At 69.1% G+C, this 183,402-nt stretch carries 164 protein-coding genes, 11 pseudogenes and 5 CRISPR repeat arrays (1 of these 180 running past the window's edge); of the genes and pseudogenes, 70 read left to right on the top strand and 105 right to left on the bottom strand.

Annotated elements, in window-relative coordinates:
- Positions 1-143: 143 nt before the first annotated feature.
- Positions 144-1,964 (top strand): hypothetical protein, encoded by a 1,821-nt coding sequence (locus tag OH809_RS44880; RefSeq protein ID WP_331743709.1) that lies wholly within the window; start codon positions 144-146, stop codon positions 1,962-1,964.
- A 136-nt stretch (positions 1,965-2,100) separates the two neighbouring features.
- Here OH809_RS44880 and OH809_RS44875 read toward each other — a convergent pair.
- From OH809_RS44875 to OH809_RS44860, 4 genes and pseudogenes are all read right to left on the bottom strand, one after another.
- Positions 2,101-2,463: pseudogene (locus OH809_RS44875) on the bottom strand (Tn3 family transposase); the annotation flags it as partial.
- A 63-nt stretch (positions 2,464-2,526) separates the two neighbouring features.
- Positions 2,527-2,940, bottom strand: a complete 414-nt coding sequence (locus tag OH809_RS44870) for a hypothetical protein (protein WP_406425594.1) — start codon at positions 2,938-2,940, stop codon at positions 2,527-2,529.
- Positions 2,937-3,278, bottom strand: coding sequence for a hypothetical protein (locus OH809_RS44865; protein WP_331743704.1), 342 nt, complete (start codon positions 3,276-3,278; stop codon positions 2,937-2,939). The genes OH809_RS44870 and OH809_RS44865 overlap by 4 nt, the downstream gene beginning before the upstream one ends.
- Before the next feature lie 43 nt (positions 3,279-3,321).
- Positions 3,322-4,245, bottom strand: a complete 924-nt coding sequence (locus tag OH809_RS44860) for an NADP-dependent oxidoreductase (RefSeq protein WP_331743701.1) — start codon at positions 4,243-4,245, stop codon at positions 3,322-3,324.
- A 512-nt stretch (positions 4,246-4,757) separates the two neighbouring features.
- Here OH809_RS44860 and OH809_RS44855 point away from each other — a divergent pair.
- From OH809_RS44855 to OH809_RS44840, 4 genes are all read left to right on the top strand, one after another.
- Positions 4,758-4,850, top strand: a complete 93-nt coding sequence (locus OH809_RS44855; RefSeq protein WP_331743698.1) for a TetR family transcriptional regulator — start codon at positions 4,758-4,760, stop codon at positions 4,848-4,850.
- Positions 4,851-4,861: 11 nt separating this feature from the next.
- On the top strand, positions 4,862-5,308 hold the full coding sequence (locus OH809_RS44850; RefSeq protein ID WP_331743695.1) for a hypothetical protein: 447 nt from the start codon (positions 4,862-4,864) through the stop codon (positions 5,306-5,308).
- Complete coding sequence (locus OH809_RS44845) at positions 5,305-6,060, top strand: SDR family oxidoreductase (RefSeq protein ID WP_331743692.1); 756 nt, start codon at positions 5,305-5,307, stop codon at positions 6,058-6,060. Before OH809_RS44850 ends, OH809_RS44845 begins: the two co-directional genes overlap by 4 nt.
- 104 nt (positions 6,061-6,164) lie before the next feature.
- Positions 6,165-7,043, top strand: a complete 879-nt coding sequence (locus OH809_RS44840) for an ABC transporter substrate-binding protein (RefSeq protein WP_331743688.1) — start codon at positions 6,165-6,167, stop codon at positions 7,041-7,043.
- Between the two features lie 230 nt (positions 7,044-7,273).
- Here OH809_RS44840 and OH809_RS44835 read toward each other — a convergent pair whose 3' ends face one another.
- The 7 genes and pseudogenes from OH809_RS44835 to OH809_RS44805 all read right to left on the bottom strand — a co-directional run bounded on the left by OH809_RS44835 (position 7,274) and on the right by OH809_RS44805 (position 11,910).
- Positions 7,274-7,678 (bottom strand): nuclear transport factor 2 family protein, encoded by a 405-nt coding sequence (locus OH809_RS44835; RefSeq protein WP_331743685.1) that lies wholly within the window; start codon positions 7,676-7,678, stop codon positions 7,274-7,276.
- 149 nt (positions 7,679-7,827) lie between these two features.
- Positions 7,828-8,139 (bottom strand): annotated as a pseudogene (locus OH809_RS44830) (Tn3 family transposase); the annotation flags it as partial.
- 21 nt (positions 8,140-8,160) lie between these two features.
- Entirely contained in the window at positions 8,161-8,478 is a 318-nt protein-coding gene (locus OH809_RS44825; RefSeq protein WP_331743683.1) for a helix-turn-helix transcriptional regulator, read from the bottom strand.
- Complete coding sequence (locus OH809_RS44820) at positions 8,478-9,503, bottom strand: site-specific integrase (protein ID WP_331743681.1); 1,026 nt, start codon at positions 9,501-9,503, stop codon at positions 8,478-8,480. Before OH809_RS44820 ends, OH809_RS44825 begins: the two co-directional genes overlap by 1 nt.
- 105 nt (positions 9,504-9,608) lie before the next feature.
- Positions 9,609-10,616, bottom strand: a complete 1,008-nt coding sequence (locus tag OH809_RS44815; protein WP_331743678.1) for a transporter — start codon at positions 10,614-10,616, stop codon at positions 9,609-9,611.
- The gene (locus OH809_RS44810; protein WP_331743675.1) at positions 10,613-11,509 is read right to left on the bottom strand and encodes an ABC transporter ATP-binding protein; all 897 of its coding nucleotides are present in this window, start codon (positions 11,507-11,509) and stop codon (positions 10,613-10,615) included. Before OH809_RS44810 ends, OH809_RS44815 begins: the two co-directional genes overlap by 4 nt.
- Positions 11,506-11,910 (bottom strand): GntR family transcriptional regulator, encoded by a 405-nt coding sequence (locus OH809_RS44805; RefSeq protein ID WP_331743672.1) that lies wholly within the window; start codon positions 11,908-11,910, stop codon positions 11,506-11,508. Before OH809_RS44805 ends, OH809_RS44810 begins: the two co-directional genes overlap by 4 nt.
- Positions 11,911-12,158: 248 nt before the next feature.
- Between OH809_RS44805 and OH809_RS44800 the strand changes: the two genes are divergently transcribed.
- Positions 12,159-12,755 (top strand): recombinase family protein, encoded by a 597-nt coding sequence (locus tag OH809_RS44800; RefSeq protein ID WP_331743669.1) that lies wholly within the window; start codon positions 12,159-12,161, stop codon positions 12,753-12,755.
- A 463-nt stretch (positions 12,756-13,218) separates the two neighbouring features.
- On the opposite strand, the gene OH809_RS44795 is transcribed toward OH809_RS44800, so the two are convergent.
- From OH809_RS44795 to OH809_RS44775, 5 genes are all read right to left on the bottom strand, one after another.
- Positions 13,219-14,139 carry a hypothetical protein gene (locus tag OH809_RS44795; RefSeq protein ID WP_331743666.1) on the bottom strand — a complete coding sequence of 307 codons (921 nt, stop codon included), beginning with the start codon at positions 14,137-14,139 and terminating at the stop codon, positions 13,219-13,221.
- Between the two features lie 387 nt (positions 14,140-14,526).
- The gene (locus OH809_RS44790) at positions 14,527-15,414 is read right to left on the bottom strand and encodes a hypothetical protein (protein ID WP_406425600.1); all 888 of its coding nucleotides are present in this window, start codon (positions 15,412-15,414) and stop codon (positions 14,527-14,529) included.
- An 877-nt stretch (positions 15,415-16,291) separates the two neighbouring features.
- Positions 16,292-17,182 carry a DUF6895 family protein gene (locus tag OH809_RS44785; protein WP_331743658.1) on the bottom strand — a complete coding sequence of 297 codons (891 nt, stop codon included), beginning with the start codon at positions 17,180-17,182 and terminating at the stop codon, positions 16,292-16,294.
- Positions 17,183-17,414: 232 nt separating this feature from the next.
- Positions 17,415-17,795: a hypothetical protein gene (locus tag OH809_RS44780; protein ID WP_406425602.1), complete on the bottom strand. Its 381-nt coding sequence runs from the start codon at positions 17,793-17,795 to the stop codon at positions 17,415-17,417.
- 231 nt (positions 17,796-18,026) lie between these two features.
- Complete coding sequence (locus OH809_RS44775) at positions 18,027-18,152, bottom strand: hypothetical protein (protein ID WP_406425604.1); 126 nt, start codon at positions 18,150-18,152, stop codon at positions 18,027-18,029.
- Between the two features lie 153 nt (positions 18,153-18,305).
- Here OH809_RS44775 and OH809_RS44770 point away from each other — a divergent pair, with 153 nt between their 5' ends.
- Entirely contained in the window at positions 18,306-18,590 is a 285-nt protein-coding gene (locus OH809_RS44770; RefSeq protein WP_331743652.1) for a hypothetical protein, read from the top strand.
- Positions 18,591-18,651: 61 nt separating this feature from the next.
- On the opposite strand, the gene OH809_RS44765 is transcribed toward OH809_RS44770, so the two are convergent.
- Both OH809_RS44765 and OH809_RS44760 read right to left on the bottom strand, forming a co-directional pair.
- Positions 18,652-19,569, bottom strand: coding sequence for a hypothetical protein (locus OH809_RS44765; protein ID WP_331743649.1), 918 nt, complete (start codon positions 19,567-19,569; stop codon positions 18,652-18,654).
- Positions 19,566-20,159: a recombinase family protein gene (locus tag OH809_RS44760; protein WP_331743646.1), complete on the bottom strand. Its 594-nt coding sequence runs from the start codon at positions 20,157-20,159 to the stop codon at positions 19,566-19,568. The genes OH809_RS44765 and OH809_RS44760 overlap by 4 nt, the downstream gene beginning before the upstream one ends.
- 246 nt (positions 20,160-20,405) lie before the next feature.
- Here OH809_RS44760 and OH809_RS44755 point away from each other — a divergent pair, with 246 nt between their 5' ends.
- Both OH809_RS44755 and OH809_RS44750 read left to right on the top strand, forming a co-directional pair.
- Positions 20,406-21,392 (top strand): HEAT repeat domain-containing protein, encoded by a 987-nt coding sequence (locus OH809_RS44755; protein ID WP_331743643.1) that lies wholly within the window; start codon positions 20,406-20,408, stop codon positions 21,390-21,392.
- A 252-nt stretch (positions 21,393-21,644) separates the two neighbouring features.
- Complete coding sequence (locus OH809_RS44750) at positions 21,645-21,956, top strand: site-specific integrase (protein WP_331743640.1); 312 nt, start codon at positions 21,645-21,647, stop codon at positions 21,954-21,956.
- Positions 21,957-22,052: 96 nt separating this feature from the next.
- Here OH809_RS44750 and OH809_RS44745 read toward each other — a convergent pair whose 3' ends face one another.
- Positions 22,053-22,328, bottom strand: coding sequence for a hypothetical protein (locus OH809_RS44745; protein WP_331743637.1), 276 nt, complete (start codon positions 22,326-22,328; stop codon positions 22,053-22,055).
- Positions 22,329-22,458: 130 nt separating this feature from the next.
- On the bottom strand, positions 22,459-28,656 hold the full coding sequence (locus OH809_RS44740) for a DNRLRE domain-containing protein (protein WP_331743634.1): 6,198 nt from the start codon (positions 28,654-28,656) through the stop codon (positions 22,459-22,461).
- Between the two features lie 387 nt (positions 28,657-29,043).
- On the opposite strand from OH809_RS44740, the pseudogene OH809_RS44735 reads away from it, so the two are divergent.
- Together OH809_RS44735 and OH809_RS44730 are read left to right on the top strand one after the other, a co-directional pair.
- Positions 29,044-29,496: pseudogene (locus tag OH809_RS44735) on the top strand (DUF4158 domain-containing protein); the annotation flags it as partial.
- A 31-nt stretch (positions 29,497-29,527) separates the two neighbouring features.
- The gene (locus OH809_RS44730) at positions 29,528-31,126 is read left to right on the top strand and encodes a site-specific integrase (protein WP_331743631.1); all 1,599 of its coding nucleotides are present in this window, start codon (positions 29,528-29,530) and stop codon (positions 31,124-31,126) included.
- A gap of 16 nt (positions 31,127-31,142) precedes the next feature.
- On the opposite strand, the pseudogene OH809_RS44725 reads toward OH809_RS44730, so the two are convergent.
- Positions 31,143-31,575, bottom strand: a pseudogene (locus OH809_RS44725) (hypothetical protein).
- 107 nt (positions 31,576-31,682) lie between these two features.
- Here OH809_RS44725 and OH809_RS44720 point away from each other — a divergent pair.
- Positions 31,683-34,808 carry a Tn3 family transposase gene (locus tag OH809_RS44720; protein WP_331744025.1) on the top strand — a complete coding sequence of 1,042 codons (3,126 nt, stop codon included), beginning with the start codon at positions 31,683-31,685 and terminating at the stop codon, positions 34,806-34,808.
- Between the two features lie 64 nt (positions 34,809-34,872).
- Here the strand turns inward: OH809_RS44720 and OH809_RS44715 are convergent, their stop codons facing one another.
- Positions 34,873-36,132, bottom strand: a complete 1,260-nt coding sequence (locus tag OH809_RS44715; protein WP_406425608.1) for a GNAT family N-acetyltransferase — start codon at positions 36,130-36,132, stop codon at positions 34,873-34,875.
- A 234-nt stretch (positions 36,133-36,366) separates the two neighbouring features.
- On the opposite strand from OH809_RS44715, the gene OH809_RS44710 reads away from it, so the two are divergent.
- The 3 genes from OH809_RS44710 to OH809_RS44700 all read left to right on the top strand — a co-directional run bounded on the left by OH809_RS44710 (position 36,367) and on the right by OH809_RS44700 (position 37,603).
- Positions 36,367-37,032, top strand: a complete 666-nt coding sequence (locus OH809_RS44710; protein WP_331743628.1) for a recombinase family protein — start codon at positions 36,367-36,369, stop codon at positions 37,030-37,032.
- Positions 37,033-37,142: 110 nt separating this feature from the next.
- A complete protein-coding gene (locus OH809_RS44705; RefSeq protein WP_331743625.1) occupies positions 37,143-37,331 on the top strand; it encodes a hypothetical protein in 189 nt (62 codons plus the stop codon).
- A gap of 89 nt (positions 37,332-37,420) precedes the next feature.
- Positions 37,421-37,603 carry a hypothetical protein gene (locus OH809_RS44700; protein WP_331743623.1) on the top strand — a complete coding sequence of 61 codons (183 nt, stop codon included), beginning with the start codon at positions 37,421-37,423 and terminating at the stop codon, positions 37,601-37,603.
- Positions 37,604-38,268: 665 nt separating this feature from the next.
- On the opposite strand, the gene OH809_RS44695 is transcribed toward OH809_RS44700, so the two are convergent.
- On the bottom strand, positions 38,269-38,562 hold the full coding sequence (locus OH809_RS44695) for a hypothetical protein (RefSeq protein ID WP_331743620.1): 294 nt from the start codon (positions 38,560-38,562) through the stop codon (positions 38,269-38,271).
- Positions 38,563-38,969: 407 nt separating this feature from the next.
- On the opposite strand from OH809_RS44695, the gene OH809_RS44690 reads away from it, so the two are divergent.
- The 6 genes from OH809_RS44690 (at position 38,970) to OH809_RS44665 (ending at position 44,655) form a co-directional block, all read left to right on the top strand.
- Positions 38,970-39,821: a hypothetical protein gene (locus OH809_RS44690; RefSeq protein ID WP_331743617.1), complete on the top strand. Its 852-nt coding sequence runs from the start codon at positions 38,970-38,972 to the stop codon at positions 39,819-39,821.
- Positions 39,818-40,000 (top strand): hypothetical protein, encoded by a 183-nt coding sequence (locus OH809_RS44685; RefSeq protein ID WP_331743614.1) that lies wholly within the window; start codon positions 39,818-39,820, stop codon positions 39,998-40,000. The genes OH809_RS44690 and OH809_RS44685 overlap by 4 nt, the downstream gene beginning before the upstream one ends.
- 62 nt (positions 40,001-40,062) lie before the next feature.
- Positions 40,063-40,326 (top strand): hypothetical protein, encoded by a 264-nt coding sequence (locus OH809_RS44680; protein WP_331743611.1) that lies wholly within the window; start codon positions 40,063-40,065, stop codon positions 40,324-40,326.
- Positions 40,327-40,450: 124 nt separating this feature from the next.
- Positions 40,451-40,957 carry a DUF4158 domain-containing protein gene (locus tag OH809_RS44675; RefSeq protein WP_331743607.1) on the top strand — a complete coding sequence of 169 codons (507 nt, stop codon included), beginning with the start codon at positions 40,451-40,453 and terminating at the stop codon, positions 40,955-40,957.
- A 31-nt stretch (positions 40,958-40,988) separates the two neighbouring features.
- Positions 40,989-43,673 carry a Tn3 family transposase gene (locus OH809_RS44670; RefSeq protein ID WP_331747958.1) on the top strand — a complete coding sequence of 895 codons (2,685 nt, stop codon included), beginning with the start codon at positions 40,989-40,991 and terminating at the stop codon, positions 43,671-43,673.
- A gap of 244 nt (positions 43,674-43,917) precedes the next feature.
- Complete coding sequence (locus OH809_RS44665; RefSeq protein ID WP_331743604.1) at positions 43,918-44,655, top strand: dienelactone hydrolase family protein; 738 nt, start codon at positions 43,918-43,920, stop codon at positions 44,653-44,655.
- 283 nt (positions 44,656-44,938) lie between these two features.
- Here the strand turns inward: OH809_RS44665 and OH809_RS44660 are convergent, their stop codons facing one another.
- The gene (locus OH809_RS44660; RefSeq protein WP_331743601.1) at positions 44,939-45,085 is read right to left on the bottom strand and encodes a hypothetical protein; all 147 of its coding nucleotides are present in this window, start codon (positions 45,083-45,085) and stop codon (positions 44,939-44,941) included.
- A gap of 155 nt (positions 45,086-45,240) precedes the next feature.
- A complete protein-coding gene (locus OH809_RS44655) occupies positions 45,241-46,419 on the bottom strand; it encodes an IS701 family transposase (RefSeq protein ID WP_331744016.1) in 1,179 nt (392 codons plus the stop codon).
- Positions 46,420-46,523: 104 nt separating this feature from the next.
- Here OH809_RS44655 and OH809_RS44650 point away from each other — a divergent pair, with 104 nt between their 5' ends.
- A complete protein-coding gene (locus OH809_RS44650; RefSeq protein ID WP_331743599.1) occupies positions 46,524-47,645 on the top strand; it encodes an IS630 family transposase in 1,122 nt (373 codons plus the stop codon).
- Positions 47,646-47,683: 38 nt separating this feature from the next.
- Here OH809_RS44650 and OH809_RS44645 read toward each other — a convergent pair whose 3' ends face one another.
- A complete protein-coding gene (locus OH809_RS44645) occupies positions 47,684-48,256 on the bottom strand; it encodes a recombinase family protein (protein WP_331743584.1) in 573 nt (190 codons plus the stop codon).
- A 226-nt stretch (positions 48,257-48,482) separates the two neighbouring features.
- On the opposite strand from OH809_RS44645, the gene OH809_RS44640 reads away from it, so the two are divergent.
- Positions 48,483-48,752 (top strand): hypothetical protein, encoded by a 270-nt coding sequence (locus OH809_RS44640; RefSeq protein ID WP_331743581.1) that lies wholly within the window; start codon positions 48,483-48,485, stop codon positions 48,750-48,752.
- A gap of 334 nt (positions 48,753-49,086) precedes the next feature.
- On the opposite strand, the gene OH809_RS44635 is transcribed toward OH809_RS44640, so the two are convergent.
- The 5 genes from OH809_RS44635 to OH809_RS44615 all read right to left on the bottom strand — a co-directional run bounded on the left by OH809_RS44635 (position 49,087) and on the right by OH809_RS44615 (position 57,455).
- Positions 49,087-50,394 carry a bifunctional class I SAM-dependent methyltransferase/N-acetyltransferase gene (locus tag OH809_RS44635; protein WP_331743578.1) on the bottom strand — a complete coding sequence of 436 codons (1,308 nt, stop codon included), beginning with the start codon at positions 50,392-50,394 and terminating at the stop codon, positions 49,087-49,089.
- The gene (rsgA, locus tag OH809_RS44630) at positions 50,391-51,488 is read right to left on the bottom strand and encodes a ribosome small subunit-dependent GTPase A (protein ID WP_331743575.1); all 1,098 of its coding nucleotides are present in this window, start codon (positions 51,486-51,488) and stop codon (positions 50,391-50,393) included. The genes OH809_RS44635 and rsgA overlap by 4 nt, the downstream gene beginning before the upstream one ends.
- 431 nt (positions 51,489-51,919) lie before the next feature.
- Positions 51,920-54,964, bottom strand: coding sequence for a Tn3 family transposase (locus OH809_RS44625; protein WP_406516339.1), 3,045 nt, complete (start codon positions 54,962-54,964; stop codon positions 51,920-51,922).
- Positions 54,965-55,072: 108 nt separating this feature from the next.
- Positions 55,073-56,353 (bottom strand): MFS transporter, encoded by a 1,281-nt coding sequence (locus OH809_RS44620; RefSeq protein WP_331744011.1) that lies wholly within the window; start codon positions 56,351-56,353, stop codon positions 55,073-55,075.
- A 97-nt stretch (positions 56,354-56,450) separates the two neighbouring features.
- A complete protein-coding gene (locus OH809_RS44615; RefSeq protein WP_406425617.1) occupies positions 56,451-57,455 on the bottom strand; it encodes an NAD(P)/FAD-dependent oxidoreductase in 1,005 nt (334 codons plus the stop codon).
- 90 nt (positions 57,456-57,545) lie between these two features.
- Here OH809_RS44615 and OH809_RS44610 point away from each other — a divergent pair, with 90 nt between their 5' ends.
- Positions 57,546-58,145 carry a helix-turn-helix domain-containing protein gene (locus OH809_RS44610; protein ID WP_331743565.1) on the top strand — a complete coding sequence of 200 codons (600 nt, stop codon included), beginning with the start codon at positions 57,546-57,548 and terminating at the stop codon, positions 58,143-58,145.
- Positions 58,146-58,434: 289 nt separating this feature from the next.
- Here OH809_RS44610 and OH809_RS44605 read toward each other — a convergent pair whose 3' ends face one another.
- Both OH809_RS44605 and OH809_RS44600 read right to left on the bottom strand, forming a co-directional pair.
- Positions 58,435-61,149: a Tn3 family transposase gene (locus tag OH809_RS44605; protein ID WP_331743559.1), complete on the bottom strand. Its 2,715-nt coding sequence runs from the start codon at positions 61,147-61,149 to the stop codon at positions 58,435-58,437.
- Positions 61,146-61,649 carry a DUF4158 domain-containing protein gene (locus tag OH809_RS44600; protein ID WP_331743556.1) on the bottom strand — a complete coding sequence of 168 codons (504 nt, stop codon included), beginning with the start codon at positions 61,647-61,649 and terminating at the stop codon, positions 61,146-61,148. The genes OH809_RS44605 and OH809_RS44600 overlap by 4 nt, the downstream gene beginning before the upstream one ends.
- A 530-nt stretch (positions 61,650-62,179) precedes the next feature.
- On the opposite strand from OH809_RS44600, the gene OH809_RS44595 reads away from it, so the two are divergent.
- Positions 62,180-62,728 (top strand): nuclear transport factor 2 family protein, encoded by a 549-nt coding sequence (locus OH809_RS44595; RefSeq protein WP_331743553.1) that lies wholly within the window; start codon positions 62,180-62,182, stop codon positions 62,726-62,728.
- A gap of 8 nt (positions 62,729-62,736) precedes the next feature.
- Here the strand turns inward: OH809_RS44595 and OH809_RS44590 are convergent.
- Together OH809_RS44590 and OH809_RS44585 are read right to left on the bottom strand one after the other, a co-directional pair.
- A pseudogene (locus tag OH809_RS44590) lies at positions 62,737-63,099 on the bottom strand (site-specific integrase); the annotation flags it as partial.
- 236 nt (positions 63,100-63,335) lie between these two features.
- Positions 63,336-63,980, bottom strand: coding sequence for a TetR/AcrR family transcriptional regulator (locus OH809_RS44585; RefSeq protein ID WP_331743550.1), 645 nt, complete (start codon positions 63,978-63,980; stop codon positions 63,336-63,338).
- Between the two features lie 63 nt (positions 63,981-64,043).
- Here OH809_RS44585 and OH809_RS44580 point away from each other — a divergent pair, with 63 nt between their 5' ends.
- Both OH809_RS44580 and OH809_RS44575 read left to right on the top strand, forming a co-directional pair.
- Complete coding sequence (locus tag OH809_RS44580) at positions 64,044-64,898, top strand: class I SAM-dependent methyltransferase (protein WP_331743547.1); 855 nt, start codon at positions 64,044-64,046, stop codon at positions 64,896-64,898.
- An 18-nt stretch (positions 64,899-64,916) separates the two neighbouring features.
- Positions 64,917-65,837, top strand: coding sequence for an IS5 family transposase (locus tag OH809_RS44575; protein ID WP_406425648.1), 921 nt, complete (start codon positions 64,917-64,919; stop codon positions 65,835-65,837).
- 94 nt (positions 65,838-65,931) lie between these two features.
- On the opposite strand, the gene OH809_RS44570 is transcribed toward OH809_RS44575, so the two are convergent.
- Together OH809_RS44570 and OH809_RS44565 are read right to left on the bottom strand one after the other, a co-directional pair.
- Positions 65,932-66,357: a hypothetical protein gene (locus OH809_RS44570; RefSeq protein ID WP_406425621.1), complete on the bottom strand. Its 426-nt coding sequence runs from the start codon at positions 66,355-66,357 to the stop codon at positions 65,932-65,934.
- A gap of 32 nt (positions 66,358-66,389) precedes the next feature.
- Complete coding sequence (locus OH809_RS44565) at positions 66,390-67,355, bottom strand: glycosyltransferase (protein ID WP_331743538.1); 966 nt, start codon at positions 67,353-67,355, stop codon at positions 66,390-66,392.
- A 131-nt stretch (positions 67,356-67,486) separates the two neighbouring features.
- Here OH809_RS44565 and OH809_RS44560 point away from each other — a divergent pair, with 131 nt between their 5' ends.
- Positions 67,487-68,896: a transcriptional regulator gene (locus OH809_RS44560; protein WP_331743535.1), complete on the top strand. Its 1,410-nt coding sequence runs from the start codon at positions 67,487-67,489 to the stop codon at positions 68,894-68,896.
- Positions 68,897-69,136: 240 nt separating this feature from the next.
- Here the strand turns inward: OH809_RS44560 and OH809_RS44555 are convergent, their stop codons facing one another.
- The 4 genes from OH809_RS44555 to OH809_RS44540 form a co-directional block, all read right to left on the bottom strand.
- Positions 69,137-70,027, bottom strand: coding sequence for a plasmid pRiA4b ORF-3 family protein (locus OH809_RS44555; RefSeq protein ID WP_331747965.1), 891 nt, complete (start codon positions 70,025-70,027; stop codon positions 69,137-69,139).
- Positions 70,028-70,133: 106 nt separating this feature from the next.
- Entirely contained in the window at positions 70,134-71,615 is a 1,482-nt protein-coding gene (locus OH809_RS44550) for a hypothetical protein (RefSeq protein WP_406425624.1), read from the bottom strand.
- 188 nt (positions 71,616-71,803) lie between these two features.
- Positions 71,804-72,139 carry a helix-turn-helix transcriptional regulator gene (locus OH809_RS44545; protein ID WP_331743526.1) on the bottom strand — a complete coding sequence of 112 codons (336 nt, stop codon included), beginning with the start codon at positions 72,137-72,139 and terminating at the stop codon, positions 71,804-71,806.
- Positions 72,136-73,215: a site-specific integrase gene (locus OH809_RS44540; RefSeq protein ID WP_331743523.1), complete on the bottom strand. Its 1,080-nt coding sequence runs from the start codon at positions 73,213-73,215 to the stop codon at positions 72,136-72,138. Before OH809_RS44540 ends, OH809_RS44545 begins: the two co-directional genes overlap by 4 nt.
- 196 nt (positions 73,216-73,411) lie before the next feature.
- On the opposite strand from OH809_RS44540, the gene OH809_RS44535 reads away from it, so the two are divergent.
- A complete protein-coding gene (locus OH809_RS44535; protein ID WP_331743520.1) occupies positions 73,412-74,290 on the top strand; it encodes an NAD-dependent epimerase/dehydratase family protein in 879 nt (292 codons plus the stop codon).
- A gap of 203 nt (positions 74,291-74,493) precedes the next feature.
- On the opposite strand, the gene OH809_RS44530 is transcribed toward OH809_RS44535, so the two are convergent.
- From OH809_RS44530 to OH809_RS44520, 3 genes are all read right to left on the bottom strand, one after another.
- Positions 74,494-74,742, bottom strand: coding sequence for a hypothetical protein (locus OH809_RS44530; protein ID WP_331743517.1), 249 nt, complete (start codon positions 74,740-74,742; stop codon positions 74,494-74,496).
- Positions 74,739-74,930, bottom strand: a complete 192-nt coding sequence (locus tag OH809_RS44525; RefSeq protein WP_331743514.1) for a hypothetical protein — start codon at positions 74,928-74,930, stop codon at positions 74,739-74,741. Before OH809_RS44525 ends, OH809_RS44530 begins: the two co-directional genes overlap by 4 nt.
- A 632-nt stretch (positions 74,931-75,562) precedes the next feature.
- A complete protein-coding gene (locus OH809_RS44520; protein ID WP_331747968.1) occupies positions 75,563-76,441 on the bottom strand; it encodes an ATP-dependent DNA ligase in 879 nt (292 codons plus the stop codon).
- A gap of 87 nt (positions 76,442-76,528) precedes the next feature.
- On the opposite strand from OH809_RS44520, the gene OH809_RS44515 reads away from it, so the two are divergent.
- The gene (locus OH809_RS44515) at positions 76,529-76,909 is read left to right on the top strand and encodes a DUF6233 domain-containing protein (RefSeq protein ID WP_406425628.1); all 381 of its coding nucleotides are present in this window, start codon (positions 76,529-76,531) and stop codon (positions 76,907-76,909) included.
- 362 nt (positions 76,910-77,271) lie between these two features.
- Here OH809_RS44515 and OH809_RS44510 read toward each other — a convergent pair whose 3' ends face one another.
- From OH809_RS44510 to OH809_RS44495, 4 genes are all read right to left on the bottom strand, one after another.
- Positions 77,272-78,507, bottom strand: a complete 1,236-nt coding sequence (locus tag OH809_RS44510) for a competence protein CoiA family protein (RefSeq protein WP_331743505.1) — start codon at positions 78,505-78,507, stop codon at positions 77,272-77,274.
- Between the two features lie 301 nt (positions 78,508-78,808).
- On the bottom strand, positions 78,809-79,282 hold the full coding sequence (locus tag OH809_RS44505) for a hypothetical protein (RefSeq protein WP_331743502.1): 474 nt from the start codon (positions 79,280-79,282) through the stop codon (positions 78,809-78,811).
- A gap of 593 nt (positions 79,283-79,875) precedes the next feature.
- A complete protein-coding gene (locus OH809_RS44500) occupies positions 79,876-80,445 on the bottom strand; it encodes a hypothetical protein (RefSeq protein WP_331743499.1) in 570 nt (189 codons plus the stop codon).
- A gap of 490 nt (positions 80,446-80,935) precedes the next feature.
- Entirely contained in the window at positions 80,936-81,262 is a 327-nt protein-coding gene (locus OH809_RS44495) for a hypothetical protein (RefSeq protein ID WP_331743496.1), read from the bottom strand.
- On the opposite strand from OH809_RS44495, the gene OH809_RS44490 reads away from it, so the two are divergent.
- The 4 genes from OH809_RS44490 (at position 81,261) to OH809_RS44475 (ending at position 84,216) form a co-directional block, all read left to right on the top strand.
- A complete protein-coding gene (locus OH809_RS44490) occupies positions 81,261-81,413 on the top strand; it encodes a hypothetical protein (protein WP_331747974.1) in 153 nt (50 codons plus the stop codon). The genes OH809_RS44495 and OH809_RS44490 overlap by 2 nt on opposite strands.
- Before the next feature lie 107 nt (positions 81,414-81,520).
- Complete coding sequence (locus OH809_RS44485) at positions 81,521-82,312, top strand: hypothetical protein (protein WP_331743493.1); 792 nt, start codon at positions 81,521-81,523, stop codon at positions 82,310-82,312.
- An 838-nt stretch (positions 82,313-83,150) separates the two neighbouring features.
- Complete coding sequence (locus OH809_RS44480; RefSeq protein ID WP_331743489.1) at positions 83,151-83,498, top strand: hypothetical protein; 348 nt, start codon at positions 83,151-83,153, stop codon at positions 83,496-83,498.
- A gap of 10 nt (positions 83,499-83,508) precedes the next feature.
- Positions 83,509-84,216, top strand: a complete 708-nt coding sequence (locus OH809_RS44475) for a hypothetical protein (protein ID WP_331743486.1) — start codon at positions 83,509-83,511, stop codon at positions 84,214-84,216.
- A gap of 265 nt (positions 84,217-84,481) precedes the next feature.
- Here the strand turns inward: OH809_RS44475 and OH809_RS44470 are convergent, their stop codons facing one another.
- From OH809_RS44470 to OH809_RS44455, 4 genes are all read right to left on the bottom strand, one after another.
- A complete protein-coding gene (locus OH809_RS44470; protein WP_266992142.1) occupies positions 84,482-84,976 on the bottom strand; it encodes a GNAT family N-acetyltransferase in 495 nt (164 codons plus the stop codon).
- Between the two features lie 198 nt (positions 84,977-85,174).
- Positions 85,175-86,308 (bottom strand): tyrosine-type recombinase/integrase, encoded by a 1,134-nt coding sequence (locus OH809_RS44465; protein ID WP_331743476.1) that lies wholly within the window; start codon positions 86,306-86,308, stop codon positions 85,175-85,177.
- Positions 86,309-86,956 (bottom strand): hypothetical protein, encoded by a 648-nt coding sequence (locus OH809_RS44460; protein ID WP_406425634.1) that lies wholly within the window; start codon positions 86,954-86,956, stop codon positions 86,309-86,311.
- Entirely contained in the window at positions 86,956-87,885 is a 930-nt protein-coding gene (locus OH809_RS44455) for a hypothetical protein (protein ID WP_331747977.1), read from the bottom strand. The genes OH809_RS44460 and OH809_RS44455 overlap by 1 nt, the downstream gene beginning before the upstream one ends.
- Positions 87,886-88,182: 297 nt before the next feature.
- On the opposite strand from OH809_RS44455, the gene OH809_RS44450 reads away from it, so the two are divergent.
- The 8 genes and pseudogenes from OH809_RS44450 (at position 88,183) to OH809_RS44415 (ending at position 91,873) form a co-directional block, all read left to right on the top strand.
- Positions 88,183-88,659 (top strand): hypothetical protein, encoded by a 477-nt coding sequence (locus OH809_RS44450; protein WP_331743467.1) that lies wholly within the window; start codon positions 88,183-88,185, stop codon positions 88,657-88,659.
- Entirely contained in the window at positions 88,656-88,901 is a 246-nt protein-coding gene (locus tag OH809_RS44445) for a hypothetical protein (RefSeq protein WP_331743464.1), read from the top strand. The genes OH809_RS44450 and OH809_RS44445 overlap by 4 nt, the downstream gene beginning before the upstream one ends.
- A gap of 42 nt (positions 88,902-88,943) precedes the next feature.
- The gene (locus OH809_RS44440; protein ID WP_331743461.1) at positions 88,944-89,114 is read left to right on the top strand and encodes a hypothetical protein; all 171 of its coding nucleotides are present in this window, start codon (positions 88,944-88,946) and stop codon (positions 89,112-89,114) included.
- Positions 89,111-89,266, top strand: coding sequence for a hypothetical protein (locus tag OH809_RS44435; protein ID WP_406425637.1), 156 nt, complete (start codon positions 89,111-89,113; stop codon positions 89,264-89,266). The genes OH809_RS44440 and OH809_RS44435 overlap by 4 nt, the downstream gene beginning before the upstream one ends.
- A gap of 39 nt (positions 89,267-89,305) precedes the next feature.
- Positions 89,306-89,689 (top strand): annotated as a pseudogene (locus OH809_RS44430) (hypothetical protein); the annotation flags it as partial.
- A gap of 365 nt (positions 89,690-90,054) precedes the next feature.
- Complete coding sequence (locus OH809_RS44425; protein ID WP_331743457.1) at positions 90,055-90,447, top strand: hypothetical protein; 393 nt, start codon at positions 90,055-90,057, stop codon at positions 90,445-90,447.
- Positions 90,447-90,608, top strand: coding sequence for a pRL2-8 (locus OH809_RS44420; protein ID WP_331743454.1), 162 nt, complete (start codon positions 90,447-90,449; stop codon positions 90,606-90,608). The genes OH809_RS44425 and OH809_RS44420 overlap by 1 nt, the downstream gene beginning before the upstream one ends.
- Before the next feature lie 287 nt (positions 90,609-90,895).
- A complete protein-coding gene (locus tag OH809_RS44415) occupies positions 90,896-91,873 on the top strand; it encodes a site-specific integrase (protein ID WP_331743451.1) in 978 nt (325 codons plus the stop codon).
- Between the two features lie 125 nt (positions 91,874-91,998).
- On the opposite strand, the gene OH809_RS44410 is transcribed toward OH809_RS44415, so the two are convergent.
- The 4 genes from OH809_RS44410 to OH809_RS44395 all read right to left on the bottom strand — a co-directional run bounded on the left by OH809_RS44410 (position 91,999) and on the right by OH809_RS44395 (position 95,529).
- Complete coding sequence (locus OH809_RS44410) at positions 91,999-92,349, bottom strand: hypothetical protein (protein WP_331743448.1); 351 nt, start codon at positions 92,347-92,349, stop codon at positions 91,999-92,001.
- Positions 92,346-92,858, bottom strand: a complete 513-nt coding sequence (locus tag OH809_RS44405; protein ID WP_331743444.1) for a DUF6232 family protein — start codon at positions 92,856-92,858, stop codon at positions 92,346-92,348. Before OH809_RS44405 ends, OH809_RS44410 begins: the two co-directional genes overlap by 4 nt.
- 345 nt (positions 92,859-93,203) lie before the next feature.
- A complete protein-coding gene (locus OH809_RS44400) occupies positions 93,204-94,133 on the bottom strand; it encodes a recombinase family protein (RefSeq protein WP_331743441.1) in 930 nt (309 codons plus the stop codon).
- A 415-nt stretch (positions 94,134-94,548) separates the two neighbouring features.
- On the bottom strand, positions 94,549-95,529 hold the full coding sequence (locus OH809_RS44395) for a winged helix-turn-helix domain-containing protein (RefSeq protein ID WP_331743438.1): 981 nt from the start codon (positions 95,527-95,529) through the stop codon (positions 94,549-94,551).
- Between the two features lie 88 nt (positions 95,530-95,617).
- Here OH809_RS44395 and OH809_RS44390 point away from each other — a divergent pair, with 88 nt between their 5' ends.
- Positions 95,618-96,934, top strand: a complete 1,317-nt coding sequence (locus OH809_RS44390) for an MFS transporter (RefSeq protein ID WP_331743434.1) — start codon at positions 95,618-95,620, stop codon at positions 96,932-96,934.
- Positions 96,935-97,013: 79 nt separating this feature from the next.
- Here the strand turns inward: OH809_RS44390 and OH809_RS44385 are convergent, their stop codons facing one another.
- Together OH809_RS44385 and OH809_RS44380 are read right to left on the bottom strand one after the other, a co-directional pair.
- The gene (locus OH809_RS44385; RefSeq protein WP_331743431.1) at positions 97,014-97,400 is read right to left on the bottom strand and encodes a hypothetical protein; all 387 of its coding nucleotides are present in this window, start codon (positions 97,398-97,400) and stop codon (positions 97,014-97,016) included.
- A gap of 332 nt (positions 97,401-97,732) precedes the next feature.
- Positions 97,733-98,542, bottom strand: a complete 810-nt coding sequence (locus tag OH809_RS44380) for a TetR/AcrR family transcriptional regulator (RefSeq protein WP_331743428.1) — start codon at positions 98,540-98,542, stop codon at positions 97,733-97,735.
- 88 nt (positions 98,543-98,630) lie between these two features.
- Between OH809_RS44380 and OH809_RS44375 the strand changes: the two genes are divergently transcribed.
- Positions 98,631-99,020: a VOC family protein gene (locus OH809_RS44375; RefSeq protein ID WP_331743425.1), complete on the top strand. Its 390-nt coding sequence runs from the start codon at positions 98,631-98,633 to the stop codon at positions 99,018-99,020.
- A gap of 34 nt (positions 99,021-99,054) precedes the next feature.
- On the opposite strand, the gene OH809_RS44370 is transcribed toward OH809_RS44375, so the two are convergent.
- Both OH809_RS44370 and OH809_RS44365 read right to left on the bottom strand, forming a co-directional pair.
- Complete coding sequence (locus OH809_RS44370; protein WP_331747980.1) at positions 99,055-100,302, bottom strand: hypothetical protein; 1,248 nt, start codon at positions 100,300-100,302, stop codon at positions 99,055-99,057.
- Positions 100,303-100,548: 246 nt separating this feature from the next.
- A complete protein-coding gene (locus OH809_RS44365) occupies positions 100,549-101,601 on the bottom strand; it encodes a tyrosine-type recombinase/integrase (protein ID WP_331743418.1) in 1,053 nt (350 codons plus the stop codon).
- Between the two features lie 152 nt (positions 101,602-101,753).
- Here OH809_RS44365 and OH809_RS44360 point away from each other — a divergent pair, with 152 nt between their 5' ends.
- The 5 genes from OH809_RS44360 to OH809_RS44340 all read left to right on the top strand — a co-directional run bounded on the left by OH809_RS44360 (position 101,754) and on the right by OH809_RS44340 (position 107,306).
- The gene (locus OH809_RS44360) at positions 101,754-103,415 is read left to right on the top strand and encodes a Mu transposase C-terminal domain-containing protein (protein ID WP_331743416.1); all 1,662 of its coding nucleotides are present in this window, start codon (positions 101,754-101,756) and stop codon (positions 103,413-103,415) included.
- The gene (locus OH809_RS44355) at positions 103,412-104,320 is read left to right on the top strand and encodes a TniB family NTP-binding protein (RefSeq protein ID WP_331743413.1); all 909 of its coding nucleotides are present in this window, start codon (positions 103,412-103,414) and stop codon (positions 104,318-104,320) included. The genes OH809_RS44360 and OH809_RS44355 overlap by 4 nt, the downstream gene beginning before the upstream one ends.
- Entirely contained in the window at positions 104,317-105,513 is a 1,197-nt protein-coding gene (locus tag OH809_RS44350; protein WP_331743407.1) for a TniQ family protein, read from the top strand. Before OH809_RS44355 ends, OH809_RS44350 begins: the two co-directional genes overlap by 4 nt.
- A 160-nt stretch (positions 105,514-105,673) precedes the next feature.
- On the top strand, positions 105,674-106,297 hold the full coding sequence (locus OH809_RS44345; protein ID WP_331743404.1) for a recombinase family protein: 624 nt from the start codon (positions 105,674-105,676) through the stop codon (positions 106,295-106,297).
- A 103-nt stretch (positions 106,298-106,400) separates the two neighbouring features.
- Positions 106,401-107,306 (top strand): GNAT family N-acetyltransferase, encoded by a 906-nt coding sequence (locus tag OH809_RS44340; protein WP_331743401.1) that lies wholly within the window; start codon positions 106,401-106,403, stop codon positions 107,304-107,306.
- Positions 107,307-107,364: 58 nt separating this feature from the next.
- Here the strand turns inward: OH809_RS44340 and OH809_RS44335 are convergent, their stop codons facing one another.
- The 11 genes from OH809_RS44335 to OH809_RS44285 all read right to left on the bottom strand — a co-directional run bounded on the left by OH809_RS44335 (position 107,365) and on the right by OH809_RS44285 (position 115,662).
- Positions 107,365-107,652 carry a hypothetical protein gene (locus OH809_RS44335; protein WP_406425645.1) on the bottom strand — a complete coding sequence of 96 codons (288 nt, stop codon included), beginning with the start codon at positions 107,650-107,652 and terminating at the stop codon, positions 107,365-107,367.
- 338 nt (positions 107,653-107,990) lie between these two features.
- A complete protein-coding gene (locus tag OH809_RS44330) occupies positions 107,991-108,710 on the bottom strand; it encodes a GDSL-type esterase/lipase family protein (RefSeq protein WP_331743395.1) in 720 nt (239 codons plus the stop codon).
- A complete protein-coding gene (locus OH809_RS44325) occupies positions 108,707-109,174 on the bottom strand; it encodes a cupin domain-containing protein (protein ID WP_331743391.1) in 468 nt (155 codons plus the stop codon). Before OH809_RS44325 ends, OH809_RS44330 begins: the two co-directional genes overlap by 4 nt.
- Before the next feature lie 83 nt (positions 109,175-109,257).
- Positions 109,258-110,094, bottom strand: coding sequence for a helix-turn-helix domain-containing protein (locus tag OH809_RS44320; protein WP_331743387.1), 837 nt, complete (start codon positions 110,092-110,094; stop codon positions 109,258-109,260).
- Between the two features lie 24 nt (positions 110,095-110,118).
- Entirely contained in the window at positions 110,119-110,646 is a 528-nt protein-coding gene (locus OH809_RS44315; RefSeq protein ID WP_406425551.1) for a hypothetical protein, read from the bottom strand.
- The gene (locus tag OH809_RS44310; RefSeq protein WP_331743382.1) at positions 110,592-110,888 is read right to left on the bottom strand and encodes a DUF4158 domain-containing protein; all 297 of its coding nucleotides are present in this window, start codon (positions 110,886-110,888) and stop codon (positions 110,592-110,594) included. Before OH809_RS44310 ends, OH809_RS44315 begins: the two co-directional genes overlap by 55 nt.
- A gap of 460 nt (positions 110,889-111,348) precedes the next feature.
- Complete coding sequence (locus OH809_RS44305) at positions 111,349-111,969, bottom strand: dihydrofolate reductase family protein (RefSeq protein WP_331743380.1); 621 nt, start codon at positions 111,967-111,969, stop codon at positions 111,349-111,351.
- Positions 111,969-112,475 carry an SRPBCC family protein gene (locus OH809_RS44300; protein ID WP_331743377.1) on the bottom strand — a complete coding sequence of 169 codons (507 nt, stop codon included), beginning with the start codon at positions 112,473-112,475 and terminating at the stop codon, positions 111,969-111,971. The genes OH809_RS44305 and OH809_RS44300 overlap by 1 nt, the downstream gene beginning before the upstream one ends.
- A gap of 3 nt (positions 112,476-112,478) precedes the next feature.
- Positions 112,479-112,820 (bottom strand): metalloregulator ArsR/SmtB family transcription factor, encoded by a 342-nt coding sequence (locus OH809_RS44295; protein WP_331743374.1) that lies wholly within the window; start codon positions 112,818-112,820, stop codon positions 112,479-112,481.
- A gap of 148 nt (positions 112,821-112,968) precedes the next feature.
- Complete coding sequence (locus OH809_RS44290; protein ID WP_331743371.1) at positions 112,969-113,976, bottom strand: recombinase family protein; 1,008 nt, start codon at positions 113,974-113,976, stop codon at positions 112,969-112,971.
- Positions 113,977-114,192: 216 nt separating this feature from the next.
- Positions 114,193-115,662: an MFS transporter gene (locus OH809_RS44285; RefSeq protein WP_331743368.1), complete on the bottom strand. Its 1,470-nt coding sequence runs from the start codon at positions 115,660-115,662 to the stop codon at positions 114,193-114,195.
- A gap of 151 nt (positions 115,663-115,813) precedes the next feature.
- On the opposite strand from OH809_RS44285, the gene OH809_RS44280 reads away from it, so the two are divergent.
- The gene (locus tag OH809_RS44280; RefSeq protein WP_331743365.1) at positions 115,814-116,377 is read left to right on the top strand and encodes a TetR/AcrR family transcriptional regulator; all 564 of its coding nucleotides are present in this window, start codon (positions 115,814-115,816) and stop codon (positions 116,375-116,377) included.
- A 230-nt stretch (positions 116,378-116,607) separates the two neighbouring features.
- On the opposite strand, the pseudogene OH809_RS44275 reads toward OH809_RS44280, so the two are convergent.
- Both OH809_RS44275 and OH809_RS44270 read right to left on the bottom strand, forming a co-directional pair.
- Positions 116,608-116,823 (bottom strand): annotated as a pseudogene (locus OH809_RS44275) (Tn3 family transposase); the annotation flags it as partial.
- A 560-nt stretch (positions 116,824-117,383) separates the two neighbouring features.
- Entirely contained in the window at positions 117,384-118,226 is an 843-nt protein-coding gene (locus OH809_RS44270; protein ID WP_331743359.1) for a LysR family transcriptional regulator, read from the bottom strand.
- Positions 118,227-118,299: 73 nt separating this feature from the next.
- Between OH809_RS44270 and OH809_RS44265 the strand changes: the two genes are divergently transcribed.
- From OH809_RS44265 to OH809_RS44255, 3 genes and pseudogenes are all read left to right on the top strand, one after another.
- Positions 118,300-119,514 (top strand): MFS transporter, encoded by a 1,215-nt coding sequence (locus OH809_RS44265; protein ID WP_331743356.1) that lies wholly within the window; start codon positions 118,300-118,302, stop codon positions 119,512-119,514.
- 184 nt (positions 119,515-119,698) lie between these two features.
- A pseudogene (locus OH809_RS44260) lies at positions 119,699-120,133 on the top strand (DUF4158 domain-containing protein); the annotation flags it as partial.
- Positions 120,134-120,171: 38 nt separating this feature from the next.
- On the top strand, positions 120,172-120,438 hold the full coding sequence (locus OH809_RS44255; protein WP_331744008.1) for a Tn3 family transposase: 267 nt from the start codon (positions 120,172-120,174) through the stop codon (positions 120,436-120,438).
- A 305-nt stretch (positions 120,439-120,743) separates the two neighbouring features.
- Here the strand turns inward: OH809_RS44255 and OH809_RS44250 are convergent, their stop codons facing one another.
- Positions 120,744-121,196 (bottom strand): helix-turn-helix domain-containing protein, encoded by a 453-nt coding sequence (locus OH809_RS44250; RefSeq protein ID WP_331743987.1) that lies wholly within the window; start codon positions 121,194-121,196, stop codon positions 120,744-120,746.
- 138 nt (positions 121,197-121,334) lie between these two features.
- Between OH809_RS44250 and OH809_RS44245 the strand changes: the two genes are divergently transcribed.
- From OH809_RS44245 to OH809_RS44235, 3 genes are read left to right on the top strand one after another with little or no spacing between them, the layout of a single operon-like run.
- The gene (locus OH809_RS44245) at positions 121,335-122,252 is read left to right on the top strand and encodes an NADP-dependent oxidoreductase (protein WP_331744007.1); all 918 of its coding nucleotides are present in this window, start codon (positions 121,335-121,337) and stop codon (positions 122,250-122,252) included.
- A gap of 58 nt (positions 122,253-122,310) precedes the next feature.
- Positions 122,311-122,475: a hypothetical protein gene (locus tag OH809_RS44240; RefSeq protein ID WP_331743984.1), complete on the top strand. Its 165-nt coding sequence runs from the start codon at positions 122,311-122,313 to the stop codon at positions 122,473-122,475.
- Complete coding sequence (locus OH809_RS44235; protein ID WP_331743981.1) at positions 122,475-122,849, top strand: DUF4267 domain-containing protein; 375 nt, start codon at positions 122,475-122,477, stop codon at positions 122,847-122,849. Before OH809_RS44240 ends, OH809_RS44235 begins: the two co-directional genes overlap by 1 nt.
- Positions 122,850-123,271: 422 nt before the next feature.
- Here OH809_RS44235 and OH809_RS44230 read toward each other — a convergent pair whose 3' ends face one another.
- From OH809_RS44230 to OH809_RS44200, 7 genes and pseudogenes are all read right to left on the bottom strand, one after another.
- Positions 123,272-123,454 (bottom strand): hypothetical protein, encoded by a 183-nt coding sequence (locus OH809_RS44230; RefSeq protein WP_331743623.1) that lies wholly within the window; start codon positions 123,452-123,454, stop codon positions 123,272-123,274.
- Positions 123,455-123,543: 89 nt separating this feature from the next.
- Positions 123,544-124,116 (bottom strand): hypothetical protein, encoded by a 573-nt coding sequence (locus OH809_RS44225; RefSeq protein ID WP_331743978.1) that lies wholly within the window; start codon positions 124,114-124,116, stop codon positions 123,544-123,546.
- 78 nt (positions 124,117-124,194) lie between these two features.
- Positions 124,195-124,428, bottom strand: a complete 234-nt coding sequence (locus OH809_RS44220) for a helix-turn-helix domain-containing protein (RefSeq protein WP_331744005.1) — start codon at positions 124,426-124,428, stop codon at positions 124,195-124,197.
- Positions 124,429-124,517: 89 nt separating this feature from the next.
- Positions 124,518-125,831, bottom strand: coding sequence for an XRE family transcriptional regulator (locus OH809_RS44215; RefSeq protein WP_331743975.1), 1,314 nt, complete (start codon positions 125,829-125,831; stop codon positions 124,518-124,520).
- Between the two features lie 377 nt (positions 125,832-126,208).
- A pseudogene (locus OH809_RS44210) lies at positions 126,209-127,114 on the bottom strand (tyrosine-type recombinase/integrase); the annotation flags it as partial.
- A 258-nt stretch (positions 127,115-127,372) separates the two neighbouring features.
- Positions 127,373-128,176, bottom strand: a complete 804-nt coding sequence (locus OH809_RS44205; protein WP_406516343.1) for a hypothetical protein — start codon at positions 128,174-128,176, stop codon at positions 127,373-127,375.
- 397 nt (positions 128,177-128,573) lie between these two features.
- A pseudogene (locus tag OH809_RS44200) lies at positions 128,574-129,033 on the bottom strand (dienelactone hydrolase family protein); the annotation flags it as partial.
- Between the two features lie 702 nt (positions 129,034-129,735).
- Here OH809_RS44200 and OH809_RS44195 point away from each other — a divergent pair.
- From OH809_RS44195 to OH809_RS44165, 7 genes and pseudogenes are all read left to right on the top strand, one after another.
- Positions 129,736-130,023 (top strand): hypothetical protein, encoded by a 288-nt coding sequence (locus OH809_RS44195; RefSeq protein ID WP_331743962.1) that lies wholly within the window; start codon positions 129,736-129,738, stop codon positions 130,021-130,023.
- Positions 130,024-130,152: 129 nt separating this feature from the next.
- Entirely contained in the window at positions 130,153-130,560 is a 408-nt protein-coding gene (locus OH809_RS44190; RefSeq protein WP_331743959.1) for a hypothetical protein, read from the top strand.
- Positions 130,560-132,119 (top strand): hypothetical protein, encoded by a 1,560-nt coding sequence (locus OH809_RS44185; protein ID WP_331743956.1) that lies wholly within the window; start codon positions 130,560-130,562, stop codon positions 132,117-132,119. Before OH809_RS44190 ends, OH809_RS44185 begins: the two co-directional genes overlap by 1 nt.
- 235 nt (positions 132,120-132,354) lie before the next feature.
- On the top strand, positions 132,355-132,591 hold the full coding sequence (locus tag OH809_RS44180; RefSeq protein WP_331743953.1) for a transposase domain-containing protein: 237 nt from the start codon (positions 132,355-132,357) through the stop codon (positions 132,589-132,591).
- A pseudogene (locus OH809_RS44175) lies at positions 132,512-133,581 on the top strand (IS256 family transposase); the annotation flags it as partial. The gene OH809_RS44180 and the pseudogene OH809_RS44175, both read left to right, overlap by 80 nt.
- A gap of 132 nt (positions 133,582-133,713) precedes the next feature.
- Positions 133,714-134,310 carry a hypothetical protein gene (locus OH809_RS44170; RefSeq protein WP_331743950.1) on the top strand — a complete coding sequence of 199 codons (597 nt, stop codon included), beginning with the start codon at positions 133,714-133,716 and terminating at the stop codon, positions 134,308-134,310.
- A 137-nt stretch (positions 134,311-134,447) separates the two neighbouring features.
- Positions 134,448-134,810, top strand: coding sequence for a hypothetical protein (locus OH809_RS44165; RefSeq protein ID WP_331743947.1), 363 nt, complete (start codon positions 134,448-134,450; stop codon positions 134,808-134,810).
- A 99-nt stretch (positions 134,811-134,909) separates the two neighbouring features.
- Here the strand turns inward: OH809_RS44165 and OH809_RS44160 are convergent, their stop codons facing one another.
- The 11 genes from OH809_RS44160 to OH809_RS44110 are packed head-to-tail and all read right to left on the bottom strand — an operon-like array spanning position 134,910 to position 147,000.
- Entirely contained in the window at positions 134,910-136,205 is a 1,296-nt protein-coding gene (locus OH809_RS44160) for a hypothetical protein (protein WP_331743944.1), read from the bottom strand.
- Between the two features lie 30 nt (positions 136,206-136,235).
- Positions 136,236-136,586, bottom strand: coding sequence for a hypothetical protein (locus OH809_RS44155; RefSeq protein ID WP_331743941.1), 351 nt, complete (start codon positions 136,584-136,586; stop codon positions 136,236-136,238).
- Positions 136,583-137,761 (bottom strand): hypothetical protein, encoded by a 1,179-nt coding sequence (locus tag OH809_RS44150; RefSeq protein ID WP_406516342.1) that lies wholly within the window; start codon positions 137,759-137,761, stop codon positions 136,583-136,585. Before OH809_RS44150 ends, OH809_RS44155 begins: the two co-directional genes overlap by 4 nt.
- Before the next feature lie 32 nt (positions 137,762-137,793).
- Positions 137,794-138,306, bottom strand: a complete 513-nt coding sequence (locus OH809_RS44145; protein ID WP_331743935.1) for a hypothetical protein — start codon at positions 138,304-138,306, stop codon at positions 137,794-137,796.
- On the bottom strand, positions 138,299-140,029 hold the full coding sequence (locus OH809_RS44140; RefSeq protein WP_331743932.1) for a type IV secretory system conjugative DNA transfer family protein: 1,731 nt from the start codon (positions 140,027-140,029) through the stop codon (positions 138,299-138,301). Before OH809_RS44140 ends, OH809_RS44145 begins: the two co-directional genes overlap by 8 nt.
- Positions 140,029-141,582 (bottom strand): type VI secretion protein, encoded by a 1,554-nt coding sequence (locus OH809_RS44135; RefSeq protein ID WP_331743929.1) that lies wholly within the window; start codon positions 141,580-141,582, stop codon positions 140,029-140,031. Before OH809_RS44135 ends, OH809_RS44140 begins: the two co-directional genes overlap by 1 nt.
- The gene (locus tag OH809_RS44130) at positions 141,582-143,105 is read right to left on the bottom strand and encodes an SCO6880 family protein (protein WP_331743926.1); all 1,524 of its coding nucleotides are present in this window, start codon (positions 143,103-143,105) and stop codon (positions 141,582-141,584) included. The genes OH809_RS44135 and OH809_RS44130 overlap by 1 nt, the downstream gene beginning before the upstream one ends.
- Positions 143,106-143,108: 3 nt before the next feature.
- Positions 143,109-144,962: a hypothetical protein gene (locus tag OH809_RS44125; protein ID WP_331743923.1), complete on the bottom strand. Its 1,854-nt coding sequence runs from the start codon at positions 144,960-144,962 to the stop codon at positions 143,109-143,111.
- Positions 144,952-145,737 carry a hypothetical protein gene (locus OH809_RS44120; RefSeq protein WP_331743919.1) on the bottom strand — a complete coding sequence of 262 codons (786 nt, stop codon included), beginning with the start codon at positions 145,735-145,737 and terminating at the stop codon, positions 144,952-144,954. The genes OH809_RS44125 and OH809_RS44120 overlap by 11 nt, the downstream gene beginning before the upstream one ends.
- A gap of 11 nt (positions 145,738-145,748) precedes the next feature.
- The gene (locus OH809_RS44115) at positions 145,749-146,087 is read right to left on the bottom strand and encodes a hypothetical protein (RefSeq protein WP_331743916.1); all 339 of its coding nucleotides are present in this window, start codon (positions 146,085-146,087) and stop codon (positions 145,749-145,751) included.
- A 19-nt stretch (positions 146,088-146,106) separates the two neighbouring features.
- On the bottom strand, positions 146,107-147,000 hold the full coding sequence (locus tag OH809_RS44110) for a hypothetical protein (RefSeq protein WP_331743913.1): 894 nt from the start codon (positions 146,998-147,000) through the stop codon (positions 146,107-146,109).
- Between the two features lie 310 nt (positions 147,001-147,310).
- Here OH809_RS44110 and OH809_RS44105 point away from each other — a divergent pair, with 310 nt between their 5' ends.
- The 4 genes from OH809_RS44105 (at position 147,311) to OH809_RS44090 (ending at position 153,867) form a co-directional block, all read left to right on the top strand.
- Positions 147,311-148,357: an NlpC/P60 family protein gene (locus tag OH809_RS44105; RefSeq protein WP_406516341.1), complete on the top strand. Its 1,047-nt coding sequence runs from the start codon at positions 147,311-147,313 to the stop codon at positions 148,355-148,357.
- Between the two features lie 26 nt (positions 148,358-148,383).
- The gene (locus OH809_RS44100) at positions 148,384-148,911 is read left to right on the top strand and encodes a hypothetical protein (protein ID WP_331743907.1); all 528 of its coding nucleotides are present in this window, start codon (positions 148,384-148,386) and stop codon (positions 148,909-148,911) included.
- Positions 148,912-149,255: 344 nt separating this feature from the next.
- A complete protein-coding gene (locus tag OH809_RS44095; RefSeq protein WP_331743905.1) occupies positions 149,256-149,597 on the top strand; it encodes a CU044_2847 family protein in 342 nt (113 codons plus the stop codon).
- A 16-nt stretch (positions 149,598-149,613) separates the two neighbouring features.
- Complete coding sequence (locus OH809_RS44090; protein ID WP_331743902.1) at positions 149,614-153,867, top strand: trypsin-like peptidase domain-containing protein; 4,254 nt, start codon at positions 149,614-149,616, stop codon at positions 153,865-153,867.
- 19 nt (positions 153,868-153,886) lie between these two features.
- On the opposite strand, the gene OH809_RS44085 is transcribed toward OH809_RS44090, so the two are convergent.
- From OH809_RS44085 to OH809_RS44035, 11 genes are all read right to left on the bottom strand, one after another.
- On the bottom strand, positions 153,887-154,030 hold the full coding sequence (locus OH809_RS44085) for a hypothetical protein (protein WP_331744002.1): 144 nt from the start codon (positions 154,028-154,030) through the stop codon (positions 153,887-153,889).
- Between the two features lie 313 nt (positions 154,031-154,343).
- Positions 154,344-158,276 carry a MobF family relaxase gene (gene mobF / locus OH809_RS44080; RefSeq protein ID WP_331743899.1) on the bottom strand — a complete coding sequence of 1,311 codons (3,933 nt, stop codon included), beginning with the start codon at positions 158,274-158,276 and terminating at the stop codon, positions 154,344-154,346.
- A gap of 396 nt (positions 158,277-158,672) precedes the next feature.
- A CRISPR array of direct repeats spans positions 158,673-159,311; the repeat unit is 28 nt; unit sequence GAGCAACCCCCGCGGGCGCGGGGACGGC.
- 44 nt (positions 159,312-159,355) lie between these two features.
- Entirely contained in the window at positions 159,356-159,679 is a 324-nt protein-coding gene (gene cas2e, locus OH809_RS44075; RefSeq protein WP_331743895.1) for a type I-E CRISPR-associated endoribonuclease Cas2e, read from the bottom strand.
- Positions 159,676-160,680 (bottom strand): type I-E CRISPR-associated endonuclease Cas1e, encoded by a 1,005-nt coding sequence (gene cas1e / locus OH809_RS44070; RefSeq protein WP_331743892.1) that lies wholly within the window; start codon positions 160,678-160,680, stop codon positions 159,676-159,678. The genes cas2e and cas1e overlap by 4 nt, the downstream gene beginning before the upstream one ends.
- Positions 160,673-161,461, bottom strand: coding sequence for a type I-E CRISPR-associated protein Cas6/Cse3/CasE (cas6e, locus tag OH809_RS44065; protein ID WP_331743889.1), 789 nt, complete (start codon positions 161,459-161,461; stop codon positions 160,673-160,675). The genes cas1e and cas6e overlap by 8 nt, the downstream gene beginning before the upstream one ends.
- A 4-nt stretch (positions 161,462-161,465) precedes the next feature.
- A complete protein-coding gene (gene cas5e, locus OH809_RS44060) occupies positions 161,466-162,263 on the bottom strand; it encodes a type I-E CRISPR-associated protein Cas5/CasD (protein ID WP_331743886.1) in 798 nt (265 codons plus the stop codon).
- Positions 162,260-163,453, bottom strand: coding sequence for a type I-E CRISPR-associated protein Cas7/Cse4/CasC (gene cas7e / locus OH809_RS44055; RefSeq protein ID WP_331743883.1), 1,194 nt, complete (start codon positions 163,451-163,453; stop codon positions 162,260-162,262). Before cas7e ends, cas5e begins: the two co-directional genes overlap by 4 nt.
- A 169-nt stretch (positions 163,454-163,622) precedes the next feature.
- On the bottom strand, positions 163,623-164,837 hold the full coding sequence (gene casB / locus OH809_RS44050) for a type I-E CRISPR-associated protein Cse2/CasB (RefSeq protein ID WP_331743880.1): 1,215 nt from the start codon (positions 164,835-164,837) through the stop codon (positions 163,623-163,625).
- On the bottom strand, positions 164,834-166,510 hold the full coding sequence (gene casA, locus OH809_RS44045; RefSeq protein ID WP_331743877.1) for a type I-E CRISPR-associated protein Cse1/CasA: 1,677 nt from the start codon (positions 166,508-166,510) through the stop codon (positions 164,834-164,836). Before casA ends, casB begins: the two co-directional genes overlap by 4 nt.
- Positions 166,511-166,837: 327 nt before the next feature.
- Positions 166,838-169,705 carry a CRISPR-associated helicase Cas3' gene (gene cas3, locus OH809_RS44040; protein ID WP_406516344.1) on the bottom strand — a complete coding sequence of 956 codons (2,868 nt, stop codon included), beginning with the start codon at positions 169,703-169,705 and terminating at the stop codon, positions 166,838-166,840.
- Between the two features lie 178 nt (positions 169,706-169,883).
- Positions 169,884-174,121: direct repeats of the CRISPR family, unit length 28 nt; unit sequence GTCGTCCCCGCGCTCGCGGGGGTTGCTC.
- 94 nt (positions 174,122-174,215) lie between these two features.
- Positions 174,216-174,977: direct repeats of the CRISPR family, unit length 28 nt; unit sequence GTCGTCCCCGCGCTCGCGGGGGTTGCTC.
- 38 nt (positions 174,978-175,015) lie between these two features.
- Positions 175,016-176,101: an IS110 family transposase gene (locus tag OH809_RS44035; RefSeq protein ID WP_331743874.1), complete on the bottom strand. Its 1,086-nt coding sequence runs from the start codon at positions 176,099-176,101 to the stop codon at positions 175,016-175,018.
- 511 nt (positions 176,102-176,612) lie between these two features.
- Here OH809_RS44035 and OH809_RS44030 point away from each other — a divergent pair.
- Positions 176,613-177,815, top strand: coding sequence for an IS110 family transposase (locus OH809_RS44030; RefSeq protein WP_331743996.1), 1,203 nt, complete (start codon positions 176,613-176,615; stop codon positions 177,813-177,815).
- Between the two features lie 175 nt (positions 177,816-177,990).
- Positions 177,991-178,425 carry a VOC family protein gene (locus OH809_RS44025; protein WP_331743993.1) on the top strand — a complete coding sequence of 145 codons (435 nt, stop codon included), beginning with the start codon at positions 177,991-177,993 and terminating at the stop codon, positions 178,423-178,425.
- Positions 178,426-178,560: 135 nt separating this feature from the next.
- Positions 178,561-178,954: direct repeats of the CRISPR family, unit length 28 nt; unit sequence GTCGTCCCCGCGCTCGCGGGGGTTGCTC.
- A 152-nt stretch (positions 178,955-179,106) separates the two neighbouring features.
- Positions 179,107-179,634: direct repeats of the CRISPR family, unit length 28 nt; unit sequence GTCGTCCCCGCGCTCGCGGGGGTTGCTC.
- 490 nt (positions 179,635-180,124) lie between these two features.
- On the opposite strand, the gene OH809_RS44020 is transcribed toward OH809_RS44025, so the two are convergent.
- Both OH809_RS44020 and OH809_RS44015 read right to left on the bottom strand, forming a co-directional pair.
- Positions 180,125-181,306, bottom strand: coding sequence for a ParB/RepB/Spo0J family partition protein (locus OH809_RS44020; protein WP_331743867.1), 1,182 nt, complete (start codon positions 181,304-181,306; stop codon positions 180,125-180,127).
- Positions 181,303-182,541, bottom strand: a complete 1,239-nt coding sequence (locus tag OH809_RS44015; RefSeq protein WP_331743864.1) for a ParA family protein — start codon at positions 182,539-182,541, stop codon at positions 181,303-181,305. The genes OH809_RS44020 and OH809_RS44015 overlap by 4 nt, the downstream gene beginning before the upstream one ends.
- A gap of 618 nt (positions 182,542-183,159) precedes the next feature.
- Between OH809_RS44015 and OH809_RS44010 the strand changes: the two genes are divergently transcribed.
- Positions 183,160-183,402: the 5' portion of a helix-turn-helix domain-containing protein gene (locus OH809_RS44010; RefSeq protein WP_331743861.1), read on the top strand. Its footprint extends 684 nt past the window's final position; the window shows 243 of its 927 coding nt (coding positions 1-243); the start codon lies at positions 183,160-183,162; its stop codon lies beyond the right edge, outside the window.

The following is a 183,402-nucleotide window of genomic DNA, read 5'->3' as shown; positions in this document are numbered from 1 at the left end:
CGCAGACACCCGGCGATCCTCAAGAAACCATGGTTTGTTGAAGAGGTCGGAACCCGCTGCAGCCTCACTAATTCCTTCGACACGGTGCTGACCGGCTGGCAAGCTGCGCACATGACCTATGGAATCGAGTCCCACTTCACCCGGTGAGCGCCCAGGAAGAGCGCAACGCGCTCACTCCCCCGACCGCTCTGTATGACCACGCCCTGCATCTGCTGCGCGAGTCCCCCGATGGAGTCCCGCCCCGGCGCGGTTACTCCCTGCCCCAGAAGACCGCAACGGGCGAGGATCCGCTCTCTCGGGAAGAGGCGAAGAGTGCCATCCGGGAGGCGCTCAGCCCACTCCCGGACGACCCCACCACCCTGCATCGCCGCTTCGAACGACTCGGCATTCAGGATCGCCACAGGCACCTGATCAGGTCCACCGTCGCTGGGCTGCCAATGCCAGCCAAACAGGTGGATGTGGCCCGCACCCTGGGACGGAGGTTGAGCCAGACCGGTACGACCATGCCCACCGTCACCGCAGGCATCGCCCTGCTGGGCCGCCTCGGCGAGCCCGAGGACGTCCCGTACCTCTCCGTTCTCGGCCTGCTCCGAGATCTCACCGGCCCAGCGGTCAACGCGCTCGACATCCTCGATCGCCAATCCGCGGCCGTCGTGTGGCTCGCGGTCTACGCCCGCCGTGACGAACTACAGCCACTCGTCCACGCCCTATGGAGAGGTAACCGGCAGGCCGTGTGCCCGGAGCTGGTCGCGCTTCCTATCTCACCCCGCTTCGTCAGCAGCGCGGTCGCCCGCCGGATCGCGGAGGCTTCCCAGTTGCCCGACATCCTCGACCACCGCCCCTCCGACACCGACCTGCTCGCTCGCGCGGGCAGGCTGCTCGTCCGGATGGGGTGCTCACGTGACGACCCGACCGACCTCCTCGCTTACCGCGACGCGCTCCGCGCGTACGACAGCGTCGTCAGCCGAGCCGGTCTGCTGCCGCCCACCCTCGACAACGCTGCCATGCTGCTGTCGCTCGCCCTGGATCTGAGCAGCGGCACCGGCGTGCTGCTGGACTGGCCGCCTGGGCGGCGCGCGGCACTGCTGGAATCGCTCGGGCGCCTGCTGGCCGAACCCCGATGGGCGGTGGCAGGCGCCACCGGAAGCGAGGCGGACCAGCGGCTGCGAGCCGACTGGATCCGCCGCACCGGACGGCAGCCGTTCAAGCGCCCGGCCACGCCCGCCAAATTCCGCATCGAGGTGGTGGCCGGCGACCCCGCGGACCGGGAACCCGTCGAGGCACGCGTGCTCATCGATGGCCGTCCGGTGGTTCCAGCAGTGTTTGGCCGCGGGCCCGCCCACAGCCCCGAGTACCTGCTGGACGACGGTCGGCTGCGGGCCGGGATGGAGCCTCGCGAGGTGCAACTCGCGGAGGCTTACTGCACTGAGGGGTGCTGTGGCGCGCTCTACGTCACCATCCGGCGAGACGCGGACCACGTGGTGTGGGAGAACTGGCGGCAAACCATGCCGGGCTCCCGCGAGCCCGCACCGGAGCTGCCCGCCTACCGGTTCGACGTCTCCGTCTATGACACGGAGATCGCCAGGGCGGAGACTGACTGCTCCTGGTCCTGGCGAGCTCGCACCATCGCCCGCCTGATCAAGGCGGGGTTGATCGAGGAGCCGGATTTGTTGAGCCGATGGGATGCAGGCCGAGGTTGGATCAGCAGTGGCTTCGACGACCCCGACACCGCCGTGGTGACCTTCTGGTACGTGCCGGGGCTGGCGTCTGGCAGTCCGGAACGAGCCGACAGTCCCCTCCAGTTCCGCTGGGTCATTCCGGACGATGGCACCCCGCCCGAGGCACAGGCCGCTGCCGCCTTGCGCCGACTGGCTGAAGAGGACCCGAAGTCCTACGCACGGGTGTGCGGCGGCAGCCGTGAGCGCGCCGAGGAACTCGGGTTCCCGTGGCCTGGCAGCGCCTAACCAGCCGCCCTCGTCCCACCGACACGTCCTGAACTGCGTAATCACATGGACGACCTTGGCCAGTCACTGGCCAAGGTCGTCCGAGGTGTGGCGCTGTTGCAACTGAGCACCATGAGCGAGAGGCCAAGCGTGGCGCTCAGTCACCGGAGTAGGGCAACTCCCTGGTGGCTTCCTCGCTGGCTGAGGGGTCACGCAGTGGCCTGAGGCCAGCTTCTTGCAGGCGGAAGAACGCGTACCGGCCGAGGAAGTTGATGTGGTCGAACTGGAGCGGGGACAGGCGAGCCAGCAGGTCGTCGGTGACGGGGAAGCCGTCCGCGGCGAGCTGCTTGGCCGCCCGGTCCAGGTAGAGGCTGTTCCACAGCACCACGGCGTTCAGCGCCAGGCCGAGCGCGCCGAGCTGGTCCTCCATGCCCTCGCGGTAGTTCTGCCGTAGCTCGCCGCGCTGGCCGAAGAAGATCCGCCGAGCGAGTCGGTGGCGGGCCTCGGTGATATTCAGCTGCTCGCCGATCCGAGATGAACTGCAGCAGGTGCACGGCCTCGGTGTTGGTAGGGCAGCTATTCGTTAGGGGTGAGTTCCCGAGCCAGGAAGGTGCTCGCCCCCGGGCGCCAGTGCACTGACGCCACCAGCGAACAGACGGGGCAACTGATTCGCGAGCACGGAGGGGGCGGCCTTGGGGTGGATCGGCAGCCAGGTCACGGCGGTCAGGAGGGGGTCACCTTTCGCATCCAGCGGCGCGCAGCCCCAGCCGCGGTGGCCGCCCCTCGTGCCCCAGATGACCACGACCCCGTGCGTCCACGGCCCGTGTTCCAGGGCCGGGTCGCCTTCCGTCCAATACAAAGCGGTGCCGCCGGACTCGTCCCATCGCTCAGTCGGGGGGATGCCGGCATCGGTGAGCGCTTCGGCGACGGCTGTGCAGTACTGGCGCCGATCGGCGTAGTCCACGGTCGGCTCCGTTTCGGCGCCGTCGCTGTTCATCGGTGATCCTTGTACTGGGCCAGAACTCGGTCACGGTATGCGCGCCAGGTGTCGAACGCGGAGTGTGCTGACTCCGCGGTGAGGAACTCTCCCGATCCGGTCTCGAAGGCACGTGCGTTCAGCGCATCGGCGAGGGCGAGCGCGGCGTGAGCTGCTGCGTCGCTGTCGCCGTGGACCGGTTCGTCATCCGCTTCGTTGATGGGCGTGCTGATGGAGAAGCCAGGGCCCTCGTAGTCGCCCCAACCGCTGGTTGTGTACTTGATGCCTGGCAGGAGCTCGGTGAGGACCGCGCGAATCTCTCGGCCGGTGCCCAGACTCGGGGGCAACCGTTCACTCACCGGAGGCTCCGCTGTCCGGACTGCCCGCGCGCTCTGCCGCCGGTTATCCGCCGTCCATGACCCGGATGATGGTCTTGCCACGGGCGTGGCGGCCCGGGGCGAACGCGGCGGGTGCCTCGGCCAGCGCCCTGACCTCGCCGACGATCGGCTTGAGCCGTCCGTCCCTGAGCCGCTGGACCAGGTCCGCGAGCCGGGCACGGTCGGGCTCGACGACGAAGAAGACGGCCCGGCCGTCCCGCGGACGGACCTCGGGCGGCGAGGCGATGGTGACCAGCGTGCCCCCGGCCCGCACCAGCGGGGCCGAGCGCTCCTGGACCTCGCCGCCGATCACGTCGAGGACCAGATCGACCTCCCCGACGCCCTCCAGTCGATCGGCCTGCAGATCCACGAAGGCATCCACGCCCAGCCCGACAGCGGTGTCCCGGTCGCCGGCCCGGCCCGTGCCGATCACCCGCGCCCCCGCCTCACGCGCGAGCTGCACCGCGATCGACCCCACACCGCCCGCGACCCCGTGGACCAGGACGGTCTGCCCCGCGGTAAGCCGGCCGTGGTCGAACAGGGCCTGCCAGGCGGTCAGCCCCGAGATCGGCAGTGCGGCGGCCGCCGTGTGGTCGACGTCCGCCGGAAGCGGGGCCAGATTGCGAGCCTCCACCGCGGTGTACTCGGCCAGCGAGCCGTCCCGGGTCCAGTCGGCCAGCCCGAACACCCTCTGGCCCACCGAGAGACCGGTGGTGCCGTACCCGAGTTCGGCAACGACGCCCGACAGCTCGTGTCCAGGCACGCTCGGCGTCCGGTCGCGCCCGGCGCGATCCGTCCACGTTCCCGGCCAGGCGAGTTCCCCCGGGGTGAACCCAGCGGCATGCACACGCACGATGACGTCGTTCTCGGCGAGGTGGGGGTAGGGCACCTCCGTCAGCGACATTCCCTCAACACCGGCGGCGCGGTCTCGAACGGCGACGGCCTGCATGCCAGGTCCTCTCTCCAGTGGTGATTCAGGCTTCGCCCCCTTCGAGCGATTGGAAACAGGCTGCCACGAACTCCCGCAGCCTGCCTGCTGCCGCTTCTGACGGACTGCCGTCTGTGACGCCCAATCAGGCCACGTTTGGCGCTGGACGTCACGACTGCCCGAGCTGTTACGCGCCCGCCAGCAGTGCCTGCCGCACTCGGGGCGTCCTGCAGCGCTCAGAGGAGGAGTAGCAAGCAAGATCAATGTCGGCGCCAATCACGCTTTTGTTGATCCCCAAGGCGGCCTTCCTCCGCGCCGGTCAAGATCACGGCATTCGGTCACGTAGCCCCACCTGCCCAGAAGGCGCGCCTTGCAAAGCGCAGGGACGGGGAGCCACCATGAGAACCATAGAACTAAATCAGTTTCTCAAGTTTCCGACAGTGGCGAGCAGCGCGCTGACGTGATCGTGGAGGCGGCCGGCCGACTGTTCCTCGCCCCGGGTTCCGGGCGGGTCAGCATGGACGGTCTCGCCCGTGAGCTGGATGAGCAAGAAGACGCTCTACCGTCACTTCCCGGACAAGCGCAGCCTGCTGGCCGCGGTGCTGGATCGGCAGTTCGCGGGGTAGAGCGCACGCTGGTGGCAGCGGCCGAGGGCGCGGAAGGGCAGCCCTTCGAGGTGCGGGTACAGCGCTTCCTGATCGCGGCAGGCAGCGAGCTCGGGCGCATCGGCGCAGCTCAGCTCGCGACGGGGCGGGGTGATGCGATGCTGCGCCAGTACGTGGAGCAGCGTGCGGATGCGATGGTCTACCGGAGGCTCGACGAGCTGTTCCGGGACGGGCACCGGCAGGGACTGCCGTCGGCACCGCCCGAGCTGCTGAGTGAGATCACCCGCGGCGCGCTGGAGCGGCTGCTCAACTCGCAGTTGCCGCACGAACTCGACTGGACCGCAGCCGATCTGCTGCGGGCGACCGTCGACACCGTGCTCCACGGGGCGATCCGCTCAGCAGACCGCGGCACCGACGGCGAAGGACTCCGGGCGGTCATTCCGACGGCCCGCGACGACGAACAGGAGGTGGGCCCATGACCGGGGCAACCGGCAGAGTCGCATTGGTGACAGGGGCCAGCAGCGGAATCGGCGCGGCCACCGCGCGCCTTCTGGCCGCGCGAGGGATGCGCGTGGTGGTCAACTACCTCCGCAACACCAAGGCGGCCGAGGAGGTCGTGGCCGACATCGAGGCGGCAGGCGGCCAGGCCATGGCCGTGCAGGCCGACGTGCGCGGGCCGGCGGCGATCGAGAGCATGGTCGAGCAGGTCCAGGCGGCCTGGGGCGGCATCGACGTGCTCGTGCACAACGCGCTCATCCCGTATGCGGTCAAGTCGTTCCAGGACATGACGTGGGAAGAACTGGGCGGCAAGATCGACGCCGAGATGCATGCGGCGTTCGCGGTTACCAAGGCCGTCTTGCCCGCCATGACTGAACAGGGCTGGGGACGCATCATCTACATCAGCACCGGCCTCAGCCGCCGGCCCCGCCAGGGCATGATCGCACTGGGCGCGGCCAAGGCCGCCCTGGAGCAGTTCGCCCGCTACCTCGCCCAGGAACTGGGCCCGCAGGGCATCACGGTCAACATCGTCGCAGCCGGCCCGGTGGAGGACACCCGCATGGGGTCCGCGCTCGACGAGAAGATCAAGCAGCGGCAGGTGGCCCTCACCCCCATGGGCCGCCTGGCACGCCCGGCCGATGTCGCCCAAGCGGTCGCCTTCTACGCCGGCGAGGACAACGTCTTCATGACCGGCACCACGGCCTCGGTCAACGGCGGAATGTCGATGGACTGACAGCCCGACCGGTATCCGCCGCACCGTCACCTCAGCACGATACGCCGCGCCGTACCGCGCCCGCGCGGGACGGCGCGGCGATGACACGATCAAGGAAGAGCTTCATGTACACGATCGATCTCGCCTATGTCGGGCGGGGCCTGCAGGAGGAACTGGCCGCCTACATCGCCGATCAGGAGGACTTCTACGCCGACGAGGGCGTCCACGTCGGGCTGCGCGACGGCTGCTCCTGGGACGTTGAGCGCCTGCGCCGCTGCGCCACCATCGGGCTCGGCAGGGCGTTGCTGTCCCGGCTGACCGACGGCACCCCGTGGGTCGCACTCAATGTCAACACCCACCACCCGCTGTTCTGGTTCCTCGCCCGCCCCGGCCTGACATCCCTGGCCGACCTGGCCGGCCAACGGCTCGCGGTCCACGCCCCCCACACCCCACCCGGGTGCTTCGCCCGGATCGTGCTGCGCCAGGCCGGCCTCGACCCGGACCGCGACGTCCACACCGTTGTCCGCTATCCCGGCGACTACGGCATGGACCTGCGCCACCTGCACAACGGCAGCATCGACGCCGCCTACGTCGGCAGCACCATGGCACCTGAGGCGGTCGCCGCCGAGCACGGCTGGCAGGTGCCGGCCTGGGTCGGCGACCACTTCCAGATCCCCACCGTGGGTGTGGCCGTTGACCCCACCTACATCTCCCCGGACGACCCCGCGGTCCAGGCCGTCGTACGAGCCCACCGGCGCGCCCTGCAGGTGATCCACAACGACCCCGACACCACGGTGCGGCACATGCGGACGTTCCTCGGCGGACAGACCGAGGATGAAGTCCGAGCCCACTACGAGAGGTTCATCGCACCGTACTTCACCACCGACGGCCACGCCGACCTCACCGTCGGCGACAGCGCGATCACTGCGGTCGCCGCCGAACTCGGCGTCCCCGCCACCGTCACCGCAGCCAAGTTCTACCGCACCGCAACCACCACACCCTAGAAACCCGGGCGACGTCGGCGCTGCCAAAGCGCGGGCAGTACCTCAAGACCACCCACGCAGAGACCCCTGCGGCCGCTAGTTGGCCAGGAGCTGGAGGCGGCCGTGCGCCCCCCCGAGTCGACACTCGGGCCGCGCCACACCCACAAGACAAAACACACCCATCCGCAAAAGCCCAGAGCCCGCGTCAGCAAGCTGTCACAGCATCATGAACGATCGAAGCTAGCCCTGGGTCAGGCCTTGGCGATATTTTTGCCCGGCATCGGCTCCGCGAGTGCTGTCCGCCATTCAGGCGCACCGAAGGCGTCCGCGAAGTACTGCGTCTCGTGCACCACATGCCCGTGGGCAAATTCCATGATGCTCACTGAGTAGGTGGGTACCCCGTCGTACGTGATGACGCACTCGCTCACCCACAGATCCCCGCTGCCAACGATCCGGTGGACAGTGAAGTGCCGACTGGCAGGGTGTCCGCCACGTTGCGCCGAAATCGTCGCGCGGCCCCGGAATCGTTCACCTGACTGGGGGTAGTCGAGGATCGCGTCCGCCGCGTAGATGGCGTGCTCGGCTTCGGTATCCCCACCTTCCGATGCCCGCCAGTGTTCCTCGACTGCGGCCCTGGTCCGGATGTCAGCATCCATCGCACTGTCCCCTCTGCAGGCGGCCGGATCGATCCGGGGACCTGGGAACACTTCGAGGCTTCCCCCAGGACGCCGGGCCGTTGAACGTAATGGGCAACGGTGACAGCGTAGATCGCCAAGGCAGCGACTCGGCTTTAGGACACTGCGGATCAAGATCGGACAACTCGTGATGCGTGGAAATCCTTGGTGCCGAGGCCGGCGACGGGATCGTCGGTGGTCACGGTTCGCAGCGGCCGGTGACCGCGTTCGTCGAGCTGGGCGAGTCCGCGCTCGTAGTCGACGGTGATGGAACCGTAGTAGTTGACCACCGAGCTGCGGGCCGGGGACACGTGCGCCAGCACCTCGCCGTCCACCTCACGTCCCGCACCGCGCAACTCGTCCACGGCCAGGCCCATGTACTCCGTGTGCCAGCAAATGACGGCATTCGTCACGACGGTCAGGCACCACGCCTGCTCGTTCTGCGCGGTTGTCGTATGCCGGGCTCATGTGAGGCGGACGCGCTTGGGCCGGCGGGCAGTCAGGTCGATCGGCGCTTCCTCGCCGACTGCGCGGCGGACGGGGAGGTTCTGGGCCGCGGTGGCGATCAGGTCGGTGGGAGTGCAGTCGAGGATGTCGCAGAGCGTGGCCAGCACGGGCAGCGACAGCCGTTCCGGGGTCCCGGAGACCAGGCGGTGGACCGGGGAGGAGGACAGGGTGATGCCGCGTTCGGTCAGGTGTGACGTCAGCTCTCCGACGGTGAACATGCCGCGGGCAGCCATCAGTTCACGCAGGCGCCACCGGTAGCTGATCTGGCGTGGCATCACGAGGTCCTTCCCGGCCGCAGGGCGGCCTCGATGGTGGCGTCCAGGACACGACGCAGGGATCGGGTGCGGAAGTCGGAGGAGACGCAGGTGTAGATCGCGGTGGTGGAAGCGTGGTCGTGGCCGACCTGCTGCTGGACGAACAGCGGATCGTGGCCGTCCTCGATCAGGTGGGTGATGTAGGACCTGCGCAGTGAGTGGAACTCCAGCGCGGGGTCCAGGCCGAGGGCGTCGCGGTAGGTGGCGAAGCGGGAGTCCAGCCGCTGGAGCCCGACCCGCGGGCCTCGCTCGGACGGCCAGAGAGCCGGACCGGTCGAGTGCCGTATCCAGGGCCGGACCTCACTGATCCATTCCTCGACCGTGCTGGGTGTCCAGTGCCAGACGGTCAGCACACTGCGGCGCTTGGGCGGTGAGCCCTTCTTGGCCTTGCCGTGGCGGACGAGCGGGGTGCCGTACTCGCCGAACTCTCGGCCCTCCGGGTTGCGGCCGAAGTCGGTCAGGTCGAGCATGCGGGTCTCGTTGCGCCGCAGACCGTAGGCGTACGTGGTCTTGAACAGCGCAGCGTCACGGAAGGCCGGCAGCCAGCCCTTGCGGCCCTTGCCGCGAACGCGCAGGACCGCCTCGTCGGCATGGTCGAAGAACGCTTCCAGCTCGGGCCGGGTGAATGCCCGCCGTTCCGGCTCGCCCTCGGCTTCGTCCGCGTGCGCGGCCGCGTTCCACTCGTAGACCACCTGCACCGGATGCGTACCGAAGTGCCGCAGGCACTCGTCGGCCCAGCCGTATGCCGGGTTGGTCAGGAAGTTGCAGAACTGGCGCACAGAACCCTGGTAGTTGCGCAAGGTTGACCGGACACACCCGTGCACAGCCCGCAGATCGGCCGACCACTTGTCGACGTGCTGGGGCCTCCACTGCCACGGCATCGCATCGGCATGGCGAGTGAAGGCCCGGACCGTACGCTTCTGATCGCCGACGTACCCCGGCGAGAGATTCCTGGCGAGTTGCTGATTGCGCCATCCCTTCACCATCGCCTCGAAGACCTGCTCGTCCGGCCGCAGCAGCGGCAGGCCGTCGATCAGGGGCAGCCGGGTCCCGGCTGCCCCTCGCGGTTACTCCCGTAGTGGTGACGTCTGTCAGGTCAGTCGGCGGCGGATCCACCAGGCGCAGAACCCGGTCAGGGCCAGGGCGAGGCCGAGGTAGAGCCCGCTCTCGGCCAATTGAAGGGCCCAGAAGTTGCCGGCGGGCTGGTACGTCACCTGCTGCTTGTAGCCCAGGGCGCCGAGGTCGGCGAGGCAGCGGTCGAATTGCTGCAGGGTGGGCGGGCCCGACTCGGTGTGCAGGCAGTCGGCGAAGGACGACGGCACGGTGGAAGGCTGACCTGCGGCGTTCAGCGTCTGTTGGGAGGTTTCCCAGGCACCGGGCACCTCGGGATGCGCGACGATCTGCTTGGCGCCCTCCTGGATGCTGATGGGGGCGCCGCCGGGCTCGATCGGCACGGTGGTCCGGTCCGGGGCAGCCAGGTGGGGCCGGATCCACATCGGCGCGGAGATCTGGACGGCGGCGTAGACGGCGAGCGTGGTTGCCATCGCGGGCAGGGTGCGGCGGATGACGAGGCCGAGGGTGACGCCCAGGACGAAGGCGAAGGCGGCATGGGCCATGGGGACGACACCCCGTGCGGCGAAGGCCACGGGGTCGAGCCGCGGGAAGTACGTGTCCGTCGCGCCACCGCCGTTGACAGCCCGGTCGATGGGGCTGCTCCACCAGCTCACCGCGAGGCTGGCCAGTCCGGCGACGGTCATGGCGGCCGCCGCACCAAGGCCCAGCTTGGTCGCCAGCCAGCGGGTGCGGGTGACACCCTGGTTCCACGCAAGGTAGTGGGTGCCGGTCTCCAGTTCACGGGAGATCAGCGGCGCGCCCCAGAACATCCCGATGACCGCCGGCACAGCAAGCACAACCAGCAGTCCGGCGTAGTAGAGGGTCTGGTCCGAACTGGAAAGCCGGTCCACCAGGCTGCTGCCGGCAGCTCGGTAGAGGTCGGCCAGCTGCGGGCCGGTGACCGCGAGGGTGGCGGCGAGGGCAGCCACCGCGGCGAACATCACGGCGGCCTGGGTGCGGAACTGGCGCCAGGTCAGCCAGATCATCGGAGTACCTCCAGCGCGGGCCGGGTGTCATGGACCGCATCGGCGGGCCGGGTCATGTAGGCCAGGACAATGTCTTCCAGACCGAGCGGGCTGACGGTCCAGGACTGATCGTGGACCGCGGTGTCGGTACGCACCAGGAGGGTGGTCTGCCGGTCGGTGTGGCTGGCGGTGATGACGTGCTGACCGGCCGGGAGCGTGTCCGGGTCCCGGCGCGGTCCGGTGAGCCGGTGGTGGCAGGCGACCAGGTCGTCGATGTCGCCGGCCACCTGCACCCGGGAGTCGACCAGGACGATGACGTAGTCGCAGGTCCGCTCCACGTCGGAGACCAGGTGGGAGGAGAGCACGACGCTCAGCTCGTGCTCGGCGACGGCCTCCATCAGGTCCTGCATGAATTCCCGGCGGGCGAGCGGGTCCAGGGCCGCGACCGGCTCGTCCAGGATGAGCAGTTCCGGGCGCTTGGCGATGCCCAGGGTGAGAGCGAGCTGCGCGCGCTGGCCGCCGGACAGCTTGCCGGCCCGCTGCTGAGGGTCCAGACCGAGGCGACGGATCCGGTCGCGCGCCACGGCGTCGTCCCAGTTCGGGTTGAGGCGCTGACCGAAGGCGAGGTGGTCGGAGACGCTCAGCGCGGAGTAGGTCGGGGTGTCCTGGGCCACGAAACCGACCTTGGCCAGCTGTTCCACACCCTCGGCAGGACGGCCACCGCACACCTCGATGGTGCCGGCCGTCGGAGTCAGCATGCCGGAGGCCAAGTTCAACAAGGTCGACTTGCCGGCGCCGTTGGGGCCGACCAGGCCGACCACCCGGCCGGCGGGGACGTCCAGGTCGCAGTTCTGCAGCGCCCAGCGCTGCTTGTACCTCTTGCCCAGGCCCTGGGCTCGCAAGACGGCGCTCACGCTACGTCCTCTCCGGCTGCGTTGCGAAAGGTGTTCACGAACAGTGCCTCGATGCTCTCCTCGTCGAGCCCGGCCAGGCGGGCCTTGGTCAGCCAGCGCTGCAGGTCCCTGCGGAGCGGGCCGTGCGCGGCGAGCGAGGCGTCGGCCAGCGTCCGGGTCACGAACGTCCCCACCCCGGGGCGGGCGGCCACCAGGCCGTCGTGCTCCAGCTCCCGGTACGCCTTGAGCACCGTGTTCGGGTTGACCGCCATCTGCTTGGCCACGTCCTTGACCGTGGGCAGCCTGTCGCCCTCCTTCAGCAGGCCCAGGCGCAGGGCATGCCGTACCTGCTGGACCAACTGCTGGTATGGGGGCAGGCCGGACCGGCTGTTCAGATGGAACTCAATCAACGGTTCCTCCATTTATCTAGTTGCCTAGCACTATAGCCCTCTACGTCGGTCGTTCGGCAAGGCGTGCGCTGCGGCGCCAGCCGCCCGACACCGAGGGGCCCAGCCGCGCAAGGTTGGCGCTCGCCAGACCTCGCTCGGGTGTCGAGAAACGACCGTCTGCCGACACTCAGGTCCCTGATCGCGAACCCGCAGGTGGGAACGTCGACAACCCGCGTCGGAAATCAACGTCGGTGAACGGTCCGGCCGATAGATTCCGACACATGCTCATCGGCTACGCGCGTGTCTCCACCGCCGACCAGAACCCTGATCATCAGATCGACGCCCTACTGCGGGCCGGTGTCGACCGCGACAACATCCACGTCGACACCGCGAGCGGCGCGAAAGCATCCCGCCCGAAGCTCGACCTCGTCCTGCAGCTGCTGCGCGAGGGCGACACACTGAAGGTCACACGGCTCGACCGACTCTGCCGCTCCGTACTGCACCTGGTGACCCTCGGCGCCGACCTGCGCGAGCGCGGCATCGGGCTGCACGTCATCGAGCAGGGCATCGACACCTCCACCATGGAGGGTCGCGCCATGTTCGGGATGCTGTCCGTGCTCGCCGAGCTCCAGCGTGAACTGATCGTGGCGAACGACGGGCTCGCCTCCGCACGGGCCCGCGGCCGGGTCGGCGGGCGCCGGCCCAAACTCACCAAGGACCAGGCGGCGCTCGCCCAGCAGCTCTACGACGCCCGGGAGAAGACCGTCCAGCAGATCGCCGACCTGTTCGGCGTGCCGAGGTCGACGGTATACGGGCACCTCGACAAGGCCAAGACCGTGCCTCGCCAGCCGAAGAGAGCCGCGGTCACGAAGCCCTGACCGCTCGTTTGCGGCTGGTGGCACGGTTCTTACCGGCGCGTCGGCCGTGAGTTCAGCGTGACTGAGGGGATTTCACCGGGAACCCACGGCGTCTTCGGCAGGCAGGCTCGAAAGTGCGGTGCGTTCGTCGCCTCTCAATCGGCAGGATAGTTATTCGCTCTCGGCGGTCTGTTCATCTGATGCCGATCTCCGAAACGGATCCTCACCAGCCATGATCTGGGCCACGAAAACCATCTCGCCAGCCGCCACGCTGCCGGGTACGTTCATCTCGTGTGCTACTACGCCGAAAAGCCCTACAAGCTGCATTACGCGTGCGTGCTCTGCCGCGTCGCGTACAAGCGGCATCCCAGTCCCGGCGAGCACCGATGCCCTCGATGCTCAGAACCAATGGTTTGTGCCGGCCACGACTTCGCGGCACCACGGCGTCGGGACACCAAGGCGTGGACCGTCGTGGCCGCGGTTCTCAACGCCGGACTGCGTTACGAAGGCCGAGAACCGTGCGGCTGCGGCAAGGAACCCAAGTTCCGTCCCCGCACACGAGCTCAGCTGCGCGCCCGCCGAATCGCAGCAGCACGAACCGGCACTCCCCTCGCCGCTTGAGGTATTCGGCACTGACAGGCCCGGTTCCCAGGGCCGACTTCGCGTTGATCAATACGTGCCGGTTGGGAGTCTTCGGCCAGGTGATGCGACGCTGGGCGAGCCAGGCCAGCAGGGTCTGATGAGACAGTTCACCAAGCCGTTGGGCGTGTCCAGCGATGGTGATCCGGTGGTTGGGCAGGTCGAGGTCGTCCAAGGTGAGGCGTCGGATGGCCGTAGCGCGGGCGGCGTGGACGGCGGCGAGGGCCACGATCAGCCGTTGCGCCGGGGTGGAGGCGATCCGCTGGACCGCGAGGACCTCGGCGTCGGTCATCGGCAGCAGGTTGCGCTGGATATCCTCGGCCTTCAGGCGGGTGGTGGGGTTGGCGAAGATCAGGCCGCGCTTCTTGGCGAAGCGAATCAGTGAGCGTAGTGCGGCGATCGCGTTGCGCCGCTGCCATCCGCGCAGGGGTGACAGCGCCGCCGTAACGTCGGCGACGGTGATCTCGCGCAGGTGCCCACGGGTCGCCGCCCAGTTCTCCAGCAGGGGGCGAACGCAGCCGAAGTAGACGTAGAGACAGGTGTGGGACCGGGGCTTGGCACGGCTGTCGCCGTCGAGCAGGACCAGCAGCCAGGCACGGACGTCGCTGGCGAACCCGGCGGGCAGTTCGGCGGCGCGGTCGTCGATCCAGGAGCGGATCGCCAAGGCGCTGTCATCTTCCAGAAGTTCCAGGTCGGTGAGGACCTCGGCGACCCGACGGCTGGAAGCGTGTCGCGGTATTCGCGCACGGACTTCGGTGAGCTTCACGGGCTTGTGTCGGCGTACGGGCTGTGGTGCAGAGGCGCGTACAGGCTGATGTACAGAGGAAGAACGGACGGGCGTGGTGTGGTCGGGGCCGCCCGACTCCGAAGTGTTCGAGGGTAGGAGCCGCAGTCAAGGGCGCCCTTTGGGCGTCGCCAGCGCGATGGGGTCGACGGTCATGCAATTCCCCACCTCAAGTGCTTTCGGCGTCAGATAATTCCCCACCCCCGCGGTCATGCTTCCCCATGGGGACGGCGGTTCGCGAACGGCAGCTCGAGCCGCCGGGAAGCCGGTCCAGCCGTGCACCCAGGTCCCCAGCGGACCGACCCGCTCGAAGCCATGGCGCACGGCGGTCGCCAGTTGGTCCGCTGACGGCCCGGCCGGCCGAGTCGTTCAGAACGGCAAGTTTTCCAGGACGCAGATCACAAAGGCCGTCGCCGGAATCGCGGCCACCGAGGCGAGGAGCAGGGTGCGGAAGGCGAAGCCGACGGTGAGAGGGCGGCTGGCACGGGTGGGGTGCTCAGGGTCGTAGCTGAGCTCCACCTGCCCGCTGTATGCCTGGTCGGAGAGGCCCCAGACGGTGACGACCGACGGGATATCCCGCATCCGCTGCCCGTCGAGGGTAGTGAACGTCATCCGGGAGAAGATCCAGAGGTGTGCGCCCTTGTCCCAGATATGCACGTAGCCGGTCACCTTGCCGACCACGCCGACCCCGCGCTTGCGCAGCAGCCACAGCGAAAGCACGCGCCGAGCCACGCGCCACAGCGGGATGCCGCCGACCAGGCCCATGACGCCGCCCACGGTCAGGGTTCCTGCGGCTGTGCCGCGGTCCAGGGGGCTGAACAGGCCCAGCAGGAACAGCAGCAGTGCGTACGGCGGCAGTACGTAGGCGATCCTCACCGCTTGCTGGGCGCGCGGACCCAACTGAAGCTGACGCTGCGGCTGCGTCTCCACGCGCACCAGCGCATGCCCGTCTGCCGCGGGCTCGGTCGTCGCGAGAGCGGCCGTCAACTGCGCCAGGAACGCCGCGGCGGCACGCGCATTGGGAGCTTGCAGTTCCACGGCCAACCCCAGGCCGTGCTGGGCGGCCTGGCCCGATGCACCGCTGATCGTGATCCGCACTGCCCCCGTCGGGGTCAGTTCTGCGGACCGAAGAGCCCGCACCGGCAGGGTCCATATCGTTCGGCCCCGGACGATCCGCAGTCGTGCCCCGTTGAACCGGGCCGTGGTGCCGCCTGCTGCCAGCATCGTCTCCGGGCCGCCGGATATCGCGTTCGACATGGGCGGATGATACGCGGTGCGCGATCGCCGCTTGAGGAGTTTGCTGAGGCTTCGACAAATACATGATCCCCCGACCGCCTGCACGGTTTCTCAGGGCAGCCCCACGTCAGAACGGGCCCTGACGTCACGTCACGGCCGAGAAGGGCACACCGTACCGATCTCCTCGATGCAATGACCCTGCCGCCAGCCAGTACCTGGGGAATCACTTGAAAGGTGGTCCGGCCCTCTACCGTCCGGCGACGGATGGCCATCCAGGGCGAGCGGTCATGGTCCTCTGCCTGGCACCTGCCCAGCTCATAGTGCTGAAGGCATTGGAGAAGTTCACGGTCGCGCTTGTCGATCGGCTGAGTAATCTCGTCGAGCAGATCAGGGCGATCGGGGTGCCCGAGATCCGGATGTGTGAGCTCAATTTTGATGCCGTATCCCGTGTGGAACACACCATTGGCCATAACCCAAAACGGTAAAGGCCATCACTGACAGTGCGTACCCCGCAGTCCGAACATAGCAAAAGCGCTGGTCAGGCCCTACTTTATGAGCTCCCGTCGAGCAGGAGGGAAACGTCGACAGGATGCGGGAGCGTCCCGTACTGCGGGCGGGCGGAACCCGCACTTCCCACCCGAGCAACGAAGACGGTGACGTGCGGCAACTGCAGTCAGAGGCAATTGATCTTGATGCGGCGCTTTGCTGCGCTGGACCACCAACGGACTCCACCTACCTGCCCCGCCCACCGACGGCGTTCCAGCAATACCTCGACGACCACGAACTGGCCAGGCCCCGCCGGTGGCGCCAAGGGAAATGATCAAGGAGAGTCAAGTTCCCTGGCAGAGTCGCCCAATGAGGGAACACAGCGCGTCGGCGACCGTCACGTGGCCTGCAGTCACCGGGAGCGAGGCATTCGCCGGTCGTACTCGGCCAGCGCCGCCAACCCGACCAGGGTCGGATGGTAGCGATTAGCGAAAGCGCTGCTTGCGTCGTCCGCATGCCGGGGGTGTGGCGGCATACCGCTGCCATCTTCTGCGACGGCGGCTAGGGCTTCCGCTGCGTCATGAACGTAACGGCTTATCGGGGATCCGGTGATGAGAAGGCTCATCACGCACTCCGCCACAAGGTCGAGATCATGTCGGCGGAGGAAGACGGCCCCGCCCTCTTCCAGAAAGGCACGAGCCCATCCCGCCATGCCAGGACTCCAATGCGCGGCCCGCCGTCCCAGTATGGTCGCGTAGAAGGCGAGATGAGTCAGGTCGTACATGCCCTGCACGGACTCGCCCGGCGGCCCGGCCGCGCCCGAGAGCTCGGCCAGTCGCGTACACGTCGCCTCCCTGCAGTCCCCCAAGCCCGCCACGTCACAGGTGAAGGCCACGTCCACCTCCAGATGTCCCGTGCGGCCCGCTCCCTCGGAGAGCAGGGCCCTCACCATCGCGTGGTTGTCGAACCTGCGCCGTGTGATCGTTTCAAGTGCCGGGAACGGCAAAAGCAGAGCACGCGCGTGGGCCGATCGCGTGGCGGCGAGCGAGCGGAGAACGTACTTCTCCTTGCGGTGCAGATCAGCCCAGAGGACGTCGGCGACGCCGTGGGCCCAACGCGCGTACACGTCGCCTGAGGCTCCCGAGGAAAGAGGGCGGGTCAGACCGAGGAGAACGATCGTGAATTCCGCAACTCTTATGAGCCCGTCGAGCCGGTGCGTGTCGGTGCAGAAGTCCGGCACATGCTGTTCCAGCCACTGACAAAGACGACGTGCCGCACGCATGCTGCCATCCATCGCGGCCATCTACCCTCACAAGGCATTCACCGGTACCGCCACAGACGCGGCGTCAGTTCCGGCGGGGGGCGTGCCGGCGTCCTGCGCCGCGCAGCCATCGCGGGAACGGGAACATCTTGTTGAGCAGATCCCTACGGTGGCGACAGCCGCACCCCGGGCCGGGTTCGATTCCCAGCGCCCTTGCGGCCAGGGCGACCACGTCTCCCAGCCCGGTCATCGCGCGTGGTCGTCCTGTGCTCGGTCAGCCCACTTGGTGCAGCGAGACATCGCACGCGTTTGACTTCGGCGGTGCGACATGCAGGTTGTCCTTCGTGATGGTCATCGTCACCGGACCACCGCTTTCCGCGTCGGCGCTGGTGAGGAAGCAGTAGAAGTCGTCCTTGCATGTCCAGTTCTGGCCATCGGCCCGGAAGGTCACGTTCCAGTAATCCTTTCCGGTGCGCAGGAAACCAGTCCAGAAACCGGCCTGCATACCGTTCGCCTCACCGCCGTTCTCCACGGACTCCCAACTGTGGTTGTCGTAATGGTCGGTGTCGTAACGGTGGTTCGCCGTCAGGCTCGTGATGGTCCCGCCCCACTGATTCCGCACAACCACGGGAAGCCAGGAACTCGGATTTGACATGATCGCTCCATTCTGTGCCGGGCGGCGATTTTCCTCGGAATATTCCGATAACATATGCCTCCCTAGAAGAAGCCCAAACAAAACGTCATTTTACTTTTTCGGCCCATCTGTCAGGGGGACTCTCCCGTGGTCGCAACTGTGCCATCACGCGATCCCGACGGGATTCGACGACTGGATCTTCTTCCGGTGGGAAACGGGAAAGGCGGCGAAGGCGGTCAGGTCCTCCTTGGCCTACAGCAGCATCTGTTTAACCTCGGGAAACTGCTGCCCGAGCATGTCGGCCACCGCATTGAGGTGGTGATAGACGGCTTCGGCGGTGGGCTGGATGAAGACGGTGCGGATGGTCGCCGCGACCATTTCCCCGGACCCCTTCGGTATCGGCCCTCCACTCCCGAAGCTGCCGCGAAGTGACAAGTAGCTCTCTGTAACCGGGGAATAATGTGCAGCCCCTGCTCGACTCGGCACGGGACTCGCAGTAGATCTTGACGGGCAGTCGGAAGGCTTGGTGGCATGGCGGATCTGACTCTCGCGCGGGTTGTGCAGACTTGCTCGGCCTACCCGTCCCAGTGGGACGCGTGGACGGTCGAGGGGCAGTATCTGTACCTGCGCTACCGGCACGGCGTCGGGAGCGTCGAACGGCATCCCAGCGACGACATCGACACCTGGGACGGGGAAGAGTCCGAGCTCCTGGTCGAGTGGGATGATGGCACCGATGGGGGCATTGTCGAGCTCGCCGAGTTCCTTGCTGCAGCTGGACTGCAATTTGCTCCGAGCACCGAGATGTCTGGCGGGTAGTAGTCCCGGTGCAGGCTTTGGTGCTGAGATCGATCATGGTGGGGTCGCGGCTGACCGGCGGTCATGTGGTCGTCGGAGCGTTGTCGGTTGCTTCGGACACGTAGCCGCAAAGCTGCGGTGCGCATTCGGCCTTGTGGTCTCGGCCCCATTGGGAGGTGTCTCGCTCGATGGAGCGGACGTGGTGGGCGAGTCGGAGCTGGTCCTTCCGGGGCAGGGTCGAGGGCAATGCTGTGAAGGTCTCCGGGAGTACGGCGACCATGCCGCTGACCTGCTCTCCGTTGTACATCTGCAGCAGCGTGGTGCACTGCCACCAGTCGATTTCGCCACCGCGACCGTTCGGGTTGCCGGGCCAGTAGTAGTTCGCCGGATCCGGGAGCAGATAGTGGACGCCGTCGGGGGCAAGATGGGCCCGGAGCCATGATCCGCTTCCACTCAGGCCGAGCCGGAGGCGTCGGGCCTCGTCGTTCAAGGCGCAGACCGCTTCGGTGTCGAGGGACTTGAGAGTGTTCGCTTCTGTGGGTAGTGGCTGGCGCCCGGCGGGGGCCTTGACCGGCCAGCGTCTGAGCAGAAGGTCCACCCGTTGCCGCGGCGTCATCGGCGACGGGTCCTTGCGGGATTGCGGCAGTGGCGGGGGTGGCGTCCAGGTTCGCCCTGGCTGTTCGATGTGACGCAGCATCCATGCGCGGGCTTCCGGGCCGGCGGTGTTCCAGACCCAGCTCATCGGTCGTTCGGCCATCGCCTGGTCGAAGCTCCCGAGGGGTTTGCCCTGGCGGGAGGGCCTCCTGGGACGTGGCCGTGCGACGCCCGGAAGGTTGTGGCTCAAGTTGGCCAGGAACCTGATGCGGTCCAGAATCTCGTCATGGGAGTCGTCCTGCGCCACGCGCTGTGGGCTCCCGGCCAGATGCCGGATCTCGGTGAATGCCCTGGCCGCCAGGAGCGCGGCTATGTCCCGGTCGAGCTCGGCCTCTCGTCGTCTCATGCCGATCCTCCCGTACGGCCATGTCCGGCGCGTTCGAGGACGCGGTAGACGGTGGCGCGGCTGACGGAGAAGAGCTCGGCGAGGTCGGCGATGGTGTGCTCGCCGGACTGGTGCTGCTGGACCAGGTGGGTCTGCTGGCGGGCGGTGAGCTTGGGCTGCTTCCCCTTGAGCTTGCCCTTGGCCCGCGCCACCGCCATGCCTTCGCGGGTACGCATGCGCAACAGGTCGACCTCGAACTCGGCGAAGGTGGCCAGGATGTTGAAGAACATCTTGCCCATCGGGTCGGCGGGGTCGTAGAGGGTGCCGCCGAGCGAGAGCTTGACGCCGCGGGCGGTGAGCGAGTCGCCGATGTCGCGGGCGTCGGGTACCGAGCGTGCGAGGCGGTCGAGCTTCGGGACGACGAGGGTGTCGCCGGCGCGTACGGCCGCGAGGGCCTGGGCCAGGCCGGGCCGGTCGCGATTGGTGCCGGTCAGCCCGTGGTCCAGGTAGATCCGGTCCTCGGGGACGTCCAGGCTGAGCAGGATCTCGCGCTGGGCGGTGAGGTCCTGCTTGTCCAGACTGCATCTCGCGTAGCCGACGCGTTCGCTCATGCCCGGAGCGTACGGTAAGCCCCCGCTCAGCGTACAGATCACCGGACACCCTAAATGAGACGCCGTCAGCGCAGGTCGATCTCTCCCGTCGAGCAAGATCACAATTGTTCGTTGGGGGGTCCTCAAACGGACACAACCAAGAGGCCGCGAAAGGACAGTTGGATCCTGCTCGGGGATCTCCTCCGCATAGGATGTCGCCGAACGCGGCTTCCCATAAGGTGACGCCGCCCCTTGGAAGAAGCATCCATGGACGACATCGTCGCCCGCATCCGATCCAAACTGGCCGCTGCCTGTGCAGAACCCGTTCCTCGCCCGCGGACCTTCGTGCGGGCGCCCGGCGGTCAACGCTTGGGCGCCCCCCTCAGCGAAGAACGAGTGGTCGCCTACGAGGCAACTCACGGCGGCCGTCTTCCCCGTAGCTATCGCACGTTCCTGCGCGAGATCGGCAACGGGGGCGTTGGACCCGACTGCGGACTACTCCCTCTGACGCGTTGGTCCGCCCACGACATCCCCACCGCCAGTCAGCAACTTGGGCGCGTCTTCGCGCTGGAGCCGACTGACTCCGTCGCCGCTGATTGGGCGCGGCTCAGCGACGTGCAGGACAACTCGTACGCCGGCACCCACACCGTCGTCCATCGCGGCTGCCTGGAGATGACGCTGCTGGTCATCTCGGGACCCGCCCGAGGCCGGCTCCTCGACGCCAACCTCGGAGACCTTGCCGCACCTCCGGTCTTCCATCCCCAGCCGGACTTCCTGACCTGGTACGAGCATTGGCTCGATACGCTGCCGGAGGGTGAGCTCGTCCCCGACTTTCGCGACCAGAGGCGCGGCAGTCCCGATGAGCTCATCGACATTCTGACCGCCTCGGGTTCCCCTGGCGAACGACGAGCCGCGGCCTACACCCTGGGCGGGCGTCAGCCCCTTACCGATCGTGCCCGGGACACGCTGGTCCAGGCCCTGGCCGACGACCCCGACCGGGGAGTGAGGATGGATGCGGCACGGACCCTGGCCGAGCTCGACAGCGATGCTGCTCAGGTGGTGGCATCGGCGCTCAAGGATCCCGACCACTGGGTTCGACGTCGAGCCCTGGTCTACCTGCTCCAGGTCAGCGACGACGAGGCCACCTACGGGTCGGCAGCCCGCGAGCTTCTGCAGGACAAGAATCCGAACGTTCGGATGGCTGCAGCAGATCTTCTTGGCCGTGCTGGATGGACGTCCTGCGGACACCAGTGATCCGGGACCGGAGGTGCAGCGCTCGTCCGACCGGTGCCGTGTCGGAGGAAGCTGCATCGTCCTGGGCCGTTCGCTGCCGTGGGAGGAGCGGGCCGAGGTGCAGGTGGCGGTTCATGTCGAGCTCGAACCTGCCGTAGGGGTTCACGTGGGTCCAGGACCGCCCAGCTGCTGCCCCGCCTGATCGCGGGTCGCACCCGCGGCCCGCTGTTTCTCACCGGCCGCAAGGCACCGGCCGGGACGCCGACGCTGGACGTGTGCCCCGAGACCGGGCGGGCGAGGCTGTCGTATCGGCGGGCTGAGGAGATCTTCGAGGAGAACACCCGGCTGCTGGCCAACCCGCTCGCCTCGCCCGAGGACATCGAGGACCTGGACGGCTTCACGCTGCACCGGCTCCGCCACAGTGCGCTCACCCACGACGCCGAGGGCGGCACCTCCACCCCGATGCTGCTGGCCTGCTCCCGCCACGCCTCGGTCCGCTCCCTGGAGCGGTACGCCCGCCCCGGCGTCGACGCGGTCGCCCGGCACGTCGCCGAACGCGACCCCGCCGCCCGCCGTCGTCGATGAAGTTCAGAACTTGCGGGTTACTTGCCTGGTTTCCGAACCGGGACTGCCGGGCCTATGGGGCGGATCGGTCCCGTGCCCGAAGCGTTTTGGGGTTTTCTACTGCGTGGCCGTTGGTGTGCGCCGGTTACTCTCGGCCCGTACTTCCATCAGAGACACTGCGATCGCGGCCAGGAGCAGGGGGAAGGCGACCGCGTTCGCAACCTGGGGGATGTCGGCGGTTCGCAGCAGGCTGGCTGCGATGGACAGCATAAGAAGGCCGAGGGGGAAGAACCTGCGCCACGAGGGCAGGTCGCGCATTTTGGCGACGCGCACCGAGTACCACAGGGTGAGGCTGAGTATTGAGATTCCGATGATGGCGATGACGAACGGCATAAGTGTCTCCCGTGCGGGTCTGCGGGGGTGGGCCAGCCTTCACCAGCTTGTCGAAGGCTGTAAGCGGATGCGGCGCTCCGCAGAGGGTTCCGCGGAGCGCCACACTACTCAGGGTCGGTCAGTGTCCGGGTCAGCCTCTGGTGTAGACGATGCGGTAGTAGGAGACGTAGGTCCGTGATGTTCGGGTCCAGCTCCAGCCGCCGGTGCGGGTCCACTTGTAGCCCGACCACGCGACGCGGTAGGTGGTGCGGTCGCGGTAGGAGTACTGGTAGCGAGTTTCGAAGGACGCGAGGATCTTCTGCCGGCCCCAGCCGTACCAGGCCACGACCTTGCACTTGAAGACGTACTGCTTGCGGTACTTGTACTGGCGCTTCCAGGACGTGATGGGCAGCGGGCCCCAGTCGCCGCTGACGACGTCCCAGAACCAGTGGTAGTTGTAGCTCTGCCAGCTGCCGTAGCTCCATCCGGTGGTACGCAGGACGGTCGTGTAGCTGCGGCCGGTCCAGGCGTGCTTGGGGACCCGGCAGGTTGCGCAGCCGGTCACGTCCTCGTTGTTGATCGGGTCGGCGCAGGCGTAGTCGTAGGCGTTGCAGCTACCTCCGGGTACCGGGTCGGCGGACAGGAAGCGCCCCAGGGTGGGGCTGTAGAGGCGCACGCCCATGAGGGTGAGGTCCGTAAGGGTCTCACTGGAGCGGTGCATGCCGCCGTGCCAGCCGTAGCGGGTGGCGGCCTGGTCCGCGGTGCGGTTGCCGTACTCGTCGGTGTTGAGGACCGTCGCGGCCTGCCCTGCGGTGGTGGGCAGCTGGATCGCTACGTCACCGTGCAGGTTGACCAGCTGCAGGACGGTTCCGCCAGTTTTGGCGGTGGTCGCGGCGAGCTGGCCGTCGAAGCCGTTAACGCTGCGGGTCAGGGCGCCGGTGGCGGTGTCTTCGACGATCCAGCGCGGGGTGTCGGCGTCGGAACTGTAGTGGTTGAGTTTGGACTGGGTCTTGGTCCAGGTGCCCGAGGCGTTGTTCTCGACCGTCCAGGCGCGGGAGCGCAGCTGGGAGTCGAGGGTCCAGGTCTGGCGCTGGTTTCCGGTGGTCTGCTGGCGGACCAGGTCGTTGGTGTAGTACGCCAAGGTGGTGCCGGGGGTTGCGGTGGTGCGGCCAAAGGCGTCGTAGGTGTAGCCGGCGTCGACCAGGCGGTCGGCGCTGTCGTAGGTGTGGCTGGTGGTCGTCGCGCCTGTGGTGGTGCACTCCAGTCCGGGGGCCGCGGCCGCGGTGGCCAGGGTCTTGCGGTTGGAGTTCTTGTCGAAGGTGTAGCTGCGGGTTACGCAGGTGCCGTCGACGGCGTCGTCCGCTGCCCGGGCGAGTCGGCCGGCCTTGTCGTAGGTGTAGGTCTCTCCGGCGGTCTGGCCGGCGGAGCCGGTGTAGGAGGAGCGCTGTCCGTGGACGGTGGGCACGATGGTTTCGGAGAAGAGGACTTCCCCGTCGCTGTCGCGGCTGTAGCTGCGGTCGGTGGGCATGCCCGCCGGGTTGGTGTTCTGGCGCATGGTGAAGCCGCCGGGCAGTTTCCGGGTCAGGACCTGGCCGTCGGCGTCGTAGGTGACGGTGAACTTACCCGCTACCGAGTCGGTGATGGAGGTGGGAAGTCCCCGGGGGTCGGCCGTGGTGTCGTAGCCGTAGGCGGTGCTGGAGGGGATGTTGTCGCTCACCAGGAGCGGCTGCCCTTCGGCGTCGTACTGGCTGGTGGTCACTCCGCCGTCGGCGTCGGTGTAGGAGATCAGCCGTCCGAGCTGGTCGTAGCCCTTCTTGACCGTTCCACCGTCGGTGGATGTGATCGTGGCGACCTTGCCGCTGTCGGGGTCGTACGTCGTGGTCACGGCCGGGACGGCAGTGCCGGTCCCTCCGCTGGTGGTGACCTTGGATGCGCGGCCTGCGGCGTCGTAGGTGGTGGTCTTGACGCGGGTGCTGCCGTTGGCGGTTTCGGTCAGCTTGGCGGTCTCGCCCCACCGGTCGTACTCGGCGGTCGTGGTCACCAGCTCGGAGGGGTTGGATCCGCCGCCGGTGACCGTGGCGGCCGGGCGGGTGCGGCACTCCTCGTCGGCCCATTCGGGCTTTCCGCCGCAGACGCCGGTGCCGTCACCGGTGTAGTAGTCGGTGATCTGGGTGCCTGCGTCGGTTCCGCTGGAAGCGGGCAGGCTGCGGCTGATCAGGCGCCCGGAGCTGTCATAGGTGGCCTTCTCCGTGATGGCCAGACCGCCCGGGTCCTGGATGGTGCTGGTGAGCTGGCCCTTGACCCAGTCGTAGACCGTCTGGGTGACCCGCGGGTCGGCCGTGAGGGCCGGCCAGTTGCGCAGTTGCGCGCTCACCGTGCTCTTGGTGACCTTGTCGGAGACGGAGGCCGTGCCGTCGGTGGGGCGCCCGTTGTCGTATTCGCTGATTGTGTGGTGCCGGGCGATGGCCTGCTCGCCCGAGGCCGCCACCGTGGTCGTGCCCTCCTTCAGGTCCGCTTCCAGCACGACGCGGTGCAGGGGACCGAGCGTCTCGACCTCACGGGAACCGTCGGCGTTGTAGATGCCGCGGTTGGAGAGCAGCTCCGCTCGCTCCGCCGCGGGCAGGGCTGCGATACCGAGATCGGCGAGCTGCGCCTTGGCCGTGTCGGTGCCCCCGAGCGCCAGGGCGCGGTTGGCTGCCGACAGTTCCCTGACCGCGTTACCGAACTGGTCGTACTCGGTGGTGGTGATGTTCTTGCCGGCGTCAGCGGTGTTGACCTCTCGGCCGGAGCCGTCGAGGTAGTGCACCATGGCGCGGCGGTAGTCGCCCGCGGTCAGGGCCTGGCCGTCATTCGAGGAGGGCACCGCGTCGGTGGGGAAGACGGCTGTGGCGTCGGTGGGGGCCTCAAGCTGCCCCCATGCCTTGACGTCACTGGCGCCCAGCAGGTGGGGTGCCTTCGTTCCGGTCAGCGGAACGCCGTAGACGATGGACGTCTGCGCGGTGTTGCCGTCCGTCTCGCCGGCGGATCCGGCCTTGAGGGTCGGGCGGGTGACCTTGAGGAGCATCCCTTCACCGGAGAGCGGGTCGCTGCCTACCTTGCCGTAGGTGAAGCTCCACGGCAGCTGCCCCGGGGGCTTCATTTGGGTTACGCGCCCCGCGCTGTCGTAGGTGTAGGACATCTTCAGCGCAGGGCTGATCCTGGGGTCCCAGGTCTCGCGCAGACGCCCGGCGTCGTCGTAGGTGTACGACGCCACGGCGGTCGCGGTGGCTGCCGAGGCACCGGGGGACGTCGCCCAAATACGGATCTCGGAGACCTGGTCCTTGAAGTCGCCCAGGGACGAGCCGGTCGCTGTGGTGGAGGCGGCGTAAATGAACTCCATAACCCGGCAGCCGCGGGTCGACGGGGTGGCCTCGCAGGTGCCGAGCGTCACCGCGCTGGTCGCGGCGATGACCCGCTTGGGTCTGGCCAGGACCTTGCCGTCCACAGTGACGGCTTCGGAGACAACCTCGGTGGTGGAGTTGGCCTGCCCGTCGATCAGAGAGCGGGAGACGGGCCATGCGGTACTCGAACCCGCCACGGGGCTGAAGGTGGTGACGCTTCCGTCGCTGTTCGACAGGGTGAAGTCACCGGATGCGAGAGAACCCTTCAGGGTCAGCTCCTCGCTGCCGGGCTCGGGGACCCATCCTGTCTTGGCCGCATTGGCGGTGAAGGAGAACGTCTCACCGTCGGCCGTGACGACGTCCAAGGAGGTTGCGGAGGTTTTACGCAGCTCGGAGTAGTCCGACTGGACCGCCTGGGCGACTGTTCCCGCCACCCACTCCTTGCCGAAGATCGGCGCCTGGCCGTCCTGCTTGGCGCCGGCGTTCGGCGAGCGGGAAGAGACACTGCGGGTGACCGTCATGTCCAGCACCGATACATCGGTACCTGACAGGGTGTAGTCGCCGGTGAGGAGGTTGAGCGAGCCGGGGCCGGCCTCGGCTGCTGCGGCTCCATCAGCGTTGCGGTCGACCACGACCGCCAGCGGCTGGGTCTCGCCACTTGCGCTGGACGGGCCGGTGAAGTCGGCCTTGATCTGAACCGAACCGTCTGGGTCGACCGTATCAGTGGCGTTCCACACCAGAGCGGCGTTCTTGCCGTTCGTCAGCGGCACCGGCCACGCGGTCAGGGGCGTTCCTCCAGCCGTGACGTGACCGGCCGGGATCTCCGTCCACGCGTCGGCCTCCGAGCGGCGCCACGAGAAGGACACCTTGTCGTACTTGCCGGCTTCGCCCTCGGCGACCAAGGGCACCCGGCGTGCGGTGCGCTCACCGTCAGCCGGCTGGACGAATCCGCCAGGTCCGGCGTGGAAGGTGTACTCGACGGGTTCCGACTTGTTGTCCGCCTTGTCCACGGACCGGACCTGAAGGGTGTGGGTGCCGTTCTTCGGCGGGGTAACGGAGATGCTCTTGTCCGCGCTCGCGCCGCCGGTGGCGACCTTGGACCAGGTCACTCCGTCCAGCGACCATTCCAGCCAATTATGGTCAGCCGCGGGCGGGGTGACGGCAAAAATACCTGCCTGCCCCGCGCCCTTGACCCACTTGGCCAACGGGTAGTCCGTCGAAGTGATCTTCGTCGGGGCCGAAGGAGAGCTGGTGTCGACGGTGAATGTCTTCCACGCCGACCAGCCCACGTTGTAGTGGCTGCCGTCATACGGTGAGGTGCGGAACTTGTAGGTCTTGCCGGTGCTCAGCACGCCTGAGGGCACCGTGACCGAGGCGACCTGCCCGGAGGGGACGTACGGAGAGACGATGACGTTGCCGACCTGCGTGTTGGTGGCATTGTCGAAGATCTGGAAGGTGCCGTTGACCTTGTCACCGTTGGCGTCGACGAACGTGTCGCGCAGCGTGGGCGTGACGGTGTTGACGGTGTAGGCGCCGGCGTAGGAGAAGTACGGGGGTCCGGCTTCCTGCTTGGTGCCTGTTCGCGGCCGGTAGTTGTAGGTGACGACCAGCTTGGGCGGGTTGGATGCCGCGTTGGCGGAGTTGACCCGCTTCCACTGCGCCAGCACGCTCTCGTCGGTGGCTCGCAGTCCCATGTTTCCACGGGTGGTCTTGGCCGAGGCCCATTCCTGTACCAGCGTCGTGACGTTGGCGTTGATCCACCCGTCCGGCTGGGTGGTGCACGAGGCGTTGCCGCGCGTCTCGGTGGAGGTGGCCTTCTTGGCCGTCATGGTGGGCCGGTTCGTCCACCGGCTGGACGTAGAAGCTGCGCCTGACGACCACACCTCCCACGGGTATGCCTTGCAGTCCACGTTGTTGCCCGAGTGGAAGTTCCACAGGGACAGCTTCGCATCGGATACGAGCGCGTCCTGGATCGGCGAGGTGTTCCAGGAGATGAAGGACTGCGCGGTGCGGAAGGTGCCGTCGGCGTTCTTCGTTCCCGGGTTACCCAGGTCCAGCTCTACATCGTTCGACCAGTCAACGGTCTCACCTTGCTGGACATAGGTGTCGAAGACGCTGGAGAGGGAGGAGGTGGAGGGGTCCACCGTCACCGGATACTTCGTCTTGGGGTCGGCGAGGAACTTCGCGTCCGGTGTGATCACCAGGTCGACCGAGGACCCCTTGGCCACGACCTTCATCGCGACGGGAACGCGGCGGGTGTGCTCACCGGATCGCTTGTCGACGGTGGAGTCCCACATCACCGGCGCCGGCATCACTGCTTGCTTTTTGTTCTTTTTATCGGTGAACAGCACGCTGCCATCGGCCAACTGCTTGGCTTTGAGGCCCTTGGCCTTCAGCGGCAGGGTGTAGGAGAAGCTGTCAGTGGTGGGCTTCTGCTTGACCTCGACGAACTGTTCGAAACCCGTGCGGGTCGCCTCCACCACTACGTCCGCGCCGGGCACGGCATTGACGTACTCGGCGCGCGTGCCGTCCAGCTTCGGCGCGGGCAGGCCGCCCTTCCACTGCAGAGTGATCTGCCGATCCCCCTCGCCGAGCGTGACCAGGTCCGTGGCTTTGGAAGCTTGCGCCGCCTTCAGCGAGGCGGCGGGATCGCCGGACCTACCCGCGATCTTCAGCCCGCGGGGATGCGCCTTCGGCTCCACGGAGCCGTCCGCGACGCGGACCAGATCCAGGTCGACGTCCCGCCACGCACCGGTGATCTCGTCCTCGAAGCGGATCGGACCCGCCGTCAGCTCAGTGGTGAGCGAACCGTTCTTGTTGGCCCACGTCGTGGACGTTTCGGTACGCTCCGACAGAGCCTCAACGCGCTTGCCGGACAGCCGCGCGGTCACCCGCGCGGACGCAATGTCAGCTGCCTGGGTGGCCGCGGGCTTCTCCGGTGCTGAGGGCGCCTGCGGAGGCGCGGACATGGCCGAACTTGTGCTGTCGAGCAGCGTGATGGCCAGGGCCAGGGTCAGACTCCCCGCTATGAAGCGAAGATTCCCCCCGGACCAAGGCCGCCCGCGCCCATGAAGCGCGGGTCTGTGAACCGTCATCATTCCTCATTCTCTTCGTCACATGTGCACCACTGGATGGTGCACATGTGACGATACCGAAGAGTAAAGGATGCGTAAAATGCGCTAACTGTAAGCGAATTGAACATAGCGTTCCGCCTGCGAGGCAGTTCAAGACGCGCCGCAGGGCATGTGACGCGTCCCGGCGGCGTTGCCGACCGGCCGCGGCTCAGGCCGCTTTGCTGACACTCACTTCGCGCGCGCCTACGTCGTCCCGGTCGGCTGGCCGGCCCCCAGGTTCGGGTGTGCGAACTACAGGCCCCGGGCCTGTACCAGGTCCGCACGCCCTGCCCATCCGCTTCACCGATATCCGCGACTGCCGTGCGTCGGTGGCTCTACCGTCCAGCCCGAGTGCCGATCACGGGGGCGGGCGGAAGGGGCTGCGCAGTGGGGCGGGATCTGGGTTTGGACGGGGTGGTGGACCACTTCACCCTGGACAGCGATGAGGCGGGCTGGTTACGGAACAAGGCGGGGGCCACGAGGTTGGGCTTCAGCGTTCAGCTCAAGTTTCTGACCTGGCGCGGCCGGTTTCCCAAGGCACGGCACGAACTCCCCGACGACGCGGTCGAGCACCTCGCGAAGCAGACCGGGGTGCCGGCGTCGGAGCTGGCGTTGTACGACTTCACCTCCCGGGCCGCGAAGCGGCACCGCAGTGAGATCCGGGATGCGACCGGCTGGCACGAATGCAGCCAGACCGACACCACCAAGACCGTCTCGCACCTGGTGGATGCGATCTGGCACGACGAGCGGCGCGACGAACAGGTCCGCATCGAGCTGTACCGGTACATGCGGGCGGTTCGGCGAACGGGAGGACCTGCACCGCTTCTACCCATCGGTGCAGAACTACCGGGACAACGCCTCCAAGCAGTGGGTCACCCACCTGCACCAGTTGCAGGTGGTGCTATTCCACCGGGGCCAAGTGGCCACCCAACCACGGAAGTTGATGCCGTCGTGGAAGCCGCCGATGGAGCTGCCGCCGACGATGCTCGCCGTCGCACAGAAGTGGCTGGCGGCCCGCAAACTGACCGACGCCCCGTCGACGGTGGACAAGCTGGAGCTTGCGGTGCGCGTGTTCGGCAACTGGCTCGGCGAGAACCACCCCGAGATCACCACCTTCGCCGACGTCACACGGGATCACTGCCTTGGCTGGATCGCCCACATCGCCAAGGCGCCGACTGAGAGGACAGGCAAGCCGCTCGGTGTGATGTCGCGGATCCAGCGGATCTCCGGCCTCTCCCAGTTCTTCCGGGACACTGCGATCTGGCAGTACGCCGACGTGCCCGGCTACACCTTCATCGGCGCGGGCGACGCACCCAAGTTCCCCCAGAAGGTGCCCCGGTTCATCCCCGACCACGAACTCGACAAGCTGATGCCGGTCATCGACGCGATCGCCTGCCCGTTCCAACGCGCCGCCCTGCTGGTGGCCCGTTGGTCCGGGGCCCGCCGCACCGAGATCCAGCGCCTACCGATCGACTGCCTGGACCGCTACCCCGACGGCACCCCACGGCTGCGGCTGTCCGGCCGCAAGACCTACAAAGAGCGGGTTGTCCCGCTGCACGAGGACGCCGCAGAGGCCCTGCAAAAGGTCGTCGACCTGCGCAGGAACGCGCCCGAGAGACCCTTCACGGACGAGCGCACCGGCGAGGAGATCCGCTACCTGTTCATGAGTCACGGCAAGCTGCTGTCGACCTTCTACCTGTTCGAGACCTCGATCCAGGACGCCTGCAAGGCCGTCGGCCTGGTCCGCCCGGGTGGCCGCGACGGCGCCGGCCGCGGCACCATCTCGGCCCACCGATTCCGTCACACCGTCGGCACCCAGCTCGCCGAACGCGGCGCGAAGCTCCACACCATCATGAAGGTGCTCGGGCACACCTCCGTGAGCATGGCGCTCGTCTACGCGCAGGTGAGCGACCAGGCGGTCCTGCGGGACTACCAGGCCGTGCTCGGCCCCGGCGCCACCATCGCCGGCCCAGCCGCCGAGGAACTGCGCAGCGGCACACTCCCAGACACGTCGATCGACTGGCTCAAGACCAACTTCTTCAAGACCGAACTCGAACTCGGCCGCTGCCTCCGGCTACCCGCCGAAGGCCCCTGCGAGTGCGACCTCTACTTGACCTGCGCGAAGTTCGTCACCACACCCGAATACGCACCACGACTGCGAGCGCGACGCGAGGTCGAGCTCACCCTCGCCCGCGACGCGGCCGAACGCGGCTGGGACCGTGAGGTTGAACGACACCGCTGCACCAGCGAACGCATCGACAAGCTCCTGACTGACCTCGGCCAACCCGCCCACGCCGAAGCGGAGGCCGACGAGTCCAGTGCTTGATCACGCCGCAGTGGGCCTACCTGAGCGGCCCTCGCTCGTCGATGAACACAGTGGGCGTCGACAGGAACACGTCGTCACTCATTGGGCCATAGGCGATGTTGAAAGTGTCCAGCCAGTACGTCCAGCCTCGGATCCCCAGTGCGCTGCTGAAGCGGTAGTTGAGCTGCCATCGGACCCATTGACCGCGGGCGAGGCGCACGGCCGGGGGCCGTCGCGGCCGAGGGGGTATGGCGAACAGGGGCTGCACTCGGGGAAGGACTCGCAACCGGCCGTCGGCTTCGCGGAGCTGGACGTCGACCTTGCGCAGGTCTTCCTGGCTGTCATAGGGGGGCGAAGCCGTCTCGCTCATGCATACGAACCACGTGCGCGACCGAAGGCGGCGCATGCGGAACGGTGAAGCCGACCGGGGCCGCGTTCCTTCGTACCGGGTGTGAGTAGTTGCCGTACAGAAAGTGCCGCTGAGATTGATCACGTTGGCTAGCACATCTACCGGGGTGCCGCCGGGGTTCTCGGAAAGATCGTCGAGTGGCTGTCGGTGCTGGCTACGGTCCGGATCGTGCCGGTGGAGTTTCTGACTGATGAGCAGGCCGAGGCGTATGGGACGTTCACCGAGGTGCCCACGCGCCCGGAGCTGGAGCGGTTCTTCTTCCTCGATGACGACGACCGTGATCTGATCGCGCTGCGTCGTACGGACGCGCACCGGCTGGGGATGGCGGTGCAGATCTGCACGGTCCGCTACGTCGGCCGGTTTCTGGGTGAGGACCCGCTCGCGGTGCCGTGGGAGGTCGTGGAGTACCTGGCCGGGCAGCTCGGCATCGCGGACGCCTCGTGCGTGAAGCGGTACCCGGAGCGGCGCAGGACACCGTACGAGCACGCGGCGGAGATCCAGGAGCGGTTCAAGTACCGGGACTTCACCGACCGGAACTGGGGGCGGGAGTTCCGCGGCTTCCTGTACGGGCGGGCGTGGAAGCACGCCGAGGGGCCGGTGGCGTTGTTCAACCACGCGGTGACGTGGCTGCGCAAGAACCGGGTGCTGCTGCCCGGGGTGAGCGTGCTGGCCCGGCAGGTGTCGGAGGCCCGCACGGTGGCCGAACGGCGTGTGTACGAGGCGGTGGCCCGCGCTGCGCACCGGGCCGATCCCGCGCTCGCGCCGGCGCTGGCTGAGCTGCTGGTGGTGCCGGAGGGCAAGCGGGTATCGGAGCTGGAGCGGCTGCGGACGCCGCCGACGAAGTCGACGGGCACCGCGATGGTGCGGGCCATGGAGCGGGTGGAGGAGATCTCCGCGTTCGCGCTGGGGCGGGTGAACCTGTCGCGGGTGCCGGTGAACCGGCTGTCCACGCTGGCCCGGTACGGGCAGCTGAGCAAGGCGCAGACGATCGAGCGGGCGCCCGATCCGCGGCGGACCGCGTTGCTGACGGCAGTGGTGTGTCAGCTGGAGGCGCAGGCAGTCGATGACGCGCTGGACCTGTTCGCGGTGTTGATGGCGAACCGGCTGATCAGCCCGGCGCGGCGGGCCTCGGAGCGGGAGCGCCTGGCGATGCTGCCGCAGCTGGAGAAGGCCGCCCGCATTCTGGCGAAGGCGTCGAAGATCCTCACTGAGGAACTGGACCTGGTCGCCGAGCACGACGCGGACCTCGACGTCGCGGCGCTGTGGGCGGCGGTTGAGGAGGCCGTGCCGCGTACGGCGGTGGCGACCGTCGAGGCCTTGGTGCCGGAGGACGACGGGTCGGCCGAGGCGGCGATGCGCGAGAAGCTTGCCCTGCGCTACAACACCGTGCGCCCCTTCCTGGCCCTGCTGGGCGAGTCGGACGCTCTGGGCGCCGCCCCGGCCGGGCGGCGCATCCTGAAGGCGGTGCGCCGCCTGCCCGCGCTCTCGCGCCGGAGGGTCAAGGACCGGCCGCTGCTGCCCCGCGAGGTCGACGCCGAGCTGGTGCCCGCCATGTGGAAGCGGGCGGTGTTCTCGAACACCAAGCTGCCCCAGGGCGCGGTCGACCGGGACGCGTACGTGGTGTGCGTGCTGGAGCAGCTGCACCGCGCGCTGAACCGGCGCGACGTGTTCGCGGCCCCGTCGAACCGGTGGGCCGACCCGCGAGCCCGGCTGCTGGACGGGGCGCGGTGGGAGGCGATGCGCGCGGATGTGCTATCGGGCCTGTCCCTGACCGAGGACGCGGGCGAGCACCTGGCCCAGCTCACGCGGGGCCTGGATGCGGCGTGGCGGCAGATGGCCGACCGTCTGGAGGAGGCCGGTGACGACGCGAAGGTGGAGGTCGTCGTCCCCGAGGGCGGCGGACGGGCCCGCCTGTCGGTGGACAAGCTCGGCGCGGTGGGCGAGCCGGAGTCGCTGACCTGGCTGAAGACGACCACGGAGGCGATGCTCCCGAGGATCGACCTGCCGGACCTGCTGTTCGAGGTCCATTCCTGGACCGGCTTCCTCGACTCCTTCGGCCACGTCTCCGACCGGCGCACCCGCATGGAGGGCCTGCTCGTCTCCCTGGTCGCGCTGCTGGTCTCGCAGAGCTGCAACATCGGTCTGACCCCGGTCATCGACCCGGAGAGCAAGGCGCTGACCCGCTCGCGGCTGTCCCACGTCGACCAGAACTACGTGCGCGCCGATACCCTCGCCGCGGCGAACGCCGCGCTGATCGCCGCGCAGTCCCGCATCGAGCTGGCGCAGATGTGGGGCGGCGGGCTGCTCGCCTCCGTCGATGGCCTGCGGTTCGTTGTCCCCGTCAAGAGCATCAACACCGGCCCTTCGCCCAAGTACTACGGGTACAAACGCGGCGTGACCTGGCTCAACGCGGTCAACGACCAGGTCGCCGGGATTGGCGCGATGGTCGTGCGCGGCACCCCGCGCGACAGTCTCTACACGCTGGACACCCTGCTGAACCTCGACGGCGGGGTGAAGCCGGAGATGGTGGCGACCGACAACGCCTCGTACTCCGACATGGCGTTCGGCCTGTACAAGATGCTCGGCTTCCGCTTCGCCCCGCGCTTCCGTGATCTGGCCGACCAGCGGTTCTGGCGAGCCGACCTGCCCGACGGCGACGGGGAGGAGCCGGCCGCCGGGTACGGGCCGCTGGAGGCCGTGGCCTGCAACAAGGTCAACCTCAAGCGGATCGCCGCGCACTGGCCGGACATGCTCCGGGTCGCCGGGTCGCTCATCACCAACCAGGTCCGGGCCTACGACCTGCTGCGGATGTTCGGCCGCGAGGGCCACCCCACCCCGCTCGGTGCCGCGTTCGCCGAGTACGGGCGCATCGACAAGACCATGCACCTGCTCGCCCTGGTCGACCCGATGGACGATACCTACCGCCGCCTGATGAACCGGCAGCTCACCGTGCAGGAGTCTCGCCACCGGCTCGCCCGCGCGATCTGCCACGGCGGCCGGGGCCAGATCCGCCAGGCGTACCGCGAGGGCCAGGAGGACCAGCTCGCCGCCCTCGGCCTGGTCCTCAACGCCGTCGTCCTGTGGAACACCCGCTACCTCGACGCCGCCGTGGCCCGGCTCCGCGCCGAGGGCCACGACATCAAGGAAGAGGACGTCGCCCGACTCTCCCCGCTCAAGGACCGGCACATCAACTTCCTGGGCCGCTACCTGTTCAACATCAAGGCCAGCGCGCCAGGCCACGGCCTGCGCCCCTTCCGGGACCCGGACGCCGCCGAGGACGACGAGAGCGACTGACTGCGTCCCGAATGGCTGCACAGTGGCCGAGGGGTCTGATAGCGCCTGGCAGTCGATAGCTGCCTCAGAAGCCGAAGGAGTTGTGCGGTTCGGGGTCGATGCGGAACAGCCGGGTCAGCTGCGCGATCACGCCGTCGGCGTGCGGAGTGATGCGACCCGCGTACGTCAGGTCATACGCCGACATGCCTCCGAAGTACAGCGAACTGAGTGCCGAGATGGTGATGGTCAGATCCGCCTCCTGGTCGGTGGCAACGCATGTCACCGACGTACCGCCTGCGCGGAGAAGCCATGTCCGGTTGTTTGCCGGACACATGTGGTCGTCATCGATGGTGAACGCCACCTCGCCGACGGTGTCGTACGAGCGTTGTGTCAGGGCGCGGGGGACATCGAGAAGGCGTGCCCACATGTTGTCCGACTGCCGGGTGATACGCATCGCCCGCGGGTTCGCAAGCATCCACCGCAGTGGTTCGTCGCGCGGACGGCCGGGCGCCACGATGGTTCTGGTGAGGTCGAAGTCGACCAACAAACTCCACAGCGCGCGATATGCCGTCGGGTTCGTCGCCTCCAGCGCCTCAACAACGAGCGTTCCCGCGTTGACGGCTGTCGAGGACCACGGCAGTCGAAAGTTGGCGATGCCGTCTACCTCGCCGTGCTGGTCGCGGTGGGCGAGATACCGCAGCGGTCCGTTCGTGCCGTCCGCAGTGTCGGACAGGCTGTCCCAGCGCCCGGGCAGGGGGGTGAGCTCACCGGCACGGTGTGCACGCACCTCCGCGTGCACCACAGGCCAGAACTGCTTCGCCTGCGCCGCGTCGACCAGCTCAAGCGAACCCGGGTCGGGCGCTGCCGGAAGGAAGGCAGCTTCGTGACGGTCCAGCTCCCACCGCGCGCGGAAGGTCGCCGGCGAGAACCCGAATCGGCCGTAGATGCTGCCCTCGCTGGCGCTGAGCATCGCCAGCGGCTCGCCTCGGTCCAAGGCAGCGTCGAACATGGCCTGCATCATCCGCCGCAGGTAGCCGCGTCGGCGGTGTGTAGCGATCACCCCGGTAGAAGTAACACCGGCTATCTTGACCGTACCCCCGCCAGGAACCGTCACGTCGAAGGAGATGGCGGCCGATGCGCCGACGCACGCGCCGTCTGCGAATGTCGCGATCGGATGGAAAGACTCGTCCTTGACGTCAGCTTCTGCCCACTCCTCTAGCTGCTCGGCGGTCGCCGGAGTGCGCTGCGGGGGCCACGGCTCCGCACCACCGTGCCACGCGGCATCAGCTGGCTCCCACTGCGGCAACCCGCTCGCGAAGGGCAAGGCCCGGTAGTACGCGTTCATTTCATCTCGCTGTGGTGGGCGCACCTGAGTAACCATGACGAACATTGCATCCACAACCAGCGCCTACAGACAACCGATTACTTGATCGCCGAGCTACCAACCTTCAAGAAACCTTCGTTTTCTGAAGATCGCTCTGCGAGGCCGCCCGGACCCCGCAGAGCCTTCAAAAACCCCTTCAAAAACCTGGGTCATTCAATAACCCCAAACCACCGTTTTCTGACATGATCCGGGGTCATGACCGCTCTCGAACCGGCCGAGCCGGGCCTCCTCGTCGCCGAACCACTCGTCCGCACCGAGATCAAGATCGGGTACGCGCGAGTCTCGACCAGCGGGCAGAAGCTGGAGCGGCAGCTTGACGCGCTTACCGCCGCCGGGTGCCGGAAGATCTTCGCGGACAAGAAGTCCGGCAAGAACGCGCTCCGCCCCGAACTGAAGGCTTGCCACGCCTTCCTCGACTCCGGCGACACCCTCGTCGTCCCGAGCCTGGACCGCTACGGCCGCAGCCTCCAGGACCTCATCAACATGGTTGCCGAACTGCGCGAGCGCGGGATCGGCTTCACCTCGCTGCACGAGAACCTGGACACCACAACCCCCGGTGGCCGGCTCGTTTTCCACGTCTTCGCCGCGCTCGCCGAGTTCATCCGCGAACTCATCGTCATCGGCACCAACGAGGGCCTGACCGCCGCCCGCGAGCGCGGCCGGGTCGGCGGGCGCCCGAGCGTCGCCACCGAGGAAGTCATCCGCGCCGCTCGCGATCTGCTGCCGGACCCCGGCCGCTCGATCACCTCGATCGCCAAGCTGCTGGGCGTCTCGCCGGGCACCCTCTACAACCACATCCCGGACCTGCGTGAGCTGCGCGCTGGCGCCGTGCCTCGTCAGCTCGAAGCGCCGAAGAGGTAGGCCAACTCCAGCAAGATCAATCTCAGCGGCACTTTCTGTACCGCAACTACTCACACCCGGTCTACCGGTACAACGAGGAGAAGGCCGGCAACCGGCAGCACAACGTGCGCATGCTCGCGCACCTCGTCGACCTGGGCGACGGCGCGATCTCCGTGAACGTGGCGAAGAAGGTCCTCCTCGACGACGCCGGCGGTGTCGTGGCCCGTGCTCAGGGGGCGTGGGAGAGCGCAGGCCTCCCGGGCGCCGGCACGGTGACGGTGGCACAACTGGAGAAGGCGCGCGCAGAGCTGCAGGGCTGAGCCGCACCTGCAGCGCGGCCGGTGGACCGGTGTCGCAGCCCGGCGAACCTCCGGAACTCTGATAGAACGGAGGTTCGAAAGGAAGCGCCATGACCACACCTGCACCAGCCCAGCGCAAGGCCTCTGCCGTCCTGGACTGCCCGCCCGCGCACGTCGGCCGGTGCGCGCGCTGCCACCAGCCATGCCACCGCTACGGCTTCGGCGGCAACCCCCTGCGCAGCACCTGCCGGGAGACCGTCGAGGCGGCCCGGCCGAAGAGGAAGCCGAGCTAGCCGGCCAAGGCTCGTCGTGCTGCTCCTGGTGCTCGTCGCCGCTGGGTCAGCATCGGGAGTGGGGGTGCTGAAGCAGGGGGCCGTCGGCGGTTGAGTGGGGTCGTCGAGACCTGCCAGCCACCCGCTGAGCACCAGCGCGCATCCCACACCGACAGGCAGACAAAAAGGCGCGTCGACAGCGGAAGCGCATCCCACCGCTGTCGACGCGTTCTCCCGCTCCGCCGGTGCTCGACCCGCACCGGATCTACGTGTCGCCGTATGCCGCCCCGCGCCGCGAGCCGCCACTGGTCCATCGCGCGTTCTGCCGCCTCCTCTGCACGTTCCCGTTCGGCTTCTCGTTCTTCGGGGGTCCGCCACCTCTGGACGGTTCCGTCGGGCTGTTGTCTGCTCACACTCGCCGGTGGATGTCCGACCGTACGTGCGTGCCTGCGCACGGCCGCGCCCGTCGTTTCCCCCTCGTTCTGGGGTGCCGGTCTGCCGCACTCCTCACACGTCCACGCGTCCACTCGTGATCCCCCTCGCCGTGGCTCTGGTGCTCATCCTGCACGCTGGTCATGCCCGCGCGGTGCCGATCCGCACAGTGAAGCGCCCCGCTTCGGCCCGGACTCCTACCTTGGACACCAGGGGAGGTTGCGGAGGTTGCCGACCATGGGCGCCTCCTGTCGTCAGGGTGTGGCGTCGGGTGCGGCGCTCTCCATCACGTCCTCGGCCGCTTTGCCAGCCCGATCGCTGATCAGTTCAGCGGCGAAGCGCTGGACCGTCTCGTCGTCGACTCCGTCGCAGGCGGCCGGGCTCTTGCTCTTCTTTACCGAGTTGGCTGTGTCTCCTGCGGCTATGGCCTCATCGAACGCTTTGGCCATGGCGGCCTTGCAGGCTGCGGGGTCGGCCTCGGCCCCGCAGCCCGTGAGGGCGAGCAGGGCGGCCGCGGTCACGACGGCGGCGCTGAGTCGGGTGCGCATGGTCCCCCCTGGGAAGTGTGCGGGTCCGCATCATCGCAGGGGGGACCAGTCAGGCGCAGGGGTTCGGACCGGCCTTGCGGACCGCGGCGTAACACTTTGGGGCCCTGCCCCGTATGTAGGGGTGACGCGCCCCCGGGGTAGGCGAACAGCCTGGTTTGACGGACCTCCCCGCGGGCGCCGACCAACTCGAGGGTCGTGATAACAGCAAGAAGCGCCAGGGTGCCCGCGGGGCCGTGGGCCCTGTGCCGGGAGGCCGGAGGGGCGCGATGACCGTACCGGACCGGGACGTTGCGATTCGGTTCGACACGGACCGACACGAAAGCAGCAGCCGAACGGGGGAGAGACCCTCCTGCAGGCTTCTTGCTGTTATCAAGAGTGGGTGGACTGAGTTCCGTACCCTGTGGCCCATGCCCACCGCCCCGCGCCGCCCCGACGACGCACTCGCCGCCATCAACGGCTTCGTCGACGAGCTCCAAGAGCGCGGATACGTCTACGAGACCCGGCGTCTGCGCAACGCCTTCCTCCTGGAGTACCTGGAACACGCGCTGGCCGCCGAGAAGACCTCGGCTCTCACCGCAGCCGAGCTCATGGACCTCCTCCGCGCCGATGCCTGGCTCGCCGACGCGGCCGCCGGCAAGACGCGGCGTCGCAACACCCTCCGCGGCCCCGACGCCGCGGCGGCGGGCAACTCCCAGCGCGCGCGGATGATCACCTGGAACTTCTTCGCCGAGCACCTCGGGCTGCCGCTGCGGCTGGAAGTGCCCGACCCCGAACACGGTGACTGGCTCGAGCCCGAGGAAGCCCACACCCTGCTGCGCACCCTCGCGGTGAAGCGGCCCGTCGGCGCCAACGCCGCCACCTCCCTGCGCACCGCCGCGGTAGCCGCGCTCGTCGCCACCACCGGCCGCTCCGTACCCGACCTCCACGGCCTGGACACCACCGCCGTCGACCTGGACCACCGGCCCTTCCCCCAGATCGAGCTGGACAGCGGGCCCCACCCGCTCGACAAGGAGACCGCCGACATCCTGCGCCGCTGGCTCGACATCCGCGCCGGCATCACCAAGCAGCTCGAAGGCACCGACCCCGGGTACCTGTGGATCCCCACGAAGCCCGGGCGCGCCCGCGGCGGCGAGGAACCCCCCAAGCCCGGACTGACCCGGGCCGCGGTGCGCACCCTGCACGCCGCGCACCGCACCCTCGTCATGCAGGTCTTCGGCGCCCCGCTGCGCCCCGGCGCGCTGCTACTGTCCCGGCCATGACGGAGCTGTTCACCGACACCGACATGCAGCGCATCGCCGCGGCCGCCGAACGCGACGGACAGGACCCCGCGCACTGGCTGCAGCGCATCGTGCGCGAACGGCTGGACGCCGAAAAACTCGAGGACGCACTCGTCGCCGCGCACTACACCGTCGCCACCCGCACGGCCGCCGAACTGTGACGGCACCGGATACCGACGGTGGAAGACTTCCGGTTGCACACACCTCCCCCGAAGGGCGTGACATGACCGGTGGCCCCAGCCTGGCAAAGCTGATCGGCGCGAGCAGCAAGGAGGATGTGCTCGCCGAGGACTTCGCGTACCTCGTGCTCAAGTTCTCCGAGCTCATGGGCTACGCCGAATCCGGAAACTGGCGCAGCCTGCACGAGAAGGTGAGGGGCCTGCGGCAGGCGCTGGAGACCTTCGACCGCAAGATCAGCACGACGGTGACCGCGGGGAACGACGAGACGTTCGAGGCGTACAAGGACCCGGGCGTCGACGGGGTGTGACCGAGATACGCGCCAAAGGGGCAACGGGATGATCTTGAAGCCCTGAGCGCCCGTCGCCCGTCACCCATTCGGCCCAGTGTCGTTGGTGGTGATGTTGAGCGTCGTCTGGGGCCTGGGGTGGGTTGTGACATCGATTGAACGGACCGCGTATCCGCGGTTCAAGCGGCTGATCACCGCGCATGAGCTGCATCTGTTCTTCTCACCGACTCGCGATGAGCTGGAGTGGGCGGCCGATGCCACGGACTGCGATGAGCATCTGCTGGCGCTGCTGCTGATGCTGAAGTCGTACCGGCGTATGGGGTGTTTCCCGGCGCTGGAGGACGTCCCGGAGATGGTGGTGGACTTCGTCCGGCGTGCGGTGGAGCTGCCGGAGGGCACGCTGCCCGTGTACCGGGCGGAACGGACCGCCAAGCACCACCGGGGCCTGGTCCGAAAGCAGGCCGGCGTGACGTACGACCAGGCCAAGGCCCGTGGGATCGTCGAGCAGTCGATCCGCAAGGAAGCCGCGGCGAAGAACCGCCCGGCGGATCTGATCAACATCGCGCTGGAGAAGGTGGTGGAGGCCGGACTGGAGCTGCCGGGGTTCTCCACCTTCGACAAGATGGCCTCGAAGATCCGCACCGAGGTGTAACGCCTCGATCTGCGCGGGTATCCACGACCGCATGAGCGCCGCTCAGCGGGCGGGGCTCATGCGGCTGCTGGAGGAGCGCGACAGCGACGGGACAACGTTGTTCAACCGGCTGAAGAAGCCCGCCAAGGGCCCGACCTGGTCGCACTTCAAGAACCTGACCAAGCGTCTGGAATGGCTGGACGGTCTCGGCGACACCGATGTGTGGATGGACGGAGTCGCCGCGGGGAAGATCACCGACTTTGCCGGGGAGGCGGACGCGGCGGACGCCTCGGAGCTGCGGGACTTCGTCCCCGTCAAACGCGTCGCGCTGGTCGCGGCCCTGACGCACAAGGCGCGGATGCGGGTGCGGGACGACCTGGCGACGATGTTCTGCAAGCGCGTGGCGACGAAGATCAAGAAGGCCAAGGCGGAGCTGGAGGAGATCCGGCTCGCCGAGCGGGAGATCGTCGAGTCCCTGATCGGGAACTACCGCACGGTGCTCAAGCACATCGACGAGGGCGGCCCGGCCCAGGAGGCGCTCACGAAGGCCGCGGCCATGACCGCCGAGGCCCGCCAGGCCCTGGAGGGGCTGGACGAGGAGGCGTCGGTTGACGAGGTCGCGACGCGGCTGGAGGGCAGGGTCTCCCCGGCGGTCCTCGCCCTGGTGAAGGCCCAGGTGGTGCAGGCCGGCGGGTTCGGCGCGGTCACCCGCGCGGTGGACGGCTTCGGTGGATTCGCGAAGCAGTACGAGCAGATCGAGAAGGTCTCTGCCCACCACGGCAACTTCTGGGAAGTGCTGCTGTACGGGCAGATCGGCCGGGACCGGGCGGTGATGTTCGACCTGGCCGACAACGACAAGCTGAAGTTCACCGCGACCAGCGAGGACAGCCGGGTGCTGGACGCCCTCGCGCACGCCCAGCGGCACCAGGCGGCCCGCGGCGAGTACATCACCGCCTTCAACGAGGAGGGCAAGGAGGTCGACATCTCCTTCGCCACCCAGAACTGGCGCAAGGCCGTCCTCGACAAGACCCGGACCGGGCAGTTCGTGCGCAAGCACTTCGAGGCGATGGTCTTCACCGCGCTCGCCGAGGAACTGCGCACCGGCGACGTCGCGGTGGTCGGCTCGGAGGAGTACGCCGACTGGTCCGAGCAGCTGCTGGCCTGGGAGGTCGTCCAGGAGACGCTGGGGTCCTACCTGGTGGAGGTCGGCCTCGCCGAGGCGGGCGAGAGCGCCGAGTTCGACGCGAAGTTCTTCCGCCGGCAGCTGGAGGACAAGCTGCGAAACGCCGCCGCGGCGGCTGACGCCGGGTACCCGGAGAACGACGGCCTGGTCATCGATCCGGAGACGGGCGTCCCGTCGCTTAAGGCGTTCCGGGCTGACGGCCAGCGGCCCTCGGCGAAGCGGCTGGAGCAGGAGATCAAGGCGAGGATGCCGGAGCGTTCCCTGATGGGGATCGTGGCCCGGACCGCGTACTGGGTGGAGTGGTGGCGCCGTTTCGGCCCGCCGTCCGGCAACGAGCCCAAGCTCACCGACCCCTTGGGCCGCTATGTGATCGTCACGTTCGTCAAGGGCACCAACATGGGTCCGTACGAGGCCGCCCGGCACATCCCTGGCGTGAGCGGGCACGAGCTGTCGTACGTCGCCAACAAGCACTTCTCGATCGTGCTGCTGAACGAGGCGGTCGCCGACCTGGTGAACGCGCACGCCCGCCTGGACATCTCGCAGGCGTGGGGCGACGGCACTGCCGTCGCGGCGGACGGCACCCACATGGATACGTACCTCGACAACCTGCTCTCCGAGACGAGCGTCCGGTACGGCAAGCCGGGCGGGATCGCCTACCACCACATCTCGGACACCTACATCGCGCTGTTCACGCACTTCATCCCGTGCGGGGTGTGGGAGGCCGTCTATATCATCGAGGGCCTGCTGAAGAACACAAGCGAGGTGCAGCCGACCACGGTGCACGCGGATACGCAGGGCCAGAGCTTCCCTGTCTTTGCGCTCGCCCACCTGCTGGGCTTCGACTTGATGCCCAGGATCAGGAACTGGAAGGAACTGACCTTCTACCGGCCCTCCAAGCAGAGCGAGTACGTACACATCGACGCCCTGTTCGGCGAACCGGGCAAGCACGTCATCGACTTCGACCTGATCGAGTCCCAGTTCCGCCACCTGATGCGCGTGGCCGTCTCCGTACGCGAGGGCACCATCTCCTCCTCCACACTGCTCAAGCGCCTGCGCTCCGGGTCACGGAAGAACGCCACCTACGCCGCCTTCCGCGAGGTCGGCCGCGTGATCCGCACCGTCCAGCTGCTCCGCTACCTCACCGATGCGCCGCTTCGCCGGCGGGTGACGGCGGCGACGAACAAGGTGGAGTCGTTCAACCGGTTCTCCCAGTGGATCGGCTTCGGCAACCGCGGCGTCATCGCCGACAACGACCCCATCGAGCAGGAGAAGGCGATGAAGTTCAACGCGCTGCTCACGAACGCGGTGATCTTCCACAACGCCCTGGACATCGCGGAGATCGTGCGGCAGCTGCTGGAGGAGGGCTGGGAGATCGACCCGGAGGACCTGGCGCACATCTCGCCGTACCTGACCGAGCACATCAACCGGTTCGGCGAGTACAGCACCCACGAACTCGGCAACCAGCCCGAGGCGTACGACCCGAAACTCGACGTCGACTTCACACCGCTGCGCGAGCAGGACCTGATCGCCGCCGGTCTCGGCCAGGCTGCCTGAACCGTGAGGTGAACTAGCTGGTGACGCCCTTCACGGGAGCGAGCCGGTATACGCCAGAATCCTGCCGCGAGCGTCAGCCTCCAACACCGTAGCCTGGGCAGGTGATCCGACAGCGCTGCCGTGGGAACGGGGTTTGTGACGGTTCTTGTGAGCCCTCGCCGTATTTCAGAGGGACACCCGCGCTGTTCTGCCAGCGGCAGAACAGCGGCCGGACCGGGCTCGACGATCACTACAGTCCAGTCTCATGACGAAGATTACGACGCGTACGGTCGAGTACCCGGCCGACGGTTTGACGATGATTGGGCACCTCGCGCTCCCGGCCGGTGTCGACCGCCGGCCCGCGGTGCTGCTCGGACCAGAGGGCATGGGGCTCAGCGATGTCGAGCGCCGCCGGGCCAATGCTCTCGCCGAGCTGGGATATGTAGCGCTGGCCTTCGACCTTCACGGCGGGCGCTATTTGGGTGACCCCGAGGAGATGCTGGCCCGTTGCATGCCACTGCTCGCTGATCCCGACCGGATGCGGGGCATCGGCCATGCGGCGCTCGACGTGTTGCGCACCGAACCGCGGACCGACCCCGACCGAATCGCCGCCGTCGGCTACGGCACCGGGGGCGCCGTCGGGCTGGAACTCGGGCGCGACGGCGTCAGCCTGCGCGCGATCGGGACAGTCAACGCACTGACCACGGGCCGACCGGGTGAGGCGGCGCGCATTCGCTGCCCGGTGTGGGCCGGGGTCGGGTCGGAAGACCCGATCATGCCGCCCGCGCAACGGAACGCGTTCACCGCTGAGATGCAGGCCGCGGGCGTCGACTGGCGCCTCGCAGTCTACGGCGGCGCCTTGCACGCCTTCCACCACCCGCCGGTCGACCACCCCGTGGTCCCCGGCGTCGGCTACCACCCACGGCACGCGCAGCGAGCCTGGCGCGACGTCGTCGACCTGCTCGCCGAGTGCCTGCCCGTGACGGAGGATCTGGGGGCATGACCCAGGTAAGCATGCTGGCGCCGGGCCTAGTCGGCGTCGGGCACTGACAGTCCCCTCCCCTCAAGTCCGCACAGCAGAACCGCATTCGGGCGGATGCTTGATCGCGGAGACGCGTTCGCAACTGCCGCAGTAAATCCGGTATTTACTGCGGCAAGCAGCTGGCGGGGGCGGGGCCGTCACCCGCACGTGTCCGGTGAGGCCGGGGCAAGTACACGTGTCGCCCCACCAAGCGCGCCGTCGGTCGAAAGGTCGCACCTCTGCGGCTGAACCTGCGAACGGTCAGCTATGAAGGATCGCGTGTTGCGGTGAGGGTGGTGCGGCGGTTCAGCATGAGTGCGGCGAGTGCGGCGGCCAGGTAGACGGCGGCGGCGGTGGAGAAGGCCCAGGCGTAGCCGGTGACCGTGTCGGTTTGTGTTGCGGCGACGGACATGGCCCCGGTGTCCTAGTACTGCAACCGCATTTGGGGGTTGTGGCCTCGACGTTTGTAGTGGGAGCGGCGGGCTCGGGCCTGGCTGCGTCGTCGAAAGCGTGACCAGTGCAGATGGTGCTCGTTGGTCTGGTGACGGGGCTTGACGAGGTGGCCCATCAACCGGCGGATCTCCGGGACGCTGAGGGGTATGAGGTCTTGCTCGTCGTCTGCGGTGCCCCTTTTGCGGCTTCTGCGGCGCGGACGGCAGCCAGGTAGGCGAGTGCGGCCATGGCCAGGGTGATGTGCCGGTACCACGCCCGGTAGAGCCTGACCTGGTAGTGGTCCAGGCCGCACTCGCCCTTCGCGGTCTGGAAGCACTCCTCCACTGCCCACCTCGTGGCGGCCACCCTGACCAGGTCTTTCAGCCGGGAGATGGCCGGTCCGTAGCAGACGTAGTAAGCGATCTCGGTGGGGTCGCTGACACTGCGGCGGGCCAGGACCCAGTGCCCGAATCCCTCTTCCCAGCAGGGGCGGATTGCGACGCGGGCCCAGTCGTAGATCCGTTCCCCGTGCGCGCCCTGCCCGCCCGACAGACGCTTCCAGCGTTGCCGTGGCAGCGCGGCGATGAGGTCGTCGACGCGCGACTCGGCCCAACTGGTGGTGATCACGGTGTCGTTGACCTTGGTGGCCAGGACATGCGCGATCTTGCGTTCCTCCAGCCAGGCCCGTGTGTGCTTGACCTGCCCGTACGCCTCGTCCGCGGTCACCCAGGCGAACGGAACGCCGGCGTCGATGGCACGTTGCAGCATCTGCCGGAAATGCTCGTTCTTGGTCGCGAAGGGCACCTCGTCGTCGATCCCGGCAGCGCGGCAGCGGTCCCGGTCATCGGTCCAGGAAGACGGCAGGTAGAGCTCCCGGTCGATCAGGGCTCGCCCCTTCGCCGAGGCGTAGGCCAGGAAGGTCCCGATCTGGCAGTTCTCGGTCCGGCCCGCGGTGCCCGAGTACTGCCGCTGGACACCGGCGGACTTGGTGCCCTTCTTCAAAAAGCCGGTGTCGTCGCAGATCAGGACGCCGTCCGCACTGCCGATGGTCTCCACGACGAAGTCGCGGATGTCGTCGCGGACGGCGTTCTCGTCCCAGTCGGAGTGGTTGAGCAGGCGCTGGACCGAGTCCGGGCGCAGCTGCCCGACCTGCTCCGACAGCGTCCACCCGTTCTTCATCTCCAGCGGCGCGAGCAACCCGGTCAGATAGTCAAGCGCCCGCTCACGCGGCTCCGACCTGCCGAAACGGTGGGCGAACCGGGCATGGAGCCCGGCTACCCCCTCGGACCACGACTCGACCTGCTCAACCGTCAGCACATCAGCACACAGTCACACCAACGAGACACAACGCCGTCCGTCACGCCAGATGCGGTTGCAGTACTAGTGTCCTGCGCCGGAGATCCGTCGTTAGTACCTGTATGAGTGTTTCTGCGGGTGTGCCCGCACCGCGTCGTGGTCCGAAGCTGGAACCGTTGTTGTTGTCCGTTGACGAGCGTGCGGTGTTGGAGCGTTGGGCCCGGCGGGCGACGTCTGCGCAGGCGGTGGCGTTACGGGCGCGGATCGTGCTGGCGTGTGCAGGCCCTGACGTTCCGCCGATTGTTGTGGTGGCGCGGGATCTGCGGGTAGCGGCGGACACGGTCCGCAAGTGGCGTCGGCGGTTCCTGGCCGCCCGGCTGGACGGGTTGGTGGACGAGCCCCGGCCGGGCCGGCCGCCCACCATCAGCGTCGACCAGGTGGAAGCGGTCGTGGTCAGCACGCTGGAGGAGATCCCGAAGAATGCCACCCACTGGTCGCGCAAGTCGATGGCCGAACGCAGTGGGCTGTCGAAATCGACCGTGGGCCGAATCTGGCGGAAGTTCCATCTCAAGCCTCATCTGACGGACACCTTCAAACTGTCGACGGACCCCTTGTTCGTGGAGAAGGTCTACGACGTGGTCGGGCTGTACTTCAATCCGCCCGAAGGGGCGGTGGTGCTGTCGGTGGACGAGAAGTCGCAGATCCAGGCGCTGGACCGGTCCCAGCCGGTGCTGCCGATGATGCCGGGCATGCCCGAGCGTCGCACCCATGACTACGTCCGTAACGGTCTGACCACCCTCTTCGCGGCCTTCGACGTCGCGACCGGCGAGGTCATCACCTCGCTGCACCGTCGGCACCGGGCAGCGGAGTTCAAGAAGTTCCTCATCAAGATCGAGAAGGAGGTTCCTGGGCACCTCCAGGTCCACCTGATCTGCGATAACTACGGCACCCACAAGACACCCGCCATCAGAGCATGGCTGGCCAAGCACCCCCGATTCCACCTGCACTTCACCCCTACTGGTTCGTCCTGGATCAACCAGGTGGAGAGGTGGTTCGGCTTCCTCGCCGACCAGAAGATCCGCCGCGGTGCACACAAAAGCGTACGTTCCCTGGAAGCCGACATCCGATCCTGGGTCAAGGAATGGAACGAAAACCCAACACCGTTCATCTGGACCAAGACAGCCGAAGAGATTCTCGACTCACTCGCCCGCTTCTGCCAACGGATCTCCGGCGCAGGGCACTAGCTCAGACACCAGCCGCAAAGTAGCGATCCGCCCTGGAGTCAGCTGTCGACGGACGCCGCTGCTGGGTTGAGGGTCTTGTGCACAACGCCGACGGACACCTTGACGGCGACGGCGATCTCGCGGATTGACTGGCCTTCGGCGCGGCGGGCGAGGATAACGCGCCGCTTGTCGTCGTCCACGACGGGGCGCCGGCCGCCGACGCGACCGCGTGCGCGGGCGGATTCCAGGCCGTTCTTCGTCTTCTTCACGATGTCGCGGCGCCGGTCTTCGGCAAGGGCGAGGGCCAGGTCGAGGATGAGTGAGCGTTCGGTGTGCTCGCCGGTTGCGATGCCGTCCAGCACCTTGACCGCGATGCCGCGTTGGAAGAGGTCGTTGAGGACGATCAGCCCTTCCAGAAGGTTGCGGCCGAGGCGGTCAACTTCCTGGACGGTGAGCATGTCGCCGTCGCGGAGGTAGTCGAGGGCGGCGGTCAGGCCGGGCCGGTCGTCGACGGCGAGCTTGCCGCTGATCCTCTCCTCGAAGACCTTGAGGCAGATCGGGCCGAGGGCGTCGTGCTGGCGCCGGGTCTTCTGCTTGTCAGTGCTGACGCGGACCAGGCCGATGAGCGCCACGAGGCACCCTCTCTGTTCATCAAACGTCTTCGGGTAGCGATCTGAACGCTAGCAGTTGATGAACGGGAAAATGAACGACTGGGGTGGAAGTTCGGGCGTTCGGCGGCGCCGGGGGCGGGTGTTCGGTAAACGACCGATAGATGAACACGGAGCCCGATGGGCAGTTGCGTCAACACTCTGTCGTAGGGACCACCCCGCAGGTACTCCGAAGAGGCCCGGGAGCCCCGTGGTCGGCGGGGAACGGACGCTGAAGGCGTTGGCCGCCGAGGCGGCGGCGAACGAGGCCCGGTACAAGGCGCGGGTGCGCACGGTGTTGCGGTCGGCGTACTCGGCGCACTGGCGGCGCATGCTCGCGCCGTTGCTGAAGTCGCTGGACCTGAAGTGCAACAATACCGCGTACCGGCCGGTGATGGACGCGATCGACCTGCTCCAGCGTTATCTGGACCAGCCGTTGAAGGAGGGCGCACGTGAACCCGTACGGCAGATTCGAACTTGACATGAACACCAACCTGGACTTGGCCGACGAGCCGGTGGCCGTGGTGCCCCGTCCCCGCGCACCACAAGAGAACGCGGCACCGGCAACGGACTGACACGGCAAACCTCCGGCGGCTCTCTCCGGGTCGCCCGAGCAGGGCCAGGGGAAGTACTAGCCGGTGCCCTGGCAACGGCGCCTGACCTACGCCGGCGAGTTCCTGGCCGCGCGGCGACCGGGCCCGCGTCGGTTGGCGTCCCGTATGGCGGGATGGCTCCGATCGTCGTGCCGGTTCGCTCCTCGATGGAAGGGGCTGTGGTACCCCGGGTGTTCGAGCCCCGGGGTACCACAGGAGGGGTCAGACGCCGAACGCGGCGGGGTACTGGATGGTTCCGGCGGGGACCGTGCGGGTGTTGTCGAGGGCCATGGCCATCATGGCCTCGTCCGGTACCTCGAAGGGCGCGCGGATCCCGAAGCGGGAGGCCGGTGTGAAGCCGAACCGCGGGTAGTAGTCGGCGTGTCCCAGGACGAGGACGAGGTTTTCGCCCATGGCCCGGGCGGCGTCGAGTGCGGCGCTGATGGCGGCGGAGCCGGCGCCGGTGCGCTGGGCCGAGGGCAGCACCGCGCAGGGTGCCAGGGCGAGGGCGGGTGCGCCGTCGACGTGGCAGCGGGTGAGCAGCGCGTACCCGGTCGCGGTGCCGTCGGGGGCCGCGGTGACCATGGACAGTCCGTCGATCCACGCCTTCGGGTCGGCGCGCAGTGCGTCGACGATGTCGGCCTCCAGGGCAGTGGGGAAGGCCGCGAGGAGGATGTCGCGGATGGCGGGGATGTCCTCGGTGGTCTCGGAACATGCGGTCCAGGTGGTCATGGTTTCGTCCTCGGTGGTGTCGGGGGTGTGGTCGTGGGGGCGGAGGATGTAGACGGCGTAGTCGTAGTCGCTGCCGTGTTCGCGCCGCATGTCGATCTCTGTCCGGTGTGCGGCCAGGGCCTGCGGCATGCCGGGGTGCTGCGGGTCCGCTCGGTCCATGCGCTGGGTGAGCGGCGTGTAGTACTCGTCCCACCAGTCGCTTTCCGGCAGCGACCGGTGCGCATGGAGACGGTAGCCCGCGGCCTGTGCGGCGTCGGTGTTCGCGGCGTGGGTGCGCAGCGGGTAGGCCGCGTCCCAGTAGGCGCGCACCGGGGCGGCGGGGCGGGGCACGGTCCATTCCACTTCGGTGACGACGAGGACGCCGCCCGGGGCGAGCAGGCGACGCCAGGCGCACAGGGCGACGTCGAAGCCGATGGTGTAAACGGACCCCTCAGCCCAGATCACGTCGAAGCTGTGATCGGGGACGGGCAGTTGGTCCATCGAGCAGTTGACGACCGTGATCCGGTCGCCCAGGCCCCGGCGGGCCGCCTCGGCGGCAAGACTGTCCAGGTACGGCTGGTGCAGGTCGACCGCGGTCACGTGCGCCCCGGCTTCTTCGGCCAGCAGCAGTGTGGAGCGACCGGGGCCGCAGCCCGCGTCCAGGACCCGCGGGTGCTCGGGCAGCGGTCCGGCCATCTCCAGCGCGTGCCGTGTGGTGGCGTCCGAGCCCGGACCCTGCCGGGGCAGGCCGTGGTGCAGGGTGAAGAACGCCTGCGTCACCGGGTCGCCGCCGAGGGCGGGGGTGTCGTTGTTGTTCACCGCCGGTGCTCCCGGAACTGGTAGGTGGCGCGCAGGTGGCGCGTGATGTCCTTCCTGGTGGCCTCGCGCTCGGCGCGCAGCCGCGAGTCGGTGCGGGAAGCGGAATAGGCGTTCTCCCGCAGCAGCCGGTGGTAGCTGTCCAGACGGCGTTGGGGAATCTCGCCTGCCTCGACCGCGGCCAGCACCGCGCAGCCGGGTTCGTTCACGTGTGCGCAGTCCGTGAACCGGCAGGCCTGTGCGAGGTGCTCGATCTCGGCGAAGGTCTGTTCCAGCCCGCTCTGGGCGTCGTGGAGACCGATCGCGCGCAGGCCGGGGGTGTCCAGCAGGACCCCGCCGCCGGGCAGTGGGAGCAGTTCCCGCCAGGAAGTGGTGTGCCGGCCCTTGCCGTCCACCTCGCGGACGGCGCCGGTGGCCAGCCGGTCCTCGCCCAGCAGACGGTTGCCCAGGGTGGACTTGCCCGCTCCGGAAGGGCCGAGCAACACGATGGTGCCGTTCAGGACGGCGGTCAGGGTGTCCAGGCCTTGTCCGGTCACGGCGCTGGTGACCAGTACGTCCACACCGGCGGCCACCCCGGACACCTGCTCCTCCGCGGAGGGCAGATCCGCGCACGCGTCGGCCTTGGTGAGCACCACGACCGGCTGGGCGCCGCTCTCCCAGGCCAGGGCGAGCATGCGTTCGGTTCGACCGTGCTTGAGCGGTGCCGCGAGCGACACCGTCACCACGACGGTGTCGACGTTGGCGGCCAGGACCTGGCCGTGCGAGGTACGCGAGGAAGACGAGCGCACCAGGGCGGTGCGACGTTCCAGCGTCGCGTGCAGCACCGGCGCGCGGCCGGTGGTGACGGGGCGCAGTGCCGCCCAGTCTCCCGTGCACGGCGCCGACAACGGATCACCGTGATCGGCGGTGCCGGGAATCTCCGCACGGACGATTCCGGCGTCGGTGACTGCTTCGCACGAGCCGCGTTCGGCCCGCACGATGCGGGCGGGGATCAGTCCGGCGGCGCGATGGGGTGCGAAGGCGTGCTCACACGCCTCGTCCCAGCCGTAGTCCGCCAGAGAATACGGCTGAGCATGATGCCAAGAGGATTGAGACAACGTAGGGACCCTTGAAAAGGGACCCCGATCGGCACAGTGGATCGCCTTCCGCGAGCTGTCAAAGCTCTTGCGGGGGCATCGCCGTCAGGTCAGACCGGGGCCCGGGACGTGAGGATGGTCCGGCGGGCACTGCACACGGCAGTGGCCTTGGCGACAGACATCAACTCACCTCCCAATTCTGGTCCCGCAGTGATCTGGTTGTCTCTGCAGCAGGCATGCTAGCACCTCCGTTCCCGGCTTCGGGCAATGCCGGGAACGGAGGTGCGTCGGCGCATGGTTCGGCTCCGGCGGCGGGGTCGCGTGCGGCGACATGTCGCGCCCCGGCGTCGACGCCGGGGCGGGCGTACCGGTCCGGGGAGCGGACGCAGGCGTGGCGGGAGCGGGCCGGCAGCATCGGGAGGGGAGGGGGGAGGCGGCGGACTCGATTCAGGTCAGGGTGCTTTGGCGCAGCTTGGCACAGGGGCCGGCCGTCCGGGCCCTCGATGTCCTTGTGTCTCCGTGATCGCTCGGGCGGCGGTGTCCGCCGGGGTGCGGGGCCGGGGCACGGTGTTGGCCGACACCAGGTCGAGCCGCTTGTCCATATCCAGGCGGAAGGTCCCGTACGGGTTGACGTTCGACCAGAACAGAGCGGTCAGTCCGCGCCGGTCCTCGTCGGTAAGCTTCTTCGCCCACTTCGGCTCGTCCAGAACTTGCTGGAGCAGCAGGGTGTTGACGTGCACGAGCGCCGACTGGAGTAGGTGCAGGGCGAGCATCGACGTCTCGGCGTGCTCCTTGTCCGGGCCGGTCAGGGCACTGTCCTTGCCGTAGTGCAGCACCGTGTTCGCCGAGTTCCAGTTCTCCACGACCTGGAGGCCGCCGTGGATCTCCCGGCGCAGGCCGGGGCTGGCCAGGTAGTCGCATGCGAAGACCGTGCGGACCACGCGGCCGAGTTCTTCGAGCGCGGCGTAGGTGGGGTGCTTGGGGCCGCCGCGGGTGAAGCGCCTCAGCACCTGTTCGGCCTCGGTGGTGCCGAGCCGGAGTGCGGTCGCGTACTTCACCATCTGGTCGTACTGCTGCTCGATCAGTTGCCAGCGGATCGGCCGCGTCAGCGAGGCGCCTAGCGCCGGCCAGCCGGGCGGGGTGTCGTCCGGGCGGTACAGGCGGATGCTGCCGATGTTCTTCAGCCGCGGCAGCAGGCGGAAGTTGAGCAGTTCGGTGAAGGCGAACCCGACCACGCTCGCGCCGTGCGTGTCGACGTACTGGGACTCGATCTCGGCGTCCGTGCAGTGCCGCAGCAGGCCCTCGATCATCGCCGCGACCTCGGACGACGAACAGGACTTGAGCTGGGAGTAGATGCAGACGTTCTTCCGCTCGACGTGCCAGTAGATCATCACGCCGTTGCCGCCATAGCGGGCGTGGTACTCGGTCATGAAGTTGCTGGACCAGGACCCGAACTTCTTCGAGTCCGACGCGCACGCGGTGCCACGACCCCACCAGGCGGCATCGCGGGCGGCGAACGTGCCGTTCACCAGCCGGGTGACCGCGGCGCGGAGGTTGTCAACGGTGATGAAGTGCCGGCGCACGTGCCGCAGGGCAGCCTCGCTCTCGCCGTGCTCGCCGGTGGCCACGATCGCGCGGATGCCCATGTTCGTGCCCAGCGCGAAGAGGGCCAGCAGGAGGCGGCGCTGGAGGAGGTCACGGTCGATGCGCTCGTACGCGGCTACCGAGGAGAACTCCTCGGTGAAACCGGTGAGGAAGTCGGAGTTCTTCAGCACGTCCAGGAGGTCCAGGACGCCCCAGCGGCGTACGACCTCGTCCTTGAGGGCCGCCAGGCCGGTGGGCTCGGCCAGCGGCTCCAGCTTCGGCACGGTGATCCACGGCTCGCCCTTGCGGGTGGTGACCTTCACCCCGCCCGCCGAGCCGTCCGCGAGCGCCACCGAGAGCCCATCCAGGGCCGCGGTCATGCGCTTCTTCAGGTCCGCGATGAACGCCCGGGGGTTCAGCGGCTGGCGGATCGCGGCGTAGTGCACGGTGCGGGTGGCCTCGAAGTCGCCGGGCAGGTCGTCCTCCGGATTGCACCAGCGGGCCGCGCCCTCGACGTAGATCTCGCGGCGGCGCACCGCGTCCCGCAGCGCCACCAGCACGCACAGCTCGTACGGGATGCGCTCGACGCGGCCCTTGTCGTCGACGACCGCCTCGCGCCAGTCCTTGCGCACCACGCCGTCCATCGGCACGACGTCCGTGGCGTCGTAGAAGCGGGTCTTGCCGTCGACATCGGCGTACTTCTTCAGCAGCCTCATCGCGTCCATCACCGGCCGGTAGGCGGTGTTGTCACACCGGAAGCCCAGCGTGTTCAGCAGCGGCGGCAGCATCTGCCGGTAGTACGAGCTGTAGGAGGAGCGCAGGGTGGTGCGGACCTTGGCCTTGAACACCTTCTCGTTCGCCTTCGCCTCGGCCACCAGCTCACGCAGCGTCTTCTCGCCCACCACCGGGAACAGGGCCCGGCGTACGACCTCGTCGGGCTTGTCGACGGCCGCCGTCGCCAGCTTGAAGAGGATGCCCTCCTTGCCGCGGACCTTCTTCAGCTCGGCGGTCAGCTGCTTCTCCACCCGCCGCTCGGCACGGGCGTTGATCTTGTGGACCAGGGCGACCAGCAGTTCGACCAGGGCGTCGGTGATCTCTGCTTGCCTCGACCAGCACAGTGCCGCGAGCAGGGTGATCCGCACGTCTGCGCTCGTGTCGCGGAAGTCCGAGGGGTACATCTTGATCGCCCGCGCCCGCCACGCGGCCACCAGCTTCTCCGAGCAGTCCGCAAACAGTCCCTCGGGCAAGCCCAGTCTGCGGACGTCGTTGAGCTTGGTGATCTCGGTGAGCAGGGAGTCCAGGCCGACCGCGCCCGGGTCGCGCTTGAGCGCGGCCAGCAGGGCGGTGCCGGTCTCGTTGTCCTCGGCCACCAGAGACAGCAGTCGGCCCGTGCCCGCCTTGCCCAGGCGCTCGATGACGCGGGCGCAGAATGCTGACTCCCACCGGCCCCGGGCGCCGACCAGGATCTTTTCGACGCGGGTCCGGCCCGGCGGCTCAATCTTCCGCGCCCGGTACTCGACCAGCAGAGCGTCGCGCTGCCGGGCCTCCACCAGCTCGACCGGGCACACCTCCGCAGCCAGCCACCCGGTGAGCGCCTCCTCGTCCGCGAGCGTCGCCGTCCGGAACCCGAGCGCCTCACGGATCTGCTTGCGGTGGTACTCGGCAGTCCGGCCGACCAGCGTGTACTTCGCGAAGTCGGTGGCCGGGACCTTCACCAGATCGGCGACGTACTCCACCGCGACCGACGGGATCTCTTCCAGCACATCGGGGAACCGGCCTTCCAGCTCGAAGAACTTCAGCAACAGGCTGAAGCCGAGCCGGGTCGTCCCGCTCTTGTTCGCCACCAGGTCCCAGTCGCCGTCTACCAGTGTCCAGTTCGCCAACAGATCCTCTGGCGACCACTCTTGTCGCACGCCCGCCCCTTTGGCCTCGATCACTCGATCAGACCAACGACGGCGCCCAGGGCCGGGAAACGGGGCGCGTTCGGCTACCCGCGACCTACTTTGCGGCTGGTGTCCGAGCTAGGACACCGGGGCCGACATGAGTGCCGCGAGGCCGACGGTGGGGCCGAGTTCCATGGCGGTGTTCATGCTGCCGCCTGCCAGGCCGGTCTGGTGCGGGGGTACGTCCGCCGTGGACAGGACGGCCGCTCCGGAGAAGATGAGGGAGGTGCCGGCAGGCAGGAGAACGAGGCCGGGCAGGAGGCCGAGGGCGAAGGTGGTGTCGTGGTCGATGCCGGCGAGAAGCGCGAGTCCGGCTGCGCCTACGAGGAGACCAGCGGTAGTGACGCGGACCGCTCCGAATCGTCCGACCAGCACTCCCGCCGCGCGGCTGGTCGCGATCAGGGCGACGGTGAAGGGTATGAACGCGCCGGCTGTCGCCAGCGGTGTCCAGTGGTGTTGTTGCTGGAGGTAGAGGGAGAGCAGAAAGGTCACCACTCCGGTGCCGGCCGACGCCAGGAGGATGCCGGTGAGCCCGAGGACGCGGCTCGGCTTCCTGATGAACCCGGGCGGCAGCAGCGGCTGACGGACCCGGCGCTCGACCGCGAGGAATGCCGAGAGCAGTACGGCGCCTGCGGTGAACGGGACGAGCACAGTGGCCGAGGTCCAGGGGTGATCGCCGCTGACGATCAGGCCGTAACTGCCGACGGAGATGCCCAGGGTGGCGAGCACGGCCCCTGCGGGGTCGAGACCGGGTCGGGGCCGGGACGTCCCGGCGGGCCCGGACGGCAGCAGCCGCCGCGCGACAGCCAGGGCGAGGACGGCGACGATGACGGGTACGGCGAACATCCACCGCCACGACACCCAGGTCGTGATCGCGCCGGAGGCGACGGTGCCGACAGCCGCACCGAGCACGGACACGCCGCCCCAGGTGGCCATCGCCCTGCCGAACGCGGCCGGCGCGGGGTACAGCGCGCGCAGCACGGCGAGGGCCGCCGGGGCGGCCATCGCCGCGCCGATGCCCTGAGTGAAGCGCACCGCCACCAGAGCCTCGAAGGCGGGAGCGAACGCGGCCGTCGCGGAGGCGAGACCGAATACCACCAGCCCCGTCATGAACATCCGGCGCCCGTTGTAGCGGTCCGCGAGCCGCCCGCCGAACAGGAGCAGTCCGCTGAAGGGCAGCCCATACGCGGCGTTGACCAGCACCAGGTCCGCCGGGCCGAGGTCGAACTCGCGTCCGATGTCCGGCAGCGGGACAGCGATCAGGGTGATGGTGAAGATCAGTGTCGCCTGAACGACAGCGAGCACGGCGAACGCGAGAGACGTCCGAGGCGGCTCGCCGGGGTCCTCCTTCGCTCTCATGTCTTCACTGCCAGCGGGGGACACGATGTGAGGGAGGGCGTCCACGGGCTCTGCGGGCATGGTTCGGAGTCCTTCGGGGGTGACGGATTCGGCAGTTCTAGCGCGAGGGCGGGGACAGGAGGGCGGCGGCCGGGGCGGTTGCCGTGCGACGGTCCGCGACGGCCCGTTCGGTTTCTTCGTCCACCAGGTGGTGGTTGATGGCGAAGCCGGCCGCCGCGCCCATGCCGGCCGCGGTGACGACCAGTGCCCGCGGATCGGCGACATTGCCCACCGCCCAGACCCCGGGCGCGCTGGTGCGGCCCGAGCGGTCCGTGATCACCCAGCCGCTCTTGTCCCGCTCACAGCCCAGGCCCGTCAGGAGGCCATCGCGGGGCACCATGCGCGGTGCGACGAACACCGCGTTACGGGGCACCACCCGGCCCTCGGCCAGCTCGACCCCGCGCAGCCGGTCCTCGTCCACCACCAGCCTTTTGACCATGCCGTCTGCGACGCGCACACTGCGGGCCGCGAGCCGCTCGCGCTCGTCGCCGGTCAGATCAAGGGTGTGGGAGAAGAGGACGACGTCGTCCGACCACTGCCGCAGCAGGAGCGCGTGGTACACCGAGCCCGGCCCCGTGCCGAGCACCCCGATCGGCTGGTCGCGGACCTCGTACCCGTGGCAGTACGGGCAGTGCAGCAGGTCCTTGCCCCACCGCTCGCGGACGCCGGGGATCGCGGGCAGCTCGTCGCGCAGCCCGGTGGCCACCAGCACCCGGCGGGCCTTGAGCACCGGGCCGCCGGCCAGGCGCACGAGAAAGCCGGAATCGATGTGATCCACCTGGCCTTCGATCAGGTCCACTCCGTACCCGGCCACCTCCGCCCGGCCCACCTCCAACAGCGCCGCCGGAGACATTCCGTCCCGGGACAGAAAGCCCTGCATATGGGCGGCTGGGGCGTTGCGCGGTTCCCCGGCGTCCACCACCGCCACCTGCCGACGGGCCCGGGCCAGTACCAGGGCCGCGTTCAGCCCACCGGCCCCCGCACCGACCACCACCACGTCGTACACGGAATCGTTCCGTGCGTCGTTGTTCTTCGTATTGTTTCCGTCGATCACATCGTTCACGGTGACCACCTCCGCCCACAGGCTGCGATCACCGCCCGCCCATAGCAACATTTGTTGCCATTTCCGGGACGAGGATGTGCAATAGGAAGCGTGGACCACTCACCCGCCATCACCCGAGCCCTCGCCGAAGTCGGCCCCCGCCTCCAGCGCCTGCGCACCCAGCGCGGCGTCACCCTGGCAGCGCTCGCCGAGTCCACCGGCATCTCCAAGAGCACCCTGTCCCGCCTGGAGTCCGGCCAGCGCCGCCCCAGCCTGGAACTCCTGCTCCCCATCGCCCAGGCCCACCAGGTCCCCCTGGACGAAATGATCGGCGCCCCCGAAGTCGGCGACCCCCGCATCCGCCTCACGCCCCAGCGCGTGAACGGCAACATCGTCCTGCCGCTCACTCGGCAGCCAGGCCCGCTGCAGACCTTCAAAATGGTGCTCCCGGCCACCCGGAGCACACCGGAACCGTGCACCCACGAGGGCTACGAGTGGCTCTACGTCCTCTCCGGGCGTCTGCGCCTGACCCTGCCCGGTCATGACCTGGTACTGAACGCGGGCGAGGCAGCCGAGTTCGATACGCGGCTGCCGCACTGGTTCGGCAGCACCGGTGACGGCCCCGTCGAGATCCTCAGCCTCTTCGGCCGCCAAGGCGAACGCGTACACGTACGCGCCAGATCCCGCCCCCTGGACAAACCCGACCACTGACCGCCGCCCGCCACCCCCTGGGGCCTGCCGACGAACCGGTGCCTGCCTCGCGGCGCTTGGCCGACGATCACAGTCGTTAACACCTATGACGGACGCAGATGACCAAGTATCCAGGACACCGACTACATGATCAACGGCCCTTACCAGTCTCAACCCCCTGCATCGCACCTACCCGTGCCTGACATAGCACGGCCGGACAAGCGGCACCCGAAGCCATAAGAGGTGGCTTCGGGTGCCGCTTCGGCTGTACGGCCAGTGCACACGAGGAAGAAGACTCTGGGGCGGGCGGTCAAGCGGCCTGGCCGAGGCCGGCGGCGGTCAGGTCCTGCTCGCGCAGCGGGGTGAAGTCGACATCGAGTTTCGGGTCGTACGCGTCGGGCTGGATGCCGAGTTCGTGCGTGCTGTACTCGCCGAACCGGTTGATGTGCTCGGTCAGGTACGGCGAGATGTGGGCCAGGTCCTCCGGGTCGATCTTCCAGCCCTCCTCCAGCAGCTGCCGGACGATCTCCGCGATGTCCAGGGCGTTGTGGAAGATCACCGCGTTCGTGAGCAGGGCGTTGAATTTCATCGCCTTCTCCTGCTCTACGGGATCGTTGTCGGCGATGACCCCGCGGTTGCCGAAGCCGATCCACTGGGAGAACCGGTTGAACGACTCGACCTTGTTCGTTGCCGCGGTCACCCGCCGGCGCAGCGGCGCGTCGGTGATGTAGCGCAGCAGCTGCACGGTGCGGATCACACGGCCGACCTCGCGGAACGCGGCGTAGGTGGCGTTCTTCTTGGAGCCCGACCGCAGCCGCTTGAGCAGCGTGGACGAGGAGATCGCCCCCTCGCGCACCGAGACGGCCACCCGCATGAGGTGCCGGAACTGGGACTCGATCAGGTCCCAGTCGATGACGTTCTTGCCGGGCTCGCCGAACAGGGCGTCGACGTGCACGTACTCACTCTGCTTGCTGGGCCGGTAGAAGGTGGAGTCCTTCCAGTTCCGGATGCGGGGCATCAGGTCGAAGCCCAGCAGGTGGGCCAGTGCGAACACCGGGAAGCTCTGGCCCTGCGTGTCCGCGTGCACGGTGGTCGGCTGCACCTCGGAGGTGTTCTTCAGCAGGCCCTCGATGATGTAGACGGCCTCCCATACCCCGCACGGGATGAAGTGCGTGAACAGCGCGATGTAGGTGTCCGAGATGTGGTGGTAGGCGATCCCGCCCGGCTTGCCGTACCGGACGGACGTCTCGGCGAGCAGGTTGTCGAGGTAGGTGTCCATGTGGGTGCCGTCGGCGGCCACCGCGGTGCCGTCACCCCACGCCTGGGAGATGTCCAGTTGGGCGTGCGCGTTGACCAGGTCGGCGATCGCCTCGTTCAGCAGCACGATCGAGAAGTGCCGGTTCGCCGTGTACGACAGCTCGTGGCCGCTCACGCCGGGGATGTGCCGGGCGGCCTCGTACGGGCCCATGTTCGTGCCCTTCACGAACGTCGTGATCACGTAGCGGCCGAAGGGGTCGGGGAGCTTCGGCTCGTTGCCGGAGGCCGGCCCGAAGCGCCGCCACCACTCCACCCAGTACCCCGTGCGCGCCAAGAGCCCCATAAGCGACCGCTCCGGCATCCTGGCCTTGATCTCCTCCTCCAGCCGCTTCGCCGAGGGTCGCTGCCCCTCCGAGCGGTGCGGCTTCAGCGACGGAATGCCCGTCTCCGGGTCGATGACCAGGCCCTCGTTGTCCGGGTAACCGGCGTCCGCCGCCGCAGCGGCATCCCGCAGCCTGTCCTCCAGCTGCCGACGGAAGAACGCGGCGTCGAACTCGGCCGTCTCACCCTCCTCGGCGAGGCCGACCTCCACCAGGTAGGCGCCCAGCTTCTCCTGGACGGCCTCCCACGCGAGCAGCTGCTCGGACCAGTCGGCGTACTCCTCCGACCCGACCACCGCGACATCGCCGGTGCGCAGTTCCTCCGCCAGGGCGGTGAAGACCATGGCCTCGAAGTGCTTGCGGATGAACTGTCCCGGCCGGGTCTTGTCGCACGCGGCCTTGCGCCAGTTCTGCGTGGCGAAGGAGATATCCACCTCTCTTCCCATCTCGTCGAAGGCGGTGATGTATTCCCCGCGCGCCGCCTGGTGGCGCTGGGCGTGCGCAAGCGCGTCCAGCACCCGCCCGTCCTCCGACGTGGCGGTGAACTCCAGCTTCTCCGCGAGGTCGAACATCACCGCCCGGTCCCGGCCGATCTGCCCGTACAGCAGCACCTCCCAGAAGTTGCCGTGATGGGCGGAGACCTTCTCGATCTGCTCGTACTGCCTGGCGAACCCGCCGAACTCTTCCACGGTCTGGGTCACCGCACCGAGCCCGCCGGCCTGCACCACCAGGGCCTTCACCATGGCCAGGATGGCCGGGGAGACGCCGCCGTCCAGCCGCTGGGCGACCTCATAGAGCGATGCCGCCTCGTCCAGGCCCTCCAGCGCGCGGCGGACCTCGGCGGTCATTGCCGCGGCCTTCGCCAGTGCCTCCTGGGCGGGTCCGTCGGCGTCGATGTTCTTGAGTACGGTGCGGTAGTTTCCGATCAGTGCCTCGACGATCTCCCGCTCGGTGAGCCGGATCTCCTCCAACTCCTGCTTCGCCTTCTTGATCTTCGTGGCCACCCGCTTGCAGAACATCGTCGCCAGGTCGTCGCGGCCCCGCATCCTCGCCTTGTGCGTCAGGCACGCGATCAGCGCGACCTGCTTGACGGGTGCGTAGTCCCGCAGCTCCGAGGCGTCCGCCGCGTCCGCTTCCCCGGCGAAGTCGGTGATCTTCCCCGTGGCCACCGACTCCATCCACACCGCCGTGTCGCCGAGCTCGTCCACCCACTCCAGGCGCTTGGCCAGGTTCTTGAAGTGCGACCAGGTCGGCCCTTGGGCGGGCTTCTTCAACCGGTTGAACAGCGTCGTCCCGTCGCTGTCGCGCTCCTCCAGCAGACGCAGCAGCCCGGCTCGCTGAAATGGGCTCATCCGGTCGTGGATGCCCTCACGGATCGAGGCGTTCACCTCGTGCGGATCTTCGAGGCCATCTTGTCGAAGGTGGAGAACCCCGGCAGCTCCAGCCCGGCTTCCACGACCTTCTCCAGCGCGATGTTGATCAGATCCGCCGGCCGGTTCTTCGCCGCGGCCTCCTTGCGGATCGACCGCTCGACGATCCGCCGGGCCGCGCCCTGGTCGTACTTCACGCCGACCTTCGTGCGGACCAGGCCCCGGTGGTGCTTGGCGGTCCGCTCCGCCCGGTGCAGCGGCAGCGTGCCCTCCGGTAGCTCCACCTGGCGCCGGACAAACTCCACCACCTGCTCCGGGACTTCCGCCAGCGCCGGGAAGCAGCCCATGCGCTGGTACGACTTCAGCATCAGCAGCAGGGCCAGCAGATGCTCATCACCATCCGTGGCATCGGCCGCCCACTGAAGCTCGTCACGAGTCGGCGAGAAGAAGAGATGCAGCTCATGCGCGGTGATCAGCCGCTTGAACCGCGGATACGCGGTCCGTTCGATTGAGGTCACAATCCTGCCCCGTGCCCAGACGACAACAACATCAACACAAACGACACTGAGCCGAATGGGTGGCGGGACGCGGGCCCCTCAGAGCTTCAAGATCAACTCATTGCCCCTTTGACCCGCATCTCGGTCAGACCCCGTATGGGGATGTACGTCAGGCGCCGGCCGCTGGGAGCAGGCCCGGGTGCCGCAGCCGACCGGACGCTGGAGGCTGTTCATCAGTCAACGCCCGAGGCCCGCTGACCGCCGTTTGTGGCTGCTGACAGGATTCTTACTGGCGCGTCCGCCGTGGGTTCAGCGTGACTGAGGGGCCTTCATCGGGAACCCACGGTGTCTTCTGGAGGTGTGCTCAAAAGTGCGGTGGGTTCGTTGCTGCTGATCGGCAGAGTAGTACGGGTATGCCCTAAAGGGACATGGGATGATCTTGACGCCCGCCGGGGGTGTGCCGGACGACCTTCGAGATGCGTACCGGACCCTCTGCCCCGACACTGAGCATCGGGGCGGGAACGACCGGTGCTTCGGTGAGGAAGACACCCATGTCTGATCGTGTTGCGATGGAGCGCGTGTGGGTGGCGCACACGGACGGCGAGTTCGTGCAGCTGGACCTGCAGGCCACGATGAGCACGATGACCGACAGCCCCACAGTGGTCCATGTGCCGACCGCGATGGGCGGCGTGGGCCGCCAGAGTGTCGCGGACTTCTACGAGCGCTGGTTCATCGGGCGCAACCCGGCGGACTTTGCGCTGAGGTCCGTGTCCCGCACCGTCGGGGGCGACCGGATCGTCGACGAGATGGTCGTGTCCTTCACCCACGACATCGAGGTCCCGTGGGTCCTGCCCGGCGTGGACCCGACCGGGAGAGCTGTCAGCGTGCCCGTCATCGCCGTCGTGGGGTTCCGCGACGGAGCCATCGACAGCGAGCACATCTACTGGGACCAGGCATCGGTCCTCGCCCAGACGTGCCTGCTGGACGCCGACCTGGTCGCGCGGCTCCCTGTAATCACGGATCAGTCGGACGTCCTGGACGGTGCTCTCCCGCTGAACCAGCTGGCTCTGACGCCACGGAAACCCCGGCCACCGGCCTGATTCACCCGCGGGCACTCGACCACGCGGCCGGTGAGGTTGTGCAGCTCGACCTTGTGCCGCAGTTCAAGGAACTGGAAGAACACCGCCAGCGCGCCCGCCCGGCCGGTCCGGGCCGACGGTTTGGCGTCACGGAGCACCTTGCCGAAGTACACGTCGGCGTCGGCCAGCTCCATCTCCCACAGCGGGCGGCCGAACCAGTCCCGGGTCAGTTCCAGGTGGTTGGTGTCGTTGCGGATCGTACTGTCGACCAGTCCGGCCGAAGCCCTCGCGAGCACGAACCCCGCCAGGACGTCGGTCTCGAACTCAGCGAGTTCCTGCTCGCTCACCGGGGCCCGGTACTCACGTAGATCGCGCACTACGGCCAGAGCCAACCCACGCCTCCTCGACTTCACCCAGGCTGAAGAAAGCCCGGCAGGGATGAGGCTTACGCACTCCGCGCGAGGTTGGGTCAGAACGGGCCATGCTCACCCGGACGAGGGAACGCGCCCTGGTGCAGGCACTCTCCAGGCACCGGCCGGTCGTGGATGAGGCTGGGGACTCAGCGACTATTGCTCACCCGGCTGCTCTCCCCCCGACCGCCAACTAGGTTCTGTCTCCCCGATCACGATCAGGGAGCTAGGTTCTGCATCCTGACCAACAGCTGAGAGCAGAGGGTGTCGTACGCCCATCGCTCCCATTTGTCGGCCGGCCACGCGCGGTCGCGGGTCAGGACCAGGAAGAGCTCCGGACTGAGCAATGCGTAGATGATGTCCGCCGCCTCTCCTGCGGAGGGGGCGGGGCGGGCGCCGGGTTTCTCTGTCAGAGCCTTCGCGGCTGTCGAGATGACCGTGTATCGCGGGTCGGTCTGGTCTGGCCACAGCTCCCGGATTTCTGGGTTGGTCGCTGTCGCGGCGCGGACCATCTCGTCGATGGCTGCGACACGTTCGAGTGTCCTGCGGGTGCCGGCGACCAGCGCGGCCAGGGCGGACTCGGCGGTAGGCGCGGTCGTGACCTTCGTGAACCATGGCCGGTCCATCGTGGGCACGGGGTCGTCGTCTCCCGCGATCGCGACATCGACCAGTTCCTTGAGCAGTGAGGGCTTGTTCCGGAAGACGAAGTAGATCGTCTGCACCGCCACGCCCGCCCGGTCGGCGATCTCCTGCAGCTTGGTCGCCCCGTAGCCCTGCTCAACGAAGAGGCCGGCGGCCGCGTCGATGATCCGCCGCCGTGTCTCCCGGGCCTTGTCGCCCCGTTTTCCCTTGACCTCAGTCATGGCTGGAGTCTATATCTAGAGGTGAACTCTAGAGGTCAACTCTAGTCACTGGAGGGGTGAGTCATGCACGCCATCGCCAACCGTGAGCAGGCAGAGGCATGGAACGACTGGGAGGGCATCCACTGGGCTGAACACTCCGAGCGCTACGACGCGATGATGGGCGCGTTCAACGCGCCTCTGTTCGCCGCCGCGGGCATCGCGGCCGGCGACCGGGTCCTCGACGTCGGCTGCGGCACCGGCCAGACGACGCGCACCGCCGCGCGGCAGGCGTACGACGGAGACGTCGTCGGAATTGACCTGTCCGCGCCCATGCTGGAACGCGCCCGCCGTGACGCCGCCGCGGAAGGCATCGGCAACGTCACCTTCGAACAGGGCGACGCCCAAGTGCATCCGTTGCCCGGCCGAGGCTTCGACGTCCTCCTCAGCCGCGGCGGTGTCATGTTCTTCGCCGACCACATCGCGGCCTTCACCCATCTCAGGCACTCGCTCGCACCAGCGGGCCGACTCGCGTTCCTCGGCCCGCAGCCCGCGGGCCCGGACAGCGCCTACGCCCGTGCAACCGCCGCCCTCTCCCCGTTCCTGCGCGAGGCATCCCCCGCCGCAAGGGGCATGGGGTCCCTCCTCGACCCCGCGCACATCCGCCAGGTGCTCACCGCCGCCGGGTTCACCGACATCGACGTAGCCCCCGCCGAGGCTCCCATGACCTTTGGCGCCGACGCGGGCGACGCCACCGACTTCATCCTCGCCATGGGCCCGGTGCGCCACAACCTGCGCGATGTCGACCCGGAGACCACCGCCCGTATCCACTCCGAAGTGCGCGACGCACTCACGGAGTTCGAGACCACCGACGGTGTCCGCATCCCCGGGCACGTCTGGATCGTCACCGCATCGCCGAAGCACACCCTCTCGATCAAGTGACACTTCACTCCAGACGTGATCAGCAGAGGGGACCTGACAGACGATGAGTGGGCTCTGCTGCAGCCACTGCTGCCGGTGAGCAACAACCGGTGCGGCCGGTGGCGGGATCACCGTCAGGTGATCAACGGCATCATCCACAGGCTGGGCACCGGGGTGCAGTGGCGTGAGCTGCCAGAACGCTTCGGACCGTGGCAGACCGTCCGCAAACGGCACGCGCTGTGGTCGGCCGACGGCATCTGGGACAGGCTGCTGCAGCATGTCCAAGCCCAGGTCGACGCCGAGGGCGGCATCGACTGGGACGTCTCGGTCGACTCCAGCGTGATGCGCGCCCACCAGCACGCCGCAGGAGCGCCGAAGGCGGCTCCGCCCGCCCCGACCAGGCCCTCAAAAGAGGGCTCCGCGGAGATCGCTTCGGATCCCGGCGGTGCAGAACCCGGAGCCCCTACTGGAGGAGGGGGGGCGGCGGGGGAGCAGCTGGGGCGCTCGCGTGGCGGATTCACCACCAAGGTCCACCTGAGCGCGGAGGGCCGATGCCGCCCGCTGTCGGTGCTGATCACACCCGGACAGCGGGCGGACTGCACGCAGTTCGAACCCGTCGTAGAGAAGATCCGCGTCCCACGCACCGGTCCGGGGCGCCCACGCTGCACCCCGGACAGCGTCGCAGCCGACAAGGCATACAGCAACCGAAAGACGCGCGCCTACCTGCGTCGGCGCGGCATCCGGCACGTGATCCCTGAGAAGAAGGACCACAAGGCGGCCCGCCTGCGGCGGGGTTCACACGGCGGGCGGCCACCGGGTTTCGACAAGGAGCGGTACAAGAAGCGCAACGCCGTCGAGAGAAGCAAGCCGCAGTGCTGTCATACCTGCGGCTCGGTTCCATCGCCGTCAGCTCCTTCCTCTCGCGCCTCTTCGTTCCCGGTGTTCATGCTGGCGGCCTGATTCTTCAACCAGGGGCGCCGGGTGTGCTGGCCGCGCGGCACCTGGTGCAGCGCGCGCAGGCGGTCGACCTCTGCCGGGTCGGCCCGGACGATCCTCAAGCCTGCCTGCGGGTGCAGGTAGCCGGTGGCCCAGCCTCGCCTGACCCAGGCATCCAGCGTGATCTCGGACATGCCCAGGTGCTCGGCGAGGTCGCGCAGCCACCACTCGTGTTCGTCCAGGTCGGGGCGGTGACGGTTCTGCTGCCGTGAGCGCTGGATGCCCAGGGCCGCAGCAGGTCGTTGACCGCGTTCCTGGTGAACGTCTCGCAGCGCTTGGGCGGGCGGAAGCCCTCGGCGTTGAGGTGTTCGGCGATCTGCGCGGTCGTGCAGCCGGCCTCGACCAGTTCGGCGGCGCGGGCACGGAGCCGGGGGTAGTAGCTGAGCTGGGTCAGGCAAGCCACGGGCCGTGCCACCTGCGCATCGGTGCGGTGGCCTCCGGCCCAGCGGACCTGCACGTTCACCAACTCGCTGGTGCCCAGCACCTCGATGCGGACCTGCTCGACCAGATGCCGGATCAGCTGCTTGCGGTCCGCGTCGGTGGTGGTGGGCGCGTGCCAGACCGCAGGCGTCCGCGCTCCAGGTGATAGGCCCCGATGCGGGCCAGGTCGCGGGCCGACTCCACGGCGCGGGAACGGTCCAGAAAGGTCCATCCGGCGGCCAGCCCGATCACGGCCTGATGCACGGCCTCGCGCCCGGCCTGGATCGCAGCGTGCTCGACGCGGACGCTCAGGTGCATCCGAGCCACACACACCCCGTGGCCGACGCCCTGGCGGACGAAGTACCTCGCGGTCGTCTCCGGCCGGTAGACGGGGTGGGAGACGACAGCGGCCGGCTCGATGAGGGTCTGGTGACCGGCCTGGCGGGCACGGTCGACGAATTCCAGGTCCTCACAGTCCCCGAGCCACCGGCCGCGGCGCCCCAGGTCGGTGCGGAACAGGCCGATGTCGAGCGCGGTCTGACGGTCGAAAAGCAAGTTGCAGCCGGTGACCCAGTACGGCCACACGGCCATCTCCCGGTGGTCGGGCCAGTCCACCGCGCCGTGGCACTCGCGCAGGGCCTTCGTCAACGCGACCACTTCACCGCCGGGGTACTCCACGACGGTGCGGCCGCCGACGGCGAACACCTTTTCCTCCTCGATCGCGGTCACCAGGGTCCGCAGCCATTCCGGCTCGGGGGTGATGTCCGGATCGGTGACGGCGACGTAGCGACCCCTGGCCGCGCAGATCCCACGGTTGCGTCCCGCGCTCAGTCCCGGCGTCGGCTCGTACAGCACCCGAACCACGAACGGCCAGTTGCCTTCCCTCACCGCCTCGGCGATCGGGCGGACCGGTCCGGGAAGGTCGTTGTCGACGACCACCGCCTCGAACTGGTCGGCGGGCAGGCCCTGGCGGGCCAGGGAATCCAGCAGGTTCCGCAATCGCGCGGTGTTCCCCCGGGCGCTCACCACGACCGACACCAGCGGTGCGTCCAGCTCGTCCATCGGTGCTCCCTCCTCACACGGCGTGTACGGCGGGGTCTATGGCACCGCCGCCCACCCCGGGCGGGGAAGGCGAAACGTGTTGCTGCCCTGTTGCTGAGCCTGCGCCGAACCGGTCCCCGGCGGCCGGGCAAATGGCTACTGTGCGGGTCATCAAGGGGACGTTGCGCAAGGAGGAGACCGCGATGCCCGACCAGCCGCTCTTACAGCACCCGCTGGCCGCACTGCGCTCCGAGCTCGACCTGACCGGTGAGAAGTATCTGGACCGGCTCGATGACGCGCACCACGCGCTCGGCTACGGCCGGATGGCCAAGCGACGGGAGAAGATTTCTCGCTGGGAGACCGGCGTCAACGACCCCGACCAACCCGCCCGCTACGCGATGGCCCACCTGCACGGCATCCCGCCAGAGGCCGTCACCGAACTCGGCTGGCCCGATTTCCTCCTGCTCGCCTTCCCTGGTGACCGCCCGGTTCTCGACAGCCCCTGGTCCTCTGCGGGTACCGTGGCAGCAGTAGCGGCTGCCGCTCGGGGAGGGTCCATGGATCGACGGGGTTTCCTGATCTCCAGCGGTGCGGCGCTGTCTGCCATCGCGACCAGCTGGAGCAACGCGGTCACCGCCCTGCCGCTTCCCCTGAACGCTCCCGGCCGGCGCCTCGACCCGGACGTGATGACCCGGCTCGAACAGCGACTGGACGACCTGCGGCACCTGGACGACGTCCTCAGCGGCAGCGAACTGCTTCCGGCGGCTACCGAGGAATACCGGCTCCTCAACCGGTTCGCCAGCAACGCGACCTGTGACAGCAGCGTCAGCCGCCGCCTGTTCTCCACCCTCTCCGAAGCCTCCCGCATGTGCGGCTGGCTGCACTTCGACGCCGACCAGCACGCACAGGCCCAGCGCTTCTACATCACCTCCCTACGGGCCTCCGCGTCCGCCGGTGACCCCGAGGTGGGCGCCAACACGTTGAACTTCATGGCGATTCAGACCTACTCCAAGGGCAACCCGCAGGACGCCGTTAACCTCGTAAGGACTGCCCAGGACCGTGTGAAGGGCTCCACCACCCCCCGCGTGCGCGCCCTGCTCCACGCCCGTGCCGGCCGGGCATTGTCCAAGACCGGCGACCTAAAGGGCTGCGCCAGGGAGTTCGACGCCGCCCGCGATGCCTTCTCCAGGGGCACCCACGACGACGATCCGTCCTGGGCCTACTCGATCACCGAGGGCGAGATTGAAATGCTGGCAGGCTCCTCAGCTCTCGACCTCGGCGACCCGCGCCGTGCCCTCCGGAGCTTCGCCGCCGCTCAGCAGGCCGAGTACAGCGCCGCCGGACACGTTCGCGATGGCCTGCTCTACCTGACGCGCACAGCCCGCGCCCACCTCGAACTGGGTGACGTCGACGCGGCCTGTGCCACGGCGACCGAAGTGCTGAGGCAGAACAGCAGCGTCAACTCCGTCCGTCCGTCGGACGCCCTCACCGAACTCCGCGAGCAGCTCGCCCCCCATCACGACGTCCGAGTTGTGCATGACTTCCTGTCCCTGAGCGCGTAAGTCGTCCCGCTCGTGCGATAGGGCAAGCCATTTGTCAGCTTCGACGTCCTACCTTGACGGAGCCGTCCCGGTGGTCCCCCGTGCCGCCGGGACGGCCAGGCCCTCCCCGCTCGTTGACTAGCCGCTAGCCGGGTCCGCCCTACGGCACGTTTCCGGCGTAGTCCGGTTTCCGTTCCGATGTAGTCCCCCGAATCCTCTTCAGCAGCCGCAATCGGTGGCGAGCGGGCTCCGGTCAACTCGTCAGTCGTTGTACCGAAGGGCCTTGAGGACCAGGGGGCGGGACATCGCGCCGTGGACGCGTTCGGCGAGTTCGTTGGCGCTGGCACCGGTCTTTGCCTGCTCGGCCCGCAGCGCGGCGCCGAGCAGGGCGCGGGCCTTGTCGACCTTGTTGAGTGCGTCCAGGACGGAGTCAACCGCGTCGGTGATGCTGGGCGGCGGCTCGGTGGTCAACGCCTTGACCGCTTCGTCGGGCTGCCCTGAGTCCTCCTCCGGCTCGACCTGGGGGTGGTCAACGGGTTGACCGGTCGTGGCGGGTGCACCTGGGTACCGGCGGCTGGAGAGATCGAGGACCTCCCGCTGCCACGGTGCGGGTTCGGGGTAGCCGACGGACTTCGGGTCAGCCAGGCCGCGGTTGACCTCGTCACGGTCGAAGGACGCCGGGTCGTACTTGTGATGGCCCCACTCACGCAACTCGCGGTAGCGCGGTCCTTTGCGGGCCCTGATCGCCCGCAGGGTGCGTTCGTAGCCGAGCGGGCCGCCGCAGTCCTCGGGCGGGCAGGCTCGGCGGCCAGCACTGCACCGCGGATAGCAGGTGTTCGCGGCGGGGCGGTGGATCTTCTCCACGGTGATGTGGTGGACCCAGTGGTCACCGAAGTCGTACACGTACCCCGCGCCGCTGCCCACCTCGGGCAGCATCTGGGCGACGGTGTACGCAGAAGGCTCGCGGCCGTTGTGCCCGTACGTCTCCCACCGGGCGCCGAACTCGTACAGGTGGGCGTCGTCCCAGCCCATGGCGACCTGGATGACGGCGTGCAGTCCGGACAGCGGTATGTGCGAGTAGACGTGGATGCGTCGCCACACCACCGGCTCGATGTCCGGCATAGATACTCGCAGTTGGTGCACCGTCTCCACGGGGCAACCGTATCGGCAGAGGCCCGCTCGCCGCCGTTTGTGGCTGCTGACAGGATTCTTACCGGCGCCCCATGACTCCCGCGAGTTCAGGCGAACTGAAGGTTCTTCAGCGCGAACCCGAGGGTCCGTTGCCCGGATTCCGGGGGATGGACCCTCGGGTTCGCGGGAACTCAGGCGAATCGGATTCGACGGACTGCTCCAGGAGAGCGCGGGCGGAGTCCGCGTAGCGGATCGCGGTCTTCTCGTCCATGCCGAAGACTTCGGCGAGGTGGAGTGGATCGGGCCCGTGGACGAGGGCCTCTTCAAGTTGCCGGTCGATGCGGAGCCGGTCCAATGTGGCTCTCTGGCCGCGCAGTTCGCGCTCGATCCACCAACTGCTGACCGGGTCTGTCTCCAGCGCGGTGTTCATGTTGATGATCAGGTGCGGGTTGGCGGTGCTCGGCCAGCGGCGGCGCCGGTGCTCCAGCCAGGCCAGCAGAAGCTGCCGGGTGAGGTCGTCCAGCGGATGGGTGCGTCCGGCGATGGTGATCCGGCGGTTGCCCAGGTCGGCATCGTCGAGTTGCAGGGCGCGGATCGCCCCGGGCCGGGCCGCATGGACCGCGGCGAGGGCGACGGCCAGGCGGCCGGCGGGCGAAGTGACCACCTCGGCAGAGCGGGCCACCTGATGCGGCAGCAGCGGCTGCAGCACGGGGGCGGCGGCCTGGCCGACCTTGATCCGGGAGGTCGGGTTGCGGAAGATGACGCCGTTCTTCCTGGCCCAGGCGAACAGCGACCGCAGAGCGACCAATGCCTGGTGGCGGTCCCGTCCCTGGAGCGTCTTGACGTGGGCCAAGACTTCGTCGCGGGTCACCTCACGCAGGTGGTCGTGGCCGGCCGACCACTCCAGCAGGGCCGGGCGAATCGCCGTGAGGTAGATCCTCACCGTGTCTGGGTCGCGGGCGAGGGTGCGCGGGCCGCCATCGTGCAGGGTCCGGGCCCACTTCTCGGTCTCCCGCCGGATGCCCGGGGCTATCCCGTCGAGTTTCGCCTCCAGCCAGTCCTCGAAGGGCGGACGCCGGTCGTTCAGGAAGATCTCCATCGCCTGAAGGACCTCGGTGGTGCGCTCGATGCTCAGGTTCAGTGCTTGCAGCGGGGAGAAGATCTCCGAGTGCCGGATCATGTCTCCCTCGGCGTACTCAGACAGCAGCATGACCAGTGCCCGGTCCACGTCCTGGCGTACTGCCCTGGGCCAGCCGCGGGCCTCGGCCAGGCCGTGCGCGAGGTGCCGAGCCCAGGCCAGCCAGCCGCTGGTAGTGGTGTCCGCCCGCCCTGGGTCGAAACGGTGGTAGTCGCGGCGGGCCCCGTCGAACAGCACCGGCTGGATCCATCGGGGGTACGGTCGCGCCGCAGGCGGCGGCGGAGGCTTGCGCGGTGCCCCTCGGCGGTCATAGCGCCGGGGCGGAGTCGTGCGGGCGCCACGCATCGACAGCATGTCGGCGAAGAAGAGCTGCTGATGGCGCCCGACACCGTCCAGAAAGTGCACGGCCGTGGCAGCCCCGTGCAGTCGGCCGGTCGCCCGAGCGTCGGCGCGGGCCTGGCCCCAGCACAACCGGCAGTACTCCTTGCGGACGGGCTGCAGCCGCCGACAGCCCCGGCACCGGCCGACCGTGTGGTCACGGGCGAATAGGTAGCAGGCTTGGCAAAGCCCGCGGACGAACGGGCGCTGGACTCGGCCCCAGGCCAGACAACTCTCGCAACTGGCCGGCCCCGGCACGCCCCGACGCCGGGCTTTCGCCCTCATGCCGGCGGCAGGGAACGGCCGTCACGACGCTTGGGCACGACTGCCGAGGCCACCGCCGAGCCAGCCGCTGACGCGGCAGCCCGCTGGCCGGTCTCCTCACCGGGACGGGTGACCTTGTCCGGCTCGGGGATCAGCAGGTCGCCGATCTCGCAGCCGAGGACGACACAGATGACGTCCAGGTCCTCCAGCTTGAGGGAGACCGGCTGGCCGGACCACAGTCCGGACATCTTCCCCGCCGAGATCACCAACCCGTGCTCGGCCAGGCTTCGTTGGAGTTCGGACGCCTTCCAGATACCCTTGTTCGCGGCCGTCAGCCGCAGGTTCCACCTCATCGGATCAGCCCTTCCAGCCGCTTCGCGGCTCGCTCGGTCCCGGCGACCCAGGCGTCCTCGACCCGAGTCTGCTGAACATGGACGTACCGCATCGTCGTGGCGATCCAGGAATGTCCCAAAACCTCCTGAATTACGAGCAAGTCCAGCCCGTTCTCATAGAGTTGGGACGCGCAGAAATGCCGCAGAACATGCGGCGTCAGCTTCTCGCCCCATCCCGGCAGATGCGCTTTGGCCGCGTCCTTGAGCCCGCCGCGCAGGGCGTCGTCGCCGACCCGGCGCGAGGAGCCGTCGGCGTTCTTGCGCTCGGAGGGGAACAGCGGGGCGCCGGGGCGGGTGTGGTCGTCGTCGAACTGGCCCCACACGTCCTCGATGAACCACCGCAGCGCGCGGTCGGCGCCGTTGATCAACGGGACCATCCGCTCGCGCGGCCCGGAGCCGCGGGCGCCCTTGCCGTGGCGGACATGGAGTTTGCCGAAGCGTCCCAGGTTCCACTTGATGTCGTCCAGGTCGAGCTTGCATGCCTCACTGACCCGGAGGCCGACCTGGGACATCAGCTTCGCCGCGGTGTAGTTCCGGGCGGTCGGGGTGAACTTCCGGCAGGTCGCCAGCTCGCCGCCCCAGCCGGTGAACAGGACCCCGACCTCCGGCTCGGTCGGAGGGATCCGCAGCTGGGCGTCCTTGGCCCCGCGCGGCCGGTTCATCTCGTCGATCGGGCACTCGACCACGCGGCCGGTCATGCGGTGGAGTTCGGCCTTGTGCCGAAGCTCCAGGAACATGAAGTACGTGGTCAGCGCCTGCGACCTGGCCAGGCGGGTGCCGCTCGGTGAGTTCCGCAGGACCTTCCCGAAGTACGCGTCGGCGTCGGCGGGCTCCATGTCCCACAGCGGCCGGCCGAACCACGTGCGGATCTGCTCCAGGTGCCCGACGTCCCCGCGGATGGTGCCGTCCCCCAGGCCCGCCGAGGCCCTCGCCAGGACGAACCCGGACAGCACGTCCGTCTCGAACCGCTCCAGCTCCTGCGCCGACGCGGGCGCCCAGTGCTCACGCAGGTCCCGTACGACTGCCAGCGCCGCCAACCCGAGCCTCCTCACCTTCAGCCCGACTACGGATCGGCCGGACAAGGTGAGAACGCTTCAAGAATCCCGAGGTTACGTCAGTCGACGGCAAGACACCCTGACGAGCGAGAACTCCATGGCCAGCCGGCCAACGAGGCTCGGGGCGCTTCCGATCTAGGCTGGGCTCGCACAGCCGCCCCCTGGAACTGGAGTTCTCATGCGTGTCTTCGTCGCTGGCGCCACCGGCGCTGTCGGCAGTCTGCTCGTCCCGATGCTGGTTGCGGCTGGGCACGAGGTCACCGGGACCTCACGGACCCTGGCCGGGATCGAGCGGATCAGAAGCCTCGGAGCGACGGGAGCCCAGGCGGACGCGCTCGACGCGGACAGACTGCGGCACGCGGTCAGCGCGGCAGCACCGGAGGTAGTGATCCACATGCTCACCGACCTCGCTGGCGCGGACGGAGCCGCCAACGGCCGAATACGCCGCGAGGGCACCCGGAACCTGGTGGAGGCCTCGAAAGCGGCTGGGGTCAGCCGGATCGTCGCGCAGTCGATTTCCTGGGCGTACGCACCAGGCGAAGGCCCGGCCGAGGAGGCGGTACCGCTCGACAGCACGGCCGCTCAACCCCGAGCCCGGATGGTGGCCGCGGTCAGGGCCTTGGAGGAGACGGCGGCCGAGTTGGAGACAGCGGTCTTGCTGCGCTACGGCCTGCTGTACGGGACCGGCACCTGGTACGCACCGGGCGGCGCCTTCGCGGCAGCCCTGGGGGGCGACCGGTCGGCGCGCTTCCTGGGGAGCACCGTGGTGAACGACGCGGTGAGCTCCTTCGTCCACGTCGCCGACGCGGCAGGCGCCGCGCTGGCCGCCCTCGACTGGCCAGGCGGACCGGTCAACATCGTGGACGACGAACCCGCCCCCGCCCGCGAGTGGCTTCCGGCCCTGGCCAAAGCCCTCGGCGTGCCCGCACCCGGCCCGGTGGCGGGCCGGCAGGAGTGGGAGCGCGGCGCTCTCAACGCGCTTGCTCGAAGCCGGGGTTGGCAGCCCGAGTGGCCGAACTGGCGGACCGGTTTCGCCGCCCAGTGCGACGTCCTGTGAGTTCTCCAGAATCTTGCTGAGGTCCTTAACCACGGCCAGCGCCGTCAGCATGCGCCTCCTCGACTTCGACCAGGCCGCAGAATGGTCGGACGGAACGAGGACACTTCAGGAATTCCGAAGTTACGTCACAGGTTGGCCGAGCACGCCAACGAGGGAGAAACCCCAGACCAGGGACTCTGGGCCCCAGCAGGAGTCACGGGAACTCACGGGATGTCGCACACCGTCTCGGGCCCGTCGGGGCCGACGACGACTTCACCCTGTGCGGTCCACTTCCGAAGCGCGTGGCGTACGCCGGCGGTCTCCTCGATGAGCTGGATGACTGCCCTGGGCTGGCTGCCGTAGAGCCCGACCCCCCGGTATGTCCGCCGGGCGGTGGCCTCGGACGCCCATTCCCCGGTAACCGCCGGGCCGCCCTCCCTGAACTGGAAGACGGCCAGGAACCTTGTCGTCACCGGCCGGTCCCCGCGGCCGCGGCGGCCCGCACGGGCGTGATGCCGGGGTGGTGCTCGGTGTAGGCCTCCCGATGCTCCTCGACGTGGTCGCGCCCGGCTTGCGTGACGTGCAGCAGCGGCCATGTCCCCAGCTTCTTGGTGGTGACTGATCGCTGGCCTCGATGGCCGGACCGTTCACTCGGGAGCATCGGCTCCGTCGGGGGCCCGCTCGTCGTCGCCTCGCTCGCACAGGGCGGTCACCTCGGCGTGCCGGGCCGGAATGCCCTGAGTGCTCGGAGTACCGCGACAACGTCGGCCCTGGATACGGTCGCCCCATGAGTGAAAAGAGCTTCCCACCTCCTGCGGCTGTTCCGGTGTGTGAGCGGGAGTCGTGCGACAAGCCGCTGACCCCGTCCCGGGGGGCTACCCCGCGTCGGTATTGCTCCCAGTCATGCAGGCAGCGGGCATATGAGGCACGGCGTCTGCGGGAGACCGTGGCCATGGCGATGGCTACAGCAGTCCAGCAAGAGCGGGCTGCAGTCGCTCGACGCCAGGCGTCACATGACGCGTCACATGACGCGTCACTGTGACGCGTCACAGTGACGCGTGAGACGGCGGCGAATTGTGCCCAGTCCGAGAATCCGCCGGCCGTTTCGCGCGGCTAGCTGGTCGTCGTCGTGACCCGCCAGGAGTGCGTCCTTTCGTGACGTCGTACCGGGCGCTAGCACTGACCCGGCCTGTTGTCAGTGGCGTCTGCCACCCTGTACGGGCGCCCGGCGGTGCCCCATCACCTCGAAGCCGATGCCACCGCCGGGCAAACATGAGAGCCGCGTTCCATAGGTCACCGCATCCGGGTCACTGTCAGCGTCCCGTGCCGGCCCGACCCGGCCAACACCTCCACGACCAGATCCGTCTCCACCCGCGTGTACGGCTCGCCCCCGGCCTGCCGCTCCCCCACCACCACCGCACCGCCCAACGCCTCACCGATCCGCACAGCAAGGACCGGCTTCAGCCTCGCCGACACACGGGCGGGGCCGCCCTCGTCGCCGACCGCCAGGACCAGATGGTGCGGTCTGCGCCGAGGCCCCGTGAACCCGACAACCAGTGCGTCTACGGTGTCCGCGTGGCGTACCTTCACCCATCCTCCGCGGCGCCCCGACGGGTAGCTGGCCCCGCCCCGCTTCGCGACGATCCCCTCGATCCCCTGTTTCCGCAGGACGTCGTACCAGACCGCAGCCACCTCCCGGTCCTCGGTCGCGGGCACAGCCTGGATCGGCGGCCCGACATCAGCCAGCAACTCCAGCAGGTAGGCGCGGCGCGTCGTGTACGGGCGGCTCCGGCAGTCCCCGATCGCCGGGTCAGGGTGCTGCAGGACGTCCCAGCAGGCGTACGAAGCAGGATGCCGGGCGGCAAGGGCACGTGCCCGGGTGACTGATGACGCGGCCCGTGACTGCGCCGCGGCGAAGTCGAGCCGACCGTCCCGCCAGATCACCGCCTCACCGTCCAGGACCGTGCCCGGCCTCAGGGCCATGGCGGCGACGGCCAAGTCCATCCAGTGCTGCGTGACGACCCTTCCCGACCGGGCGTACAGGATCACGGTGTCGTCGGTGCGGTGCAGCACGGTCCGGTGACCGTCAAATTTGGGTTCGTACCACCAGCCCGGCCCGTCAGGCAGGGTCGGAACCGCCTGGGCCAGTGCCACTTTGACCGGGAACTCCACACGACGATCTTGCAAGCCTCTGCCGCGCGCGGCGCCCGGGGCGGTCCGGACGGCCTACCCCTTCTCGGGCCGACTACTATCGAACACGTGAGCGAACAACGGGTGGCCCCGCGTGTGACTGTCACCCTCCCCGGGGCACGTGCCGTCGTAGGGCGCCTCCATGCGCGTCGACGGGACGCCGATGGGCAGTGGGTGTACGAGGTCTCGATCGACGTACCCGCCGCGGCCGTCCGCCCCGTCGACGGCGAGGACTACGGCCAGGTCCCCACCGACCGGGCTGGCGGCCGTCCGGAGTGGGTACTCCAGGCCCTCCCCCAAGACACCCCGGATCAGCGCGCTCTGGTCCTGCACAAGGCCGACTGCTGGGCCGCCCAGGGGCGCCTCACCCCGGCCAGCGGCAGCGAGGCCCGGGTCTTTGTCCAGCACGGGTGGGCCACAGCGTGCGACGTCTGCGAACCCACACCCTGATCGGGCGGGAGATGATCTCCGGGTGACTGTGCGCCGCCCGTTGGGCTCTGGACCCCTGCCTGCCCCTGCTCTGCCGGATGCTGCTCCCGGCGAACGTCTTCTGCCTACCGAGCGGCTAGTCGGGGACGGGGCCGCGGCGGGAGTTGTGGGCGGTACGGGGATGTACGTCAGGCGCCGGCCGCTGGGAGCAGGCCCGGGTGCCGCAGCCGAGTCGGCAGGGTGACGGGCCAGCCTCTCCGCGCCAGTCCACAAACCATGATCAATCTCGGAGCGTCAACAGCGGCGGCCGTCGACCTCGGGGAGGACGGGCTCCTGGCCTGACGGCAGCCGGATCCCGTGCCCGCCGTTCGGCGTCTCGGCCCCTACGGGCTGACGGGTGCCGGCAGCACGCGCTCCTGATACGTCCTGCCGGTGTACGGGTTGAGGACATAGACCTGGAACGGGGCCCACGCCCGGATTGCGAGGGTTTCCAGCTCGTAGTCGGAAGGGACCAGCAGGGCCAATTCTTCCGCCCAGGCCCCCAGGCGACGCGGATTTGGACAGGCGACTCCGACCAGCGTCCATTCCTCGCCGTCGGGCCCGCTGCGTTCATAGACCGGCCTGCTGTCGCCGTACCGGGAGTCCGGCGCACCGAAGATCAGGCTTCGATCGAAGAAAAGTTCCGCCAGAGCCCGGAAGTGCTTCCACAACTGCCGGTCCAGGCCCGTGCGGTTCCAGAACGCGGCGTACGCGCGGTCCTTGGCCTCCTTCTTCCTGGCTTTCTCTCGTTCCTCGATCGCCCGTCGCTGCGCTTCGGCCTTCTCTTCTCGGGCGCCCTCGGCTTCCGAGACCGCGTAGGCGGGGGTTGTCCACCACAGGCGCCATGCGTCGTTCCAGGACCTGGTCCAGCCCTCTGCCCACTCGGACCACCAGCGGCCTTCCTCGGTGACCCGCCGGGCGCTGGACAGGGGCTTGTGCGGCACGATCCGGCCCGTCAGCATCCACGACACTGCGTCGCTCAGCGTCGCAGCGGTCGGCGACCAGCTCATCGGCCGCGTGGACAGGCGAGCCAGGCCGGCGGTCACCGCCCACTCCTGCCCGCGTTCCTCGGGGGCCTGGACCAGGAGGGTGGGCACGGCGCCCACCCACGGGCGCGGCCGGAAGCCGAACCAGCACACCCGCACCCCGTCGCGCTCGTACAGACCGGTGCGTGCCGCGATGTCCTCCACGGTGATGGGGGACAGCTGCGCCTCCAGGGCCATCAGCCGGGTGCCGTCGGGCCCGAAGACCATCACGTCCGCCCGCCATTCTCCGGTGGGTGCGGCGACCTCCAGTTCGGCCTGGAAGCCCGCGGCGCGAGCACAGGTCACCAGTTCCAACTTGAGCAGGTGATGCTCCAGCGACTCGTTGGCCAGCGAGCACGTTGGCGGCTTGGTGCGGTGGTAGAAGTGCCGGGTGCCGAGCTTGGAGAGACGGGCGCGGACCTGACCGCCGCACTCAGGGCACGTCAGGTCCACACCACGCACCCGGTGGATCTCCATCCACGAGCGGCCGCAGCCCAGATCCTCCAGGGTGACGTCCAGCCGCCCCCACTCGGTATGAACGGCAGTCAACTGCACTGGGCCCCTCCCCCGTCCGGCCGTGCGGCCATGATGCGGCCAGCTGCTGGCACGGCACGCCGTAGAACTCCGAACAGATGGCGCAGATAACTGCCCTGTTATCTGCGGCAGGACGGGGCGCCACTTTCCCGGACACTTTGCGGCTGGTGTCTGGGTTAGGACTTCGGGGCCGTATAGGGGGTTGAGAGCATCTGTGTGAGATTGTGCACCTGTACGCTCCATGACCGTCTTGCCACAGATAAGGCCCAACCCGTCCGTCGCGGCATCATCGCCTGATGGACGGCACACGATCACCGGAAGATCAGGGCGTGCCCTGGGTGTCCTGGTTGTCCTGTGACTGGGAGTTCGACGTGCCCTGGTTGTCCTGTGACTGCTGGTTGTCCTGTGACTGGGAGTTCGACGTGCCCTGGTTGTCCTGTGACTGCTGGTTGTCCTGTGACTGGGAGTTCGACGTGCCCTGGTTGTCCTGTGACTGCTGGTTGTCCTGTGACTGGGAGTTCGACGTGCCCTGGTTGTCCTGTGACTGCTGGTTGTCCTGTGACTGGGAGTTCGACGTGCCCTGGTTGTCCTGTGACTGAGTCGACTGCGAGTTGAAGATCGGCGGACTCTGGTTCTGATCCTGCGGCTCACGAGTCGGCGTAGTGTCCTGGTGGGAGTCCTTGGGTGGGTAGAGGAAGTTCTGGATTCCCTTGTTCGCCCAGTCAGGTAGCGACGGCAGCGTTCCGAAGGGGTTCGTGATGACGTTCTTCGGCTGGGTAGGGTGCAGCGGCTTCACGGGTTGCACCGGCTGCACGCGGTTCAGCAGACCATGGCGAACTCTCGTATGCGTGCTCTGAGAGCACCGGGTCAGGTCAGGCGACACACGGCACAGCAGGCCGCCAACCACCTTCCTCTGAACCTGTGCTCTCTGGGGACTCTGCTGGGGAATGCAGGGATGCGAGGGGTCATTTTCCAACTCGCACGGTGACAAGCTGGGCGCTTTGACGCTTTGCGGGGCTGCGGAAGCCACGTTGCTTGACGCGAAGGCTCCCCCCAACGTCAAGGGGCCGCAGATGCCTACGGCTACGACTGCACGGCGTGGCAGTTTGGGGTTCATGACTTTCCCCGATCGAAACAGTTGAACAGGCAACACCCAACGGGCCACGTGCGTTTCGCACTCCCGGCCGACGCGTTGACGTACCTCGTCGTAGGTCTCATCTGAGGGGCGCATCTCGCGCCTTCCGTCTTTTTCACCCTACGCCCGCGGCCACCGCGCTGTAACGCTCAGGCGCCTGATCGCAGCTGTTATCTGCGGTACCGGTCACCGTGAGCTGCGGCTACACCAGACCAGGAGTGCGTGAAGCGCCCCTGTTATCTGCGGCAGGGCCGTTAGAGCCAGTCTTCGTTCCGATGTTCCTCAACCCCCGATCCCCAGCCCGAGTTCGGGAAAGGGCCGGAGCTGGATCCCCACCCGTCGGGGTAGGGCAGTTCACGGGGTTCGGGACTGGGCGCCGGGACCGCCTTCTGCTCCTGGTCCTCGTCGTCGTCCGCGAAACAGGTGCACTCCTCGTACGGGCTGGACGATCCGGCGCCGCACTCCTGGCAGTACACGCCGTGGTCCGGGTCGTCGTAATCGTCGTCCGCGTACTCGTGGTGCCGCCAGCCCGAGCACTCGCCGTTGTAGCAGCCGCAGCCGGGGCACTCGGGGCAGACCATCCCGATCGTCCAGCCGCACTTCTCGCACAGGAGCTGGTTGCGCGGATCGTTCTGCTCCTGGCGCAGGTAGTCGACCGCTTCCCGGTATGTGTTGATGTCGACATACGTCTCCAGGTACTCGACCAGGGTGTCCCGCTCGTCCGGGTCGGGGTGCTCCAGGAGCGCGATGGCGCAGGCGTGCTTGATGCCCAGCTCGTCCTTGAGGTCGGCCAGGGCCTTCTTCCGCGCGTGGTTCTTCGGCACTCAAGCTCTCGTTTCCGCGGCTCGCGGTGATCCCAGACTCACCGGCCGCCAAGAGCGAGGCCAGCAAGGGTGATGCGGAGGGTGGGCGGCTCGGCGCGGAGCACCTTCGGTGTTGCTCGTCCGGTCTGGGCCAGACGATCCGGGCCGCGAGCCGGGCCCACGGTCTCAACGACCGCAGACCCGACTGTAGCGAACGGCACCGACACTCAGGGCGAGATACGCGGCGCGGACAGGAGTCATGTGGTGACCACCGTTCGCGCCGGGCGGCACCGGGGCCTGGTGCGCGGGCTTGGGGGAGAGGGTCAGGCGGAGAAGGTGCCGCCGGGATCGGTCGGACTGGGCTGGTCGATGGCTTTCAGGGCCTCGCCGAGTTCCAGGAGCGCGGCCCTCATCATCAGTACGGCGCCTGCGAAGGCCATGCCCGCGTCGCCGGCCGGAAGGAGCAACGCACGCGCGCACGGGCCACGTCGCACGAGGACGAACAGCGGCTCTAGCCGAACGGAGCGGGGCCGATGCCCGAGCATCCGACCTCGTGCGGTGGCCCGCTAGTTGCCATGAACTCGCTCTCACGGCCATCGGGCATCCGGAGTACGCCCGGCGCCGCGTCGAAGAGGTCTACGTCGCTGTCTCCGACCGGGCTGACGTTGCCTGCCCAGGTGCTGTCTTCGTAGTACTTGGACGCGGCAACGTTGGCAGGGTCCGAACGCAGGACAAGGGAAGCCGTCACAGGGACTTCGCGGCCGTCTGGGAAGAGAACCGTGGCGGGTCCGACGTAGCGGGGCCGGCCGTCGTCTTTATGGAAGCGGGGTCGGGTCATGCCCTCATCTTTCCCGTCCCGTGCCGACCCCGTGGCGAGAATGCGCCTGATCTCCCCGGCCGCCCGCGATCAGTCCGCACGGACCCGCGCAGCCGAGCGGGAGCAGACCAAGCGGCAGCGCGCGGACCGCATGCTGTCCCGGCTCACCTGACCAACGCCCCGACCATCAACGCCCGCGCGGCCCAATCATCACGTGACGATTGGGCCGCGCGCCGGTACGGTGACAGCATCAATCATCACGTGACGATTGGAGGCCCCATGGCGACGTGCCCGGTCTGCCACCAGGACCTGCCCGCCCAGCGTGGCCCCCGTGCCCGCCGGTACTGCTCCCGCGCCTGCCAGGCCAAGGCATACCGGGCCCGGCAACAACAGCACTCCGGGCACCGGACCGCCGCGGCCGACGAACTCGAGCTGCTGCGGGAGTACGACAGCACGCCCTCGCTCCAGCTCGCCGACCAACTGGCGCTCGCCGCCCGCAGGCTCGCCGGCGCCCTGACCGCCGGGCAACCTGCCGACGACTTCGACATGGGCGTGGTGGCCCGCATCCCGGTCGTACTGGCCGCCCGCGCCCGACAGGCCGCCCCTGCCGCCCAGGCGGTGCACGGTCGCCCGGACAGCACTCCCGCCCCGAGCGTGACCGTCGTCAACCTGGACGAGCAGCCGGTCAGCACCAGTACGACCGCAGGCGCCTCCTCACCCGCTCAACCGTCACGTGACGAACCGAAGAAGGCGAAGCCCGTGCGCGCCCCGGCGCGACCACTGAAACTCTCCAAGAAAGCCGCCAGGGCCGTCGTCGACGCGGCCCAGCTCAAACGGGACAAGGGAAGCGGACGTTGGGTCCTTTGCAGTGGTGACACCGTCCTCGGCTACGTGGAGCCGTCCTATGGCGGCACCTCCCGCTCCGGGCGCAACGGATGGGTCGGCATGCTCTCAGACTCCCTCAGCCCCGGCCAACGCTGCCCCACCCGCGAAGCCGCAGCCGTCGACCTCGCCGGGAGCTGGGTCCGCGTCGTCACCGCCACGCCCCGACGCACCCTCACCAGCGACTAGGCCCTGTACTCCTACCTCGGACACCAGCCACAAGGTACGGGCGGGAGCGTCGGATTGAGCGTTTGCCAACGTTGATTTCCGACGCGAACACCCGACAGGGCTGACCTGCGGAGATCCCCTGACCATGGTGGGGTGTGCGGATGCAGGTGAAGCCGATGCCTGGCCATGAAGGCGCGGGCGATCGGCTTCACGTAGGCGGGTGCGCCAACACCTGCCTCTTTCCCCTCTGCGTGCCGGTTGGAGCCAGTAGCAATAAGGGCCGGACGCTACATGCCTGGGCAGTTCGCGCTCCGTGGTTAAGAGGATGACCTAGGCCGTTCCAAGATCGTTTACTCTAAGCGGCGCGATATTGAATCAACCCAGGTCAGGGCTGTCCCGCTGCGCGAGGCCCTGAACACGAAGGGGCACCTTCTAATCACGGTCTTTCCTGGACCTGCGGGGGCACCGCGCGCAGGGTGCGGCGCTGTGACCTGCTGTTCTTCCCGCCTAGCGTCGTCTCGCTGAGTCGAAAAAGGGGTGGGGCGCACTGCCATCCCCTCGTGCTAGGGCCCTGCACAGGGCCCTGACCTGGGATGCCGTCCGAGAGAGTCATCCCGTACGACCCCTCGAATCGGTTGCAACGCGCATGCTCCCTACGACGAGATCACTTTGGAGTGTTGGTGAGCCAACGTTTTGACGGACTGTCTTTTATGTCGTACCGGCTGAGACGCTTTGCGGCAGCAGGTCCTGTTGTGGGCTGGGAGCGCCAACTCCCGTCAAGCGCACGGAGGACGAAGGTTGGAGCCGAGCAGTACCGTCCGGCGATCTTCTGGTCGCCGGACGGTGATAGGGAGTCCCCATGGGCAGCAAGCCCTCGACCGCGGCGAGCACCGCGGCCACCATGCCGACGACGTCCGGTGTCGACGTCATCTCCGTGAACGCGACGGCGACCGAATCGCTGTCCGTACGTGAGACCACCTCCACGAACGGCCAGTTCGGCGTACCGCACGCGCTCGTGATCATTGCCTGCATTGCCACTGCGGCGATCCTCGCCCCGTCCGGCATGAGCATCCGCGACGTCCTGTTCCTCATCGCGGGCGCCGGCGGCATCAGCGCCGCAGTCGTCGTGACGGTGATGACCGGCGGCCGCGGCGCCAGCGGTCGGATCGGCCGTTTCATGAGCGCCTACTTCACCTCGAAGAACTGAGGTGGTTGCCATGGGACGCCCCGAAAAGCCGGTAGACCGTACCGTTCCGGCGCGCGCGAAACTCGCGGACTTCCTGCGCGACCGTAAGACCGCGGTCAGCCTGACCCACCAACAGATGTCCGATCTCATGAACGGCTCGCCGTCGAAGGCCACCTTCGAGCGGGCCGCTTCCGGCGCCTCCGTCCCTCTCTGGGACACCGTCGAGGCCTTCGTCGAGGTAACCGTCACCAAGGAGGAGGAACTCGCCAGCAGCATCAGCCTCGCTCTGGCCCGCGGCCAGGAGCTGTGGATCCGCGCGCGCCGGGCCACCCGGGCGCCGTATTACGTCCACAAGGCGCCCGACCCGTCCCTCATCTCCTCCACGGCGGACCTCAGCCGGGCCCTGCGCCACCAGCACGTGTGGGCTGGCTGCCCCACGCCCGGTGAGATGGAGCGGATGTCCGGGCCTGGTGAGCTACCCAGCAGCACCACCCGCCGCATCATCGAGGGCAGCACCCTGCCCGTCGACCCCACGCAGGCTATTGCCTTCCTGAAGGCCTGCTACGTGCTCGCACCCGTCGACCTCGAACCGTGGCTCGCCGCAACGGTTCAAGTCTTCGAGAAGAAGAGCACGACGAGGTACCCGGGCAGGTGGACCAGCGCCCACTCAAAACTCCTCAAGGAGATCCAAGCAGCCAGCGACGAACAGAGCTCCCCGCCCCTACTTCGAGCCGCTTAATTCCGGTGCCGACTCGCGCCGCCCGCCGACCGCCGGGTCGGCGAGGAGGAAGCACTGCCGCTATGCCGCCTGCGCTTCACCGGCGTCCTGCACACCTGGGGCTTCGCCCTCTACCTCGCCAGCCGAGGCAAGTACGAGGACAACCTCCTGCCTACTGGCCTACCTATCGGCAGCCCCGAAGACTGCATGGACTGTGCCTGCTACCTCTACCTCGGTGACCAGCCGGCCTGACCAACACCCCTTCACGAACTAACGCGAAGGAGGACTACCGCGCGTCGAAGGCAACCCATGTGTTCCCCGGCAGCTCGGGCTTCCCAGGCACCGGTCGCCGCTCCTCGGTCCAGGCCTCGCCCGCGACTTCGGAAGCGACGTGACGCCAGAAGCGTGCCGCGCCCGCGTTCTCCTCCTGAAAAGCGATCTCCCATCGGCCAGGATGCGCGGCCAGGACGGCCTGCACCGCTCGCAACCCGAGGCCCGACCGGCGTGCCCCACGCACCACGAAGAAGCTGTTCAGCACACGCGCATCGCTGTCCAGCGCGCGTACGAACGCAAAGCCGACCGGCCGGTCACCAGACCATACGAGATAAGCCGACCAGGTGGGATCGCCGATCGCCGACTCTAGCCACTCGCGGCGGTATGTTCCGTCCGGGTTCGGCAGGACACCCCAGAACTCCGACAGGTCGTGCAGGAAAAGCGGCCAGAGTCGTTCCAGGACGTCGCGGTCCTCGGCGCCCGCTCTGCGGACAACAAAGTCTGCCATCTGATCCTCCTCGAGAACGCGAGAAGCCTTCCGGCAGACCGGAAGGCTTCGAACCAACGCACTACCTAGTGCGCTGGCTTGGCCACCGGCCCGAACGAAGAACCGGCGGCCCAGCCCGCCTCCGGGCCTCCCAGGGCATTCCGCGGCGTCCATGGCGGCCGACAGAAGACTCCTGCGCCGCCATGGACGAGGAACCGGCTACAGGCCGATGCCTCGGCTGACGGGGTTGTGCCAGCGCTGGGCCTTGCGGACGTACTCCCAGAAGACGGCGCTCTTGGCGGCGTGCCCGCTCTGCTGGCGGACCTGGTCGGGCCGTTTGCCCTGTTCGATCGCTGTGGTGATGAACCCGGCCCGGGCGGAGTGACCGGTGAGCGTCACCTCGATTCCCGCCTGCTTCCCGGCTCGGGTGATGACCAGGCGGCACCCGTCAGGGGACAGACGCTGGCTGCCGAGGTGGCCCCACTGGTCGACGGACCGGAAGGCCGGACCCTCGGTCAGCTCGGCGGCGCCCTGCCAGGCCAGCCACGCCAGCACCGGGCAGGAGTCGGGGTGTTCGCCGTATGCCACTTCGACCTCGCGGGGAGGGCGTCCCTTCACCGACGGCACGTGTACCTCCAGCCCGCCGTCGGTGAGCTTGATGTGGCTGATCTCCAGGGCACTGACCTCCGCAGCCCGCCCGGAAATCGCCCACGCCATCTTGGTCAGCGCCTGGTTGCGGTAGACGGCCATGTCGGGCAGCACGTACTCCTGGCGCCGCCGGCGCGAGTCGGGGCGGCGCGGCACGAGCGGATTGGCCGTGTGCATGCGGCGCAGGTGCTCGGGCGTGGCAGGCTCCGCCTGGCCGCGCCCCCGGGCCATCCGCTGCGGGTCGTTCTTGTACTTCCGGATCAGCTCGCGGGCGGCGAGCGTCGCCTCCTTGGGAACCTGGACCCCGTACGGCGGCCGCCGCGCGGTCACGGTCACTCCGGTGACCCTGCGGTCGATCGTGCTCGGCGGCGCCTTGACCACCTCGTCCAGCCAGGTCACGAACGCGACCACAGTTCCCCGGGTGACGGCCGTGTCCGGCAGCCGGTGTCCCGTCTGCTCGCCCAGCCAGTCGTGGAACTCCCGCCACACCTCCCAGTCGCGGGCGTATCCCGTCCTGGTCTTGTGGGCCCGGGCCCGGTTCAACTCCTCCTCGGCGCCCTTTTCCAGCGCGGCCAGGACGGCGGCCGCCGGGTCGTGCACGGCCACCGCGCCGGACCCGGTGGAGCCGTCGTCCTCGACCAGTTCGGCGACGACCACCTCCACCGGCACGAGCCCTGTCCGCTCCCTGCTCTCAACGGTGGTCACTCAGGCCCCTCCTCGGTGGACCTGGCGCTCCTGCTCCCGGCGCAGCGTTTCGCGGGCCTGCGCCACGTCCCGGGACGCCTTCTCGAGCCGGTCGAGCGCGCGGTCCAGGGCAGCGGCCGCCGCGGCGACGCCGGGGGCGGTCGTCGGCTCATCTCCGGTATTCCGCTCCGCCTGGGCTTGATCGGCGAGGGCCTGGGCCGTGTCGACGTCCAGGGTGCCGGAGACACCGTTGATCATGCTGGTGACCTTCTGGTCACCATGCATGAGCCCGTAGATCACGGTCGGAACACTCTGGGTCTTGCCGCTTTCATCGATGTAGAGGTGGCTCTCGCCGCGCTCCAAATGCAGGGTCGCGTCGAGTTCCGCGCGCCACTTGTCCCGCAGGGCCCGGTGTTCCTCGGCCGACAGGTCCTTGTACCGGGCGACCGAGTCGATGATTCCGTCCATGGTCTGACGGGTCGGCATGCGCTGCCCGCTGAGCGCGTGCATGAAGGTGGAACGGGCCAGCGGGCCGTACTGGGCGAGGTCACCGACCGGCCTGTCCCGCACGGTGTCCTGGACCAGGTCGCGGATCCCTTTGACGAAGGCGGCAACGATCGGGTCGGCTTCGTTGGAGATCGGCTTCATCGGTCGTCCGGGTCCGGCCATCACGCCTCCCCCTCCTCTGCCAGCAACCTTAGTAGTCTCGGTTTTTCCATGCTATTTTCCACGACACGAGAAAACTCGTCCAGTGCTCCGGCTTGACCTCGGGGGTCACCGTGTTCCTGCTCGCCGCTTCCGCCGATTCGTCCAGTGCCGCGTGGATCGCGGTCGCCGCCCTGTCGGCCCTGGTGGTGTTTCTCGTCGGCTTCTTCGGCGCCCAGCAGCCCAAGCCGGTCGGCCTGGAACTCGGCTTCTACCCCGCGCTGTTCCTCGGGGCGGGCGGCGCCGGACTCACCTTCTTCGGCCTGGTCCAGGTGTTCGGCACGCTGCACCTGGTCTGACCCCGGCGCCTGGTCGGTCACGGTGGCCGCGGGCTTGAGGTGGCGGGCGAAGCGCTGGTGGGCGGCCTGCTTGGTGGTGCCCACGGCCTTGCCGATATCTGTCCAGGAGGAGCCGCGCCGCTGGGCGGCGGCCGCGGCGGCGATGCCGGCGGCCGCCGTAACGGCCTCCAGCCGGGCGACCGCGGTCAGGGCGGCGAGCGGACGCTCCTCGGCGAGCGCGGCCAGGCGCTCGCGCACCCCGGCGAGCAGCTCGGTGATGTCGGCGGGCACCGTGGCGTGCTCGGTGGGGGCGACGTGGACGTTCTCCCACTCGGCGTACGGACTGCCCTGCTCGCCGGGCCCTTCGGTCGCCTCCCAGTCGCGGAAGACGACCGGGTAGACCGTACTGCCGCGCCATTTCTTCACGACGCGGGCGCCGTTGGCGGCGTAGCAGTCGCATCCGGCCCGCACGCCGACGGCGAGGGGCTTGCCGTCCTTACCGTCGAAGCACCACCACGCCGAGTTTCCCGAGACGGGGTTGTCCTCGGCGGTGGCGTCGCGCCCGTCGGCGAGCACCGCCACGGCGTATCCCTCATGACGTCCGTCCTCGGTCACCCAACCCACGAACGCTCCCCCTTTACCTCGACACACGTCAACGATCCTTGACGCTGAAGGACGATCCCACGGCACCCACTTCTCCGTCAAGGATCATTGACGGGGGCGCGCGAGTGTCCGGTTTATCGCCTCGGATATGGCACATTATCCGAGCCGATAGCGCGGGGCCACCGCTTCACCCGATCGTGTGCAGAATTCCGCCAAGATTCTCCGGGGTCTAAACGGGGCGACCTCCCTCCGGCATGCTCGACCCATGCAGAACAAGGAGAACCGGGTAAGAATTCACCGGAGGGCTTCGTGAAGATCACCATCGAAGGCGCCTCCGAGGAGTTCGAGCGCAAGCTGCTCGCCCTGTACGCGGACCACCGTCACGAGCTGACCCTCACGGTCGGCACGGAGTGGGACGTCGAGCGGGCCGAGCAGTTCCTCGCCTCCCTGCCGGCCAACGCGCTGCGCTTCGCCAAGCTCGTCGTGGAGGCCGACGGGAACAAGGACGCCGAGACACTCCGCGAGGAGTTCCACGGCGACCTGCGCGGCCCGACCATCGCCCTGTCCCGGGCCCTGCCGCGTGGCGTGCGCCGCAAGTGGTGGCCTGCGGGCACCGAGGCCCCCATCACGCCCCTGTACGACCCCGAACACCCCAGCTGGCAAAAGGCCATCGCCTACACGATGACCAGCGAAAACGTATCGGTCTTCCGCTCCGCCTTCGCCCGGCTGGGTCTCACCGGCCCGGCCCCGGCCGACCACGACCAGAACGAGGAGGAACAGCCGTGAGTAGCGGTACGGCAGTTGAGTACCACTGGGTCATCACGCTCACCGGGACCGTCGGGCCCGCTCAGGCTCAGGCGACGGTGGGCGACCACGGTCTGGTGACCCGCGACCCCGCGACCACCACCCGCATGGAAATCTGCGACGAACTGGTCGCGAGCGTCAGGGATGGCGTTCTCCAGCGGACCGGAATGCTCCTGGAGAACTACAACATCGTCAACTTCCAGCTCGAACCCAACCAGCTCTGAGAGGAACCGGCCGCGAGTGTTCGCCTGATCCTGTGCGTCGTCGTGCCCGCCGGGCTGCTCGGCATTGCCGCGGCGGCCGCCGTCTGGGCGTCCGGCGGCGGTGACCTCTCCTGGACGCGCCTCCTCGCCGGGGGTGCGGTCTGGATGGTCGTCCAGGCTCTCGGAAGCGCCGTCATCGGCTACGTCCTCGGGCGGCGCGGACTGCTCTCGTGACCCGGCCGGTACAGCCCGAGTGCGGGCTCTGCGGCATGACGGACATCAACTTCGTCTGGGCGGCCGCCGCCGGGTGGCGCCGCGTGCTGGGGCGCCTCGCCTGCTCCCACTGCGCGGGCCGCTTCCCGGCCTGGATGCACAGCCGGTTCTGACCGACCCCTGACACCACAAACCAGTAGGGAGAACTCTCCATGTCCAACCAGCAGTTACGCACCCCTGAGCAACGTCTCGTCACCGCGAAGCGGGACCTCGGACTCCCGGTCGTCGTCGCCATCTGCGGGTCCACCCGCTTCATGGCGCAGATGGCCGAGGCGGACTGGCACGAGACCGCCGCCGGGCGGATCGTCGTCAAGCCCGGCTGCAACCTCAAGGAACCCCACCCGCTGTGGGCGGACCCCGCCCGGGCCGAACGTCTCAAGGACGAGCTGGACGAGCTGCACCGCGCGAAGCTCCGCCTCGCCGACGAGGTCCTGGTCGTCGGCGACTACATCGGGGACTCCACCCGCTCCGAGATCCGCTACGCCCGCACCCTGGGCAAGCCGGTTCGCTTCACGAACCCCGAGGTGGACCCGGACCCCGCCCCGCTGCCGGTCGCCTCGTACGCGATGTCGCTCACCGGGTCCGGCGGGACGGTCGCGCTGCCGGCCGTGGAGCCGGTGCCCGGCCTGCATGTCTACGAACTGCCGGTGGAGCACTGCGGAGAGGGCGACGGCGTCGCCAACCCGTGGCGGCTCGGCCACCACTCCGGCAAGGCGCTGGCCGCGTTCCCCTCCCAGGACGACGCGCTCCGCGCCGCCCGCGAGGTGGCCGACCTGACCGACTGGACCCGCCCGGCCGAGGATCTCCGCACGGACGCGGACCTCGACCTGGAGGAGTACGTCGACCGCATGGAGACGCGCACGAACGGCCTGTTCATCACCCCGCAGAAGGAGTTGGCGCTATGACGCTGCACGATCCCGTCCGGGCCGCGGACGACCTGTGGAAGCGGCTCATCGAGCACCAGCCCGGGATGGCGGCCGCGCTCGCCATGCAGGTGCGGGAGCTGCCCTCGGACTGGCCGCTGCGCGTGCTCGGCGTCGGCCGCCCCGAGGCCGCGCTCGCGCTGACCTCCTCCAGCTCCGAGCAGCGGGTGGAGGTGGAGCCGTACGACGCAGACATGGAGGACTGCTCCGCCTGCCTGGAGGCCGAATACGACCCCTGCCGCTACCACGCGGGCGTCTCGGTCGGGTACCAGATGCTGGGCCAGTCGCTGCTCGACGCGGTCAAGCTCGACAAGGACGTCACGGTCCGGGTGGTGCTCCAGCGGCTCGCCGACGACGAGGAGACCCGCTGATGTCCACCGCCACGAACCCGCCGCGAGGCGAGTGCCGCCAGTGTTGGTTCCACGCCTACGCCTCCCGTGAGGCCCACGCGCACCTCGGTCCGCGTGAGGACTGCCCAGAGTGTGTGGCCCACATGGGCGGTCGCTGCCCCGACAACATGATCGTCAAGTAGCACCCGAGAAGTCCGCTGTAGGCGCCGTTCCCCGGTGCGCCACGGCGGGACAGTCACACAACGACGCGGGCCCCGGCTCCCGGGGGTTGAGGAACATCCGTGTCAGATCGTGCGCTAAGCCTTCGTCGGCCCTGGTGGGCGGCTGACGGAGTGTCGGCTTCGGGACGAGGCTGAAGTCTTCCCACAGATAACGCCCTATTATCTGTGGGATCGCTGATCACGACCTGCGGCGACGTTCGCGGGGCCGTGCGCGAAGCGACCCCGTTATCTGCGGCAAGGAGGAGACCGTGCCCGCGGTCGTGCAGCTGCCCGCCGGGAAGGCGTTGACCGTCCGCACGGCGGCGGACGTGTTCCTCGACTCGCTTGACAACCCGAACACCCTGCGCTCGTACGGCATCGGCGTGGGCAAGACCGCCGAACGCCTCGGCGAGGGCCGCCCGCTCGTCTCGGTCGCGGACGACGAGATCGGTGAGGCCCTCGAACTGCTGTGGGGCACCTCCGCGGTCAACACGTGGAACGCCCGTCGGGCAGGGGTGCTGTCGTGGCTGGGCTGGTGTGCCGAGCGCGGCTACGACGGCCCGGCGGTTCCGGCATGGGTGAAGCGGCTCACCCCGCCGGACTCCGAGACCCCCGCCCGTTCGAAGATGGCGGTCGACCGGCTGATCGCCCGCCGCGACGTCCACCTGCGGGAGAAGACGCTGTGGCGGATGCTGTATGAGACCTGCGCGCGGGCGGAGGAGATCCTCGGCGTCAACATCGAGGAGCTGGACCTGGCCGGGCGCAGGGCCCCGGTGAAGGCGAAGGGGGCCCGGCCGCGGACCCGGCGCCGGGGCGCCCCGCGCGAGGAGTTCGTGCTGGAGACCGTGTTCTGGGACGCCGGCACCGCCCGCCTGCTGCCCCGGCTGATCAAGGGCCGTACCCGGGGGCCGGTGTTCGTCACCCACCGCAGGCCGGGCCCCGGCAAGGTTCTCAGCTCCCGTGACGTCTGCCCGGACACCGGGCTGGTGCGGCTGTCGTACGGGCAGGCCCGTTCCCTGCTGGATGCCCACACCGCGGTCGGCGGGGCGCCGGGCACGCGCTGGGACCTGCACGAGTACCGGCATTCGGGCCTTACGCACCTGGGTGAGGCCGGGGCCAGCCTGCCGATGCTGATGGCGAAGTCCCGGCACAAGAAGCCGGAGAACGTACGGAAGTACTTCCACCCCTCGGCGGAGGCGATCGCCGAGGTCACGAGTCTGCTCGCGCCGGGGGACAGCAGACGGTGAGGCTCTACAGGCCGGGGACGCCGTGGGAACTCGGCCGCTATCTGAACTCGGCCGCTATCTCAAGGCCCGGGTTCGCTGCTTTGCCTACGGCGTAGGCCATGACCGTACCCACCAGGGCAGGCCCGTCAGCCCAGCAGCGCGAGCAGCCGCCCCAGCGCCTCCACGACGGGCCTGCCCACCTCGCCCACGGTCGCCGCGATCTGCGAGACGGACGCCAGGATCATGCCGCGCTCACGCAGGGCGGCCCGGTCGGGGGTGAGCGCGGGCAGCGCGTTCTCCACAGTCTGGGCCTGGTCCGGGGTGAGCTCCGGGCGCAGGTCGTTGAGGAGGCGGGTGAGGTCCGTCACGGCGGCTTGGAGCTCGGTGTCCTGAGCGGTGCCGTCGTTGTGGACGACGATGCCGTGGTTGATGCCGATGACCTTTTCGCCGTCGTTCACGTTGACGACGTCTCCGTAGTAGTTCGATGTGTCGCTCATAGTTTGATCCCCGTGTTTCCCCTGCCGCCGTTCATGTTGACGACGGAACCGAAGTTGTTCGTGGTGTTGTACTGCTCGAGGACGGCGGAGAACTCGTATTCCGGGTGGTCGATCGCGTACACGATCTGCCCGGCGATCGCCCGCAGTTCATCCATGGTCGGCAGGGTCAGGACCACCCTGGAACCGCTGTTCAGCTCGACGACCAGCACCGGCTTCCTCGACCAGAGCAGGACGGCGCAGACAACGACCAGGGTGAACAGGGTCAGGACGCCCGGGGCAGGGCCGCCGCCCCCGCCGCCCCCGCCCGTGGAGTCGAGCCGGGCGGAGACCAAGAAGGCGAAGACCACCAACAGCAGGAAGTAGACGCCGGCCTTGCCCCAGGCGGGCTTCAGCCTGAACACTTCGACCCAGCTGACATTGCGCAACGGAACCGCCGCCGACCCTACCCACAGGATCTGCCGCTGGACCCGGAGTTCCAGCGGCTTTCCCCTGCGGGGAGGCAGCGGCATCGGCGGTATCTGAGGAGGCGGCTGCGGCGGCTGAGACGAGGGCCGGGGCGGAAGCTGTGGCGGAGGTCCGGGAGGTGTCCCGGGAGGTGGTACGCCGATGCCGCCTGTGTGATCCATGGTCCCCCCGTGCTGTCGTCACAACCACCCGCACAGTGCGTGGCGCGGGAGCATCATTAAGCCTGTGTGAGGTCGTGGGGCGGCAGACGAGATACGGCCAATTTGGGGTGCCGTTAACGAGCGGCAAACCAGGTGACCAGTAACCCGCCAGTAACTTCGGATCGAAGGTGCGCTGTGCGAAAGACGGCCTTGGTACTGGGGAGTTCGCGGTTAACGCTAAGCCGTTGATCATGGCCCGGTGGTGGTCCCGAGGGTGCTGACGCGGCTCGCGTACTCGCGGCGGGCTTTGCGCTGCGCCGGGACTGTCGAGGTCCCCGGGGTGCCGTCCAAGGGCTGGCAGCGGGCGAGGAGTTGGCGGTGCACCTCGGGCGTGGCGCTGACGCGCAGGGTGTATCCCTGGCTGCGCCGTACAGTCACTCCCTGGTCGAGCGGGGCGCGCTCGGCGGGCTCCAGGTCGGTGGCGCGGAGGAAGTCCGCGACCTTGCCCGGCATGTCGAGGACGACCGGCAGCTCCGGGGTCGGGGCGCCCGGGTCGACGGGCGTGTGCTCGGGTAGGAGGTCGGCGACGACGGTGCGGATGGCACCGCGGCTGACGTCGTGCTCGCGGGCGAGGCTCGCGATGGACTGGCCGTCCAGGTACGCGGTGCGCACGCTGTCGGTCTTGTCGGCCGGGATGGCCGGGCGGCGTCCGCCCTTGTTGCCCTTGGCCTCGGCGGCCCGCAGCCCGTCGTAGGTCAGCTCCCGTTGGAGGTCGCGCTGGAGTTCGCCGGCGGCGGCGAGGGTCTGCACCATGAACTTCACGGTGGACAGCAGTTCTCCGGTGCGCGGGTGGCGGGCGGTGAGGTCCATCGCGGAGAACGCTCCGTCGTGGATGCGTAGCGCCACCTGGTCGCGGTGCAGGACGTCGAGCACGTCGAGGATGTGGCCGGTACCGCGTACGAGGCGGAACATCTCGGAGATGTGCACGGTGTCGCCCGGCCGCGCGTACGTCAGCAGTTCGCCGAACTTCGGCCGTTCCAGGGGGTGGAGGCGGCTGGAGGTGCCCGCGGCCTCCTCAAAGACGACCGGATCTTCGATCCCGGCCTCGGCGAGGACGAGGTTCTGACGGTCGGTCGACTGCTGGTCGGTCGACACCCGCTTGTAGACCAGGTTGGCCATGCTGCTCCCCGTGTCGGTGGTCGCATTCGACCCTAGCTGTCAGCAAACCCTGTCATCATCCTTCATCGGATCTGATTGGATCGGCGCCGCCGTCGGGCCCCGGAAAGTCCGCGTTCATTGGACACGCGGGCTGCCTGTCGTCATTCGATCGTTTAACGACAGGCGAGCAGGCTTCGATCCTCGGTCGCAGGGTTGAACCCTGGTGAGGGTGTCCAGCCTGCCCGCTTCCCACCACCCCGTTCGGCCCTACGCCCTCGCGGCCGCCAGAGGCCGGCGACGGCGCCGGCCTCGGTACAGCGGCTATCGGTGAGATTGATCATGGTCCGGGCGGTACGAGCGTGGTGCCGCGGTTCTCGTACTTGCGGCGGGCTTTGTGCTGAGCCGGGACCGCCGGGGCGAGTGCTGATCTGAGCCCTCAGCCCGAACCGGCGACCAGTGCTTCGCCGAGCGGGGTGCGCCGGTAGAGCACCGACCGTCCGGATCGGGCGCGGACGAGCAGCCCCGAGCCTCGCAGGATGGCGAGGTGGTCTCCCACCGCGCCGGGTGCCATGGCGAGGCTTCGGGCGAGGTGGCTGGTACTGGCCGGGGCGTCCAGCGCCAACAGCAGCCGGGCTCGGGACCGGCCGACCAGAGCGGTCAGCGCGTCCGGTCGGGGGACGCTCTCCTGTTCGCCCCACAGGGCGGCGGTGCCGCGGGCACGATAGATCAAGGTCCTGGGCCAGGGGTCTTCCAGGTGGGCGGCGATATTCGCGACGAAGACCGAAGGGATCAGCAGTAGCCCGTCGCCGGCGAGGCGGACTGTTCCGACTTGGGGGAAGTGGCCGATCTCGATACCGCCGGCTTGCCAGGCGATGCTCGGGTGCAGGCTCTCGATGGTCGTGACCCAGCCGTGTTCGCCGATCACACCCACCCGGTGCACGACGTCGCGCTCACAGATCGCGCGCAGTTGCGGCCAGTCCGGGGCGAGCAGCTCGTGCCACGCCTGGTCCATCGCCTCGGCGATCCTGGAGACGGCGTCCGTCGAGTCCAGCACTGCGCGTACGCGGGGATCACGGGCGGACGGGCCGGTCGCGTTGGTGGCGATTTCGTGGCGGGCCGCTTCCAGCGGTGTGGCCCGGATAATGGCGAGGTCGTCTGCCCAGGTCTGGCTGAGGCCGCGCGGGGGCGGGGCGACGAAGTTCGGTCCGGATTGCGGGGTGTGCAGGGCGAGGGCGGCGTTCAGTTCGCTCTCGCGGCGAAGCCGTTCAAAGGCCGGCATGAGCCGGGTGGCCCAGGCTCGCGGCAGCGGCCTGTCTTGGCCGGCGAGCGAGCGTAGCAGGAAGCACAGGTCCATCGCGGGCGACAGTGCGAAGCGGCTGCGCAGCAGGTCCTCGACGGAGACTTCGAAGCGGAGCACCGCGCCATGCTACCGCGGGACGTTGTTCCGATTCGTCCAGCGACGAATCATTGGTGAGTGGCGTGGGCGCACGGCGAGGCTGGGCGTCATGACCCCAACCGCCGAGCCCGCGCAGGGCAACCACCGTGCCACCTACCGGGAGGTGCTGGCCGAGCTGCGATTCCGGCTGCTCTTCTCAACCCGCACCGTCGCGATCACTGCGGACGCGCTGCGGATCACCACGTTCTCGGTTCTGGTCTTCTCGGCCACCGGCTCCGCGCTGCTGAGCGCACTGGCCTTCGGCATCGGCTTCCTCCCGCAGCTGTTCGGCTCGCTGCTGCTGGGCTCACTGGCCGACCGACTGCCGCCCCGCGCGCTCATCACCGGCGGCTACGCCTTGACGTGCGCCGCCGCCCTGCTGCTCGCCCTGGTGCGGATGCCGGTCGCGGCAAGCCTCGGTGTCGTGGCGCTGGTCGCCCTCGCCACACCGGTGTTTCACGGCGCGTCGAGTCGGCTGGTCGCGCAGTCGCTGGAGGGCGACGCCTATGTACTTGGCCGTTCACTGAACAACATCGCTGCCTCCGGCGCGCAATTGTTCGGTCTGGCACTGGGAGGTGCGGTCGTCGCGGTTCTCGGCCCGCACCGGGCGCTCGCGGTAAGCGCCGCCCTCTACCTCGGCTGCGCGCTCGCTATCCACATCCGGCTACCCCGGCTGCAGCCGGGAGAGTTCGGCAGCACACCTGGCAGCGCTCGGGGCGATGGCGGGGCCGTCCGGGCAAGCCTGCACGGTGCCGGCCTGCTGCTGCGCGGACACACGGTACGACGCCTGATGCTGGCCCAGTGGCTACCGCCCGCGTTCGTAGCGGGCGCGGAAGGTCTGATCGTCGCCTACGCGGGAGGACGCCACTTCGCGCCCGGCTGGTACGCGGTGCTGATGGGCTGTCTGCCGGTCGGCATGCTTGTCGGTGACCTGCTGGTGGGGCGACTGCTACAGCCGCCCACCCGGGAGCGACTGGTAGTCCCGTTGATTGCGCTGATGGGACTGCCGCTGGTCGGCTTCGCTGCCGAGCCCGGAGTGGGCGTCTCGTCCTGTCTGCTGCTGCTCTGCGGCTTCGGATTCGCCTACGGTCTCGGCCTGCAACGGCCGTTCCTGGACGCCCTGCCGCAGGATGGCCAGGGCCAGGCCTTCGGTCTGCTCGGCTCCGGCAGCATGACGCTTCAGGGCGTCGGGCCGGTCTGCTTCGGCTCGGTGGCCGCAGGCATCGGAACAGGCGGCGCAATCGCCCTGGCAGGCGGCGCGGCGGCGCTTACCGCCGGCTGGATTCTCACCTGGCACCTGCCCACATCCCCGGTCCCCGTCCCGAACTACTCAACGGGATCAGAGAACGGCACCGAACAGCATGCGTGTAGTTCTCCTGCGCAGTAACCGTCGCAGGTCGGGTCGGCCGCGTGCCGTCACGCACCTTACCCCCACGTCTCTCTGACAGACAGTCATTCCCGGTAGCTCATTGTGTAAGGAGTCCTAAGCCTCGGCTCTGCCAGGTGAGCACGGACATCAGCAGCCCCTTGGCGACCTGCTGCTGGAGCGCCTCGCGCATCCCGCCCTCGCGCGGCGTGATGCCCGCGGCCTCCCGTACGGCCCGCTCGCAGTCCCGGGCCAGGTACGGGTGCGCCGGAGCGGACAGCGCCATCATCAGGTTCATCGCCTCGTGCGCGAGCCCGTCGCAGAGCCGATTCCACGTCTCCCGGTCATAGCCGCCTTCCTTGTAGTAGTCGATCGCGAGGGTGACCCCCTCCATCAGCTCCTTTACCTTCGGGGCGATCTCGCCCAGGAGCTTTTGGATCTGCTCGTCACTCAGGTCGTTCAGCGGCGGCTCGTCGGCACTCAACATGACGGCGACGCTACCGACCCGCCCGTGATCACCACGCCGTTTCCCCGAGCATCAGCCCAGATCAGAGGCTGCCGCACGGCTTAGCGTTGTTTTCTCCGCGAGAACTACTGGGACCCCTTGAAGCCCGCAGGTTCATGGAAACTGAAGGTACTTCAACGCGAACCCGCGGGTACGACCCCCTGATGCTGGGCGATGAGCCCGCGGGTTCGTACTCAACTCGCTGGACTGATGAGGCTGATTGCACCACCCCGTGCTCGGAGAAGAGTCAGACCTCCTCACCGAGTTCCCCAGCCGGAGCATCGGCAACAGGTGCTCCGGCTCACGGGGCAGGTTCACGGGGCAATGTCGTGCCGGTGCGATGAAGTCGATGTCTTCGCGTCTCCGCTTCGGTCGATCAGGGCGGCGAAGGCGTCGAGGACGCGTTGCAGGCCGAAGGAGTAGGCGTGGGCGGGGTCGTAGGCACTGCTGTGTGCTGCGCCTGCGGCTGCGCCGACGCGGACGGCAGTGGGGTAGGCGTTCTCGTCGAGGACCCGGGCGAGGAGCGGGGCGTTCAGCTCCCACCATTGTTGGTCGTTCAGGGCGCTGTCGTGCTGTGCGGCGCGGGCGTCGGCGACGGCGCGGGCGCATGCCTGCACGAAGGTGAGTAGGTGGGTCAGGCAGTCATCCATCTCGACGTCGCTGAGGCCGAGGCCGTCGAGCCCAGAAAGTTCGTGTTCGTACTTTGACATCTGCCCCGGCCCCAGCGGAGGCCTGACGGTGGAGACGGCCGCGGCCCATGGGTGGCGTTCGAAGAGGGCTTTGTTCTCCTCGGCGATAGCGGTGACGCGTTGGCGCCAGGGCTGTCCGGTGGTGTCGGTGCGGGGCATGCGGGCGTAGGCGGCGTCGAGCATGAGGTCGAAGAGCTCGGCCTTGCTGGGGACGTAGGTGTACAGCGTCATCGGCACCACGCCGAGTTCCTTGGCCACCCGGCGCATGGTCACCGCGTCCAGGCCTTCAGCGTCGGCGATGGCGGTGGCAGCCTCGACCACCGCGTCGATGCTCAGCCCCCGTCGCGGTCCTCGGCGACGGTCAGAGGAGGAGCCGCGCCACAGCAGTTGCAGGGTGTGGGCCGGGTCGCCCGAGCTGGTTCGTTCCGTTGGCACGGGGTCATCCTCTCGCAACCTAACTCTGTACGATGTATATTATACTGCGTATAGAGAATGTGCTCAGTGCGATCTTGGAGGAGTTTTCATGAAGATCACCTCTAGTGCCGTGTCGCTCAACGTCGACGATGTCCCCGCATCCAGCGCCTTCCTCGTCGAGCACTTCGGGTTCCGCGAGGAGATGGCCGCCGACGGCTTCGCGTCCCTGACGCGCGACGACGTCGGCATGAACGTCATCTTTTTGCGGCGGGGGCTGGACACCCTCCCGGCAGACCAGCGCGACGAGCACACCGCAGGTCTGATCCTCGCCTTCGTCGTCGAGGACCTCGAAGGCGAGCTGGCGCGCCTGCGCTCCGAAGGCGTCGCGATCACCATGCCGCTGACCGACGAGGAGTGGGGCGAGCGCGCCTTTCAGGTCCGCGACCCCAATGGCGTCATCGTCCAACTGGTCGACTGGAACGCACCAACCAGCCGCTGAGACAACCGGCGGCGCCGCCCCAAAGCGATGACGCTCAGCCAGGGTCACAGGGGCGCCGCGAGGAGAGGCCCCGACCTGTTGTTGAGCCCCTCAAATCAAGTAGAGAACGCGAGGGGCCCTGGAGATTTTCGAATTTTCGAGGAGCCCCAACAGGGCCGACCTCGGCGGCCTGCTCCAGCAGGGCCCGTGCGGAATCCGCGTAGCGGATCGCGGTCTTCTCGTCCAGGCCGAAGACCTCGGCGAGGTGGAGCGGGTCGGGGCCGTGGGCGAGGGCTTCTTCGAGCTGGCGGTCGACGCGGAGCCGTTCCAGGGTGGCGTCCTGGCCGTGGAGTTCGTGTTTGATCCACCAGCCGCTGACCGGCCCGGTCTCCAGCGCGGTCATCTGGTTGATGAGCAGGTGGGGGTTGGCGGTGTTCGGCCAGCGCTGCCGCCGGTGGTCCAGCCAGGCCAGCAGCGTCTGGTGGGTGAGGTCGTCCATGGGGCGGCGACGTCCGGCGATGGTGAGCCGGCGGTTGCCCAGGTCCACGTCGTCCAGGTGGAGAGCGCGGATGGCTCCGGCCCGGGCGGCGTGGACGGCCGCGAGCGCGAGGGCGACGCGGGCGGCCGGGCTGCGGACCGCTTCGACGGACTGGGCCACCTGTCGGGGCAGCAGGGGCTGCAGGACGGCGTACTCGAACGTGCCGACCTTGATGCGGGAGGTCGGGTTGCGGAAGACGATGCCGCTCTTCTTTGCCCAGCCGAACAGGGACCGCAGAGCGACGAGAGTCTGGTGGCGCTTGTGCCCGTGGACGGTCTTGGCGTGGGCGAGGAGGTCGTCGCGGGTGACCTCGCGCAGGTGGTCGTAGCGCTCGGACCATTCCAGGAGGGCGGGGCGTACGGCATTGAGGTAGGCCCAGACGGTGGACTGGTCGCGGGTGCGGGTGCGGGGTCCGCCGTCGCGCAGGGTGCGGTTCCAGCGCTCGGCCTCCCGGCGGATTCCGGCGGCTAGGCCGTCGAGCCGCTTCTCCAGCCAGTCCTCGTAGGACGGCCTGCGGTCGTCGAGCAGGATGTTCATCGATTCCAGGACCTCGGCGGTCCGCTCGATGCTGCTGTCCAGGGCCCGCAGCGGCGCGATGATCTCCGAGTAGCGGATGACGTCGGCCTCGGTGTGCGGGGACAGCAGCACGACCAGGGCCCGGTCCACGTCGAGACGGACGCGGCGGCTCCAGCCGCGGGCCTCGGCCAGGCCGTGCGCGAGGTAGCGTCCCCAGGCCAGCCAGGGGTTCTCGGGATTCGCGTGCACATCGTGAGCGAAGCGGCTGTAGTCGCGGGGGACGCCGTCGAACAGGACCGGCTGGCGCCAGCGGCTGACCGGACGGACTGCAGCGGGCGGTGGCGGTTTGCGTGGGCGCCCCCGTCGGGCCTGGCCACGGGGCCGCGGTGTCGCGGCGGAGCCGCGGTGGTGGTGCATGCCGACGAAGAAGGGGTGTGACCGAGATACGCGCCAAAGGGGCAACGGGATGATCTTGAAGCCCTGATCTGCTCGGATTTACGTGCGGCGGCGTGCAGCGGGGTCGCGTTCGGCGACGTGTCGGGCGACCGAGTCGACGCCGGGGCGGGCGTATCGCTCCAGGGAGCGGACGGAGGCGTGGCGGGAGCGGGCCAGCAGCATCGGGGTAGAGGTGCCGTCCTCCGCGTCGTGCGTCAGTGCACTGTGACGTAGCCGGTGAAGCGTCCAGCCGTCCAGATCTTCGATGTCCTCGGGCGAAGCGAGCGGGTTGGCCAGCAGCCGGGTGTTCTCCTTGAAGATCTCCTCAGCGCGGCGGTAGGAGAGCCGGGCCCGGCTCGTCTCCGGGCAGACGTCGAGCGTGGGTGTTCCGGCCGGGGCCTTGCGGTCGGTGAGGAACAGCGGGCCGCGGGTGCGGCGGGCGATGAGGCGGGGCAGCAGCTGGGCGGTGCCGGACTGCCAGTGGATCCACTCCGCCGCCCCGCCCTTGGCGGTGATCTTCCCCCGCTTGTCCTGCGGGTACAGGTCTTCCACGTTCAGGCACAGCACCTCATCGGCTCTTGCCGCCGATTCGTAGAGCATCTTCCACTGCGTCTTCTCCCGTAGGGCGACGTCCAGGCTCCACAGGGCGGCGATCTGGTTCTGCGCCAGGGCCTTGGTGCGGTCCGGCGGTGCCGGCCGCCGCTCGATGCCGATCGTGGGATCGGCTTCGATCCAGCCCTGGCGCTGCCACCAGCCGATCGCCTTTCGCGCGATGGACAGCTCCCGGTTGACGGTGTCGGCGTCCATCTCATCCGCACGGGCCGCCGCCAGCTCGGCCAGCACCTCCGGCAGCGCCGGGTCGTCGATCGCCGCGACGGGGAAGACGGGCGGCTTCGCGCCCCGGCGGGCGGGTCCGGTCGGCGCCGGTTCGCCGGCGAACATCCATCCCCATGTCGTCAGCGAGATCCGGTAGATCCGCGCGGAGGACTTCGCGATGCCCGCGCCGGTGAGGTACCGCTCGATCGCCGCGGTGTACGACGACGGCGGGGCGGACAGGGGCACCACCCGGGCGCGCGGCAGCCGGAGCGCGCCCCCACTCCCGAGTTCGGTCACTGGTTCGATTGTGAATGTCCGTAGTCGCCTGCATGGATGAGCTGGGGATTCGCCGTCGCGTGCAGAGAAGTGCGAACTCGCCGGACACCCCGAAGCCGCCTGCACTACGGTCGACTTGGCCATAGTCGTGTGCGCGACGGGGGGGCTTCCGGATGGTCGATGGACCGGTGGCCGAGCGCGGGGTGCTGACCGCGCCAGACGGGCTGTGGGATGCCGCGGTGCGGCAGGCCGAAGTGATAGGGCCGCTCGCCGAGAAGGACACGGTGGGGCTGGCAGACGCGGATGGGGCCGCCGCGATGCTCCAGATCTCCCGGCGCCAGGTGTACGTGCTGGTCGGACGGTGGCGGGCGGGTGAAGGGGTGGTATCGGATCTCCTGCCGGGCCGCTCCAGCGGCGGACGCGGCGGTGGGCGTCTGCCCGACGAGGTCGAGACGATCGTTCAGGAGGTTCTGCGCACCCGGTACCTGACGCGGCAGCGCCGCACCATCGCAGTGGTCTGCCGGGAGATCACACGCCAGTGCCGGGCTCGCGGCCTGCGGGTCCCCTCACGGGGAACGGTGCGGCGTCGGATCGCGCGGCTGGACCCGGTCGCCTCCACCAGCGCGCGGGAAGGAAGCGAGGCAACCCGACCGCTGCGATCGGCGGGCGGCGTGCCGCCGGAGGTCACCGAGGTGTTGGAGCAGGTCCAGATCGACCACACGCCGGTGGATGTGATCGTGGTCGACGAGCAGCACCGGCTGCCGATCGGTCGGCCGTATTTGACTGCGGCGATCGATGTGGTCAGCCGGTGTGTGGTGGGTCTGGTGGTGACGCTGGAGGCGCCGTCGGCGACCTCGGTCGGGCTGTGCCTGGCGCATGCGGCCACCGACAAGCGGCCGTGGCTGGAGCGGCTGGAGACGGAGGCGGCGTGGCCGATGAGCGGCAAGCCGCGCGAGTTGTATGTGGACAACGCCGCGGAGTTCAAGAGCGAGGCCCTGCGCCGCGGCTGCGACCAGCACGGCATCAAGCTGCGCTACCGGCCGCCCGGCCAGCCGCACTTCGGCGGGATCATCGAGCGGCTGATCGGCACGATGATGGAGATGGTCCACGAGCTGCCGGGCACCACGTTCTCCAGCACCGCCGAGCGCGGCGCCTACGACAGCGACGCCAGGGCCGTTTTGACCCTGCGGGAGTTGCAGCGGTGGCTGGCCCTGGCGGTGGCCTGCTACCACGGCCAGGTGCACGAGGCGCTGGGCCGCACCCCGGCGGGGGTCTGGGCGGAGATGGCCGCGGTGGCCACGCCGGTGACGGTGACCAATGAGGCCGCATTCTTGGTGGACTTCCTGCCGGTACTCCGCCGGACGTTGTCGCGGTCGGGGTTCGTCATCGACCACGTGCAGTACTACAGCGATGCGCTGAAGCCGTGGATCGCCCGCCGCGAAGAACTGGGCCGTTTCGTCCTGCGTCGCGATCCGCGCGACATCAGCCGCATCTGGGCCCTGGACCCGGACCAGGACGCCTACGTGGAGATTCCCTACCGGACGCTGTCGAGGCCGCCGATCAGCGCGTGGGAGCAGAAGGCTGCCGTCGCGCAGCTGCGTGAGCTGGGCCGCGCCGAGGTAGATGAGAACGCGCTGTTCGCCATGGTGGCGCAGATGCGCGAGATCACCGATGTCGCCGCAGCCAGCACGCGCAAGGCCCGCCGCGATCGCCAGCGTCGCACCGAGGCGCCGCCCCAGCCAAGCCCGGCACCTCCGCCCAAGCCGCCTGCCCCGCCGACCGGCTCAGACGGGCAGGCGGCGGCCAGGCCGTTCGAGGTGATCGAGCAGTGGTGAACGAGGACGGGCCGACGGACTTGTCGCACCTGCACCCGGCCGCGCAGGAGATCGCGCGGCTGCCGGACGCCGAGCGGCTGCGGTACATACGGGCGGACCGGTGGATCGGCTACCCGCGCGCCACCGCGACGCTGGAGCGGCTGGAGACGCTGCTGGCCTGGCCGTCCAAGCAGCGCATGCCGAACCTGCTGCTGATCGGACCGACCAACAACGGCAAGTCGATGATCGTGGAGAAGTTCCGCCGCACCCACCCGCCAATCTCGCACCCGGACCGCGAGGAGATCCCGGTGCTGGCGGTGCAGATGCCCTCCGACCCGTCGGTGATCCGCTTCTACACCGCGCTGCTGGCCGGGCTCGGCGCCCCGCTCCGAGCCCGCTATCGGCTGGCCGACGTGGAGCAGTTGGCGCTGCGGCTGCTGCGGTCGGCCGGGGTTCGGATGCTGGTGATCGACGAGCTGCACAACATTCTCGGCGGACGCGGCGACCGCCGCCGGGAGTTTTTGAACCTGCTGCGGTTCCTGGGCAACGAGCTGCGTATCCCGCTGGTCGGCGTCGGCACCTGGGACGCCTACCTGGCCATCCGGGCCGACGACCAGTTGGAGAACCGGTTCGCGCCGCTGACGCTGCCCCGCTGGGAGGCGGACGCCGACGCCTGCTCACTACTGGCCAGCTTCGCCGCCTCGTTCCCGCTGCGCGGGCCCTCGCCCATCACCTCCGCCGAGATGACCGGTTACCTGCTCACCCGCAGCGAGGGCACGATCGGCGAGCTGGCCCATCTGCTCACCGACGCCGCGGTGGCCGCCATCGAGTCCGGCGAGGAGGCCATCAACCAGCGCACCTTGCTGCTGGCGCCGTACGCTGGGCCGACCGAGCGGCGCCGGCTGTTCGAGCGCGAGCTGACGTGAACCCGGTACGGCGCTGGCCGCTGCACCCGCAGCCCGGCCTTCTGGAGTCGCTGTCGTCGTGGCTGGACCGGCTGGCCCGCCTGTACGAGATGCCGGTGAAGGATCTGCTCACCCGCAACATCGGCCTGGTCGACCTGGACGTCCCGGCCGACCTGGACTACGACCCGCCGATGGCAATGCTCACCGCGCTGGCCGAACGCACCGGGACCGAGCTCGCCCATCTGCGGGCGATGACCCTGGCCGGCTGGGAGCCGTGGCTGTTCGACAAGCTCACCGTGCCAATCCAGGACACGCAGCCGATGTTCGACGCCTATGTCCGGGATAACTCCGTGCTCCTGGCCCCCGGGGAGGCCTGCACCAACCGGGTCAACCGCTGGAAGCGCTGGCCGGGACCGTGGTTCGGAGCCTGGCCGCTGCACCGGGCCTGCCCAGGGTGCGCCGCCGACCCCGGGCGAGGGCGGACCCTGCTGTGGCGGCTACCGCTGATGACCGGCTGCGTCGAGCACGGGTGCCGCCTGGAAGACGCCACCGCAGTCGAGCTGCAGGTCACTCTCGGCGGCGAAGGACCGGAAGTGCCACTGGAGGAACCGCTGGCCACCGTGGACCGCTACACCTACGAAGGGCTCACCACCGGGCGGGTCACCCTGCCGGGCCGCAGCGTGCACGCCGGGGTGTGGTTCCGGCTGCTGCGCTGCCTGCTGGACGAGGTCAGTCTCTCCCTGAGCGGCCGAAGCAGCCACGGCCGGGCCACGCTGGAACAGGTCTGGCAGGCCGCCGGCCGCGAAGAACGCGCCGGGCTGACCACCTGGCGGCCCTACGAGCATCTGGAGCCGAGCGTCCAGGAGGCGATGCTGCACGCCGCCGGTACCGCCCTGCAGTTGGTCGCCGAGGGGACCGTCATCGCTTTCGGGCGCCTCGCCCCCACACTGCGGCGGGAGCACCGTCACGTCTACGATGGCGACCGGCCCTCCCCGCACCGCAGCTCCTGGCAGGAGGCCATGGCCGAGATGGAGGCGGCCCTCGATCTGGCGCGGACCGACCGTGACGCCGCCCGGCAGCTCTTGATCCTGCTCACCCTCGGCTGCCGGACCCTCGACCGGTTCGAGGAGGAACGCGCCTTCTTGTTCGGCGTCGGCGTACCAGCCGAGTTCATCCCGACTGCCCGCGATCTCGGCCGCGTCGATCTTGCCTGACCCCGCGTTCCACATCCTTGGAAGTGGAACGGGACATCACACGCTCCGTCAGGAGGCGTGCATCCTGGGCCGATCGCACCGCCGATCGTTCCGAAAATCGTTCCACAAGGAACGTTCCGGAAGGCTCGTACGGAGCCGACTTCCGGTACGGTTCGAGCCCATGGGAACCGACAACCGTTACCCCTCCGGCGGCCTCGAACTGGGGTACGCCCGTGTCTCCACCACTAAACAGAGTCTGGAGCGCCAACTCGACGCCCTCGGGGCAGCGGGCATCCCGGGCGAACGGATCTACGCCGACAAGAAGAGCGGGGCCACCGTCGAGCGCCCCGGCTTGACCGATCTGCTCGCCTACGCCCGGCCCGGTGACACAATCGTGGTCTACACGCTCGACAGGCTCGGAAGGAACCTGCGCGAAGTCCTCAACCTCGTCTACGAGCTCAACGAGAAGCAGATCGGGGTCCGTTCACTGGCCGACCCCCTGCCGATCAACACCGCCGACGAGGGCTTGGGCCGCATCGCTTTCCTGTTGCTGGCCCTGTTCGCCGAGATGGAGCGCACCTTCACCGCAGAACGCGCCGCCCACGCCCGCGCCGTCGCCGAAGCAGCCGGCCGCCGTATCGGCCGACCCGTCGCCCACCCTGCCGACAAGATCGAGTACGCGCGGCTACTGAAGCAGCAAGGCAGCAGCCTCGGCGAGATCGCGGCCAAGACCGGCATCCCCAAGACCTCCCTGCACCGCTACCTGGCGGAAGTGAGCCCCGCTGCCTCGACCGAGGGATCGTGATGACGTGTCGAACCTCTTTCTTTACGCTGGTCACTGGACTACGAGGCGGGATCGATCTGCGGTACTGCCGCCTGGGGAGGAGTGTCCACAGTTGTCAGATCTCATGCTGGGGTTGCCGCCGGGATACCGAGCGCGCCCGACCACTGCCGACGACCTCGGCGATATCCATCGCTTGGTCACGGCCTGCGAGCGGGAGCTCTACGGGCAGGTGCATTCCGATCTCGGTCGCATCGCCGCCGACTTGGCCAGACCGGGTCTGACCCCAGAGCTGGATACCCGACAGATCCACGACTGGGCAGGGCAGCTGGCCGCTCGGGCCTGGGTGAACCGGCGCTCGGAGGTGGACGTCCACCCCGAGCACCGCGGCCGCGGCCTGGGCGGTGCGCTCCTGGACTGGGCCGAGGCCCGCGCCCGGCAGACGGGTAGCACGCGAATCGTCCAGACCGTCCCGGACAACGACAGAAATGCTGTCGCTCTGCTGCGCTCGCGCGGATACGAGCCGATGGTGACCGAATGGCTGCTCGAGTTCCTCATGCCGGAGGAACCGACCGTGCCCGAGCCTCCGGCGGGCATCACGGTCCGGCCGTTCGGCCCTGGCGACGAGCACGACGCACACCAAGTTGTCGAGGATGCCTTCGACGAATGGCAGCAGCGGCGCAAGACTTACCAGGAGTGGGCCCGGCACACCGTCGAACGCCCCACCTTCGCCCCCGCGATGTCAGCGCTGGCGTTCGCCGATGGCCAACTGGTCGGCGTTGCTGTCTCGCTGGATCTCCCAGACACCGGCGAGGGCTACATCGAACAAGTCGCGGTCCGCCGCGATCACCGCAACCGGGGCATCGCCCGTCTCCTGCTCCGTACCGCGTTCCGCAGCTTCCACCAGCAGGGACGGCAGGCGTGCACTCTCGGGACGCACTCAGAAACCGGCGCACTCAACTTGTACCTGAGCGTGGGTATGGGAGTCCGGCACAGCTCCACGGTCTTCCAAAAGAAGCTACTGGCGGAGTGACGATCAGCCACAAGACCGCAGTGCACGGGACTACGGACATCCGCGCAGCCGACTTCGATCACTGACACTCGGCGAGGGCCTTGGTGCGGTCCGGCGGTGCCGGCCGCCGCTCGATGCCGATCGTCGGAGCGCCTTCGATCCAGCCCTGGCGCTGCCACCAGCCGATCGCCTTGCGCGCGATGGACAGCTCTCGGTTGACGGTGTCGGCGTCCATCTCGTCCGCCCGCGCCGCCGCCAGTTCGGCCAGCACCTCCGGCAGCGTCGGGTCGTCGATCGCCGCGACGGGGAAGACGAGCGGCTTCGCGCCCCGGCGGGCTGGTCCGGTCGGCGCCGGTTCGCCGGCCAACAGCCACCCCCACGTCGTCAGCGAGATTCGGTAGATCCGGCCTTGGGGCACAGCGGTACAGCGGTACAGCGGTACAGCGGTACAGCGGTACCGCTGTACAGCTACTGGCGGACTCTCGTAATCAACTGTCGCCAGTTCCCCGTGGAACCCAACCTGCCGGTGACCGTGTGTGTGATCCCCAACGGCGTATCGGCTCCAGGTCCCGCCGGTCTCGTTGAGCCGGCGGGTGGTGGTTTTGTCGTGGTAGCCGAGAGCGTTCGAGATGGTCCGGTCGTCGTTGCCTGCCCCGGTAGGGGTGGGAACCGAATACGCAGGAAAGGGGCCGCCGCCGGAACCGGCTACGCGCTCCGGGTCGGGAGCCAGGTGTCGATGACCTCGGCGACAAGGGCGGCGCCGCGGCTGTTCTGGTGGATGTGGTCGGTCGTGAGCACGAGACCTCGGCGCCGCGAGATCGTGTCGAGGCTGCGGCGCAGCACGGCGCGCCGGACGAGGACGCTGACGCTCGCCGCGGGCGTCGGGTCCCGGTAGGGGATCGGCGGCGGGTCCGCCTGGCGTAGTTCCTCGGTCTGGCGTTCGTGGAGCGGGAGGTAGGTCGCCTTGTTGGTGGTGGCGACCTCGGCGATCATGCGGCTGTACGCCTGTGATGCCCGCGCCGCGGCTCCGTCGAGTTGTTGGCCGAGGACCGGGAGGGACAGCAGAGCGATCGTCGCGTCGGTCTGCGTTCGCAGCCGTTCGACGACGGCTCCCAGGCACTGCTGGAACCAGCCGGCCGACGGGCGCTCGGGGAGTTGTTTGCGCTTCATGGCCCGCTCGACGGGGTAGCCGGCGAGGCTCGCTCGGGCGTCGTTGGTCCCGATCAGCACGGTGATCACGTCGGGTGGGTCCGCGACGACGGCATCGAGGCGCCGTGAGAGGTTGTGGGCGAAGTCGCCGTTGACGCCGAAGCGGGCGAGCCGTACGTCGCCGGGAGGGCGGCGTCGTTCGAGAAGGTCCAGGTAGTCGACGCTGAGCTGCGCGCGGGTGAGGCTGTCGCCGAGGCACGCGACACGGGTCGTCACGGTGTTCGCGGGCCGGACGTGCCGGCGTGCTCGGTCGGGCGGGCTTCGGTCCGGGGACGGTGGTCGGTGCCGAGGCCAGCGGTGATGGTCAGGATGGACGCCGGCCCCGCCATGTCGACCGCGTGCCATGTCCCGGCCGGGTTGACGGTGGCCTCGCCCGGCCCGAGCACAACCCGGTCGGGCACTCCGTCCACATCGCGGGTGACCGCCACCGACCCGCTGAGGCAGACGACCAGTTCGTCGCCGGCGGGGTGGCGCTCCCAATGGTCGCCGGGGCCGTCGCCGTCGAAGATCGTCACCATCCGGCCCTCGGCGCCGTCCGCCGCGACCGCGGCGCTGTAGGCATGGAGCACCTCCGGGTCCCAGGCGAAGCCCTCGACGGGTTTCGCTCTCGACCCCAGCCCGAGGTGCACGGGGGTGGTCCGCAGGTCGATGGCGTTGGGTTCGTGATTGACGAGTCTCATGCCGACGATCGTCACAGGACGGCAATCGGGTGGTCTTGAAGGAAAGGGAACGAAAGCCGACGCGATGGGCGGCCGGTCGGCGACTACCCGGTCCCGAGCAGGACTTCGCCGCGACGCCATGCTGTCGGCGATCGGCCCGTGAACTCGCTCCAGTCCCGGACGAGATGGGCCTGGTCGGCGTAGCCGGAGACGGTCGCCACATCGGCCCACGGAAGCGGGTCGTGCGCGGTGGCCAGTTCGTGCGCGTGCTCGAAGCGCAGAACCCGGGCGAAGGTCTTCGGCGACAGGCCCACCTCACCGCGAAACCGCTCGGTGAGGTACCGACGGCTCCAGCCCAGTTCTGCGGCGACCGCCCCAACCTGGACGCGGCCCCGCGCGGCCAAGAGGCGGCGCCAGGCCTCGGCCACCTCGGGGCGCACCCGGGACACGCGGTCGCCGCCGGCGCCGCGGCCGACGGCTCGCAGGAGCAACTCGTCCAGCGCGGCGAACCGCGCGGCCCATGTCGTCGCCGCGCGGAGCCGGTCGACCAGCTCGACGCCGAGCGCTCCGAGAAGCTCGTCGAGTGGGACCAGTCGGTGGGCGAGATCAGCGGCGGGCATGCCGTAGACGGCCCGGGCCCCGAGCGGTGTCAGCGACACCTGCACGCCTTCCTGGCGTCCGTCGTGGTGGATCGCGACGGACCGGCGCATCAGACCGCCGGCCACGCTGCCGAATCGGGTGACCGGTGACCCGTCGTCGACGCCCGCCGCCACCTCCAAAGGGCCGGACAGACTGATCACCGCAGTGAGCACGCGGCCCGGCGGACCGCAGTGCACCCCCGCCGGGAACCCACGAAGATCGAAACCGACATACGAGCAGACGTACCGCCGCAAGGCGGGCGCCGGACGTGCATCGATCCTGGTGGCCGTATGGTCTTCCACCCTCGCAGTGTACGAACCGGCGGTCTACTGGTAGAGGCTGGGCTCTTTCTGCGGCTCGGGCTCGGTGAACTTGATCGCGCCGTTGCGGTGCTTGCCGCTGATCGTCACCCACGGCAGCTTCGGCAGTTTGGTGTCCAGCGCGCCGAGCTCGGCGCGCATCTCGGCCTGGAGTTGGGCGGTGAACACCTTCGCCTCGCGCGGCTTGTTGAGCTTCTCGTAGTACTCCGCGCGCCTGACTTCGAAGTCGTCCGGGAGGTCATCGTCGGGGTTGCGCCACTTGTCGGCGCCGACGACCCAGATCTCCTTGCAGCGCAGCCGGTCGCGCAGGGCCTGGAAGACGCACGCCTCGTACACGGTGCGCAAGACTCGCTTGGGTTCCTTGTCGGGGGTGAAGATCGCGAACTCCATCCAGTCCTTGCGTACGACGCCTTCGAGCGGGATGGTCTCGCCGAGGGGAAGGTAGGTGGTGGAGGAGTCCTTGTGCCGCTCGATCAGCTTCAACGCGTCCATGACGGGCTTGTGCTGGTCGTTGGAGGAGCGGAAGTCGAGCACGCCGAGGAGCCCTGCTTGGCGACATGCTCGACCGCATCGGGCGGCAGCTCCAGACGCATCTTGGGAAACCGGCCGCGCCAGGTCAGAAACTTCAGCTGGACGGCGAAGCCCAGCCTCGTGGCGCCGGTCTTGTTCCGTAACCAGCCCGCCTCGTCGCCGGACAGGGTGAAGTGGTCCACCACCCCGTCCAGACCCAGATCCCGCCCCACACCAGCCCCTTCCGCCACCCCCGTGATCAGCATTCGGGCTGGACGGTAGAGGCGCCGGTGTACAGCGCAGGCAGATATCTGCGAAACAGTCCGGCCGGGCGGCGGACCTGGTAGTGACGCCCGGACGAAGGCCGTCACTCTCCCCGTCCGGACGCCTGGAGCGTATGGCCCCGTCAGGGCCTGGCGGTGACCTGCTCCGGTGACCAGCCGTCGTTCTCGGTGGCGTCGATCACCAGCCGGTCTGCACCAGGTTGGCCAGCTCGATCGCCGCCTCGTAGCGAGCCACGAACGCTGCTTCGTCGCCGTTCTCGTTGCTGGGAAATTTGTCGTAGCCGGGGATCACTGCGGACAGCAGCGGACACCGTGTCGGCGTACATGGCCAGCTCCCCGCCCCCATAGGTGAGCACGTATCGCCATCCGTCGTCGCCGCCAGGGCGGGCCGGGCCGTCCGCGGGCAGCTGACCTCGGCGGGAGAGCGCTGAGTTCGGGACAGTTACCGCTCTCGGACGGCGTACGTCAAATGCGTCACCCTCGGGGAGGGCTCCGCGCGGACCTGCTCCAGGGCCACGCGGCCGGCGTCCACGCCCTCGAACAGGCGGATTCCGGAGCCGAACAGCACGGGTGAGAGCGCGATCGAGAACTCGTCGATCAGGCCGGCGTTCACGTACTCCAGGATCGTTGCGCCGCCGCCCGCGATGCGGACGTCGCGGTCGCCGGCGGCCTCGCGGGCCTGGTCGAGGGCGGACTCGATGCCGTCGTTGACGAAGTGGAACGTGGTCCCGCCCGGCCGCTCCCAGGGGTCACGCTTGGTGTGCGTCACGACGAAGACCGGCGTGTGGAACGGCGCCTCCTCCGGCCACATCTGCTCGCCGGCGTCGAACATGCGCTTGCCCATCACGCTCGCGCCGGTGCGCTCGAACGTCTCCCGCGCGATGTCGTTGTCGCGCCCTTCCTCGCCGCCCTCGCCGAGCTTCAGGTTCTCCCGGAAGAACCGCTGCGGGAAGATCCACTGCTGCAGTTCCATCCATAGCTGCCCCATCAATTCCTCGGGGGACTCGGGCGCGATGAAACCGTCCAGCGACATCGACACGCTGAAGAACACCTTCCCGGCCATCAGCCCTCCGCTCCCTTCCGAACGATCTCGGTGACGTACGTAGCCAGGTTGCTCAGGGTCTGCTGGCCGCCCTCGATCGCGTGGTACTTCTCGACCGCCTCGTCGCGCTGCTCCTTGGTGGGGAACACCGTGTGCATCTCGATCCGGGTCGCCGTGCCGTCGGGCTCGAACGTCAGGACCGACTCGAAGGCGTTCGGGTCGTCGCGGGTCTCACCGTGGAGCATCGCGATCCGTTCCGGTGGGGCGAGCTCGGTCCAGGTGATCCACTCCTGGTAGTCCGTCCCGTCCGGTCCGTGCATCACGAAGTCCCACCCTCCGCCGACGCGGAACTCGAACGCCCGCGTGGTGGTGGTGAACCCTTCCGGTCCCCACCATCGCGACAGGTGTCGGACGTCGGTGAACGCCTCGAACACCAGCTCCCGTGGGGCGTCGATGATCCGGGAGATGACGATCTCGCGGTCGGCTGTCGCCGACTGCGCCGGCGTTCCTTGTTCTGTCGTGCTCATCAGCTACTCCGCTTTCCTTGTCTGCTTCAGGTCCTGCACGTAGGCGTCCAGTCGGTTGAAGCTCTCGTTCCAGAACTGCTCGAAACCGCCGGTCCACTCGTGGACGGGCCGCAGCCCGCTGGCGTCAAGGCCGTACAGGCGCTGCTTGCCTGCCTTGCGGTCGCGCACCAGCCCGACCTCCCGGAGCACCCGCAGGTGTTTGGACGCCCCCGGCTGGGTCATCCCCAACTCCTGGGCCAACTCGGTCACCGACCGCTCACCCGCCCGCAGCAGTACCAGGATCTCCCGGCGCTGCGGCTCGGCGATCGCGTTGAAGACGTCCGACGTCGTCGCTGCTCGTGCCATGGGGCGATCATATGCCGATATCGGTATGCGTCAAGTCGAAAGGAATCAGGCTGGTCATGTCAGATGACCGGCCTTGGGGACCATCGGTACAGCCGTTGGCGTTAAGCACTTGATCTTGGTCCCTGGGCGGTAGCACGCAGCGCAGGCCCTACCGCATCTCGGCGTTCGGGTGGGGCTGGGACTGGAGCCGAGCGCGCAGGTCGATCTCCTCGGCGCTGAGCGGGTCCTCGGGCCGACGGATACGGGCGGGCTTGGGCCGGAGCGGCAGGCCGTCGTCCACCGCGGCGGCCTCGGCTTCCGCGAGCGCCCGGTAGAGCGAGGCGACCGAGGGGTGCTTGCCCGCGTTCTTCCCGACCTTGATGGTGAGCTTCTTGGCGATCTCGGGGACGGGGATGCCCTTGTCCTTCAGGGCGACGGCGAAGGTGAGCATGTCGTCGTCGATGACCTTCGGCCGTCCGCCGTGGTTGCCCTTGGATGCGGCAATGGCCTGCCCTTCGAGGGTCTTCTCCCGGATGTAGTTGCGCTCGATCTGCCCGGCGACGGCGAGCACGGCGAAGAACATCGCGCCCATGCCGTTGGGGTCGTAGATCCCGGTGAGCGGCCCGGTGAGGAGTTCGAGCTGGATGCCGCCGGCCTGGAGCTCGGCGGACAGGCTCATCAGCTCGGCCGCGTTCCTCGCCAGCCTCTTGAGCTCGTGCACCGTGAAGATGACCGGCGTCTCGGGCGCGGCCTCCTTGAACTGGTGAGCCAGCGCGAGCGCCTTCTCCAGCTCGGGCCGCACCTTGACGCGGGTGCTGATCTGCTCCTTGAAGACCTTGTGGCACTCCGCCCGGTGCAGGGCTTCGAGCTGGCTCGCCAGCTCCTGCCGGGCGGTCGACGTCCTCGCGTACCCGATCCGTACCGGCCGCTCAGTGCGGGGCGCGGGCACGATCGCGAGCGCCGGTTGCTGCTTCCACGCGCGGCCGGGGGCGCGGTCGGCGGGGACGGGGATCTCCAGTTCCTCGCGGAGCGCGGGGACGAGGACGAAGCGCGGGGTGTGGTACTTCGCGGCGGTCTTCCCGCCCCGGGTGCGGCAGGCGCTGCCGGCGGGCGCGTCACAGTTCGGGCAGTTGTGACGTTCTACCGCAAGTGCTGCCTGATCGGGCGTGAGGTCCATGCGGGAAGTCTCTCAGAAATGCCTCGCACAACGTGCAGGTTTTGAGGGGACTTTTGCGAGTGGCGACCTGCGGAAACGTGATCACCCGGGGGCCGTTCTCAGAACTCTCACAGATGGTCATTTGTGAGAGGCGCGGAGCATCATCCTGCTGGCCGGGAGGCGTCCCGCCGGGGGATCATCCGGCGGGACGCCTCCCGGCCAAGGTCGGTGTCGCCGTCAACGGCTGTTCGCGGATGCCTCGTTCGAGGTGGTGACCGCATCTGGATCGGTGGAACGTTGCGGGGCCGCGGAGCCTTCCGCGGGCCTGGACCTCGCCAGCCACAGGCCGGTGAACACGGCGGTGGCCAAAGTGACGGTGCCGGCAGCGAGGAAGGCGCTGTTGAGGCCGGTCTCGAAGGAGGCGCCGCCGGATTGCCGGGTGCGGACGATGGCTCCGAGTACCGCCACGCCGAGCACCGCGCCGATCTGCCGGGTGGTGCTGCTGATGCCTGATGCGAGGCCGCCTTCCTGCGGGCTGACTGCTTGGATGGCGGCTCCCGTCAGTGGGGACATGGTCAGGGCGAAGCCGATGCCGACGACTCCCAGCCGCCACCACACGTTCCCGTAGCCGGTGTCGGCGTGCACCATGCCGAGCGCCAGCAGTCCCAGGCCGGCCAGGGCCAGGCCGGTGGTGACCACGATTCGGAAGCCGTACCGGGCGGCGAGCCGGCCCGCGTACGGGCTGACGATCACCATGGCGAGGGAGGTGGGGAGGGTCTGCAGGCCGGCGCGCAGGATCGAGCTGCCCTGGACGTACACGAAGAACTGGGAGAAGAAGAACGACGAGCCCATGAGCGCGAACCCCACCACGATCATGGCGGTGTTGGACACGGTGAACAGCCGCTGCCGGAACAGCCGCAGCGGCAGCATCGGTGCGGAGCGACGCGCTTCGACGGCGACGAAGGCGGCGAGGAGGATCACCGCGGCGGCGAAGCTTCCCAGGATCACCGGCGACGTCCAGCCGCGGGCACCACCCTCGATCAGCCCGTAGGTCAGCGCCCCCACCCCCAGAACGGACAGCACCGTCCCCGGGATGTCGATTGCGGGGGCGCTCGGATTGCGGGCCTCTTCAAGGCTGCGCAGACCGACCAGCAGAAGGACCACACCGATGGGCAGATTGACCAGGAAGATGGCGGGCCAGCCGAAGGCATCTGTCAGCACGCCGCCGGCCACGGGGCCTGCGGCCAGACCGATTCCGCTGAATCCGGCCCACAGCCCGATCGCCTTGATTCGTTCTTGCGGCACGGGATAGGCGGCGGCGAGCAGGGCGAGCGAGGCAGGGCTCAGCGCCGCGGCCCCGATGCCCTGCAGCACCCGGCCGGCGACCAGCCAGCCGACCGAGGGTGCGAGGCTGCACAGCACCGACGCGGTGGTGAACACCGCCACGCCGGTCAGGTACACCCGCTTGCGGCCGAACCGGTCGGCGAAGATACCGCCGGACAGCAGCAGCATGGCGACCAGCAGTACGTACGCGTCGACGATCCATTGCAGACCGGTCAGCTGAGTGTGCAGCCGGTGCTGCATATCGGGCAGCGCTGCTCCAACAATCGTGTTGTCGAGCAGGACCATGAATTGGCCTAGGCAGGTCACCGTGAGCAGCACGGCCCGGTTTGGTCGACTGCCTACGGCCGCATGCGATGCAGCCATGGGGATTCCTCTCAATCGTTAGTTGCGCCCGGCCACGGTCGACGCGGGTGGCGATACACCTGAGCGCTCTAAAGCAGTCAGCGACTGCGTTAGGCGACTGTAAGGAGGGTTGCCTCGCAAACGCAAGTCATGACTGCGTTAAGGTGGGGGTATGAACGAGCGACAGCGAGCTCGGCGGCCCGGCGGGCGCAGCGCCCGCGTCGGCGCGGAGGTGCACCAGGCCGTCACCGACCTGATCAGTGAGCGCGGCTACGGCAACTTCACCGTCGGCGAGGTCGCAGCCCGCGCGGGCGTAGCCGACAGCAGCATCTACCGCCGGTGGGGCAGCCTGGAAACCCTGCTCACCGACGTGGCGCTCACCCGCCTCAATGCGCGGTCGCCGATGCCCGACACCGGGAGCCTGGCCGGCGACCTGCGCACTTACGCGGCCAACGTGGCCCGCGAGATCACCGGACCCGACGGTCTGGCGGTGGTGCGCCTGGCCGTCGCCCTGTCGAGCAACGGTCAGGAGGGCCTGCAGGCTGGTGACGACCTCCGCGCCGAACGCATGCGGCAACTGCAGTTCATGCTCGATCGCGCCCGCGAACGTGGCGAGCACGCACCCGACGCGTTCGGCGTGCTGGACCACATCCTGGCCCCGATGTATATCCGCGTCTTGTTCGGCATGGGGCTCACCCCGGACTACGTCGACGGGCTGGTCGACCGATTGCTGTGACCTCAACCCGGTCCCCGGGATCAGCCCTCGGACGCGGTGCCAGGGCTCCGCGGTGCCAGGGCTCCGTGAGGTGCTCTACTACGTGCCATCCCACCTCAGGCATCCGGCCCTCGGCTGGCTCACGCGGCCTGGCCGAAGCCGTCGGCCGGCGGGCCGTCGCCGCGGATCGGGGTGAAGTCGACGTCCAGGCGCGGGTCGTAGGCGTCGGGTTCGTCGGCGAGCTCGTGGGTGGAGTCGGCGAAGACGCCCTGGTTGCCGAAGCCGACCCACTGGGAGAACCGGTTGAACGACTCGACCTTATTCGTCGCGGCCGTCACCCGTCGGCGAAGCGGCGCGTCCGAGAGGCAGCGCAGCAGTTGCACCGTGCGGATCACACGGCCGACCTCGCGGAACGCGGTGTAGGTGGAGTTCTTGTGCGAGCCCGACCTCAGCCGCTTCAGCAGCGTGGACCGGGCGCAGGTCGTTCTTGCCGGACTTCTTGTCGGAGAAGTTCTTGCGGCAGCAGCCCGCCGCGTTGAGGGCGCATCAAGTACGGCAACCTGCCCGAAGAAGCCCCCTTCGGTACCCGCGACTGCGCGTGCGGCTGCGGCGAGAACACCACCCACGACTTCGCCCCCGGTCACGAACGCCGCGCCATCCAGGCCCGCGTCCGCGAACACTTTGACGGCTCCGCGCTCGCCTTCATCACCTGGCCCGACACCGAACTGCCGCCCAAGGCTTCGGCGGCGTGATCTGACAGCGAGGAACCCCGGCGGCACCCGCCGGGGTTCCTCACGTCTCCAACCTTCGGTCCCAAAGCTACTGGCGAGTTACTCGTCACCTGGTTCGCCGCTCGTTAACGGCACCCGAACTGCACCGGGATCAACCCGACGAACGACTCGATCCACTTCGGATCACCTGCTGACATCACCCCACCCATGACCGGACAACGCCGACGGGCGGCGGTTGGACACCGAGTGGTTCGGTCAGATTCGAGCGGCACTCGACGGGCAGAGGGCGGCGCCGCTCAGACCATGCGTCGTAGGGCGGTCTCCACGGCATCGACCAGCGGATCGCCTTCGGTCCGCGGGTGCCTGGCCAGGCCGAGTTCGATGTCCGGCAGGCTGGGCAGGGCGTCCGCGTCGTGGCACGCCATGGCCGGTTCGAGATTCCCGGGCAGCACCGCCGTAACGCCGAGCCCGGCCCGCACCGCGGCGAGCACACCGACGAGACTGTTGCTCTCGAACGCAACCCGCCAGCGGCGGTCGGCACCTTCCAGCCCTTCCAGCACCGACGCACGCCATGTGCACGGGCCCGAGAACAGCACCACGGGTAGCGGATCGGCAGCCAAGTCCACACCCTGGCCGACCGCCCAGACCAGCGGTCGGCGCACCGTCCAGCGCGGCCGGCCGGGAACGTCCGCCGCCTCGTCGAGCACGAGTTGGACGCGTCCCGCGTCGTACGCCTCGCGCCTCGCGTCGCCGGAGAGGCTGAGCACCTCAAGCGTCGCGCCTGGATGCAGCCGGGCGAGGTCGGCGAGGGCCTGCGGAAGCTGGGACGCGGCGAGGTCTTCGAGCAACCCGACGCCGCAGTGGCCGGTCAGTGCGCGGCCGGCTTCGGTGAGTGCCTGCGCGGAGAGCGAGAGGATGCGCTCCGCGTATGGCAGGAGTTCGTCACCCGCGCGGGTCGGCGAGACGCCGGTCGTGGACCGGAGGAGCAGGGGGCTACCGACGGTGTTCTCAAGCTTGCGCAACTGCTGGCTGAGCGCGGGCTGGCTCTGCCCCAGCGCGCTTGCGGCGCGGCTGATGCTGCCCGCCCGCACAGCGGTAACGAACGACCGCAGCAGTACGATCTCTAGATCCCTGGCCATAAAAATCCATTATATCGACTCCAATCATATAGCCACTTCCTATTGCCAGATGATTGGAGCTAGCGTCACGCGGGTGACTCGATACCGACAGGTGCTCGCCGTGCCCGGGATGGCATCGCTGCTGGGCGTCTCGCTGCTCGCCCGCACCGCGATCACGGCCTCCGGGATGGCGCTGACGATGTACGTCGTTCTGGGCCTGGACATGAGCTACGCGGCAGCGGGAGGAGCCGCGGCGGCCATGACCACCGGTCTGGCGCTGGGCGGTCCGCTGCTGGGCCGCATGATCGACCGGCGGGGCGCGCGTATCGTGCTGCTGATCACCGTCGTGGTTCAGGTCGCGTGTTGGCTGAGCGTCGCGGTACTGCCGTACACGACCCTGCTGGCCGCCGCCTTCGTAGCAGGTCTGCTGATGGTGCCGGCCCCGATGGTGACCAGGCAGGCGATCGCCGCGATGACGAAGGCGGGACAGCGCCGGGCCGCCTTCGCGCTGGAAGCGGTACAGGGCGAGCTGTCCTACATGGTGGGCCCGCCGATCGTGATCCTCTGCGCGGCACAACTGCCCTCCGGCGTGGTGGCCTGGGGCGTCGGCGCTGCGATCGTGGCGGGCGGAGCGGGGATCGCCCTGCTCAACCCCCCGCTGCGGGCCGAGGACGAGGCGCCGGCCGACCCAGCCGACCGCCCCCGTCGCCGGGAGTGGCTGGGCCCGAGAATGATCGCGGTGCTGGTGATGGCGTTCGGCGCCACGATCGTGCTCAACGGTACCGACCTGGCCATCGTGGCCACTCTCAAGGAAGCCGGCCAGGTCTCCTGGGCCGCCGTCGTGGTGGCCGTGTACGGCGCGGCCTCCATCGCCGGCGGGCTTCTGTACGGCGCGCTCCCGCGACCGCTGCCCACCTGGCTGCTGCTCGGCCTGCTCGGGCTGGTAACCATTCCCGCCGGACTGGCCCACGACTGGCGCTGGTTGTGTGTGGCAGGCTGCGGCGCGGGGCTGCTTGCCGCACCGACTCTTTCCGCGTTGTCCGACGCCGTGAGCCGGCTCGCACCCGCGAGCGTGCGCGGTGAGGCGACAGGCTTGCAATCCTCGGCGCTGGGCGCGGGCTTTGCCCTCGGCGTCCCGATCGTCGGCGGGGCGATCGACACGTCCGGACCGGCAGGCGGCTTCGCGGCGGCCGGCCTGGCCGGCCTCGCCGCCGCGCTGATGGGATGGCTGCTGTCCCGGCGCTCACCCATCCGAACGCGGTCGGTGCGCAGCGATCCCAGCTTCATCGGGGCCTCGGACGCGCGATGATCTGCCTGCCGTCCAGTGGCTGAGCCTTCTCAGGCCATGCTCGGCGTTGCACGCCTCCACAACATGGCCCTCACGGGATAACCCCAACCCCATACGGGACAACCTCTAGCACAGGCGATAGGCGCAGCGGCGAGGTTCGGCGGAAGATCCGTGATCAGCATCGGACGCCGATAGCTTCGTGCTCATGCCAGTGGAGTTCCTGACCGACGAACAAGCGGCTTCGTATGGCAAGTTCAACGAGGAGCCGACCCGGCCTGAGCTGGAGCGGTTCTTCTTCTTGGACGACGAGGACCGCAAGCTGATCGCGAAGCGGCGCGGGGACCACAGTCGGCTCGGGTTCGCTCTCCAGATGTGCACCGTGCGCTACATCAGCCGGTTCCTCCCGGATGACCCGCTGGACGTGCCGTGGGTCGTGGTCGAGCATCTGGCCGCGCAGCTCGGCGTCGAGGACGTCTCGTGCGTGAAGCGGTACACCGAGCGTAAGCCGACGGCGTACGAGCACGCGTGGGAGATCCGGGACGCCTACGAGTACCACGAGTACGAGGATGCGGAGTGGTCGCGGCGGTTCCGCACGTTCCTGCACGGGCGGGCGTGGACGCACGCCGAGGGGCCGGTGGCGCCCTGACCGGCCCGGACAAGGAGCACGCCGAAACGTCGATGCTCGCGCTGCACCTGCTCCAGTCCGCGCTCGTGCACGTCAACACCCTGTTGGTCCAGCAGGTCCTGGCCGAACCGGCCTGGGCGAAGAAGCTGAGCGACGAGGACCGGCGCGGGCTGACCGCGCTGTTCTGGTCCAACGTCAACCCGTACGGCACCTTCCGCCTGGACATGAGCAAGCGCCTCGACCTGGGGCCGGCCGCCGCCGTGCCCCGCCCCCGCACCTCGGCGGACGCCGCCGACCGATCGAGCACGGAGATGCGATGAAGGACTTCGCCGACCTCACCGACCCCCGGATGAACGAGGCCGCGTGGCGGGCCTTCGACCTGGATGCCTGTTTGTGATCCCCAGCCGCCAGGCCGCCGTCGATCGGGCCGCCGAGCGGGATCGCGTTCCGGCGGGCGGCCAGGACCGGTCGACGGCGACCAGGCACCCAGAGGTTGTCGACGACGGTGGTGCAAGCCGCGCGCGGATCGGCCAGCAGGTGGTGCAGGGGTTCGTCGACGGTGGGTGCAGCGAAGATTGACCACTTGCTGTCATCGTCAAGATATGACGGTCGGCTTCTCTTCGAATCAGTGGGCGGCGTCGCATTGCCTGTGGTCGTAGCCGTCGCGATGGGTGAGGACCTCCTCCATGTGGCCCTCCGCCCATTCCTTGATTCCCCGCATGACTCCCTGGAGCGAGCGACCGAGATCGGTCAGCTCATAAGTGACGGTGACGGGCACCGTGGGGGTCACGGTCCTGGTCACCATCCCGTCGCGCTCGAGTGAGCGCAACGTCTGCGTCAGCATCTTCTGGCTCACGCCCGAGATCCGGCGTGACAGCTCGGAGAAGCGCATGGGCCGCGGTTCGTCGCCGGAGGCAGCCCCAGGACGCGGGCCGTCCCCGCCCAGGGCGGCGAGCACAAGGGCGACCCACTTGTCGGAGATTCGCTCCAGGAGTTGGCGGCTGGGACATGCCGCGAGGAATGCGTCGTACTCCGCTTTGGCTACGGCCCGCCGCTGGGACGCGGTGCTGGTCGGCATAACTCGTCTCTTCCGCTCGGTGACTTACGCACCTCAAGGTGCCTACTTCCCATTGGGAAGCAGGTACCTCCATGGTGGTGCTGCATCAAAGCGATGGCAAGACCACCTCACAAGGCCTCCACGAAGGAGCAGATGGCGATGAATCAGATGACGTCTCGGCGGGCCGTGGTCCGTGTGCCGTCCGGGCCCCGGTCGATCGGGACCGTCGACGTCCCGGTGGCTGAGCCGGGGCCGGCGGAGATCCGGGTCAAGATTGCCGCCGCAGCGATCAACCCGGTCGACCTGGGGGTGGCCGGGGGCGTCTTTCACCAGCTCGGATTGGTCAACCAGCCGGACTACACCGGTCTCGGCTGGGACTTCGCCGGCACTGTTGATGCCGCCGGACCCGGCGTCGAGCTGCAGGTCGGCACCCGTGTTGCCGGGTTCATCGACGGTTTCGACCGCGACCACGGATCCCATGCCGAGCACCTCCTCGTCTCCGCCGCGAATGTCGCCGTCGTTCCGGACGGCATGGACCTGGTCGAGGCGGCGACGGTGCCGCTCAACGCCACCGCCGCAGCCCAGCTCGCCGACCTCCTCGGTGAGGCGTCAAGCAAGGCTCGGCGCTTGCTGGTGACCGGCGCGGCCGGCGCGGTGGGCGCGCACGTCGCCGTACTCGCCCAGGACCGCGGCTGGCAGGTGACCGGGATGGCCCGAGCGGCCGACGAGCCGTTCGTCCGGGGCCTCGGCGTCGACTTCGCCACCGATCTCGGGCAGGGCTGGGATGCCGTTGCCGACGCCGGAGCCCTGCAGGAGCACGCCCTACGGACGGTGCGCGACGGTGGCCGTTTCGTCGGCGTGCAGCCGGCCTCGCGACTTCCCGAGGAGCGCGGCATCGCCGTCGAGGTCGTGTTCGCCCATCCCGACGGTGCGCTTCTCGCCCGATTGCTCGCACGGGTGACGACGGGGGAACTACCGGCTCGCGTCCACGCCGTCGCGCCGCTCGACGAAGCAGCCGGTGCCTACCAGGCGATGGCCAAGGGCGGCGTCCGCGGCCGGATCGTTCTCGTCCCGTGACAGCGCGGCGTCGTCTCGCGACTCGGGCCGTGACCGCGGGGCCCCCGGAACCCGATCGATGTCCTTTGGGTCCGGCGGATCGACGATCGATGTGCTCGCCGGCCCTCGAGAGAAGTCCTTCGCCCGGATCGCCGCCGCGGACGAGCGGGACGCCGAGCACCGGCACGAGATCCACGACAACCACTTCGTCAAAAAAGATTCCCTCAACGGACAGGACAGCTGATGCTCACCACCAGTGCCACTGTTCTCGCCGGCCTGCTCGGCGCGGCCCTCATCTTCATGGGCGGGCGCGCCTTCACGACGCCGCAGGCCGCCGTCGGTTTCGGCATTCCCGATACACCGGTCGACGACCCCGTCTTCCGGCCCTGGCTGCGCGTGAAGGGTTTGCGCGAGATCGCGTGCGGGGTCTTCGTCTTCGTTCTGATGCTCGTCGCGACGACGTCGCTGCTGGGTTGGTACGTGATGGTGCTCGCTGCGATACCCGCCGGAGATGCGGTGGTCGTGCTGCGCAGCGGTGGGCCGAAGGCCGCCGCCTACGGCATCCACGGCGCAACGGCGGTGGTGATGCTGGCGACCAGCATCGGCCTCCTGGTCTGACTCGCCATCGAGATCCGACCCTGACTACGAGGCTCCGTAGGGCGTGTTCCGGCGAGGTTTCCCGCGGAAGGCTCGCCAATATTCTTTCCACCTCGACAACGACCCCGGCTGCGAACGCAGCCGGGGTCGTTGAGTATTTCGGATCTACGCTCTGGCGAGAGAAGATCTCTTCTGGTGGATGGCGATCAAGGCGTGGAGCAGTGCGGCGATGCGGTTCGGGCTGATCCGTACCCGCTTCAGTTCCGCGAACGCCCAACGCAAGGGTAATACCAAGGTTGCGCCATTTCTTGTTTCATGAGTGGTGGCTGGCAGGTCTCGACGACCCCACTCAACCGCCGACGGCCCCCTGCTTCAGCACCCCCACTCCCGATGCTGACCCAGCGGCGACGAGCACCAGGAGCAGCACGACGAGCCTTGGCCGGCTAGCTCGGCTTCCTCTTCGGCCGGGCCGCCTCGACGGTCTCCCGGCAGGTGCTGCGCAGGGGGTTGCCGCCGAAGCCGTAGCGGTGGCATGGCTGGTGGCAGCGCGCGCACCGGCCGACGTGCGCGGGCGGGCAGTCCAGGACGGCAGAGGCCTTGCGCTGGGCTGGTGCAGGTGTGGTCATGGCGCTTCCTTTCGAACCTCCGTTCTATCAGAGTTCCGGAGGTTCGCCGGGCTGCGACACCGGTCCACCGGCCGCGCTGCAGGTGCGGCTCAGCCCTGCAGCTCTGCGCGCGCCTTCTCCAGTTGTGCCACCGTCACCGTGCCGGCGCCCGGGAGGCCTGCGCTCTGCCACGCCCCCTGAGCACGGGCCACGACACCGCCGGCGTCGTCGAGGAGGACCTTCTTCGCCACGTTCACGGAGATCGCGCCGTCGCCCAGGTCGACGAGGTGCGCGAGCATGCGCACGTTGTGCTGCCGGTTGCCGGCCTTCTCCTCGTTGTACCGGTAGACGAGCACCCACCGACCGAGGAGGGAGCGGGCCCGCTCGATCATCTGGCGGCCGCGGTCCGTCTCCTCCTGCTCGGTGCGGATGTGCTCGGCATCGCCGGACGGCGGCCGCAGGGTGAGCAGGCCTCGACGGCTGGTCTCCTCGATCTCGACCTTCTCCAGGAACGCGACGAACGTCTTCGCGCTCTCCAGGCGGTCGACGTCCTGCGCGGCCTGCTTGGCGATCAGGTGCAGGTCGACGGTGAGGGTCTGCACCCGGCGGCCCCAGGCGGCTTCCTCGCCGAGCGGGCAGGGGCCTGCGGCCTGGGCGGCGGCGATCACAAGGCTGTAGTCCACGCCCCCATCATGGCCCCGTAGTCCTAGCTCGGAAGTCCTAGCTCGGACACCAGGGAGCAAGTAACCCGCCGGTAGCTTTCAGGGCTTTGCCGCGGCGGTCTTCTTCGGCTGGCGGGGCACGGTCTTCTCGCGGTCGAGGTGTCCGTAGACCGTGGAGCGGGGGACGTTGAACATGTCGGCAATCTGCTGGACGGTCTTCTCGCGAGCGTCGTAGAGCTGCTGGGCCAGTTCGGCCTGGTCCGGAGTCAGCTTGGGGCGGCGCCCGCCGACCCGGCCGCGCGTCCGCGCGAAGGCGACGTGAGTTGTCGACAGTGCTCACCTGCGGGTTCGTGATCGCGGGGTGGAGTGTCGACAGACGGTCGTTTGCCGAGACTCAGGGCCAGCCTCCGGCCGCTGTCGGATCACCCCGCGAGTCGTTCCCGGGCGTACTCGCGCAGCTCGATCATCGGTTGCTCGGTCCGGTCGTCCAGGCGGCGGATGAGTGCGGAAGCGAGGTCGATGCAGCGAGTGGCCCCGGAGTCGAGGGCGGTGTCAAGAGCGGCGCGGGCATCGGCCGCGGCAGCGGAGGCGTCGCGGTCATGGAGCGAGCCTTCGGCCCGGTAGGTCAGGAACACCGCTCTGGTACGGGACCGGCGTGGATCGAGCTCGCCCAGTCCGGAGTCGATTACGCTGCCAGCGCGACCGGGGTCGCCGAGGTCGAGCCAGCAGCGTCCGGCGTCGGCGTTGACATCCGCCATCGACATCCAGGACACCACGGGGGGTGTGTCCTGCGGGCGAATCCGGTCCAGCTCGGCCTCGGCGGATGCCAGGGCACGCCCGGTTCCAGTGTGATCTTGGAGTACGGCGCAAGCCCGTGCGCGGCGTACGTCGAGCAGGGAGCGGGCGGCCGGCGTACGGGTCCGGGAGCGGGCATGTTCCAGCACTTTGATCGCGTCGGCGGGCCTGGACAACCAGGTTGCCTGGTAACCGAGGTCGGATAGTGCGACCGCGGCGAGATCGCGGTCCCCGGCCTGGTGCGCGGCATGGACGGCGGCCTGCCAGTGGCGTTGGGCGTCGGCGTGCCGGTCGGCATCGAAGCGCAGCCATGCGGCGCAGTGCGCGAGGTCGGCGGCCACGGCGTGGAGGCGGCGGCCAATTGCTGAGCTGTAACGGTCCTGGGTGATCAGGTCGATCGCAGTGTTCAGATGGGCGTCGATGAGGCCAGAGACCTGCCGGTGCGGCCCGGCGGCAAGGGTGCGCAGTTCGCTGGAACGCTGCTCCAGCCACCTCAGGAGTTCCTCGTCGATCTGTTGTCCGCCCAGGGCCTGGGACAGGTGGCGTGGCTCGATGCGGGCCCAGTCGGCAGCGACCTCGATGAGGGTGCTGCTGCTGAGTACCAGGAAGGATCGTCGGTCCATGCGGGTGATCTGCACCTCTCTCAGGGCGGCCCGGCTTCCCGAGGGGCTGAACGGGGCGGGCCGTTCGAAGGCGGGCAGCCAGTCGGGCCATCGAAGATGTTCGATCGCGGCGGTGGGAACATCGAGGACCTCTGCCAGCAGCAACTGGCTCTCCTCGCTCGGTGTAGTTCCTGTCTCCCAGAGCCAGATCCGGTTTCGGTCGATACCGCTGCGCAGGCCACGCCTGCGGGCCTGCGCACGGAGCAGACGGGCGAGGTCCTCTCCGGACCAGTGGTGACTGCGGCGCAGGTGCGCCAGCGGATGACGGTCCAGATCCATGTCGCCCCCTCCGACTACTGACGCCGCCCCTCCACCATGCCGTACTCGGGCGGGGGTTGAGGAGGCTTCACCGAGGCCGGGCACACACCGGCCACACAGTCATCCCCTGGAGCCCGGCGGGGTCGGGTGGTGTCCTCAACGGCGTGACGCCGCGCATCCGCGCGGCGCCGTCGAGAAGGGCTGGTCCTCGCGTGAACACCAGGGATCGTTTTGCTGATCTGTCCGGCGCCACCGTCACCGTGACCGGAGGCTTCGGACTGGTCGGCAGCCGCATCGTGCACAAACTCCGCGCACTGGGCGCCAAACCGCTTGCCGTGGGCCGACTGGACGCCTACGGCACGCGGTGCCCGCGCCCCACCAGCCCTCGTCCCTGGCGGCGAAGCGCAGAAGTGCCGTAGAACGTGCGGCGTGAGCGTGTCGGCCCAGTCGGGCAGATGGGCCTTCGCCGCGGCCGCCAGGCCGTTGCGCAAGGCGTCGTCGCCGACGCGGCGCGAGGAGCAGTCTGAGTTCTTGCGCCCGGAGGGGAACAGCGGGGCACCGGAACGGGTGTGGTCGTCGTCGAACTGGCCCCAGACGTCCTCGATGAACCACCGCAGCGTGCGGTCGGCGCCGTTGATCAGCGGCACCATCCGCTCGCGTGGGCCCGATCCGCGAGCGCCCTTGCCGTGGCGCGGGAGCTTGCCGAAGCGGCCCAGCTCCCACTTGATGTCGGTGAGGTCGACTTTGCATGCCTCGCTCACCCTGAGTCCGACCTGCGACATCAGTTTCGATGCGGTGTAGTTCCGCGCGGTCGGGGCGCACTTGCGGCACGTCGCCAGCTCGCCGCCCCAGCCGGTGAACAGTGTCTTTATCTCCGGCTCGGTCGGCGGGATCCGCAAAGCCGCGTCCTTGGATCCCCGCGGCCGGTTCATCTCGTCGATCGGGCACTCGACGACCCGCCCGGTCATCCGGTGGATCTCGACCTTGTGCCGCAGCTCCAGGAACAGGAAGTACGTGGTCAGCGCCTGTGCGCGGGCCAGCCGGGTGCCGCTCGGCGAGCCCCGCAGTACCTTCCCGAAGTACCCGTCGGCGTCGGTCGGCTCCATATCCCACAGCGGCCGACCGAACCAGGCCCGCATCTGGTCCAGGTGCCCGACGTCCCCGCGGATGGTGCCGTCCGCAAGCCCCGCCGAAGCCCGCGCGAGGACGAAGCCGGCGAGCACGTCGGTCTCGAACTGCTCCAGTTCCTCCGCCGAGATCGGATCGCGGAACGCGCGCAGGTCGCGTACGGCTGCCAGCGCCAACCCAAGCCTCCTCGCCTTCACCCCGATCACAGATGGGTCGGACGAAGTGAGAACGCATCAAGAATCCTGAAGTGACGTCACCGGCTTGAAGGACACCCCAAGGAGACAGAACACCCTGGCCACGGGGACAAGGACTCAGCAGGGCTCAGGGGAACTCGCGGGATGTCGCACAGTAACCCTGGCCCCGGCAGCGGCGCCACCGGTAGGTCGCGCTCGACGACGTACGGGACGCCGCCGACGGAGCCGGGACCGATCAGGTCAGGGGCCGGTGATGGTGCGTCGGGCCGGGGCGGTGCTGACTCGGATCCAGCTGCCCATGAGGTCGACGGCCGCCGCTTCGCGGGTGGCGCAGCGCTGGCCGCGGCTGAAGCCGCCGGCGAGGATGCCGACCCATCCGGTGCGTCCGGAGCGGGATGCGCCGCCGTAGGACGGCTCTACGTGGCCGAGGACGGTGTCGCCGCTGCGGAGTATCCAGCGATGGTTGTCTCGGTGGTCCGAGTGCTTTTCCAGTGCAGCGGCCTCGGCGATGGCCATGGCCGCTTTCCTGGAGAGTCGCTTGGGCCGGGCTGCCGAGCGTCGCCGTGCGGGTTTCGGCGAATCGTCACGTGACGTTTGAGCCGGGGTGGAGACCGCGGCCGGCGCCGTCACGGTGTCGGCAGCCGGCTCGGTCAGGTCGATGACTGTCGTCGTGGGGGAGGTGGTGGTGTCCGGGATGCCGTGCACCGCCTCGCCGGTGGGGGCAGCCTGTTGGGCGCGGGCCGAGAGGACGACAGGGATGCGCGCCACGATCGCGAGGTCGAAGTGGTCTGCGGGCAATCCGGCCGTCAGAGCGCCAGCGAGCCGGCGGGCGGCGGATGCCAGATCGTCGGCGAGAGTGAGACTGCTCGCACCCTCGTACTCCCGGAGCAGCGCCTGTTCGTCTGCCGCTGCGGCACGGTGCCCGGCGTGCTGCTGCTGCCGGGTGCGGTACGCCTTGGCCTGGCAGGCGCGGGAGCAGTACTGGCGGGCACGGGGGCCGCGCCGGGCGGGCAGCTGTTTGCCGCAGACGGTGCACGTTGCCATGAGCTTCCGCCAATCGTCACGTGATGATTGATGTTGCCACGGTACCGCCGCACGGCCCAATCGTCACGTGATGATTGGGCCGTGCGGCGGAATAGGTCAGAGACCAGAGGCGATATGGGCCCCTTCGACGGGATGATCTGCAGCAGGGGCACGATCTCACCGGTGTCGGGGAGCTGATAGGACACCAGCGCGAGGTGCGTGATCTCCAGCAGCTCCTCCAGCCGCACGCCCGTGTGCCGGAGCGTCTCGATGATGGCCCATGCCCAGAACGCCTCGTCCTCGTCACGGGTGACGTCGAACTGCTCCGCCGTGACCATGTCCTCGATCAGCACCATCTCCGGCCGGTACTGAAAGCGCGTCTTGGTTCGGTCCTCCCGGCGGCTGATGCGGCGATAACGCCAACGACGGCGGCCACCTGGCCAGGGGTGGGCTGCGGCGGTGCGCATCGCCAGGAGGCCGCCTATGCAGTAGCCGGTCACCGCGACCGGTCCGGCGCCGACCTCGGGCTGGGTGGTGAGGAACCTAAGGTAGGCGTTGGCGTCGCTCAGGACACGTTCGGCGGTGTGCGCCTCGATCAAGGGCATCAGCTGGGCGATGACCGCGGGCCGGACCTCTTCTCCGATGTGCTCGGGAAGTTCGATCACCGGCGCCGGGCCGTGCCGGTAGAAGAGGTTGGGGACGAGCACGTAGTACCCGAGCCCGGGCAGTTCGCGGGCCATCTCCCGCAGCACGGGACGGATGCCGAAGCCGTCCGCGTACATCAGCACCCCTGGGTGCCGCTCGCCACGGTCGGGGAAGGCGGCGAGAGCGTCGGCCTGGCCGTCCGCGGTGGGAATGTGCAGCATCTTGATGGGCATGAGTTCTCCTGTCGTGGTTGACGTGTCGAGCTGTGATCAACACGACAGGAGGCGGAGCCCGCGCAGCAGCGCCAGATCCTCGATCCAACAGCGGGCCAGCACTGGCCCGTACGGCGCTCAGAGGAGCGCCGGGTCACCAATCCGTGTGTAACGCAATGCCGTCCTGGTAGTCATCGCCGCATAACGTAGCCCACCGGACAGGATCGATGTCAGCCCTCCCCCAGTCCACAGTGCTGTTCGCGAGAATGATTTTGGTCGGCACCTCGGATCCTGAACCCGGTCGACGCGCTGCCCGTGACAGCGATACCGATCTTGTTTCTGCACGGTCCTCACCACACTTCGAAGGCCCTGTTCGAATTCTGAGCTGGGCAAACGCTCGCCAGGGATCGAAAACAGGCTCTGACACTGACCGAACAGCCACGATGTCGCAGGATTTCCACGCACCTCTCGGCCTCGAACTCGCATGCCGGACCTTGGGTTGCCGCCGGGGCGCCAGCCTGCGTCGTTCGACATGCGGCCTGCGCCCGTTCCTACGACACGGCGGGCGGGGTGGCGGGTCGGGGGCTGGGTTCTTCGGTGTGGCGCGGGGGGCTGATGGCGTGGGCGATGTGGTCGGCGGTGAGGGGTGCGGGACGTGGGGCGAGGGTGGGTGAGGTGGCGGCGATGGCCACCCGGTGCTGGCGGTGAGGACGACGCCGTGGTGTGCGCCGGTGGATTTGCGGGGTCACTCGGGCCCTCGACGGCGTCGAACTCACACCTGCTGAGCTGCTGACCGCGCGCTACGCCCAGGGCGCCGCACAACGTGCCTGGAACCGGCGGCTCGCCCCCCTGACACCCCTGGAGGCGTTCAGCGCCGTACAGGCCGATTCCAACGCTCCTGCGGAGATCGTGGCCGCGGCGCTGACCCTGGTGCCGAAGCTGCACGCAGCACTCGACACCGCGGCGGCGGAACTCCGGGCACGCACCGACGCCGAGAAGCCCGCGTCGTAGGCACCAGGCGATTCCCCCGGCCACGGAGCGTTGTCCACAGGAACTTCTCCGTCCACAGCGGGTTATGAGTTCTGGAAGAGCCGGTGCAACGATCGCCCCACACGCATCTCACGAAGGGGGACCGAGCCCATGACCACAGAGCTGAACAACGTGAGCGACGCGCTGGCCGATTCGGACGTATCCAAGGTGCTGGGCGGCGCATGGGATGCGCTGGACCTTGCGGGACGTCTGGCGGACGCCATCGCTTGGGACGAGGCGAGCAACGAACTGCAGGCGCTCATCGCTGCGCAGGAATGCGTCACGGCTCGGGACCTGTTGCCGGTGCCGCAGACGGGCGCTCCCCTCAACCTGGCAGAGATCGAGCCCGGAACAGCCGGCCTTACTCCCTACATCAGTCTTCTGAGTCGGGCCCAAGAGGCTCTTGCCCGTCTCGCCTCGACAGGAGACAACAGCGCGGACGTGCAGAGCCGGCTGAGCGAGGCGGCCAGACACGCTTCCGCTGCGCGGGACGCTCTCTCGACAGTCCGGGAGCGGTAATGGTCACTTTGGAACAGCTCTTCGATACGGCTGGCGCGCATTTGCGGGCTGCGGCCGAGCAGGTCGTCGCGGAGGACCGGGCAGCCGTGAGCCGCCGGCTCGACCAATTCCTCGCAACGCTGTCGTCAGGGCTCAGCACCGTCGACGACACCTCGCACGCGAGCGACCTCAGCTTCCACCTCGACCGGGCCCGCGACGCATTGCAAACTGCCCAGCGACTGATGCCGCCCCCGATGAAGAACTCGTCCGGGCCGGCGGAGGACGGCATCTCTGGCGCAACCAAGGCTGTCAACGTGGTGCGGGACGTCATCGAGAGCCATCACGGACCCGACCGAACCCCGTTGACTGCCTACGCCTTCGCGTTCACCACCCGTCCTGCCCGCGAGTACCTGGCCCGCCGGTCCGCCGAAATCGCGTGGGAGGCAGACCGGATCGCTCTCGCTCTGGGACTGGGCGTCGAGGACCCCGGTGTTGCCGCGGCCTTCGCCGACGTCCGGTCCTCGCTGGCCAAGGCTGCGGTCTTCGGCCGGGAGGGGACCAGGAACGCCGACTGGGGAATCGCGGCCTTCTCCCTCGCGCTGCCTGTCGAGCCGGTCCAGGCGCACGCCAGCGATGACCTCCGAGCTGTACCCGAGCGTCTGGCCGAGGACAGCGACCGGTTGTCTCGGGCCGCGTTCGACACCCTGCACGACCGCTCCGGACACCGGTTGAGCGGATCGGATCTGCAGCAGCTGTCCCGCTGGACAGCAATGGGACGTCTGTTGTCGGGCCGGGTGCTCCTGCATGTCGCCGAGCAGCTTCCGGACCGGGCAGCCGCTGCAGCTCTGCGGGAGGCCGCCGGAACCCTGCGGAGTTCCGCGCAGGCGTGGCAACAGTCCGCAGCCGCGTGGCACCGGATTGTGGACTTGGCCGACCCGCGGGCGCATCCCAAGCTGCCGCCGCCTAGCTATGACATCGTCCGCCGGGGCCAGGTGGTCCGCCTGCCGCAGGTCGTCCCCCATCCGGCCACCGTGATCGCCCGCACGTCGGCTGTGCGGGTGGGGCAGTTGCTGTTCGGAGCGCAGTGGCGACCGGATGGGGCAGGTCGCCCCGATGCGCGGCCGGTTCGCGACATCCTTGGTGATGTGCAGGGCGTGGGCGCTCTGGCGGCAGCGCTGTACCGGCTGCCTGCCGCCGGGTGGCAGCTGGCCACCGCCGCCCCGCTGGCGGTGGAGCGGGCGCGATATGGGCTGGTCACCGATTCCGTCGAGCACCGGAGCGCCTCCGACGATCCCGGGCAGCGACGCTTCTACCCCGTTCACCATCGACAGCTGGAATCGCTCACCACCGCGTACCGGACCGTGATGCCCGCCGAGCAGACCGCTGCGGTCGCACTGCTGGAATCGGCACGTCAGGCAGGAGTTGCAGTCCCGCGCGCCCTCCTTGATGCCGCGGCGCACCGCAACATCGCGGCACAGCAGCAATGGGGCACTACGCAGGCACCGCCTCCCGCCGTACGCGCGGGGGGCCCCGCACTGCGGGCGCAGCCACCCGCACACCGGAAAGGACCGCTCCTTTAGCTCAAGGCCGTGAAGTTACGGCTCCGGGGGCGTTGGCAAGTGCGCTCTGATCTGCGGCGATTTCGGACGCGAGAAGCGGAGCCCCGGTAGAACTGACAGTCGACCAAGACAGCCGTTCACAGCACCGGACGCTCCGCTGTCCGATCAGTGTGTCATCACGCGTGAAATCACGGTAGCCAAGGGCCTGTTCGCCCCCGGGCACCTGGGAGAACTCACCCAGATCGTCCCGTTCGAGATGGTCGATGCGGCCCTCACCGAGACCGGTGCCGTCCAGCAACGACTACGGAAGATCCCCGCCCGGGTGGTGGTCTACCTGCTGCTGGCCGCAGCCCTGTTCGAGGACTGCGGCTACCTGGCCGTCTGGCGCAAGCTCAGCGCCGCGCTGGAGGCGATACCAGCCGCGGAAGGTCACCACCGCGGCCGGGACGGTGGAGGTGAAGGCACCGCGGGTCAACGACCCGCGGGTCGATGAGGCCACCGGCAAGCGCAAGCGGTTCTCCTCGGTGATCCTGCCGCCCTGGGCACGCAAGTCCCCGAAGATCAGCGAGGTGCTGCCCCTGCTCTACCTGCACGGACTGTCCTCCCGCGACTTCGTGCCCGCGCTGGAACAGTTCCTCGGCAGTACGGCCGGGCTCTCGCCGGCGACCGTGACGCGGCTGACGGCACAGTGGCAGGCCGATCACAAGGCATTCGGCGAACGTGATCTGGCCGGCAGCGACTACGTCTACGTGTGGGCCGACGGCATCCACCTGCGAATACGCCTACGGGAGGCGAAGTCGAGCGTGCTCGTGCTGATGGGCGTGCGCGCGGACGGCACCAAAGAGCTGATCGCCATGAGCGACGGCTACCGCGAATCAGCCGACTCCTGTGCAGATCTGCTGCGGGACTGCCAACGCCGGGACATGCGGGCTCCCGTCCTGGCGGTCGGCGACGGCGCCCTGGGCTTTTGGAAGGCCCTCGCGGAGGTTTTCCCGAGGCCCGCCATCAAAGGTGCTGGGTTCACAAGATCGCCAATGTTGCGAACGCCCTGCCGAAGTCCGCGCAGCCCGGCGCGAAAAAGGCCCTGCAGGAGATCTACAAAGCCGAGGACCGCGACCACGCGCTCAAGGCCGTCACCGCTTTCGAGAAGACCTATGGCGCGAAGTTCCCCAAGGCCGTCAAGAAGATCACCGACGACGTCGACGAGCTACTGGCGTTCTACGACTTCCCCGCCGAGCACTGGATCCACTTGCGCACCACTAATCCGATCGAGTCGACCTTCGCCACGGTCCGGCTGCGGACCAAGGTCACCCGGGGCGCCGGCAGCGCGGCCGCCGCCCTGGCCATGGTCTTCAAACTCGTCGAGTCCGCCCAGCAGCGGTGGCGGGCCGTGAACGCACCCCACCTCGTCGCCCTCGTCCGCTCCGGAGCCCGCTTCGAACGCGGACACCTCGTCGAACGCCCCGAAACCGACGCAACATGAACAACCTCAACTGAGCGGCAGGAAGGAAAATTGCTCGCCGGACCCTGCATACCTCCCAGACAATGCCCAGGCCCCGAACACGTACGGGCATGTCATGGGAAGATCCAGTTCGACGGACAAGGGGTGGAGTGTATGGGGCTTGACTACAGCTACAAGATCTTTGTGCCTGCCCAGAACGTCGCCAGGGCGCTGCTCGAGCTCACCAAGCTGGCGCCGCCAACCCGTCGAGTGACGCCGCTTACGGTCACCATGCCCGGCGGTGACCGGTTCGTCGTCCCGTTCACGTCCAACTTCAAGAGCGAGCCGGTGGATTGCTCCACAAGCGGCAGGCTTGAACTCGACACCTCAATCATGTTCGGCGTCGACGACGCGGTGCGCGAGTTCTGCGGGGACCGTGACTCCGAACCCGACGAGTTCGGGAGAGTTCAGATTGGGTACGTCTACCTCACGGTGCGGTTCGCGCCCGCGCCACACCCTCGCTTCGCGTCGCTAGAGTTCACCGCAGCCACGTCGGGGATGAGCCGGCTGTTCGAGCGATCCGCAAGCATCAGAGCCGTGTTCACCGGCCTCACCGCCGCCAGCGGCGGAGTGTGCTGTCTACTCGACACCGAGAGCGACACCTTCCAAATATGCTGGCTGAACGGTCAGCCGATCCAAGACACGGTTCCCGGCCCTTGCTTCGCCAACTACCGTGATCTTGTGGCAGTTTGGCCCGGCCAAGACCAGTGAGGAAGCATCTCACCAGAGGCCCTTGGACTACTGGCCGAACGCGGAGGAACCCGCCGCGTTCGAAACGCAATGAGACGCCGACCCTGGCACAGGGACCAGCCCAACTGACTTGATCCACAGGTCTTGACTATTACTCGGTGCTGGGCAGCTTGCGGAGCCTGGGTGGCGCGCTGGCGGGCCCGTTCAGCGGCTTCGGCCTGCCGCTGGTCGGGCGGCAGATGCTGGCGCCGGGTGAGTTCGGCTTCCGTCTTCTCGTGCTGGTCATGCAGCCGGATCGCCTGGGCCTGGGCGCGGGCAGCCTGCGCCTGGGCATACGCCCGGTCCTCCTGGATGGCGATGCGTGCTCGGTCGACCAGCGCGGGCGGGACGCCCTGCTCGGTCAGAAGATGCAGGACGTCTGGTGCCTCCTGCAGCGGCTGCGCGAGGCGTCGGGCGGCGTCCTGCGCTCGCAGAAACCGCGCTTCCCGCTCCAGGATCTCAGGGTCCGTCATCAGCCGTAGCAGCGGTGCTTCGAGCTTCACCGCCTCCACAACTGTGCCTGCGGGCTCTTCCGGCGCGCTCAACGCGTTCTCCTTCGGTGCTCAGTAGAAGCCACGGGCTCAGGCCGAGAGGCCGGGCGCAGCCGTCCGGGCGGCCGGCCGCGGGGTCGCCGCCGCGGGGCGGGGCGCACTCTGCTGGACGACTGCGGCCGGGGCGGCGGGGCCGGTGAGGCCCGGCGGCAGGGTCATCGAGAGCCGGCCGCCGTGGTGCTCGGCGAGATCGGCCACCGTCTTCAGGGCGGCGAGGTCGGCCGGACTGAACCGGCCCGGCTGGACCTGGGCCCGCTGCACGATCCCCTGCGCGTGTTCGGCCACCGCGCTGTAGGGCCCGGCCGCTGCCCCGGGACCGACAGGAAGCTCCGAGGACGGCAGCTGCTGCCAGGCCTCGCGGAACTCCGCTACCCGGCGGTGCGTGGAAGTGCTGAGCTCCTTGCCCATGTCGGTGTCCGCCCAGGCATAGAAGGCCTTGGCGATCTCGCGGGAGGCCTCCATGGCGTCGTCCCGCGTGACGTACGGCAGCGGGGCGTTGGACCGCAGGGTGCTGCGCAGCTGGCGGATCTCAGCGAGATTCTGGTCCTCGGCGGCGGTCAGGGCGTCGGCGTCGGGCCGCTCGCTGTGCGGACTGCTGTAAGCCAGAGCCGCGTCGGAGACCTTGAGCAGCACTTCGGCGGTCGGCAGGTCCGGGCGCTTGGCGCCGCTGCGCAGCCGGTCAGCCCCGGCCTGCGCCCAGCGGCCGATGGTGTCGCAGGTGCGGGCGGAGAACGTGCGCCAGAACCCCTGGACGCGCACGTCGTCGGTCAGTCGCTCGAAGTAGGGGCCTGCCTTCTCCTTGATGACGTCCCACAGATGGGCGGTAGCGCCGCGGACGGTCTGCAGCTGCTGCCAGTCAGGCAAGTCCTTGAGCGCTGGAGCATGGCGGTCGGCCTCCTGCAGGGCGGTGTTGACCGCGGTGGCCGTCTGTCGAGCATCGGCCGTACCGGCAGGGGTGCAGACGGCGGCCGCAGGCTGCGGACCGGCGCTGTCCGTAGCGGTTCGCGGGCCGGGCGCGGTGCGCCACCATTGCTGTTCCAGAATGCGCAGATCGTTGTCGACGGCGGTGCGCAGGTCCTGGGCGGTGCCCAGTTCGGGCGGGACGATGTCGGCCCGTGCCTCCTCTACCCGCGCGAACGCTTCATGCAGATCCACCGGCTCGATGGGGTCGGCGGCCCAGATGTCCGCGGGATCGTAGGCATTCCCCGGATCGGTGCGGCCTGCTTCCCGGGAGGCAGCGGGCGGGGCCACCGGCGCCTGCTTCGGGTCCGGGGCGCCCGTGGGGGTCTTCAGCTTCCATATCGGGGCGCCGTAGCTGTCGTACAAGAACCCGTCGCGTGCGGTCCACCCCCGCCTTCAGGAAAGCCGTTGCCAGTCCACAGCGGAAGCACGCGCTGCGCCCCGGGCGCCGCCGCCTCGGCATTCGCCCGCGCCCGCTCCTCCAGCGGGACCGCCGGCCGGTGTCACTGCTTGCGGGGCAGGGGCGGGCAGCTGGGTGGCGCGGGAGGCCTCGGCGGCCGCCCGGATGGGGTCGCCGGCCATTGCCGGGGCCGGTTCGGTGGTGGGTGTGGCCATGAGGGCTTCCTCCGTACGGTCGGGTGTCTCGGGCGGGAGCGGCGGCTCCGGGGCAGGGGCCAGCAGGGGTGGCTCGGCGATCTCGTGGACGTCGTCGCGCTGCTGGGTGATCGAGTCGTCGGCGGTGGTCATGGCGGGCTCTTCAGGGGCGGCCGCGGCAGGTTGTGACTGCCCACCGGGCGGAACCGGGGTGCTGACAGGGGCCGCTTCCCCGTCTTGGGCGAAGAGGCCGAGCTGCGCGCCGAGGGGCAACACCACGGTGGCGGACTGCTGGCCGGTGCGGCGGCCGCGCTGGGTGCTTCGGAAGTGGCAGGCGGCGCGGCCGCGGTGGGCACCTGGGCCGCGGGTCCGGGGTTGGACAGGCCGGGCGGGGACTGCTGGGCAACCTCACCAGCCGTGGGAGAGAGGGGTTCAGGGGCGGCTTCGTCGAACGCCATCTGTCCCTCTGGGACTTCACTCGGGTCCGGCTCCGGGACTGCGGCTGCGCCCTGGGTATCGTCCGGTGTCGGGATGCGCTCGGGGAAGGGAAAGCCGATGTCGGCGAGCAGGTCCGGGGTGCCGTACGGATCGCTGGGCCACCCGGAATCCGTGCCGGGCACAACCGCAGGCGTGGCCAAGGCCGCCTCGGCAGTGGCGGCCGCGCCTTCCGGCACGGGTAGGGCGGCCGGTGCTGCAGTGTCCGGCTCGGCGGGCGGTGACAGTTCTGGGGCTGCCGGCGTCGCCACGGGCTCGGGCGCGTACTCGTGGTACTCGCTGATGCGGGGATCGGTGACATCGAGATTGAACCGCACCGCCGGCCATCCCTTGCGGGCGTCGTCCCAGTTGGTGCGCGGCGCCTTGGAGGTGCGCTTGCGTGCGCGTGCGGCGTGTTCTGCGAAGTTCTGCAGCGTCTCGTTGCGGGCGCGTTCGCCGGACCCGGGAAAGCCCTCCTTGTCCGGCCATTCGCGGCTGTGGACGGCGGCGATCTCATCGGCCTCATGGGCATCGACGTTCTGGACGTGCAGGGCGAGCAGGGTCTCGCGCACCGCCTTGGTGTGCTCGCGCTCCAGGCGGGCGCTGCCGCCGGTCTGTTCGGTGCGGACGACCGCACGCCGCGGCCAGGCGCCGACGCTGGTTTCGCGGAACCCTGGCGCGTCCGCGGGGGCTGCGGGTTCCTCTGGTTGCTGCTCGGCGGCGCCGATGCGTTCCTGGGGCTCGGCCTTGGTGTCGGAGATTCGGTAGGGGTCGGCACCGTCCAGCCGCCCGTGCGACTGGACCGCCCCCGCCGTCGCGAACCGTTCCTCGTCCCCCACCCTTCCTCCCCTCACGTGCGTATGGTCTCCGCGGCGCGACGGCTCCTCTACAGCGGTGCTTGCAGTTCGGCGGTACGTCGGGCGAGTTCCGCCGCGGCCGGGTGCGCGGCCGCGGCCGTAGTCGTGTCGGCGGTGACCAGGTACACCTCGAACTCCTCCGCGGCGCGGGGTGGCGGCGGCACCAGCGGCGGCGGGTCCTGGTGGCGGCCGCTGGCGCAGGCGGCCAGCTGGAGGCGGGGCGTGACGTTGTGCAGGGTGTTGATCCAGTCGGCCTCGGCGAGTTCCCGCCCGGCTGACTGCTCGCCTGCGTAGGTACGCAGCCAGCCGACGTACAGGGCGGTCAAGTGCTCGACTACGGATGGGTGCCGGTACCAGCAGGGCGGGAGGTGGTTGTGGAGCTCGAAGGTGCGGCGCAGCCAGTCGACCCAGATCGCGAGCTCACGCAGCCGTTGGCGGCGCTCGGGCGGTTCCATCGCGGCCCATACCCATCGCTGCGGCTCGGGTGGCGGCGTGGGCGGTGCCGGCCAGAGGGAGGCGGGGTTGTCGAGTGCGTCAGACATGGAGGTCCGTCTCTCTCCAGGGCGCGGTTTTGTCGAGGCTGGCCGTCCCCGTCGGAGGAACGGGGGCGGCCAGCAGCTTCTTGAGGTCCTTGTCACGGAACGTGAGCCGCATCCGGACCTTGATCGGGGGCTGGTTGGAGTACTGGGCGATCGCGGTGAAGTCCGGCAGCTGCTGTAGCGAGTGGACTGGGGCGAGGTCGGTCTCGGTGGCGGAGGTGTTGGTGGAGTACTCGCCGCGGGAGCGGCCGTGGGAGGTGCGCATGACTTCGGTGCGTCCGTACAGGCCGGAGAAGTAGCGCAGGGTCTCCAGGTCGCCGCAGCCGGGCAGCAGCATCCGCAGGCCGCTTGCGGAGAGCACGGTGTTGGCCTTCTGGGTGCCGAGCCGGTCGCGGAGCTGGGAGAGGTCGTGCCACACGGTCAGGACGTCGATGCCCATGCCGCGGCCGGTGGTCAAGATGTTCGGCAACCGGGGGTATCGCAGCATGTTGCCGGCCTCGTCGACCATGACCCCCAGGGACGGGTTCAGCGGCCTTCCGGTCGTGTTGTAGCGGACTTCGGCCCCGTGGATGATCGACGCGATGATCGAGGTCAGCAGCGGGGCGAACCGTTCCGCGTCCGCCTCGGACGCGATCAGGCAGACGGTGCCGTTCTCCTGCAGGAGCTCCTCAACGGTGAAGTCGGTGCCGGAGCATGTCTCGCGGACTTCTTCGTCGGCGTAGACCCGGGCCAGCACGTTGAGACTGAACTGAATGCTTCCGATGCCGTCCTCGTGGAGTCGCAGCCAGGGGGATGTGTAGTCGTCGGCGACTTCGGTGTAGCCGTGCTGCAGCAGGACGGCGCGGACGTGGTCCACAGCGTCCTTGCCCAGCCCGAGCCAGCGGCGCATCGCGCTGACGCCGCCGCCGGAGAGGTTCGCCGCCAGCAGGACGCCCTTGAGGACGCTCTTGGCCTGGTCGATCCACGGGGCGGCGCGCTTGTTATCGCCAGAGGAGGAGGCCTCTGCCATCCACGCGGCCATCCGGTCGGCTGCTTTGGCGTCGGTGCAGTAGTCCACCGGGGACCACTTCTGGGTGGTGCGGCCGGGGATTCCGGCGGGAGCGATCACCCACACGGGGCCGAAGTGGCGGCGGCGGGCGTAGATGATGTCCAGGTCGGCGGCCTTGGTGGTCGTCACGACCAAGGGGCCTTGCCACTCGGCGGCGTTCGGCAGCACCAGCCCTGTCGTCTTCGACGACCCGGGCACCCCGAACACGGTCGCGGAGATGTTGGGCTGGGCGGCCACGATCTTTTTGGTCCGCATCCCGCGTCCGGCGGTGATCCGGTTGGCGCGCCTGACCGGGTCCTGGGGTGCGGCGAGCTTGCGTTCCACCTTCGCGCCGCCCCACTGGGCGCCGCCGGTGCGGCCGCTGCGGTCGAGGAGGCTGACGGCTTTGACGACCAGGGCGAGGACGGCGACGACCAGGAGGACGGCTAGCAGGTAGAACAGCCAGGCGGGCGGGGCCGGGTCGTACGCGGCGCCAGGTCCGCGTACAAGGGCGGTGAGGACGGTGGCGGGGACGCTGTCGGTACGCGTCGCCCAGCCGCGTCCGGACAGCAGGGAGGCGAGCGGTGCGGCCAGCAGTACCGCGCCGCCGACCGAGACCAGGGCGCCCGCGCCGTAGGCGGCGAGCAGGGTGTTGTCGTCCATGGCGGCGGCGGACGGGCCGTTCTTCCCCGTCGCCATCACACGACCATCCGTTCGTCGGTCTCGAAGAGCTTCTGCTCGGTGTGGGAGAGGACGAGCTGGACGGCGTGGGAGCCGCCGCCGCGGCCGACCTTCCACAGGGCCCGGCCACGCTGGCCGGCACCCCAGGAGCCGATCAGGTCGCATTCGGCGTCGGTGAGTCCGATCGCCTCGCGGGTGATCTGCAACGGGCGGGTGTCCTGGGCGAGCTGGATACGGGTCTCACAGGAGGAGATGAGGTCCTTGGCGATCGCCACGGCCTCCGATCCGGCCGCGCCGACGCTCTCGAAGTCGGACAGGCGGTGGGTGGCCAGGATCTGGATGGTGCCGGTCGCCCGGGAGAGCCTGAGGTCGGCATCGATCTTGCGGACCATGGCCGCACCTCCGGAGCGCATCTGACGCCACAGCTCGTCCCGCACGACGACCCACGGCCGCTGTCCGGGCCGGTCGATCGCCGCCTGTGCCCAGGAGGAGACACAGGACAGCACCATGGCGACCGTCTCGTCGCCGTACTGCTCCAGAGCGGAGATGTCGACGGACTGGATGGGGGCCTCCCAGTCCAGGCCGATGGACGTCTCCTGGTCGAAGAGCCCTCCCAGATGGCCGTTGACCATGGAGCCGAGTGCCGAGCGGATGGTGGCCATCTGTTCTCGGGCCCGCTGCACTTCGCCGTCACGGACTCGGAGTTCCTGGGCCATCGCGTCGGTGGGGTCGCGCAGTTTGTCGTAGACCAGCGGCAGGGTGGGCACAGCGAGGCGGGTCTGTCCGTACAGCTCACCGGTGACCTCCCGCACCGCGACGTCCAGGGCCTCTTCCTCCTGTGACTCCAGCGTCCGCTTGAGCTGGAGTTCCAGCAGGGCCTTGAGCAGGGTCAGGCGGCGGCGGTGGATTTCCTGCAGGCGGCTGCGGAGTTCGGCCGAGTCCGTGATTCGGTCGAGGCCCGCGCCGAGCGGTCCGGCGTCCAGCGGATTGAGGCGGCCGGGCAGGCCGGGGCCGAGCCGCACCGGCTCGACTCCCAGGTGCCGGCACAGCCCCGCGTACTCGCCCTTGACGTCGCCCGCGATCAGGGTGCGGTGGCCGAACGCCATGAGCCGGAAGCACAGGGCCTTGATGTGGGCGCTCTTACCGGACCCGGGGATGCCGGTGATCATGACGTTGGGGTTGGTGCACAGTCCTTCGCGGACCCAGACCGCCGGATGGGCGGAGAACGCCTGTGTGGTCAGGGTGTTGTGGCCGATGTACGCGCCGACCGGCGGCAGCGCCCCGGCGTGCAGGAACGGGTAGGCGCCGGCCGCGTTGCCGGTGTCGGCGCGCACTACTTCAGTGCGGGGCAGGGACGCGGACCGTCCCGCATACGGGTGCGCCCACCCCTTGCGCGGGGCGATCCGCATCACCGTGTCGGCGTCTTCGAGACGGCGGGCGGCGCGCTGCTCGGCCGCCGTCGGCCCGGCCGGAGCGGGGACGAACGCCGTGTTGATGCCAGTGGCCTCGCCGATCCCGGCGGCGTTCAGCAGGGTGTCGTCGCCGGTGCGGCGACGGGTGAGCAGGCCCATCAGAATCCCGTCCGTCGGTCCGGCAGCCCCTGGCCGAGCGGAAGCGCCCCCGCGGCGAACCCGACGTCCTGGGCACCCCACATGCGCCGCAGCTCCAGGCCGGCCGCTGCGGCATCGGCCTGCATCTCCGCGCAGGCCGTCTCCAGCTCCTCCAGGTCGGTGACGGTCACCGACAGCACCGCAGTCATCCGCACCACGCCCTGGCCGGACGCCCGGGCCATGTCCTGGGAGCGGGCGAGGTTGACCTCACGGCGCTCGTCCTCGCTCTCGTCCCGTCCGGTCTTGGCCCGCAGGTACCGGGCGGAGGACCGCTTACTCTTCTCCTTCGCGAGCTCCTGGCGGGCCCGGCGCGGGCCGAGCGGCTCGTAGACCAGACTCATCGAGCGCCGGGCGTTGCGCCTGGGGCGCAGCAGCGGCTGCAGGAACGTCGCGTACACCTGGGCCTGGGGCCAGGTACGCACCTGGTAGGTGACCGTCCAGGCCCCGTCGTGGCGGTAGGTGCCCCATCCGGTCTCGGCGGCCGCGGGCCCAGCGAGGTCCGGGTCGACGCCTTCCTCGGTGCCTACCCATCCGGGTGTCCGGGCGGCGGCGTTGGCGGTGGCGAGTGCAACCTGGGCGTCGGGGTCGTACGAGGTGCGCACGGTCTGGGCCAGCCCCCGCGGGGAGAGCCATTCCACGACCTGCAGGCTCGCGGTACTCAGCGCCCCGCCCAGCGCGTGGAGCTCGCGCACCAGGACTGCGGCGGCGCCAACCTGGCCGCCGCCGGCGCCCTTGATGGCGAGACGGGCCCGGGCCGCCGACAGGGTGACGGACAGGTACGTCTCCCGGGAGGTCGCCGCAGGTCCCGCTCCCTCCATGACATCGGCCAGGGCGCTCACCGCTGCTGCCGGGGCATCAGCGGTGATGTGCTGCGCGGTCCATGACCGCAGTGCGGCCCCGTCGTCGGGCAGGCACCGCTGGTGTACGGACAGGCGGGTGATGGGCGAGTCCTCGGTGCAGAACGTGCGCATCAGTGCAGCCCAGGAGGAAACCCGGGCCGCCTGCTTGTCACTGTCCACCAGCGCCAGGCCCGGGAACGAGACGCGGGCAACCGCGGTGTAAGTACCGGCCACCGGGTCGTGCGCAACACCGAGCAGCCCTCCCAGCCCGTCCGGGGCCTCGAGGATCCGCAGCCGGGCCAGGGTGCCGGGCAGATCCATCGGCTGCTGGCCGGTACGGGCGGATCGGGGGGCGAAAGGCCCGCTGAAGAAGATGTTCTGTTTTCTTGCCACGGCGATCTGATGCCTCGCTGCCAGAAGGATCCATTCATCGGCGCTCAGCCCGCTCACCCGCCCGAAGGCGAGCAAAAGCAGCAGCCCAGCCAGCGGCACACACACGGCGGCCGCGGCCCAGCTGGACAGGTTGACGGGGGTGAGCAGCAGCGCGCAGGCCACGGCGACCAGGGCGAAACCGGGCCCGGACAGCCGCCCCATGAAGCCGGACTTCTCCGACTGCCATCCGCTGTAGGTGATGGGTTGTGTCATCGGCTATCCCTGAGTCGGAGGGCTGGCCGGCTGCACCGGCTGCGGGCTCTGCGCCTGGCCGCCGTCTGCTTCCTGCCGTTGTCCGGCGGAGGAGGAATGGCGCCGCTGTGCGATGACGACGTGACGGCCGCCGGCCGCACCGTGGTCGAGACCGGCGTGTCCGGCGGTGCTCGCCATGCCGGACTCGAGGGTGTCCTTGCCTGCGGCGAGGACCTGTAGGGGCAGGCCGATCGTGCCCATGACCCGGGATCCGAAGGTCCGTCCGGTCCCGCCCCCGGTACCGCTACCCGTGCTCTGCACGGCATTGGAGCCGCTGGCGGAGGTCTGGGCGTTGTCCTGCTCCAGGGCACGGGTGTAGGCGCTGCCGCCGCCGACCGCCCCGGCTCCGCCCATCTCGGGCCGGTAGCCGCCGCTGATCGATGCGGCGGACGAGCCGATCGAGCTCATGAGTCCGGAGGCGATCGCGCTGCCGCCGCCGACGGTGGAGAACGTCATGAACTTCGCCAGGACGGGCCACGCGAAGCAGGCGAGGACGAAGATGACGAGGCCGACGAACATGTTCTGCACGCCGTCGCCCTCGGACATGGCACCGAACCCGATCGCGAAGCAGAGCACGATCATCGGCTTCATCAGAATCAGCGCGACCAGCGCGTTCCTGGCTTTGGGCCACCATTCCTGAGTCGAGTCGGACATCTGCCCAGCCAGCACCACGGGCAGGGTCGCCACCAGGATCATGATTCCGGCCTGCCGCAGCAGCACCTCGATCCACAGTGCGGCGATCGCCAGGATGCACACGGTGCCGACCACGATGATCACGCCGACTGCGGCGGCCGTCACGGTCTCACCCGTGATGAGTGCCGTGCCCACGGTCGCCGCACCGCCTCCACCAGTGGTCAGTCCTCCGAACAGGGTGCCCAGCTGCTGCTGCATCGCCTTGGTCGCGTCGCCCGGGCCCGAGCCGCCGCCGTGGAAGCTGTAGTTGATGATCCAGATGGACACGGCATCTGACCAGGTCAGAGCCGTCTGCGTGGCAATCACGTAGACCGACGAGATGATCCCCCACTTCGCCAGACCCGTCACGGCGGTAGCTGCGGGCTCGCCTCGCTGACTGATCGCCACCTTCCCGAACTGCAGCAGCAACAGGAACGTCGCGATCAGCAGGGAGAGGACCGTCATGAGCCCCTTCGGCTTGCCGATGCCGGTCTTGGACAGATCGATGGTGGACGAATCGTTGAAGACCTTCGCGAACTCCTCAAGGAGCCACACCACAGACTGACCGATGTAGCGGGCGGCCTCCTTGAGCGCGTTTGAGGCCATCTCCGAGATCTTCCCGGCAACCCACGTAACGGAGGTCTTCGCCTTGGGGTACTTGAAGCCAGCTTCAAGCTGGCACTCCTTGAAGATGCCACCCTTGTTGACACAGTCGGTAATGAACTTGTTCAGCTTCTCGTAGTTCGGATCATCGGCCTTGTTCGGGTAGTCCTTGCGCCACTTCTCCAGCCGACGCTTCTCGAACGCCCTACGCCCCTCCTCGGAGCAGTTCGCGGCCCCTGTACCGTCAGCGCCCTCACAGATGTCACCGCCGGTCGTGTTCCTACCCGTCCCAGAGGAAGCCGGTTGGCAGGAACCTTCCAAGTCGCCGAAGTCAAGGACGCACCAGTGGCCCTTGTCGTCGATCCCTGCGGCATCACCTCCCGCAGCCCATTCCTTAGGGGGTGGCTTCGGCGGGCCGTAATTGGCGTGCTTTCCCCCGTGGTCCGCCACGGCGGCGGGAGCCGCAGCCACCCCACCGGCCAGGCAGCACATCAGGGCCAGCACGAAGCACCACAACCGGGCGGACGGCCGGTCAGTCCTCATGCCTCACCTGCCACCACATGTCCCGCCATGCATAGGGCGATTCAGGGAAATAGGCGACGGGGAAGGTCCGCTGCTTCCAGTAGGCCGGTTCGTTGGTGAGCTTCCACGCCCCGCCCTGCCACTTGACGATGAAGTCGATGTCCTCGCCCTTGAGCGGGTCATCGTCCGTGCTCTTTTCAGGCGTCGTCGCGTAACGGTCGTAGTTCATCCAGATGTGGATGACGTCTCCGCGTGGCAGTTCAGAACTGGTGAGTGTGCGCACCCGGACCGCGTTGACGGTGGTGGTGAAGGTGATCCCGGCGGGCGTTCCGCCGGACGGCGGCAGGTTGGCGCCCTCGCGCATCTTGCGGACTTCGGAGATCTGCTCGTCGACGTACCCGGTGGCGTCCGGCGACACGACCGCCGTCAATTGCTGACGGCCCTTCTGGTCGTCGAGAAATGCGTACTCCTCCCAGAAGTAGACAGCCGCCGAGATCGCGCCCACGTAGTTGTGCGGGAAGCCTGTCGAGACTCCGTCCTTCTGCCCGGTCGGCACGCTCAGGGGTACTTTCTTCCCCTTCTCCGGTGTCATCGCGGCGCCGCTCTTTTCGGATGCGGAGCCCGATGGAGCGGGCTTCGCCGTGGTCGAGGAGCCTGCGTGCGGCTGGCTGGAGCGGTCGTTGCCAAACAAGGAGTAGGCCGCAACGCCTCCGGCGGCCAGCCCTGCGGCGACGAGTACAGCGAGCCCGGCAAGTGTGAGTTTGGCCCTGCGGGCCGTAAGGTCGTGGGTATCCATCCGCCGTCGCCTCACTTCGCCATGTTGTAGACCGCGAGGACGAGGCTGCTGGTCACTCCGATGCCTCCAGCCCCGCAGAGGCTCCACAGCACGGACTGTTTGCCCCGGGCGGCCAGCTGTGCGCGTTCGCTGTTGTGGCCCACGGCGACCAGGAGCCAGCCGGTCAGTCCTCCGATCACCGCTGCTGCGAGACCGAACCCGGCCGTCCAGGACAGGATCGTCTTGACCTGGGTGTTCACCGCGTCGGGAAGCTCCGGGGTGTATTTCGGGACGACCGGGCCCTTGCCATCGGCGAGTACGTGCAAGCCCGGGTCAGTGGCCAGAGTGTGCAGGGTGGTCATCAAAGTCATAGCCGACACCTCGTCAAAGTCATCTGGAAGCGGGGGAAACAACGGCGAGCGGCGCGGGACGCGGCGCTCCGGGAAGCGGCATGCCCCAGGTGGCGCCGGCCGCCGTCAGAGCTGCCTGGGCGAGCAAGCGGGCGGCCTGCTGGGTGCGTGAGCGCAGCCGGGATGTCGTCCGCAGCCCGTGGGTGCGGATGTGCGGGTCGTGCGGAAGGTGCACCACGGCGGCGGTGCGGGAGGTCAGCATCGTCGCGCCTGCCCGGACGACGGCGGGCAGCCGTCCGTCGGTCTGTGCGACGAGTACGGCCACCGTGCGCTGCAGCGGCATGCCGTCGGCATGCAGCGCCATCACTGCCTGTTGCAGGGCCTGGACGCCGCTGGCGGTGGCGGCCGCGCACAGCACCGGTACTGCGTAGGGGAGTTCGCACCAGGCCCGGGTCTGTCCGACCCGCCCGGCGCAGCGGGCGTCAAGGATGTCGTGGGCGACGGGGTGCGTGGTGTCGGCGATGACGGCCTGCCATCCGCCGATGGCGGCCAACTGGAGCCAGGCGGCAGGGTCCTGGGGTAACGAGAGCGGCGGGCTGTGCCAGTCGCGTCCGTCGGTCAGCACCTGCCAGCCCGCCCCCCGTCCGGCCGACCGCTGGGCGGCTGCACGCTGGACCTCGGAGCGGGTCAGCGGCCGGCCGGGCGGGAGCACGGCCAGGCCGCCGGCTTCCTGCCCGAGTGTCCAGGAGGGCCAGGGCGAGGACAGGCGCGGTGCGGTGTCCAGCACGACCGTGCCGGTCCCGGCCGCCGTCATCGCTCCGGCGAGCAGATCGGCCACGGTGGAACGCCCGCTGCCCCCGGTCGCTGCCATCACCGGCAGCACTAATCGGGACCCGGCAGGCAGCACCACCAGCACACCTTCCTTTTTGCTCACCCTTACCCCTCATTCAGCACAATCAATAATTTGCCTGAGCTAATCGAATGCGTCGAACTGTCATACGCAAGGGCGCCGGAACCATATCGCTCCCACGCGCGTGGCAACTAAAAGTATCGTCAACCTACGCCCTGTAGAGCGGTGATGGCATAGTGTCACGCACTATCACGCACTATCACGCAGCCTGAGCGCAGTTGGTTCTCAGCAGAACAGACCGCACATCAGGATTCTTTTGCGCAAATCCAGAAGCAGGCCTAGGGGGACTGTGCGCGTCAAGCGATGGCTGGCGGTTGCCTTGGGCGGGGCGGTCATGACGCCGGTCACGTTCGGCATGGGCATCGTGCTGCTCATTGCGACGTTCGACGACGACAGCGGCGGGGGCAGTGTTGAGCCGACGGCGGGCAGCCTCAAAATCGGCAGGGGCGGCGTCCCCGCCGAGTACGCGCCGTTGATCCTCAAGGCGTCCGCCGACTGCGACCAGGGGCTGCCGCCGTCGATCCTGGCCGCCCAGCTGAAGCAGGAATCGAACTTCAACCCGAGGGCTGAGTCTCCCGGCGTCGGCGCCCAGGGCATCGCCCAGTTCATGCCGGACACCTGGCCGACCTGGGCCGCGGACGGAAACGGCAACGGGACCAAAAGCGTCTGGGAACCCGCCGACGCCATCGCCGGGCAGGGGAAGTTCATGTGCAGCCTGCTGAAGAAGGGCAAAGAACACCCGCAGTACAACGGGTCACCCGTCGAACTCGCCCTCGCCGGCTACAACGCCGGATGGGTCCGCGTCGACCAGTACCGAGGCGTTCCCGACGAGCAGTTCGCCAAAGGCCAGACGTACAACTACGTCAACATCATCATGGCGACCGCCCGGCAGTTCACCGCCCCCTCGTCCAGCCAGGAAGTGGATCTGCCCGCCGGATACACCCTCCCCACCGGCACCCCTCGCGAGGTCCGCACCGCCGTGTCCTGGGCTCTGCAGCAGAAGGGCGGCTGGTATCACCCGGGAGGCGACTGCACCAAGGCCCATGGCGGGAGCTCCGCCCACTGGTGCGACTGCTCGTCCCTGATGCAGCAGGCCTACCGGGCAGCCGGGATAGACATTCCCCGGGTCACCTACGACCAGGTCAACATCGGCGACCGTGTCAGCATGGACAAGCCCAAGCCAGGCGACCTGGTGTTCAACGCGGGCAGCGACGGATCGGATGCACGCCCGGGGCACGTCGGCATGTACATCGGCGACGGCAAGATCATCGAGGCGCCCCGCACCGGCGTGCGGACCCGGATCGTCTCGTACAGCAGCTGGCGCAACTCCACGAGCGCCATCACCCGCATCACCGAAGTCCGCCGGGTGGTGAAGTGGTGACCCGCACGACCGGAAGGCAACCCGCCATGCAGGAGCACGAAGAGCTCTTCCACCCCTGGGGCACGGTCACACCGGCGTTCTGGGGCACCCCGCAACTCGCCCCCACCGAGGGGACCGGACCGCAGGCCCGGATTCCGGGAGGCCTGCGCGAGCATCTCGCCGAGATCGCCAGTACGGCCGCCGCCGGCCAGCTGCAGGATGCCTCCTGGATGGCCTACCGCCTGGACACCGAGATCACCGCCGAGTACGGCCCCGAGCACTTGAACGTCGTCCATATCCGCGAAGTGCGCGGCCATCTCGCCCACCTGATGGCCGATCACGCCACCGCCTTGGGCTGGTACCTGCACACCGCACGGCTGCGCGCCACGATCCAGGGGCCCGGACACCCCGATACCGAGGAGGCGACCCGTCGCGTCTACAGTCTCTGGCGAACCGTTCCCGACGAGGACGCCCGCCGCCTTGGAGCAGAACTCCTCAGCGCCGTCACCGACATCCACGGTCCGGACGCGCCGGTTGCGCTCCGCACCTTGCGCCGCTTGCAGGCCCTCACCTGACAGGACTGGAATGGGCCGAACACGTTCAGTCCACCGCGCTGCGCTACTGCCTGGGCGCGGTCCAGGCGCGGAGCGCGGGCCAACAGCAGCTCGACGACTTCCAGCAGCCAGCGGCGCACGGTGGGCGCGGAGACGTCGCTGGCGCCCGCTATGTCGGAATGCATGCAGAACCGAGAGCCCGCGAGACCTCGGCCTCGGCTTTCGCCGTTGGCTCGGCCGCCTATTTCCTCGCCAACTAGGCGTTTTGTGAAGATAGTTGATGCTCTGTGACCTTGACTCCGCCGTTCCCTTTGATGTCAGCTCATGTCATACGAGTGGCCGACGAGGACAGGAGTGCGCACGCGATGACTGAGGTGACGGTGCAGGTCCCGACGGGGCGGCCGGGCGACGAGCCGGTCCTGGTGCGGATCAGAGAGCCCGAGGACGCGGTCACCCGGGTCGGTCGCGGTGCACGGGCCGCCGTTCAGGCGTCGCGCACGCTCGACCAGATGCTGGACGCGGTGCGGCCCGTGGCGGAGAGCTTCGTGTCCCGGTTCACGCGGATGGACAACCCACCGGACGACATCGGCCTGGAGTTCGGCATCTCGCTCACCGCGGGTGCAGATGTCGTCATCGCGACGACGGGGACCGAGGCGAACTTCACGGTCACCCTGAACTGGTCAGGCACCTCGCGCCGAGCCGGCTGAGGGAGAGCGCCGAGCCATGACCGAGCGGTCCCCCTCCCATGACGAGATCGCCGAGGAAATGCTCACCGCCACCACGGTGCGGATCACCGGTCCGGCCGGCGTTGCGGGTGTCGGCGTACTGATCGCCCCACAGCTGGTACTGACCTGCGCCCATGTCGTGACCGACGCAGCCGGGCTGGCGCGCGGACATTCCGAGCGGCCACAGACCACGCTGGACGTCCGGCTGCTGCACGCCCCCGGTGACGCGGAGGCCGTCACGGCGCGGATACGGGACTGGGTGCCCGAGCACCCGGACGGCCGCGGCGACCTCGCGGTGCTCCGGCTCGGAGGTGTCCTGGCCGGTGCGCGGCCGGTCACCATGGCCGATCCGCCCTCGACCCTGGCGCACCAGGCCGTCGTCTTCGGGCTGCCCGACGACGTGGCGGAAGGCGGCTGGCACACCGCCGTACTGCGCGGGCGTACCGGCGTCGGCTGGCTGCAGATGTCCCCAGACGGCGCATCGGACCCGATCCGTCCGGGCTTCAGCGGCGCGGCCGTGTGGGACAAGGTGACGGGGGCCGTGGTGGGCATCGTCACCGCGACCGCCTCCGAGGCGCGCGGCCAGAACTTCTGCATCCCGACACGCACCATCACTGAGCAGATCCCCGCACTCGCCGGGCTGCTGGCCCCGCGGTCCCCGTTCCCCGGTCTGCATGCGTTCACCGAGCACGACAGTCGGCACTTCTTCGGCCGGGACGCCGATATCGCAGCGGTCCTTGGGCTGCTGGAGGCCGACGGCGGGCCGACAAGCTGCGTCACCCTTGCCGGGCCCTCGGGGTCCGGCAAGTCCTCCGTGCTCATGGCCGGTGTCGTGCCGCGCCTGAGAGAACAGGGCGTCGAGGTCGTCCTGCTGCGCGCCGCTTCCGGACAACGGCTCCCCGTCCCGGCCTCACCGGCGGATGCCGGGCAGCGGCATGTGGTCGTGGCCGTCGACCAGGCCGAAGCCCTCCTCACCCTGCCGGACGACGAGCTGCGCGACACCGTCGGCCGTCTCCTGGAGGCCGCGGCGCGCCCCCGCACGGGCGTGCTCACGGTGGTTCGCTCAGATTTCCAGGACGCGATGCTCAGCCATCCGGAACTGGGCCGGCTCGTCGGTGGCGCGCCCGCCCACCAACTGGGGCCGATGACCACGCAGCAGCTCACCAACGCGGTCGTGCGGCCGCTGGACGGGATACCCGGCGTCGAGTACAGCGCCGGTCTGGCGGCGCGGATCATCGAGGACGCGGTGGGGCGGCCCGGGGCGCTGCCGCTGCTCGGGTTCCTTCTGGAGACGCTGTGGGAGCAGCGCCGTGGCGGACGCCTCCGGTTCGATGCCTACGAGCGCCTCGGCGGCGTCGGCCGCGCACTCGGCGAGCGGGCGGACGCGGCCTGGCGCGCCGTGCAGGGGGGCTTTCCCCCACCGGCCGCGAGGAGTCTGCTGCGCGCGCTGGTACGGATCCCGCCCGGAACGCGGACGGCGCTGCGAGCGCGGCTGCTCCGGCGCGACGCGGGCGAGGAGCGGTGGGCAGTCGCCCGCGCGCTGGCCGAGTCACGCATTCTCGTTCTCGGCGTGGACGAGGAGGGGCGCGAGACAGTAGAGCTGGCGCACGAGGCGCTCATCGAGCATTGGCGTCCCCTGACCGAGCTGCTCGCCGAGGACCGCGCCTTCCTGGAGTGGCTCGGCACCGTGCGCTTCGACGGGCAGCGCTGGCGGCAGGCGGGCAGGCCCGATGGCCATCTGCTGGAGGATCCTGCTCTGGCCCTGGCCGAACAGCGGCTCGCGGAGCGCGGGGACGAGCTCACGGCGGACGACCGCGAATTCATCCGGTGCAGTGGGGAACTGCGCGACCGCAGACGCCGGGAGGCCGAGCGGAGCGCAACCCGTGCCCGCCGGGTGCGGCAGCTCACCGCGATCGTCGCCGTCGTCTCTTCCCTGGCACTGGTCGTGGGGTCGATCCTGTACCGGGGCATGGTGGCGGAGCAGCGGCGGCTCACCTCCGACCGGCTGGCGCAGCAGGCGGCCGCGCTGGACAGCGTGTCCCTCACCGCCTCATCGCTGTTCGCCGTCGCGGCCTTCGACACCGAGGACCGGCAGCCGGCCCGCTCGACGCTGATGGCCCAGTACCTGCGGATGAAGGACGTCGAGCACATCGTCATGGAAGGCCGGTCCGACGTCGAGGACATCTCCTTGGCCGGATCCGGTGAGCAGTTGTACTCCCTGCTGGACGGCGGCGACGTCGTCCAGCTCGACCTGCGCAAAGCCGACGCCGAACGGCCCAAGCCGTGGCTGCGGACGAGCACCAGCGACAACGCGCGCTTCGCCGTCTCGTCAAACGGCCGTGTCATGGCGCGGTCGAGTGACTGGGGTGTCATCTCCCTGGGGGTACGCGCCTCTGAGGAGGCGGTCTTCGACCCCAAGGCGAAAGTGCGGTACGTCTCGCTGCGCGGGCGCGAGGGCGCGGAGAGGAATCCGCGCCCCGCGAGCGACCTCCGTTTCGACGGCGGCGGGGATCGGGTCCTCGCGGCGATCCGCCGGGAGGGGGTGCTGGTGTGGCGTACCGACGACGGCAGCCGCGTCGGCCGGACGCTCACCCCGCCGAAGGGCTGGGACGCGGTCGAGGCGTGGTTCGGGGCGGGCGACACGGTGGTGACCCGGATCGTGCCCGCCGGCGCGGGCCGGGACGACGCGCCGGGCCGCCTGCTCGCCTGGGATCTCGCGACGGGTGAACCGAACCGTCCCTGGGGCGAGCGGGCGGCCGCCTCCACGACCGTGAGCAGCGACGGCCGGACCCTGGTGACCTGCACCGCGCAGGGCGCTCTCGAAGTGTGGCGACTCGGCCGCCACCCGCGCATCGCGCAGTCCTACACCACCACGGCGGTGCAGCTCTGCCCGCTCCATGTGCCCCGGCTCGACGCAACGGGCCGCTACCTCGTCAACCCCGTGGGCCGGATGGGCGGCGACCTCGGCCGCATGCGGTTCCTCGTCGTCGACCTGGAGAAAGGGTGGCCGGGCACCTTCGACGTGCCGTCCACCGCACCCGAAGACGTCAACGTCACCGGCCGGAACGCCTTTCCGGCGGTGGCCCTCACCGGCCCGCCAAACGACCTGCGGGCCGCCGTCGCGGTCGGCGGCAGCATCGTCACCGTACGCGTCCGCTCCCCGGACTCCTTCGGCACCAATGTCCTGCTCGGCGGCTTCCGCACCGCAGACGGGGAACACCAACGCCTCGCGGTGGTCGACGCCAAGGGCGACGCTCTGCAGCTGTGGAACCTGAAGACCCGCAAGCTGATGGGCTTCGCCCGGTCACCGAAGCCGCTGGCCCGCTTCTACACCGCTTTCAGCCCTGACGGGTCCCGCGTCCTGACCGTCACCGAGGACCAGCGGAGCGTGCTCGTCTGGCGGCTGACCGAGGGCGCATCCGGGTCCGGCACCACGCACACCCTGGCGGTGGAACACGAGTTGGAGCTGCCGTCCCCACCCGATCTCACCGCCCAGGGACCCGACCCGTTGACCGGACTCACCCCGTCCTGGATCAATACCTCCTTCGCCGACGACGAACACGCCGTGATCTCGGGGCTGTCCTACATGTCGCGCTGGAACCTCGACACGGGCAAGCAGGACGGCAGGACGTACCGGCCCGCGGAGCAGGAGAAGTGGGCACTGGCCAATGCGGCGGCAGGCACCTGGGGCGGCGCCCTGCCCGGCACCCGCAAGGCGGTCGTGCGAACCGTCGACGGGGTCGGCACGTGGGACTTCGGCACCGGCGAGTACACCCGGTGGATCGAACGGAAGGAGCGCGACCAATCCATCCGCGGTCTGCTCGTCTCCCCTGACGGGAAGCGACTCGCGGTGCACTACGCGGGCGGATCCATCCGCCTCTGGGACATCAAGCGCAATAGGTGGGACGGCAAACTCACCGACGACGGCGTCTACGCGCTGGGCCGCTTCCTGAACGAGAAGGGCGATACGTTGCACACCACCACCCGGGCCGGCGAGCAAGTGGTCTGGGACACCCAGGACAGGAACATGTTGTACCGCTACTGGGTGTACTACGACACCACGCTCTCGCCGAACTCCACAGGCGAGCGGATCACCGCGGTCGAGGGCTCCCGCTCCTTCACGGTCCCCCTCGACGCCGACAAGTCGATCGAGCGGCTCTGCGCACTCGCCCAGCGGGGACCGACCAAGGGCGAAAGGGAACGGGCTGGCGACAGCGACGAGTTCGACAACGCGTGCCAGTCCGGGTCGTGACGCCCCGGGCTGTCGCGGCCTACGGCGTGCGCTGCCCCGCCCGGTGCAGCCCCACGATCTGGGCCCGCGACGCTAACCCCGGCTTGTCGAGGATGTGCTGGACATGAGAGCCGACCGTCCGCTTGAAGACGACGGGTCTCAGGGCGATCTCCCGGTTCGTCAGGCCCTCGGCAACGAGCGCTGCGACCTGGCGCTCGCGCGGTGTGAGCCCGTCGGTGGGGGCCCGGGCGCTGCCCGGGGACGCGCGGCGACGGCGCCTCCTCGGTCAGAGCGTCGGCTGCAGTGTCGTTGTCGAAGGGGCTGACGTTCCAGGTGCCCACATGGTGATCTCCTCACGGCTGTTACCCAAAGGATCGTCGCATCCGCCACCGACAGCGGGGTCAGGAGGCGAGGAAAACTCGCTTGCGGAGCGAAGCCTGCGCAGCCGAACATCTGGCGCTTGAGCATGTGTGGAGGCCGGGCAGGTCGTCGCCTCCTCAGCGCCTGAGAGAGGGATCGGACCGTGTGGGCAGTTGGTGACCGTGCTCGCTCTGTGTTCGCGCGGCGGCCTGGCGGGCCACCTGCTGTTCGCGCTGCTGTCGCTGGGCGGTCTGGATGTGCGCGGCGCGCTGCTGTGCCTCGCGGGAGTGCTGCCCGGGGGCTTCGGTCGCCATCCGCAAGCGAAGTGCCTTCTCGTTCTGCAGACCGGTCACCGCGATGCGGTGGATCCGGGCGTGGCCCCGGTACTCAGCCGCCTGGCGCTCGGTGCGTTGAGCGTCCTCGGTGATGGCCCAGTCGGTAATCCGCTCGATCTCAGGGAGCCGTTCGCGCATCGCGGCGAGCTTGTCAGTGAGCTCATCGACGGTGTGCGGGGCGCCCGCGCGCGATCCCTGGTTCTCGAACCAGTCGACCGTCTCCGGGCTGCAGATGGCTGTCCATGACTCGCGCTGAGCGTCCTCGGCGGCCTGCCCGGCCCGCCGGGCCTCCTGATACGCAGCGTTCGCCCTCTGGGCGTGCTCGGCACTGAGATCGGCCGTCTCCTTGCGGCTGGTGCCGGCCAGCCGAAGAGCCATCCGGCTCCTGCTCATCGACTCTTCCAGCTTGTCGCGGATGTCCTGGGAACTACTCATCGCGGCGTACGCCCGACGCTCGTTCTCCCTCTCTGCGGCTGCGGTGGTGGCAAACCGGTCGGCGCGGTTCAGGACCGCGGCAACCGCGCGGGGCCGCTCCTGGCCCGGGGTGACCGGGGCCGCAAGCTGAGCGAGCTTGGCCTCGGCCTGGCGGGTCAGGTCATCGGCCAGGCGCTCGGAGCGAAGAGCCTGTTCCGTCCGCTCGGCCATCACCGCGAAGAGCCGCTGGGTGGCGATGTTCCCGTACTCGCGGTGGTTCCACGCCAGGAACTCCGGCTCCGGCTGAGCCTGCTGAGGGATGGGCCCGACCGGCTGCCGGCCGAGGGCGGTCGCGAGCTCGTCGGAGACCATCCGGTCGTCGCTGTCGTGCTCCAGGGAGTCGGCGTACGCGGCGACCGCACGGTCCAGCAGTTCCTGTTCGCTGCAGGCCTCGCCGAGCCGGAGGCGCATGTCCTCGCTCTCGACGACATCGGCTGGCAGCCACAGATGGGTGGCCTCCCTGGCCCTCGACAGCGCCGGGTAGAGGGTGTTGGCCTCGGCTCCCACGCCGTACACCAGCGCGTGGTCGGCCGTCAGCCCCTGCGCAGCGGCGATCGTCATGGCGTAGCCGTGCTGCAGCGCGCCGTCGGCGATCTGGTCAGCGGTGATCCAGGCCCGCTCCACGACGTATCCGCCGTCATCGGCGGGGCGCCGCCACTCGACCGCGACGCCGCCCGTGGACGTGTGGGTGACCTGCCCGCGGTACCCGTTGAGAACGTCGACGTCGCCACCCCGGCGGGTGCGGTAGCCGTTCCGCTTGATTCGGATGATGTCGCCGGCGGCCAGCTCGATCCGCTCTCCCCCGGCCAGCGCGTACGTGTGGCCACCGGTCAGTTCGCCGGCCTTCTTGCGCAGTTCGCGGGCGCCAAGGTTGAGTACCTCGACATCGGCGTTCCGCGCGGCAAGGACGACCAGGTCCTCGATCTGCTCGTGGACGTCGCCCTCCAGGCGGGCGACCGCGTCCCTCCACGCGCCGAGCATCGCGGCGTACGCGTCGTCGGGCGTGCGGACCGCGTGTACGTGTCCGTGCTCGGCGAGCATCGCCAGCGCGGTACGGCGGCCGCCGTCCAGCCACGCCTCCAGCGCGGCCCGCTCCACCGCGTCCTTCTGGCGGCGGTTCTCGCTCAGCTCCAGGCCGCCCGTGATCTCGTGGGCGCGCTTGAAGCCGCCGCCGACGCCGATCGCCTTGAGCTGTGCCCAGTCGCCGATCTGGACGACCTTCACACCGTGCTCGGCGGCCGCCGTGAGCAGTTCGGCGACGTCCCGGTCGTCGATCATCGCGGCCTCTTCGAGGACCAAGACGTCCGTGGTCGCCATGCGGCGGCCGCCGTCTCGGATGTTCATCAGCCAGGTCGCCACCGTGGCGCTGGCGATGCCGGATTCGGCCTGCAGTTTGGACGCCGCGACCGCTGCCGTGGCAGCTCCGGAGATGCGGAGGCCGGCGGCCTCCCAGCCCGTCCGCGCCGCCGACATGATCGTGGTCTTGCCCGTACCGGCCTTGCCGCGCAGGACGTCCACGCCCTGGCCCCCGGTGAGGAACCGCATCGTGGCGGCGCGCTGCTCGTAGGACATGCGAAACGGGCGGAGCAGATCGGTGGTGCGCGAGGTCTCGAACGCGGCGATGGCGAGCTCGGCTGCCTCGCGCGTGATCTTGGCGGCGCCCTCGGCGAGCCGGTCGGTGACCGTCTCGGTGATGGTCTCCTCTGCGGCAAGGAACGACGCGTGCGTGTACCGCTGGGGGTTGGTCAGGTGGGCCATGCCCGACTCCGGCAGCGCGACGGCCTCGCCGTCGACCGCGAGCACGGCGTCCGTCAGGGCCTCGGCGGCGGCGAGGTTGGGCACACCGAACGGGCACGCATCGATCACGTACGCCAGGACGTCCGCGCGCGTGACCGCCTTCCGTGACTCGGTCAGCCCGCCCTCGCGCCGCCAGATGTGCCCGGCAATCTCCCCGGGGGAAGGCATGATCGGGCCGCCGCCCGGGCCCGCGACCGACGGGCCGTCCGGTCCCTCGGGCCCCGGCACCGCGCGGCGCATCATCGCATCGACGTCGCCGACGACCGCCTCGGCTCGTGACCGCCACGACGCCCGTACGTCCCCCGTGGTGATGGTGACGTCCTTGCCCTCGGCGAGCTGGCGGGCAATGAGCTTCTGCTCCAGCGTCGTCGCACCGTCCGCAGCCACCGCAGTGATCTGGTTCGCGCGGCGGGAGAACTCACGGCGCAGGACCTCGTCGATCCCGACGACCTCCCACGCGCCGGTCTCGGCGTGCCGCTCCCAACGCATCCCGAACCGCTCACCGGTCAGCTGCCGCAGCCGCGCCTTCACCAGGGAGTCAGCGGCGTGCGCGTGACGGAGAATGTCGCGGCCGCCCGCCCCGACAGTCCGCCACTTCCCGTCCTGCGCCAGCGCCATGTTCGCGATGTTCGCGTGGACGTGAAGGTGCGGGTCGCCGGGCACGCCGCCGACGGGACGGGCGGAGTAGTGCACGGTCATCCAGCCAAGGAACCCGCTCGTGTCGACGCGGTCGGCACTCTTGCCGTTGCCGTGCTCGCCCGCCATCGCGTACGCCGCCCAGCCCTCCATCGCACCGAATGTCTCGCGGGCCGCATCGAGGAATGTCTCCCGCAGTTCGTCGGACAGCTGGTCGCCTGCGAGCGCCACCGCTGTGCTGTAGGTCTTCGACAGATCCAGCGTCATGTCGTAGCCGCGGTTGCCGACCCTGATCCGGGCGTCGGCGTACTCGCGGGCCTCCTCCATCTGCCCGTGCCCGTACAGCTCCACCGGGTCGACCCCCGCCGCGTCCGCCAGGTCCTCGGCTGCGCGGACGGGTACACGGTGCCGGTCGCCTTCGCGGTGCACGCCCCGCTCCATGCGGGCGAACCGCCCAGACAACTTCTCGTCGTTCAGGAGAGCGTCGACGCTCACACCACGCTCGGCTGCCGCGGCTTCGATCGCCTCCGCCAGCGGGCGCGCCGACAGCTTCGCGCGCGGGTCGACCGCCACCTTCGGCGTTACCAGCCGCTCACTGGTGAGCGGGTGCCGACCGTCCATCAGCAGCCGTGCCTGGTCCTTGTCGACGCTCTCGCCAGCGACCAGCCCGACCTCCTGCAGGCCGCCGCCGATCCACTCCAGATCGCGCGCGTCACCGAGGCGGTAAGCGACCTGCGCGTCGGCCTCCTCGGCCGCCTCCTGCCGCTGCTCCTGGTGCTCCAGGTCGCAGCCGCACTGGTCGCTCAGCCGGTACTCGACCTGAGCCATGTCCGACCCTAGCGTCGTCACCCACGCCATCGCTCACTCACCCCCCGTCGCGTCCGGCGTTCCTGCAGTCTTTCGCGTATGGCGTCAGCCATACCTTGGTACTTCGAATTTTCTATCTTGCAAGAAGCATGACGGTACCTCTGAAAAACCGGTTGCCCAAAGAGTTCAACCAGGCAGGACTCAATTCAACGGCCGTCCCGCTCCTCGCGGCGCTGTACGGCCTCCCGGGTCCATCCCCGCGGGTGCGGGGAGCAGATGTCCGGATCGGTGTCCCGGATTCGGAGGGCGGGACCATCCCCGCGGGTGCGGGGAGCAGGTGACCAGGGCTGTCCCTGCCCGCGCCCCCGCGGGCGCGGGGACGGCTTCTGGCGGGGCTCGTAGGAGATGAGGATCGGCGAGCAACCCCCGCGGGCTCGGGGACGGCCTGCTCGCGGAAGCTGTCGATGACGTCGTCGAGGAGCAACCCCCGCGGGCGCGGGGACGGCGATCCGGCGAGCGTGGCGAGGAGCGTCTGGGTCGAGCAACCCCCGCGGGCGCGGGGACGGCGTGCTGCTCTGCGGCCGGTACGAATCCCCGGGGGAGCAACCCCCGCGGGCGCGGGGACGGCGGCCAGGCCGGAGCCGTTCACCGTCATCTCGAAGAGCAACCCCCGCGGGCGCGGGGACGGCCCCTCCACCCACCTCGCCTACGCCCGCCGGGTGAGAGCAACCCCCGCGGGCGCGGGGACGGCCTTGGGGTGCTCGATGGTGACGCCGTCGTCCTCGAGCAACCCCCGCGGGCGCGGGGACGGCGGGAGCAAGCCCCAAAGCATCACTCTCGGCTACGAGCAACCCCCGCGGGCGCGGGGACGGCGCTGACTCCCTCGGCCTGCCATCCCCGCATCCGGAGCAACCCCCGCGGGCGCGGGGACGGCCCAGTCACGATTGTTCTAAGTACGCGTGTTCGGGAGCAACCCCCGCGGGCGCGGGGACGGCTGCCTGGGTGGCAGTGACGGCGGCGATCTCGCCGAGCAACCCCCGCGGGCGCGGGGACGGCACTTGTTGAGCTGAGGTTTTGTCAGGCGGGTGGGCGGTTTTCATTCACTTGGTTTCGGGGCGCCACGGCTGGCTTACGGCGGGGCGTGGGCGGGCCATGAGGGTGAGGCCGTCGAAGTCGGCTGGGGTCCAGCGGTCTTGGCCGGCGGTTCGTACGGACCAGCCCTGCTCGGTCGGGGCCGGCTCGATCATGATGGCTTGCCCGTTGTGGATGCGTTCGGCGAGGAGGGTCCAGAGGCGGTCGCGGATGCGGGTGTTGGGGGTTCCGACGTAGATGCCGGGAGCGGCTTCGACGAACCATCGGGTGAGGTGGCCGCGCAGGCCAGGTGGTGCGGAGATCAGGATGACGACGGTCGTTCCTGTGCTCATCCGCTTTCCTCTGGCCGGGTATCGCGTACCTCGTCCGGTTGTGTTGGTATGACGTCCAGGTGGGCTTCCGGGGCGAAGGGATCGGCCCAGTTGCGGCCGCCGGTGACGGTGGTGTTGCCCTCGTCCCAGAGGCCGTGGACGTCCTCCTCGGGAATGCTTGCTCCGTCGGGGACCAGGAGCCTTTTGATGTCGGTGACGATGCGTGGGAGGAGTTTGTGCTGGACGACGGTGTCACGGAGGGCTGTGCGGGCGTCTCGTTCGGTGGTGAGGCCCTTGGCGGCTAGGTCGAATGCGAGGGGAATGGTGAACTCCGCCTTGTAGAGGTCGGCGATGTCCAGGACGAACGAGAGGGCGGATCCGGTGTGGACGAAGCCGAGGGCAGGACTGGTGCCGATGCCGGTAATGACGGCGTGGCAGATGCCGTAGAGGGCTGAGTTGGCTGCGGAGAGCAGGCGGTTGACGTCGTCGCCTGCTGCGAAGGCGTCCCCGGGCTTGTAGTCACGCTTGGTCCACGGGACGCCGGTGCGTACGGAGTGCTGTGCGTACAGTTTGCGGATGCGGGTGCCTTCCCTGCCGCGTAGTTGTTGGAGGGTCAGGGTGGCGGTGTCTTCTCCGGGGAAGCGTAGGTCGTACATGCGGCGGGCGACGGCGACGCGTTCCTTGGGCCGGGTGACGAGCCATGCCTGGCGCAGCTGGAGGTGGGAGCCGCGGGCGGTGCTGAGGCCGGAGGCGTACAGGCGTACGCCGTGCTCGCCGACCCAGCACACGCAGGTGGCGGAGTCGGCGAGCAGAGCGACGGCGGCGTGGGTGATGCGGCTGCCGGGTCCGATCAGGAGGACGGCGAGGTAGGCGGCCGGGACGTGGACGATGCGGGTCTTGTTGATCAGGACGATGGCGTTGTCGTCGCGGTCGATGTGGCAGCGCTCGGCGTAGAGGCTGGAGACGCGGTCTTCGATGCGGTGGACGTCTTGCGGGCCGGTCCGCCACCAGGGGTCAGCCATGGGGTGCCTCGTCGGGGAGGGGTGCGAGGGTGAGCAGTCCCTGGCCGTATCCCTTGGCGGGGCCGATGCCTGTCAGCAGGGTGGTGCGGAGTGCCGCGGTGTCGGTGATGCGCAGTCGTCCCTGGAAGGTGGCGGTGGACAGGGTGACGTGCGGGCCGTTGTTGCTTTTACGGAAGCGGAGGGTATCTCTGGCGGTGATGGACACGGCCGGTGCAGGAATCGAGGTGCCCTCGGTGTCGGTGGTGGTGCCCGTGTCGATGCCGGGAGGGGTGGTGGTGGCGGGGATGGTGAAGCCGTGGCGTTCGGCTCGGTTGAGGAGCCAGGTGAGTTGCTGGGCGGCGGTGCGGTGGGCGACGCGGAATCCGCGGCGGCTGCGCGCGGTGTCGTCCTCGGTCTTGATGCGTAGGGCCTGCTCGTTGCTGGGTTTGGTGGGGTTTTGCACGTTTTGTACCGGGTTGGCGGTGAGCCGGAAGGCGAACTCCTTGCCGAGGGTGAGGCGTTCCAGGAGGGGGGTGTAGTCCGCGACGAGGGCGTGGCCTCCGTCTGCGTCCGGCCAGCCGGCCTCTTCCACGAGGTGGTGCCAGGAGGGGCGGCTGTCGGTGAAGACGAGGACTTCGGCGCGGTGCGCGGTGTTGGTGTCCAGGCGCCACAGCACTCGCTCGGTGACGGGCTGGACGGCCAGGCCGCTCAGTACGGCGGCGTGCAGCCGGTGGGGGTTGGCGAGCAGGGAGATGGCCTTGCGGCGGCGCGGGTTGAGGGCGATCTTCGAGAGGTACGGCACGGTGTCACCAGCCCAGGAGAGCGAAGGGGTCGTGGCCGGGGCCGGGATCGGCCGGGCCTGCGGAGTCGTCTGGTCGGCTGTCCTGCGGGTGGCCGGTGGGCAGGGTGACCCACAGGTGGCGGACGGTGCGCTCGCTGAAGACGGTGCCGGTTTTCAGGTCGTAGGTGTCGGGTACGTCGGAGATCCGGAGGTCGCCGGCCGGGTCTTCGAGGGTGGCTTCCAGCGTCACCTTCGGTCCGCGGTGGCGGGTGCGGTGGTGTTTCGCTGCTTGCCAGGGCACGTCGGTCAGTGCGGTCTGCAGGTCGGTGCCGGGGCGCAGGCCGAGACTGATGGGGCCGGTGGGGGGGCATGACCGGCGGCCGAGAGAGAGGGGGAAGGCCGGTTGCCGTAGGGCGTGGTCGAGGTCTTCGAGAAGTGGGGTGGGGCCGTGCAGGGCGGCGGTGAAGACGGCGTCCTGCAGGTAGTAGCGCTGGGTGACGCCGGTGGGCTTGGCGGGGCTGGTCTTCTTCTGCACGCCTTTGGCGTCGACCTTGGCGGCCGGCAGGGGCAGGCCCCGGTGGTCGCTGACGGTGTGGTAGTCGCGCAGGAGGGTGCCGGGCTGGTCGACTCGTACGCCCAGTCGCAGGCCGAGCAGGTCGGTCAGGCCGACCTGGCGTGGGCGGCCCTGGGCTGCGGCGAGCAGGCCGAGGATGCCGGATTTCGTGGGCTGGGCGTGGGTGTCGCGTCGATTGTAGCGGGAGGGGCCGCCCCAGGACTGCAGGGGGGCGGCCAGCCGCAGGACGAGTACGGCGCGGTCGCTCATCGCTTCCCGGCCTCCGCGGCCGCGTCGGACGCTGCCGTCTGGGCGGGGATGCTTGCGTCGGTCAGCCAGCCGCCGACCAGTTCGCTGACCTCGTTGAGGAGGGTGGGGAAGGGCAGGGAGGGGCCGAAGGAGTCCATAAGTTTGCCGGTCTCCAGGGCGTACGTCGCCAGGGTTCGTACGGGAGTGCTGCCCCATGTGTTGCCGACGGTGCGCAGTTCTTCGGCCAGGGCCAGTGCGGAGCTGGTGGCCAGGCCCTGGTTGCCGGTGACCGGTTCCTCGAAGGCGGAGACGAGGTTGACGGGCTGGTCGGTGCGGACGGTGACCAGGACCAGGTGGGGCAGCGTGCGGTGGGCGAAGGCGTTCTGGTGGCCGGTGGGCATGGAGCGGGTGAACGCGTCCACGAACCGGACGACGGCCTCGCGGGTCGCCTCGGCGGAGGTGAGGTTCTTGCGCAGCTGGTGCGCGCCCAGGACGGCGTAGCGGTACAGGGTCGAGGAGTTGAACTCCACGGTGCCAATCATGCCGGCGCCACTGTCGTTGGTGTTCTCGTCATCGACGGCGGTGAAGTAGTCGAACTCGGTCCGCACGGCGTGGGTGGACAGTGCGTGGGCGACCTGGACGGCGGCGTCGACGTTGAGGTCTTTCAGGTCGGCGACCATCCGGCCGAAGAGCGCGACCTCGGCCGGGTGTCCGGTGGACAGCGCCGAGACCACGGGAAGCTTCTTGATCTCCTCTTCGAGTTCCTTGTCGGCGAGCGCGGCGAGTTCCGGTGCACGTCCGCCGAGGAGGGCGATGAGAGCGTCGAGCTGGGGCTTGCCGAAGAAGAGGAGGTAGGCGGACTGTTCTTCCTTCTTGGTCGACTTCTTGATGCCCAGGGGTTCCAGCAGGGCGTTGGCCAGCCGGTCGGCCTGGGCGGTGTCCAGACCGGCGCCTGCGTTGTCGGCGGGCGCGGCGAGGCGCTGGGAGAGCAGGGCCGCGATCCGCTTGGTGCGGGTGGCGCGGTCCGTGGGCTCCTCGGCCTTGGCGAATTCGATGCGGGTGGCGCGCTTCCACGCCTGCGAGGAGACGCGGGCGCGGCGGGCTCCGCCGTAGAGGGCCTGCTTCGGGGTGCCCGAGTCGTCCCGGTTGATGTTGGACGGGGGAACGCTCTGCAGGATGTGGACCTCGACGAAGAGGGTGGGCTCGGCCATGGCGTGGCTCCTTCGACAATGTGTGCCGGACGGCAGGGGTTCGGCCATCCGTATGACCGGGTGAGACCGGCGGTATGCCGGGGCGGTACCGGTACCTGGTCGGTGTGCGATACCAGTACCGGTACCTGCTTGGTGTGCGGTACCGCGGGTGTGGCGGACCCGCTGTGCGTCAGGTCTGCGGGTCCCTGCGGTGGAAGTCGCGGTCCCACGTACTGCGCAGACGGGACTGCTCGTGTGGCCTCTTTGGGTCGTCCCAGTTCCGCAGGGCCGTGCGCAGCAGGTCGTAGTCGAGGCCGATGTCCGCTTGCCGCAGCAGCGGGACGAGGCTGCGCAGGTGGTGGGCCAGCTCGCCGGGGTCCAGGGAGGTGAGCAGGACGCCCAGTCGCTTCTCCAGCGCCGCCCGGTCCATGGTCTTGTTCCGTGCGAGAAGGGCCCGGCACGCGGTGCCGGGGCTGACGCCGGGCGTATGCATCGACTGCTTCCGGCCCTGCTGGTGGAGCCCGAAGAGGGCCAGCGCACTGTGCTCGGCGGTCAGGTCCCGAGTCAGGTCGCCCTGGGAGCGCAGTTCGCTGCCCATCCGCGTGCGGTAGTAGCCCCACATCGCCGGAACTGTCCCGGCTTCCTCACCCAGGCCGGAGCGCAGGGCGGCCAGTTGCGCCCCGACGTCCGCACGTGCGGGGTCGAAGCCGGCCCAGAAAGCAGGCTCCGTATCCGTCTCGCGCCGGGACTTCTCCGCAGTGCCCGTAGCAGAGTCGGTGTACTGCAGGCCCCAGGCACGCAGCACCCGGCCGTGTTGAGGCGTCAGCCAGTCACCCAGGTCACGATGAAGCCGCGTGTAGTCCAGGCCGATCTCCGCCTGCCGCAGCAGCGGTACCAAAGTGCGCAGATGGTGTACGAGCTCATCGAGGTCCAGCGCGGTCGCGGCAGCGGCAATCCGTCGTGCCACGGGGCCGGCCGCACGCCGCTCCTGCACGGTGGTCAGGCTCTGGTCGCCGGTCTTCAGGATCTCGGTGGCCTGGTGAATCTGCAGAGCTCTGCAGGCCGCCCCCAGTCCGATGCCCGGATGGTGTACGGGTTTCGCCGCTCCGTGCTGGTGCAGGCCGAAGAGGGTGAGTGCGGCGTGCTCGGCCCGGTAGTTGCGGGGCAGGTGTTCCGCGTTCCGGGCGGCGTCGGTGAGTTCCACCCGGTGCAGGAAGCGCATCCCGGGCACGGTGCCCGGTTCGCGTCCCAGACCCTCGCGCAGCGCGCGCAGGCCACGCTCGGCCCATGCCGGCAGACCGGTGGTTTTCGGCTGTCCGCGTTGCACGGACCAGTTCTCGGTGGCCTCTTCCCAGAAGTAGGGGCGGCGGTGCTTTCCGGACGGGGCTGTCAGGGTGCTGCTCATGCCGTTTCTCCCCCCATTGCTGGAACCGCGCTGATACGGGTGAGGATCTCGCCGAGCCTGGCGTGGAAGGCGCCGGCGGCCTTGCCGCTGCGGAACACGATCTCCTTGCCGTTGATCTTCTTGGTGCGTCCGATCACGGCCTGGGGCGGCAAGGCGGCGATCAGGGCCTCTGCCTCGCGCCGTGCTGCCCGGTGCAGTGTGATCTCCCATGCTTCCTGGGCACGTTCCAGCAGGTCGTAGTCGTCGCCGATGGTGCGCAGCCCGGCCAGCAGGCGCCGCATCTTGTCATCGACCGCGTGGAGGAGACGTGCCGATGGCCGCTCGCCCTTGTCCCGCGGGAGCGGTTCACCGCCGCAGGCGCGACGCAGATCGCTGTGGAGGGTGTCCAGCGCCCTGCCCACCTTGTCGGACTGTTCCACGCACTCCAGGACGGTCACGCGCAGCCAGTCGTCGTCGGCGAGGAGAGAGGCGACGGGCAGCGGAAGCGTGTCGGCGATCGCGTTCTCCACCACCGCGGACTGGTTGCCGTACTCCAGGCCGCAGGTCTCCACCCCCAGGGCGAACCCCGCGGACAGGTGCTGGTCCGCGTGCAGGTCACTGATCTGGCGCAGCAGCAGGGACGTGTACGGGCCGTCACCGTCCACCGGGACCGACAACGCCAGCAGGGCGGCGAGGCCCTGCCACGCCGTGCGGCCCGAAGTGTGGCGGCGGGGCCGACGGGCCGGCTGGCCCGCCTTCGGCTTGGCGGTGTGGTTCCACGCTGTGTGGGGTTCTTGCTCGGGTGTGGCCGTGAGCCGGTCGCCGCCGCAGACGACGACCTGCCGCACCCGCAGGCCCTGTTCGGTGTCGGTCGGGATCAGCCTGATCCGGCGGGACTGGAAGGTAAGCAGGTCCAGCAAACCTGTAGCGGGGCGCGCCGACCACTCAGGTCCCGCGGGCGACTTCACGCCCGATGACACCGGCCGCTCGTCCCAGGCCCACTGCGGCCGGTCGACCGGGTCCAGCCCGTCGGGCAGGATCGGCGTGTTCAGCAGCAGCGTCTCGTACAGGGTGCGGCCGGTCGGCACGATCACCCCGAGCTGCCCCAGGGGGCCCGTCGGATTGCCTGTCGTCTTGCCGAGCTTGGCCTGCCCGTCGCCCACGGCTCCGGTCTTGATGGCGGCCGTGTCCCAGCAGTGGACGTGCAGCAGCCACAACGCGGCCTGGGCCGACGTCAGGTCCAGGTAATCGGCCTCGCTCTGCGCACTGAACAACGGCACGTTGTTCCCCGACGCCGCCGACGGAACCAGCAGAGCCGACGGCTTGGTCTCCCCATTGAGCGCCAACAGACCCGCCACCTGTGCAAACGGCCGCTCGGACAAGAGCCGGAACCGGTCTCCGTAACGGAGGCCGAGATAGTCGGCGAGCTTCTCCTTCTCCTCGTCGGAAAATGCGCCCCGCCGCAACCGCCGCGCCCATTCCTCGCGCGACCGTGGTACCCCCAGCGCGTCGAACACGACGGGCAGCAGCGTCTGACGCAATACGGCCGGCAACATCGTCGGCACCGGCAGATCGAGCCGCCGGATCCCGTGCGCTCCAGTCAGCGCCTCCAGCAGGCCCACCGTCCCGTGCTCGCCCCCCAGCCCAGTGGCGGACAGCCAGCCTTGCCGGACCAGGTCGTCTTCCCATTCCATGGCCTTCCCCCCTCAGGATGCCGGCGGATCTCCCCCCGGAGATCATGAACGCCATCGCCCAACTCGGCCTCAGATAAAGCCGGTTGCTCGGGCTGTCTGCCAGCGACCTCACCCTGGCAGGCAATGTTCGCTACTTCAAGCGGTTCTGAAGAATTCGTGGAGACTGCCCCCACGGCCCCGCGCAACGGCCCGGGCGGCGGGTACCCTGCCCGAGCGCGGCGTCCCCGCTCCCCGCACCGTCCAGGCGGGGGTGTTCCGGTTCGCTACTTCACGTCGTCCCCGCGACAGCGGGGTGCGGGAACAGCCAGGGGACGCTGCCCCTCCACCTCAGCTCCGGGCCACCACCAGCCCCAGCGCGTCGTCGTACGAGAGCCGGGACTCCCCCAGCTCCGCACACCCGTCTTCCAGAACCAATGCGTGGGCATACCGCAGCCAGGGGTGATCCGCCCAGCCCGGCAGCGGCTGCAGCAGCCGGCCGGGCTCGGAAAGCCCGACGGGCAGCCGGACGGAACCGCCCAGCAGCCGCTCGACCACCGGTTCGTCCAGGACCTCGCCGTGCACACCGAGCCGCGTTCCGTCCAAAGCCGTGAAACCGCCCATCGCCCGGTGCACCAGGACGACCTCGACGCCGCGATCACCGTCCCGCACCACGGCGTCGAGGTCCTCCTCGGACCCAGCCGTGCTCGCCGCGTAGTGCAGACCTTCCAGCGTCGTCACCCCCCACTCACGGGGCCGTGTCAGAAGGAACCCCTCGGCTTCCGCACGACGCTTCTCCTCCTGCGCCCTCCAACTGTCGAAGGCGGCCGGCTCGTCCCACTGCGCCGGACAGATCTCCGCCTCCCCGTACGCACGCGCCACCAGGCCAGGCACATCCGCCGGAACACTCCACGCCCCCGCGCCAACTCTGCGGTCGCCATCGCCATCGCGGGGCGGCAAAGGGCCCGCGGCTTCCGCCACCAGGGCCGCCGCGCGCAGCAGCGGCCACTGCCCGTAGATCCTCTTCGACGCATACAGGAACCGCGGACGCCCCCCGCCCGCGGCAGCCACTCCGGTCACCAGCACACGCGGCGTCGCATGCGCCGGCGGCCTCCGCGTCCCGGCATGCCGGTGCAGCCGCCCGATCCGCTGCAGCAGCAGATCCATCGGAGCGAGATCCGTCATCAGCAGATCCGCGTCCACGTCAAACGACTGCTCGGCGAGCTGCGTGGCCACCACCACCATGCGCTCCGGCCGCTCGTCCCCGGCGCCCGGCCCCATCAACCGCAGACACTCCTGCGTCCGCTCCGCCCGATGCGCAGTACACAAACGCCCATGCAGCAGACGCAACTGCCCCTCGAAGCCGCCGTCATGCAACGCCCTGTAGACCGCCTGCGCGCGATCCACCTGATTGACGACCACCAGAACGACACCGCCGTCCCGCACCGCCTCCCGCGCCGCCGAGGCGACCTCCGCACCGTCCGTCTCCGCCCCCGGAAGCCACTGGATCCGGGTGCCTACCGACTCCCGCCACGACGAGACCGGTGTACGCGAACTCTCCACCACCGGCTGCCCCGCCACCGCGAACGCCGTCGTCACACAGGGATAGCCGGCCGGACTCGGCACCTGCTGGTCAACATCCGCCGCCCCCAGCACCCCCGACAGGTACGCGTCGACGAACGCCTGCCGCTGCGCGGGCGGCAAGGTCGCCGACAACAGCACCACCGGCACGCCCGCCTGACCAAGCCACCGCAACGCCTCCAGCAGGAATTGCCGCATGTAGACGTCGGCCGCATGTACCTCGTCCACAATCACGACCTTGCCCACAAGACCGGCGAACCGCAGCATCACATGCCGCGTACGCGTCGCCGCATACAGCAGATGATCGACCGTACCGACCGCGAACGGCGTCAACAGCCCACGCTTACTGCCCAGGAACCACACCGGCGGCCCGCTGCGCTCGGCCTCCGCCCGACCCGTCTCGCCGCCCGGCCAGCCAAAGCCGCCGTCCTCATCGATCGCCCCGTAGTCCTCCCACACCGTGGTATCGGACCCACCGGTCCCCTCCGGACCCTCCCCCTCCCAGACCTTCTTCCACTGCCGGTTGAACCGCCGCTTTCCGTGCAGCAGCGCCACCTGCGACTCAAGTCCCGGATCGAAGGAGCGCACCCAATCCATGACCTGCTCATACATGGGGTCGCTCGTCGCCTGCGTCGGCATCGCCACGAACACACCGTTCAGACCGAAACGAGCCGCCAGCACCTCCGCCGCCGCCAGCGCAGCCTTCGTCTTGCCCTCACCCATCGGGGCCTCGGCCACCAGCAGCCCCGGCACCGGCATCGACCACGCCCGCTCCACCAGCTCACGCTGCGAAGCACGCGGCGACACCCCCAGACGCCCCGTCAAAGGCGCCACAACGGAACCCGGCAGAGCAAGATCCGCCCAACCCCCCTGGAACCCAAGCTTGTGCCAAGCCGACCCAGCCCGACGCAACGCCTCGGCGGGCGAAACATCACGGGCATCGGCCAGACCCGGAAAACACGCGCTGTCGCTGGCGATCCAGTCCGCCATCACAATCAGCCCCGACAACGCCAGCTGCTCCGCCTTCCGTAACGACGACACCGGCCTCGCCGCCACCAGATCCTCGAAGCCGACGGCACGGGTGAACACGTCCACCACAGCACGCTGAGCCTCGGCCCAGGCCGGCCCCCGCCCCAACGCGTCCGGGTACGGCGGCCGCAGCCTGCCCACAACCGGGAACGCACCATGATGGCCAGCCACCAACGGCCACACCCACCCAGCCGCCTCGGCATCGCCCCACTCCTCACGCAGCCGCGGCAAGAGCAACGCCCCGCCCGCCACGTCATGCCGCCACTTCTTGCCCTTCGCGGTCGGCAACCCTCCCCACGTCAGCCCGGCCGCGCGCACCGGCGCGGCCTCCACCGCGTCCAGCCCCTGAAAAGCCGGGCACGCCTTGCCGCAGTCATGGATCCCGCACACCCACATGAACCACGCCCGCCCCCGCCCACCGCCCACCTCGTCCAGGCGCCGGCGCAACGACGGCGACAGGTACCGATCCCACATCAGACCCGCCACAGCCGCCGTGTCCAACAAGTGACCGAGCAACAGATGAGTCCGACCGCCATTACGCGCCGCCGACTTCCCCCACAACCGCGACACCCGCGCTACGGTCTCCTCGGACATCCCCATCGACCGCATCAGTTCCACAACCGACCGCTCGTCCACCACGCTCAACGCCCCCTCGAACCAACCCTGTTCCAAGCTGGCCAGCACGATAGACGGCAGGTCTGACAATCCAGGCGGAAGGAACCCTGTGCCCAGAATGCAGGTAAAGGAAAACAGGCAACCTTGGTAGCATCACCGCAGGTCAACAGGTGTCGTCCCCGCGCTCGCGGGGGTTGCTCGGCCAGCCTGACGGACTACACCCGGCAGCTCACGTCGTCCCCGCGCTCGCGGGGGTTGCTCGTACGCCATCCCGATCGGTGCGGACGGGCAGATGTCGTCCCCGCGCTCGCGGGGGTTGCTCCCAGAACAGCGGGTTTTCCGGACTCCACGGCGGGTCGTCCCCGCGCTCGCGGGGGTTGCTCGCTCGGCGCCATTGGCGCGGACGCCATGTACGAGTCGTCCCCGCGCTCGCGGGGGTTGCTCGTCCACCCGGGCCCGCAGACTCGCCGCCGCATCGTCGTCCCCGCGCTCGCGGGGGTTGCTCCCGCTGGTTCGGGCGCTCGACCACGCACGTCCGGTCGTCCCCGCGCTCGCGGGGGTTGCTCTGCGCCGCCCCCCCGCGCATTCGCGGGCGACACGTCGTCCCCGCGCTCGCGGGGGTTGCTCCCCGGTATCAGTGTCCATCGGGGCTGTCCTAGCGTCGTCCCCGCGCTCGCGGGGGTTGCTCATCGTCGCGATACGGGCGAGGTGCGCGGGCTCGGTCGTCCCCGCGCTCGCGGGGGTTGCTCCCCTCAGCAGAGAGCAGGAGACCTCAGCATGACGTCGTCCCCGCGCTCGCGGGGGTTGCTCGCTCTCCCAGGACATCGTCTGGCAGAAGGCCAAGTCGTCCCCGCGCTCGCGGGGGTTGCTCGCTCTCCCAGGACATCGTCTGGCAGAAGGCCAAGTCGTCCCCGCGCTCGCGGGGGTTGCTCCGGCCTTGAAAATGCCCGTCGTCCGCTCAGCCGGTCGTCCCCGCGCTCGCGGGGGTTGCTCCCCGTTCACCGGGATGGAGCGCCCCTCGGTGTCGTCGTCCCCGCGCTCGCGGGGGTTGCTCGATTGAGCACTTCTTCGACTACATGAACGACGCGTCGTCCCCGCGCTCGCGGGGGTTGCTCCAGGGACAGGTCCGGGACGACGATCTGCCCGTCGTCGTCCCCGCGCTCGCGGGGGTTGCTCCGGGGTGACGCACGAGTTCGGTCACGCGATCGGGTCGTCCCCGCGCTCGCGGGGGTTGCTCCTCGGAGGCGCACCGACAGTTCGGCATCCTCGCGTCGTCCCCGCGCTCGCGGGGGTTGCTCGTCTGCTTCCCAGCCGTCGGGGTCGTCGACGGGGTCGTCCCCGCGCTCGCGGGGGTTGCTCGCTGGTTGATGCCTGGCAGTCCCTCAACGCGTTGTCGTCCCCGCGCTCGCGGGGGTTGCTCCGTGCCGCTCAGTTCGAGCCGGGTGGACTGGACGTCGTCCCCGCGCTCGCGGGGGTTGCTCCCCGAGCACGGTGTTCGTGAAGCTCAGCAGCGTGTCGTCCCCGCGCTCGCGGGGGTTGCTCCCCGCCAGCTACCACGACCGGGGGCCGACGTGCCGTCGTCCCCGCGCTCGCGGGGGTTGCTCGCTCATCTCGTGTGAGGCGGTCAGCGTGGTTAGGTCGTCCCCGCGCTCGCGGGGGTTGCTCTTCGGTCTCGCCGTCGGTCCACTCGTTCTTGGTGTCGTCCCCGCGCTCGCGGGGGTTGCTCTCCTCCGTGGCCAGACCGTGCGCGACTGCGGCGGTCGTCCCCGCGCTCGCGGGGGTTGCTCGAAGGACCAGGGGCCGTACCAGTGGGGACTCGAGTCGTCCCCGCGCTCGCGGGGGTTGCTCGCCGCCTGATGGCCACGGACGAGACCGGTCGAGGTCGTCCCCGCGCTCGCGGGGGTTGCTCCTCTGTGCACGCCCGTCCGTACCGCGCGTCCACGTCGTCCCCGCGCTCGCGGGGGTTGCTCCTTGGCGGCGTACACCGGGATTATCGAGGTCGCGTCGTCCCCGCGCTCGCGGGGGTTGCTCTCCGCTCAGCCCGTACTACGGGCTCATCGGGCGGTCGTCCCCGCGCTCGCGGGGGTTGCTCCGTGGTCGGCTCCCCGATCAACACCTACACCACGTCGTCCCCGCGCTCGCGGGGGTTGCTCTACGGCGAGGTGCCCGATACCCATTCCCTCGGTGTCGTCCCCGCGCTCGCGGGGGTTGCTCCAGGGATGCCCCACGGCGTGATGTCGAGAACCGGTCGTCCCCGCGCTCGCGGGGGTTGCTCGATCCTCGGGGGCGTGGTCCAGCCCACCAAGCGGTCGTCCCCGCGCTCGCGGGGGTTGCTCGAACCCCGCCACCCTGTCCGCCCGCGTACCGATGTCGTCCCCGCGCTCGCGGGGGTTGCTCGCAGAAGCGCGCCGTCCTCGACGCCCTCGCCCGGTCGTCCCCGCGCTCGCGGGGGTTGCTCGCCGATCTGTGGGATGACCTGTGGTGCAAGCCGGTCGTCCCCGCGCTCGCGGGGGTTGCTCCCCGAATGCGACGCGCCGCGGGGTGGCGTGGTAGTCGTCCCCGCGCTCGCGGGGGTTGCTCCTGCCAGGTGAGTGCGTCGTCTCCGCGGCGACAGTCGTCCCCGCGCTCGCGGGGGTTGCTCGTGGAGCTCCTACACCGTCGGCTACGACGAGCGGTCGTCCCCGCGCTCGCGGGGGTTGCTCCCTCTTCGGTCTCACCGCGAATGCCGCCGTAACGTCGTCCCCGCGCTCGCGGGGGTTGCTCGCAGGCTGCCTGGATGGCTGGCGTCATGGTCGCGTCGTCCCCGCGCTCGCGGGGGTTGCTCCCTGGCGCCGGGGGCGGTCATGGGCTCGGCTGCGTCGTCCCCGCGCTCGCGGGGGTTGCTCGGGAGTCGATCTGCCCGGCGTAGAACTTCGACGGTCGTCCCCGCGCTCGCGGGGGTTGCTCGCCCGACGTGCTCCACCTCGGTCCTGTCGTCGTGTCGTCCCCGCGCTCGCGGGGGTTGCTCCCTCATCCGGATTGCCGACGCCATCGGCGTACCGTCGTCCCCGCGCTCGCGGGGGTTGCTCGATCGCGGCCTGGCGCTCATGGCCGAAGCGGTCGTCGTCCCCGCGCTCGCGGGGGTTGCTCCCCCGTCGTACGGCGGCGCCTCGCGCAGCGGCCGTCGTCCCCGCGCTCGCGGGGGTTGCTCTGTTCTCCGCGACGTCGCCGGACGGTTCGGAGTGTCGTCCCCGCGCTCGCGGGGGTTGCTCCCGTCATTGACGCCGACGCCGACGCCGACCAGGGTCGTCCCCGCGCTCGCGAGGGTTGCTCGTGACGTTCTGCTGGTAGCTGGTCAAGTTCGTGGTCGTCCCCGCGCTCGCGGGGGTTGCTCGGCGTCGGCGTCCCTCGGCAATGGCTAGGCGTAGTCGTCCCCGCGCTCGCGGGGGTTGCTCCCGCATCGTCGCCGAGCCGGCCACCCTCACCTCGTCGTCCCCGCGCTCGCGGGGGTTGCTCCCCGGACGAGGAGCCGGTTTGCCTGACCTGCGGGTCGTCCCCGCGCTCGCGGGGGTTGCTCCACGCTCCACCTCGGGCGGCAGTGCATCGAGCCGTCGTCCCCGCGCTCGCGGGGGTTGCTCCCAGGGTCAGCTGCTCCCGAGTGTGCTTGCCCTGTCGTCCCCGCGCTCGCGGGGGTTGCTCCATGCCGCCCACAGTCGTCGACGAGCAGCTGGTGTCGTCCCCGCGCTCGCGGGGGTTGCTCCACGCAGCGCCGCCTGAACCGGGTGGCCGACGCGTCGTCCCCGCGCTCGCGGGGGTTGCTCCCCGACTGCCACCTCTACCTGGTCGAGCCGGTCGTCGTCCCCGCGCTCGCGGGGGTTGCTCTGTCTTGGGTTCCGTAGTCAGTTGGGTGGTGGAGTCGTCCCCGCGCTCGCGGGGGTTGCTCGCTCCTTGAGGCGCTTGCGGAGGTTCTCGTTCTGTCGTCCCCGCGCTCGCGGGGGTTGCTCCCGGGGGATCGGCATGGTCGGGTCGGGGGCGACGTCGTCCCCGCGCTCGCGGGGGTTGCTCCCGGTTCGTGAAGGTGGTGAAGGCCCGTGTGAGGTCGTCCCCGCGCTCGCGGGGGTTGCTCCATGCCGCGGAGCGTCATACAAGGTCCAGCCATGTCGTCCCCGCGCTCGCGGGGGTTGCTCGTGGTGCAGCCAGTCCTGCCGGCAGCGCGCGTAGTCGTCCCCGCGCTCGCGGGGGTTGCTCGGGGCTGCCGATCATGGTCCAGGGCCCGTCCATGTCGTCCCCGCGCTCGCGGGGGTTGCTCGCGGACGATCGCAGCGGCGATGATGTCCGACTTGTCGTCCCCGCGCTCGCGGGGGTTGCTCGGGCTTCACACCTCGCACCGGGCTGTATGCGCTGTCGTCCCCGCGCTCGCGGGGGTTGCTCGGGGCTGCCGATCATGGTCCAGGGCCCGTCCATGTCGTTCCCGCGCTCGCGGGGGGTTGCTCGATCAGGCCGAGGCGGTCGCGGTCCTCGTACAGGTCGTCCCCACGCTCGCGGGGGTTGCTCGGGCATCGACGGCTCGTGGCCGCTGATCATCCCGTCGTCCCCGCGCTCGCGGGGGTTGCTCCGGGGCAGGCGGGCTCACCGTGACCATGTACTGGTCGTCCCCGCGCTCGCGGGGGTTGCTCGCGATGCTGAGGGCCGCGACGTGGTTGGAGTTTGTCGTCCCCGCGCTCGCGGGGGTTGCTCGGGCTGCGGCATGATCGCCGCCTTCTTCTTCGGGTCGTCCCCGCGCTCGCGGGGGTTGCTCCATCGTTGCTGCGGGTGATCCTCCCGAGGTGATGTCGTCCCCGCGCTCGCGGGGGTTGCTCTTGTTGGGCTGTTCTTCGAGTCCGCACCGCAGGCGTCGTCCCCGCGCTCGCGGGGGTTGCTCGTTCACCGGCCCGGATGGCACGAGTTTCGGCATGTCGTCCCCGCGCTCGCGGGGGTTGCTCCTGCCGCCACAGCGTGGCCGCGTACACACCGGGGTCGTCCCCGCGCTCGCGGGGGTTGCTCGAGGCGCGACATCCCCAGGAACTTGCACAGGTAGTCGTCCCCGCGCTCGCGGGGGTTGCTCGGCGATGGAGGTGGGCCAGCAGTTGTACACGCGGTCGTCCCCGCGCTCGCGGGGGTTGCTCCGTGTCCCGGCGCCGGTTCCTGGCCGCCCCGTCGTCGTCCCCGCGCTCGCGGGGGTTGCTCCTGCAGTCGATGACCACATCCGCGCTGATGCTGGTCGTCCCCGCGCTCGCGGGGGTTGCTCCTCTTCAACGATGGGACCCCCGAGGCTGCTATATCAAGTCAAGCTGCTTGAGGAAGATCTTCAGCGGTGATCTGCTGTGCGGGCTGATCTCCTCGTTCGAGGAGCTTGAAGAGCTGCCGGCAGATTGCACGCTTGAGGCAGCGTTGTGCGTCTCTCGCGGTCTTTCCTTCGCTGATTCGGCGGGCGACGTAGGCGCGGGTGGTCGGGTCGAGGCGGATACGGATCAGAGTGATCGTGTGGAGTGCCCGGTTGAGCTGCCGGTCTCCGCTGCGGTTGATCCTGTGCCGGTTGGTCAACCCTGATGAGGCGGGGATTGGAGCGACACCCGCGAAGGCCGCGAACGCCGCCTCGGACCGGAAGCGGCCCGTGTGTGACCAGCTGATCAGGATCTGGGCAGCGCTGATCGGTCCGACGCCCTGCAACGCCAGCAGCTCGGGGGCGATCGTACGAACGAGCGCGAGAAGCTCCGCTTCGAGCTCCTTCGCCTCAGAACGCAGGCCTTCGATCCGCTGAGCGGCGCTTCGCAGGGCGCGAACGGTCATGCGGTGCTCGATGTCCTGGGTCGGCCAGTCCCGCAGCTTCGCGCAGTACGCCACCTGGTCCTTGCTCTTCATGCCCCGGAGCTCGACGCGGAGTTCGTCGGGCGCCGAGATGATCAGGGCCTTGAGCAGGTTGATCGCAGCCGTGCAGGCGAGGACGGCGCTCTGGCGGGTGACGAGTAGGACACGGAGTGCCTCGCGCTCACCGCGGCGTCGTGGGTGGATGAGGTGTTCGGTCGCCAGGGCCTCCCTGGCCGCGCGGACGGCATCAAGCATGTCGGTCTTGCGCCCGCCCCGGATGGCGGGACGCTTGGGCCGGCACACTTCGACGACGCTTTCACCAGCCGCGTCCAAGAAGGCGGCAAGCCCGGCGCCATAGGAGCCGGTACCCTCCAGCGCCCAGCAGCGCCGGCCCGGAATGTGCTGGCGGGCGAAGTCCAGGAGCTGCTGGTACCCCCGGGCGTTGGCGGGCGAATCGGTGCTGGCCAGGACGGCGCCGATGGGGCTGCCGGCCGCTGCGGCGAGGATGTCCCGGTGCGTGTCGACGCCGATGACGCCGTCGACCTGTTCTGCGAGCATGGTCACGCGGTTGTTCTCCTTCAAGGGCTGGACGACCGTGGTCGGCGTCGGCCTGGGTGGAGTCACCGCGTGGCAGAACTGTGATGAGTCACGTCGAAATGGCGGACAAGCTGCTGATCAAGCCAACGGGGTGGGCCAGGCCGACGCCGACGTCCGGCAGACATCTCGGGGGCACGGCAAGCTCTGACGAGCCGCCAGTTACCGTTTCGGGTCATGCCGGAACGCCAACGCCAGCCTGGCAGCAACCCAACCCGGGCCGCAGCTCCACTCTCACAGTTACCTTTTTCGTGGCCCCGAAATGGGGCTCCCGGCCTCCGGGCCCGGCATGACTGAGTCCCCCTGTCGTACGCATGATCCGGGGAGTGGTGTCACCGGGCACCGGAGGCACCGGTAGACCGCTGATTAGGGGCACGACCGCCGACCCGGCGACGGGTACGGCAGGCCTTCGTAACGTGGATGCCGGCATCTGGTGCCGTAGGTGAGGCCGGGGACACGAGCGCGTCAGCGGAGGCTGTTGGTGATCGAGATCGGTGAGGTGGCCGTCTTCCTCGGCCTGGACGTCGGCAAGGGCGAACACCACGGGCGGGGCCTGACCCCGGCCGGCAAGACCGTCTTCGACAAGCGGCTGCCCAACAGCGAACCCAAGCTGCGGGCCCTGTTCGACAAGCTGAGCGCGAAGTACGGCACCGTGCTGGTGGTCGTCGACCAGCCCGCCAACATCGGCGCCCTGCCGCTGGCCATCGCCCGCGACGCGGGCTGCCTGGTCGCCTACCTGCCCGGGCTGACCATGCGCCGGATCGCCGACCTCTACCCCGGCGAGGCCAAGACCGACGCCCGCGACGCGTTCATCATCGCCGACGCCGCCCGCACCATGCCCCACACCCTGCGCGCCCTGGCCGCCACCGACGAGACCATCGCCGAGCTCGACATGCTCGCCGGATACGACGACGACCTCGCCGGCGAAGTCACCCGCACCGCCAACCGGCTGCGCGGCCTGCTCACCCAGATCCACCCCTCGCTCGAACGGGTCCTGGGCCCGCGCATCCAGCACCCGGCCGTACTCACCATCCTGGAGCGATACGGCTCCCCGGCCCTGATCCGCAAAGCCGGACGCCGCCGCCTGATCACCCTGATCCGGCCCGAGGCACCGAGAATGGCCGAGCGCCTGATCGAGGACATCTTCACCGCCCTCGACGAGCAGACCGTCGTCGTCGCGGGCACCGGCGCGGCCGCCACCATCGTGCCCGGCCTCGCCGCCCAGCTGCGCGCCCACCTCACGCAACGCGCCGCCCTGGAACGGCAGATCGCCGACCTCCTGGAGGCCCACCCTCTTTCGAAGCTCCTGACGTCGATGCCGGGGATAGGCGTCAGGACCGGCACGCGCATCCTCATCGACGTAGGCGACGCCGGCACCTTCGCCACCTCCGGCCACCTCGCGGCCTACGCCGGGCTGGCCCCCGCCTCCCGCATCTCCGGCTCCTCCATCCGCGGCGAACAACCCTCCAGACGCGGAAACAAACAGCTCAAACGCGCCTTCTTCCTCGCCGCGTTCGCCTCCCTCGCCGACCCGGCCTCCCGCACCTACTACGACCGAAAACGCGCCCAGGGCAAAACCCACACCCAAGCTCTCCTCTGCCTCGCCCGACGACGCGTCGACGTCCTGTTCGCCATGCTCCGCGACGGCACCTTCTACGAATCACGACCCGCAGCGGCCGCCTGACCCGTGTCGCAGGCCTCCGCAGCTACGGGACGAGCCCGTCACCACATGGTGACCACGAACCCAGCGCTGGTGATCCTGCCAACCTGATGACGTCTTTCACTTCAAGAGACTTGCTCCGTCGGTGAGTTACGCAGGGGCCTCTCCGAGGGCTCGGAGGCCGGATAGGGTGAGCCAAATGGAACAGCGCATCAGTCTGATCACGCTGGGTGTTGCCGATCTTGGACGTGCCCGGTCGTTCTATGAGTCCCTGGGCTGGGAGGGGCAGACGGTTCAGGAAACCGTCTTCTTCCAGGCGGGTGGCCTCGGGCTCGCCCTGTGGGCCCGCGACAAGCTCGCGCTCGACTGCGGCGTTGAAGATAGTCAATCGGCTGGGTTCGGCGGGATCGCGCTCGCTCACAACGTGCGATCCCCAGCCGAAGTCGACGAGCTCATAGCGACAGCGGAGCAAGCGGGCGCTACCGTCACGCGTCCTGCGGCCACGACGTTCTACGGCGGCTACGCAGGTGTCTTCGTCGACCCTGACGGCCATGCCTGGGAAGTCGCTCACAACCCAGGTTTCCCGCTTGCCGCAGACGGCTCAATCACCGTCCCCGACTTCAACAGTCTTTAGGATCAACCCGCTGACTCCAGGACGCGCCAGCCCACCTGGACCGGGGTCAAGGTGGGCTGGCGCGTGCTCATCGTCATGGCTGACATCGTCGCCGGGCTTGACGAAAGAGATAGGGGCACCCCCCATGACGGGACGGTGGTCCCCGCGCTCGCGGGGGTTGCTCCTGCCAGACGGCAGCGACCCGCTACCTTCGGGGGTCGTCCCCGCGCTCGCGGGGGTTGCTCGACCAGATGCTGAAGATCGCGAAGGGCATGCAGGTCGTCCCCGCGCTCGCGGGGGTTGCTCGGGCGCGAATGCCCAGCTCGACCGGATGATGACGTCGTCCCCGCGCTCGCGGGGGTTGCTCCATCCACGCGTCGTGCGGCGTCATGTGGCCGAGGTCGTCCCCGCGCTCGCGGGGATTGCTCGCTCCGCCCCCGTCAGATCCAGCTCGCCCGGGAGTCGTCCCCGCGCTCGCGGGGGTTGCTCTCGACACCCGGCCCGGCTACCGAACGGTGCTGAGTCGTCCCCGCGCTCGCGGGGGTTGCTCCTCCGCTGACTACCGCGGTGAACGGGGCGAGGAGTCGTCCCGCGCTCGCGGGGGTTGCTCCTCCGCTGACTACCGCGGTGAACGGGGCGAGGAGTCGTCCCGCGCTCGCGGGGGTTGCTCTCCTTGGCGTTCGGTGTCCTGGTGTTCCGTGACGTCGTCCCCGCGCTCGCGGGGGTTGCTCGCTGGCCGAGGAAAACCCCTCGGTACGGGCCAAGTCGTCCCCCCGCTCGCGGGGGTTGCTCGCGTGACGCCATTCGAGAGCTTCGCTGGGCCGTGTCGTCCCCGCGCTCGCGGGGGTTGCTCGGGGTACACCGCGCGGGCCGTGGAGAAGGGTCCGTGCCGGGGTTGTCGTCCCCGCGCTCGCGGGGGTTGCTCGAACGGGGCGCCGCCCGCCGAGTGGACGTACACGTCGTCCCCGCGCTCGCGGGGGTTGCTCGGGCGGGGAGACCGTCTACGACCACGGCACGTCGTCGTCCCCGCGCTCGCGAGGATTGCTCGGTGATCGACGCGCACGAGACCACGGTGTTCAAGTCGTCCCCGCGCTCGCGGGGGTTGCTCCCAGCAGGTGTTCGTTCCGCTCACGTACACCCTGTCGTCCCCGCGCTCGCGGGGGTTGCTCCGTCGCCGACGGCTCGTATCCGGTCGACCTGTAGTCGTCCCCGCGCTCGCGGGGGTCCAGGACGTCATTGCCCCCGTGGCCTGCTCCCCGCACCCGCGGGGATGGTCCCGCACAGAAGATCGCCGATGCCGCCGTCGTCTCCTGCTCCCCGCACCCGCGGGGATGGTCCCTCAACTTGCGGGACCGGTCGGCCGGGGCCTGGCTGCTCCCCGCACCCGCGGGGATGGTCCCGGTCGGGCTCAGCACGTGCTCGACCACGGTGCCTGGTCCCCGCACCCGCGGAAATGGTGCACAAATCCGGCAGGAGGGGGAAGGGGCGGAGGCGCTGCGAACCCCGTGCGGGAAGACCTCTCCCCCGCTGCCGTGCGCCCTGCGGGGGGCTCCGCCCCGCCCCGTCCCGTCCAATCGACGGGTGTGTGTACGGGGAAGGGACGTGGCCTGGGATCACTCGGTCGTGCGACTGAGACACCCCGGCACAACAAGACTCGTCGACTGGATCCCGACCGGGCGTGACAACGGCCCCGTTCTGGAGGGGCCGTTGTCACGCCCTGCTACACGTCGCTGCTGAGGTGCTCGACGAGTGCCTGCCGGTACTTGAGCGGAGCCGCGGCCCTCAGGTCAGAGGCTGCAGCCTCAGGGCCGCCAACCATCTCGAGGTAACGGGCGATCGCAAGGCGCCGCTGCTCCTCGTCGAGCTTCCAGAAGACGATCTCCATTGCCGCCGCCCCGTCGTGCCACGGCATCTTTACCGGCGGCCGGGCCAAGGAATCGACGCGCTTCTCGGACACCGCACCATTGTCAGGTTCGCTGGGCTGGACGCGTGGCTCGGGAAGTACTGCTGCAGTGACGCCGGCCTGCTCCGGAGCAGCTGGCCGAGGTTCGGCACTCCGGGCCTGAGGGGCGCCGTTTATTACGCCGTAATGAGATCGGTCCGCCTGATCGCCTTCCGCAGGCATGTCGGCAGGCTGCTTGAGGCTGCCAGCCTTCCTCTCCTCGGCGCGGGCCTTCTTCTCGGCAGCCTCCTGGGCTTCCTTCTCCTTCAGGCGCCGCAGGTGAGCCTCCTGCTCCTCGGCCTTCTTCTTACCGACCCGGCGGAGCAGAGCTGCCGATTCCTCACCTGACTGCAGTTTCTCCTTCAGCTCGGGTGTCAGCGTCAGCAGCGCGAGCCGCTGGGAGACCCATCCCTGGGAGCGGTGCAGTCGCGCCGCGAGAGCTTCCTGGGTGCCGTGCACCTTGAGCAGCTGCTCAAGAGCCTTGGCCTCATCAAGGTGGTCAAGCTCCTGGCGGTGAATGTTGGCGACGAGGGCCGACTCCAGTATCTCGTCGGGGTTGCTGCCGAGGTCGTCGTCGAGCATGACCTTGATCTCGGTGAGGCCGGCTTCCCGCGCTGCGGCGAGGCGGGAGTTGCCGTCGATGACGACGTACTTGGTTCCCGGATCGAGGTCGCCTTCGCGCCCGGGGTTGCCTTCGAGGTAGGCAAACCGGCCCATGATGCTGATCGCAGTCTTCTGCCCGTGGTCGCGGAGACTGGCACCGAGGTCGGTCAGATCGCCGAGGTCGGACCGCGGGTTGTCCGGGTTCAGGCTGATGGCACCAACAGGGAGTTTGACGGGGGGCGGCGCTCCCTCGGTGGGTGCCGCGGTGACGGCGTTGATGGCTGCGCGGCGTGCGCTGATGCCACCCTGGGTCTGCCCGAACGACGACCCGGCGCCGAGACGGTCTGCCTTGCTCATGAGATCTCCCGGGCCAGGGCCCGCATTCCGACGGACTGGTCACAGCGGGGCGAGTACGCGAGCAGGGGCTGCTTCACGCGTACCGCCTCCTTCTGCTCCTTCAGGTCTCCGATGACACCGAGGACCCGCGGATCCTTTATGTCCATCCACGACTCAAGGGATGACGTGGCGATGTATCCGCGCCGGGCGTCGTAGTGGTTCACGACGATGCCGAGGTAGTCGAGTTCGAGATGCATGTCGTCGCGCAGGTCTTCGATCTGCGAGGTGAGGAGCCCGTACGCGTCTGCGGAACTGTCCTCTGCCTGGACAACAACGAGGACACCGGAGTTGCCAGGGGCCTCTCCCTGGCGGCGGCGCCCGAAGTAGGCGGCGGCGTCCATGCTGAGCCCGAGGCTCGGCGGACAGTCGATAAGGATCGCGTCGTAGTTGTTCTCGATGGGGGACAGGGCCCTTTCGAGAGCGGCTTCACGGGCCCGGACACCGGACAGCTTGACGTCGAGGAGAAACGCGTCGGTGCACGCAGGCAGAAGGTCGAGGCGGTCACCGAACCGAGGGTCTTCGATCGAGACGATGAGGTCCCGGAGCTGCCCCTTGGACTCGCCGGCCATGTGCTTGGTGAGGCTGTCGCCCTCGAGCGGCAGCGGTTCATGGCCAAGCTGCTTCGTGAGGTGACACTGAGGATCGAAGTCGACCAGGAGGACTCGCAGGCCGAGGCCGGGCAGGTCTTCGTAGTCGAGGGGGGATTCGCCCTCGGTGTCGGAGAGGGCGGCGGCGAAGTGCTTGGAGATCCGCACAGGGTGAAGCTGGTTGGCGTCTTCGGCGAGCGCCTCACCCGTACCGGCGGTGATGGCAGTCTTGCCGACTCCGCCCTTCTGATTGCAGACGATGATCCGCTTGGGGTGTTCCGGCCGTACGACGGTGGGGGCAGGGTTGGTCTCCAGCCACATCTGCACGGACTGGGCAAGCCCTTGGATGAGGGAGACGCCGCGCAGAGCGCAGTCGTTGCGGAAGTCTTCCCACTGACCTGGGGGCAGGAAGGTGGCGAAGGACTTGGCGCCGGCTGTGTCGATGAGGGCAAGGTTCGAGCCGAGTCGGCGCCACGCCTCGATGCCGGCTTCGACGGCGTGCTGGATGTCGATGCCGTGCTGGGCTGCCCGGATCTTCAAGTCCTGCTGCAGCACGGCGGGCAACTTGGAGACGACCTTCTCGCGGTCGCCAGGGGAAGGCGAAGTCATGCTGGACACTTTACTAACGTCCAAGATCAATGGAAGCACCGACACGTTAGTTCTTAGCTGTTGGCCGGTCCCGGTTAGGTGTGGGCAGTCCCGGTCTTCTGCAGGCAGGCAGTTCAACCGGCATACGGTGCACCCCCGGTGCCCGAGCGTCCCGCTTGTCTGTAGGCACTGCTGGTCAGATGCACACGATGCCTACAGATATCTGGGACCGAACATGAGCCGCCGTCACCCGGCTCAGTATTACGCCGTAATAATCGGACGCCGGCTGTCCTGTACCCGTGAAGTCTCGGCAGTCCCGGTTTCCTCTGGGCATCTGCGGTGGTGTCCCGGTCTTGTCTGGGCTAGTAGGGCAGCCGACGACGTGAGGTTCGACAGTTCAAGGCCAAGTTCAATCGACGCCTGCCACAAGAACGAGCGCTCCGGACCACGGCCCGGGCCGGGTTCCTCACCGAACTCAAGCGGACCGCCACGCGCGTCGAAGCAGCCGTGCAGCACGATCACCCGGAGCAAGATCTGGGGTTCGTTGTCCGGTCAGAGAGCCGCTAGTCGACCTTCACCTTGGGGGAGGCCACAGCATCAAAGGGCCGGGCGACGTGCTCGGCATGAGGAGGAGCGAGCATGGGGTTGCTGACCATCGGGGCGTTCGCGAAGGCGTCCCGGCTGTCGCCGAAGGCGCTACGTCTCTACGGCGAGCTGGGCCTGCTGACCCCCGCTCGCGTCGACCCGGTGACCGGCTACCGCCTCTATGCCCCGGACCAGCTGGACCAGGCCCGGCTGGTCGCCTGGCTTCGCCGCTTGGGGATGCCCCTGGCCCGGATCCAGCACGTCTGCACGCTGGAGGCAGGCGCGGCGGCCCAGGAG

The organism is Streptomyces sp. NBC_00873, from assembly GCF_045207415.1.
In the GTDB taxonomy this organism is placed as follows: domain Bacteria; phylum Actinomycetota; class Actinomycetes; order Streptomycetales; family Streptomycetaceae; genus Streptomyces.
Note: the sequence above shows the minus strand (reverse complement) of the source record. Positions and strands in the feature narration are given on the sequence as shown.

Coding starts and splice junctions, on each gene's coding strand:
- OH809_RS44495 (WP_331743496.1), bottom strand. CDS start 81,262: ATGACCCGACCCCGCTTCCATAAAGACGACGGCCGGCCCCGCTACGTC.
- OH809_RS44595 (WP_331743553.1), top strand. CDS start 62,180: ATGTCTGATCGTGTTGCGATGGAGCGCGTGTGGGTGGCGCACACGGAC.
- OH809_RS44775 (WP_406425604.1), bottom strand. CDS start 18,152: ATGGTCGCGGCGACCATCCGCACCGTCTTCATCCAGCCCACCGCCGAA.
- OH809_RS44410 (WP_331743448.1), bottom strand. CDS start 92,349: ATGAGCGACACATCGAACTACTACGGAGACGTCGTCAACGTGAACGAC.
- OH809_RS44420 (WP_331743454.1), top strand. CDS start 90,447: ATGTCCACCGCCACGAACCCGCCGCGAGGCGAGTGCCGCCAGTGTTGG.
- cas2e (WP_331743895.1), bottom strand. CDS start 159,679: ATGAGCACAGGAACGACCGTCGTCATCCTGATCTCCGCACCACCTGGC.
- OH809_RS44805 (WP_331743672.1), bottom strand. CDS start 11,910: ATGGAGGAACCGTTGATTGAGTTCCATCTGAACAGCCGGTCCGGCCTG.
- OH809_RS44685 (WP_331743614.1), top strand. CDS start 39,818: ATGACGGAGCTGTTCACCGACACCGACATGCAGCGCATCGCCGCGGCC.
- OH809_RS44565 (WP_331743538.1), bottom strand. CDS start 67,355: ATGGACGAGCTGGACGCACCGCTGGTGTCGGTCGTGGTGAGCGCCCGG.
- OH809_RS44360 (WP_331743416.1), top strand. CDS start 101,754: ATGGTCGATGGACCGGTGGCCGAGCGCGGGGTGCTGACCGCGCCAGAC.
- OH809_RS44710 (WP_331743628.1), top strand. CDS start 36,367: ATGACCGCTCTCGAACCGGCCGAGCCGGGCCTCCTCGTCGCCGAACCA.
- OH809_RS44670 (WP_331747958.1), top strand. CDS start 40,989: ATGAGCGCCGCTCAGCGGGCGGGGCTCATGCGGCTGCTGGAGGAGCGC.
- cas7e (WP_331743883.1), bottom strand. CDS start 163,453: ATGGCCGAGCCCACCCTCTTCGTCGAGGTCCACATCCTGCAGAGCGTT.
- OH809_RS44400 (WP_331743441.1), bottom strand. CDS start 94,133: ATGGCCAACCTGGTCTACAAGCGGGTGTCGACCGACCAGCAGTCGACC.
- OH809_RS44485 (WP_331743493.1), top strand. CDS start 81,521: ATGGCGACGTGCCCGGTCTGCCACCAGGACCTGCCCGCCCAGCGTGGC.
- OH809_RS44760 (WP_331743646.1), bottom strand. CDS start 20,159: ATGAGCGAACGCGTCGGCTACGCGAGATGCAGTCTGGACAAGCAGGAC.
- OH809_RS44545 (WP_331743526.1), bottom strand. CDS start 72,139: ATGAGGTGGAACCTGCGGCTGACGGCCGCGAACAAGGGTATCTGGAAG.
- OH809_RS44390 (WP_331743434.1), top strand. CDS start 95,618: ATGACCCCAACCGCCGAGCCCGCGCAGGGCAACCACCGTGCCACCTAC.
- OH809_RS44665 (WP_331743604.1), top strand. CDS start 43,918: ATGACGAAGATTACGACGCGTACGGTCGAGTACCCGGCCGACGGTTTG.
- OH809_RS44815 (WP_331743678.1), bottom strand. CDS start 10,616: ATGATCTGGCTGACCTGGCGCCAGTTCCGCACCCAGGCCGCCGTGATG.
- OH809_RS44860 (WP_331743701.1), bottom strand. CDS start 4,245: ATGCAGGCCGTCGCCGTTCGAGACCGCGCCGCCGGTGTTGAGGGAATG.
- OH809_RS44835 (WP_331743685.1), bottom strand. CDS start 7,678: ATGGATGCTGACATCCGGACCAGGGCCGCAGTCGAGGAACACTGGCGG.
- OH809_RS44130 (WP_331743926.1), bottom strand. CDS start 143,105: ATGACACAACCCATCACCTACAGCGGATGGCAGTCGGAGAAGTCCGGC.
- OH809_RS44290 (WP_331743371.1), bottom strand. CDS start 113,976: ATGGACCTCACGCCCGATCAGGCAGCACTTGCGGTAGAACGTCACAAC.
- OH809_RS44765 (WP_331743649.1), bottom strand. CDS start 19,569: ATGAGACGACGAGAGGCCGAGCTCGACCGGGACATAGCCGCGCTCCTG.
- OH809_RS44140 (WP_331743932.1), bottom strand. CDS start 140,029: ATGGCGACGGGGAAGAACGGCCCGTCCGCCGCCGCCATGGACGACAAC.
- OH809_RS44845 (WP_331743692.1), top strand. CDS start 5,305: ATGACCGGGGCAACCGGCAGAGTCGCATTGGTGACAGGGGCCAGCAGC.
- OH809_RS44015 (WP_331743864.1), bottom strand. CDS start 182,541: ATGACTTCGCCTTCCCCTGGCGACCGCGAGAAGGTCGTCTCCAAGTTG.
- OH809_RS44700 (WP_331743623.1), top strand. CDS start 37,421: ATGACCACACCTGCACCAGCCCAGCGCAAGGCCTCTGCCGTCCTGGAC.
- OH809_RS44840 (WP_331743688.1), top strand. CDS start 6,165: ATGTACACGATCGATCTCGCCTATGTCGGGCGGGGCCTGCAGGAGGAA.
- OH809_RS44300 (WP_331743377.1), bottom strand. CDS start 112,475: ATGAGCACGACAGAACAAGGAACGCCGGCGCAGTCGGCGACAGCCGAC.
- OH809_RS44755 (WP_331743643.1), top strand. CDS start 20,406: ATGGACGACATCGTCGCCCGCATCCGATCCAAACTGGCCGCTGCCTGT.
- OH809_RS44280 (WP_331743365.1), top strand. CDS start 115,814: ATGAACGAGCGACAGCGAGCTCGGCGGCCCGGCGGGCGCAGCGCCCGC.
- OH809_RS44690 (WP_331743617.1), top strand. CDS start 38,970: ATGCCCACCGCCCCGCGCCGCCCCGACGACGCACTCGCCGCCATCAAC.
- OH809_RS44125 (WP_331743923.1), bottom strand. CDS start 144,962: ATGAGGACTGACCGGCCGTCCGCCCGGTTGTGGTGCTTCGTGCTGGCC.
- OH809_RS44295 (WP_331743374.1), bottom strand. CDS start 112,820: ATGGCACGAGCAGCGACGACGTCGGACGTCTTCAACGCGATCGCCGAG.
- OH809_RS44560 (WP_331743535.1), top strand. CDS start 67,487: ATGGCTACTGTGCGGGTCATCAAGGGGACGTTGCGCAAGGAGGAGACC.
- OH809_RS44285 (WP_331743368.1), bottom strand. CDS start 115,662: ATGGCTGCATCGCATGCGGCCGTAGGCAGTCGACCAAACCGGGCCGTG.
- OH809_RS44825 (WP_331743683.1), bottom strand. CDS start 8,478: ATGCCACGCCAGATCAGCTACCGGTGGCGCCTGCGTGAACTGATGGCT.
- OH809_RS44310 (WP_331743382.1), bottom strand. CDS start 110,888: ATGCTGATCACGGGGGTGGCGGAAGGGGCTGGTGTGGGGCGGGATCTG.
- OH809_RS44780 (WP_406425602.1), bottom strand. CDS start 17,795: ATGTCAAATCCGAGTTCCTGGCTTCCCGTGGTTGTGCGGAATCAGTGG.
- OH809_RS44240 (WP_331743984.1), top strand. CDS start 122,311: ATGTCCTTTGGGTCCGGCGGATCGACGATCGATGTGCTCGCCGGCCCT.
- OH809_RS44715 (WP_406425608.1), bottom strand. CDS start 36,132: ATGAACGCGTACTACCGGGCCTTGCCCTTCGCGAGCGGGTTGCCGCAG.
- OH809_RS44250 (WP_331743987.1), bottom strand. CDS start 121,196: ATGCCGACCAGCACCGCGTCCCAGCGGCGGGCCGTAGCCAAAGCGGAG.
- OH809_RS44475 (WP_331743486.1), top strand. CDS start 83,509: ATGGGACGCCCCGAAAAGCCGGTAGACCGTACCGTTCCGGCGCGCGCG.
- OH809_RS44245 (WP_331744007.1), top strand. CDS start 121,335: ATGAATCAGATGACGTCTCGGCGGGCCGTGGTCCGTGTGCCGTCCGGG.
- OH809_RS44020 (WP_331743867.1), bottom strand. CDS start 181,306: ATGAGCAAGGCAGACCGTCTCGGCGCCGGGTCGTCGTTCGGGCAGACC.
- OH809_RS44305 (WP_331743380.1), bottom strand. CDS start 111,969: ATGGCCGGGAAGGTGTTCTTCAGCGTGTCGATGTCGCTGGACGGTTTC.
- OH809_RS44535 (WP_331743520.1), top strand. CDS start 73,412: ATGCGTGTCTTCGTCGCTGGCGCCACCGGCGCTGTCGGCAGTCTGCTC.
- OH809_RS44385 (WP_331743431.1), bottom strand. CDS start 97,400: ATGTTGAGTGCCGACGAGCCGCCGCTGAACGACCTGAGTGACGAGCAG.
- OH809_RS44470 (WP_266992142.1), bottom strand. CDS start 84,976: ATGGCAGACTTTGTTGTCCGCAGAGCGGGCGCCGAGGACCGCGACGTC.
- OH809_RS44325 (WP_331743391.1), bottom strand. CDS start 109,174: ATGAGACTCGTCAATCACGAACCCAACGCCATCGACCTGCGGACCACC.
- mobF (WP_331743899.1), bottom strand. CDS start 158,276: ATGGCTCAGGTCGAGTACCGGCTGAGCGACCAGTGCGGCTGCGACCTG.
- OH809_RS44340 (WP_331743401.1), top strand. CDS start 106,401: ATGCTGGGGTTGCCGCCGGGATACCGAGCGCGCCCGACCACTGCCGAC.
- OH809_RS44820 (WP_331743681.1), bottom strand. CDS start 9,503: ATGGTGAAGGGATGGCGCAATCAGCAACTCGCCAGGAATCTCTCGCCG.
- OH809_RS44135 (WP_331743929.1), bottom strand. CDS start 141,582: ATGGGCCTGCTCACCCGTCGCCGCACCGGCGACGACACCCTGCTGAAC.
- OH809_RS44490 (WP_331747974.1), top strand. CDS start 81,261: ATGCCCTCATCTTTCCCGTCCCGTGCCGACCCCGTGGCGAGAATGCGC.
- OH809_RS44870 (WP_406425594.1), bottom strand. CDS start 2,940: ATGAACAGCGACGGCGCCGAAACGGAGCCGACCGTGGACTACGCCGAT.
- OH809_RS44790 (WP_406425600.1), bottom strand. CDS start 15,414: ATGTCGAACGCGATATCCGGCGGCCCGGAGACGATGCTGGCAGCAGGC.
- OH809_RS44705 (WP_331743625.1), top strand. CDS start 37,143: ATGCTCGCGCACCTCGTCGACCTGGGCGACGGCGCGATCTCCGTGAAC.
- OH809_RS44460 (WP_406425634.1), bottom strand. CDS start 86,956: ATGGCCGGACCCGGACGACCGATGAAGCCGATCTCCAACGAAGCCGAC.
- cas5e (WP_331743886.1), bottom strand. CDS start 162,263: ATGAGCGACCGCGCCGTACTCGTCCTGCGGCTGGCCGCCCCCCTGCAG.
- OH809_RS44170 (WP_331743950.1), top strand. CDS start 133,714: ATGGGGCTTGACTACAGCTACAAGATCTTTGTGCCTGCCCAGAACGTC.
- casB (WP_331743880.1), bottom strand. CDS start 164,837: ATGAGCAGCACCCTGACAGCCCCGTCCGGAAAGCACCGCCGCCCCTAC.
- cas3 (WP_406516344.1), bottom strand. CDS start 169,705: ATGCGGTCGATGGGGATGTCCGAGGAGACCGTAGCGCGGGTGTCGCGG.
- OH809_RS44580 (WP_331743547.1), top strand. CDS start 64,044: ATGCACGCCATCGCCAACCGTGAGCAGGCAGAGGCATGGAACGACTGG.
- casA (WP_331743877.1), bottom strand. CDS start 166,510: ATGGAATGGGAAGACGACCTGGTCCGGCAAGGCTGGCTGTCCGCCACT.
- OH809_RS44800 (WP_331743669.1), top strand. CDS start 12,159: ATGCTCATCGGCTACGCGCGTGTCTCCACCGCCGACCAGAACCCTGAT.
- OH809_RS44525 (WP_331743514.1), bottom strand. CDS start 74,930: ATGCTCCCGAGTGAACGGTCCGGCCATCGAGGCCAGCGATCAGTCACC.
- OH809_RS44405 (WP_331743444.1), bottom strand. CDS start 92,858: ATGCCGCTGCCTCCCCGCAGGGGAAAGCCGCTGGAACTCCGGGTCCAG.
- OH809_RS44205 (WP_406516343.1), bottom strand. CDS start 128,176: ATGGCAACGTGCACCGTCTGCGGCAAACAGCTGCCCGCCCGGCGCGGC.
- OH809_RS44480 (WP_331743489.1), top strand. CDS start 83,151: ATGGGCAGCAAGCCCTCGACCGCGGCGAGCACCGCGGCCACCATGCCG.
- OH809_RS44145 (WP_331743935.1), bottom strand. CDS start 138,306: ATGTCTGACGCACTCGACAACCCCGCCTCCCTCTGGCCGGCACCGCCC.
- OH809_RS44180 (WP_331743953.1), top strand. CDS start 132,355: ATGGTCGATGCGGCCCTCACCGAGACCGGTGCCGTCCAGCAACGACTA.
- OH809_RS44235 (WP_331743981.1), top strand. CDS start 122,475: ATGCTCACCACCAGTGCCACTGTTCTCGCCGGCCTGCTCGGCGCGGCC.
- OH809_RS44255 (WP_331744008.1), top strand. CDS start 120,172: ATGCTCGCGCTGCACCTGCTCCAGTCCGCGCTCGTGCACGTCAACACC.
- OH809_RS44730 (WP_331743631.1), top strand. CDS start 29,528: ATGCGATCTGGCACGACGAGCGGCGCGACGAACAGGTCCGCATCGAGC.
- OH809_RS44745 (WP_331743637.1), bottom strand. CDS start 22,328: ATGCCGTTCGTCATCGCCATCATCGGAATCTCAATACTCAGCCTCACC.
- OH809_RS44090 (WP_331743902.1), top strand. CDS start 149,614: ATGACCGAGCGGTCCCCCTCCCATGACGAGATCGCCGAGGAAATGCTC.
- OH809_RS44185 (WP_331743956.1), top strand. CDS start 130,560: ATGGTCACTTTGGAACAGCTCTTCGATACGGCTGGCGCGCATTTGCGG.
- OH809_RS44270 (WP_331743359.1), bottom strand. CDS start 118,226: ATGGCCAGGGATCTAGAGATCGTACTGCTGCGGTCGTTCGTTACCGCT.
- OH809_RS44770 (WP_331743652.1), top strand. CDS start 18,306: ATGGCGGATCTGACTCTCGCGCGGGTTGTGCAGACTTGCTCGGCCTAC.
- OH809_RS44230 (WP_331743623.1), bottom strand. CDS start 123,454: ATGACCACACCTGCACCAGCCCAGCGCAAGGCCTCTGCCGTCCTGGAC.
- OH809_RS44585 (WP_331743550.1), bottom strand. CDS start 63,980: ATGACTGAGGTCAAGGGAAAACGGGGCGACAAGGCCCGGGAGACACGG.
- OH809_RS44215 (WP_331743975.1), bottom strand. CDS start 125,831: ATGGATCTGGACCGTCATCCGCTGGCGCACCTGCGCCGCAGTCACCAC.
- OH809_RS44345 (WP_331743404.1), top strand. CDS start 105,674: ATGGGAACCGACAACCGTTACCCCTCCGGCGGCCTCGAACTGGGGTAC.
- OH809_RS44095 (WP_331743905.1), top strand. CDS start 149,256: ATGACTGAGGTGACGGTGCAGGTCCCGACGGGGCGGCCGGGCGACGAG.
- OH809_RS44115 (WP_331743916.1), bottom strand. CDS start 146,087: ATGACTTTGATGACCACCCTGCACACTCTGGCCACTGACCCGGGCTTG.
- OH809_RS44680 (WP_331743611.1), top strand. CDS start 40,063: ATGACCGGTGGCCCCAGCCTGGCAAAGCTGATCGGCGCGAGCAGCAAG.
- OH809_RS44695 (WP_331743620.1), bottom strand. CDS start 38,562: ATGCGCACCCGACTCAGCGCCGCCGTCGTGACCGCGGCCGCCCTGCTC.
- OH809_RS44425 (WP_331743457.1), top strand. CDS start 90,055: ATGACGCTGCACGATCCCGTCCGGGCCGCGGACGACCTGTGGAAGCGG.
- OH809_RS44785 (WP_331743658.1), bottom strand. CDS start 17,182: ATGGCCGCGATGGATGGCAGCATGCGTGCGGCACGTCGTCTTTGTCAG.
- OH809_RS44740 (WP_331743634.1), bottom strand. CDS start 28,656: ATGTCCGCGCCTCCGCAGGCGCCCTCAGCACCGGAGAAGCCCGCGGCC.
- OH809_RS44660 (WP_331743601.1), bottom strand. CDS start 45,085: ATGTCCGTCGCCGCAACACAAACCGACACGGTCACCGGCTACGCCTGG.
- OH809_RS44155 (WP_331743941.1), bottom strand. CDS start 136,586: ATGACCACCGCCGACGACTCGATCACCCAGCAGCGCGACGACGTCCAC.
- OH809_RS44105 (WP_406516341.1), top strand. CDS start 147,311: ATGACGCCGGTCACGTTCGGCATGGGCATCGTGCTGCTCATTGCGACG.
- OH809_RS44620 (WP_331744011.1), bottom strand. CDS start 56,353: ATGAGAGCGAAGGAGGACCCCGGCGAGCCGCCTCGGACGTCTCTCGCG.
- OH809_RS44190 (WP_331743959.1), top strand. CDS start 130,153: ATGACCACAGAGCTGAACAACGTGAGCGACGCGCTGGCCGATTCGGAC.
- OH809_RS44100 (WP_331743907.1), top strand. CDS start 148,384: ATGCAGGAGCACGAAGAGCTCTTCCACCCCTGGGGCACGGTCACACCG.
- OH809_RS44120 (WP_331743919.1), bottom strand. CDS start 145,737: ATGGATACCCACGACCTTACGGCCCGCAGGGCCAAACTCACACTTGCC.
- OH809_RS44375 (WP_331743425.1), top strand. CDS start 98,631: ATGAAGATCACCTCTAGTGCCGTGTCGCTCAACGTCGACGATGTCCCC.
- OH809_RS44025 (WP_331743993.1), top strand. CDS start 177,991: ATGGAACAGCGCATCAGTCTGATCACGCTGGGTGTTGCCGATCTTGGA.
- cas1e (WP_331743892.1), bottom strand. CDS start 160,680: ATGGCTGACCCCTGGTGGCGGACCGGCCCGCAAGACGTCCACCGCATC.
- OH809_RS44650 (WP_331743599.1), top strand. CDS start 46,524: ATGAGTGTTTCTGCGGGTGTGCCCGCACCGCGTCGTGGTCCGAAGCTG.